This is a genomic window from Octadecabacter algicola, assembly GCF_021532625.1.
In the GTDB taxonomy this organism is placed as follows: Bacteria; Pseudomonadota; Alphaproteobacteria; order Rhodobacterales; family Rhodobacteraceae; genus Octadecabacter; species Octadecabacter algicola.
The window spans coordinates 226562-453717 of the sequence record NZ_JAKGAR010000003.1 but is presented as its reverse complement, the minus strand read 5'-3'; the positions used below and the strand labels follow the sequence as shown (position 1 = coordinate 453717).

General features: G+C 54.3%; 232 protein-coding genes and 2 riboswitches (2 of these 234 running past the window's edge). Of the genes, 110 read left to right on the top strand and 122 right to left on the bottom strand.

The features are described from left to right. Positions 1–42, top strand: partial view of a heme biosynthesis protein HemY gene (locus L0666_RS13435; protein WP_235261902.1) — the end only. The gene continues 1425 nt to the left of window position 1, outside the view; the window shows 42 of its 1467 coding nt (coding positions 1426–1467); its start codon lies off the left edge, out of view; it ends in the stop codon at positions 40–42. 55 nt (positions 43–97) lie between these two features. On the opposite strand, the gene idi is transcribed toward L0666_RS13435, so the two are convergent. Further along, positions 98–637 carry an isopentenyl-diphosphate Delta-isomerase gene (gene idi, locus L0666_RS13430; RefSeq protein ID WP_235261901.1) on the bottom strand — a complete coding sequence of 180 codons (540 nt, stop codon included), beginning with the start codon at positions 635–637 and terminating at the stop codon, positions 98–100. Between the two features lie 207 nt (positions 638–844). Between idi and L0666_RS13425 the strand changes: the two genes are divergently transcribed. The 6 genes from L0666_RS13425 to L0666_RS13400 all read left to right on the top strand — a co-directional run bounded on the left by L0666_RS13425 (position 845) and on the right by L0666_RS13400 (position 7642). Beyond that, a complete protein-coding gene (locus L0666_RS13425; RefSeq protein ID WP_235261900.1) occupies positions 845–1297 on the top strand; it encodes a c-type cytochrome in 453 nt (150 codons plus the stop codon). A 113-nt stretch (positions 1298–1410) separates the two neighbouring features. Beyond that, complete coding sequence (locus L0666_RS13420; RefSeq protein ID WP_235261899.1) at positions 1411–2031, top strand: CDP-alcohol phosphatidyltransferase family protein; 621 nt, start codon at positions 1411–1413, stop codon at positions 2029–2031. After that, positions 2028–3224, top strand: coding sequence for an ABC transporter substrate-binding protein (locus L0666_RS13415; RefSeq protein ID WP_235261898.1), 1197 nt, complete (start codon positions 2028–2030; stop codon positions 3222–3224). Before L0666_RS13420 ends, L0666_RS13415 begins: the two co-directional genes overlap by 4 nt. A gap of 18 nt (positions 3225–3242) precedes the next feature. After that, the gene (locus L0666_RS13410; RefSeq protein ID WP_235261897.1) at positions 3243–4919 is read left to right on the top strand and encodes an ABC transporter permease; all 1677 of its coding nucleotides are present in this window, start codon (positions 3243–3245) and stop codon (positions 4917–4919) included. After that, complete coding sequence (locus tag L0666_RS13405; protein WP_235261896.1) at positions 4912–5559, top strand: ATP-binding cassette domain-containing protein; 648 nt, start codon at positions 4912–4914, stop codon at positions 5557–5559. The genes L0666_RS13410 and L0666_RS13405 overlap by 8 nt, the downstream gene beginning before the upstream one ends. Before the next feature lie 88 nt (positions 5560–5647). Further along, positions 5648–7642 (top strand): hydantoinase/oxoprolinase family protein, encoded by a 1995-nt coding sequence (locus tag L0666_RS13400; protein WP_235261895.1) that lies wholly within the window; start codon positions 5648–5650, stop codon positions 7640–7642. Here the strand turns inward: L0666_RS13400 and msrA are convergent, their stop codons facing one another. The 3 genes from msrA to L0666_RS13385 form a co-directional block, all read right to left on the bottom strand. Further along, positions 7643–8158, bottom strand: coding sequence for a peptide-methionine (S)-S-oxide reductase MsrA (gene msrA, locus L0666_RS13395; protein WP_235261894.1), 516 nt, complete (start codon positions 8156–8158; stop codon positions 7643–7645). After that, a complete protein-coding gene (msrB, locus tag L0666_RS13390) occupies positions 8158–8604 on the bottom strand; it encodes a peptide-methionine (R)-S-oxide reductase MsrB (RefSeq protein ID WP_235261893.1) in 447 nt (148 codons plus the stop codon). The genes msrA and msrB overlap by 1 nt, the downstream gene beginning before the upstream one ends. Positions 8605–8718: 114 nt before the next feature. Continuing rightward, positions 8719–11115, bottom strand: coding sequence for a GcvT family protein (locus tag L0666_RS13385; RefSeq protein ID WP_235261892.1), 2397 nt, complete (start codon positions 11113–11115; stop codon positions 8719–8721). Between the two features lie 222 nt (positions 11116–11337). On the opposite strand from L0666_RS13385, the gene L0666_RS13380 reads away from it, so the two are divergent. The 9 genes from L0666_RS13380 (at position 11338) to L0666_RS13340 (ending at position 20519) form a co-directional block, all read left to right on the top strand. Continuing rightward, on the top strand, positions 11338–12126 hold the full coding sequence (locus L0666_RS13380; RefSeq protein ID WP_235261891.1) for a hypothetical protein: 789 nt from the start codon (positions 11338–11340) through the stop codon (positions 12124–12126). Between the two features lie 3 nt (positions 12127–12129). Beyond that, positions 12130–13497, top strand: coding sequence for a tetratricopeptide repeat protein (locus L0666_RS13375; protein WP_235261890.1), 1368 nt, complete (start codon positions 12130–12132; stop codon positions 13495–13497). Continuing rightward, a complete protein-coding gene (locus L0666_RS13370) occupies positions 13490–13894 on the top strand; it encodes a hypothetical protein (protein ID WP_235261889.1) in 405 nt (134 codons plus the stop codon). The genes L0666_RS13375 and L0666_RS13370 overlap by 8 nt, the downstream gene beginning before the upstream one ends. Continuing rightward, the gene (locus tag L0666_RS13365) at positions 13891–14658 is read left to right on the top strand and encodes an FkbM family methyltransferase (RefSeq protein WP_235261888.1); all 768 of its coding nucleotides are present in this window, start codon (positions 13891–13893) and stop codon (positions 14656–14658) included. Before L0666_RS13370 ends, L0666_RS13365 begins: the two co-directional genes overlap by 4 nt. 68 nt (positions 14659–14726) lie before the next feature. Further along, complete coding sequence (locus tag L0666_RS13360; RefSeq protein WP_235261887.1) at positions 14727–15545, top strand: flagellar motor protein MotB; 819 nt, start codon at positions 14727–14729, stop codon at positions 15543–15545. Positions 15546–15634: 89 nt separating this feature from the next. Then, positions 15635–16942: a flagellar hook protein FlgE gene (locus tag L0666_RS13355; RefSeq protein WP_235261886.1), complete on the top strand. Its 1308-nt coding sequence runs from the start codon at positions 15635–15637 to the stop codon at positions 16940–16942. Positions 16943–16962: 20 nt separating this feature from the next. Continuing rightward, positions 16963–18408, top strand: a complete 1446-nt coding sequence (flgK, locus tag L0666_RS13350) for a flagellar hook-associated protein FlgK (protein ID WP_235261885.1) — start codon at positions 16963–16965, stop codon at positions 18406–18408. Positions 18409–18411: 3 nt separating this feature from the next. Then, positions 18412–19422 carry a flagellin gene (locus L0666_RS13345; protein WP_235261884.1) on the top strand — a complete coding sequence of 337 codons (1011 nt, stop codon included), beginning with the start codon at positions 18412–18414 and terminating at the stop codon, positions 19420–19422. Positions 19423–19427: 5 nt separating this feature from the next. Beyond that, positions 19428–20519 carry a flagellar basal body P-ring protein FlgI gene (locus tag L0666_RS13340; protein WP_235262213.1) on the top strand — a complete coding sequence of 364 codons (1092 nt, stop codon included), beginning with the start codon at positions 19428–19430 and terminating at the stop codon, positions 20517–20519. A gap of 8 nt (positions 20520–20527) precedes the next feature. Here L0666_RS13340 and fliP read toward each other — a convergent pair whose 3' ends face one another. Genes fliP through fliF form a run of 4 tightly spaced genes read right to left on the bottom strand, consistent with a single transcriptional unit; the run spans position 20528 to position 23684 of the window. Continuing rightward, positions 20528–21250, bottom strand: coding sequence for a flagellar type III secretion system pore protein FliP (gene fliP / locus L0666_RS13335; RefSeq protein ID WP_235262212.1), 723 nt, complete (start codon positions 21248–21250; stop codon positions 20528–20530). Positions 21251–21254: 4 nt separating this feature from the next. Further along, positions 21255–21536 carry a FliM/FliN family flagellar motor switch protein gene (locus tag L0666_RS13330; RefSeq protein WP_235261883.1) on the bottom strand — a complete coding sequence of 94 codons (282 nt, stop codon included), beginning with the start codon at positions 21534–21536 and terminating at the stop codon, positions 21255–21257. Then, positions 21529–22080, bottom strand: a complete 552-nt coding sequence (locus tag L0666_RS13325; RefSeq protein WP_235261882.1) for a FliH/SctL family protein — start codon at positions 22078–22080, stop codon at positions 21529–21531. The genes L0666_RS13330 and L0666_RS13325 overlap by 8 nt, the downstream gene beginning before the upstream one ends. Continuing rightward, on the bottom strand, positions 22077–23684 hold the full coding sequence (fliF, locus tag L0666_RS13320) for a flagellar basal-body MS-ring/collar protein FliF (RefSeq protein WP_235261881.1): 1608 nt from the start codon (positions 23682–23684) through the stop codon (positions 22077–22079). The genes L0666_RS13325 and fliF overlap by 4 nt, the downstream gene beginning before the upstream one ends. Before the next feature lie 116 nt (positions 23685–23800). Here fliF and L0666_RS13315 point away from each other — a divergent pair, with 116 nt between their 5' ends. The 9 genes from L0666_RS13315 (at position 23801) to L0666_RS13275 (ending at position 32874) form a co-directional block, all read left to right on the top strand. Next, positions 23801–24304 carry a flagellar basal body-associated FliL family protein gene (locus L0666_RS13315; protein WP_235261880.1) on the top strand — a complete coding sequence of 168 codons (504 nt, stop codon included), beginning with the start codon at positions 23801–23803 and terminating at the stop codon, positions 24302–24304. 12 nt (positions 24305–24316) lie between these two features. Continuing rightward, entirely contained in the window at positions 24317–24691 is a 375-nt protein-coding gene (locus L0666_RS13310; protein WP_235261879.1) for a hypothetical protein, read from the top strand. Positions 24692–24755: 64 nt separating this feature from the next. Further along, the gene (locus tag L0666_RS13305; protein WP_235261878.1) at positions 24756–25256 is read left to right on the top strand and encodes a MotE family protein; all 501 of its coding nucleotides are present in this window, start codon (positions 24756–24758) and stop codon (positions 25254–25256) included. 65 nt (positions 25257–25321) lie between these two features. Next, positions 25322–26191, top strand: coding sequence for a flagellar motor stator protein MotA (gene motA, locus L0666_RS13300; protein ID WP_235261877.1), 870 nt, complete (start codon positions 25322–25324; stop codon positions 26189–26191). Beyond that, the gene (locus L0666_RS13295; protein WP_235261876.1) at positions 26188–28422 is read left to right on the top strand and encodes a hypothetical protein; all 2235 of its coding nucleotides are present in this window, start codon (positions 26188–26190) and stop codon (positions 28420–28422) included. Before motA ends, L0666_RS13295 begins: the two co-directional genes overlap by 4 nt. A gap of 147 nt (positions 28423–28569) precedes the next feature. Further along, positions 28570–30660 carry a flagellar biosynthesis protein FlhA gene (gene flhA, locus L0666_RS13290; protein WP_235261875.1) on the top strand — a complete coding sequence of 697 codons (2091 nt, stop codon included), beginning with the start codon at positions 28570–28572 and terminating at the stop codon, positions 30658–30660. Then, on the top strand, positions 30657–31424 hold the full coding sequence (locus tag L0666_RS13285; protein ID WP_272492184.1) for a flagellar biosynthetic protein FliR: 768 nt from the start codon (positions 30657–30659) through the stop codon (positions 31422–31424). The genes flhA and L0666_RS13285 overlap by 4 nt, the downstream gene beginning before the upstream one ends. Next, entirely contained in the window at positions 31424–32503 is a 1080-nt protein-coding gene (locus L0666_RS13280; protein ID WP_235261873.1) for an EscU/YscU/HrcU family type III secretion system export apparatus switch protein, read from the top strand. Before L0666_RS13285 ends, L0666_RS13280 begins: the two co-directional genes overlap by 1 nt. Further along, on the top strand, positions 32500–32874 hold the full coding sequence (locus tag L0666_RS13275) for a hypothetical protein (RefSeq protein WP_235261872.1): 375 nt from the start codon (positions 32500–32502) through the stop codon (positions 32872–32874). Before L0666_RS13280 ends, L0666_RS13275 begins: the two co-directional genes overlap by 4 nt. On the opposite strand, the gene L0666_RS13270 is transcribed toward L0666_RS13275, so the two are convergent. From L0666_RS13270 to L0666_RS13230, 9 genes are read right to left on the bottom strand one after another with little or no spacing between them, the layout of a single operon-like run. Further along, positions 32864–33367, bottom strand: a complete 504-nt coding sequence (locus tag L0666_RS13270) for a flagellar basal body-associated FliL family protein (RefSeq protein WP_235262211.1) — start codon at positions 33365–33367, stop codon at positions 32864–32866. The genes L0666_RS13275 and L0666_RS13270 overlap by 11 nt on opposite strands. Before the next feature lie 20 nt (positions 33368–33387). Next, positions 33388–34122 carry a flagellar basal body L-ring protein FlgH gene (gene flgH, locus L0666_RS13265; protein WP_235261871.1) on the bottom strand — a complete coding sequence of 245 codons (735 nt, stop codon included), beginning with the start codon at positions 34120–34122 and terminating at the stop codon, positions 33388–33390. A 10-nt stretch (positions 34123–34132) separates the two neighbouring features. Next, a complete protein-coding gene (gene flgA, locus L0666_RS13260; RefSeq protein WP_235261870.1) occupies positions 34133–34549 on the bottom strand; it encodes a flagellar basal body P-ring formation chaperone FlgA in 417 nt (138 codons plus the stop codon). Next, positions 34546–35331 carry a flagellar basal-body rod protein FlgG gene (gene flgG, locus L0666_RS13255; RefSeq protein WP_235261869.1) on the bottom strand — a complete coding sequence of 262 codons (786 nt, stop codon included), beginning with the start codon at positions 35329–35331 and terminating at the stop codon, positions 34546–34548. The genes flgA and flgG overlap by 4 nt, the downstream gene beginning before the upstream one ends. A 21-nt stretch (positions 35332–35352) precedes the next feature. After that, positions 35353–36069 (bottom strand): flagellar hook-basal body complex protein, encoded by a 717-nt coding sequence (locus L0666_RS13250; RefSeq protein ID WP_235261868.1) that lies wholly within the window; start codon positions 36067–36069, stop codon positions 35353–35355. Positions 36070–36072: 3 nt separating this feature from the next. After that, positions 36073–36339: a flagellar biosynthetic protein FliQ gene (locus L0666_RS13245; RefSeq protein WP_235261867.1), complete on the bottom strand. Its 267-nt coding sequence runs from the start codon at positions 36337–36339 to the stop codon at positions 36073–36075. A 1-nt stretch (position 36340) separates the two neighbouring features. Further along, entirely contained in the window at positions 36341–36628 is a 288-nt protein-coding gene (gene fliE / locus L0666_RS13240) for a flagellar hook-basal body complex protein FliE (RefSeq protein ID WP_235261866.1), read from the bottom strand. A 14-nt stretch (positions 36629–36642) separates the two neighbouring features. Then, positions 36643–37035 carry a flagellar basal body rod protein FlgC gene (flgC, locus tag L0666_RS13235; RefSeq protein WP_235261865.1) on the bottom strand — a complete coding sequence of 131 codons (393 nt, stop codon included), beginning with the start codon at positions 37033–37035 and terminating at the stop codon, positions 36643–36645. A 2-nt stretch (positions 37036–37037) separates the two neighbouring features. Next, positions 37038–37421 carry a FlgB family protein gene (locus tag L0666_RS13230; protein WP_235261864.1) on the bottom strand — a complete coding sequence of 128 codons (384 nt, stop codon included), beginning with the start codon at positions 37419–37421 and terminating at the stop codon, positions 37038–37040. An 84-nt stretch (positions 37422–37505) separates the two neighbouring features. Here L0666_RS13230 and L0666_RS13225 point away from each other — a divergent pair, with 84 nt between their 5' ends. Continuing rightward, positions 37506–38822 carry a FliI/YscN family ATPase gene (locus L0666_RS13225; RefSeq protein ID WP_418887988.1) on the top strand — a complete coding sequence of 439 codons (1317 nt, stop codon included), beginning with the start codon at positions 37506–37508 and terminating at the stop codon, positions 38820–38822. Here L0666_RS13225 and L0666_RS13220 read toward each other — a convergent pair. From L0666_RS13220 to L0666_RS13195, 6 genes are all read right to left on the bottom strand, one after another. Beyond that, positions 38819–39616 carry a DUF1217 domain-containing protein gene (locus tag L0666_RS13220; protein WP_235261863.1) on the bottom strand — a complete coding sequence of 266 codons (798 nt, stop codon included), beginning with the start codon at positions 39614–39616 and terminating at the stop codon, positions 38819–38821. The genes L0666_RS13225 and L0666_RS13220 overlap by 4 nt on opposite strands. Continuing rightward, a complete protein-coding gene (gene flbT, locus L0666_RS13215) occupies positions 39613–40023 on the bottom strand; it encodes a flagellar biosynthesis repressor FlbT (protein ID WP_235261862.1) in 411 nt (136 codons plus the stop codon). The genes L0666_RS13220 and flbT overlap by 4 nt, the downstream gene beginning before the upstream one ends. Continuing rightward, positions 40023–40397, bottom strand: coding sequence for a flagellar biosynthesis regulator FlaF (gene flaF, locus L0666_RS13210; RefSeq protein WP_235261861.1), 375 nt, complete (start codon positions 40395–40397; stop codon positions 40023–40025). The genes flbT and flaF overlap by 1 nt, the downstream gene beginning before the upstream one ends. 95 nt (positions 40398–40492) lie before the next feature. Continuing rightward, the gene (locus tag L0666_RS13205; protein ID WP_235261860.1) at positions 40493–41764 is read right to left on the bottom strand and encodes a flagellin N-terminal helical domain-containing protein; all 1272 of its coding nucleotides are present in this window, start codon (positions 41762–41764) and stop codon (positions 40493–40495) included. A gap of 209 nt (positions 41765–41973) precedes the next feature. After that, positions 41974–42309 carry a hypothetical protein gene (locus L0666_RS13200; RefSeq protein WP_235261859.1) on the bottom strand — a complete coding sequence of 112 codons (336 nt, stop codon included), beginning with the start codon at positions 42307–42309 and terminating at the stop codon, positions 41974–41976. Continuing rightward, positions 42302–42577: a rod-binding protein gene (locus tag L0666_RS13195; RefSeq protein WP_235261858.1), complete on the bottom strand. Its 276-nt coding sequence runs from the start codon at positions 42575–42577 to the stop codon at positions 42302–42304. The genes L0666_RS13200 and L0666_RS13195 overlap by 8 nt, the downstream gene beginning before the upstream one ends. A 111-nt stretch (positions 42578–42688) precedes the next feature. On the opposite strand from L0666_RS13195, the gene L0666_RS13190 reads away from it, so the two are divergent. Both L0666_RS13190 and L0666_RS13185 read left to right on the top strand, forming a co-directional pair. Further along, a complete protein-coding gene (locus L0666_RS13190) occupies positions 42689–44146 on the top strand; it encodes a flagellar hook-length control protein FliK (RefSeq protein ID WP_235261857.1) in 1458 nt (485 codons plus the stop codon). A gap of 15 nt (positions 44147–44161) precedes the next feature. Then, entirely contained in the window at positions 44162–44815 is a 654-nt protein-coding gene (locus tag L0666_RS13185) for a flagellar hook capping FlgD N-terminal domain-containing protein (protein WP_235261856.1), read from the top strand. Here the strand turns inward: L0666_RS13185 and ubiB are convergent, their stop codons facing one another. Both ubiB and ubiE read right to left on the bottom strand, forming a co-directional pair. Then, a complete protein-coding gene (gene ubiB / locus L0666_RS13180) occupies positions 44816–46348 on the bottom strand; it encodes a 2-polyprenylphenol 6-hydroxylase (RefSeq protein ID WP_235261855.1) in 1533 nt (510 codons plus the stop codon). It abuts the gene before it with no gap. 1 nt (position 46349) lies between these two features. Then, positions 46350–47096 (bottom strand): bifunctional demethylmenaquinone methyltransferase/2-methoxy-6-polyprenyl-1,4-benzoquinol methylase UbiE, encoded by a 747-nt coding sequence (ubiE, locus tag L0666_RS13175; protein ID WP_235261854.1) that lies wholly within the window; start codon positions 47094–47096, stop codon positions 46350–46352. A 98-nt stretch (positions 47097–47194) separates the two neighbouring features. On the opposite strand from ubiE, the gene mutM reads away from it, so the two are divergent. Then, a complete protein-coding gene (mutM, locus tag L0666_RS13170) occupies positions 47195–48046 on the top strand; it encodes a bifunctional DNA-formamidopyrimidine glycosylase/DNA-(apurinic or apyrimidinic site) lyase (protein WP_235261853.1) in 852 nt (283 codons plus the stop codon). A gap of 63 nt (positions 48047–48109) precedes the next feature. After that, positions 48110–48886 carry an enoyl-CoA hydratase gene (locus tag L0666_RS13165; RefSeq protein ID WP_235261852.1) on the top strand — a complete coding sequence of 259 codons (777 nt, stop codon included), beginning with the start codon at positions 48110–48112 and terminating at the stop codon, positions 48884–48886. A 1-nt stretch (position 48887) separates the two neighbouring features. On the opposite strand, the gene L0666_RS13160 is transcribed toward L0666_RS13165, so the two are convergent. Continuing rightward, on the bottom strand, positions 48888–50201 hold the full coding sequence (locus tag L0666_RS13160; protein ID WP_235261851.1) for a serine hydroxymethyltransferase: 1314 nt from the start codon (positions 50199–50201) through the stop codon (positions 48888–48890). Positions 50202–50403: 202 nt separating this feature from the next. On the opposite strand from L0666_RS13160, the gene rpsT reads away from it, so the two are divergent. The 6 genes from rpsT to L0666_RS13130 all read left to right on the top strand — a co-directional run bounded on the left by rpsT (position 50404) and on the right by L0666_RS13130 (position 57587). Then, positions 50404–50667, top strand: a complete 264-nt coding sequence (gene rpsT / locus L0666_RS13155) for a 30S ribosomal protein S20 (RefSeq protein WP_235261850.1) — start codon at positions 50404–50406, stop codon at positions 50665–50667. A gap of 531 nt (positions 50668–51198) precedes the next feature. Next, on the top strand, positions 51199–52539 hold the full coding sequence (gene dnaA, locus L0666_RS13150; RefSeq protein ID WP_235261849.1) for a chromosomal replication initiator protein DnaA: 1341 nt from the start codon (positions 51199–51201) through the stop codon (positions 52537–52539). Positions 52540–52619: 80 nt separating this feature from the next. Beyond that, a complete protein-coding gene (gene dnaN, locus L0666_RS13145) occupies positions 52620–53738 on the top strand; it encodes a DNA polymerase III subunit beta (RefSeq protein ID WP_235261848.1) in 1119 nt (372 codons plus the stop codon). Between the two features lie 54 nt (positions 53739–53792). Next, positions 53793–54902 carry a DNA replication/repair protein RecF gene (gene recF / locus L0666_RS13140; protein ID WP_235261847.1) on the top strand — a complete coding sequence of 370 codons (1110 nt, stop codon included), beginning with the start codon at positions 53793–53795 and terminating at the stop codon, positions 54900–54902. Between the two features lie 88 nt (positions 54903–54990). Beyond that, complete coding sequence (gene gyrB, locus L0666_RS13135; protein ID WP_235261846.1) at positions 54991–57408, top strand: DNA topoisomerase (ATP-hydrolyzing) subunit B; 2418 nt, start codon at positions 54991–54993, stop codon at positions 57406–57408. 2 nt (positions 57409–57410) lie between these two features. Next, positions 57411–57587, top strand: a complete 177-nt coding sequence (locus tag L0666_RS13130) for a hypothetical protein (protein WP_235261845.1) — start codon at positions 57411–57413, stop codon at positions 57585–57587. Here the strand turns inward: L0666_RS13130 and L0666_RS13125 are convergent. The 4 genes from L0666_RS13125 to L0666_RS13110 form a co-directional block, all read right to left on the bottom strand. After that, complete coding sequence (locus tag L0666_RS13125) at positions 57584–58834, bottom strand: aminotransferase class V-fold PLP-dependent enzyme (protein WP_235261844.1); 1251 nt, start codon at positions 58832–58834, stop codon at positions 57584–57586. The genes L0666_RS13130 and L0666_RS13125 overlap by 4 nt on opposite strands. A gap of 62 nt (positions 58835–58896) precedes the next feature. Then, a complete protein-coding gene (locus L0666_RS13120) occupies positions 58897–59211 on the bottom strand; it encodes a YciI family protein (RefSeq protein ID WP_235261843.1) in 315 nt (104 codons plus the stop codon). Positions 59212–59273: 62 nt separating this feature from the next. After that, positions 59274–60185 (bottom strand): oxygen-dependent tRNA uridine(34) hydroxylase TrhO, encoded by a 912-nt coding sequence (gene trhO, locus L0666_RS13115; protein WP_235261842.1) that lies wholly within the window; start codon positions 60183–60185, stop codon positions 59274–59276. Between the two features lie 46 nt (positions 60186–60231). Then, the gene (locus tag L0666_RS13110; RefSeq protein WP_235261841.1) at positions 60232–60768 is read right to left on the bottom strand and encodes a flavodoxin domain-containing protein; all 537 of its coding nucleotides are present in this window, start codon (positions 60766–60768) and stop codon (positions 60232–60234) included. Between the two features lie 156 nt (positions 60769–60924). On the opposite strand from L0666_RS13110, the gene pncA reads away from it, so the two are divergent. After that, positions 60925–61518 (top strand): bifunctional nicotinamidase/pyrazinamidase, encoded by a 594-nt coding sequence (gene pncA / locus L0666_RS13105; RefSeq protein WP_235261840.1) that lies wholly within the window; start codon positions 60925–60927, stop codon positions 61516–61518. Position 61519: 1 nt separating this feature from the next. Here pncA and L0666_RS13100 read toward each other — a convergent pair whose 3' ends face one another. Together L0666_RS13100 and L0666_RS13095 are read right to left on the bottom strand one after the other, a co-directional pair. After that, entirely contained in the window at positions 61520–61969 is a 450-nt protein-coding gene (locus tag L0666_RS13100) for a rhodanese-like domain-containing protein (protein WP_235261839.1), read from the bottom strand. A gap of 114 nt (positions 61970–62083) precedes the next feature. Then, a complete protein-coding gene (locus L0666_RS13095; RefSeq protein WP_235261838.1) occupies positions 62084–62488 on the bottom strand; it encodes a universal stress protein in 405 nt (134 codons plus the stop codon). Between the two features lie 115 nt (positions 62489–62603). Here L0666_RS13095 and L0666_RS13090 point away from each other — a divergent pair, with 115 nt between their 5' ends. Then, the gene (locus L0666_RS13090; RefSeq protein ID WP_235261837.1) at positions 62604–63335 is read left to right on the top strand and encodes a hypothetical protein; all 732 of its coding nucleotides are present in this window, start codon (positions 62604–62606) and stop codon (positions 63333–63335) included. Positions 63336–63341: 6 nt separating this feature from the next. Here the strand turns inward: L0666_RS13090 and xylB are convergent, their stop codons facing one another. Further along, complete coding sequence (gene xylB / locus L0666_RS13085; protein ID WP_235261836.1) at positions 63342–64778, bottom strand: xylulokinase; 1437 nt, start codon at positions 64776–64778, stop codon at positions 63342–63344. Positions 64779–64902: 124 nt separating this feature from the next. Between xylB and pncB the strand changes: the two genes are divergently transcribed. From pncB to L0666_RS13055, 6 genes are all read left to right on the top strand, one after another. Next, the gene (gene pncB, locus L0666_RS13080) at positions 64903–66195 is read left to right on the top strand and encodes a nicotinate phosphoribosyltransferase (protein WP_235261835.1); all 1293 of its coding nucleotides are present in this window, start codon (positions 64903–64905) and stop codon (positions 66193–66195) included. A 132-nt stretch (positions 66196–66327) separates the two neighbouring features. After that, complete coding sequence (locus L0666_RS13075; RefSeq protein WP_235261834.1) at positions 66328–66672, top strand: COG4315 family predicted lipoprotein; 345 nt, start codon at positions 66328–66330, stop codon at positions 66670–66672. 130 nt (positions 66673–66802) lie between these two features. Continuing rightward, entirely contained in the window at positions 66803–67309 is a 507-nt protein-coding gene (locus L0666_RS13070) for an RNA polymerase sigma factor (protein WP_235261833.1), read from the top strand. Then, the gene (locus L0666_RS13065) at positions 67306–68082 is read left to right on the top strand and encodes an anti-sigma factor family protein (protein WP_235261832.1); all 777 of its coding nucleotides are present in this window, start codon (positions 67306–67308) and stop codon (positions 68080–68082) included. Before L0666_RS13070 ends, L0666_RS13065 begins: the two co-directional genes overlap by 4 nt. Positions 68083–68232: 150 nt before the next feature. Continuing rightward, positions 68233–68748, top strand: coding sequence for a hypothetical protein (locus L0666_RS13060; RefSeq protein WP_235261831.1), 516 nt, complete (start codon positions 68233–68235; stop codon positions 68746–68748). Between the two features lie 76 nt (positions 68749–68824). Next, the gene (locus L0666_RS13055) at positions 68825–69298 is read left to right on the top strand and encodes a tRNA (cytidine(34)-2'-O)-methyltransferase (protein WP_235261830.1); all 474 of its coding nucleotides are present in this window, start codon (positions 68825–68827) and stop codon (positions 69296–69298) included. A 30-nt stretch (positions 69299–69328) separates the two neighbouring features. Here the strand turns inward: L0666_RS13055 and arfB are convergent, their stop codons facing one another. The 5 genes from arfB to L0666_RS13030 form a co-directional block, all read right to left on the bottom strand. Then, on the bottom strand, positions 69329–69748 hold the full coding sequence (gene arfB / locus L0666_RS13050; protein ID WP_235261829.1) for an alternative ribosome rescue aminoacyl-tRNA hydrolase ArfB: 420 nt from the start codon (positions 69746–69748) through the stop codon (positions 69329–69331). Positions 69749–70041: 293 nt separating this feature from the next. After that, positions 70042–70677: a queuosine precursor transporter gene (locus tag L0666_RS13045; RefSeq protein ID WP_235261828.1), complete on the bottom strand. Its 636-nt coding sequence runs from the start codon at positions 70675–70677 to the stop codon at positions 70042–70044. A 101-nt stretch (positions 70678–70778) separates the two neighbouring features. Beyond that, on the bottom strand, positions 70779–71726 hold the full coding sequence (mepA, locus tag L0666_RS13040; protein WP_235261827.1) for a penicillin-insensitive murein endopeptidase: 948 nt from the start codon (positions 71724–71726) through the stop codon (positions 70779–70781). Next, the gene (locus L0666_RS13035) at positions 71714–73093 is read right to left on the bottom strand and encodes an MFS transporter (RefSeq protein ID WP_235261826.1); all 1380 of its coding nucleotides are present in this window, start codon (positions 73091–73093) and stop codon (positions 71714–71716) included. The genes mepA and L0666_RS13035 overlap by 13 nt, the downstream gene beginning before the upstream one ends. 62 nt (positions 73094–73155) lie before the next feature. Continuing rightward, a complete protein-coding gene (locus L0666_RS13030) occupies positions 73156–73698 on the bottom strand; it encodes an acyl-CoA thioesterase (protein ID WP_235261825.1) in 543 nt (180 codons plus the stop codon). A gap of 112 nt (positions 73699–73810) precedes the next feature. On the opposite strand from L0666_RS13030, the gene L0666_RS13025 reads away from it, so the two are divergent. From L0666_RS13025 to yaaA, 3 genes are all read left to right on the top strand, one after another. Then, positions 73811–74098: a YggT family protein gene (locus L0666_RS13025; RefSeq protein WP_235261824.1), complete on the top strand. Its 288-nt coding sequence runs from the start codon at positions 73811–73813 to the stop codon at positions 74096–74098. Positions 74099–74172: 74 nt separating this feature from the next. Next, entirely contained in the window at positions 74173–76206 is a 2034-nt protein-coding gene (recQ, locus tag L0666_RS13020; protein ID WP_235261823.1) for a DNA helicase RecQ, read from the top strand. A 51-nt stretch (positions 76207–76257) separates the two neighbouring features. Further along, a complete protein-coding gene (yaaA, locus tag L0666_RS13015) occupies positions 76258–77031 on the top strand; it encodes a peroxide stress protein YaaA (RefSeq protein ID WP_235261822.1) in 774 nt (257 codons plus the stop codon). On the opposite strand, the gene L0666_RS13010 is transcribed toward yaaA, so the two are convergent. Next, a complete protein-coding gene (locus tag L0666_RS13010) occupies positions 77028–78203 on the bottom strand; it encodes an acetyl-CoA C-acyltransferase family protein (RefSeq protein WP_235261821.1) in 1176 nt (391 codons plus the stop codon). The two genes, yaaA and L0666_RS13010, sit on opposite strands and share 4 nt — an antisense overlap. 308 nt (positions 78204–78511) lie before the next feature. Between L0666_RS13010 and L0666_RS13005 the strand changes: the two genes are divergently transcribed. From L0666_RS13005 to selD, 4 genes are all read left to right on the top strand, one after another. Next, positions 78512–79168, top strand: a complete 657-nt coding sequence (locus L0666_RS13005; RefSeq protein ID WP_235261820.1) for an ABC transporter ATP-binding protein — start codon at positions 78512–78514, stop codon at positions 79166–79168. Beyond that, positions 79165–81549 (top strand): ABC transporter permease, encoded by a 2385-nt coding sequence (locus L0666_RS13000; RefSeq protein WP_235261819.1) that lies wholly within the window; start codon positions 79165–79167, stop codon positions 81547–81549. The genes L0666_RS13005 and L0666_RS13000 overlap by 4 nt, the downstream gene beginning before the upstream one ends. Beyond that, positions 81539–82573 carry a lipocalin-like domain-containing protein gene (locus tag L0666_RS12995; RefSeq protein ID WP_235261818.1) on the top strand — a complete coding sequence of 345 codons (1035 nt, stop codon included), beginning with the start codon at positions 81539–81541 and terminating at the stop codon, positions 82571–82573. The genes L0666_RS13000 and L0666_RS12995 overlap by 11 nt, the downstream gene beginning before the upstream one ends. A 68-nt stretch (positions 82574–82641) precedes the next feature. Beyond that, positions 82642–84774 (top strand): selenide, water dikinase SelD, encoded by a 2133-nt coding sequence (gene selD / locus L0666_RS12990; protein WP_235261817.1) that lies wholly within the window; start codon positions 82642–82644, stop codon positions 84772–84774. Here selD and mnmH read toward each other — a convergent pair. The 4 genes from mnmH to L0666_RS12970 form a co-directional block, all read right to left on the bottom strand. Continuing rightward, positions 84767–85816 (bottom strand): tRNA 2-selenouridine(34) synthase MnmH, encoded by a 1050-nt coding sequence (gene mnmH / locus L0666_RS12985; RefSeq protein ID WP_235261816.1) that lies wholly within the window; start codon positions 85814–85816, stop codon positions 84767–84769. The two genes, selD and mnmH, sit on opposite strands and share 8 nt — an antisense overlap. Before the next feature lie 45 nt (positions 85817–85861). Then, the gene (locus tag L0666_RS12980) at positions 85862–86641 is read right to left on the bottom strand and encodes a metallophosphoesterase (protein ID WP_235261815.1); all 780 of its coding nucleotides are present in this window, start codon (positions 86639–86641) and stop codon (positions 85862–85864) included. Between the two features lie 77 nt (positions 86642–86718). Then, positions 86719–88317 (bottom strand): phosphoglycerate dehydrogenase, encoded by a 1599-nt coding sequence (gene serA, locus L0666_RS12975; protein ID WP_235261814.1) that lies wholly within the window; start codon positions 88315–88317, stop codon positions 86719–86721. Positions 88318–88378: 61 nt separating this feature from the next. Then, on the bottom strand, positions 88379–89518 hold the full coding sequence (locus L0666_RS12970; RefSeq protein WP_235261813.1) for a phosphoserine transaminase: 1140 nt from the start codon (positions 89516–89518) through the stop codon (positions 88379–88381). Between the two features lie 177 nt (positions 89519–89695). Between L0666_RS12970 and serB the strand changes: the two genes are divergently transcribed. Next, positions 89696–90562, top strand: coding sequence for a phosphoserine phosphatase SerB (gene serB, locus L0666_RS12965; RefSeq protein ID WP_235261812.1), 867 nt, complete (start codon positions 89696–89698; stop codon positions 90560–90562). On the opposite strand, the gene L0666_RS12960 is transcribed toward serB, so the two are convergent. Then, the gene (locus tag L0666_RS12960) at positions 90559–90996 is read right to left on the bottom strand and encodes a 6,7-dimethyl-8-ribityllumazine synthase (protein WP_235261811.1); all 438 of its coding nucleotides are present in this window, start codon (positions 90994–90996) and stop codon (positions 90559–90561) included. The two genes, serB and L0666_RS12960, sit on opposite strands and share 4 nt — an antisense overlap. A gap of 93 nt (positions 90997–91089) precedes the next feature. Next, positions 91090–91220, bottom strand: a riboswitch (FMN riboswitch). A gap of 23 nt (positions 91221–91243) precedes the next feature. Beyond that, positions 91244–92236 carry an asparaginase gene (locus L0666_RS12955; protein ID WP_235261810.1) on the bottom strand — a complete coding sequence of 331 codons (993 nt, stop codon included), beginning with the start codon at positions 92234–92236 and terminating at the stop codon, positions 91244–91246. Between the two features lie 187 nt (positions 92237–92423). Here L0666_RS12955 and L0666_RS12950 point away from each other — a divergent pair, with 187 nt between their 5' ends. Continuing rightward, complete coding sequence (locus L0666_RS12950) at positions 92424–92954, top strand: invasion associated locus B family protein (protein WP_235261809.1); 531 nt, start codon at positions 92424–92426, stop codon at positions 92952–92954. 95 nt (positions 92955–93049) lie between these two features. Further along, entirely contained in the window at positions 93050–94234 is a 1185-nt protein-coding gene (gene rlmN / locus L0666_RS12945) for a dual-specificity RNA methyltransferase RlmN (RefSeq protein WP_235261808.1), read from the top strand. Between the two features lie 18 nt (positions 94235–94252). On the opposite strand, the gene L0666_RS12940 is transcribed toward rlmN, so the two are convergent. Beyond that, complete coding sequence (locus L0666_RS12940; RefSeq protein WP_235261807.1) at positions 94253–95095, bottom strand: LOG family protein; 843 nt, start codon at positions 95093–95095, stop codon at positions 94253–94255. Positions 95096–95178: 83 nt separating this feature from the next. Here L0666_RS12940 and L0666_RS12935 point away from each other — a divergent pair, with 83 nt between their 5' ends. The 3 genes from L0666_RS12935 (at position 95179) to L0666_RS12925 (ending at position 97262) form a co-directional block, all read left to right on the top strand. After that, entirely contained in the window at positions 95179–96090 is a 912-nt protein-coding gene (locus tag L0666_RS12935; protein ID WP_235261806.1) for a serine/threonine dehydratase, read from the top strand. Between the two features lie 63 nt (positions 96091–96153). Beyond that, positions 96154–96981, top strand: a complete 828-nt coding sequence (gene dapD, locus L0666_RS12930; protein WP_235261805.1) for a 2,3,4,5-tetrahydropyridine-2,6-dicarboxylate N-succinyltransferase — start codon at positions 96154–96156, stop codon at positions 96979–96981. Next, a complete protein-coding gene (locus L0666_RS12925) occupies positions 96978–97262 on the top strand; it encodes a hypothetical protein (RefSeq protein ID WP_235261804.1) in 285 nt (94 codons plus the stop codon). Before dapD ends, L0666_RS12925 begins: the two co-directional genes overlap by 4 nt. On the opposite strand, the gene L0666_RS12920 is transcribed toward L0666_RS12925, so the two are convergent. Beyond that, positions 97259–98323 carry a transporter substrate-binding domain-containing protein gene (locus tag L0666_RS12920; protein WP_235261803.1) on the bottom strand — a complete coding sequence of 355 codons (1065 nt, stop codon included), beginning with the start codon at positions 98321–98323 and terminating at the stop codon, positions 97259–97261. The genes L0666_RS12925 and L0666_RS12920 overlap by 4 nt on opposite strands. Positions 98324–98424: 101 nt before the next feature. Between L0666_RS12920 and L0666_RS12915 the strand changes: the two genes are divergently transcribed. Then, on the top strand, positions 98425–98811 hold the full coding sequence (locus L0666_RS12915; protein WP_235261802.1) for a hypothetical protein: 387 nt from the start codon (positions 98425–98427) through the stop codon (positions 98809–98811). 11 nt (positions 98812–98822) lie between these two features. Here the strand turns inward: L0666_RS12915 and L0666_RS12910 are convergent, their stop codons facing one another. Together L0666_RS12910 and L0666_RS12905 are read right to left on the bottom strand one after the other, a co-directional pair. Further along, a complete protein-coding gene (locus L0666_RS12910) occupies positions 98823–99914 on the bottom strand; it encodes a Hint domain-containing protein (protein WP_235261801.1) in 1092 nt (363 codons plus the stop codon). A gap of 5 nt (positions 99915–99919) precedes the next feature. Beyond that, the gene (locus L0666_RS12905; RefSeq protein WP_235261800.1) at positions 99920–101509 is read right to left on the bottom strand and encodes a Hint domain-containing protein; all 1590 of its coding nucleotides are present in this window, start codon (positions 101507–101509) and stop codon (positions 99920–99922) included. A 295-nt stretch (positions 101510–101804) separates the two neighbouring features. On the opposite strand from L0666_RS12905, the gene dapE reads away from it, so the two are divergent. The 3 genes from dapE to L0666_RS12890 all read left to right on the top strand — a co-directional run bounded on the left by dapE (position 101805) and on the right by L0666_RS12890 (position 106618). Beyond that, on the top strand, positions 101805–102947 hold the full coding sequence (gene dapE, locus L0666_RS12900) for a succinyl-diaminopimelate desuccinylase (protein WP_235261799.1): 1143 nt from the start codon (positions 101805–101807) through the stop codon (positions 102945–102947). A gap of 97 nt (positions 102948–103044) precedes the next feature. Then, on the top strand, positions 103045–105288 hold the full coding sequence (gene rnr / locus L0666_RS12895; protein ID WP_235261798.1) for a ribonuclease R: 2244 nt from the start codon (positions 103045–103047) through the stop codon (positions 105286–105288). Between the two features lie 91 nt (positions 105289–105379). Beyond that, the gene (locus L0666_RS12890; protein WP_235261797.1) at positions 105380–106618 is read left to right on the top strand and encodes a lytic murein transglycosylase; all 1239 of its coding nucleotides are present in this window, start codon (positions 105380–105382) and stop codon (positions 106616–106618) included. Here L0666_RS12890 and L0666_RS12885 read toward each other — a convergent pair. The 9 genes from L0666_RS12885 to L0666_RS12845 all read right to left on the bottom strand — a co-directional run bounded on the left by L0666_RS12885 (position 106615) and on the right by L0666_RS12845 (position 115744). Continuing rightward, complete coding sequence (locus L0666_RS12885; protein WP_235261796.1) at positions 106615–107097, bottom strand: hypothetical protein; 483 nt, start codon at positions 107095–107097, stop codon at positions 106615–106617. The two genes, L0666_RS12890 and L0666_RS12885, sit on opposite strands and share 4 nt — an antisense overlap. Positions 107098–107142: 45 nt before the next feature. After that, on the bottom strand, positions 107143–107625 hold the full coding sequence (locus L0666_RS12880; RefSeq protein ID WP_235262209.1) for an RNA pyrophosphohydrolase: 483 nt from the start codon (positions 107623–107625) through the stop codon (positions 107143–107145). A gap of 82 nt (positions 107626–107707) precedes the next feature. After that, entirely contained in the window at positions 107708–109045 is a 1338-nt protein-coding gene (locus L0666_RS12875) for a S41 family peptidase (protein ID WP_235261795.1), read from the bottom strand. Between the two features lie 44 nt (positions 109046–109089). After that, positions 109090–110193 (bottom strand): murein hydrolase activator EnvC family protein, encoded by a 1104-nt coding sequence (locus L0666_RS12870; RefSeq protein ID WP_235261794.1) that lies wholly within the window; start codon positions 110191–110193, stop codon positions 109090–109092. After that, positions 110190–111701: a 2,3-bisphosphoglycerate-independent phosphoglycerate mutase gene (gpmI, locus tag L0666_RS12865; RefSeq protein WP_235261793.1), complete on the bottom strand. Its 1512-nt coding sequence runs from the start codon at positions 111699–111701 to the stop codon at positions 110190–110192. Before gpmI ends, L0666_RS12870 begins: the two co-directional genes overlap by 4 nt. A gap of 88 nt (positions 111702–111789) precedes the next feature. Then, positions 111790–112260, bottom strand: a complete 471-nt coding sequence (gene rlmH, locus L0666_RS12860) for a 23S rRNA (pseudouridine(1915)-N(3))-methyltransferase RlmH (RefSeq protein ID WP_216036038.1) — start codon at positions 112258–112260, stop codon at positions 111790–111792. Beyond that, positions 112260–112709 carry a ribosome silencing factor gene (rsfS, locus tag L0666_RS12855; RefSeq protein ID WP_418887987.1) on the bottom strand — a complete coding sequence of 150 codons (450 nt, stop codon included), beginning with the start codon at positions 112707–112709 and terminating at the stop codon, positions 112260–112262. Before rsfS ends, rlmH begins: the two co-directional genes overlap by 1 nt. Before the next feature lie 197 nt (positions 112710–112906). Then, a complete protein-coding gene (locus L0666_RS12850) occupies positions 112907–114253 on the bottom strand; it encodes a mechanosensitive ion channel family protein (RefSeq protein WP_235261792.1) in 1347 nt (448 codons plus the stop codon). A 108-nt stretch (positions 114254–114361) separates the two neighbouring features. After that, entirely contained in the window at positions 114362–115744 is a 1383-nt protein-coding gene (locus L0666_RS12845) for a DUF3179 domain-containing (seleno)protein (protein WP_235261791.1), read from the bottom strand. A gap of 314 nt (positions 115745–116058) precedes the next feature. Here L0666_RS12845 and leuC point away from each other — a divergent pair, with 314 nt between their 5' ends. The 4 genes from leuC (at position 116059) to L0666_RS12825 (ending at position 120823) form a co-directional block, all read left to right on the top strand. Further along, positions 116059–117465: a 3-isopropylmalate dehydratase large subunit gene (leuC, locus tag L0666_RS12840; protein ID WP_235261790.1), complete on the top strand. Its 1407-nt coding sequence runs from the start codon at positions 116059–116061 to the stop codon at positions 117463–117465. A gap of 473 nt (positions 117466–117938) precedes the next feature. Continuing rightward, the gene (gene leuD / locus L0666_RS12835) at positions 117939–118544 is read left to right on the top strand and encodes a 3-isopropylmalate dehydratase small subunit (protein ID WP_235262207.1); all 606 of its coding nucleotides are present in this window, start codon (positions 117939–117941) and stop codon (positions 118542–118544) included. 402 nt (positions 118545–118946) lie between these two features. Next, the gene (locus L0666_RS12830) at positions 118947–119735 is read left to right on the top strand and encodes a hypothetical protein (RefSeq protein WP_235261789.1); all 789 of its coding nucleotides are present in this window, start codon (positions 118947–118949) and stop codon (positions 119733–119735) included. Positions 119736–119848: 113 nt separating this feature from the next. Next, the gene (locus L0666_RS12825) at positions 119849–120823 is read left to right on the top strand and encodes an endonuclease/exonuclease/phosphatase family protein (protein WP_235261788.1); all 975 of its coding nucleotides are present in this window, start codon (positions 119849–119851) and stop codon (positions 120821–120823) included. Here L0666_RS12825 and L0666_RS12820 read toward each other — a convergent pair. Further along, a complete protein-coding gene (locus tag L0666_RS12820) occupies positions 120749–121660 on the bottom strand; it encodes a Rossmann-fold NAD(P)-binding domain-containing protein (RefSeq protein ID WP_235261787.1) in 912 nt (303 codons plus the stop codon). The genes L0666_RS12825 and L0666_RS12820 overlap by 75 nt on opposite strands. A gap of 87 nt (positions 121661–121747) precedes the next feature. Here L0666_RS12820 and L0666_RS12815 point away from each other — a divergent pair, with 87 nt between their 5' ends. The 3 genes from L0666_RS12815 to L0666_RS12805 all read left to right on the top strand — a co-directional run bounded on the left by L0666_RS12815 (position 121748) and on the right by L0666_RS12805 (position 124889). Continuing rightward, positions 121748–122644, top strand: a complete 897-nt coding sequence (locus tag L0666_RS12815; protein WP_235261786.1) for a LysR family transcriptional regulator — start codon at positions 121748–121750, stop codon at positions 122642–122644. 69 nt (positions 122645–122713) lie between these two features. Further along, entirely contained in the window at positions 122714–123817 is a 1104-nt protein-coding gene (leuB, locus tag L0666_RS12810) for a 3-isopropylmalate dehydrogenase (RefSeq protein WP_235261785.1), read from the top strand. A 100-nt stretch (positions 123818–123917) separates the two neighbouring features. Beyond that, positions 123918–124889: a DMT family transporter gene (locus L0666_RS12805; RefSeq protein WP_235261784.1), complete on the top strand. Its 972-nt coding sequence runs from the start codon at positions 123918–123920 to the stop codon at positions 124887–124889. Here the strand turns inward: L0666_RS12805 and L0666_RS12800 are convergent. Next, positions 124886–126109 carry an NAD(P)/FAD-dependent oxidoreductase gene (locus L0666_RS12800; protein WP_235261783.1) on the bottom strand — a complete coding sequence of 408 codons (1224 nt, stop codon included), beginning with the start codon at positions 126107–126109 and terminating at the stop codon, positions 124886–124888. The genes L0666_RS12805 and L0666_RS12800 overlap by 4 nt on opposite strands. A 153-nt stretch (positions 126110–126262) precedes the next feature. Between L0666_RS12800 and L0666_RS12795 the strand changes: the two genes are divergently transcribed. After that, a complete protein-coding gene (locus L0666_RS12795; RefSeq protein ID WP_235261782.1) occupies positions 126263–127276 on the top strand; it encodes an extracellular solute-binding protein in 1014 nt (337 codons plus the stop codon). 66 nt (positions 127277–127342) lie between these two features. On the opposite strand, the gene L0666_RS12790 is transcribed toward L0666_RS12795, so the two are convergent. The 9 genes from L0666_RS12790 to ccoN all read right to left on the bottom strand — a co-directional run bounded on the left by L0666_RS12790 (position 127343) and on the right by ccoN (position 136962). Continuing rightward, on the bottom strand, positions 127343–129007 hold the full coding sequence (locus L0666_RS12790) for an ABC transporter permease (protein WP_235261781.1): 1665 nt from the start codon (positions 129005–129007) through the stop codon (positions 127343–127345). Positions 129008–129076: 69 nt separating this feature from the next. Further along, on the bottom strand, positions 129077–129235 hold the full coding sequence (gene ccoS, locus L0666_RS12785) for a cbb3-type cytochrome oxidase assembly protein CcoS (RefSeq protein WP_235261780.1): 159 nt from the start codon (positions 129233–129235) through the stop codon (positions 129077–129079). Beyond that, positions 129235–131421: a heavy metal translocating P-type ATPase gene (locus L0666_RS12780; protein WP_235261779.1), complete on the bottom strand. Its 2187-nt coding sequence runs from the start codon at positions 131419–131421 to the stop codon at positions 129235–129237. Before L0666_RS12780 ends, ccoS begins: the two co-directional genes overlap by 1 nt. Further along, positions 131418–131870: a FixH family protein gene (locus tag L0666_RS12775; RefSeq protein ID WP_235262206.1), complete on the bottom strand. Its 453-nt coding sequence runs from the start codon at positions 131868–131870 to the stop codon at positions 131418–131420. Before L0666_RS12775 ends, L0666_RS12780 begins: the two co-directional genes overlap by 4 nt. A 7-nt stretch (positions 131871–131877) precedes the next feature. Beyond that, positions 131878–133311: a cytochrome c oxidase accessory protein CcoG gene (gene ccoG, locus L0666_RS12770; RefSeq protein WP_235261778.1), complete on the bottom strand. Its 1434-nt coding sequence runs from the start codon at positions 133309–133311 to the stop codon at positions 131878–131880. 199 nt (positions 133312–133510) lie between these two features. After that, entirely contained in the window at positions 133511–134398 is an 888-nt protein-coding gene (gene ccoP / locus L0666_RS12765) for a cytochrome-c oxidase, cbb3-type subunit III (RefSeq protein WP_235261777.1), read from the bottom strand. Continuing rightward, entirely contained in the window at positions 134395–134604 is a 210-nt protein-coding gene (locus L0666_RS12760) for a cbb3-type cytochrome c oxidase subunit 3 (RefSeq protein WP_235261776.1), read from the bottom strand. The genes ccoP and L0666_RS12760 overlap by 4 nt, the downstream gene beginning before the upstream one ends. Positions 134605–134617: 13 nt before the next feature. Next, the gene (gene ccoO, locus L0666_RS12755) at positions 134618–135343 is read right to left on the bottom strand and encodes a cytochrome-c oxidase, cbb3-type subunit II (protein WP_235261775.1); all 726 of its coding nucleotides are present in this window, start codon (positions 135341–135343) and stop codon (positions 134618–134620) included. Between the two features lie 14 nt (positions 135344–135357). Next, positions 135358–136962, bottom strand: a complete 1605-nt coding sequence (ccoN, locus tag L0666_RS12750; protein ID WP_235261774.1) for a cytochrome-c oxidase, cbb3-type subunit I — start codon at positions 136960–136962, stop codon at positions 135358–135360. A gap of 195 nt (positions 136963–137157) precedes the next feature. Here ccoN and L0666_RS12745 point away from each other — a divergent pair, with 195 nt between their 5' ends. Beyond that, complete coding sequence (locus tag L0666_RS12745; RefSeq protein WP_235261773.1) at positions 137158–137997, top strand: universal stress protein; 840 nt, start codon at positions 137158–137160, stop codon at positions 137995–137997. An 18-nt stretch (positions 137998–138015) separates the two neighbouring features. On the opposite strand, the gene fnrL is transcribed toward L0666_RS12745, so the two are convergent. Beyond that, entirely contained in the window at positions 138016–138759 is a 744-nt protein-coding gene (gene fnrL / locus L0666_RS12740; RefSeq protein WP_235261772.1) for a transcriptional regulator FnrL, read from the bottom strand. 193 nt (positions 138760–138952) lie between these two features. Between fnrL and L0666_RS12735 the strand changes: the two genes are divergently transcribed. After that, positions 138953–140143 (top strand): MFS transporter, encoded by a 1191-nt coding sequence (locus tag L0666_RS12735; protein WP_235261771.1) that lies wholly within the window; start codon positions 138953–138955, stop codon positions 140141–140143. Between the two features lie 85 nt (positions 140144–140228). Beyond that, positions 140229–141251 carry an aspartate-semialdehyde dehydrogenase gene (locus tag L0666_RS12730; protein WP_235261770.1) on the top strand — a complete coding sequence of 341 codons (1023 nt, stop codon included), beginning with the start codon at positions 140229–140231 and terminating at the stop codon, positions 141249–141251. A gap of 73 nt (positions 141252–141324) precedes the next feature. Here the strand turns inward: L0666_RS12730 and L0666_RS12725 are convergent, their stop codons facing one another. Continuing rightward, complete coding sequence (locus tag L0666_RS12725; RefSeq protein ID WP_235261767.1) at positions 141325–141972, bottom strand: carbonic anhydrase; 648 nt, start codon at positions 141970–141972, stop codon at positions 141325–141327. A gap of 139 nt (positions 141973–142111) precedes the next feature. Here L0666_RS12725 and L0666_RS12720 point away from each other — a divergent pair, with 139 nt between their 5' ends. From L0666_RS12720 to L0666_RS12710, 3 genes are all read left to right on the top strand, one after another. Then, positions 142112–142513, top strand: coding sequence for a hypothetical protein (locus L0666_RS12720; RefSeq protein ID WP_235261766.1), 402 nt, complete (start codon positions 142112–142114; stop codon positions 142511–142513). 80 nt (positions 142514–142593) lie between these two features. Continuing rightward, positions 142594–143973 (top strand): leucyl aminopeptidase family protein, encoded by a 1380-nt coding sequence (locus L0666_RS12715; RefSeq protein WP_235261764.1) that lies wholly within the window; start codon positions 142594–142596, stop codon positions 143971–143973. Continuing rightward, entirely contained in the window at positions 143970–144797 is an 828-nt protein-coding gene (locus tag L0666_RS12710; protein WP_235261760.1) for a C40 family peptidase, read from the top strand. Before L0666_RS12715 ends, L0666_RS12710 begins: the two co-directional genes overlap by 4 nt. Here the strand turns inward: L0666_RS12710 and L0666_RS12705 are convergent. Further along, the gene (locus tag L0666_RS12705) at positions 144794–145129 is read right to left on the bottom strand and encodes a DUF2794 domain-containing protein (RefSeq protein WP_235261759.1); all 336 of its coding nucleotides are present in this window, start codon (positions 145127–145129) and stop codon (positions 144794–144796) included. The two genes, L0666_RS12710 and L0666_RS12705, sit on opposite strands and share 4 nt — an antisense overlap. 191 nt (positions 145130–145320) lie before the next feature. After that, positions 145321–145617 (bottom strand): I78 family peptidase inhibitor, encoded by a 297-nt coding sequence (locus L0666_RS12700; RefSeq protein WP_235261757.1) that lies wholly within the window; start codon positions 145615–145617, stop codon positions 145321–145323. Positions 145618–145716: 99 nt separating this feature from the next. Here L0666_RS12700 and L0666_RS12695 point away from each other — a divergent pair, with 99 nt between their 5' ends. Further along, positions 145717–146829: an S-(hydroxymethyl)glutathione dehydrogenase/class III alcohol dehydrogenase gene (locus L0666_RS12695; protein ID WP_235261756.1), complete on the top strand. Its 1113-nt coding sequence runs from the start codon at positions 145717–145719 to the stop codon at positions 146827–146829. 31 nt (positions 146830–146860) lie between these two features. Here the strand turns inward: L0666_RS12695 and L0666_RS12690 are convergent, their stop codons facing one another. Together L0666_RS12690 and L0666_RS12685 are read right to left on the bottom strand one after the other, a co-directional pair. After that, positions 146861–147478 (bottom strand): TetR/AcrR family transcriptional regulator, encoded by a 618-nt coding sequence (locus L0666_RS12690; RefSeq protein ID WP_235261749.1) that lies wholly within the window; start codon positions 147476–147478, stop codon positions 146861–146863. Positions 147479–147540: 62 nt separating this feature from the next. Next, positions 147541–147717 (bottom strand): hypothetical protein, encoded by a 177-nt coding sequence (locus tag L0666_RS12685; protein WP_235261747.1) that lies wholly within the window; start codon positions 147715–147717, stop codon positions 147541–147543. Between the two features lie 153 nt (positions 147718–147870). On the opposite strand from L0666_RS12685, the gene mbfA reads away from it, so the two are divergent. From mbfA to L0666_RS12645, 8 genes are read left to right on the top strand one after another with little or no spacing between them, the layout of a single operon-like run. Further along, positions 147871–148845: an iron exporter MbfA gene (gene mbfA, locus L0666_RS12680; RefSeq protein ID WP_235261745.1), complete on the top strand. Its 975-nt coding sequence runs from the start codon at positions 147871–147873 to the stop codon at positions 148843–148845. Positions 148846–148882: 37 nt separating this feature from the next. After that, positions 148883–149806 (top strand): AEC family transporter, encoded by a 924-nt coding sequence (locus L0666_RS12675; protein ID WP_235261744.1) that lies wholly within the window; start codon positions 148883–148885, stop codon positions 149804–149806. A gap of 9 nt (positions 149807–149815) precedes the next feature. Continuing rightward, positions 149816–150511: a nitroreductase family protein gene (locus tag L0666_RS12670; RefSeq protein WP_235261742.1), complete on the top strand. Its 696-nt coding sequence runs from the start codon at positions 149816–149818 to the stop codon at positions 150509–150511. Next, positions 150511–151338 carry an S-formylglutathione hydrolase gene (gene fghA / locus L0666_RS12665; RefSeq protein ID WP_235261741.1) on the top strand — a complete coding sequence of 276 codons (828 nt, stop codon included), beginning with the start codon at positions 150511–150513 and terminating at the stop codon, positions 151336–151338. Before L0666_RS12670 ends, fghA begins: the two co-directional genes overlap by 1 nt. A gap of 7 nt (positions 151339–151345) precedes the next feature. Next, complete coding sequence (locus L0666_RS12660; protein ID WP_235261736.1) at positions 151346–151792, top strand: YaiI/YqxD family protein; 447 nt, start codon at positions 151346–151348, stop codon at positions 151790–151792. A gap of 57 nt (positions 151793–151849) precedes the next feature. Further along, positions 151850–152470 carry an HAD family hydrolase gene (locus L0666_RS12655; protein ID WP_235261735.1) on the top strand — a complete coding sequence of 207 codons (621 nt, stop codon included), beginning with the start codon at positions 151850–151852 and terminating at the stop codon, positions 152468–152470. Next, positions 152467–153384: an ornithine cyclodeaminase family protein gene (locus L0666_RS12650; RefSeq protein WP_235261730.1), complete on the top strand. Its 918-nt coding sequence runs from the start codon at positions 152467–152469 to the stop codon at positions 153382–153384. The genes L0666_RS12655 and L0666_RS12650 overlap by 4 nt, the downstream gene beginning before the upstream one ends. Further along, the gene (locus L0666_RS12645; RefSeq protein WP_235261729.1) at positions 153363–154313 is read left to right on the top strand and encodes an alpha/beta fold hydrolase; all 951 of its coding nucleotides are present in this window, start codon (positions 153363–153365) and stop codon (positions 154311–154313) included. Before L0666_RS12650 ends, L0666_RS12645 begins: the two co-directional genes overlap by 22 nt. 18 nt (positions 154314–154331) lie before the next feature. On the opposite strand, the gene L0666_RS12640 is transcribed toward L0666_RS12645, so the two are convergent. Continuing rightward, complete coding sequence (locus L0666_RS12640) at positions 154332–155579, bottom strand: MFS transporter (RefSeq protein WP_235261727.1); 1248 nt, start codon at positions 155577–155579, stop codon at positions 154332–154334. A 125-nt stretch (positions 155580–155704) separates the two neighbouring features. On the opposite strand from L0666_RS12640, the gene zapE reads away from it, so the two are divergent. After that, positions 155705–156787, top strand: a complete 1083-nt coding sequence (zapE, locus tag L0666_RS12635) for a cell division protein ZapE (protein ID WP_235262205.1) — start codon at positions 155705–155707, stop codon at positions 156785–156787. Here zapE and L0666_RS12630 read toward each other — a convergent pair. The 8 genes from L0666_RS12630 to L0666_RS12595 all read right to left on the bottom strand — a co-directional run bounded on the left by L0666_RS12630 (position 156784) and on the right by L0666_RS12595 (position 163154). Further along, complete coding sequence (locus L0666_RS12630) at positions 156784–157635, bottom strand: LysM peptidoglycan-binding domain-containing protein (RefSeq protein WP_235261725.1); 852 nt, start codon at positions 157633–157635, stop codon at positions 156784–156786. The genes zapE and L0666_RS12630 overlap by 4 nt on opposite strands. A gap of 18 nt (positions 157636–157653) precedes the next feature. After that, positions 157654–158310: a rhodanese-like domain-containing protein gene (locus L0666_RS12625; protein WP_235261724.1), complete on the bottom strand. Its 657-nt coding sequence runs from the start codon at positions 158308–158310 to the stop codon at positions 157654–157656. 236 nt (positions 158311–158546) lie between these two features. Then, the gene (locus L0666_RS12620) at positions 158547–159161 is read right to left on the bottom strand and encodes a rhodanese-like domain-containing protein (protein WP_235261723.1); all 615 of its coding nucleotides are present in this window, start codon (positions 159159–159161) and stop codon (positions 158547–158549) included. Positions 159162–159312: 151 nt separating this feature from the next. Further along, positions 159313–159849 (bottom strand): hypothetical protein, encoded by a 537-nt coding sequence (locus tag L0666_RS12615; RefSeq protein ID WP_235261722.1) that lies wholly within the window; start codon positions 159847–159849, stop codon positions 159313–159315. A gap of 31 nt (positions 159850–159880) precedes the next feature. Next, a complete protein-coding gene (locus L0666_RS12610; protein WP_235261721.1) occupies positions 159881–160426 on the bottom strand; it encodes a hypothetical protein in 546 nt (181 codons plus the stop codon). 46 nt (positions 160427–160472) lie between these two features. Beyond that, positions 160473–161741, bottom strand: a complete 1269-nt coding sequence (locus tag L0666_RS12605) for a bifunctional folylpolyglutamate synthase/dihydrofolate synthase (RefSeq protein WP_235261720.1) — start codon at positions 161739–161741, stop codon at positions 160473–160475. After that, a complete protein-coding gene (accD, locus tag L0666_RS12600) occupies positions 161738–162676 on the bottom strand; it encodes an acetyl-CoA carboxylase, carboxyltransferase subunit beta (protein ID WP_235261719.1) in 939 nt (312 codons plus the stop codon). The genes L0666_RS12605 and accD overlap by 4 nt, the downstream gene beginning before the upstream one ends. Before the next feature lie 106 nt (positions 162677–162782). Beyond that, positions 162783–163154 carry an ACT domain-containing protein gene (locus tag L0666_RS12595; protein ID WP_235261718.1) on the bottom strand — a complete coding sequence of 124 codons (372 nt, stop codon included), beginning with the start codon at positions 163152–163154 and terminating at the stop codon, positions 162783–162785. 113 nt (positions 163155–163267) lie between these two features. On the opposite strand from L0666_RS12595, the gene ilvD reads away from it, so the two are divergent. From ilvD to L0666_RS12560, 7 genes are all read left to right on the top strand, one after another. Continuing rightward, the gene (gene ilvD, locus L0666_RS12590) at positions 163268–165031 is read left to right on the top strand and encodes a dihydroxy-acid dehydratase (protein WP_235261717.1); all 1764 of its coding nucleotides are present in this window, start codon (positions 163268–163270) and stop codon (positions 165029–165031) included. 3 nt (positions 165032–165034) lie between these two features. Beyond that, the gene (locus L0666_RS12585) at positions 165035–165706 is read left to right on the top strand and encodes a hypothetical protein (RefSeq protein WP_235261716.1); all 672 of its coding nucleotides are present in this window, start codon (positions 165035–165037) and stop codon (positions 165704–165706) included. Between the two features lie 86 nt (positions 165707–165792). Next, on the top strand, positions 165793–166566 hold the full coding sequence (locus L0666_RS12580) for a DUF6478 family protein (protein ID WP_235261715.1): 774 nt from the start codon (positions 165793–165795) through the stop codon (positions 166564–166566). A gap of 9 nt (positions 166567–166575) precedes the next feature. Beyond that, entirely contained in the window at positions 166576–166965 is a 390-nt protein-coding gene (locus L0666_RS12575) for a hypothetical protein (RefSeq protein ID WP_235261714.1), read from the top strand. A 90-nt stretch (positions 166966–167055) separates the two neighbouring features. Next, a complete protein-coding gene (locus L0666_RS12570; protein WP_235261713.1) occupies positions 167056–169074 on the top strand; it encodes an NADPH-dependent 2,4-dienoyl-CoA reductase in 2019 nt (672 codons plus the stop codon). A gap of 17 nt (positions 169075–169091) precedes the next feature. Next, positions 169092–169763, top strand: a complete 672-nt coding sequence (locus L0666_RS12565) for an SGNH/GDSL hydrolase family protein (protein ID WP_235261712.1) — start codon at positions 169092–169094, stop codon at positions 169761–169763. 147 nt (positions 169764–169910) lie between these two features. Next, a complete protein-coding gene (locus L0666_RS12560; protein WP_235261711.1) occupies positions 169911–170816 on the top strand; it encodes a LysR family transcriptional regulator in 906 nt (301 codons plus the stop codon). 93 nt (positions 170817–170909) lie between these two features. On the opposite strand, the gene L0666_RS12555 is transcribed toward L0666_RS12560, so the two are convergent. The 4 genes from L0666_RS12555 to L0666_RS12540 are packed head-to-tail and all read right to left on the bottom strand — an operon-like array spanning position 170910 to position 173839. Further along, positions 170910–171833 (bottom strand): OmpA family protein, encoded by a 924-nt coding sequence (locus tag L0666_RS12555; RefSeq protein WP_235261710.1) that lies wholly within the window; start codon positions 171831–171833, stop codon positions 170910–170912. Next, positions 171830–172399 (bottom strand): peroxidase-related enzyme, encoded by a 570-nt coding sequence (locus tag L0666_RS12550; RefSeq protein ID WP_235261709.1) that lies wholly within the window; start codon positions 172397–172399, stop codon positions 171830–171832. Before L0666_RS12550 ends, L0666_RS12555 begins: the two co-directional genes overlap by 4 nt. Before the next feature lies 1 nt (position 172400). Then, positions 172401–173120, bottom strand: a complete 720-nt coding sequence (locus tag L0666_RS12545; protein ID WP_235261708.1) for a GNAT family N-acetyltransferase — start codon at positions 173118–173120, stop codon at positions 172401–172403. Then, positions 173117–173839 (bottom strand): competence/damage-inducible protein A, encoded by a 723-nt coding sequence (locus L0666_RS12540; protein WP_235261707.1) that lies wholly within the window; start codon positions 173837–173839, stop codon positions 173117–173119. Before L0666_RS12540 ends, L0666_RS12545 begins: the two co-directional genes overlap by 4 nt. Before the next feature lie 39 nt (positions 173840–173878). Between L0666_RS12540 and sfsA the strand changes: the two genes are divergently transcribed. Both sfsA and map read left to right on the top strand, forming a co-directional pair. Continuing rightward, positions 173879–174574: a DNA/RNA nuclease SfsA gene (sfsA, locus tag L0666_RS12535; protein ID WP_235261706.1), complete on the top strand. Its 696-nt coding sequence runs from the start codon at positions 173879–173881 to the stop codon at positions 174572–174574. Between the two features lie 99 nt (positions 174575–174673). Beyond that, positions 174674–175483 (top strand): type I methionyl aminopeptidase, encoded by an 810-nt coding sequence (gene map, locus L0666_RS12530; RefSeq protein ID WP_235261705.1) that lies wholly within the window; start codon positions 174674–174676, stop codon positions 175481–175483. On the opposite strand, the gene L0666_RS12525 is transcribed toward map, so the two are convergent. From L0666_RS12525 to L0666_RS12515, 3 genes are read right to left on the bottom strand one after another with little or no spacing between them, the layout of a single operon-like run. Then, positions 175480–176121: an HAD family hydrolase gene (locus L0666_RS12525; protein ID WP_235261704.1), complete on the bottom strand. Its 642-nt coding sequence runs from the start codon at positions 176119–176121 to the stop codon at positions 175480–175482. The two genes, map and L0666_RS12525, sit on opposite strands and share 4 nt — an antisense overlap. Next, on the bottom strand, positions 176118–176663 hold the full coding sequence (gene rsmD / locus L0666_RS12520; RefSeq protein ID WP_235261703.1) for a 16S rRNA (guanine(966)-N(2))-methyltransferase RsmD: 546 nt from the start codon (positions 176661–176663) through the stop codon (positions 176118–176120). Before rsmD ends, L0666_RS12525 begins: the two co-directional genes overlap by 4 nt. Then, positions 176660–177868 carry an NAD(P)/FAD-dependent oxidoreductase gene (locus L0666_RS12515; protein WP_235261702.1) on the bottom strand — a complete coding sequence of 403 codons (1209 nt, stop codon included), beginning with the start codon at positions 177866–177868 and terminating at the stop codon, positions 176660–176662. Before L0666_RS12515 ends, rsmD begins: the two co-directional genes overlap by 4 nt. An 83-nt stretch (positions 177869–177951) precedes the next feature. Here L0666_RS12515 and L0666_RS12510 point away from each other — a divergent pair, with 83 nt between their 5' ends. After that, complete coding sequence (locus L0666_RS12510; protein WP_235261701.1) at positions 177952–178440, top strand: peroxiredoxin; 489 nt, start codon at positions 177952–177954, stop codon at positions 178438–178440. Positions 178441–178458: 18 nt separating this feature from the next. Here the strand turns inward: L0666_RS12510 and L0666_RS12505 are convergent, their stop codons facing one another. From L0666_RS12505 to L0666_RS12480, 6 genes are read right to left on the bottom strand one after another with little or no spacing between them, the layout of a single operon-like run. Then, positions 178459–178737 (bottom strand): 4a-hydroxytetrahydrobiopterin dehydratase, encoded by a 279-nt coding sequence (locus tag L0666_RS12505; RefSeq protein ID WP_235261700.1) that lies wholly within the window; start codon positions 178735–178737, stop codon positions 178459–178461. Beyond that, positions 178734–179918 carry a GNAT family N-acetyltransferase gene (locus L0666_RS12500; RefSeq protein WP_235261699.1) on the bottom strand — a complete coding sequence of 395 codons (1185 nt, stop codon included), beginning with the start codon at positions 179916–179918 and terminating at the stop codon, positions 178734–178736. Before L0666_RS12500 ends, L0666_RS12505 begins: the two co-directional genes overlap by 4 nt. A gap of 30 nt (positions 179919–179948) precedes the next feature. After that, positions 179949–180701, bottom strand: a complete 753-nt coding sequence (locus tag L0666_RS12495; protein WP_235261698.1) for a glycerophosphodiester phosphodiesterase family protein — start codon at positions 180699–180701, stop codon at positions 179949–179951. Next, a complete protein-coding gene (locus L0666_RS12490) occupies positions 180701–181162 on the bottom strand; it encodes a RidA family protein (RefSeq protein WP_235261697.1) in 462 nt (153 codons plus the stop codon). The genes L0666_RS12495 and L0666_RS12490 overlap by 1 nt, the downstream gene beginning before the upstream one ends. Positions 181163–181192: 30 nt before the next feature. After that, positions 181193–182488 (bottom strand): HlyD family type I secretion periplasmic adaptor subunit, encoded by a 1296-nt coding sequence (locus L0666_RS12485; RefSeq protein ID WP_235261696.1) that lies wholly within the window; start codon positions 182486–182488, stop codon positions 181193–181195. Next, complete coding sequence (locus tag L0666_RS12480; protein WP_235261695.1) at positions 182485–184239, bottom strand: type I secretion system permease/ATPase; 1755 nt, start codon at positions 184237–184239, stop codon at positions 182485–182487. Before L0666_RS12480 ends, L0666_RS12485 begins: the two co-directional genes overlap by 4 nt. Positions 184240–184398: 159 nt before the next feature. Between L0666_RS12480 and L0666_RS12475 the strand changes: the two genes are divergently transcribed. The 3 genes from L0666_RS12475 to L0666_RS12465 are packed head-to-tail and all read left to right on the top strand — an operon-like array spanning position 184399 to position 186115. Next, the gene (locus L0666_RS12475; protein WP_235261694.1) at positions 184399–185169 is read left to right on the top strand and encodes an MlaA family lipoprotein; all 771 of its coding nucleotides are present in this window, start codon (positions 184399–184401) and stop codon (positions 185167–185169) included. A 2-nt stretch (positions 185170–185171) separates the two neighbouring features. Continuing rightward, positions 185172–185768 (top strand): MlaC/ttg2D family ABC transporter substrate-binding protein, encoded by a 597-nt coding sequence (locus L0666_RS12470; protein WP_235261693.1) that lies wholly within the window; start codon positions 185172–185174, stop codon positions 185766–185768. Continuing rightward, entirely contained in the window at positions 185768–186115 is a 348-nt protein-coding gene (locus L0666_RS12465) for a hypothetical protein (protein ID WP_235261692.1), read from the top strand. Before L0666_RS12470 ends, L0666_RS12465 begins: the two co-directional genes overlap by 1 nt. 32 nt (positions 186116–186147) lie before the next feature. On the opposite strand, the gene L0666_RS12460 is transcribed toward L0666_RS12465, so the two are convergent. After that, positions 186148–188298 (bottom strand): transglycosylase domain-containing protein, encoded by a 2151-nt coding sequence (locus tag L0666_RS12460; protein ID WP_235261691.1) that lies wholly within the window; start codon positions 188296–188298, stop codon positions 186148–186150. Positions 188299–188574: 276 nt separating this feature from the next. Between L0666_RS12460 and L0666_RS12455 the strand changes: the two genes are divergently transcribed. After that, positions 188575–188913: a P-II family nitrogen regulator gene (locus L0666_RS12455; RefSeq protein ID WP_216036117.1), complete on the top strand. Its 339-nt coding sequence runs from the start codon at positions 188575–188577 to the stop codon at positions 188911–188913. A gap of 24 nt (positions 188914–188937) precedes the next feature. Continuing rightward, entirely contained in the window at positions 188938–190251 is a 1314-nt protein-coding gene (gene amt, locus L0666_RS12450; RefSeq protein ID WP_235261690.1) for an ammonium transporter, read from the top strand. A gap of 142 nt (positions 190252–190393) precedes the next feature. Here amt and L0666_RS12445 read toward each other — a convergent pair whose 3' ends face one another. The 4 genes from L0666_RS12445 to smpB all read right to left on the bottom strand — a co-directional run bounded on the left by L0666_RS12445 (position 190394) and on the right by smpB (position 193508). Continuing rightward, on the bottom strand, positions 190394–191578 hold the full coding sequence (locus L0666_RS12445) for an amino acid aminotransferase (RefSeq protein WP_235261689.1): 1185 nt from the start codon (positions 191576–191578) through the stop codon (positions 190394–190396). Continuing rightward, positions 191578–192435, bottom strand: a complete 858-nt coding sequence (gene sseA, locus L0666_RS12440) for a 3-mercaptopyruvate sulfurtransferase (protein ID WP_235261688.1) — start codon at positions 192433–192435, stop codon at positions 191578–191580. Before sseA ends, L0666_RS12445 begins: the two co-directional genes overlap by 1 nt. A gap of 140 nt (positions 192436–192575) precedes the next feature. After that, entirely contained in the window at positions 192576–192887 is a 312-nt protein-coding gene (locus L0666_RS12435; protein WP_235261687.1) for a hypothetical protein, read from the bottom strand. Between the two features lie 147 nt (positions 192888–193034). Then, positions 193035–193508, bottom strand: a complete 474-nt coding sequence (smpB, locus tag L0666_RS12430) for an SsrA-binding protein SmpB (protein WP_235261686.1) — start codon at positions 193506–193508, stop codon at positions 193035–193037. 75 nt (positions 193509–193583) lie between these two features. Here smpB and L0666_RS12425 point away from each other — a divergent pair, with 75 nt between their 5' ends. Both L0666_RS12425 and L0666_RS12420 read left to right on the top strand, forming a co-directional pair. After that, complete coding sequence (locus tag L0666_RS12425) at positions 193584–194774, top strand: winged helix-turn-helix domain-containing protein (RefSeq protein WP_235261685.1); 1191 nt, start codon at positions 193584–193586, stop codon at positions 194772–194774. Between the two features lie 66 nt (positions 194775–194840). Next, positions 194841–196046 carry a hypothetical protein gene (locus tag L0666_RS12420; protein ID WP_235261684.1) on the top strand — a complete coding sequence of 402 codons (1206 nt, stop codon included), beginning with the start codon at positions 194841–194843 and terminating at the stop codon, positions 196044–196046. 56 nt (positions 196047–196102) lie between these two features. Here L0666_RS12420 and dapA read toward each other — a convergent pair whose 3' ends face one another. Next, positions 196103–196975 carry a 4-hydroxy-tetrahydrodipicolinate synthase gene (gene dapA, locus L0666_RS12415; RefSeq protein ID WP_235261683.1) on the bottom strand — a complete coding sequence of 291 codons (873 nt, stop codon included), beginning with the start codon at positions 196973–196975 and terminating at the stop codon, positions 196103–196105. Positions 196976–197158: 183 nt separating this feature from the next. Between dapA and L0666_RS12410 the strand changes: the two genes are divergently transcribed. Next, entirely contained in the window at positions 197159–199291 is a 2133-nt protein-coding gene (locus L0666_RS12410; RefSeq protein WP_235261682.1) for a transglycosylase SLT domain-containing protein, read from the top strand. On the opposite strand, the gene L0666_RS12405 is transcribed toward L0666_RS12410, so the two are convergent. Both L0666_RS12405 and mnmC2 read right to left on the bottom strand, forming a co-directional pair. Further along, positions 199288–200154 carry a DMT family transporter gene (locus L0666_RS12405; RefSeq protein WP_235261681.1) on the bottom strand — a complete coding sequence of 289 codons (867 nt, stop codon included), beginning with the start codon at positions 200152–200154 and terminating at the stop codon, positions 199288–199290. The genes L0666_RS12410 and L0666_RS12405 overlap by 4 nt on opposite strands. Then, the gene (gene mnmC2, locus L0666_RS12400; protein WP_235261680.1) at positions 200151–200807 is read right to left on the bottom strand and encodes a tRNA (5-methylaminomethyl-2-thiouridine)(34)-methyltransferase MnmC2; all 657 of its coding nucleotides are present in this window, start codon (positions 200805–200807) and stop codon (positions 200151–200153) included. Before mnmC2 ends, L0666_RS12405 begins: the two co-directional genes overlap by 4 nt. Before the next feature lie 49 nt (positions 200808–200856). Between mnmC2 and L0666_RS12395 the strand changes: the two genes are divergently transcribed. Then, positions 200857–201897, top strand: coding sequence for an NAD(P)/FAD-dependent oxidoreductase (locus L0666_RS12395; protein ID WP_235261679.1), 1041 nt, complete (start codon positions 200857–200859; stop codon positions 201895–201897). Here the strand turns inward: L0666_RS12395 and L0666_RS12390 are convergent. Next, a complete protein-coding gene (locus tag L0666_RS12390) occupies positions 201894–202688 on the bottom strand; it encodes an HTD2 family dehydratase (protein ID WP_235262204.1) in 795 nt (264 codons plus the stop codon). The genes L0666_RS12395 and L0666_RS12390 overlap by 4 nt on opposite strands. A 36-nt stretch (positions 202689–202724) precedes the next feature. On the opposite strand from L0666_RS12390, the gene L0666_RS12385 reads away from it, so the two are divergent. Further along, entirely contained in the window at positions 202725–203120 is a 396-nt protein-coding gene (locus tag L0666_RS12385) for a VOC family protein (RefSeq protein ID WP_235261678.1), read from the top strand. A gap of 108 nt (positions 203121–203228) precedes the next feature. Further along, complete coding sequence (locus L0666_RS12380) at positions 203229–204866, top strand: thiamine pyrophosphate-binding protein (protein ID WP_235261677.1); 1638 nt, start codon at positions 203229–203231, stop codon at positions 204864–204866. On the opposite strand, the gene aptA is transcribed toward L0666_RS12380, so the two are convergent. The 7 genes from aptA to cobN form a co-directional block, all read right to left on the bottom strand. Further along, complete coding sequence (aptA, locus tag L0666_RS12375) at positions 204863–206185, bottom strand: omega-aminotransferase AptA (RefSeq protein ID WP_235261676.1); 1323 nt, start codon at positions 206183–206185, stop codon at positions 204863–204865. The two genes, L0666_RS12380 and aptA, sit on opposite strands and share 4 nt — an antisense overlap. Positions 206186–206248: 63 nt before the next feature. After that, the gene (locus tag L0666_RS12370) at positions 206249–206593 is read right to left on the bottom strand and encodes a Lin0512 family protein (protein ID WP_235261675.1); all 345 of its coding nucleotides are present in this window, start codon (positions 206591–206593) and stop codon (positions 206249–206251) included. Then, the gene (locus tag L0666_RS12365; protein ID WP_235261674.1) at positions 206590–206931 is read right to left on the bottom strand and encodes a Lin0512 family protein; all 342 of its coding nucleotides are present in this window, start codon (positions 206929–206931) and stop codon (positions 206590–206592) included. Before L0666_RS12365 ends, L0666_RS12370 begins: the two co-directional genes overlap by 4 nt. Continuing rightward, positions 206928–207551, bottom strand: coding sequence for a 5,6-dimethylbenzimidazole synthase (bluB, locus tag L0666_RS12360; protein ID WP_235261673.1), 624 nt, complete (start codon positions 207549–207551; stop codon positions 206928–206930). Before bluB ends, L0666_RS12365 begins: the two co-directional genes overlap by 4 nt. Position 207552: 1 nt before the next feature. After that, positions 207553–208161: a cob(I)yrinic acid a,c-diamide adenosyltransferase gene (cobO, locus tag L0666_RS12355; RefSeq protein WP_235261672.1), complete on the bottom strand. Its 609-nt coding sequence runs from the start codon at positions 208159–208161 to the stop codon at positions 207553–207555. 111 nt (positions 208162–208272) lie between these two features. Then, positions 208273–209484 carry a TsoY family (seleno)protein gene (locus tag L0666_RS12350; protein ID WP_235261671.1) on the bottom strand — a complete coding sequence of 404 codons (1212 nt, stop codon included), beginning with the start codon at positions 209482–209484 and terminating at the stop codon, positions 208273–208275. Positions 209485–209825: 341 nt separating this feature from the next. Continuing rightward, positions 209826–213503, bottom strand: coding sequence for a cobaltochelatase subunit CobN (gene cobN / locus L0666_RS12345; RefSeq protein WP_235261670.1), 3678 nt, complete (start codon positions 213501–213503; stop codon positions 209826–209828). Positions 213504–213535: 32 nt separating this feature from the next. Between cobN and L0666_RS12340 the strand changes: the two genes are divergently transcribed. Beyond that, on the top strand, positions 213536–213697 hold the full coding sequence (locus tag L0666_RS12340) for a hypothetical protein (protein WP_235261669.1): 162 nt from the start codon (positions 213536–213538) through the stop codon (positions 213695–213697). 2 nt (positions 213698–213699) lie between these two features. Here the strand turns inward: L0666_RS12340 and L0666_RS12335 are convergent, their stop codons facing one another. The 3 genes from L0666_RS12335 to L0666_RS12325 all read right to left on the bottom strand — a co-directional run bounded on the left by L0666_RS12335 (position 213700) and on the right by L0666_RS12325 (position 215958). Beyond that, complete coding sequence (locus L0666_RS12335) at positions 213700–214161, bottom strand: GNAT family N-acetyltransferase (protein WP_235261668.1); 462 nt, start codon at positions 214159–214161, stop codon at positions 213700–213702. After that, positions 214158–215237: a cobalamin biosynthesis protein CobW gene (cobW, locus tag L0666_RS12330; protein ID WP_235261667.1), complete on the bottom strand. Its 1080-nt coding sequence runs from the start codon at positions 215235–215237 to the stop codon at positions 214158–214160. The genes L0666_RS12335 and cobW overlap by 4 nt, the downstream gene beginning before the upstream one ends. A gap of 73 nt (positions 215238–215310) precedes the next feature. Next, complete coding sequence (locus L0666_RS12325; protein ID WP_235261666.1) at positions 215311–215958, bottom strand: HupE/UreJ family protein; 648 nt, start codon at positions 215956–215958, stop codon at positions 215311–215313. A gap of 34 nt (positions 215959–215992) precedes the next feature. Then, a riboswitch (cobalamin riboswitch) is annotated at positions 215993–216214 on the bottom strand. Positions 216215–216437: 223 nt separating this feature from the next. Between L0666_RS12325 and smc the strand changes: the two genes are divergently transcribed. After that, the gene (smc, locus tag L0666_RS12320) at positions 216438–219893 is read left to right on the top strand and encodes a chromosome segregation protein SMC (RefSeq protein ID WP_235261665.1); all 3456 of its coding nucleotides are present in this window, start codon (positions 216438–216440) and stop codon (positions 219891–219893) included. 473 nt (positions 219894–220366) lie between these two features. Here the strand turns inward: smc and L0666_RS12315 are convergent, their stop codons facing one another. The 6 genes from L0666_RS12315 to L0666_RS12290 form a co-directional block, all read right to left on the bottom strand. Beyond that, on the bottom strand, positions 220367–221257 hold the full coding sequence (locus L0666_RS12315; protein ID WP_235261664.1) for a glycosyltransferase family 2 protein: 891 nt from the start codon (positions 221255–221257) through the stop codon (positions 220367–220369). Then, positions 221258–222421, bottom strand: coding sequence for a lytic murein transglycosylase (locus tag L0666_RS12310; RefSeq protein ID WP_235261663.1), 1164 nt, complete (start codon positions 222419–222421; stop codon positions 221258–221260). A gap of 39 nt (positions 222422–222460) precedes the next feature. Further along, positions 222461–223393 (bottom strand): adenosylcobinamide-phosphate synthase CbiB, encoded by a 933-nt coding sequence (gene cbiB / locus L0666_RS12305; protein ID WP_235261662.1) that lies wholly within the window; start codon positions 223391–223393, stop codon positions 222461–222463. Beyond that, entirely contained in the window at positions 223393–224409 is a 1017-nt protein-coding gene (locus L0666_RS12300; RefSeq protein WP_235261661.1) for a threonine-phosphate decarboxylase, read from the bottom strand. Before L0666_RS12300 ends, cbiB begins: the two co-directional genes overlap by 1 nt. Further along, complete coding sequence (locus L0666_RS12295) at positions 224402–224773, bottom strand: DUF1636 family protein (protein ID WP_235261660.1); 372 nt, start codon at positions 224771–224773, stop codon at positions 224402–224404. The genes L0666_RS12300 and L0666_RS12295 overlap by 8 nt, the downstream gene beginning before the upstream one ends. A gap of 64 nt (positions 224774–224837) precedes the next feature. Then, the gene (locus L0666_RS12290; RefSeq protein ID WP_235261659.1) at positions 224838–225818 is read right to left on the bottom strand and encodes a glutathione S-transferase family protein; all 981 of its coding nucleotides are present in this window, start codon (positions 225816–225818) and stop codon (positions 224838–224840) included. A gap of 285 nt (positions 225819–226103) precedes the next feature. Between L0666_RS12290 and L0666_RS12285 the strand changes: the two genes are divergently transcribed. Together L0666_RS12285 and L0666_RS12280 are read left to right on the top strand one after the other, a co-directional pair. Next, positions 226104–226328 (top strand): DUF6732 family protein, encoded by a 225-nt coding sequence (locus L0666_RS12285; RefSeq protein WP_235261658.1) that lies wholly within the window; start codon positions 226104–226106, stop codon positions 226326–226328. After that, positions 226325–227156: the 5' portion of a sirohydrochlorin chelatase gene (locus L0666_RS12280; protein WP_235261657.1), read on the top strand. 380 nt of this gene lie beyond the right edge of the window; only the first 832 of its 1212 coding nucleotides appear in the window; its start codon is at positions 226325–226327; the stop codon falls past the right edge of the window. Before L0666_RS12285 ends, L0666_RS12280 begins: the two co-directional genes overlap by 4 nt.

The following is a 227156-nucleotide window of genomic DNA, read 5'->3' as shown; positions in this document are numbered from 1 at the left end:
GAAGAGATCGCTTCCGAGGGTGACCCTGAAGCTACGAAATAACTGACGATATTAAGAATTTTTGGAGCGAACCGTTGTACCGACAGCGGTTCGTTCTTCAGGTTGTTTTCGGCGTCAGCACAGTCTCAAGATGATCCGCCAAATATATCCGCAACCACGGCGTATAATTGTCTGGTTGCCGCCTAACTTGCTCGGCAAGATCGTAGATGTCGACCCAACGAGTTTCCATAACTTCATCCGGGTTGAGCGTAATAGTGAGGGTTTCAGCGTCAGCTGTTGCCACGAATAGATCAACCACCTCGTGTTCGATTAGCCCACCCCCAACGTCGGCTCTGTATTCTAGCTGGTCACGAAATACCGAAGAGACCCCCTCAATTCCAAGCTCATCGGACAGCCTGCGTGTCGCACAGGTTTCTGGTGGTTCGTCCCAAAGTGGGTGCGTGCAACAGGTGTTCGCCCATAACCCCGGGGTGTGGTATTTCGACAATGCGCGGCGTTGGATCAGAACTTTTGTGCCATCCAAAATAAAGACTGATACCGCTTTGTGACGTAGACCGTTCTTGTGAACATAGAGCTTTTCCGTCGGCGTAAGCACGCCATCTACCCAGGCCGGAATCATTGTCGTGTCTTGCGCCATTGCATGGGCCCTTCCGAAATCTTCACGCCTCATATGGGCATCTTTCGTCTTTTACACGAATGAACGCGACTAGAAATGCTATGAAAAGCGGGCGTGACATCGCGTCACTGCTCCGACACATGTTTTCCCCTAGACGGTGGAACTGATAGGTTTAGTTTCGCTCGAGTGCGGCAATGCTGCACATTCATAGACCTTATGGAGATTCCTATGACCAAGTTTATTTACGCCGCTGCCGCCGCTTTGCTTGCTGGCCCCGGTTTCGCTGACGGGCACGCAGCGACTGGCGATGCAGAGGCTGGCGAACAGCAATTCGGCCGCCAATGTATTGCATGCCACATTGTGGCAAACGCAGATGGCGATGTCTTGGCTGGGCGCAGCGCGCGCACTGGCCCGAACCTTTTTGGCATTGCTGGCCGTGAACTCGGCGCAGTCGAAGACTTCCGCTATGGCGACGCAATTGTAGACCTCGGCGCAGCAGGTCAAGTTTGGACGGAAGAGGCGTTCGTTGCCTACGTTCAGGACCCAACAGGATGGCTGCGTGAAGCTACAGAAGACCCACGCGCACGCGGCAAAATGGCGTATCGTGTCCGTAACGAGCAGGACGCGATCGACATGTATGCCTTCTTGGCAACGTTCGGTGCGGACGTAGATTCCAACTAGAGCATTGTGCGCCGGGATTGCCCGGCGCCGCACGCTTGGTCACATTCTTGTCAGCATGATTGCGCGGCGTCGACGCATCAGTCACAAGTCTTGTGACTTAATTGCGAGACAAAATGCTGGACGCTCACGCCCGACGATTAATTGACCCGCCGCTAAACGCATTCGGCGCCGTACTTGCAGCGCGAGGCGTTACAGCTGACTTTGTCACTATAACGGGGTTAGTACTTGGGTTGTCTGCAGCGTTTTTGATCGCCATAGGTTGGCCGTTTCTGGCTCTCTTTTTGCTCTTGGCATCTCGCATCGCTGATGGACTGGATGGCGCGGTTGCGCGTGCAACAACCAAAACCGACTTTGGCGGTTATCTCGACATTGCATGTGATTTCTTGTTCTACGGCGCTATCCCATTCGCGTTTGTAATAATGAATCCGAGCGCCAACGCCATCGCGGGCGCATTCTTGTTGACGAGTTTCTACTTCAACGGAACCAGTTTCCTCGGCTATGCGATTTTGGCCGAGAAACATGAAATGGAAACATCTTCCCAAGGTATCAAGTCACTTTACTTCTCAAATGGTTTGTTAGAGGGGACAGAGACCATAGTGTTCTTTGTTCTGCTGTGTCTGTTCCCAACATCGTTTGCGGCTCTTGCTTGGATATTCGGTGCGCTTTGTTTTGCAACAGCCACCCTTCGACTCATCGCCGCTCGGCGCGTCTTCACTACAAAGGAAAAACAATGAAACACCTCGCCCTTATTGCGGCTTTTGCTGCTCCGTCCCTCGTACTCGCCACGCCAGATCCATCCGACTGGGACGCAGTTATGGCCGAAGCTGAAGGCCAAACGGTCTATTGGAATGCGTGGGGCGGATCGACGACTACGAATGACTTCATCGCTTGGGTCGGAGATCGGGTTGCAGAAGATTACGGCGTTATTCTTGAGCATGTTAAACTCACGGATACAGCAGACGCTGTTACCCGTGTCCTGAGTGAACGACAGGCTGGCGAGAACGAAGACGGTGCAATCGATATGATTTGGATCAACGGGTCTAATTTCGCTGCCATGAAAGAAGCGGATTTGCTGTTTGGCCCATTCGCAGAACAGCTCCCGAACTGGGCTGTTGTCGACAGCGAAGGCAAGACCGTTCAGACAGATTTTACGGTTCCTGTCGAAGGATACGAAGCCCCATGGGCCATGGCACAAGTGGTTTTCATGTATGACACTGCCGATATGGTCGCACAGGCTGACATGGCCTCAATTTTGGAATGGTCCACGGCCAATCCAGGTCGCTTTACTTATCCGCAACCGCCCGACTTTTTGGGCACCACCTTCCTGAAACAAGCGCTTGTTGATGTCCTGGATGATGCATCTGTCCTTCAAGGCGAAGCGACTGATGAAAACTATGCACAAGTTACCGCTCCCCTATGGGAATATCTGGATGCTCTAACGCCGAATTTGTGGCGTGAAGGCCGCGCGTATCCTGCGACGGGTCCCGCACAGCTTCAGTTGATCGCAGACGGCGAAGTTGATCTCGCAATTTCATTCAGCCCGGGTGAGGCAACGGCGGCAATTGCAAACAGCCAGCTACCCGACACCGTTCGTACGTTCGTTCTAGAAGGTGGAACTATCGGTAATGCGTCCTTTGTCGCAATCCCATACAACTCTGGCTCTGCATCAGGCGCTATGGTTGTTGCCAACTTCTTGATGTCCCCAGAAGCCCAAGTACGGGCTCAAGACCCAAATATCCTTGGATATGGCACAGTGCTTAACATGGATGCATTGAATGCTGACGAACGAGCGGCCTTCGAGGCACTCGAGCTTGGTGTTGCGACCTTGTCACCTGCTGAATTAGGCGCTGTACAGGCCGAACCACATCCTTCGTGGATGACACGCATCGCGGATGACTGGGCTGAACGCTATGGCGTAGGCAATTAAGGCGACATTGCCTTTCACATGCTAAGGTTTCTGCCAGCGGTAACTTTGTTTGCAATGTTGGGCCCCGTAATCGCGGGGCTTTGGGGAACAGTATTGCCCGCATTCGGCCATTTGCCGGCTGCGGGTTTGATGGGCCCTTCGCTTGACCCGTTTCGAACACTTATGGATTGGGCGGGGCTTACATCGGCGTCTCGCCTGTCTCTTTCGACAGGCCTTATAGCAACAAGCATTTCCTTGGCGATCGTTGTCATGTTTGTCGCTGGTTGGTCGGGAACGCGGACGTTTCGATTGTTGGAAAGGCTGCTGTCGCCTTTGCTATCCGTGCCGCATGCTGCTGCAGCATTTGGCCTTGCTTTCTTGATCGCACCATCGGGATGGATCGCACGGTTGGTTTCCCCAAGTCTTACGGGATGGGACCGCCCACCTGACCTCTTGATACTGCAAGACCCACTCGGAATTGCGCTGATAGCTGGGCTTGTGGTGAAAGAAGTTCCGTTTCTCTTGTTAATGACAATCGCAGCATTGGGCCAAGCACAGCCCCGTCGCTCACTCATGGTCGCACAGAGCCTTGGTTACGGACGGGTCACAGGTTGGCTCAAGACAGTTTTCCCTCGGGTCTACGATCAAATTCGACTGCCAGTTTACGTAGTCCTAGCCTATTCGATGAGTGTTGTTGACGTTGCCATGATTTTGGGGCCGTCGACGCCGCCTACACTTTCAGTTCAGATCGTTAAATGGATGGGCGATCCTGACCTTGCGATGCGCCTTACTGGGGCGGCGGCGTCACTCTTGCAATTAGCACTTGTCATCTTTGCCTTGGCTTTATGGTGGGGTGGAGAGCGGGTTATCGCATGGCTTGGCCGTATTTGGATTGAAACAGGTCACAGGGGGCAAAAAGAGGCATCGATCCGCGTGATTTCACTCGGCTTGGGGTCAATTTCTTCACTGGCGGTCCTGCTCGGAATTGCAGGCTTGGCAGTTTGGTCTGTCGCTGGTTTTTGGAGTTTTCCTAACAGTTTACCCGATGCAATAACTTGGAAAAACTGGGACCGACACGGGCCCGCTGCGTTCCAGACGTTCGGTGAGACATTTATTGTCGCAGGTGTAGCAGTTGGACTCGCGCTAGTCCTTGTGTTGGGCTGTCTAGAGGCAGAGCATCGATCTGGCCGCCCGCTTTCCCGACGTGGGATATGGCTGCTTTATCTACCCTTGCTCGTCCCGCAAACGGCATTTCTTCCTGGTTTGCAGACCTTGCTTCTCAACATTGGCGCCGACATTGGGCGGGCGCCTGTGATCTTTGCACATTTGGTTTTCGTCCTTCCATACGTCTTCTTATCACTTGGCGATCCTTGGAGGTCCTGGGACACTCGAAATGCAACAGTCGCGGGTGCGCTCGGCACCAAGCCTTGGGGGGTATTTTGGCGCGTGCGTCTACCTATGCTCACTCGCCCGATTTTAACGGCGACCGCTGTCGGAATCGCGGTTTCGGTTGGTCAATACTTAGCAACCCTGATCATTGGCGGCGGGCGTGTGGCCACGCTCACGACCGAAGCCGTAGCGTTGGCATCCGGCGGGGATCGGCGAGCAATCGGTGTATACGGCCTTATGCAAACACTCGCGGCTTTGGTCCCGTTTGCGCTTGCGTTAACTATACCCACACTCTTGTGGCGCAATCGGAGGGGAATGCATGAATAAGAGTCTATCTCTGCGGAAAATTTGTATTATTCGGGACGGAATTCCTCTGATCGAGATCGATCATGAAGTTGCAGCGGGCGAGATTTTGTCGGTTATGGGGCCGTCAGGGGTCGGGAAATCAACGCTTCTGGCGTATTTAACGGGCAACTTAGATCCCGTTTTTAGGGGCATGGGTGAGGTCCTGTTGAATGGAAAAGACATAACCGGGTTACCGCCACACAAACGCGAAATCGGGATCTTGTTCCAAGATGACCTACTATTCCCGCACATGAGTGTCGGCGAAAATCTCGCGTTTGGTATTCCGCGCGGTGGTTCACGTGTTGAACGGCACAGGAAGATTGAAAACGCACTGAGTGATGTCGGGTTGGTTGGGTTTTCCAATAGAGACCCCGCAACATTGTCGGGCGGGCAACGGGCCCGTGTGGCACTCGTGCGAATGTTGCTCTCTGATCCAAAGGCGTTGCTATTAGATGAAGCCTTTTCACGACTGGATGCGGAACTGCGTGCCCATGTTCGAGAACTCGTATTTCGGGTGGTTAAGGAAAGAAACCTGCCAGTACTGATGGTAACCCACGACCTAGAAGATGCAAAAGCCGCGGGCGGTCCGATTATCGAACTGGAAAGCTACTCCAAGAGTTAAATGCCGCGGAAGCTGCGATAAGTTGTCGTCTTTGGTATTCGGGCTTTGGCTTTCTTTGATATCCTCAAGAAAACGATTAGGGGCGACAATGGCAATTCTCTTGGGCATCGATACCGGTGGGACCTACACAGACGCGGTTTTGCTGGATGATATTGCAGACAAGATCGTCTCATCAGCTAAGTCCTTGACGACACGGCCTGACCTCTCGTTCGGGATCGGCGCGGCAATCGACGCCGTCCTTTCGAATAGCGACACTGACCCAACCGACGTGGCGCTGGTTTCGTTGTCAACGACACTGGCTACGAATGCATTGATTGAGGGGCAGGGTGGTCGGATCGCGCTGATCTTCATTGGGTTCGAGCAGTCGGAATTGGACAAGGCAGACCTGACTGACGCAATCGGAAGCGACCCAGTTTTGTTTGTTTCTGGCGGTCATTCCCACAATGGAGCGGAGATCAGCAGTCTGGATATCGATGCGCTTTCCGCATGGTTAGAGACTATTTCTCTGGGGCTAACGGGAATAGCAATCGCATCACGTTTTGCGACCAGAAACCCAGAACATGAAATCATAGCCAGAGAAATGGTACGCAAGAAACTCGGTATTCCTGTAACCTGCTCCCATGAACTAAGCCAATCCCTTGGTGGGCCAAAACGTGCTTTAACGGCCGTTCTTAATGCGCGGCTGATCGGTATGATCGACAGGCTTATCGAGTCTGTACTATCGCATATGGAAAGGCGCGAGATCTCTGCGAGATTGATGGTGGTACGTGGGGACGGTGCATTGATTTCTTCTGATCTCGCGCGCGAACGTCCGATTGAAACAATCTTGAGCGGCCCCGCCGCGAGCATTGCCGGCGCGCAGTGGTTAACAGGCGAAAAGAACGCCCTTGTTAGCGATATTGGTGGAACGACAACCGATATCTGCCTTTTACGAAACGGATCGCCAAAGATAGACCCAAATGGTGCGAAAGTCGGAAAATACAGAACGATGGTTGAAGCCGTCGCTATGCGCACTTTTGGTTTAGGCGGTGACAGTGAAGTGACTGTTGAAGATGGTCTGGACGCCGCTCTTTTTCTTGGGCCACGCCGTGTAATGCCCGTTTCGTTACTTGCCATAGATCACGCTGACCTTGTTCATGAATCTTTAGATCGAGCGTTGCGGCTCGACGCTGCTCCCGTCGAAGCGTCACGGTTTGTTTTGGGGCTATGGACGGATCTTCCCTCTAACCTCGATGATCGGGAGGCGATCATTGCAGACCGTTTGCAAGGCGGGCCTCAACGGTGGTCAGACGTCGTGCGAAACCGCATTGATGAGCCAGCCTTAGCTCGGTTGGTTAAGCGGGGCTTGGTCATGATGGTTGGGGTTACGCCAACCGATGCAAGCCATGTCCTTGGGTTGGTGTCTGATTGGGATGGTTTGGCTGCGACCAAGGCGTTGAGCCTTTTCGGACGGCAGCGGGTCGGAGGAGGCGATCGGCTCGCTAAAACAGCACAAGATGTGGCGGAACGAATTGTCGAACAAATGACAGTTCAGACTTCTTTAGCTGTTTTAGAAACTGCTTTTGCCGAGGAGGGCTGGGATAAACCTGCTGAACTATCTCTACATGACCTGACCAAGTTTGGCCTTAGAAGACAGAGTAATATTGCGCGTGTGGATGTCGGTCTTGCGGTTCCCTTGATCGGTTTGGGCGCTTCAGCGCAGTGCTACTACGGCGCAGTGGGGGAGAGACTTGGTTGCCAGACTATTCTTCCAACCGATGGGGGTGTTGCCAATGCGATTGGTGCGGTAGTCGGTCAAATCGCGATCCACGCCGAGGGCAGTATTACCAGCGCTGGAGAGGGCGCTTTCGTTGTTCACCTGCCAGATGGACCCTCGCAATTTGGCGATAAAGACACAGCAGTTAAAACGCTCCGCGATATCCTGACGGCCAGCGCGACAGAGCAAGCTACCGCTGCAGGAGTAGAAGAGGTTCGTGTAACAGAAAGCCTCGACCTGCGAGAGGCGCAGATCGAGGCTCAAACGATGTTTATTGAGGCGACGTTACGGGTGACCGCCAGTGGTCGGCCCCGAATTGCCTCCTAGCTACTCAGCAGCATTTCGTTGGGGCAGTACCCAGTCGGGTCTGATGAAATGGCAAGTGTACCCGTTTGGTAAGCGTTGCAGATAATCCTGATGCTCTGGTTCAGCTTCCCAGAAGTCACCAACGGGCTCGAGCTCGGTCACGACTTTAGATGGCCACACTCCAGACGCATCGACATCTTTCATCGTTTCTTCTGCAACACCTTTCTGATCATCGTCGACGTAGTAAATAGCTGAACGATATGACATGCCACGATCGTTGCCTTGGCGGTTCGCAGTTGTCGGATCATGAATCTGGAAAAAGAATTCAAGAAGCCGGCGGTAAGTGATTTCCGATGGGTTAAAGATAATCTCGATACCTTCGGCGTGGGTGCCATGGTTGCGGTAGGTCGCATTCGGTACATCACCGCCTGTATAACCAACGCGGGTCGATACCACGCCAGGTAACTTCCGGATCAATTCTTCCATGCCCCAGAAGCAGCCACCGGCCAATACTGCGCGTTGTTTGGTCTCGCTCATTAGATATCCTCCACTTGATCCAAGTAATCGCTGTAACCCTCGGCTTCCATGTCACTTTTGGCAACGAAGCGCAGGGATGCGCCGTTTATGCAGTAGCGTAGCCCCCCGCGGTCTTGTGGTCCGTCAGGAAAAACATGACCAAGATGGCTGTCCCCATGGGTGGAACGCACTTCTGTTCGCACCATACCCAGGGTGGAATCCGTCAGTTCATTCACGTGGGTATCTTCAATCGGTTTGGTGAAGCTTGGCCAGCCGCAACCGGACTCATATTTATCGGAAGATGCGAACAGCGGTTCGCCAGAAACGACGTCGACGTAAATTCCGACTTCTTTATTGTCCAGATAAGCACCGGTCCAAGGGCGTTCCGTCCCGTTTTCTTGTGTGACACGGTACTGTTCGGGCGTCAGCGTCGCGACGACGTCTGGGTTCTTTTCGTACTTGGCCATTTTTAGCCCCCTATCATTGGTTCGCTAATGGATATGGGGTGAGTGTGGCGGATTGCGACAATTGTGACAACGCCCTCACCAAAGCGCGAGGGTCCCGCCTCGATCGCTTCTGACCTAAATACGCATCGCAATACCTTTCGGATCATAAGGAGATGATTCCAATACGGTTGCAGGGCGTTCGACCCCGACTACATGGACGGATAACTTGGTTCCGCTATCCGCGTACTCTTTGTCTACCAATGCCATCGCGATGCTCTGTCCGACTGTATAGCCGAATGCGCCCGAGGTCGTAAAACCGATGCGCTTTCCATTGGACCATACGGGTTCATATCCGCCGCAATCTGCATCCGGACTATCGAGACCGAGCGTCACCAAGACATGCTCGGGTTGATTTTCACGCTCGGCAATAGCGGCGTCACGGCCAACAAAATCTGGCTTCTCCCAATCAATCCATCGGTCCATGCCGGTCATTGCCGCCGTTCGATCCTGAGTGAATTCGGCGGACCAGACGCCGTAAGATTTCTCAATCCGCAAAGATAGCATGGCGTTGAAACCTATCTCCTTCAGGTCGTGATCATTACCAGCCTCAAGAAGCATTCGACGCAATGCGATGTGTTCATTCGCACGACAGTGAATCTCGTAACCGTGTTCGCCGGTCACAGAAAGCCGCCCGATTTTGCACCTTAGCAGGCCAAGGTCGTAGGTGCCGCAGCCCATAAAGGGCAGGCTAAGTTCGGGCTGGATCGATTGTATGATCGCCTTGGCATTTGGGCCTGCAACTGCAAACCCACAAACATCATCGGATACATCCCGAATGACCATGTTTGGAGCTTCATTGTCATGGAACCAGCGTTTGTGCCACTTACGCAGATAATAGCTGCCCATGATCCACCACGTGCCGTCGCCCCAATTAAACAGGGTCAGGTCGCCCTTCACTTTGCCTTCGGGTGAAAGCATTACCGCCAATCGGGAGCGTCCGGCTTTTGGTAGCTTTGTTGCGAACACATGGTTAAGCCAGTCTTCCGCACCTGGCCCGTAGACTTCAAAACGCGAAAATCCAGTGATGTCGAGGAGGCCCGCCTTTTCACGCACAGCTTTGCACTCTGCTTTTACAAAGGGCGATGCATCAGAACGGTTCAAAGACGGGGTTTCCTCAAAGTCCTTAGGCGCGAAATAAAGAGGCGTCTCTAAACCCCAGCTCGTACCCCAGCGGCAGCCTGCTTCGGTCATAGCATCGTGGGCCGGTGCCATGCGCAACGGACGACCTGCGGGCAATTGCTCGTTGGGATAAGTCATCACAAAGCGTCGGGAATAGAACTGGCCGGTTGTCTGTTTGATGTATTCCTTATTCGACTGGTGCGGGCCATAACGCGCGATATCCATCGACCACGCATCAGTCTCTGTATCGCCGTGAATCATCCATTCTGCGAGAGTTTTCCCGACCCCGCCACCTTGCAAGAAACCAGCCATAACACCGCAGGCCAACCAGTAGTTTGGTACGCTTTCAACCGGCCCGACTAATGGGTTTCCGTCTGGTGAGAATGTAAATGCTCCGTTGACCCAAGACGAAATGCCGACGTCGCTCAAACATGGATAGCGTTCAAAGGCGAGCGTCAGCTCATTTTCAATCCGATCGGTGTCTTCCTGCAGAAGTTCGATGCCGTAGTTCCATGGCGCTCCGTCCATCATCCAATGCTGGTGATCGGTTTCATAGATACCGACCAAAATGCCTTTCTTATCTTGGCGCATATAAGTGAACCCTTCTAGGTCCACGGTCATAGGAACCTCGAAGTCGATAGCTTCTAGTTCGGGGATCGTTTCTGTCAGGAAATAGTGATGCGAGAGCGGAGAAACGGGCAGATCAAGTCCGACCATGCGGCCGTTCTGTTTAGCCCAAAGCCCGCCCGCATTTACGACATGTTCAGCTGTAATAGTGCCTTTCTCGGTCACGACCTCCCATGCAGAACCTTTCCAATTCAGTTCTAGAACGCGGTTGTGTTCGATTATGTCAGCACCGCGTTTCTTCGCGGCGCGTGCATATGCATGAACGGTGCCAGTTGTATCGACATAGCCTTCCCGGTCTGCCCATAGCCCGCCAATGACACCTTCGGTTGACATGATGGGGCATTTTTCTTTGATCTCTTCGACACTCATGAGGTGGCAGTCCTCAATGCCAATGGTTTGAAAGGTGCGATACGCCCCTTGCAGCCATTCCCAGCGGTTCGGATCGCAGGCGACTGTAATGCCGCCCGTCATGTGTAGGCCGATATCGATGCCGGACTCGGCTTCGACCTCAGACAGGAGGTCAATCGTATAGGCTTGAAGAGCGGCCATGTTCGGATCGGCGTTTAAAGCATGGATGCCGCCTGCGGCGTGCCAAGATGATCCCGCTGTCAAAACATTGCGTTCGATCAGTGCAACATCAGTCCAGCCGAACTTAGCGAGGTGATACAAAACTGAGGCACCGACAACGCCACCTCCGATAACTACAACGCGGTATTGGTCATTCATGGCGTTCTCTCCAACTGTGCCTTTAAACGAGACCATTCCAGATCTGCTCTGTCTAGGTTCGTTTGCGACACCCTTTGTCGTGCACAGATATCTATCGGCGCCACAGTTTCACCTAAACCGCGCTGTTTTGGTGCCAGTTCGACTGCTTATTCTTCCCCAGTCTTTGACTTGACCGCGGGATTGCGATTCTATCCCCCAAAAAGAGCAGTATTGGAGAAGGCGATGCGCCTTTCAGTGGCATTCGAGAACACTAAAGACACCGAGACTGGGCGCGGTCCCGTTCAAGTGGGTTGGTTTCTAAACGATAAAAAGGGCGGAATCATTTACGATGCGCCCGAACGTGTTCGATCCGTAGAGATGAATCGCGAACACGCAAAATCGGCGTCACGCTGCCCAGCTGTGATCAATATGGAAAGCCGGTATTTCATGGTGAAATGCCCGTTTGACATCCACATCGGTTTCGCGCGTGACGACAAAGGTAATCCTGTGCTGCGCAATTTGGCGGGCACACAGTCCAACATTCGTGCGAGCAAGCTCGGTGAAAAACTTCACATGACCTCAGAGGTGGAATGGCGCACCAAGGGCATCCCTACAATCCAGCTGTCATTGCCCTATGTCTTCATCTCTGATGAACCTGTCTACGCCAGCCAAGTCAGCCCGTTCATGCATTACAACAAAGACCCACTTCCCGGCACGATTTTTGGCGGCCGGTTCCCGATCAATGTTTGGCCGCGCCCTTTGATGTGGGCGTTCGAATGGCATGAGACGGACAAGCCGATCAAAATCAAACGGGGTGATCCATTATTCTACATGGGGTTTGAAACTCAGTCCCCAGAACGCCCTGTATCTGTGACCGAGACTGAACTGACGCCTGAGTTGCAAGAATACATGGATCTGATTTCAGGTGCAGTGAACTACGTGAACCAGACATTTAGCCTGTTTGAAGCGGCTGAAGAACGCCGGCCAGAAACACTGTTGAAGCCAGTCTCCCGCAAGCGCGACAAGGGCTAAGCGATGGCAGACGACGCAAGGGCCGCGCGTATAGCCGCAGTAAATGCTCATAAGGCTGGCCGCTATGATGAAGCATTGCAGTCTTATGCGAACTATCTGGCTCAGAACCCCAGTGATGCCGGTATATGGACAAACCTAGGGTCGCTTTATCGGACTCGCGGTCAACATGAGATGGGCAAGATCGCACAAGAGCGAGCCTATGCACTGGCGCCGGAAGATAAAGGTGTTCGCAACAACTACGCGAACATTCTATCGGACACGGGTGGCTATGCAAAATCGATTGAATTGCGCAAAGCGTCTCTTAAGGAAGACCCAAGTCATCTGATGCATCACGCTATGATTGGACGGTGTTTTAGGGGCATGGGCGACTATCAGGCGGCAATTGATTATCTGACACCTAAGGTTTCAGAGTTTCCAGACGAGTTTGAAATCAAACTACAGCTCGCTTTCGCGCAACTTGGCGCCGGGCGGTACGGTCCTGCATTCCGGTCTTATGACGCGCGTTGGGATTCAGATGAACTTGACTTGCCGCAGGTTCCGTTCCCGAAATGGGAAGAAGGCATGACTGTTAAAGGAAAAACGCTTCTCGTTTTTCCTGAGCAGGGTTTTGGCGACATGGTGTTGTTGGCACGGTTTATCCCGCTCGTTGCAGCTAAAGGTGCAAAGATCAGGTTGATCGCGAAAAAGCCGCTCTTGCGATTGTTGGATGGAATAGACGGTGTCGATTGGATTGGTTCGCAGGTCGGCAAGGACGATCCGGTAGATCTATGGTTGAACCTTATGGATCTTCCCAAGATCACTTATGCAGCTGATGAAGCAGGAGTTGTACCGCCGCCCACGCGCCTCAATATTCCCGATGACTCTACAAAACGCGCTAAGGTTTTTTCTGCGCCCCATCGCAAATCGTTCAAAGTCGGCGTCGTGTGGTCTGGGTCTGCTACCTACAAGGGTAATACGTTTAGGTCGTTTACCCACCGAGAGTTTTTGCCGATGGCTGCTATTCCCAATGTGCAGTTGTTCTCGCTTTATAAGGGTCCGTTTCTGGACGCGTATCAAAAGGACGGAAGCAACGCCCTCATGATTGATACGGCTAGCACGGACCGAGATTTTGCCGATGCTGCTGCAACCATGCAGGAGATGGATCTAGTTATTACATCCGACACTGCAACCGCGCATATTGCTGGGTCTTTGGGTGTTCCGACGTGGGTCATGCTGCATTGGGATGCATTTTGGGTTTATCGTCACGCTGGTGAGGCGACTGACTGGTATCCATCGATGCGTCTGTTTCGACAAGAAACTCCGCAAGATTGGGCATCGGCATTTGATGCAGCAACGGCCGCACTAGTTGAAAAGGCAAAGGCATATGGTTGACCATATATTGGTTCCGACGGCTCCGGGTGAGTTGATCGACAAGCTGACGATTCTGCGTCTCAAAGAAGAACGTATTTCTGACGTCACGAAGGTCGCAAATGTGCGCGTTGAAAAAGGTGTTCTGATGAAAACCGCAAAGACACAGGTGCCAGCCAGCCCGGAACTGGACGTCCTGTGGGAAGAGCTTTACGAGATCAACGCAGAGCTTTGGAACATTGAAGATGATATTCGCGATTGCGAAAGGTCCAAGGACTTTGGCGAAAAATTCATTCGTCTTGCTCGCGCTGTATACATCACGAATGACCGCCGGTCGGATGTTAAGAAACGAATAAACCTATTGCTTGGATCGAGCCTGATCGAAGAAAAATCCTATTCAGACCATGGAGTCGAAACATGAGCGAAAATATTAATGAAGCACGCCGCCTGTTACGAAAAGAAGCTAAGAAACTGGGTGCACAGTTGCAAAAGGACCGCTCGCGTTCTCGGGGACCTGCAATTCGGCGTTATCACGAAGTGCAGCAAATGCTGTCGCCGCTTTACGGATATATGTCCCAAGCTGGACAGGATCGCGTTGTCGACACCGCGCTGGAACAGAAGCGGGGCGGAACATTCGTGGATGTTGGCGGGTATGACGGCGTCACAGGGTCAAATACATTCTTTCTCGAGACGGACCGCGGCTGGACTGGTGCTTTGGTTGAACCAGTTCGAGCACAAATTGAACGCGCTAAAGTCAATCGGTCTTGCCCCTGCGTAGAAGTCGCCATTGCGGCATCTGAAGGTGAAGCCGACTTTATTGAGATCACCGAAGGTTACACCCAAATGAGCGGGTTGGTGGACAGTTATGACAAGGCGCTCCTAGGTCGGGTGCGCAATGACAAGCGCCACAAAGAGAACGTGGTGAAAGTAAAGACGATGACCTTGTCTGGTGTCCTTAATCAGTTGGACTTGGTAAATCCCGACTTCATCTCTCTCGATATCGAGGGTGGCGAGATTGAGTGCCTCAAGTCGTTCCCATTTGATAAGCATGATGTGAAAATCTGGTCGATCGAAAACAATACCGGCACACCAGAGATCAAGAAGATCATGGATGAGAATGGTTATGACCTGATCGAATTCTGTGGACCCGATGAGATGTATTTTAAACGTTCGCCCCAAGTGTAACACAATTCGATCACAGCATTTGTATGTCCTCGCGGTACACCCATCTTTAATCAGGAATGGAGTTCGCAATGGCGCATGGGTCAAACGCACCAGTTATCATTAAACGTAAAAAGGTTATCGCCGGCGGCGGTCATCATGGTGGCGCTTGGAAAGTTGCTTACGCCGATTTCGTGACGGCCATGATGGCCTTCTTCCTGTTGATGTGGCTGCTTAATGCGACGACAGAACAGCAGCGCAAAGGTCTTGCCGACTACTTTTCGCCGACAATCCCCGTGGTCCGAATTTCTGGTGGTGGGGATGGAATGTTTGGTGGTTCAAGTATGATGGCTGAAGATGCAATGATCGAAGATGGATCAGGGGCCGCGGACTCTGTTCCTCTGGATGGTGGTCTGTCTGGTGGAGAGGCTGCTGCTGCTGAAGTTGCAGCATTGCAAGACATCGAAGCCCGACTTCTAGGAATTGGCGGTGAAAGCCTTGTGCAGCAAGAAGCGTTGCGGCACGTGGTGACGCGGCTAACCGACGAAGGCCTAATCATTGAGGTGTTCGCCCGCGAAGGTGCACCGTTGTTTGACAGTGAAACTGCTGATCCAGCCCCTGTTCTTGTTCAGTTAAGCGCGATGTTTGCTCGTGTGTTCTCGATTGTAACGAACCCCGTTGCCATTGAGGGTCATACGCGTTCGGTTCCATTGGTTGTTGCGGATCGCGAAGTTTGGGAAATATCCACCGGACGTGCCGAGGTTGTTCGTCTTTTGCTTGAGGCAGGGAATCTCGATTCCGCAAGGATTGCGCGTATTACCGGCAACGCCGATCGTGATTTAGCCCATGAAGATTCGTTATCTGTCCGCAATGACCGGATCGAGATAACTCTGCTCCGGGTCGAGAACTAAGTCACATTTTATCTATTAGGGACCGGTTAAGGGCAGGGCTGTAGGCAAGGGGAGAGAATTTAGTTCCTTGCGACAGAAAGGCCAAGACTATGACAATTTCATCTTCCCTGAACGCTGGGGTGGCGGGGCTCGCTGCGAACGCGAGCCGCCTTGCAACAATCTCCGACAATATCGCGAACTCCGCGACATATGGATACAAGCGTTCGGTCGCCGATTTTCATTCAATGGTCATCAGCAGCAATAAAGGGACATACACGGCTGGTGGTGTGAGAGTGACCACTCAACGGATGATCGATGAACGTGGCCCTCTTGTTGCGACGTCCAATGCGACGGATCTTGCCGTTCGTGGTACCGGTATGCTGCCAGTTACCGAAGGATCATCTGTATCTTCTGAGAGCGGCACTGATTTTCCGATGCGACTGGCATCAACTGGATCTTTCCGTCCTGATTCTGATGGGTATCTCACGACGACAAGCGGGCTGGTTCTGCTTGGGTGGCCGGCCGATCCGGATGGGACAATACCAGCTTTTCCTCGAGACAGTATCGGTGGTCTAGAACCGATCCAAGTTAACTCGCAACAATTCGCGAGCGATCCAACGACGCAAATTGAACTTGCCGTTAATCTTCCAGCAGCGGAAACAGAAGCAGGCTCATCTGGAGAAACTCAAGAACTTTCAATCGAGTATTTCGACAACTTGGGAACCGCAGAGAACCTATCGATTAGCTTTTCACCATCTGTTCCCGCAACGGGCGCATCGAATGAATGGACAATGTTGATCGAGGACAGTTCAGACGGCACAATCGTGGGCAATTACACACTACAATTCGACGATTCCCCAGGTCTAGGCGGGCGGCTTCTGTCGATAACAGATGCGGTCGGTGGGGCGTATGACGCTGCTGAAGGTACAGTTTCTGTCGCCGTCTCGGGTGGTAACCTAGACATTGATATCGATATAGGTCTGATCGGGGAAGCTGATGGAATGACTCAGTTGTCCGATACCTTCGCCCCGATTTCCATTTCGAAGGATGGTTCACCGGTTGGCAATATGACGTCGGTAGAAGTTGATGAGAATGGATACGTCCATGCCTTCTTCGATACCGGGGTTTCTCGTAAGATCTATCAAATTCCATTGGTAGATGTGTCGAACACCAATGGCTTGGCGACCGAAGATCATCAAAGCTATTCTGTCACTCCAGAAAGTGGTGAGTTCTATCTCTGGGATGCAACCGATGGGCCAACCGGCGACATCGTCAGTTATGCGCGCGAAGAATCCGCAACTGATGTTGCGGGGGAGCTCACCAATCTTATTCAAACCCAACGCGCTTATTCATCAAATGCGAAGGTCATTCAGACCGTCGATGAAATGCTGCAGGAAACTACAAATATCAAACGCTAAGCCAATGAGGTAGCCGGACCATGAGTATCTCCAATTCACTCTCCAACGCCTTATCTGGCATGAATGCGGCTTCTCGAACTGCCGAAGTCGTATCGTCAAACTTGGCGAACTCGTTGACCGACGGGTATGGGCGACGCACTCTCAGCTTGTCTGCCGCGTCTATTGGTGGGCTAGGCAGCGGTGTCGAGGTCGGCTCGGTTATTCGGCACGTTGATCGCGGTGTTCTGTCGGACCGCCGTTTGGCAGAAACAAGCATTGGGGAGTATGGATCCCTTGTATCAACGATGAGCCAAGTTGAGGATACCGTTGGACGTACGGGAGAAGACGGGTCGATCTCATCCTACATTGTTGCGTTAGAGGCGTCGCTGGTGGATGCAGCATCTGATCCATCGTCCCCGATTGCCCTTTCGACGCTGGCCAATCGGATAAGTGGCGTCGCCAAAAGCTTAAATAATGCATCTGAAAGCGTACAAACCCTTCGAGAAGAAGCGGATGCATCCATTGCTGAGCAGGTTGATCTTCTCAATACTCGGTTGACTCAAGTTGAACAGTTGAACGCTGATATTACATATTCGCGAAACACCGGTGGCGACCCGTCAAGTTTGATGGATCAACGGCAGCAAATTATCGATGATATCTCGGAGATCGTCCCAGTCAGAGAGCTGGACCGCGATGGCGGTCAGGTCGCTTTAATGACACCGGACGGTGAAACGTTGTTAGAGGGTAAGGCCAAGCAGTTCGGCTTTACGCAAAATAACACAATTGTACCGGACATGACCCTCGCTAGCGGCGGGTTATCTGGCATAACCCTTGATGGCCAGCCTATTGCGAGCGATGGTTTAGGCAAACTTTCAGGCGGATCCCTTGGTGCCGCATTCCAAGCACGTGACGTTGAATTGGTTACGGCACAGGAAGGACTCGACAATATTGCCGCCGATTTAATGGAGCGGTTTCAGGACCCTAATGTTGATCCAACATTGGTAGCGGGTGACGCGGGGCTTTTCACGGACGCAGGTGCAGCTTTCGATGCTGCCAATTCGACAGGCTTGGCAGGACGAATTTCCGTTAACGCTGCAGTTGACCCTGATCAGGGTGGCACGTTGACCAATTTGCGAGATGGCATAAATGCAGCCGTAGCGGGCCCCTCAGGCAACGCCAGCTTACTGCAGGCCTATTCGTCAGCACTCACAGCAACGAAAAGCACAGCAAACGACCCAGTTCAACAAAGTGCGGCGGGTCGAGCGTCGTCCTTTGAGGGAAAGGTCGGAAGTCAACGTCTTGAGTTTGAGGCGGAACTCAGTTTCGCAACCGCTCGCTGGGCAAGTCTGCAAGAAGCTGAAGCGGCTAATGGCGTGGACAGCGATTACGAGATGCAAATGTTGCTTCGAGTAGAGCAAGCCTATGCCGCGAACGCTCGTGTCATACAGGCGGTCGAGACGATGATGCAATCCTTGATGGAGTTATAATACATGCCGGTCTCAACGGTTGGCGACATGCGCCAATATTTCATGACATCACGGGCAAATCTTTCACTAAAGAATGACATGCAAACTTTGGTGGAAGAACTAACCACGGGGGAGAAATCTGATCTCACGGCCCATCTTGGTGCCGACCAAACTAAGTTGAATAGCATTGATCGCCAGTTAGAGATGCTCGAGACTTACGCGCAGTCCAGCACTAGCGTCAGTCAGCTGTTGTCTACAATGCAAATTGCGCTCGACGGCATCGATGGGCAAAGATCTGCGATCAGTGACGCGCTTCTTACCGTAAATTCGGGAAGCTCTATGTCTCAAATTGAGAACGTCAGCAGCATTTCACTCTCTGGATTCGAAATGACGGTGAATACACTTAACACTCGTTTTGGCGATCGCAGTATATTTGGCGGCAATGATGTGGATTCAAATCCAATGTCGGACCCAAAGTTAATGATGGAAGACATACGTCTTGCAGTTTCGGGCCTTACGACTCAAGCAGATATTCAAGCGGCCTTGGACACTTGGTTTGATGATCCAATAGGAGGGTTTCAAACTTTCGGTTATCAAGGCGACCAGACGGGTACGATGACTCGTCCTGTCGGCTCGAACCAAACAATAAACGTTGATGCGCGCGCTGATGACCCGTCGCTTCGCGATACCATGAAGGCGATGGCTCTTGGTGCTCTGGCGGGTGATACGTCGTTATCGCTAGACCTAGACACGCGACGCGCGATGCAAAAGCAGGCCGGCGATGAACTTTTGACTGCCGCGTCACCACTCGTAAACCTGCAAGCCCGTATAGGTTATGCTGAAGGCCAAGTTGAAGAAGCGTCCGTTCGAATTTCGGCACAACAATCGTCCTACGGCATCGCGCGAAATGATTTGGTTTTAGCCGATCCGTTTGAAACAGCCACGCGCTTGCAGGCCGTCCAGCAACAGTTGGAAACCCAATATACCCTAACCGCGCGATTATCGCGCCTTTCATTAATGGAGTATTTGCGTTGATCAGAATGTTTGCCGCGTTATTTCTAATTCTTTCGACTAACATAGCTTGCGCCTCACCCATCCGGATCAAAGACCTGGTCGAGTTTGACGGTGTTCGTTCAAACGATTTAGTCGGATATGGTCTTGTTGTTGGGTTGAATGGGACTGGGGATGGTCTACGAAATTCGCCGTTCACAGAAGAGATCATGAGCAACATCCTCGAAAGGCTTGGGGTAAATGTAACGGGCGAGCAGTTTCGACCAAACAATGTTGCCGCCGTCATTGTGACGGCCAGCCTGCCGCCATTTGCTCGGACGGGAAGTCCGATTGACGTTACTATTTCGGCGATTGGAGATGCTGATAGCCTATTGGGTGGTACACTTATTATGACGCCACTCAATGCCGCTGACGGTGAGATTTATGCCGTAGCGCAAGGGACGATAATTGCTGGTGGTGTGTCTGCACAAGGCGATGGAGGGGGGGTGATACAGGGCGTTCCGACTGCCGGTGTGATCCCGTCAGGTGCGACTGTGGAACGCGAGGTTGATTTTGAATTTTCCGACTTAACCGTCATCCGGCTCGCTTTGCGATCTCCTGACTTTACGACTGCGGCTCGGATCGAAACCGCGATAAACCAAGCCTATGGTCGTGGTGTTGCGGTCATGCTCGACGCGGGGACTGTTCGCTTAGACATCGCGGCAGCAAACGATGTTTCGCCTGCTCATTCGCTGGTTCGGGTTGAAAACATTCTGGTCGAACCGGAACGTCGCGCAAGAGTTGTCGTTGATCAGAGGTCAGGAACTATCGTCATGGGGGAAGACGTTCGGATTTCCCGTGTTGCAGTTAGTCAAGGTAACCTCACTCTACGTATTGAGGAAGCGCCTCTTGTTGTTCAACCTAACCCATTTTCTGATGGGCAAACAATTGTGGTTCCAAATACTAATGCACAGATCAACGAAGAACCGGGGATAGGTCTTGCGGAGATCCAGGAAGGCACCTCACTCTCAGAAGTCGTGGCGGGATTGAACGCGTTAGGTGTTTCGCCACGCGACATGATCGATATTCTGAAAAGCATTAAAGCAGCAGGCGCGCTCCACGCTGAATTCGTAGTGCGTTGAAGGTGACCTCAAAAGTAGCTTCGAACTAGGCTTCCAGCAATCAAACTCCAGCCATCGGCGACCACAAAGAATGATAGTTTGAAAGGCAACGAGACAATGGCTGGAGGTACCATCATCATCCCCATGGACATAAGTACAGCGGCTACGACGAGGTCAATGATCAGGAACGGCAAGAAGACTAAGAAACCAATTTGAAAGGCACGCTCAATTTCGCTCAACAAGAATGATGGGATTAGAATCGAAAGAGGTGAGGTCTCGACAGGCTGTGACTGTGCCACTTCTGAGCGGAGGCTGGCGAGTTCTTCAAACGTATCAGGTTCAATACGGCCCGACATAAAAACGCGAAATGGTTCCATGACTTTTACAAAAGCGACTTCCAACGACATGTTTCCATTCAGCATGGGATCAATTCCATTTTTCCACGCCTCGGTAAAAACAGGTTCCATTACGAAGTAAGTAAGGAACAAGGCTAGGCTAACAATCAACATATTAGGCGGAGATTGCTGCAATCCTATGCCTTGCCGAAGTATCGATAACACGGTCACCATGAACGGGAAGCATGTGATCATGATAGCGAGGCCAGGGACGATGCTTAATAGCGTGATAAGCACCATAAGTTGAACGGATCGCGTGGCAAGTGACCCACTATTGTCCAGCGTTATTGAAACATCTTGCGCAAAAGCTGGACCCGCTAGAGCGGCAAGACAACCAAAGACAAGCAATAATGGCATCCGGTTACTCACTGCTAATACCTGTTGAAATTACCTCGGTAAGGCGCACGGCTAATTGACCGGTTTCGCTGTCGGCGACTTGCTCAAGTTGACCGCGGGCAATGAGCCGTCCACCTACAAACAAGTCCACTGGGTCTTCGATGCGCTTATCCAAAGCGAGCACAGCATTCTCACCGAGTTCTAAGAGATCTCGCACGAGGGGCCGGGCCCGACCGACGGAAATTGTGACTTCGACTGGTACGTTATGAAGGGGGTGCGCAACTGCACTTGTTGGTGTGTCATCCATTTGAATGAGTCCTTTGCGTTAGATCGTGACCTAGAAGGGCCGTTTGAAGGGCATCGAGTAAGGCTGGCAAATCAACGATGATGTGCGTGTCCTTACGGCGAAGTCTGGCTTGCCCATGTTCCATGGCCGGATCAGGGACGATTCTGACTGCTTCATTGCGTAAATTTAGGCTCCCAATGATACTGGGCTCGACTGCCACCTCGATCGCTTTGTCGGTTGCATCTGAAAATGCCTGTGCCATCGCTTCAGTGAGATGTTCCGAAAAGCTATGCATGGCGATTTGGGGCAGAACGATCTGGGAAATCTGAGCCAACAATGGTTGGATTTGTTCTAGGAGGATGTCTCGGGCCTCGGTGTAACCGAAGGTCATATCACCCAAGGTTGCGGCGATTTCGGAAATGCTCTGCTCTTGCGTGGCGGTGATGCTATTTTTCGCTTGGAGTAATCCGGCTTCAAAACCTCTATTGTAGTCAGCACTGGGGGGCGAAGACTCCTCGCCGCCATCGATATCGAAGCATTCTAGTTTGATATTTGAAAATGTCATTTAGCAGGCTCCGAATTTGGATCTTCAATCCAGCTTTGGAGGACTTGAATTGCTTCGTCGCGTCGGTCGTCAATAAGTCCACGAAGTCTCTGCACAGGGTCATCGTCCGCGTTTTCAGCTTCATCTCTGCCTGTTTGATTTGCTCGGCTACTTTGCGCGACAGAAGGTGCGGACGTGCCGTCTATGACGCTGTCATTTGGGCCAATGACCATTGGTGTAACGCCGCCTCCGCTATTATCTAGCAATGGCGGCGTTTCATGCTTTGCCGTTAGCACTGGACGCACCACAAATAGGCCTAGAATTAATGCGACGAGGCCGAGCACCCCAGTTTGTACGAGTTTCATAATGTTGAGAGGTGCCGTGGGTAGGTCAGGAGCCTCCCCCGCCGCAGTTCCGAGTTCTGGTAGCGCTTCGAAAGCCATTGAACGAATCGTAATTTCATCACCGCGCTCTGCATCGAGGCCAACCGCGGATGCTACGAGCATGCGAAGATCTTCAAGTTCTTCCGCTGGACGCGGCGCAAGAAATGTCACCCCCGCATCGTCCGTTGTTTCAATGCCGTTGACCAAAACCGCTACACTTATGCGACGCACAGCTCCGGGCGCCCGTACTACCTCCCGTTGGGTTTCGGACACTTCATAATTGGTGACAGAACGGGTTTCGCTGTTTTCGTTTGTGGCCGCACCTGCACTTCCTACGCCATCTCCGTCGGGGAGATTCGATGCGATAGAAACGTCTCCTGATATGCTGTCTTGCGACGATGCGCTGCTTTCTTGCAAATCTGTGCTGATTACCACGCGCGTTTCGGGATCGAACCGACGTTCAAAGATCGATTCGGTTTCGGTAATGGTATCGACGCTCACCTCGACGACGGCATTGCCTTGCCCAACTCGTGCGGCCAAGAGTCGTTCGACTCGATTTCGCAGCTCGGCGACTTTTTCACTTGCCTCAGGCGCGATTGCTCCTTGATCACTGCTTAAAACAAGCCCGCCAACACCATCAATAATAGCGACGTCGTTTGGTGCTAGCCCTGGGACCGCGGACGCGACCAAGAAACGAAGCGCATCTGCTTGTCCGGCATCCAGAGTTCCATTGACAGTTGTTACGGTTACAGCTGCTGTGGGCGCTTGCTCGCGACGAAACGGCTGTGCAGACGTCGCTGAAATATGGACCCGCGCAGCACGAATATGGGGGCTCGCCAGAATCGTTCGAGCAAGTTCACCTTCTTTGGCGCGCCAATAAGCAGCGTCAAACATCTGTGACGTCGTGCCGAAGCCAGACAAGTTATCAAGTAGTTCATACCCTTGAGAGTTATTCGCAGGCAAACCTTCGCTAGCCAATGCCATACGAAGGCGATCCCGATCGGACGAAGGTACGAAAATCGAGCCGCCTCGTATTTCATATGTCACGCCGCGCTGATCTAGGGATGTGACGACATCGCCAGCGGTTGCATTGTCCAATCCAGCATAAAGCAAGGAAAGATCTGGCGACGTTGTCGACCGAGCCATCATCAAGACGGCGCCAAAGACGGCCAGCGATGCGCCGATCACAATGATTCGGCGGCGTGTATCAAGGTTAGACCAAGCGGTGTTTGTGCTTCCCAATGGGGATTCTCCCGTATCAAGGCGTGCTGCCTGTTTCTCATCAATATCCGGATCAGGCTTAACAATCGGTTAGTTCCTCGCAGGTATTGATTGATAAGAACGGAAGGATCGCAACGATGGCAAAAGTAGAAGAAACACCCGACGCCGAAGACGGGAACCCACCGAAAAAGTCTTCGAAGATACCTCTGATTCTCGGGTTGGTCTTAGCAATTGTTGGCGGTGCTGGCGGTTTCTTGGCAGTAAATATGGGAATCATCGGCGGGTCAGGCAACGATGGCCAAGTAGAGGCTGTTCATGAGGAAGTTGCCGAAGAACTCCCAGATCTCGCGTTCGTGCCAGTGGAAACCTTGGTTATAAACTTGCCTCCGCATGCCCGTGCGCAACATCTATTATTTACGTCTCAGCTGGAAGTTGACCCAGCATACAGCGAAGAAGTCTTGAGCCTCATGCCGCGCATTATCGATGTCCTGAATGGATATCTGCGCGCCGTCGATCTGTCTGAGTTGGAAGACTCAACAGCTCTAATCCGGCTGCGCGCACAGATGCTGCGACGCGTGCAGGTCGTTGTTGGGGATGGACGGGTCAAGGACATCCTAATCATGGAATTTGTGTTGAACTAGAAAGGGTCAGCTATGGCATTTATCGCCGATATATTACTAACCGCAGGGGCCTTAGCGGCCGGTTTCTATTGTTTCGTTCTTTCACGAAGGTTGCGTCGCTTTACGGACCTCGAACATGGGGTTGGAGGCGCCATCGCTGTGCTGTCGGTGCAGGTTGACGATCTTTCGAAAGCGCTCAGACAGGCAGAGCATGCTTCATTAGAGTCGGGGAATACACTAGTGGTTCAATGTGAACAGGCGGATCAAGCCGCAAAGCGGCTAGAGTTGCTGATGGCTTCGCTCCACGATCTTCCTGCCCCAAATAATTCGAGGCCAACATCGCCTCAAACACCAACTCTTGATCCCTTTTTTGTTCGCAGTCCGATCTTCTCTGAAGAGGTGACATAACGTGGGGCGTCGAAAATCCAAACATGTCCTCCTCGTAATCTCGAGCCTGCTTTTAATCTCCGGGGTGACCAGGTTCGCGACGGGTGTCGGACCGGCCATTGCATTAGCCGAAGAAACGGTTGCCCCAATGGTTGAAGCACCGATGGAGACGCCCGTCGTAGTCGTTCAGCCTTTGCTAGACGCATTGCAGGATCGCGAAAGGCGCATCTCAGAGAGAGAAGTCGCAATGGAAGACCGGATGCGCGCTTTGTCATTGGCAGAAGTCGAGTTGAGTGAACGTTTGGACGAACTCCGGGCTGCAGAGGAGTCTTTGATAGCGGCGATAGCCCTATCCGAGACCGCAAACGACGACGATATAGCACGGCTCACAGCGGTCTATGAAAACATGAAACCTGCGGATGCCGCCGGACTATTTAGTCAGATGGCGCCAGATTTTGCATCGGGCTTTCTAATGCGTATGGCACCTGAATCGGCGGCGGCAGTTTTGGCAGGGTTAGACCCGCAAACTGCTTATTCAATAAGCGTTATTATCGCCGGCCGAAATACAAACGCACCTACTGAGTAGTGGTGCTGACGGAACGTTAACCACTGCCATGGCATCACCATTTAAGCACAAGTAGGGGTAGAATCATGATCGGCTTGATCGGAATCGTAATCATTTTTGTTATGGTCTTTGGTGGCTACACGCTAGCCGGGGGCAAGATGGGGATGATCATAAAAGCGCTCCCATTCGAGATGATCATGATTGGCGGCGCGGCTGTCGGCGCCTTTGTGATTTCCAACGATATGTCAGGTATCAAACACACCATGAAAGATATGGGAAAAGTCTTCAAAGGGACGAAATGGAAGCCCGATGATTATCGCGACCTGTTGTGTCTTCTATTTGAGCTGATCCGCATTGCGAGGACCAATCCCGTCGGGTTAGAGGCCCACATTGAGGAACCGACGGACAGCGCTTTGTTTGGGAAGTACCCAAAAATTCTTTCCGATGGCGAGGCGGTTGCATTGATCTGTGACACGATGCGGTCCGCCTCTATGAATTATGATGATCCACATCAGGTCGAAGAAGTCCTTGAGAAACGGATAGAGGCTAACTTTCACCATTCCATGCATGGCACACATGCGCTTCAGACGATTGCTGATGGTCTACCTGCTCTGGGAATTGTTGCGGCCGTTCTCGGCGTTATCAAGACGATGGGGTCTATTGATCAGCCGCCAGAAGTCCTTGGAAAAATGATTGGTGGTGCCTTGGTGGGCACATTCTTGGGAGTATTTCTCGCCTATGGTTTGGTCGGTCCCTTTGCAGGGCGGGTTAAAACGGTTGTTGAAGACGACGCACATTTTTATCAGCTTATTAGGGAAGTCCTTGTGGCAAACCTTTACCAACATGCGCCTAATATTTGTATCGAAGTTGGTCGCCAGAATACGCCTGGTCATTGCCGTCCAAGCTTTACTGATCTGGAAGAGGCTTTGAAAGCTGCCAAACAGGATGCAGCATGATGCGTTATGTTTTGGCTTTCTTGTGTTTCCCTATAGCGGCCTGGGCCGATCCTGCACCAATCCGTACCGGTGAACACGAGACGTTTTCCCGATTTGTGATTGGTATCGGGTCCGGAACGCCTTGGTTCATCGAACCTACAGACGGCGGCTACCTGTTGACCCTCGAAGGCCACGAGGACGGGTTTGACACCTCAGAAGTTTTTGAACGGATCCCTCGAGAAAGGGTGTTAAGTGTTTCGCAGACAACGAAGAATGAACTCTTCTTCGCTGTGGATTGCGATTGTGAGGCCGACGCCTTTCTATGGCAAAGGGGAAAGTTGGTAGTCGATATCGTTTCGGGTGAAACGCTAGCCAGTGAGGTCGAACCTGCCCAGCCGCCAACACGACCCTCGCGACCACTTTTGGCATCGGAAGACTTAGGCCTGGAATTGCCAAACTTGCTGGTATTGCGGAACGCGTCCCTACCGCCTTTGTCTCTATCTAGTCCAGATTTGGTGGTTCCTGAAAACGCTGCAACTCCTGATTATAGGGATCCGATTGGCCTAGATCGAACGGATGTTGCTGCAATGCAGGCTGCGCTTATTGAGGGCCTTGCGAGAGCAACGTCTCAGGGCTTTCTTGATGCGAATGTTACGTCATCTGCTGAGCGAGAGCCGGTGTATAATGAAGTACCTATAGATAGGATCGTGCAACAAATCCCATCAGTTCCGTCAGCCGTGCCTAGCCATCCTGGTATTGGGATTTCGACGGCGATGGATCGAGACCTTGCAGCGATCCGCGATATTTTGGGTGCTGGAATTGGAGAACAATGCCTATCAGCCGATCTATTCCAAATTGATCGGTGGGGTGATGATCGAGCGATACACACTCAAATAGCGGATTTGGCTGAAGCTTTGGCTGGTGAATTTGGGGAGCAACCGTTGGAAGCGCAGAACCGACTGGCCAAACTGTATCTGCATTTTGGCTTTGGTGCCGAGGCGAGAATTGTTTTAGCGTCTGATCCGGCGCAAAGTCAGGACCGGATAGTTCTTTTGCAACTTGCTGGATTGATTGACGAATATGATGCAGAAACGGATCTCATACTCGCGCAAGCGGGATGCGACACACCGGGTTCGATGTGGGCATTTATTGCTCAGCCAACAGAAGTTGATGAAGATCAAAGAAATCAAATTCTACAGAATTTTTTGGAATTACCGCAGCCTTTGCGTGGGCAGTTAGCCCATCGTATGGCTCGACAGTTTGCAGCCGTTGGCGATGTCGACGCTGCTGCACAATTGCTCCGAGCGACCGATCACCATGATACCGCAGCAAATCACGAAACTGTGGCAGCCAGAGCTTTTGTTGCGGAACAGCAAGACCATCTAGAGGAAGCAATGGCCGCGCTGAAGGAAGAAGCTGCAGACAATGCGCGTATTTCTCCTGATTCACTTATTCGCTTGATAGAGCTCGGGGTTGAAAACGAAACGATCCCTAGAGAGTCAGATCTGATTTTGGCTGCAGCATTGCGACAAGAGCATCGTGGTACGCCCGTTGCGAACCGTCTCGCCGTCGCAGAAGCAATTGGCCGCGTACAACTCAAGCAGTATCGCGCGGCATTTGATCTTCTTGAGCAGCGGGAAGATCAAGCAGCTTTCGATGTCGTCAACTTTGCGGTCGTTAGAATGGTAGAGCAGGCTGAAACTGAAACATTTCTTGGCTTTGCATTTGAAGACCCGCCAAAAGGCCTTGCGTCACATAGTGAAAATCTCATTGCAGCGCGGTTGATCGAAAATGGGTTTCCAGCACGAGCAGCTGAGTTTCTTAAAGGTTCAGCCCAGCGCAACGCGGCGGCTGAACGGCGATATTTACGTGCCGAAGCCGCGATAGGAGTAGAAGATTATGTCGGTGCGATTGAAAGTTTGACTGGTTCGACAAATAGACGTGCGAATGAGCTGCGCACGCGTGCATATGAGGGTTTGGGAGACCATAGGGCCGTCCTGTCCGCGCAGACAGTTGGTGACGCTGCAGTAGATGACGCGACACTACAATTTCGCGCTGGCGCATGGGATCGACTCACCCTTGACGACGATGAGGTTTTATCGGCCTTCGCGGAAACCGTTCTGAATCCTCCTTTTGAGGATCCAGTCGAAACGTTGTTTGATCGGCGAGAAATTCTAGCGCAGTCACAAGAAAGTCGACGGGCAATTGAAGCACTGCTTATGCGATTTGATGGAACTGCTGCGTCAAATTAATTGATTTGGTTACCATATCGTAACGACCTAGCTCTTAGGTTCCCATGACCAGCAACAGAATGTGCAGGGATGAAATGGGCCAGAGACGTTTTGACTTCATGCTAGCGACCAGTGTGCGAACATTAAACGTGACCGGAGGGTAAGCTGATGCCAAGCTTTTCTCTACGTTCTGTCTTTCAACCGACCGTACTGTTGGCGCTCGCATTGATGGCGATCATCGTGATGATGATTTTACCTATGCCATCGTGGGTTCTGGATATTGGACTTGCGGCTTCTTTCGCTCTCGCGATTTTGATTTTCACCGTCACGTTATTCATTGAACGCCCGTTGGATTTTTCGGCGTTCCCAACAATTCTATTGGCATCGTTGATGCTGCGCCTATCCCTCAATGTGTCATCGACCAAGCTCATCATTGGTCAAGGACACACTGGAACTGGAGCCGCCGGCGATGTGATAGAAGGCTTCGCCAATTTTGTAATGGGCGGTAGTGTCTTTCTGGGCCTCGTAGTCTTTGGGGTGCTGTTAATCGTGAACTTTATGGTGATCAACAAAGGTGCAACGCGCATGGCCGAGGTCGGAGCGCGTTTTGCCTTAGATGGAATGCCGGGCAAGCAGCTTGCAATTGATAGCGACATGAGCGCTGGGGCGATTGATCATAAAGAAGCCAAACGCCGACGCGAAATCGAGCAAGCCGAAACGACCTTCTTCGGTTCCCTAGATGGCGCATCGAAATTCGTCAAAGGGGATGCCGTTGCAGGGCTTCTCATCACAGCATTGAACCTTGTGATGGGGCTTATCATGGGAGCAGCTGTTCACGGCATGCCGATTGGTGTTGCGTTTGAAACCTATGCCATCTTGACGGTCGGCGACGGCCTAGTGAATCAGATCCCGTCAGTCATCATTTCTATAGCGTCGGCGTTGTTGTTGGCTCGGGGTGGAGCAAAAGGAGCCACTGACCTCGCTCTGGTATCTCAGCTTGGAGGATATCCGGCTGCGTTGGCGACTGTTGCCGTCCTAATGTTTTTGTTCGCTTTGGTTCCAGGGTTGCCGTTTCTACCATTTGTAGCTGGCGCTGGCGCTTTGGGGGCGGCCGCCTGGTTTGGCAAGCAGGCGGCTGACAAAGCCGCGGCTGATGCTTCATTGAAAGCCGAGAAACCAATGGTTCAAGCGCCAAGCGAAAGCATGGGCGATTTACTGGATCTTGATGACATTCACGTCGAGTTTGCTCCGGATTTGGTTGATATGGTTTTGGATCCTGGCGTTGGCCTGGATGTTCGGATCGGCAATATGCGCAACCACGTCGCAACTGAATTCGGAGTCCTGCTACCAGAAATTAGACTGACCGATAACGCATCTCTTCCGGACGGTTACTATCGGATTCTTGTTCAAGGCGTCGAGCAGGTCAGGGATCGCCTGCAACCCGGTCGTGTTTTAGCATTGTTGGCGGGCCCTGAAACTCATGTACCTAACGGGCAAGACGTACAAGAGCCGGTTTACGGTGCACCGGCTCGATGGATTAGTTCGGATGATTTGGAGACAGCATCCTTAAGTGGCCTGACAACAGTTCAGCCAACTGAAGTTCTGGCGACTCATTTATTGGAAGTTATTAAAAAGAATTTCGCCCGTCTTATGACGCTTAAGACTTTACGCCGTCTTATGGATGAAATGAGCCAATTAACTGACACCGCGCGAGGTGAGGCCAACCGGAAGATGCTGGATGAATTGGTTCCTGATAAGGTTCCCGTGGACATGTTGTTATCAGTCCTGCGTCTTTTGCTCGAAGAGAGGGTCTCGATCCGCAATCTTTCGTTAATCATCGAAGCCACAGCGGAAGGGCGACAGCTTTACCCCACCGTCGAAGGTGTGGCGGAGCATGTTCGGCAACGTCTTGGGTTCCAACTGGTCGCTGAGATGCGCCGTGACGACGGTACCATACCACTCGTTCAATTGGCGCCAGAATGGGAAGACATGTTTGCGACATACCAGATTTCTACGGAACGAGGTTTGGGTGATGTTGCCTTACCACCAGATGAATTTAATCGCCTCGCGTTAGCTATTTCGGAAAAAATTACAGCAGCTGGAGAAGCGGGTGCTTATCCGGCCGTGGTAACATCCATGAAGCGCCGCCGGTTCTTACGTACCGTCCTCACCGCTAAGGGCTTGCCTAACCCAGTACTGTCCTTCGAAGAAATCGGTGTCGACGCAAAACCAGCTCTGGTCGGTTTGGTGGCCGCATGATGGAGTCGTTGGGCGACCTTACGTCGGCTTCTCAAGTGTTGCTCTGGCAAGCTTTCATTGTGTTTGTTCGTGTCGGTGCAATGGTATCTCTATTGCCGGCGTTCGGTGAACAGTCGATCCCGGCGCAAGTTAAGCTGGGAATCGCTTTTGCGTTCACGATGATCGTCTTGCCGGCCATACCGACGCCACCGCCTTTAGAATCTAAAGCGGCAATCGGACTCATTTTTGCCGAGTCCCTCACAGGATTTTTTCTTGGAATGATGCTTCGTTTGTTCGTTTTGGCATTGCAAACGGCTGGATCAATCGCGGCGCAGTCGACTTCCCTGTCCCAGCTATTTGGTGGGGCTGGAACAGACCCATTGCCCGCAATGGGCCATGTATTGGTCGTTGGTGGCCTGGCCTTGGCGACGATCATGGGGCTGCATGTTCAGATCGCAGAATTCATAATCCACAGCTACAATTTTGTTCCGCACGGTTCGGTTATTCCGCCCGATATTCTGACACCGGCTGGCATTACTGAGATTTCACGCGCGTTTGCATTGGGCTTTACGCTTGCCGCGCCCTTTGTTGTCGCATCACTGATCTACAACATTACTCTAGGCGTAATTAACAAAGCGATGCCTCAGTTGATGGTCGCCTTCGTTGGTGCTCCTGCCATTACGGCCGGAGGTCTGATCATCCTGATGCTCGCAGCACCGCTTATGTTGTCACTGTGGGTCGAATCGATGGGGCGCTTCATCTCGGACCCATTTGGTGGCCTCTGATGAGCGATGACAGCAACGACGACGACAAGCAGTATGAAGCGTCTGAACATAAGTTGGCCGAAGCCCGTAAAAAGGGTGATTTTCCGCGGTCGACCGATCTAAACACAGCGTCGGCTTATGCTGGGATTCTGATAGCCGGAGTTAGTTTCGGGGCTGCTTCGCTGATGCAGCTCGGTTCTGAACTGTCAGGCATGATCGCAAGGGCAGATACGATTTCAACACGCATTTTCGCGTCTAGTGGCTCTCCTTTCTTGGGAGGGATGATGCGAAATCTTGGGATTGAACTCGGGCCTTGGTTCGCCATTCCAGCGGTGTGTGTGATTCTCTCTCTTGTTCTTCAGAAGGCATTTGTTTTTGCGCCGTCCAAGCTCGAACCGAAGATGTCCCGCATTTCCCCGGTCTCTCAGGCAAAGAATAAATTTGGACGAAGTGGTCTATTTGAATTCGGAAAGAGCACTGCAAAACTAATCCTATATTGCATCGTGTTGTTTACTTTTCTGGCGGGCCGGATGCCTGAAATCATGGGCGCAATGGCGCTGTCTCCGGCGCAAATTATGGTGACGCTTTTGCAGCTTTGCATAAGCCTGATGTCTATCGTTTTGCTCATCGCCACCGCGCTTGGTGTGGTGGACTATACTTGGCAACGATCGGAACATTTTCGCAAGAACCGGATGTCCCGCAAAGAGTTGACGGATGAAAATAAGAATTCCGAAGGCGATCCTTCGATGAAACAGAAACGCCGTCAGAAAGCTATCGCGATCGCAATGAATCAGATGATGGCAGATGTACCAGAAGCTGACGTGATCATCGTGAATCCAACCCACTATGCTATTGCGCTAAAGTGGGACCGAGCTGCGGGCGGCGCGCCTGAGTGTGTGGCAAAGGGTGTAGATTTGGTCGCCGCACGCATCCGCGAGGTTGCGCAGGAAAATGCGGTGCCAATCCATTCAGATCCACCGACTGCCCGCGCTCTTCACGCAACAATAGAAGTTGGACAAACGATACCCCGAGATCATTACAAAGCAGTCGCTGCGGCGATCCGGTTTGCTGATCGAATTCGGAAGGCTACAGCAAAGTGACGGACGCGCTCTCAAATTTTCGTCGGTTGATACCGGTTCTCGATATGGCGTTTCAAGCGGAACAACTGAAGATGGCACAAGTTGCGAACCGTATCTCCAGCTTGAACAAGCAGCTTGATGAACTTGAGCGACCTCAAAGCGTTGATCCGATGAGTTTGGCGTCAAGGACGGGTGCGGACGTGCTCTGGGAAACATGGGCGCAGGACAAGAAGGTATTGATCAACCAAGAATTGGCACATGCTTTTCGGGACCGAGAGATCGCCCGCGACCGCCTGATCAAAACGCTGTCGAAACTTGAGTCGGCGAAACAAATGGAACGGCGCGCAGTACTGGAAGAGCGGCAGATAACCGCAAGGCGCTCTAGTTGGTGACATCCTGCCGAACAATATCTACGATCAGCACATCAGTGATATGGCCTTGCATTACATCATCTGCGGCGCCTTGCAGCGCTTCTCGCAACAAACGCATGTTGGATGACGATGTGAAGGCCCCAGCAAACCCTCCGATATTGGCATGGTCGAACATCACCTGAAGAAAAGCATCGCGCAAACGAGGCTCGTGGGAAAACACCGCTTCTTGCCCTCCAGTCTCCACCTCGATGCTCAGTGACATTACGATCAAGGCTGTTACGCGTTCACCGACTACGATGGGGACCACAAACTGGTTGTTCATTCGGGCGTATTCACGTTCGTCCAACGGAGCCGATTCAGTGGTTTCCATTTTTTCGTGCGTAACATCAAACGGCTCTTCACTCGTGTCTCCGCATGGGTCAACGGCCACTTCGTCGAGCTTGGGCGTCAGAATAAGCCCAGCGCCAACTCCGCCTCCGACGCCCAACAGCAAAAAGATTAATGGCAAGATCATTTTTTTCACGATGGGTCCTCTTAAAATGGAAGGATAACGTCGGCGATTTGTTGGCCGTATCGCGGTTGTTGAACGTCAGAAATTTGCCCACGCCCGCCGTATGAAATGCGCGCCGAGGCCAGTTTGTCATAAGTGATTTCGTTTTGGCGGCTGATGTCTTCCGGCCGAACGAATCCAGATACGAGTAGTTCGCGCATTTCGAAGTTCACTCGAACTTCTTGCGTGCCTTGTATGGACAAAACGCCATTTGGCATGACCCCAACGATTGTAGCAGCGACACGCAGCTCCAACTGTTCGTTGCGTCGGACGGATCCATCGCCTCCAAAACTGCTGCTCGATGTCAGATCAACGGCATCGTTCAGCGTTGCACCATCCGGTAAAGATTCATCGATGCGTTGTGGAACGCCAAAAAGGCTGGGAACTGACATGCTTTCAGATCCGCTACGTGACCGATCTGTCGAATTTGATATCGACGCGGAATCGTCAATCTCGATGACGACCGTCAAGATATCTCCTCGTTGGACCGCTCTACGATCCCCAAGTAACGATCCACGCTCACCAGTCCAAAGGGATGGCGTCACTGCGCGCGTTGTTGAAACTGCAAGCTCGGGTTCGATGCCGTATGTCATCATTGCCGTCGCTTCCGGAGATGCTTGCGGCGAGGTGAAATCGGGTTCCTTTCCGACCTCCGCCAATCTTCCACAAGCGGTCAGCATCATCGAGGCCACTACGAGGGTGTGAGTTAACTTTCGCATGTTTTTTCTCCTATTGGGCGACAAAGGCTATGCCATTGTCATCAATGACTGCGCTAACTGTTGCGCGAGATGACAAGTTCATCACTCGGATTAAGTCCCCTGGCCCGGCACGGTCGAGAGCTCTGCCTTCGGTTGAGATCGAGATACCATTCCGGCGATAGACCAACATGACGATTTGATTGCGTTCGATCACCGCTGGCGGTCCAATGTCGCCCAAACGGATGGGTCGACCAGCGTAAAGCGCGACGCGGGACTCGCGCCCAATAGCCAGTTCTGGCTGGTCGATCGCCCCAACAACATTGGTATCTCGCAATAATATATCTTCGGGGCCGATAAGTGTTCGCGCCGGCAGAGTTCGAGCAGCGACGACGGTATCTGAGATTACAGGGCCTGCGAGAACACTGAACACAAGAACCAGAACTCTCATCGGATCTGTACCATCGCGCCGAGCATCTGGTCAGCTGCGGAAATCACTTTGGAATTTAACTCGTACCCGCGCTGGGCTTTGATCAAATCGGTGATCTCCCGAACGGGATCAACGGAACTGTCTTCAAGATAACCTTGGCGCAAGACGCCCAAACCATCTTGGCCTGGGGTTGTTGCTGCGGAGGGGCCGGATGCGGGGGTTTCGAGGAACAAGTTTGAACCGATTGCTTCTAATCCCTTTGGGTTTGTGAACCCAGATAATGTAAACTGCCCCAAAAGCTGTGGGTTAACTTGATCTATAAAGTAGGCGTAAACTTCACCCTCAGAATTGATGGAAATGGATCGTGCATCGTCCGGTATCGTAATGTCTGGAACCACTGGATACCCATCAGATGTGACGATCAGTCCATCGCCTGTACGTTTCAGGCTGCCATCGCGAGTGTAGGCCGCGCGACCATCAGGGAGTGTTACTTCAAGATAGCCATTTCCTTCGATCCCGAGATCGAGGTCGCCACCCGTCGCCGCCAATGAGCCTTGTGACAACATCACTGAAACGGATGTCGGCCGTACACCCAGGCCCAATTGTACACCGGTCGGTAGCACGGTACCGTCAGAGGCGTTGATTGTCCCTGGCCGTTGTAACTGTTGATAATGTAAGTCCGCAAACTCGGCACGGCGGGTGTTGTATCCGGTAGTGCTCATGTTGGCGAGGTTATTGGAGATGACTTCGACTCGGGTTTGTTGTGCTGCCATACCAGCAGCGGCAATTCTTAGGGCACGCATAAGGCTGCCTCCTATTTGGGATCACTTGCCGAGCGCACGGATGGCGCTCCTAATTCGTTCGTCTTCTTTGTCGATGAAACTTTGTCCGAGTTCATAAGCGCGTTGAACTTCGATCATCCGAGATACCTCGAGCACCGGATTAACATTGGATTCCTCAAGGTATCCTTGAAGCATCTTGCCAGTTAACGCAGGTTCATGCCCCTCATCGGCGCGAAACCGAACACCATCTTCCCGCACTAATCCAGATAGATTGATTGGTGTCACAAGGCCAACTTGAGCGACAGGTTGGCCACCAGCGCTGACCGTTCCGTCTGGTGCAATTCCAACAGGCCCGGCACCTTGCGGTACGAACACAGGCGCACCGCCTGCGTCGAGAACACGGAAGCCTTCGGGTGTAACAAGATCGCCGTTTTCATTGGAGGTGAATGCACCCGCACGTGTCAGGCGTTCACCCGCCGGAGTTTCGATGAGGAAGAAGCCTTCGCCCTCGATTGCCAAGTCAAATGACCCACCCGTTTGCATCAAGCCGCCCTGATCCGCATGAGTTTCACGAACCGACGCCGTTGCCATTGAAAGAGAAGGATCATCGGGTCCAAGAGCGGTAACGTGCTCTGCGAAAATCACACCTTCGCTGCGAAAGCCGGTCGTGTTCATGTTGGCAAGGTTATTGGCGACCACGCGCATTTCATTCATTAGACCAGATTGCCGCGTTAATGCGGTGTAAGTCGCATTTTCCATAAATTAGCCTCCTGCGATGATCGGAACGAGAGTGTTTTGAAAGAAGCCGACGAGCGTCTCGGTCATGAAACCCATAGTGATCCAGAACACGCCTACGATTGCTGCGAGTTTCGGGACAAACGTCAGGGTCATTTCCTGAATCGAGGTTAAAGCTTGGAACAAACCGACCGTTAAGCCGGTAATCAGTGCGACAACTAAGATTGGCATCGACACCAGTGTCGCCGTCCAGAGGCCTTGCCTCAGCGTGTCATAGAAGATCGTGTCGTCCATATCAGACAGGCATCCTCAGGATTTCTTGGTACGCCTCGACGACTTTGTCCCGAACGGTAACAGCGGTTTCGACGGCCAACTCTGTTTGGGCCAGTGCCTGAACCAAAGCGTGTGGATCAGCGTCACCTGTCATTGATGCCATGGCCGTTCGTTCGCCGGTTTGTAGGGTATCGACGAAACCAGACAAGGCTTGGCCGAAAGTTGATCCTTCAGAATCGGATGGAGATGGTGCCGTGGCTGGTCGGTTCGCGGCATAGGCGCGCGCGACGACTGTCGGTTGAACTTGCATAATGTCTGCCCTTTTTATCTACGCAGAATGTCCATCAGGGACGTCGACATTTGCCGAACCTGATCGAACAATTTCAAATTGGCCTCATAGCTACGCTGCGCCTCTCGGGCGTCAGCGATCTCAATGAGGAGATTCACGTTGGATCCTTCATAATTGCCGTTACCGTCGGCCATAGGGTGCGAAGGATCATAGATTTCATTAAGCGGGGTTTGATCCAATTGGACACGCCCCGCTTCAACCAGGCCGTTTTCCTGTCCAGCTTCTACAATGGATTGAAAACTAACCGTTTTGCGATGGTAACCAGGTGTGTCGACATTTGCGATATTTTCGGAGACATGACGTAAGCGTGCGGCTTGCGCTCGCATGCCACTTGCGGTCACCCTCATTGCGTCAGAAAAATCTGCCATTCTTATCTCCGTCCAATGCTCATGCGCAGGACATCCAGCGAATGCTTATAGATCGCGAGCGCCCGATTATGTTCGCGCTGCACCTCAACGGCATTGATCATCTCTTGTTCTAGAGAGACAGAGTTCCCGTTTGGAGATGCTTCGGCATCTGTGAAATCATTTGAGGTTGTTAAAGTTGCATCGCCCAAACCTAGGTGTCCGGCACGTGTCGTTCGCATCTTACCCGATGAACCATTTTCATAGCTGTCGGCAAAAGACGCCATCGTTTGTGCACGATAATTTGGTGTATCGGCGTTCGCCATGTTGGCGGCCGTTACGGCTTGTCGCGCGCCTGCATGACGCGCCATGGCATAAGATGTCTGAAACAAGTTCAGGTTCGTAAACATCGGGGCTTCTCCCTCGAGTGGCTTCAACTAAGCCTTAAGGATGATTCCCTAAGAATTGGTTGTCACGAACACAGCGGGGATAAGATGACAGAAGAATTATTCGCCCAAATGGGTGCATCACTCGACCGCGTATCGCTAATACGACCAGTCGGGGAAATCAGCGAAATAGCTGGGGGTTTGGTCCAAGTTTGTGGGTTATCCGCCCACGGGGTGGTCGGGGATCGGATCAAAGTTATCGGTCACGAACTAACTGGCGAGATCATCCGTGTGGGCGCAGCGCGGCTTGATGTGATGATGGATGGCTCGACCGAAGGATTAGGTTCCAAAGCCAAAGTGGTGTTATTGCCCCGTCCTGTTCTTGCCCCTCACGCTGGCTGGATTGGTCGTGTGGTTGATCCCGACGGACAACCTTTAGATGGTCGACCGCTTTTGCCGGGGGTCGAACCTCGCAAGATAGACGTAGCGCCTCTCCCAGCAGCTTCTCGGCGTGGATTAGGAACCCGATTGGCGACTGGTTTTGCTGTCTTCGATACCATTCTTCCAATTGTCCGCGGTCAAAGAATTGGGCTCTTTGCGGGATCCGGTGTGGGCAAATCCACCCTATTGGCGTCGCTTGCCAAAAAGGTCGATGCAGATGTTATCGTCATTGGATTGGTCGGAGAGCGGGGCCGTGAACTTCGGGAGTTCGTTGAAAAGTCCCTTGGGCCGGACGGGATGACGCGCAGTGTCATTGTCGCTGCGACTTCAGATCGTGCGGCGCAAGTGCGCCGCAGGTGCCCGCAAGTCGCCACAACCGTCGCCGAGTACTTTCGAGATCAGGGTTTGCAGGTTTTACTGCTAGTCGACAGTGTTACCCGTTTCGCTGAAGCGCATCGTGAAGTCGCTGTCGCTGCAGGTGAAACAGCGAACTTGCGCGGACATCCGGCGTCTACGCCGGCAGCTATTGCCAGACTCTGTGAACGTGCGGGCCCCGGCAGAGATGAAACCGGCGATATCACAGCAATCTATAGTGTTTTGGTTGCGGGGTCTGACATGGAAGAACCCGTCGCCGATATGTTGCGCGGTGTGCTTGATGGTCATGTTGTTTTGGATCGAATAATTGCAGAACGCGGTCGTTTTCCGGCGATCGATGTGACGCGCTCAGTTTCGCGCTCGCTCCCGGACGCTGCTAACGCTGCTGAAAATAAACTTATTGCGTCAGCTAGACGTCACATGGGTGCCTACGAACAAGCAGAGCTGATGATTCAGTCTGGCCTATATGCGAACGGGTCAGATCAAAAGATCGACGATGCGATAGCGACACATGATGCCTTGGAAAACTTCATTGCAATGCAAAGCGATCAAGGGATCGTCGGCGCCTTTCGAATGCTGCAACGTGCTTTACAGATTGGTGGCGCTTAGCCTTGTTGCAGCAGGCTCAATGCAACCGAAGCGCCGGAGGTTATGGCGAAATTCGTCTCAATTTCTGTCCGCAACATATAGAGCCGAATTATTTTTTCTTGGTTTTCCGGCGAAGCGAGTTCAGAAAATTGATCTGTCCCAAACGTTGCCTTCGCGCGACTCTGAAATTGTTCGAGTTGTTGATCAAGATCCAGCGCGGCAAAGCTAGATGAGAATCCAAAAGCCGTATCAAAGACACTACGTAGCGCTGCATCCCCCATCATTCCGAACCATTGGCCGTCATTCGTGCTCGATGTTTCCATAACGTCAGCAATCGCAGTTCCGGCATTCATAGCCAGGCGCATGTCATTGTTTTGTTCGCCAACGGCGGCCTCAAACTGTTTGGCCTCATATCGATCAATGATGTCATCTGAGAAAAACGAAAGTGAAGTTTTGGGTAGACCGCCCAAGGTCCCAAACCCAAATGCTTCACTGAATGCTGCGTAGCGACTGTCCGACAATTTGTTGGCCAAGGAATCCGAATCTTCGGTGCCTTCTTCCAGAATTTTCCGGATAAAGAACTTGTTGTCGATATCATCATCCAAGCCAAAGGCCCCTAGTGCCACGCTCAGTAATTCCCGATCATTTACAAGATCTTCGGCGGTAGTAATATTTCCAATATTGTCGCGGAAACTATCGGTAGCCCGAACCACTGTTGCGCTTTCGTTGAAGACCGCGCGTTGGCTGTCCGCGGTCCGTTCAAGAAACAACCATCCCGCGTAGCCAGATAGAGGAAGAACCGGTTGGAAGGTCATGACAATCGCGGCTGAGATGCAAGCAAACGCCCCTCCCTTGGTAGAAGTCCACGAAGTCGTTTTAGGCCACGATAGAATTCGTCGTCCCTGAAAGCGTCCGTAGCATCTGACAATAGTTTACGGCTGTCATCATCTGTCAACGCTTGGCTTAATTGTTCAACGCCGCGCATCAATTGTAGCCTCGCTTCGTCAGGTTCTGCATCACCGGACAAGATCAATTGTGCGATATAGCAAACCCGTCGTACGGGTGTATTGACCTCATCAGGCCGGATAGCGTCACGCAGCCGAAGAATGTTTGCATTGGGTGTCAGGATTGAAAGGCGGGACCTGCGGTCTCCATTTTCAATAACTGCGCCATTCACGAGAACCCGTTCTTTGGGCCCGAGTTTTAATACTAGACCAGACATTATCGTTCCTCCCGTGGATTCAGGCCACGCATCATTGCTGTGTTTATCTCAATAAGAGGCTTAATATCAGCCTCCCCTTTTAGCACTTTGCGAGAGTGGAAGGTTGTGAACTCAGCCAAATAGAAAATGCGTGCCCGCAGGTCTTTAGTCAGTCCATTTTCATCATCGGAGACTTGAGCTGCAAGGTGGGTCCAGACTGCTCGATTAGCTTGAACGGCTTCTGCGAAAGCTGGAAATCCGGATGGTAAATGGCCCGCGGTGGCAGTGAGCCTACTTGTGACTTCACTGAAAAGTTGATGCTCAGCCGATCGGTCGCTTCGTAACGGAGAGGACTTGTGCCCATAAGCTTGGTGGGCCTGTTCTATGATATTCACGACTTGTCCTTTCGGGACGGAAGGATATTTCTCACGACTTTGTCGTGGGGTGAATAAATGTCTGAGGCGCCTTTCGAGGCCTCAGACTTTTAGACTTATCCGAACAGTGACAAGATCGACTGCGGAGATTGGTTAGCGATGGACAGGGATTGAACGCCCAACTGTTGCTGTACTTGCAAGGCCTGCAAACGAGCGGACGTTTCTTCCATATCTGCGTCGACCATGGACCCAATACCGGACGTCAGGCTGTCAGACAGGCTACTGATGAAGTTGGCCTGCGTCTCTAATCGGCCTTCGACAGAACCAAACGCTGCAGCGGCGTCAATTGCGCCATTGAGCATGTTTTCAATCTCTGAGAGTGCACCAGATGGATCATTAACAACATCGATGCTTTCGATGCCAGCCAATGCACCGGACCCACGTGAAACGCCATATTCAATGTCGATATTTGCTTCACTTGTAAGGTTTTCGATTGTCAGCGTTCCGGCTGTAGTGAGATCGAAAGAGAAGTCATCGGTAGACAGACCACTGCTTTGCAAAGCGTCTTTCAGGCCAGAGGCAATAGAGGCGTCTGTGTCGCCTTCGCTAACACGATATACGCCCTCGACGTCACCAATCTTGAGCGACACCTCGTCGCCTACGACAAGCCCGTTGACTACAGTATCGTCAACGCCTGCCGTACTCGCTTTCAGTGCGCTTGCTCCAGCCGCAGCACCGGACGTATCCAGGAACGTAAAGCCAGTAATATCAACTTCGTCAGCGCCGCCGTTCTCAGCTAAAGTGGTGACACTTGCGCTACCTGTTCCCGTCCCAGCAGTGATATCAAGGCCGGCAGACGTCGACAGGTTTTGCGTGTCAACGCCGATTGAGCTGGCAGAAACAGCACCAGAGCTGTCGCGATCTAGGGAAGACAAGACATCAATACCAGTATTGCCATTTGTGTTTGTGCCGGTGTTTGACCCGTCAACAAGGTTTTGACCATTAAATTGCGCTGCGCCAACAACGGATTTGATTTGCTCAGTCAAAGCGGAAATGTCGTCTTGAAGCTTTGATCGATCAACGTTCTCTTCTTGAGCCGCAACAATTTTGCCTTTGATGTCCGTAAGGAGGTCAGTGACTGTTTCAGAAGCGTTACGTGCAACGGCAACCGTCGATTCACCAAGGCTCAAGCTATCGGAGATCGCCTTAAAACCCTTAACGTCGCTTTCCATGGTTTTGGAAATTGACCAAACGGCGGCGTTGTCTTTTGCGCTGGAAACTTCCTTACCTGTCGAAATAACGGACTGGGTGTCGCTCAGATCGTTGTTGATGGATTTAAGTGTCTGAAGGGCAACCATTGCGCTGTTGTTTGTCAGAATACTGGACATGTTTTTGGGTCCTATAAGTTGAAGGGCGCGTTTTGCGCCAGATTTTCAAGAACCAATCCCTTTGGATTGGAAGGAACGCCATTCTGACGGAGGCTGGACCGATTGACGGTCAGCGCCACCCAACTCGGGTGCAAGGCCAACATGCCCCTTGTCTCCTAACGTGGCCTTAACGAGACAGGGGCAAGTCTGAGCGATTTGATTTCAATTTTCTAGAAACGCCGTTCGGTCTTGGCGGGTTGTTGAGCGATCATGGTCGCTTTCCCTGAACTGTCATAGCTGGACAACTTTTGTCGCGCAGCACGTTGATTTGCCAGTGCCTTGAGAACATTGGACACGCCATCGCGCGCCGCTGCCAAAAGCGCGCTATTCTGCGCCAATGCTCCAGAGAGCGCCGATAACTCTCGCCGGTCTTCGGGCCCTATACGTTGGGAAAGCCTGGTTTTCTCTTCGGCTAGGGTGTCGACCGTCGCAAAATCGCCGCTTAAGAGAGCCGCGCGTTCCGCATCAAGAATTTTCTTTAACCGTTGGACGGCATGCTTACTCATGAGGTGCCTCGATCATTGCATCAAACAGGGACTGGGCAAGGCCGATACCACCGACTTGCGTCATTTGCTTGGCTTGCTCCTCGCGCAAGAATGACGCGAACTGGTCTTCGCCTGCTCCCCCACCAAAAGCGTCGGGTGTTTGACCGACACCAGCTGACTTCAACATCTCAGATAGGAATTGAGTTTCTAGCGACTGCGCAACCTCCATGAGCTGGGCCGCGCGTTCCTCTGAGATAGAGGGTGTGGTTTGAAGTGTCTGTATTTCCATTCTGAAACTCCGACGTTGACAATTTTCCCTATCATTAGGGGCCAGCGGTAAAGATTGAGTAAGTATCTCTGCGTTAGACCTCGTCTCAATATACAACGTTCGGAGAAGCCGATGTTTCAAAATGAGAGCCAAAGTCTAGCTAGGCCGTCGGCATTGGCAGGTACAAATCCGCAACATGACATCGGGCTGCAGAGCCGTGATGAAGGCGACGCGCAGATGGCCTTTGCTGAGGTATTAAGAGAACAAGACCTCGCCTTGCGTAGGGATGAGGCGAAGCACTCGCCCCCCCCACCACTTTCAATTCCAGATGAATCAGACCTTGCGACCGAAAACGATGAGTCTTCTGAGCAAATTCCTGCTAACGCGCGCATCTCTGGAAAGTCACCGAATACTGACACGACGGAAACGGAGTCAGACTCTGACCCGGTTGAGTTCGCTTTGTTTGAGCCACTTAGGGCTCATCAGTCGACAATCGTGAAGACGCCCGAGTCAGCTGAAAGCTTGTCTCAAGTCGAGCTCGTTAAAAGGGCCGACCTCGTGGACTCGTCTCAGCCAAGCCATCGGGAGCGACCCGATCAAAACATGGCGACTTCGGATAGTCCGGATCTTAACTCTAAGGAACTGAGGGCATCAATGAATCAGCCTGCAGTGAAGCCTGAAACATTGAACTCACAAACACTGTTCACAGAAGAAATGGCGAACACTAAGACGCCCCTTATGAACGGCCAAATAGAGGAATCACATTTCCTAGGTGAGATCGAAGGACGTCATTCCTCGCCACTCGCGACTTCAGCCAAACTAATGGGGCCAGTCCAAGCGATTTCATCAGCAGGATCAACGAGTTCGGGTTCTTTGAAAGAGGCGCAAGTTAATAGGAAACTCTATTCATTCGCTGCTATTCCAGAAAACCGCGGTGCTAAAATTAACCCCGATAAAGAAATGGAAACGCAAGCGGATGGGGCAATGAGGGGTATGGCAACGAAAAGGGCCATTACGAGTATCGCACCATCTTTTTCTCCCATGTCTCAAGATCCAAACCCACCAGTGCAGTTTATTGACAGAGCGATATCGACCCAAGATGGTTTATCAGAAGTTGCCTTTGCCGAAAGCGGGTTTGCGATCGTAAATACCACAGCTCCTGAGATGCAGACGTCGAACTCTATGGTGACTAGTCGGGTTCACACGCCGCAGATAGCGGCGCAAATTGCGACAGTTGCTGCACAGACGGGTACGGGAACAACAGAGATTGTCCTCAATCCCGAGGAGCTTGGCCGTATCAAGATGACGCTAACGAATACGGACGCAGGGCTTTCCGTTTCAATTCTAGCAGAGCGCCCTGAAACCGTGGACCTGATCCGAAAGAACATCAACGACCTGATCCGCGAATTCCAGGATCTCGGCTACGAGTCATTGGAATTTACATTCGACAATCAATCGGATGAGCCGAACCAGCATGATCAGGATGCGCAGTTACACCTATCCAACATTACTGATCAGCCATTGGATGATCACGCCACATTAACTCACATTCAATCCGCCATATCGCGCGGACTCGACCTCAAACTCTAAATAGGATCTCAAATCATGGAAATCAGTTCAGTCGCAACATCGGCTTCTTTTGTGCCGACAGCTGAAACGTCGGAAGCAGTAATATCTTCTGACTTCGAAACATTTCTAAAAATGCTGACCGTGCAAATGGAAAACCAAGATCCGCTTAATCCGACCGATTCTACGGAGTACGCCCAACAACTGGCGACATTCTCTGGTGTGGAACAGGCGGTGCTGACCAATGAACTTTTGTCTTCGTTAATGGTGCAGATGAATACGTCTGGTATGGCGCAGATGGCTGACTGGGTCGGCAACGAGGCCCGAGTCGCTGCGCCTGCTTATTTTGACGGAACCCCAATAACGATTGCGCCCAATCCGGCTGCAGTTTCCGATACTGTTGAACTGGTTGTTTACGATGAAGCTGGTGAGGAAGTTCAGCGGACGGCACTCCCACTCTCGGCGGAGCCTGTCGAATGGGCTGGAACATCATCGGATGGCACGCCTTTCCCGGACGGCACTTACACCTTCAACGTTGAGAGTTTTTCCAATGGCGAAGTTATCTTGAACGAAACGGCGGATGTCTACGCTCGGGTGAACGAAGTGCGCAGTGAGAATGGCGAGTCTGTATTGATTCTCGAAGGCAATGTCGCAGTTCTAGCGTCCGATGTCAGTGCATTGCGGAAGGGCTGATCAGTTTACCAAAGTGATCAGAACTGCCACCGCTGAGGCCATTCCGGCCCCGACCACAACCCACGCAGCAGCTGCATAGGGCCGCTGCCGAGGAGGGGCAGGGGGTTCTTCTCCTAGGCGAATTAAGGCTGCTTCTGCCAGTGCTGGAAGACGTGGACCAAACCGAGCCAAAACCCGCGCGGTCTTGGTCAGGTCGTCGATCATTGCCCGTGGGCCAATGCTGTCTTTGATGTAGTTTTCCACAACAGGTTTCGCTGCGTCCCAGATGTTCATTTGTGGATCAAAGGTTCTTGCGACACCTTCGACGACAACCATGGTGCGCTGAAGAAGGATGAGTTCGGTTCTGGTTTCCATGCCAAACCGTTCCGTGACTTCGAACAGATAAGACAACAGGCGAGCCATAGAAATCTGTTCGGCGTTCATCCCGAAAATGGGTTCACCAACGGCGCGTAATGCCCGCGCGAATTCATTCACATCGCGATCGGCGGGGACATAACCCGCCTCAAAATGCACCTCGGCTACGCGATTGTAATCGCGCCGGATAAAACCAAACAATATCTCGGCATAGACACGGCGAGTGTACTCGTCCAAGTGGCCCATGATCCCGAAATCGTAAGCAATGATGTCACCGTTGGCCGCGATCTTGAGGTTGCCGTGATGCATGTCCGCATGAAAGAACCCATCCCTTAAGGCGTGGTTCAGGAACAACTGGAGCACACGTTGGGAAAGTTCCGTCAGGTCATGGCCAGCAGCAGCAATATCGTCCACGTCGGCCGCGTTGATTCCCTCGGCCCAATCCAGCGTCATCACACGACGCGCTGACAACCCCCACCGGATACGCGGCAATGCAAATCCCGCATCGTTTTCTGTGTTTGCCGCAAACTCAGATGCAGACGCGCTCTCCAGACGAAGATCCAGCTCGCTTACTACGACGCCTTCAAAATGTTCAATCACATCGAGAGGGCGCAACCTGCGAGACCACGGCGAAAACGTATCGATTACGGAAGCGATAAGGTAGAACGCGTCAATATCGCGTTGGAATGCTTTTTCAATCCCGGGCCGCAGCACCTTTACTGCGACAGCTTCCCCGCTCTCGCGAATTCGCGCTTTGTGGACTTGCGCGATCGAGGCAGCGGCAACAGCTTCCGAGAATTCGTCGAACACTTCATCCACACGGATACCGAGTTCCTTTTCGACTTCGGCTTTAGCAACCTCAACTGGAAAAGGGGGTAATTTGTCTTGCAAGACGCGAAGTTGGGCCGCGAGATCCGTGCCGACAACATCCGGTCGGGTCGAAAGGATTTGCCCAAATTTGATATAGGCCGGTCCAAGTGCTTGCAAAGCCCGCGTGACAGGCGGCAATTCAGTGTCGCCTTTTAGTCCCACCCACTGAAACGGCCAGACGAGGGTTCGAATGGCAACACGCGTGATCTTTGGCGCATCAGCGGCATCCATAATCACCTTCATCGCACCGGTTCGTTCTAGCGTTGCGCCAGTGCGGATCAATCGCAAAATATTGTGTGGGCCGCGCATATTAGAGCTTCCAGCCAGAATGTAGGCAGGCGATCCCAAGGCTAAGGTTGCGATACTTCGCGTTGTCAAAACCAGCGGTTTTTACCATCTCGAGGAAAGTGTCCTGATCTGGGAACTTACGGATAGATTCCACAAGGTATTGATAGCTATCTCGATCGCCTGTGATGATCTGGCCCATCACCGGTATGGCGTTGAACGAATACACATCATACATCTTTTGCAGCATGTCATTGGGGATTTGGTTGAATTCCAAGACCATCAAGCGGCCACCCGGTTTCAAGACTCGGTAAGCTTCGTTCAAGGCTTCTTGCGGACGAGTGACGTTTCGGATGCCAAAACTTATCGTATAGACATCAAATGTATTGTCCTCGAACGGGAGCGCCATGGCATCGCCCACGATCCAATCTAATGAGTCTTCTTGTTGCGCGGCTTCCGCACGTTTGCGCCCTTCAATCAGCATTGGTTCGGTAAGATCCAAAACCGTTGCATGTGCATCGCCAGCCCGTTTTAGAAACCGGAACGAAATGTCGCCAGTTCCCCCAGCAACATCCAGCAATTTTTGCCCAGTGCGCGGCGCCAACCAATCCATCATCGCATCTTTCCAAACGCGGTGAATGCCAAGGCTCATCGCGTCATTCATGACGTCATACTTGCTGGCCACACTCGAAAACACACCCTGAACAAGGCCCGCCTTGTCTCCCTCTGGTACTGTTTCAAAACCGAAATGGGTTGTCTGATCGTCCGTCATTGCAGGCCACCTTGCGTTGCGTATCTCGCAGATATAGCGTCCATCCCTCAGATACAAATGGCCAAATTATCGCGGCCAATTCATTGCTGGATGTGCAGATGCCCGAATTACCCGAAGTCGAAACCGTCCGCCGAGGGCTCGCCCCTTCAATGGAGGGGCATGTAATCACCCGTGCGGACGTTAACCGCCCCGATCTGCGCTGGCCTTTTCCCGAAAATATGGCGGCGCGCCTTTCGGGGGCCAAAGTCACGGGGTTGCGCCGTCGTTCTAAATACATCCTAGCGGACATGGATACAGGCGAAACACTGATTATTCATCTTGGCATGTCGGGCCGTATGACGGTTTCTGGTGACCCTTTGGGGCAATTTCATCATGATCATCCGGCACCGGCCAAACATGATCACGTGGTGTTTCACATGGCCAATGGAGCACGGGTGACGTTTAACGACGCGAGGCGTTTTGGGGCCATGGACTTAGCGGATACGGCCCAGCTCGATGATCATTGGTTGATTAAGCCTATCGGTCCGGAACCACTCGGGAATGACTTCAGCGACTCTTACCTGACCTCGGCTCTTTCAACGCGCAACACCCCCATAAAAACGGCGCTTCTTGACCAGCACGTTGTTGCAGGGCTGGGCAATATTTATGTTTGCGAAGTCCTGTTTAGGGCAGGGATCAACCCCAAACGCAAAGCCCGCGATCTATCTGGAAAGCGAATCGCGGCCCTCGTTCCGATTATTCGTGACGTGCTGAGCGAAGCGATAAACGCAGGAGGATCATCACTGAAGGATTACCGCCAAGCAGATGGCGAACTCGGCTATTTCCAGCATGGTTTTCAGGCCTATGACCGAGAGGGGAATGAGTGCCAAACTGATGAATGTAACGGCACAATTGCGCGCATCACTCAATCAGGGCGTTCGACATTCTACTGCCCGAAGTGCCAAAGATAGCTTGAATGCATCGCTGGCTTTGGTAATCCTGAACATTCATCACAGTAGCCGGAGCGCTCTCAAATGGCCTATGAAACTATCATTGTCGACATTAACGACGGCGTCTCACTCATCACGCTCAACCGTCCAGATGCGTTGAATGCGTTGAACTCTCAGCTTTTAGGCGAACTGGCTGATGCTCTGGAGGCTGCTGATAAATCGGACAAAGTACGCTGTATTGTCATCACTGGGTCCGACAAAGCGTTTGCCGCCGGTGCTGATATCAAAGAAATGGCTGAAAAATCATTTGTAGACATGTATGTCGAAAACTTCTTTGGCGACGAAGCCGACCGATTCTTGAAAGTGCGTAAACCGATTATCGCTGCCGTTGCAGGATATGCGCTGGGCGGTGGATGTGAACTGGCGATGATGTGCGATTTCATTATCGCCGCAGAAACCGCGAAATTCGGTCAACCCGAAATCAACCTTGGCGTTATTGCGGGCATCGGCGGAACCCAACGACTGACACGTTTTGTCGGGAAATCGAAATCGATGGACATGCATTTGACAGGCCGGTTCATGACTGCCGAAGAAGCCGAGTCATCTGGTCTCGTAAGCCGTGTTGTCCCCGCCAAGAAGCTTAAAGAAGAAGCTATGGCTGCTGCCGGAAAAATCGCTGAAAAATCGCTCCTTGCGACCATGGCGGTCAAAGACACGGTGAACCGCGCTTATGAGACGACGCTTGCTGAAGGCGTCAACTATGAACGTCGGATGTTCCAAGCATTGTTCGCCACAGAAGACCAATCCGAAGGTATGGCGTCTTATGTCGAAAAACGCGAGCCGCAGTTCCGAGACAAATAATCTAGTTGATATAGTGCAGCTCATCGAAGGTCTGACGCCATTCACGGACCTTGCCAGCCATCGCTGACGGATCACCGCTGCACAGCGCTTCCGCGATCAAGTCGGCCATACGATCAACGTGCTGCATATCCACGCCCCATCGCACCAGCTCCGGAGTGCCAATCCGCAGCCCGTTCATATCTCCGTCCACAGGATCACTCGGCAACCCGATACCACAGGCCAGAAAGCCAGCCTTGTATAGTTTCTTGGACGCGGCTTGTCCGCCCCCATAAGGTTCGGCATGCACTGCGAATTGATGGCTCGAAGTAGCGCCTTGCGCCGTTTCAAACACAGGAATACCTCGGGCCTTCAATCCAGCCGCCAGCCCTTGGGCAACCTCGATCATTTTTGCCGCATAGGCTCGACCATGGTCGCGCCAATCTAGCATCGTGACAACCATCGCTGCCGATTTTGCAGCATCAAAATTGGCGGTCATTCCAGGGAAAGCAATCGCATCAAAATGCTCTGCCATCTCTGCATCATTGGTAACGATCAGTCCGCTGGCTGGCCCTCCAAGGCTTTTGTAAGTGGACATCGTCATGAAATGCGCACCCTCGGCCAGCGGATCCCGCCACGCCTTTCCGGCAATAATCCCGCATTGGTGGGCGGCATCAAACATAACTTTTGCCCCTACGGCATCCGCCACCTCGCGAATCTCTGCGACAGGATGTTCAAACAGGTTCAAACTTGACCCGACAGTAATCAGCTTTGGCCGTTCCCGTTCCGCGAGTGACATCAAACCCTCGGCGTCGATAGTATAGCCGTCCGCCAGTACTGGGGCTTCAACAGTCCGCAGGCCATACAGACCCGCACACCCTGCCAGATGATGTGTGACGTGCCCGCCAATCGAAGCGGGCGGAGCGATGATTGTGTCCCCTGCTTTGCAAGTCGCCATGAAGCCGTAAAGGTTTGCGATCGCACCAGATGGCACACGGATCTCGGCAAAATCGGCGTCAAAGACCTCAGCACACAACGCGGCTGCAAGAACCTCGATTTCTTCGATTGCCTCCAGCCCCATTTCATACTTGTCGCCCGGGTAGCCAAGCGAAGGCCGCGACCCAATGCCAGACGCTAGCATCGTTTCGGCGCGCGGGTTCATGACGTTGGTCGCCGGATTTAAGTTGAAACAGTGTCGTTCATGAATGTCGCGGTTCTCGATAACCGAAGCATCCAATCGGGCCATAATGTCGTTCGATGACCAACTCGCATATTGTGCAATATCTTGCACTCTGGCTTCACTTGCCATCGGCACCCAATTCCGCGTCTTCAATGTCATGGTTTGCTCCTGATGTTTCTGTCACCCTGACCTGTGGAATCACGCAATGCAAAAGGATGTTTGCAAAATTTGATCGCGCCACCTATACGCAGCGCTGAAATGCGCGTGATGCCCGCCTAGGCTCGAATCAATCTTGGTGAGAACCATTGGGTTGCGTGCGTTAAAGATATTGAACAAACGAACCCGAAAGAGACTGATTAAAATGGCAAATACTCCACAAGCAAAGAAGCGCGCACGTCAGAACGAAGCCCGTTTTCAAGTAAACAAAGCACGTCGCTCCCGTATCCGCACTTTCTTGCGCCGCGCTGAAGAAGCAATCGAATCCGGCGATAAAGAAGCAGCAACAGCAGCTGTACGCGCTCTTCAGCCAGAATTGATGCGTGGCGTTACCAAAGGCGTTTTCCACAAGAACACAGCGGCACGTAAGATGTCCCGTCTCGTGTCTCGCGTAAAATCAATCGGCTAAATCTAGAATCGCTACCGATTCTCAGATTTACCTTAGGTAAGGCGATCCAAGCGGGTCGCCTTTTCTTTTTGGCAGTTACATTTTTGCCCCCCTCACAACTTACTTTCTGTTGTGATTCAACGGCTGGCCAGATTCGTTTTGCGGCTACGCCTGTCAAGACCATCAACACTGTTGAAAACACGATCTCTCGGAGGCTAGTTTCATCGAGCGATTCATTTCGTTCCTGGGGGAGCGTGGGACAATCGAACATATTCTGAGGCTAAGTTTGCGTGTGGCAAACGGGCTTTCCTGAACCTGTTCGGCAGGCTAGCGAATGCATATAGGTGGGGACCTAGCAATCGTAAGCGTGACCCATGTTTTCTACGAAGACTGCTGTTTTAGACGGCCAGTTCTACGTTTACTCAAGGTCCTATGCGGCCTGCACCAGTTTGGTGCGGTGTCTGCTTGTTTGGCCAAGGAACGAATTAGTCCAAGAACAAGTGGTGGCAGCCGCTAAACAATAAGTGTTGGTACGGGACAAATGGGGAATTTATGACGGACGCGAATTGGGATCAGGTTAAGGCGGACATGCGAGCAGCTGTCGGCGCAGGGAACTACAAAAGTTGGATAGAACCCCTGTCCCTCCTGACTACTGACCAGGGCGTTGCCCACGTTGGTGCCCCAAATCTGTTCGTTGGTGATTACGTTGGTAAGACGTACGGCGATCAAATCATTTACCACCTAAACCGCCAGGGCCTTTCTGTTCAGCGTTTGGCATTTGAGGTCGCCGGTGCGACGAAGCCAGCTTTGAACAACGCACCCAAAAGCGCGCCCTCAAAACCGGCCAACACTCAGGCCGACGCGAGTCCCGATCAACGTTTTACGTTCAACAACTTCGTCATCGGCAAGCCAAACGAATTGGCTCACGCTGCGGCCAAACGAGTAGCCGAAGGTGGTCCGACAACTTTCAACCCGTTGTTCTTATATGGGGGCGTTGGTTTGGGTAAGACACACCTGATGCACGCGATCGCACATGAGCTTGGCGAGCGTCGCCCAGATCTCAACGTTCTCTACATCTCAGCGGACCAGTTCATCTATCGATTCATCTCTGCTCTGCGGGATCGCAAGATGATGGATTTCAAACAGCACTTCCGTTCAGTCGACATTTTGATGGTGGATGACATTCAGTTCCTTGAGGGTAAGGAATCAACACAAGAAGAATTCTTCCACACGTTCAACGCACTTGTAGATCAAAATAAGCAGCTCATCATTTCTGCGGACCGCGCACCTGGTGAGATCCGTGACTTGAGTGAGCGGATTAAGTCACGTCTACAATGTGGTTTGGTTGTTGATTTGCACCCGACTGATTACGAATTGCGTCTTGGTATCCTGCACGCGAAACAGGAAAACTACGTTAACGTCTATCCTGGGGTGGAAATCGCCACGGGCGTTCTTGAATTCCTTGCACACCGTATTTCGTCAAACGTGCGTGTTCTGGAAGGTGCCTTAAATCGCCTTTATGCGCTCGCATCCCTCGTAGGTCGCACTGTTACGGTTGAAATGGCTCAAGATTGCCTGTCCGACATTCTGCGCGCGTCTGATCGCAAGCTCACTATCGAAGAAATCCAACGGAAAGTGTCCGAACACTACGACATTCGTTTGTCTGACATGCTTGGCCCTAAACGCACACGTAGCCTCGCGCGTCCTCGTCAAGTTGCGATGTGGCTGTGCAAACAACTTACGACGCGATCTTTACCGGAAATTGGCCGTAAGTTTGGGAAACGTGATCATACCACGATCATGCACGGGGTCCGTAAAATCGACGAACTGCGCCAATCTGACAGTCAAATCGCCGATGATCTGGAAATGCTACGCCGCGCCCTCGAAGACTAGGCATAAAGCCCTTGTAGATGGGCTGAAATCCGCTAGTTTTGGCGTCCGACCATTGCGGCACCACTATCGGAGACAGGGCCATGAAACTCAGCATCGAACGCGCAACACTGCTCAAAGCCGTGGCGCAAGCCCAATCGGTAGTGGAACGGCGTAACACGATTCCGATTCTTGCCAACGTCTTGATCGAGGCCGAAGGAAACGAAGCCACGTTCCGTGCGACGGACCTCGACATAGAAGTCGTGGACAAAGCACCGGCGCAGATCGAACGGGCAGGGGCTACTACGGTTTCCGCCGTGACCCTGAACGAAATTGTACGCAAGCTGCCTGACGGTGCATTGGTCACCCTGACAGAAGACAGCGCGTCCGGTCGCCTGACAATCGAAGCCGGCCGTTCGAACTTTAGCCTCGCGACACTGCCCAAAGAAGATTTCCCTGTTATGGCGACGTCTGATTATGCGGCGAATTTCTCCTGCCCAGCGCCGACGCTTCGCCGCCTTTTTGACAAATCCAAATTTGCGATCAGCACCGAAGAAACCCGTTACTACCTTAACGGTGTTTACATGCACGTTTCCGATGCCGATGGCGGCAAAGTTCTGCGGTGCGTGGCAACGGATGGCCATCGTCTCGCCCGTATCGACGCAGAGCTTCCTGAAGGTGCAGAGGGCATGGCGGGTGTGATTGTCCCACGTAAAACCGTGGGCGAATTGCGCAAGCTGCTTGATGATGACGAAATGAAAATTGCCGTCTCAGTATCCGAAACCAAAATCCGGTTTGCGACACCTGACATCACGCTGACGTCCAAAGTGATTGACGGTACATTTCCCGACTATACGCGCGTTATCCCGCAGGGGAACACGCGCAAAATGGAAGTGGATGCTGCCGAGTTCGCCAAGGCCGTTGATCGTGTGGCGACTGTATCGTCCGAACGTTCCCGTGCGGTCAAACTGCAGCTCGACGAAGACCGTCTTATCCTCTCGGTCAATGCACCTGATAGCGGCGCTGCCGAAGAAGAGCTCGCGGTCGCATACGGTGATGAACGTCTAGAAATCGGCTTCAACGCGAAGTACTTGCTCGAAATTGCAAGCCAAGTGGACCGTGAAAACGCGGTCTTCATGTTCAACTCATCCGGCGATCCGACACTGATGCGCGAAGGTAACGACACCAGCGCCGTCTACGTCGTCATGCCGATGCGCGTGTGACCTCGCACGTAGGTTGAGTATTTTAAGCACAATGAAACAGGGGGGCCGCAGATAATGTCGGCCCTTTTCCTGTCTTCACTGACGCTCTCCCATTTCAGGTCCCACAAGCGCGCCACGCTCGAACTTGATGGCCGGCCGGTCGCGATCTATGGCCCCAACGGAGCGGGCAAGACGAATATCCTTGAGGCCGTGTCGATCTTGTCTCCGGGACGTGGTTTGCGCCGTGCGAGTTCACAGGACATGACCCGTCGTCCCGAAGCGCTGGGCTGGAAGATCACTGCGGACCTTACCTCTATCAATCAGCATCACGAGATCGAAACATGGTCCGAAGGTGGTGCATCTCGACAAACCAAAATTGACGGCAAAGCGGCCGCGCAGGTGGCATTGGGCCGCATTGGACGGGTGCTCTGGCTAATCCCCGCAATGGACCGGCTTTGGATTGAGGGCGCAGAGGGGCGGCGGCGTTTTCTGGACCGTGCAACGCTCTCGTTTGAACCGTCCCACGCCGAAACCGTCCTGACTTATGAAAAGGCGATGCGAGAACGCAACCGGCTGCTGAAGGATATGGTGCGGGACGCCCACTGGTATGCTGCCCTAGAACGCCAAATGGCGGACGCTGGCGCGAAAATTCATCGCAACCGCATGGATGCCCTTCTGCTTCTGGCAAACGCGCAGGCCGCGGCTGAAACAGCCTTCCCGTCTGCGCTCCTTGATCTGACACATGCGGACCCCGCCTGTGATGCTCCTGATGACCCAGCCGCGCTGCTTGCTGCGCTTGAGGGCAGCCGCCAACGCGACATGGCCGCGGGCCGGACCTTGATTGGCCCGCACCGTGCGGATCTTAGCGCTGTCTACGCGGCAAAAGACGTGCCAGCGAAAGACTGTTCAACGGGTGAGCAAAAGGCACTGCTCATCTCTCTCATTCTAGCAAACGTGCGCGCCTTAGCTGATGATTTTGGTGCACCTCCAATTTTACTGCTGGACGAAGTCGCAGCTCATCTGGATGCCAGCCGACGTGATGCACTTTATTCAGAGATCACTGCACTCCGTGCTCAGGCCTTTATGACTGGGACTGGGCCAGAGTTGTTCCAAGAACTCGGCGAGGCGGCACAGAACGTCAACGTCACGGATGAAAGCGGTGTTTCGCAAGTCAGCCAAACTTGACGAAACTACCTATAAAATATGCCTGTTAAGCGTGACAATCTGCGCCAAAACTCCTATAAAATTACAGGAATAACAAAAAGGGTCCTCAATGACCGACGAGCAGCAAAAGCCGGAAGAGTACGGCGCGGATTCTATTAAAGTTCTCAAGGGCTTGGAGGCTGTTCGCAAGCGGCCTGGTATGTATATCGGTGATACTGATGACGGGTCCGGCCTGCATCATATGGTATATGAAGTCGTCGATAACGGAATTGACGAAGCTTTGGCTGGTCATGCGGACTATGTGAACGTCAAAATCCATTCGGATTCATCGATTTCTGTGCGCGATAACGGGCGCGGAATTCCTGTAGGTGTCCACGAAGAAGAAGGCGTTTCTGCCGCCGAAGTCATCATGACCCAACTGCACGCCGGCGGTAAGTTTGACAGCAACTCCTATAAGGTTTCGGGCGGTTTGCACGGGGTGGGTGTATCAGTTGTGAACGCGCTGTCTGTTTGGCTCGAACTCAAAGTGTGGCGTGATGGTAAAGTTCACAAAGCACGCTTTGCGCACGGCGATACAACAGACCACCTCGAAGTGATTGGTGATGCAAACGGCGAAACCGGCACCGAAGTCCGTTTCCTTGCGTCGACTGAGACGTTCTCTAACCTCGAGTATTCATTCGAGACCTTGGAAAAGCGTCTCCGCGAACTCGCGTTCTTGAACTCTGGCGTTCGTATCATCTTAGAAGATGAACGTCCTGCCGAACCTTTGCGCAGTGAGTTGTACTATGAAGGCGGTGTTAAGGAATTCGTCAAATACATCGACCGATCCAAAACCGCCGTTATGGAAGAACCGATCTACGTTAAAGGCGAGAAAGATGACATCGGCATCGAAGTCGCTATGTGGTGGAACGACACATACAACGAGATGGTCCTGCCATTCACCAACAACATCCCTCAGCGGGACGGCGGCACGCACATGGCGGGTTTCCGTGGTGCGCTAACTCGTACGATCAACGCCTACGCGACGTCCAGCGGGATCGCGAAAAAGGAAAAGGTGAGCTTTACCGGCGATGACGCCCGCGAAGGTTTGACCTGTGTCTTGTCCGTGAAAGTGCCGGACCCGAAGTTCTCCAGCCAAACCAAAGACAAATTGGTTTCTTCTGAAGTCCGCCCAGCGGTTGAATCCCTAGTGGGGGAAAAGCTGTCTGAATGGTTCGAGGAAAACCCTAATGTTGCCAAGCAGATTGTTGGCAAGATTGTTGAGGCTGCGTTGGCGCGTGAAGCTGCGCGCAAAGCTCGCGAACTAACCCGTCGCAAGACGGCAATGGACGTGAATTTCCTCGCAGGCAAACTCAAGGACTGCTCCGAAAAAGACCCGTCCAAAACCGAAGTCTTCTTGGTGGAGGGTGACTCCGCTGGTGGGTCTGCCCAAACTGGACGTGATCGTCAGACGCAAGCGATCCTGCCACTGAAAGGTAAGATTCTGAACGTTGAACGGGCTCGGTTTGACCGGATGCTTGGGAGCCAAGAGATTGGTAACCTCGTAATGGCGCTGGGCACTGGCATTGGCCGCGATGAATTCAACATCGACAAGCTGCGCTACCATAAGATCGTCATCATGACCGATGCGGACGTCGACGGTGCACACATTCGTACTCTTCTTCTCACGTTCTTCTTCCGTCAAATGCCCGAGTTGATCGAACGTGGCTATCTCTATATCGCGCAGCCGCCCCTCTACAAAGTGAGCCGTGGTAAGTCCGAAGTTTACCTCAAAGACCAAGCCGCGATGGATGACTACCTCACTGAGCAAGGGTGCGAAGGTGCGATCCTACGTCAAGGCAACGGTGAAGAGCTGACTGGTGCAGACTTGCGCCGCGTCGTCGACGAAGCGGGCCGCCTGAAACGTGTGCTTGATGCATTCCCGACGCACTACCCCCGTCACATCCTCGAACAAGCCGCCATTGCTGGCGCGTTCGTTTCAGGCGCGGTGGATAGCGATCTGCAAGGTGTGGCCGACAAGGTTGCAGCGCGTCTCGATTTGATCGCGAATGAATGGGAACGTGGCTGGCAGGGTCGCATCACGCAGGACAAGGGTATCCGACTTGCCCGTATTTTGCGCGGTGTCGAAGAAGTCCGCACTTTGGACGGCAAGATGTTACGATCTGGCGAAGCTCGTAAATCAGGCTCGTTCACCCAGCACCTGCAAGAGGTCTACAACACACCAGCGACGTTGATCCGTAAGGACCGTGTTCAGAACATCTATGGGCCGCTCGATCTTCTTAAGGCGATCCTCGAAGAAGGCGAACGCGGGCTTTCCCTACAGCGCTACAAAGGCTTGGGTGAGATGAACCCAGATCAGCTTTGGGAAACAACGCTCGACCCTGACGCACGCACGTTGCTTCAAGTGAAAGTCGAAGACGTCGCAGAGGCCGATGATCTGTTCACAAAGCTGATGGGTGATGTCGTGGAACCACGCCGCGAGTTCATTCAGGAAAACGCGCTGAACGTCGAACATCTGGATTTCTAAGAATGCTCTATTGGGCCGTAAGTATCAGCGCTGCAATTTGCTCAACGCTGATACTGCGGGCCTTTGGTCCGTCACCGACGGCTTTGATGACATTCGCCATCGCAGCGATACTGTTCTTTGGTATTCGCTATGTGATGTTCATGGCGCTTGTGGTGATCCACAACCTTATTAGCCGCTAGTCCTCGTCCAAGACCTGCGCAATCACACCCAAGAACCGCGCGACTTCGGCTTCGCTGTTGTAGTGGCACATCGACACCCTTACGGCAGCGGATTGCCCCAAGGGGTTCAGGATATTGCCGCTGTAATGGTCCGCTTTACGGACATGGGTTCGAATGCCTTCGGCATTCAACGCAGCAACGATCTCCGCTGCGGGAACTGTCTCGGCCCAAAAACACACCAGCCCCTCGCGGGCGGGGTTGTCCACACCACCAACAATTGTGACATCCTTCATCTCGGCCAGTCCCTTTAGGTTGCCGGTACCGTGCAACATCGCATCCGTCAGCGCCTTTTCTTGGATCTTAATGGCAGCACCTGCATCTTCAATTCTGCCGCGACGGGTTTCGGACGAGCCCACCTGCCCACCAAGCCAATCGAAGTAATCCACGACATCGTGGAACGTCGCATAAGCGCCCGTATCGCGTGTCCCGAATTCCCAATTGGCCTCCGGCCCGTTTATCAGGTTTTCTGGCCCCAAAGCCGTCAGGCGGTCACTCACCCAAGCCACCCCATAGCCGTGACGAGAGAACACTTTGTAGGGGGACACAACGTACCCATCAACGCCGGCAGCCTCGAGGTCCACCAAGCCATGTGACGCATGCTGAATGCCATCAACGATGATAAAACACTCCGGCGCAACTGCGCGGATCGCAGCACAGATTGCATTCAAATCCATCGCCATCCCCGTCACCGGCGACGTATGCAAAATTGTGGCGACTTTCGTGTCAGCTGTGATGACTTTCGCGTAGGCCTCGGCCGTGACAAGTCCCAAAGTGTCATCATGGGGCACGCGACAATAATCCCGCCCTAACTTATCCGCCCAATACGACATGGCCGAGCAAGATGCTGGATGCTCGACCGTCGATCCAATCAAAACGCCGCCATCCGTGCCCGCAATTGAGGTCCTAATTAGACGGAAAAGCAATTCAGTACCGCTTTCACCGACAATGACTTGCCCGTCCGTGACGTTGAACCAATCGCTAGCGGCGGCCTTAGCTTCCTTGATGATATCGACCAATGCCAAGGACGCGACGTTTGCGCGTCCTTGGTTGTCGGGAATGGCTGCGAACCGCGCCGAAGTCTCAACCACAGAGTTAAGTGTTAACGCGCCACCCGCATTCTCGAAAAACACCCTCGGCCCATTGAAAGGGCAGGCATCAACATGGGCAAATTTACCGCGGATTTCTGAAAGTAGGTCGGCATTGATCATGGTAAGTCTCCTTACGAAGACTTCATCTCAAACAAGCTCCCAATGCCAGCACAAACGTGCGCCTACAGGTCAATCATTTCCGCTACTTCCACTGACCCGCTGCCATCAACCACCATCGGATTACTTTTTGCATGAGCGCATGCCTCCGCGTAGTCAGCTGCCTGAATAACCGTGTAACCGGAAACCGGGTTCGAGCCACCATTCTCAACATGACCATCTGCACTAACGGTATGGGACTGCCCAACAGGTGCACCACCGTCAACAGTCGCAGCCCCCATGGATTCATACCATGCGCCCCACGCGGCCATGGCTTTCGCTCCCTCTTCGGGCGTTTCCGGCATTCCACCGCCGTGATACACGAATAAAAACTTAGGCATTTCAGATCCTCCCAATCATGAGAGTCCTAGTGAACACCTGAACAGTTGAGTCGCACAAGCCTTTAACCTGCAGCAGGTCCAACATGCGACTCGCCACGCGCGGCGGATAGCGCGATCTGTTTCTGGCGCTCTCTAAACCGATTCTTGTCGGACTCACTCGTTTCGCCGGCGCACTGGTGACACGACACGCCTAGCTCAAATTCCGGTCGTTTCTGGTCATCCGGCAGCAAGGGCCGCCGACAGGCATAGCACAAAAGATGCGGCCCTTCTTTTAACCCGTGACCAACGCTCACCCGCGCATCAAAGACGAAACACTCACCATCCCAAGTGCTTTCCTCCTGAGGCACTTCTTCCAGATACTTCAGGATGCCACCCTTCAGGTGATACACATCCTCAACCCCCTGACCGATCAGATAGTTGGTCGACTTTTCGCAGCGGATGCCGCCTGTGCAAAACATTGCAATGCGCTTGTTGTGAAAGCGGTCTTTGTTTGCTTCCCACCATGCAGGAAATTCACCGAAAGATTTCGTTTCAGGGTCTATCGCACCATCAAACGTCCCAATCGCCACTTCATAGTCATTGCGCGTATCAATTACAGCTACGTCTGGGGAGGTAATCAGCGCGTTCCAGTCTTCGGGCGCCACATAATTCCCGACGCTCGCTGTTGGGTCTACATCTGGTTGACCCATTGTCACGATCTCGCGTTTGATACGCACCTTCATCCGATTGAACGGCGGCACGCTCGCAGTGCTTTCCTTCCATTCGAAATCCGCGCAACCTGGCAGCGCGCGGATATGTGTTAGAACCGCATCAATTCCCGCTCGCGGACCAGCAATCGTGCCGTTGATCCCTTCGCGGGCTAACAGCAGTGTTCCCATGACATCACCAGACGCGCAAACGGCCGCCAGCGGCCCCTTCAAAGCAGCGGGATCATCAAATGAGGTGAAATGGTAGAGTGCAGCAACTGTATACATAGCTATCCAATTAAAGTCGTCATTCTGAGAGCGCAAGCGCCTACATCTACTGCGGCCCTGCACTCAGCCAGCGGTCCAAAATTTCACTAAGACCGCTCCAATCCGTATACTCATGGTCTACGCCCAATTCCGCATTTGGATCTTTTTCAGCGATGATCCGTCGCATAATGAACTTCGTGAACAGGTCATATTCTGATGGCAAGTAGGCCCCTGCGATATGGGCAACCTCATTTGGCGCCCAGCCCGTGGCTTGTTCAAAATCCGAGACAATACGGCTTAACCCGCGCCAGTCATCCGAGTCATGCCCGCCCGCCGCCAGCGACACTGATAGAAACAATGACGGAACTGTCTTCAGGGCCTTAGCACTGTCGGATACAAAATCCGTCAAAGAAGCTTGATAGTGTCCCGCATGGACGGAAGCGACGAAAACCGCCCGATCAAATCGGCCAAGGTCCAAGCCATCGGCATCAACAAGAGACATGAGCTCTACAGAGTTTCCCGTTTCGACAAACCGATCCGCAGCCCACTGCGCAACCTTGCGAGAGTGTCCTTGGGTTGTCGCATATCCGATGAAAATTTTCATTTCTGGCACTCCTCTTCGTTGCACGTATCCTCAATCTTACGTTTGACCCTCATGCTAACTTGATGATGCGACCGCTTCTTTGACCGACGTCAAATCCCGTTGCACGCGCCGCCTCAATCCTTAGTCTGCGCGCAACTTAACTTGTTGGAGTCTCACATGTCCCACGCTCTTCTTGTCATTGATGTTCAAAACGACTTTTGCCCAGGCGGCGCGCTCGCGGTCGCTGGTGGGAGCGATATCGTTTCCCCAATTAACGCAGTCATGGCTGATTTTGACGCAGTCATCCTGACGCAAGATTGGCATCCAGCGGGACACAGCTCCTTCGCAACCACTCACTCGGCGGATCCGATGAGCGTCATCGACATGCCCTACGGTCCACAAGTGCTTTGGCCTGACCATTGCATCCAAGGCACCGAAGGCGCGGCTTTCCATAAAGACCTCAACGTTGACGCCGCCGACATGATCATCCGTAAAGGATACAATCCAGCAATCGACAGCTATTCTGCATTCTTTGAGAACGACCATACGACGCCGACAGGGCTGACGGGTTACCTAAACACACGCGGGATCGACACCCTCACTTTGGTTGGGCTGGCTACAGATTTTTGCGTGAACTATTCTGCTGTGGATGCCGCAAAGCTTGGCTTTAGAGTTACCGTACGCACCGATTTGTGCCGTGCAATCGATTTTGATGGCAGTTTGGTTGCAGCTGTAGATGGGATGAAAACCGCTGGTGTCTACGTCGTCTAATTCAGCGACGAAGAGACACCAGCCGATAAGCTGCTTGCGCTTCATCTGACGTGATCAGCGGTAACCCGCGCTCAATCCAACCCGCGCCGCGATCATTGCCGATCATCCCTTCGGAGACGTCGATGACATCAGGAAACCCATTTTCCGCAAGAATAGAGACAACATATTCGGTTCGACCACCCGTGGCACAGATCAAGCCGACGGGAACACCTTGGTTTGCATTCAGCAAGCTTGTGATTTTGCTGGCGAACTCGGGGCTGTGCATTGTCAATGCAAGCGCGCCCTCGGCCACTCCTGTCTCAACCCATTCACCAGGGCTGCGGATGTCGATCAGGATCATTTCATCGTTGCTGACCGCTGCAAAGGCATCTGGCGCGGACATAACAGTTGGTTCCGCCGAGAGCGGAGCAGCAACTCCGATCGAAACAGCAAACAGGACACCTTTGAGCATCTACTCAACTCCTAAACGTGTAGTGGGCTGAGTTGTCTTTGCATTTATTGCATTGCACCGTCAAAGGGTCCCGCCTTACAAGTTCGAGAACGCGCAATCAATCCAAACCATAGATTAGCGGATCACATGGACCGAACACGGTGCATGGCGCACTACGCGCGATGCTGTTGACCCGATGAAGATATCCGTGAATCCCAGTTTATGAGATGCAATCACGATGCAATCGATGTCGTGTTCTTTTGCATAGTTATCAATCGTGCGGGCGGGATGACCGTGGAGCAGTACTGCACTCGCACCGGGGATTTCCGCAGCGGCATTACGTAACTTTTCTTTCGCTGTTTCGTAGGATTTATCCAACACATCCTGTCGAATTTCCGCGGTGACAAAGTCTGGTATATCCTCCACGACGTGGACCACCGTTATCTTCGCTCCCTCATCCGCAAGCGTGCGAGTGAGTTTAAACGACACTTCATGTCCGCCGTCATCCAACATGATCGGAACAAGAATATTCTTATACATTGCTGTATCTCCCTTTGAATGCTTCAAGAACGTTCCTATTGATAACCGCAACGCACCGCGCCAGCCTTGAGGCAGATCAAGAAGGTTTTCATGAAGCTCAATGATGGGAGACCGGATGCAAAATAGGAGTGGCACGTTCGCCAGCCTTTCACAGTTCGAATTGCGAGCGGCCGCGTCACTGGTTGTGGTCGTCGCGTCATTTTGGGCAGTCTCTAGTCTGCTCTATTACTGGTTGGTTGATGCCATGTCGCTTGAACGAGGCTACGATGAAGCCCCGTTTTTGTTCACAGCGTACTATTTGATCTGGGCAGGTCTTGCCGCTGTGTGGTTTCGCGCGCTCTTGTTCAGTGACCTAAGCGCGAAACGGGCCTCCTATCAGGCAGCGATCATGGTCCCGATGATGGTGGTGCTCGGGGCCTACGTCACTGTTGTTTTGCCGATGTTGCCAGAGGTCTCGGTAGACTTGGCGCCGTCTAACCCGCCGGAGTTTATGTTTGCAACCGCGTGGTATTACTTGCCCAAATCAGCGGACATTCTGTTTCAGCAGGTGCTAATCGCTGCGATGATCTTCGCAATGGCCCGACGGAATATCAAATTGCGGTATATCGCGATTACAATGGCGATCCTGTTTGGCGGTTACCATCTGACCCTCGGGTTCGATGGTTTCACGGCGTTCTACGTTACGCGCTTCACTCTCTCGGCAACAGTTTTCGGGCTTTTCGTGCCCTATCTATATTTGCAATCGCGGAACGGGTTTCAGTGGGCTTATGGGCTGCACTGGTCGTTTTATGCCATCGACGCAACTATTACACATTTCGTTCTTGGTGATGCCGTGATGTCCACTTGAACGATGTCAGCTAGGGCCCCGTTCCCTGAATCTTTGATACGCGGCCTCGTAAGCGTCGACCAAGTGCATCTCAGGCATAACTGTTCTGTCCACATCGGGCGGCGTCATGACCTCTGCAACATCTGCTCCAGTCGCCGCACAAATTCCAAGCCTCGCTGCGCCCAGTGCTGCGCCGAACTCACCCCCCGCAGGTAAGTCCAAGGGTAGGTTAAAGACCGTCGCAATCAGCGCCACCCAATATTCGGACTTTGCACCACCTCCGATGGCAGACAGTCGTTGGGGGGCCGCGCCGACGGATCGCAATGCCTCCAAACTGTCACGGAGTCCAAACGCCACACCCTCTAGAACGGCCTGTGTCATGTCTTCTTGCTTTGTGTCATGGGACAACCCGCCAAACGACCCCCGTAAACTGGTATCGTTGTGCGGAGTCCGCTCCCCTGCCAGATAGGGCAGAAATTGGCCGGCACCTGGTGCTCGTAACGACGTCCCCAAGGCTCCCGAAAGCTCAGCCGGCGAGCGCCCTGTGATTCGCCCCCACCAGTTTAAGCTGTCAGTAGCCGACAGCATAACACCCATCTGGTACCAATGCTCCGGCACCGCATGACAGAACGTGTGTACCGCGGTCGCTGGTGACGGCGCGCACCGGTCCCGCGCGCATAACACGACGCCTGAGGTGCCCAGCGACACAAACCCAACGCCGTCGTTCAACGCTCCGATCCCACAGGCTGCTGCTGCATTGTCTCCGGCACCACCGGCAACAACGATATCAGGCCCGACGCCCCATCGCTCGGCAATATCGGCTCGCAAAACGCCAGCATGTTGGCTTCCTTCTACCAGCTTAGGCATTTTTGAACGTGCCATGCCGCTGGCCGAAAGCAAAGAATCTGACCAGTCGCGTCCAGCCACGTCCAACCAAGACGTTCCCGCGCTGTCTGACATGTCTGCCACGCGATCCCCCGTTAAAGCGAAGTTCATGTACCCTGCAGGGAGCATTACCGTCTCAACTTGGTCGAAAATCTCAGGCTCATGCTTGGCCAGCCACACCAGTTTCGGCGAAGTGAACCCCGCAAAAACGATGTTGCCCGACAGATCTCGAACACCGTCAACCTTATCCAACGCTTCCGCTTCAACGTGCGCGCGCGTGTCATTCCACATGATACAGGGACGCAAGACGTCTCCAGCGGTATCGAGAACCACTGCTCCGTGCATATGGCCGGACACCCCGATGCCACGCAGCTCGGAAAATGCGGGGCATTCTTTTCGCATTTCGGCAACGGCGCTTTCTAACGCGGCTTCCCAATCGCTTGGGAATTGCTCGGACCATCCATCATGGGGCCGCTGCGTGGCGTATCCGCGTTCAGCAGTCGCCAAGACGTCTCCGGCTTCGTCAATCAGCAATAGCCGAAGCCCCGAAGTCCCCAAGTCAATTCCGAGAAAGCTCATCTAATACCCCTTGCTTGATGTTCAAAGCACCAAACCATAGCCACAGTCGGTTGCAAAGCGTCGCCAGACACTTGCCCCCGCGCACACCAACCGTCACAACATCATCACGACAAGGGAGAACGGCATGGTCGATATCGCAACACGAGTTTGGAACCACAAATGGAAGATCGATCCGATCGTCCGATCCCTCATCGACACGGACTTTTATAAGCTCCTGATGTGCCAATCCGTGTTTCGCAACAAACCGGACACGCAGGTCACGTTTTCATTGATCAACCGCACCAAATCCGTTCGCCTTGCAGATCTGGTGGACGAAGGCGAATTGCGCGAACAGCTCGACCACGTCCGCTCCCTTTCGCTGTCACGCGGCGAAAGCACATGGATGCGCGGCAACACGTTCTACGGAAAACGCTCCATGTTCTCGCCTGAATTCATGGACTGGTTCGAACAACTTCGCCTGCCGCCCTACCACCTCGAAAAACGTGACGGCCAGTATGAACTGACGTTCGAAGGCAGCTGGCCCGAAGTCATGCTCTGGGAAATCCCCGCCCTCGCCATCATCATGGAACTGCGCAACCGCGCTGTACTGGGCACAATGGGGAAATTCGAACTCGAAGTTCTCTATGCGCGCGGCATGACCAAGCTCTGGGAGAAGGTCGAAAAACTGCGCCCGCTTGAAGGCCTTCGCGTCGCAGACTTCGGCACCCGTCGTCGCCATTCGTTCCTGTGGCAAGACTGGGCCGTGCAAGCCATGCAGGAAGGCTTGGGCGATAGCTTCATCGGGACCTCCAACTGCCTGATCGCCAAAAACCGCGAGGTCGAGGCCATCGGCACCAACGCTCACGAACTCCCCATGGTCTACTCCGCGCTGGCCAAAGACGACGATGCCCTGTTCCAAGCGCCTTATGACGTACTGCGCGATTGGCACGACGAACACGAAGGCAATTTGCGCATCATCTTGCCCGACACCTACGGAACGCAGGGCTTCCTTGATAACGCTCCCGACTGGCTTGCGGGCTGGACGGGCATTCGTGTGGATTCCGGTGACCCCGCAACCGCCGCCGAAGTTGCGATCAAATGGTGGGAATCCCGTGGTGAGGACCCGCGCGACAAACTTGTGATCTTCTCTGACGGTCTGGACGCCGACAAAATCGTGACCCTGCACAACCAATTCAAAGGCCGCTGCCAAGTCAGTTTCGGCTGGGGCACCATGCTCACCAACGATTTTAAGGGCCTGACGACGGGCGACACCCTCGCCCCGTTCTCGCTGGTCTGCAAAGCCGTCACGGCTAACGGCAACCCCACCGTCAAACTCTCCGACAACCCCAACAAAGCCATGGGCCCAGAAGCGGAGATCGAACGGTATAAGCGGGTGTTTGGTGTCGGGGAACAGGAACGGGTTGAGGTTGTGGTTTGAAGACCGACCTTAAAATCAATTAATAACAACGACTTAAAAAATAGCTTACTTTTCCAAGAATAATACTAGTCCGCCAAGCGTAGTCCTAATGAGAGCAGCAGGGCGTTGCTCAAACATTGGATTGGAAAAGACATGAAACTGATTTCTGCATTAACACTGGGTCTCTTCGTCGCTGGCTGCGAAAGCGCTTACGCTGGCGGCCATGCGGTTCTAACGGACGACAATGGCATGACGCTTTACACATTTGATAACGACACGGCGAACACATCCAACTGCTATGACGGTTGCGCTTCAAGCTGGCCACCTTTCCTCGGTCAGGCAGGCGCTACTCGGGATGGTTTGACATTGATTGAACGTCGTGACGGCAGCCAGCAATGGGCAAAAGACGGTGAACCACTGTATTTTTGGGCTGGTGACCAGAACCCCGGTGACAAGACCGGAGACGGGGTTGGTGGCGTTTGGCATGTTGCGGAATAAGCCGTATTTTCAACAGGACTCAGTGCTGTAATCAGTTGCCTTCTTACAAACTACACTGTTGAAAAGCCACTCGCTATCACGGACTATGGCCCAGCGGCATTTTTCGCGCTGGGCCATTTTTAGTGAGACCATGAACGCAGATCAATTCAAATCAGAGATGATCGACCTGCTTCCGAGGTTGCGCCGTTTTGCGATAAGCCTAGCGAGAACCGGACCAGACGCCGACGACTTACTGCAAGATGCCTGTTCGACGGCCCTTCTTAAGTGGGGACAGTATGACTCGTCCCAGCCATTAGATCGCTGGATGTTCCGGATAATACGTAACCACTGGATTTCTGAAATCCGAAAACGCAAAGTGCGAGAGGGCGAAGGTCAGGTTCCTGCCGAAGACGAGACAATAGAACTTAGCGTTCAAAGCACCGTTGTCGAAAAACTGGCCGCACAACAGATCTGCCAGAAGGTTTCATCACTTGGCGCGGACCTCTCGCAACCGCTTTTGTTGGTTTGCGCAGAAGGCTTTAGCTACAAAGAGGCGGCCGAAATGTTGGACGTTCCAATCGGAACTGTCATGAGCCGCATACACCGTGCCAGAAAACTTCTGCTGACAGAGATAAACGTACAGGAGAATCTTCAATGAATGATGATTTATCGAAACGTTTAAGCGCCTATATCGATGGCGAACTAGAAGGCGAACAAGCCCTAGAAATCGAAGCGCTACTCGCCTCCGATGAAGCCGTCCAAGAAGAGATGGATGCGCTCTTACTGGCCGACGCGTCAGCGCAAGCAGACTTTGAAAAAGAGCTTGATACACCCGTGCCGTTCGATCTTGCCAAAATGATTATGACTGCTGACCTCAAGGAAGAAACCTTACAGCCGGCACAAAAACCGCGCGGCCCGATTTGGGGGGCGTTGGCAGCGGGACTTGCAATGTTCATGATCGGAGGTCTGGGTGGCTACGCATACAAAGGGCAAATCCAAAGCGCCGAACCAAAGGGTTGGATTGCAGCGATTGCGGAATATCATGCGGTTTACGCCGGTCAAAGCCGCCATCTTGTTGAAGTCAGCGCCGAGGAAACCGACCACATTGAAACGTGGCTCGGCAGCACGATTGGCGCGGAGTTTATTATTCCGGATCTGACCGCGCACGGCCTTACATTTGAGGGAGGCCGCCTTGTTGTCGCCAACGGGAAACCTGTAGCGCAATTGATGTATACAGATGTGAATGGCCTCGTTGTTGCGCTCTGCCTGCAAAGCAGTAGCAAAACTGCGCCTGCCCCATTTTCGGAATCAACAAACGGAGACTTTGATTTCGTATCATGGAGTGATGATGGGGCGGACCACGTCATCATTGGCCCATCAGGTCAGCTTGATCTGATCGGGATTGCGGGCACCGCCGCGCTGGAAATTTAACGATTACTCTTTGATCTTGCCCCGTAGGTTCCTATCCTGCGCGCACTTCCATCAGCAGATAATTTTCGCGGGACGGCACAATGAATCGCCTCTGCCCCTATCATTCCTCGCGGCGTAGCTTAAGGGAAGGTGGACCCATGCGGAGAATGAATGATGACGACGCCCCAAACTATGCCGGACCTGATCGCGGCCTCGAAAGCCGAAGCAAAGATATCCGAAGATCAAATTCTGGCCATTCGCGCAGAATTGAACGGGAAAGCCGACTCCAAAACCCAAACCGAAGACCTTCGCGCGGCGTATCTCGCGCTTGAAGCGACCGCCGTTGATTGCTTCTCGGTTTTTGAGGCGCGCATGCAGCACCACTTCAAACGTGGTCCGTTTTCGCGAAAGTTGAAATCAGCTCTCTTGGAGGCGGGTCGCACTGACCTCGCGGGCAGGCTTCATCAGTACTATCTGGCGATCAACGTGCTCAAACACGGAACGGGCGCCAGCTATCGGGAACTACTCAACACTCGGACCGATACGTTCCATGTGAAATCCGCCGAAGGCAGCGCGCCACAAGAAGAAAACACGCCATCTGTTTTCTTAGATGTTGAGGTGCCGGGTTTCTTTGCGGGCCTTTCCGAAACACTTCTCGAGGCCCACCAGTTTCTTGAGAAACGATAGGCCCCAAGCGGAACTCAACAAAACAGATGGCCCGTTGCGAATGCAGCTTCCTCAAACGAAAAAGTCGAAACATCCTATGTCTGAACCGCGCATGAAAATCGTTCTGGTGACACCTGAAATCCCATACAATACGGGCGCCATCGGGCGGACCTGTGTTGCTTTGAATCTAGAACTGATTTTGATCAAACCTTATGGGTTTTCTCTTGATGAGAAAGCAGTGCGGCGGGCCGGAACAGACTACTGGCAGTATGTTAACCTAAGTGAATACGATAGTTGGCAAGATTTCCTAATTGCCCGAAACCCTCAGCGCGAAAACCTGTTCTTTTTCGAAGAGACCGGGGCGCAAACCCTCTACGATGCTGATTACCAACAAGACGGTTTTTTGGTCTTCGGTTGCGAATCCAAGGGTCTGCCATTGGACATTCTTAATGAGATGGAAGACCGGACGTTCAGCTTGCCGATGCTTGATACACGCGTCCGATCCTTGAACTTGGCGAATGTCGCGACAGCAGTGATTTATCAAGCCATGCGGACACAACTGGGTGGATGACTGCGATCCTTGGCAAGGCGGTTCCCCGATCTAAATTCCCGGCCCTTTACGCAAGGCCTTAACCTCTCCGCGCTTTTTCTTCGCGTCTACCCTTTTGCGTTTCTGGTTCTGGGATACGCGCGTTTTTACCCGCCGTTTCGGGGCGACCAAAGCTGCGCGAATGAGTTCGGCCAATCGCTCGCGGGCCAGTTCGCGGTTCCTTGCCTGGGACCGCGTATCTTGCACAAAGATCACCACCGCGCCGTCACTTGTCCATTTCCTACCCGCCGCGCGGCGCAGGCGGGTTTTGACAGGCCCTGTCAACGCGGGGGATCGTTCGGCCTCGAACCGTAGCTCAACCGCCGTGCTCACTTTGTTGACGTTCTGGCCGCCGGGGCCAGAGGCACGGACGAAATGTTCCGTCAGCTCCCAATCGGCAATCTCAATACTATCGTTTATCCATAGTCCCATGCGGGGGTTCTACCACGTCTTGGGCCTACGAACAGCCACAGGGTGTTTGGCATGAAAAAGGGCCATTCCCAGCGATAGGAATGGCCCTTCGAAAGTTCAGGAGGTGATGCCGGTTAGAGGGTCTCACCTACAGATTTATATGCCCAAGGGCTGCCCTAGACACATGCCTCCATAGTTGTCCCGACACGTCCTACCACTATCTTTCTCGACACTGGATCACCTCCTGTTCATTGTTTCGCCTGACCCTAGGTTGGCACAACTTCTGGGGATTACCAAAGATTTTTTCACAACATTTATGTGACGCGTTGTAAGCGCCCCACAATTAGGCGGAATGGTACAAGGGCGAGCAGAGCGATAATCAGTTTTACGCCCCAGTCTGCCACGGCAAGTGAGATCCACAGAGGTGCCTCAGGTCCGGTGAGCAAGAAAGGAACTGAATCGAGCGCCCATGACACTTCGGCATCAGCATTTGCGCCGAAGGATATCAAGCTGCTGAAAGCAATGGTGAAGAACAGCAACGTGTCAATGGTCGAACCGATCAATGTCGACGCTAAAGGCGCCTTCCACCAAAGGCCGTCTCGCAGGCGTTGGAAAATCGCAACGTCGATGAGCTGCGCGACGAGGAAGCCTGTCGCCGAGCCAATTGCAACGCGTAGTGCGACGGCGGGGAATTCATACCCATCGCCTTGGATCATGATCTGGCTGCCGATCAGGGAACAGATGATGCCAGCGACGAAGCCAAAGAAAACAACGCGCCGCGCAGGGCCTGCGCCGTAAACACGGTTCATCAAGTCGGTTACGAGGAATGCGAGCGGATATGTGAATGCACCCCACGTTAGCAATCCATCGAGGATCAGGAACTGCACAAGGATGTTTGATGCCACCACAACGATGGCCATGGCGATTACGCCTGGTAGAAGTTTGGTCATTTTATCAATCCGTTTTGACAAGGTAGTCGGACACTTGGCCCTTCAGAATAAAGGACGCCGCCCTAATGAGGGGCGGCGTCCAACTTGTCAAACGTATTATTCTAGCGGCTTGCCGCGACTGCCAAACACTGGCTTGGAAGGCGTGCCATTGTGGCCGGTCCGCGCGGTGCGCTGGGCGTCGCATTTGGGTCGCGTGGCGGTGGTGGTGGTGGATTCAAGATATTATTCACCCAAGTTTGCGCATCCGCGCAGCCATCACCAGCAGGTGGCGGAGCTTGATTTTCACAACCGCTCTGACCAGCAGGGCAGCTCAGACGGACGTGGAAATGGTAGTGGTGTCCCCACCATGGTCGGATTTTGTTGAGCCATGACCGATCGCCCGTCGCCCAATTACACATTGCCACTTTGGCGCCCGGGAACACAAAAATGCGTGCCACTCGGTCATCACTGGCTGCAGCACGCAACAATTGCATGTGCTGTTCGGTCCAGCTGGAGTTCGTGTAAGCGCCCCGCTCGCGGCGCATGGAAATCGAAGAAAGGTTTTCCCGTTCGGTGCGGCTTAGGTCGAGCCGGTCCGGTTGCAGCATCCAGATATCAACGTCCAAACCAATCTGGTGAGACGCGTGGCCCGATAGCATCGGGCCGCCACGTGGTTGGCTCATGTCGCCAACATAGAGGCCTTCCCAATCGGGTAAGGTGGCGGCAAATCGGCTAAGATCTTGGACGTAATCAACCAAAGTAGGCTGACCCCAATTACGGTTACGTGACAAGCGCATCGCCTGCCAAGTTGGACCTGTTTCCGCCAATTGCTCGGCGCCGGCTTGGCAACCCCTTGCATAGCCGCCGAAGCTTTCGCTGCGTTGGTTCGAGGCAACTGGGATATGACCAAACACCTCTTTGGCGACGCGGTTGTCGTTTGCGTTCTGCGTCGAAATCGATGCTGCAGGGCGCGTATCCTCGGGGGCAGCGCGGCTCACATCCGAATTGCGACAACTTGCCGTAAAGCAGAGTGCGGCAATCACAATACCGGTTCTGACTAGGTTGACCATTCGTCTCGATCTCCTTCGGGGTTAACCCACCATAACAATACAAGCCCACATAGAAAAAGGAAGATGACTGGCAGGAAACCCAATTGAGTGTTCCCAGTCATCCAAGTGAACAACGTAATCCCTGCGGGCGCGAGGAAGGCCGTTGCTTTGCCGGAGAGTGCAAATAACCCGAATGCCTCGGCGGGGCGATCAGGATGCGTGTGGCGTACCATCATGGAACGGCTGGCCGAATAGACGGCTCCACCGGCTCCACCGATCACAGCACCGCAGATGTAGAAAATCGTGTCAGGCAGTGTTGAATCCGCAGCCAGCGGAACCCAGAACAGCTGTTCGCGTGACATTCCGACAATGGTGATGCTCACCAAAATCAGAAACCAGACGGACACGCGGATCACGGGTTTTGGTCCGAAACGTCTGTCAGCCAGACCCGCCAACCAAGTCGTAATCGCGGCCGCAATTGCGGCTACTACGCCAAAAACGCCAATCTTGGTGATGCCCCAGTTTAGAACAAGCGCGGCATATACCCCCCCGAATGCATAAAGCGCATTCAATGCGTCACGATAAAACATCGAACCGATCAGAAAGTTCAGAAGGCTTTTGCGTTCCTTTACGCTCTTTAACGTCTGCCAAAGATCACCGGCGACGGCGCGAAACTGTGTGGATTTTCCGCCGGCCTTAGGATCATCCCGCACCCACAGAAAGAATGGGATCATAAAAACGGCATACCAGATCGCGATAAAAGGCCCTGCAAATCGCGTGCCTTCTTTTTCGTCTGGGTTTAGCCCGAACGGAGGCTCAAGCCCCAGAAATATTGTACGACCGTTGTCTTGTTCAACAAACAGCAGCAACATAAGAGCCAAAGCAACCACACCACCCCAATATCCGAATGCGGCGCCAGACCCACTGATGCGTCCGACTTCGTCTTTGGAGCCAAGGCTGGGCAGGATGGCGTTAATGAAATTCAATGCAGATTCCGCGGCGATGAAAGCGACAAAGAACAAGACCAACACGAGGTAAAGTGCATTGGCATCGGGCGTTAGCATCCACGTCGACGTTGATGCGATCACGAATAGGACTGAAAAGAATGCAATCCATGGGATTTTTCGCCCAGAATTATCTGCAAATGCGCCAAGAAACGGCGCGGTAAAGGCGATGACCAATCCGGCAATCGTTTGCGCGGCTGACCATGTTCCGGTTGCATGAGCTTTCGCCGCTTCTTCATCGAGGCCGGTTCCAATGAAATATTGCGCAGCAACGGTCGCAAAATAGGGGCCAAATACAAACGTCAGCCCTAGCGTATAAAAGGGCTGAGCAGCCCAATCAAAGGCCATCCAACCCCAAATGCGTTTCTTAGATACAGTTGCCATTGATAATTCCCTTTTCCCTAAGCGTGATAAGACAGGGAAAGCGATGAACTGGCAATGCCGCTTTACGTGGGGTTCAATTCTGGGGGCCAAGTTCTGGTTGCTTCGGCGTCAATCCAGTTCTGTACCCAGCCTGCGGGTTCGGGGCGTGGTTCATTGATACCCATCGCATTTAGCAAAACCTCTGTCGGAACTGCGCGACCTTTCTCCACCACAGCTGTGCGGAACAACACGTGACTGGCACAGGTGCCGTCTTTTTTGAACATGCCCTGTTCAATGTAGACAAACCGGTCATCCCACGTGGCGATTTTCGTGCGCGTTTCGTACTTTTCGAACGGGGTAATTCGTTTGCGGTAACGGATTGATGTGCCCGCAACGGTCAGCCCCCAGCGCTTTTTCTTCAGCAACGCCCAAAGCCCCATGCGCACGGCAGCCTGAAACCGCCCCATCTCATAAAGCGTCAGAATACGGCCGTTGTTCATTTCGGCGAAGATATCGCAGTCGACCAAACGACAGCGGTGCTGTGACACGTGCATGTCCAGCGGGTTCATTGGGGGCATTTTGCGGGCTGCAATCAAAGTCCAGCCAAGGCGAATAAATGGATACATGCAACCTAAAGACGTCTAAGTGACGTGCACGTCAAGTGTTGACGCTACGGAAGGTTATTGCCCTTTTGGGTTTGCATGCTTACCTCATCCCAAACCAATTCAAGGACTCATCATGGTATCTATTCTTCAAATCCTGCTTATGGTCATCGGCGTCCTGCGCATGTTCATCATTGCGCATTTCATCATGTCATGGCTCATTCAGTTCCAAGTCCTCAACATTCGTCAGCAATTTGTCGCGCAAATCTGGTACGGTTTGAGCCGCCTGCTTGAGCCTATCTACGGTCCGATCCGCCGTATCCTACCGCAAATGGGTGGGATCGATTTGTCGCCATTGGTTGCGTTGCTGGGTCTCGAAGCGGTCCGCATTGTCTTAACCAATCAACTGTACGCAATCTCCTAAGGCTTGCCCCCAACCCTGTGCTGTGATTCTTTGCGCTCTAACGAGCAATAAAACAAACACACAGGTTTCTTGGGATGAGCGCTGCCACGCTTTTACGTGATGTCTTTGGCTTTGACGGTTTCCGTCCGGGCCAACAAGAGATCGTTGAAGCCGTGACCGATGGGAAGAACACGCTTGCCATCATGCCAACGGGTGGCGGCAAATCGCTCTGTTTTCAGTTGCCTGCGTTGGTGCGCGACGGTGTGACCGTCGTGATTTCCCCTCTCATTGCTTTGATGCGCGATCAAGTGCGCGGGCTACGGGAGGCAGGCGTCGTCGCGGGGGCTCTGACCTCTGGCAATACAGAAGAAGAAACCGATGAGGTTTGGCGCAACCTTGAAAACGGCACGTTGAAACTTCTGTACATCGCGCCCGAACGTTTGGCCTCCAACGGTGCACAACGGATGCTTCGTAATGCAGGCGTTTCGATGATCGCAGTGGACGAAGCCCATTGTGTTTCACAATGGGGTCATGATTTTCGACCGGACTACCTGCGGATCGGGGAACTACGCCGTGACCTTGGTGTGCCGCTGGCCGCCTTTACGGCAACTGCGGATGCCGAAACGCGTGACGAAATCGTAGCGAAGCTGTTTGGAGACCAACCGCCTGAAATCTTCCTGCACGGTTTTGATCGCCCCAATATCCATCTCGCGTTTGCGGCCAAGGACGGCCCGCGCGCGCAAATCCTGCGCTTTGCTGCTGCGCGCAAAGATCAAGCCGGGATTGTCTATTGCGGCACCCGCGCCAAGACCGAAACCCTTGCCAAGGCCTTGACCGACCAAGGCCACACTGCCTGCTACTATCATGGCGGGATGGAGGCTGATGATCGACGCATTGTCGAGCGTCGTTTCCAACAAGAAGACGGGTTGATCGTTTGTGCTACTGTGGCATTTGGAATGGGGATCGACAAACCCGATATCCGTTGGGTTGCACATGCAGACCTGCCGAAATCGATTGAGTCCTATTATCAAGAAATCGGGCGTTCTGGCCGTGATGGCGATCCCGCTGAAACGTTCACGTTGTTTGGTCCTGATGACATCCGCTACCGCCGCCAACAGATCGACGAAGGCCTTGCACCGCCCGAACGACGCGAAGCAGATCATGGTCGCCTGAACGCTCTTCTCGGTCTTGCCGAGGCGCTGAAATGCCGCCGCGTGAATCTCCTATCTTATTTCGGCGAAGATCCCGCGCCCTGTGGAAACTGCGATCTCTGTGATAAACCTGCCGATGTCTTCGATGGCACGACGCCCGTGCGCATGGCCCTGTCCGCCGCGCTGCGCACGGATGAACGGTTCGGTGCAGGGCACCTGATCGATATTCTTCTCGGGAATATGACTGACAAAGTGCGACAGTGGAATCACGATCAACTGCCAACCTTCGCTGTCGGCAAAGACTATTCCCGTGTTCAGTGGCAGGCCATTTTTCGCCAGATTATGGGGCATGACCTGATGCGCCCTGATGCAGAACGCCACGGGGCATTGCGGATGACGCAAAAAGCCCGCCCAATATTGCGGGATGAGGCCAAGATCGACCTTCGCCGTGACACGATCAAAGCTGCGAAATCCGGACCAAAGGTCAAACAAATGGTGTCCGAAGAAGACGCCCCCTTACTGTCCGCGCTAAAGGCCAAACGTCGTGCGTTTGCAGAACAGCTCGGTGGTCCCGCTTACATCGTTTTCAATGACCGCACCCTGATCGAGATGGCCGAAAAGCGGCCAAGTAACCTTGATGAAATGGCACGCATTGGTGGCGTTGGTACTAAAAAGCTCGACAGCTATGGCGCGGCTTTTCTTGAGGTCATCAATGGCGAGGCCGAGGCGCTCCATCCGCAGCGCCAAAAACTCGCAGGCCGAACCGAAGGTTCGATTTATGACCGTTTACTCGAAGTGCAAGCCGACCTATCTCGCGGACCCGAAGGAACTGATAAGCCAATGTCGTGCACCGCGTCACAACTTGCCAAGGTTGCTAGTCAGAAACCCTCTGACGAAGCAGGAATTGCCCGTGTTCTTGGCGATCGTCATGCTGATCGGTTTGGCACTGCGTTCCTTGAAATCTTACGCGATGTCTAGACCTTCACCGTAAACGCACTATCTAGTTCTTATCAAACCAAAGGTCAGACCATGCTCACTGTCATTTCGCCCGCCAAATCCCTCAATATGGAACCCGTGTCCGTTGAGGCGACCGCGCCCGATTTTCAGAAAGAAGCAATCAGTCTCGCTAAGACATCCCGCAACCTTACGCTTGGTGGGTTGAAAGACCTGATGTCGATCTCAGATGATCTGGCCAAACTCAACAGGGACCGTTTCAAAGCCTTTGCAGATGTACCAACGGCCGACCAAACCAAGGCCGCGGCGTTCATGTTTGATGGTGACACGTACCAAGGGCTGGAGGCCAAGACACTTGGCGAGGACGACTTATCCTATGCACAAGATCACTTACGTATTCTGTCTGGCCTTTACGGCCTCTTGCGGCCCCTCGACGCGATCCAGCCCTACCGTCTGGAAATGGGCAGCCGACTGAAAACCCGTCGCGGGAAGAACCTTTATGACTACTGGGGCACGACGATTTCCAAGGCGTTGAATGCGCTTGGCGAAGCGCAAAACACGGATACCCTCGTCAACTGTGCGTCCCAAGAATACTTTGGCGCAGCAGACACCAAAGCACTCAAGCTAAATGTCGTTACGCCCGTTTTCATGGAGGTCAAAGATGACCGTCCACGTATCGTCAGCTTTTTTGCCAAGCGCGCACGCGGTGCCATGGCGCGCCATGTCGTCGAAAACCGCGTAACGACGATGGACGGTCTGCGCGACTTTAGGGCAGGAGGCTATGCCTACGACGCCGATCTCAGCGAAGACAATAAGCCGGTGTTCCTGCGCGATTATCCTAAAGCCTAGATGCGTTCGATCGCCAGCGCGATGCCCTGACCACCACCAATACACATGGTGATCAACGCGCGTTTGCCGCCCGTCCGTTCCAACTCGTACATCGCCTTTACTGTAATGATTGCGCCGGTCGCACCCACGGGATGTCCAAGCGCAATTGCGCCACCATTCGGGTTCACCTTCGCCGGGTCAAGCCCGAGCTCTTTGTTCACCGCAAGCGCCTGAGATGCAAAAGCTTCATTGCTTTCGATGATGTCGAAATCGCCGACCGACAACCCTGTCTTGGCCAGCAGGTTTTCAATTGCGGGCACAGGCCCAATTCCCATGACTTCGGGCCGCACGCCAGCGTGGCCATAGCCTAGAATGCGGTATTTAGGTGTCAGCCCCGCCTTTTCGGCAGCGTCTGCAGTGGCCAAGACCAAGGCAGCAGCGCCGTCATTGATACCGGACGCATTGCCCGCGGTCACAGTGCCGTCTTTCTGGAAAACAGTACGGAGACCGGACAGGGCATCAAGTGTCGTCGCCTTGGGGTGTTCGTCGCGCTGAAACTGAACGACTTCACGGCGTTTTTTTACGTCAACGGGCACGATCTGCTCGTCGAAATATCCAGCTTCGATCGCAGCGGCTGCACGGTTCTGTGATTCGAGAGCAAAGGCATCTTGGTCTTGCCGCGTGATTGCATGTTCGTTTGCTACGTTCTCAGCGGTGACACCCATATGCCCTGTTCCAAACGGACAGTTTAGTGCGCCGAGCATCAGATCCTGACCACCCAAATCGCCCATTTTCGCGCCCCAACGGGCATCGGGCAAGATGTAGGGAGAGCGGCTCATGTTTTCCGCCCCACCCGCCAAGCCGAACTCCGCATCGCCAAGGGATAGCGACTGAACAACAGATACAATCGCCTGCAAACCAGAGCCGCACAAACGGTTCACGTTCATCGCAGGTACTGTATTGGGGATGCCGGCCTGCATTGCAGCCACACGGCTTAGATACATGTCGCGCGGTTCGGTGTTGATGACGTGGCCGAAGGTCACAGTCCCGATCAGCCCTACATCAACTCCGCTGCGTTCTAACGCCGCTTTGGCTACCGTCGCGCCAAGTTCAATTGGTGCAACACCGGCAAGGCTTCCACCAAAGGCGCCAATGGCAGTCCGTGCTCCGGACAAAATTACGATCTCTGACATGGTTTGTTCCCCCGTGATTTAGAGGCAACCTATCTAGCGACGCCTGTCTGCCAAGACTTACGTTACGACCGCCGTCCCAAATTCAAAGAACCTGACGATTAGCAACGGTCAAATCATGAGTTTACTGTAGTTTGAGTACACGAACGGTTTGGTCATTGTCATTCTACCCCTTTGGCTAGCTAATTTCATTGCCCCAACAAAAAGAGAATGTGCCGCAGCCCATAACCAATTCCTTACCTCGCGTTGACGGCTAAGAGATGGTTTAACCTAATCGAGTTTCCAAATGGCCTATAGTTGGATTGAGCCCTATGTTGTTGCGCGTTACTGACCTCGTCAAAACTTATCCTGCGCCAGATGGTATCTTGCCAATACTGCAGGGTATCAACATGACTTTGGAAAAGGGGGAAACTCTTGCGTTGACTGGGGAATCCGGCAGCGGAAAAAGCACGCTTTTGCATCTGGTCGGCGGGCTGGATCAACCGGACAGTGGTAGCGTGGAACTGGAAGGCCAAGACATCGGTGGCTTGGATGACGCTGGCCGTGCAGCGGTTAGACGCGACAAAGTTGGCGTGGTGTTTCAGCAGTTCAATTTGATTCCGTCTCTGAGCGTCGCGGCGAACATTGAATTCCAAGCGCGATTAAGCGGGCGCGAAAACGCCGAATGGACCCAAGACTTGGCCGCACGCATGGGCCTTTCGGATCAGCTGTCGAAATACCCGGAACAACTGTCGGGGGGTCAACAACAACGCGTTGCGATTGCCCGTACATTGGCGGCTCGTCCCACGCTGATCCTTGCGGATGAACCTACCGGAAATCTGGACGAGGCCACAGCCGACACTGTCCTCGAATTGATGTTGTCCCTCGCGGCCGAAACTGAAGCCGCTATGCTGATGGTCACACATTCCGAACGTTTGGCCGCAAGAATGAGCCGTCGCATGCATCTCCGTAGCGGACGCATCGCATGACGAAGGCGGGACTTCAGGCGCTGCTGTCTCATTGGAGGCGCAATCCGATGCAGCTGTTTACGCTGGTCGTCGGATTGTCGTTGGCGACGGCCTTGTGGTCTGGCGTACAGGCCGTCAACGCAGAAGCTCGCGCAAGCTATGATGCCGCCGCCGAAACCTTGGGCGAAGGGCAATTCGCTCAGATAACATCGCCAACTGGGGAAATCGCGCAGAACGATTATGTCCGCCTTCGTCGTGCGGGTTGGCTCGTGAGCCCGCTCGTGCAGGGCCGCCTAGATGGAGTGCTAGTTATCGGGCTGGACCCTCTCACGTCTCCGAATGGTATGGGCGGCCCTGATTTGGGTGAGGATGGTTTCGCCATTGAAACTTTTATGGACGGGGCCGTATTTGGCCAGCAAGCGACTCTCGATCGCTTCACCGCTGAAAATGTTACTGAAATCGTATTCCCAAACGTTGCGACGGGTCTGCTTCTGACAGACATCGGCACCGCGCAACGTCTGCTTGGTCGAGAGGACATTATAGATCGGTTGATCGTCGCGCCCGATCAACCGATCACACAGCAGCCGTTGCAGGACGTCGCGCCCAACTTGGCGTTGCGCGAACCGCAATCGGGTTCAGATGTCGCCCGCTTAACCGATAGCTTCCACCTCAACCTTACGGCGTTCGGATTGTTGTCATTTGCGGTCGGCATTTTCATTGTTCATGGCGCAATTGGCCTCGCGTTTGAACAACGCCGCCCGATGATACGAACCCTTCGCGCGCTGGGCTTTCCCTTGCGCCGCTTGATGATTTTGATTGCGGCAGAGCTCTTGATGATCTCGCTGATTTCCGGGGCCATTGGTGTTGGTCTTGGGTATGTTGTTGCTGCCGCGCTTTTGCCTGACGTCGCAGCAACTTTGACCGGCCTTTATGGCGCGTCTGTTTCCGGGACTTTGCAACTTCGACCAGAATGGTGGCTTTCAGGTCTCGCGATTGCGGTTGGGGGGACAGGTTTGGCATCGGCTGCATCTTTATGGAAACTGTCCCGCATGCCGCTGTTGACCTCAGCGCAGCCACGCGCATGGGGCATGCAAGCTGTCGCGGCGCGTTATTGGCAGGCTGGTCTGGCTGCGGGGTTACTGTTGGTCGCGCTGGTTTTGGGGGTGGTCGGGGGCGGCCTCATTGCGGGGTTTGCAATGCTGGCTACACTATTGGTTGGGGCGGCCCTCGCGTTGCCCGTGATCCTTGACCGCGTGTTGGCGGTAGGTGCGAAACGGGCAAAGTCTGTGATGGCCCAATGGTTTTGGGCCGACACGCGCCAACAGTTGCCGGGCCTGTCTTTGGCGCTCATGGCGTTGCTGCTGGCAATGGCGGCCAACGTCGGTGTGTCGACAATGGTCAGCAGCTTTCGAATGACGTTCACTGGGTTTCTCGATCAACGGTTGGCTTCTGAATTTTACGTCTATGCGAATGACGCCGATCAAGCGGAACGCCTTGCAGCGTATTTAGAGCCACGCGTCGATCAGGTTCTGCCAATTCAATTCACAACGCAGGATGTAAAAGGGATGCCGTCCGACATTTACGGCCCAGCACCGCATTCGACCTATCGGGACAATTGGGTGTTCTTGCAGTCGACGCCGGATGCTTGGGCGCAAATCGAAACCGCCCAAGGCGCCGCCATAAACGAGCAATTGGCCCGACGCATGGAGATCGAAATCGGAGACGAGATTACCTTGGCGGGCAAAGCTTTCCCAGTGCTTGGCATCTACGGGGACTATGGCAATCCGATCGGCCAAGTGATCGTAACTGAAACTGCGTTCGCGACGTTGTTTCCAGATGTTCGCCCCGAAAGGTTTGGACTGAGAATGGATCCCGCTGACGTCCCTGCACTGGCACAGAACCTGCGCGATGCTTTTGGATTGGCCGAAGACAACATGGTCGATCAGGCGGGCATCAAGGCATTTTCGCTTGCCGTATTCGACCGCACATTTACAGTTACGGGCGCATTAAATGTGTTGACGCTGGCGGTTGCAGGTTTTGCAATTTTGATGAGTTTGCTTACCCTCGCGACCATGCGTCTACCGCAGCTTGCACCGGTTTGGGCGCAAGGCGTCACGCGGGCGCGGTTGGGGCACCTCGAAGTGATCCGGGCGGTTCTATTGGCATTGCTGACGGCTGCTCTGGCACTGCCACTTGGCCTCGCTTTGGCATGGACGCTGCTGGCGGTCGTAAACGTCGAAGCCTTCGGTTGGCGATTGCCGATGTTCCTGTTCCCCTTGGACTACATTCGTTTGGCGGCCTTTGCTGTCGCAGCGGCGGTTCTGGCGGCACTCTGGCCTGCACGAAAACTCGGCCGCACGAAGCCCGCCGAACTGCTCAAGGTGTTTTCCAATGAACGCTAAAATCATCGCCTTGCTCCTGCTTCCTTTAACGGCATCAGCCCAAGGCTTTGCAGGTTTGGGAACAGGGAGCGACGCATTCGCGACCCCTGAACGACCGGCGATTTTCAATTTCCCGAAGGACCATGGTCCACACACCGACTTCCGCATCGAATGGTGGTATTTAACGGCCAACCTCGAAGCAGAAGACGGAACGCCTTATGGATTGCAGTGGACGTTGTTCCGCTCCGCGTTGGCGCCGGTTGAGGGGGAAAGCTGGTCTTCACCGCAATTTTGGATGGGGCACGCCGCTGTTACGACTCCGAACGCGCACTTCGTGACAGAGCGCCTCGCGCGCGGGGGTATTGGCCAAGCGGGGGTTAACGCCGATCCATTCGATGCATGGATAGATGATTGGCAACTTGTCGGGACAGATTTTGACACACTAGACATGACCGCCAGCGGCCCTGATTTTGCCTTTGACATGGGGCTCACGGCGCAGGGACCTTTGGTGTTTCACGGTGATGCTGGGTACTCCGTTAAATCCGCGCAAGGGCAAGCCAGTTATTATTACTCGCAACCGTTTTACGACATTTCTGGCACGCTTACTCTGCCCGACGGCGAAGTAGAGGTGACGGGGCAGGCCTGGCTTGATCGCGAATGGTCTTCGCAACCGTTATCCAACAATCAAACAGGGTGGGATTGGTTCTCGCTCTCTCTCGATACTGGAAAACTCATGGGGTTCCGTCTGCGTCAAACGGACGGCAACTACTACACTTCGGCGACATGGATCGCGCCGGATGGCACGGCGACCCCCTATGGAGATGGCGCGTTCGTGGCCGAACCTGTTGCGACAACGGACGTAAATGGCCGCGAGATACCGACAATGTGGACCGTTCGCCTTGATGCCCAAGGGGTGGACGTTGATGTTTATGCGTTGAACCCGCAGGCGTGGATGGGCACGTCTATACCTTATTGGGAAGGTCCGATTGTTGTTGAAGGATCCCACACTGGCCGCGGTTACCTTGAAATGACAGGCTACGACTGACACATCGCTGGCGCAGGTGTGATGACATGTCTCTCGCGCTGCCCAGCACCCCACGCTAAGAAAACATTATGAAACAATCGATCCCATTCACCCGTGACCTCGTCTTTGTTGGCGGAGGGCACACTCATGCTCTTGTTCTGCGATCATGGGGGATGAACCCCCTGCCTGGTGTGCGGCTGACCGTCATCAATCCGGGTCCAACGGCGCCCTATTCAGGGATGCTGCCGGGGTTTGTCGCGGGCCACTACACGCGCGATGAATTGGACATTGATCTGGTGAAACTCGCACGGTTCGCTGGCGCGCGTTTGATTGCGGGTAAGGCAAGCGCCATTGATCCTGTAGCAAAGACCATCACCGTGCCGGATCGCCCACCCGTCGCCTACGATGTGGCCGCGATTGATGTTGGCATAACGTCTGAAATGCCACGCCTTGCGGGGTTCACGGAAAACGGTATTCCCGCGAAACCGTTGGGTGTTTTTGCTAGCCGTTGGGATGCGTACCGCGAAACTGCTACTGCGCCGAAAGTTGCGGTTATCGGCGGCGGTGTTGCTGGGGCGGAACTTGCCATGGCGATGGCCTACGCTCTGCGCAAAAAATCCCCAGAAGTGTCTCTGATTGATCGGGGCGAAGTTCTTGATGGGTTCGACGCACCTGCCCGCAATCGGTTGATGGCAGCCTTGGAAGAATTGAATGTAACCTTGGTCGAACATGCTGATGTGGTCGAGGTTTTGGCCGATGCAGTTCGGCTATCTGACGGGACTCTGGTCGCATCCGATTTCACCACTGGGGCGGCTGGTGCACGTCCTCATGATTGGGTTTCAGACATTGGACTGGATCTGCACGACGGGTTCCTGACGGTTGGCCCAACATTGGAAACATCTGACCCCAATGTTTTTGCGGTTGGGGATTGTGCGCACCTGTCTCATGACCCGCGCCCAAAGGCTGGCGTTTTTGCCGTGCGTGAAGCGCCCTACCTTTTTGATAACCTGCGCGCCCGATTGTCTGGTGGCAAGATGCGGCACTATCATCCGCAAAAAGACTACCTGAAACTGATATCATTGGGTGGCAAAGAAGCTCTCGCTGAAAAACTTGGGACGGCACGGCGGGGGGCGATGTTGTGGAAATGGAAGAACCACATTGATCGCAAGTTCATGACCCAGTTCGACACACTCCCGCACATGCAACAGCCCCTTCCGATCCGAGCGGCTGATGGCGTTAAGGACGCGATAGGTTTTGCGCCTTTGTGTGGTGGTTGCGGTGCTAAGGTTGGGCGTGACGCACTGCAAAACGCGCTGTCCAAACTGCCCGAAAGCCACCGCTCCGATGTATCCCGCCTTGCCGGAGATGATGCCGCGATACTGAGCATGGGCGACACCCGCCAGGTCTTGACCACGGACCACCTTAGCGCGGTCACGGATGACCCCGTTACCATGGCCAAAATCACGACCACCCATGCGTTGGGCGACGTCTGGGCGATGGGCGCGGACCCGCAAGCCGCGGTTCTGTCTTTGACCCTGCCGCGCATGACATCTGACCTACAGCAACGAACAGTGTCCGAAATTACTCAAACCGTCGCTCAACAACTGAAAGACGCGGGCGCGACACTTGCTGGCGGGCACACCACGATGGGTGATGGCATGACCATAGGCCTTTCGGTCACCGGCCTGTGTGAACGTGACCCGATCACGCTGGTGGGTGCGAAACCGGGGGATGTTTTGGTGCTCACCAAACCTATAGGGTCCGGCACAATCCTTGCGGCGGATATGCAGCGCCGCGCGCGTGGCGAGGATGTGCTGGCCTGCCACCACACCATGATGATGTCCCAAGCTAACATCGCGCACCTGCTGCGTGGCGCAAGCGTAATGACGGATGTGACTGGGTTTGGACTGGCCGGACATCTGGCGGGGCTTTGTGCTGCGTCGGGAGTAGGCGCAACTGTTCGGCTTTCGGATGTCCCGTTGATGAATGGTGCATTGAATTTGGCTGAGGAGGGCATCCGGTCAACAATCTATCCAGACAACCGCAAAGATCCCCGCATAACGGCCCCCGATACGTCCCACGCAGCGTTGATGTTTGATCCGCAGACGTGCGGTGGCTTGCTTGCCGCTGTGAATACGCAACTGGCCGAAGACCTCGCCGCCAATCACAAGGTTTGGATCATCGGCGATGTCGTAGATGGTAGCGGTGTGACATTCAGCTAGCGGCAATCGTATCGGCGATCTGATTGGCCAAAACCTCTCGTTCCGCGTCACTCAAGTCGGGCACAGTGAACCGTTTCAACACCTGCGCCCCATGTCGCGAACGCGATGCGCGATAGCTTGGGTCGTAGTGATCTTCCATGAGTGCTTTGGCCAAGCCTTCAAAGTCGTCGCCATCCAGTAACGTGCGCCACCGATCAACTACTCCGCCCCGATGGCGGCGCAGGATCTCGAGCCTCGACACCATCGCTGAGCGATCAACACTCATGTCGGCATAGGCCTTGGAAAGATAACGCGCCCGAGCATCTAATGGTGCATCTATCTCGATCCGGGGCGCGGCCTTCATCGCAATCCATAACGCGGGCGGAATGATGCGCGCCCCGATCTTGCTGCTTTCGGCCTCGATAATCACAGGGCGCGACGGATCAAACTCTGCTAAAGCAAAAGCCAGGGCGGTCTCGAATGCCTTTTGCGATGGTTGTCCGCCCTCCATCGTCCCAAGCAATGATCCGCGATGGTTCGCTAAACCTTCGAGGTCCAAAACTTGCACACCACGCGCGCCGAGAAGGCGGAGTGTATCCGTTTTCGCTGTTCCAGTATTGCCGTCGAGCAGGATGATACGATGGGGCAGTTCATCCGTATAAAGAGCATCGTAGACCAACCGTCGAAAAGTTTGATAGCCGCCCTCAACGACTCCAGCGCGCCACCCGATCTGGGTTAGAATGGATGCAAACGATCCTGATCGTTGACCGCCACGCCAACAATACACCAAAGGGCGCCACCCGCCGTCTTTTTCTGCCAATGGACCATTCAGATGGTCCGCAACATTGCGCGCGACCATCGCCGCCCCAAGTTTACGGGCGTTAAAAGGGGTATCTTGCACATAGATTGTGCCGATTTCAGCCCGTTGATCGTTGGAGAGTGCGGGCAAATTAATAGCGCCCGGCACGTGATCTTCAGCAAACTCCGCAGGAGAACGAACATCAATAACAGTGTCGAACCCGTGGTTCAGAATATCTGTCAGAGTGGCAAAGCTGGTTTTCATAAGCCTTGCTTAACCGACCCGTCCCCTCGTCGAAAGTGGATAGCGTTAGGGACGCAACCCCGTGCGCCCATCCTCGTCCAACGTGAACCAGTCGCCTTCATCACAAACCGCAGGTACCAATGTGCGTCCGTAGCCAGCGCCTGCATCCAGATTAATCCGGTTTCCGTGGTGTTTAGGGAACTCCAGTGCCGTGTGACCATGCACAACAACTGCACCGTGATCCGCTTCGCTTTCCAGCCATCCGTCGCGTATCCAAGTCAGGTCGGCTTCGTCCTGTTTGTCGAGCGAAATACCCGGACGGATGCCAGCGTGCACAAAGATATGGCCATGGGCTTGATGGATGCGCGGCTGCGCTTCGATCCAGTCTAAGTGCGCCTTGGGAACCCTATCGCGGGCCGCTTGCAGCAATTCTGCCAGCAACGCAGGCGGTGTCGGGTCCAACCCTTCTTGCAATAGGGTATCCATGCCGCCACCAGCTGGGTGATTGAACTCGGGTAGTTCGACATAAGAAGCCAAAGTATTTGGCCCCCCAAGGCGATGATGCAGCCAACCTTTGCCGGATAAGATATGTGCGTCATTCACGATGCCATGTGTCATGAAACGCCAGAACATGAGGTCATGATTGCCGATCAGACAGGTCCAGGGTTTACCCGCTGCTTGCCCGTCCATGAGACGCTGGATGACCCCGTTACTGTCAGGTCCGCGATCTACGTAGTCGCCAAGAAAAACGATCGGCGCGTCTGCGCCGCCGTCTGCTTCGATCAGGGCAAGCGCACGCTCGAGCTGATCGGAATATCCGTGGATGTCACCAATGCAATAAAACATGCGCGGCATATGACAGGGGCCGCCCCCGATTACGAGGGGCGGCCCGAAAATGTCACTAGATTGTTGCGTTAACGCGCTTAAGCGACGTCAAACGCCAAAGGTTTAACCTGTGTGAACAATTTTGTGCCTTCTAGTTCTTGCAGCGCACCTGCAGGAACCGGTGCATCCACATAAAGCAATGCAATTGCTTCGCCATTCGCCTCGGAACGGCCCAACGTAAAGTTCGCGATGTTTACGTCGTGCTTGCCCATGGTCTGTCCCAATGTGCCGATAATGCCCGGAACGTCTTCGTTAGTCGTGTAAACCATGTGCGCACCAATTTCGGCGTCGATATTGATGCCTTTGATCTGGATGAAACGTGGTTTGCCGTCGCTAAACACAGTGCCCGCGATAGAACGTTCGCGTTTGTCAGTTACGACAGTCACTTTTACGTAGCCGTCGAATGCGCCGGATTTGTCTTGCTTGGTTGTGGAAATCTGAATGCCACGTTCCTTGGCGATAACAGGCGCACTGACCATGTTTGTGTCAGGGTTTGCCTTTTTCATGATGCCCGCAAGTACAGCAGCCGTCAGCGCCTTGAGGTTCATTTCGGAAACGGAACCGTCGAACATGATGTTGATCGCTGTGATCGGTTCGTCCGTCATCTGACCGGTAAAGTTACCGAGGTGGCCGGACAAGTCGATCCATGGCCCCATGATCTTGGCTTCTTCGGCAGTAACGGATGGCATGTTCAATGCGTTGGTGACGGCACCTGTCATCAGGTAGTCGGACATTTGTTCTGCCACCTGAAGGGCAACGTTTTCCTGCGCTTCGGTTGTCGCGGCACCTAGGTGCGGCGTGACAACGACGTTTGGCAAGTTGAACAGCGCGTTCTCTTTCGCAGGCTCTTCTGCGAATACGTCGAACGCAGCGCCTGCCACGTGGCCGGATTTTAGCAGTTCTGCCAAAGCCGCTTCGTCAACCAAACCACCACGGGCACAGTTGATGATACGCACGCCTTTTTTGGTTTTGGCGAGGTTTTCAGCAGACAGGATGTTTTCAGTTACGCCAGCAATGAACGGTACGTGCAGCGTGATGAAATCAGACTTAGCCAACAATTCTTCTAGCTCAACTTTTTGAACGCCCATCTGGTCGGCTTTTTCTTCGCCAAGGTAGGGGTCATAGGCCATGACTTTCATTTTCAGGCCACGGGCACGGTCACAGACGATCCCGCCGATGTTACCTGCGCCGATCACGCCCAGTGTTTTGCCTGTCAGCTCGACACCCATGAATTTGGACTTTTCCCACTTACCAGCGTGCGTAGATTCTGACGCTTCGGGAATTTGACGCGCAACCGCGAACATCATCGCAATCGCGTGTTCTGCTGTTGTGATCATGTTGCCGAACGGTGTGTTCATGACAATGATACCGGCCTTGGAGGCAGCTTCTTTGTCGACGTTGTCTGTACCAATGCCAGCTCGCCCGATCACTTTCAGGTTCGTGGCTTTTTCGATCAGCGCCGCTGTCGCTTTTGTGGCGGAGCGGATCGCAAGACCGTCGTATTGGTCGATTACAGCGGCCAGCGCCTCTTTATCTTTGCCAAGGTCCGGCATGAAGTCGACATCAATGCCGCGATCGCGGAAGATTTGAACAGCGGTTTCAGACAGTTTGTCAGATACGAGTACTTTAGGGGCCATGATTTTGGTCCTTTGAATATAGGGGAGGGTCGGGGCCCTGCGGCCCCGAAATTATGTATGATTAGGCTGCGATTTCGGCCTGAAATGCCCAGTCGAGCCACGGCAACATCGCTTCGATGTCGGAGGTCTCAACAGTAGCACCACACCAGATGCGCAGGCCTGCTGGGGCATCGCGGTACGCACCAACGTCCAATGCAACACCTTCGGCCTCAAGCCGTTTCGCAATCGCTTTCGCAAATGCTGCACCATCTTCGATACGGTCATCCGTAAACTTCAGACAAACAGAGGTGTTCGAACGGGTCGCTGCGTCAACGGCAAGGTTGTCGATCCAGCTGCGCGTCGCACAGAAGTTCCAGATCGCCTGTGCGTTTGCATCAGCGCGCATCCGCAACGCATCAAGCCCACCAAGTGATTTCGCCCAGTTCAAAGCGAATAGATAATCTTCAACACAAAGCATGGAAGGCGTGTTGATCGTTGCACCTGTGAAGATGCCGTCGATCAGCTTGCCACCTTTAGTCATGCGAAAGATCTTCGGCATGGGCCAAGCAGGCGTATAGGATTCAAGACGTGCAACAGCGCGTGGTGACAGGACGATCATCCCGTGTGCCGCTTCGCCGCCCATGACTTTTTGCCAGGAAAAGGTCGTTACATCTAGTTTGTCCCACGGCAGGTCCTGTGCAAAAGCAGCGGACGTCGCATCGCAAATTGTCAAACCATCGCGGTTGGCGGGGATCACATCACCGTTTGCTACACGAACGCCAGATGTTGTGCCGTTCCAAGTGAACACGACATCTTGGTCGTAGTCCAAAGTTGCCATGTCAACGATATGACCATAGTCGGCCACATGCTCGGACGCTTCAATCTTCAATTGTTTAACAACGTCGCTGACCCAGCCAGCGCCAAAGCTTTCCCATGCAACCATCTGCACAGGGCGTTCGCCCAAGAGGGACCACATCGCCATTTCCATCGCGCCTGTGTCAGACGCAGGCACAATGCCGATTTTGTAATCTGCAGGAATGCCGAGCACTTCACGAGTGCCTTCAATTGCTGCTTTCAATTTGTCTTTGCCGACAGCCGCGCGATGGGACCGGCCCAAAGGGGCGTCCTGCAAAGCATTGAGTGACCATGTCGGGGGTTTGGCACAGGGGCCAGAGGAAAAACGCGGGTTTGCCGGCCGCGTTGCCGGTTGCTGAGTAGCCATTTCTGGTATCCTTACAGATAAATGCCCTTCGTTGGGGAAGGGTGTCCCACCGCCGCGTCTAAGGGGTTGGGTGCGTCACGGCAACAGCAAACGTAAGTTTTTGATAAGTTCGGGTTGCGGTTCGGCTCTAAGCAGGGTTTTTGAGGTCGCAACCGCACACTAACAGAAAGATCGTCCATGTTTGTTGTTACCCTGATTGCCAAAGCTGGTGCTTTGCAGCCTGCTCTTGTCGAATCGCTGCGCAATGCATGGGGTGGGCAATCTGCTCAGTGGCTGGCACCTGACGAAGCGGCTGAATTCGCCATGGAGCGTGCGCCGGACAATGGGCCACAGGTTTGGACGGATCTGCAAGAACAGAGCGTTGATCTGGTCATTCAACCGTTCACGGGCCGGCGTAAGAAAATGTTGCTGGCCGACATGGACAGCACCATGATCCAGCAAGAATGCATTGATGAATTGGCAGACGAGGCTGGCGTTGGCGCCCATGTAGCAGACATCACCGCGCGCGCTATGAATGGCGAGCTGGATTTTGAATCCGCGATTGATGAACGGGTTGGTCTGCTCAAGGGGCTCGACGAAAGCATCATCGGCCACGTCTTGAAAACACGGATCAGTTACATGCCTGGTGGCCGTGAATTGGTGCGAACGATGAAGGCCAATGGTGGTTTCAGTGCTTTGGTGTCGGGTGGTTTTACGGCCTTCACCGCAAAAGTCGCTAATGAACTTGGCTTTGATGAAAACCGCGCCAACACCCTCGAAATTGCGGAGGGTATTCTTACAGGAAAGGTTGTTCGGCCAATCCTTGGACAGCAGGCCAAACTCGATGCACTGGGCGAAATCACGACGCGCCTCGGCATTACCGCAGACGATGTGATTGCCGTAGGTGACGGGATGAATGATCTGCTGATGCTTTCAAATGCGGGCACAGGTGTTGCGCTGCACGGCAAGCCCGCCTTGCAAGAAAAGTGTGACGTGCGGATCAATCATGGCGATCTCACCGCACTGCTTTACCTGCAAGGCTATGCCAAAACGGAATTCGCTTAAGCTGCCAACGCGTTTCGCGTTTTACCAATAATCAACGCGGCGTTCGCGGCTTCGCGACCTTTCTCAACAAAGTGGTCGCGATAGATTGCGTTGTGGTGATCTGTTTCTTGATAATGGTGCGGTGTCAGAGAAACCGACAGCACAGGTACGCCAGTATCAAGGCTAACGCGCATCAGGCCATCTACAACGGCAGAAGCAACGAAATCGTGCCGGTAAATGCCGCCATCCACAACGAATGCCGCGCAGGCAATCGCTGCATATCGACCCGACTCGGCGAGGTCCTTGGCAACCAAGGGCATCTCAAACGCACCTGGCACATCAAAAACGTCGATCTGGGACGCGGGAATAAGTTCGCAAAATCCATCATAGGCACGATCTACGATATCAGCGTGCCATTGTGCCTTAATAAAGGCGTAGCGAGGGGCGATTGTCATTAGGGTCTCCTTTCCCGATTACCACGCGATTGCGTGGGTGACATATCACCTCGGGGCAAAGAATCGCTGCGCAGGCGGAAACCACACGCGCACCGAAGCTCTCTCTCATCCGGACTATGACCGTCGGCTCTGGAATTTCACCAGTATCTGCTGACACCTCACCTTGAGGCCGCTCGCGGGCTATAACCGCCGGTGGGGAATTACACCCCGCCCTGAGAACAATTTCTATCTGACGGATTCGTGCTCGTCAGGCAAGTGCGACGCTGGGGCGCATATCGCCAGTGACCAGACCGGCGAAATTCTTCAGGTCTGGATTGCGGTACTGTTTAACGAGCGGATCATGTGCGTCGACGACACCCAGTTTGCATAGGATCGCGGCTATCGCACATTCGGCGGCCCGTGTTGTGCCATCCATGATCTTTAGTGCCACGCCCATTTTCAGCTCTGGCAAGATAGCAATGTAGAATCCCTCGGCCCCTGTTTTGACGGCAGCCTTTCCTTTTGCAGCCTTCGTGAGGTGATAACAGGCGCGGTCTGTGTTCGACAGCAGATCGGAATGTGCCATCATCGCATTGCGAAGCCGAACCATTGCAGACCCGCGTGTATTACTGTCATCGGCCTTGGCAAATGTTGCCATGGCGCGGGCCATACCGTGGACGGTGCTGGCGTGGTTCGGAGCAGAGCAGCCATCAATACCCCAATTGGGCGAGGTTTCTTCTACCAGTTCTTCGACGATTTGTTTGATACCCACCTGCAAGGGGTGGTCGATCGCAACGTAATCCGGTCCCCAGCCATTTGCCTTGACCATCGTCAAGAAGCCGCAATGTTTGCCGGAACAGTTGTTATGATACTTACAAGCACTTGCGTCAGACTTGATTAGCACTTTGCTGGCGGGTTTGTCGGAAGGCCACTGTGGACCGCATCGAAATGCATCATCGTCCAACTCAAGGTCGTTCAACCAGTTCTGAACACGTTCTGTGTGAATAGCCGCGCCGGAATGTGACGCGCAAGATAACGCAAGCTGTTCGGTCGTCAGTCCGAAACGATCCGCCACACCACTCTCAACCAAAGGCAGCGCCTGTAGCATTTTAGCGCTGGATCTAGGGTAGGTAATGTACTCCGGATCGCCCCATGCATGCAGGATCTCACCACTTTGGTCGACCACAACCGCATGCCCTTGATGGACAGATTCCAGCATTCCACCGCGCCAAAGTTCAACAAGATCGACAGGATTTGACATGAAACTCTCCGAATGGGCGGCAATCCGCACAAATAATAGGGGACAAAGGGCTTTCCCAATTGGGCAAAAACTTGCTAATGCTGTAGCTATCGAGTTGAAACCGCTCATTCTAGTCGAAAAGGTACCCGCTAGAGGTGCTAGGCAGATAAGAGCAACCTGAGGCACGGACAGCTTGGAGGCTGTATTTATGATTTCAAAGATTTCTCGCGCGTTTGGCGTAGTCGCGTTGGCAACACTAGGCACCAGCGCAATCGCGCAAGAGGCCAGCTCTAACCGCGTGGCCGCAAACACTGACTGGTCCGTCTTCGTAGAAGACAACCCAACTGAATGCTGGGCGGTCTCCGCCCCGAAAGAAACTGTAAACTCTCGCGATGGGCAGGTTGTATCTGTGCGCCGCGGTGAGATTTTGCTGTTCGTGTTCTACCGCCCTGGTGCGGGTGTGAACGGGCAGGTGACATTCACGGGCGGTTATCCGTTTGCGGGCGGATCCACAGCTGAACTGGACATCGGCGGCACTACGTTCGAGCTTTTCACCGAAGGTGAATGGGCGTGGCCAGCAACACCTGAAGACGACGCACGCATTGTGGCCGCTATGAAACGCGGTTCTGCGGCAACGATCTCTGCGCGATCCGGTCGCGGCACAGTTACACGTGACACGTTCTCATTGCTTGGTTTTACGGCTGGCGTTGAAGAAGCAGCGAACCGCTGTTCCAGCTAAATCGCTAAGCTATGCAATTTGAGTGAGGCCGGTTTTCTTTGGAAACCGGCCTCACGTCTTATATAGGGCCTCAAACCCCACTGGAGTCGATTCTCATGGAACCGCAAGCGCCCATCACCCAAGACGTTATGACGATTAAACGTGTTCTGCCCGAAGGCGGCCCCGTGAACATCGTCGGCCTGACCCGCGACCAGCTTCGCGATGAGCTCATTGGCCTTGGCGTGAAAGAGAAACAGGCCAAGATGAGGGTGAACCAAATTTGGGCTTGGCTGTACCATTGGGGCGTGCGTGACTTTGATGTCATGACGAACCTGTCCAAAGACTTTCGTGTCACCTTAGCCGAGCATTTCAAGATCGAATTGCCCGAGGTTGTGACACGCGAAGTGTCCTCAGATGGCACGCGTAAATACCTTGTGCGCATCGCAGGCGGTCATGAGGTTGAGGTGGTCTATATCCCCGAAACCGATCGCGGCACGCTGTGCATTTCATCCCAAGTCGGTTGCACGCTGACCTGTAGCTTCTGTCATACAGGCACCCAAAAACTCGTTCGCAATCTGACGGCGGGTGAAATCATCGGCCAAGTCATGTTGGCTCGCGATGATTTGGGCGAATGGCCAGAGGCTGGTATCAGTACTGCTGACCAAGGCCCCCGTCTGTTGTCCAACATCGTTCTGATGGGCATGGGCGAACCGTTGTATAATTTCGAAAACGTTCGTGATGCGATGAAGATTGCAATGGACCGTGAAGGCATCGCCTTGTCGCGCCGCCGTATCACACTATCGACCTCTGGTGTTGTCCCTGAAATCGCCCGCACCGCGGATGAGATCGGCTGCCAACTGGCGGTCTCCTTTCATGCAACCACGGATGAGGTGCGCAACAAACTCGTGCCGATTAACAAGCGTTGGAACATCGAAGAACTGCTCGCGGCTCTTGCTGCCTACCCGAAAGTCAGCAACTCGGAACGCATTACGTTTGAATATGTGATGCTAAAAGATGTGAATGACAGCGACGAAGATGCGCGCCGTTTGGTGGAACTGATCAAAGGCATTCCTGCGAAGATCAACCTAATCCCATTCAACGAATGGCCGGGTGCGCCCTATGAACGGTCTACCAATAACCGCATCAAGGCGTTCGCGGATATCGTTTACAATGCGGGTTATGCGTCTCCAGTGCGCAAACCGCGCGGCGAAGACATTATGGCGGCCTGTGGTCAGCTCAAGTCGGCCACCGAACGGGCCCGAAAGTCGCGTAAAGAGATTGAAGCGGACGCTGGCCTGTAAGCCAGCGCCCCGTTTCTTTTACCGTCCGGGGATTGCGCCGCGCTTTTCGCCGGCGCCTTCCCAGTTTTCCAACGCCTCGATGGCTTCTTCAGCGGTTTCAACGAATTTGAACAGCTCAAGGTCATCCGCAGAAATCGTTCCGGCGTCCGCCAAAGCGTCCCAGTTGATAATGCTCTCCCAAAACGCGCGACCGAACAGCAAGAACGGAACCCGTTCCATGCGACCCGTCTGAATGAGCGTCAGGGCTTCGAACGTTTCGTCCAACGTTCCGAAACCGCCGGGGAAGACGGTGACCGCCTTGGCACGCATTAAGAAATGCATTTTGCGGATCGCGAAGTAGTGAAAATTGAAACACAGCTCAGGCGTCACGTATTCGTTCGGGGCCTGTTCATGTGGTAGCACGATGTTCAGCCCGATGGATTTACCACCTGCATCAATGGCACCACGGTTTCCGGCCTCCATGACGCCGGGGCCACCACCTGTAACGATAACATTCTCATGGCTTTCGCCTGTTTCAGTCATCAGTTTGGCGAACTTGCGCGCCTCTTCGTAATACTGGGACAAATCAGCTAGCGTTTTGGTACGTGCGTTGTCTTTGTTTGCAGGTGCAGGAATGCGTGCACCACCGAACATCACGATGGTCGATTCGATTCCTTGTTCGTCCAGCATCAATTGCGGCTTCAGCAGTTCTAGTTGCAAACGCACTGGGCGCAATTCGTCGCGGCACAGGAAATCAGGGTCGGCAAACGCCAGCGCATAGGCAGGCGAACGCGTCTGAGGCGTGTCAGGGACTTGAACAGCCTCGGCACGGTCTTGTTTGCTGTCGCGCAACGGATGGCGGCGGTGTGGATCGTCTTTCATGAGGCAACTCTTTCAATCTTATTGTTCGTGTTGGCATTTTAGTGGCAGGTTGGCCGAACATTGTCCAACTAAAGGCCAAACACATGCCCGTCACCTCCGCTGACATTTCCAATGCCGCCGCTCGAATTAAAGGTTACGTACACGAAACCCCCGCTATGCGCTCGGACAGCTTTGGACTGCCGCTTCAGTTCAAGTTCGAACACACGCAGGTCACAGGATCCTTCAAAGCCAGAGGCGCGTTTAATTCTATCCTGACTGCGGATGTGCCAACTGCTGGAATTGTTGCGGCGTCGGGCGGCAATCACGGTGCGGCTGTGGCCCATGCCGCGACCGCGCTTGGCCATGATGCTCATATCTTTGTGCCCGAATTTGCGGGTCCCGCAAAGATCGATGTGATCCGGCAGACTGGTGCAAACCTTCATATCGTCAAAGGCGCCTATTCCGATGCCGCCGCCGCCGCCACGGCACACAAAAACGAAACCGGCGCATTGGATATTCATCCCTATGACGCGCCAGCGACGATTGCAGGTCAGGGCACCTGTTTCAAAGAATGGGAAGATCAAGGACTGGACGCAGATACTGTCATAATCGCCATTGGCGGGGGCGGTTTGATCAGTGGTGCGCTGACATGGCTAAATGGGCGCAACATCATCGGTGTCGAAACCGAAACCACCAATTCCATGCACGCGGCGCTTACCAATGGTTCAGAGACGGACATCGAAGTCTCGGGCCTTTGTGCCAATGCGCTGGGCGCAAAACGGATCGGAAGCCTGCCCTTCGGGATTGCGAAAGCCAATGACCTTTCTACTGTTCTGGTGACGGATGACGCAGTCGCCCATGCCCAAAAACTGATTTGGCAGAACCTTCGTCAATTGGTTGAACCGGCAGGTGCTGCGGGTGTCGCTGCAATCCTGTCTGGCGTCTACATGCCCTCAAAGAACGAAAAAGTCGCGGTACTGCTCTGTGGCGCGAATCCCGCGCCTATACCTATTTAATTGCTCAACCGTGGCCCTCGCGCTATTGGACCCTCAAACATAACGCATCCGAAAGGGACCATCATGTCCAACGCTCAACTGGAAACCGCAATCGAAGCTGCATGGGACGCACGTGATACCATCACAACGTCCACACAAGGCGAAGTACGCGAAGCGATCACAGATACAATGAACGCGCTGGACAGCGGTAAATTGCGCGTAGCGGAAAAGCTGGAAAATGGCGACTGGCACGTAAACCAATGGGCGAAGAAAGCAGTTCTTCTGTCTTTCCGTTTGAACGACATGGCCATGATCGAAGGGTCCAACGGCAACGGAAGCTGGTGGGACAAGGTGCCGTCCAAATGGGAAAGTTGGGGCGACAACGAATGGAAGGCCGCAGGTTTCCGTGCGGTGCCAGGTTCAATCGTTCGCCGTTCTGCCTACATCGCACCAGGCGTTGTCCTAATGCCATCCTTCGTGAACCTCGGCGCCTATGTCGATGAAGGGTCCATGGTTGATGGCTGGGCGACTGTTGGGTCCTGTGCGCAGATCGGCAAGAACGTTCACCTGTCCGGCGGCGTCGGCATCGGTGGTGTTCTTGAGCCAATGCAAGCTGGCCCAACGATCATCGAAGACAACTGCTTTATTGGTGCGCGTTCCGAAGTCGTCGAAGGCTGCATCATCCGAGAGGGGTCCGTTCTGGGCATGGGCGTATTCATCGGCCAGTCCACCAAGATCGTGAACCGTGAAACCGGCGAAGTCTTCTACGGCGAAGTACCGCCTTATTCCGTTGTGGTTGCGGGATCTATGCCGTCCAAGAACGACATCAACCTGTATTGCGCCGTGATCGTGAAAACCGTCGACGAAAAGACACGTTCAAAGACGGGCATCAACGATCTGCTGCGCGATTGATCCTCAGCCGAGCACTAGCTAAGGCCCGCATCGCGCGGGCCGAACGCCCCAGTTGGTTGGCGGCATGGGCCCCTGTGGGGTTTGATGCCGCTTGCCTCGTTTTTGCGTTTGCTGTGTTGTACCGGCCGTTTCAAACAATTGCGGAAACGTTCAATTTCCCCGTTTGGGCGACCGCAGTCGCTCTTTTAGCGATCGGGTTTATCCCGATTCAGGCGGTGCTGATTTTCTCGTCGCTTTGGGCGGCGAAGTCGCGGTTCACGGATGATAAACCGGACGGTTAGCCGCTCGCGCGACCAAACCACTTCGTAACCAATTCGTCATAGGTTCCGTCTTCGCGCAAACGAAGCAGTGATTGATTTATCTGTTCGCCAAGCGGGCTAGAATTGGGCAACGCGATTCCGTAGTTTTCGCGTCGGTAAATACGCGGCAATAGCCGTGTGGCAGGCTCCGTGTGCGTGTTGGAATAATAGGACAAAATCGGAGCGTCAAAAACGATGGCATCTAGATTGTCGTTCTCAAGAAGCTGAAACATCTCATCTGGTGAACCGTATGTGACATGCGGTAGGTCCCGCGCGTTTAGAAATGCAGCGGATGTCGAATTTTCTACTGTCGCAACACGGCGGCCTTCTAGGTCATTGATGGACTCTACGTTTTCATGCAACGCCTCGACCGTCATAGTGGATGTAATGGTCGCTACGAAAATCGATACGATGAACAAGCTCGAGACGACCAGAACAACAGCAAAAGCACGGCCTGGTCGAGTTTGCGGCACGCGTTCTTCAAACCCGCCGTTTACAACAAGGTTCAAGGCCCACCAAAATGAGTGAAACAGTGCATCCCCGCCTTTGCGATCAAAATAGGGCTGAGCACGGCGTTCCATAAGCCACATCACAACGCCGCTGCCAAACAGCAACCCAAGCGCCCCGAGAACCACAAATAGAATGTCTCGTGTAAACAATGCAGACAGAAACGACCCGCCGCTGTTATCGTCCCGCAAAAGGACGCCGATCCCGCCTTCAAAGATCGGATGCGAAAAGTCCATCAACAGTTCGCGGTCTGCGGTAATCGAGATGTTTGCGACAGCAGCGTCACGTTCACCATTCTGGACGGACGACAACATGTCAGGAAAGGAGCCGTAGAATTCAAAAGAGATTTCACGGCCCAACTGATCGGCAATCGCTTTCGTGAGTTCAATACTAAAGCCCGCGGCCTCTCCATTGTCCAAAAATGCGAAAGGGGGGCGCTCCACCGTGGCAAAGGTCAGTGGCGGTTCTTGCGCGAAACCAGAATTTGAAATGATGATTAAGAAGAAGCTTGCCAGCAGTCGCAACGCATATTTCATCAGTTGTCCCCCAAGAATCTGCCCCCTAATTGCGCAGCGCGAAGCGATGGTCAATCCTCCTCAACGTTGACGTTACTAACGCGAAGGGTTAGGCGCCGCTCATGTCGGATCCAAAAACGCCACAACCCCAGTCGACCTCGAAGCCCAAGAAGGCCAAAAAGCCGTCGCGCCAACAAGTCTTTACCCTGCTGGTCGAAGTGGGCCGTAAGGATGATGACGGGTTGCCCCAAGACAGTACCGGTGCTGCGTTGATGATCTATGCGTCTGGTGTAGATGAAGCAGAAGCCGTCCGTGAAACCGTGGCCATTCTGAAACAAGCAGATTTGGCACCTTTGGATGTCTCGGGTTACGGCACTTTGGATGAACGTCTAGCCGAAGGGCACGACATACCAGACGAAGAACGCGAATTGATGCAGCGTGCGCTTGACGAAAACAGCGTCATCGTTGCGCAAATGACTCCGTTCTTTGACGAAGACACCGACGACTAAAACCCATCAGATTATCCGATTGAAACGCCTGTCAGTGTCAGGGCTTCGTAGCCTTGCAAGACAGGTGCCGCGAGCCCGACTTGTTTCGGGCACAACTCGATGGGCATGTCGGCCAGTACGGAGAATTTCAAAAAATCTGGAGCGGAAAGCACGGCGGAACCGTCAAAACTTTCGACCATAGCGCCGTTCACAGTGATGATTTCGTGGGTTTCCAACAAGATCTGATAGTATGTGACAATTGCAGGTGCGTTCTTGGTCGGAGTCGCGCAATTGCGAACTTCTAAGTGACGGATGGCTGTGCTGACACGCTCTTCCCCGAACATGTATTCTACTTCCGACCCTGCCAAACAGGCACGCTGGTCCCGGGCTGCGATCAAATCTTCCCATAGTCCCATATAGGGTCTGCGCAATGTCATCGGTGTGAACCGACCCAATGCAGGTACGCTCGTGTGGCCCACCCACAAAACTCGAACTGCTTCTGTTCCGTCGACGGTTACGTAATCACCTGCAACGATGTCGCGCAGAGCTTTCGGTCCAAACGGAGTATCTACTGCTGCCGCTCCGCTCAACCCGGGCAGCGGGCCATGCGGGCAGGGTGCATCGGCGATCGCCGCGAACGTTAAATCCCTGTCCATGGCGCAAGTTTCGGGTGCCGTTACAATGCGTTGAGCATCCCGCATTGAGATCGGGAAAGGCGCCAGAACGGCCGTCTGCCAAAGGATACCGTTATCCGGAATATAGACACTAATACGGCCTGAACGCGCTGGTGCATCCCACGTATAAGTGATGTGGGCGGTTTGCGCTTTGCCGCCTAGGTTGGTTTTCAACGAAGTCGCCAGATGCTTGCCACCTTGGCGCATCATCAACCGCACTGTTCCATCGGGTTCAAGGCAAACCGTTAGGCCCGACGGCCATGGGTCCAGCGCTGCGAAACGTAACAAGTTTATCGGATGGGATGTCGGCCGTATCGTCACTTCCATGAGCAGACTGCCGCGAGGCAAAAGCTCTGCAGAAGATCCAAGGTTGGGTCGCGCGCACCCCAATCCAGCGGGGTTGAAATCCCCACCTTCTTGCGTACGTGTGCCGATCCATTGGAGTGCCATGTTGTCTAGGCGACCCGCCGCATAAGTGCTTCGACCTCATAACGTTTCAACATTGGCCTTGCGGCGGGGCCGTAGCCTTCGCCTGTTGTCACGTCGAGCTCTGGGAAGATCGTTGAAATCTCTTCAACGATCTCTGCTTCGAACGACTTTGTCGTCTGTGGGCCTGGTAGAAAACTCTCGGTGGCCAGCCCCTCGGAGTAGACGACCTGATGGCGATCAAACATCAAATGAACGTACTCAACCTCCCCGCCTTCAATGGGGCGGATGGATTGATCGTTGACCAGATCTTTTGCAGCAATCAACACTTCCGCCTCACCGAACAAAAGCTCGGCAATTACATCTTTGACCAAAACGCGGTGCAGTGGTGACACCATTAGCTCACCGTGGTCACCCAGTGCATTTTCCTGAATACAGATGGGTGCCATCTTGCCCGTCGCGGGTACAGAACGCCGCCCGATCCATCGCACTGGCTGTGGCCCATCATCGCGCGTAATGACCATGTCACCAGCGGTTAGCGTTTCAACGGCACGTGGCCCTTGGTCGGTATCAATCATCGAACCTGCAACGAAACACGGGATCGTCTCGACGGTGACAAACCCGACGTCAGTCTCAAGCACATTTCCGGACGTATCCTTGCTCTCGACTTCGTAGGTAAAGCTGGACGTCTCAAAATCACTATCTGTGGTAATGTCGACTGTGCCATCAGCGTTCAACAGAACTGTTTGGCCCGTGGCCAAGGTAACTGTTTGGCCTGCGGTGACAGCCACGCCATTGATATGGGTGATTGTCAGTGTACCCGACGTATTGTTGATATCGTTGTCTAGAATATCGACGGTCTTTGTGACGCTGTCCTGCATCGTCACATAGTCCTGTTCGGCCACCAGTTCTGTCTGAATTGAATTGGCGGCGATCAGTAGGTTGGAATCATAACTGCTGTCAGCAACGTCGGCGATGCCGATCCGGATCGAATTCACGACGCCCGCGTTCACAGGAATGGTCAGCGTCATCGTCAGCGTGAAACCATCCATCTCGGTGTTGAACTGGTCAGACGTGTTGTCGTTATAAAGGTTGATGTTGTTGGTTTGGTTGATCGAGTTGATCGTCGTGCCATTGTCCGTAATCGCCAAAGGCACGAGGTTACCGTTGATCCAGACCCCCACAGCATCATTGTAGATCGAGTTGGTGTACTCAGGATACTCGTCCGAGCTGAACACAAACTGCATGGTCATCACGTCATCTGTTGGGATGAAATCAATATCCATGTACGACGCATCGTATGTGCTGGCCCCAGCAAGCGCATTGAACCCAGCTTCGTTATTCTGGCCGCCCGTGTTGGTCGACGTATTTGTGCTTTCGTTGGACTGGCTGTTGTTATTGTTTGTAAACCGAGATGCCCGCCCCGTGGACAAAATAACACCCGAGTCCCCAGGCGTCACATTGCCAGCAACAGCATCTCCGTTTGAATAAATTCCGGATGAATAGTCCGACCCAGAATAGGATGCATTTGTGACAGTAACACCATCACCAAAGATCGTGTTTGCCATCTCCCACGCTGTTGCATCGGTTTCATATTCAAGTTCAACGCCTGCTACCACGGTATCTGCCCCTTACGAAAGGAGGCACGCCAGACGGACTTCACGCGCGAAAAGCTGTGAATTGCCTATATCTTGTGGTCGTCGCTGCGACCGTAGGACCATCTTGGGTCCGCTCGATGTCTGCCCTGCCTCGGGTCTAATTTATTATGTCAACTATATGTTAGAGGTTTGATATTTGGAGGTTTTTTAGGGGGTCGTTTCCACGTTACGCAAAATATGTGTCGACAGGGACACAACCTAGAGTATTTGCAATGACGTCGAAGGAACGATAACGCAGTGGAAACTGGAGGCTTCCATGACCATTGATCCTATCGCACTCACTGCTGATCTCATTCGTTGTCCTAGCGTTACCCCGATTGAGGGTGGTGCGTTGCAATTGTTGGATGAATTGCTGACTGACGCGGGCTTTGAAACGTGGCGGGTTGATCGTGCGGACACCCCAAACCTTTATGCGAGGTGGGGCGCACGGGGGGCTAACAAATCCTTTGGATTTAACGGGCACACAGATGTCGTTCCTGTGGGGGATGAGGCCGCGTGGACGGTCGATCCATTTGGCGCGGAAATTAAAGACGGCATTCTTTATGGTCGGGGCGCGACCGACATGAAATCCGGCGTGGCGGCTTTTGCGGCGGCGGCGGTCGACTTTGTAAAAGATACCCCGCCAGACGGTGCAATTATCATCGCGATTACAGGCGACGAAGAGGGCCCTTCGACCGACGGCACAATCGCCTTGCTAGACTGGATGCAATCCAACGGTGAGGCGATGACAGCCTGCATCGTCGGAGAGCCGACCTGCCCAGACGTGATGGGTGAGATGATTAAGGTCGGGCGGCGTGGGTCGCTCACGGCGCATTTTACGGTGACCGGAAAGCAAGGGCACGCTGCCTATCCCCACCGCGCGATTAACCCGCTACCGGCTATGGCGCGTTTAATTGACCGACTTGCCAGTCACGAGATGGACCAAGGGTCAGACCATTTTGACCCGTCTACATTGGCAGTGGTGACAATCGACACAGGCAACCCAGCCACAAACGTCATTCCCGCCGCATGCAAGGCGAGCGCCAATGTCCGGTTTAACGATCTGCACACATCGGCAACTGTAATCGCGTGGATGCAGTCCGAAGCCGACGCCGTTGCCGAAGAATTTGGCGTTCAAATCGACATGCCTGTTCGGGTGTCCGGCGAAAGCTTTCTGACGCCTCCGGGTGCTTTGTCTGATCTTGTGAGTGCCGCGGTTCAGGCCGAAACTGGGATCACGCCAGAGCTGTCCACAACGGGCGGCACGTCTGATGCGCGCTTTGTGAAAGATCACTGTCCTGTCGTCGAATTTGGGCTGGTGGGCAAAACGATGCACCAAGTTGATGAATGCGTTCCGGTTGAACAGATTACCCAACTAAAGGCGATCTATACTCGTATCTTGCAAGACTATTTCAATTAACCTTATTCGCGGATAAATTTTTCGTTTATTAACAATGTTTTAATTGTTGTGAGAATATCGACGTGCCGTGCGCGGTTCGTCATGTTAGGCAGGTCGTATGACCCGTATCCCATCCAAGCAAGAGATCCTCGATTGGATCACCGAACATCCCACTAAGGCCGCAAAGCGTGATATCGCCAAAGCGTTCGGCATCAAAGGTGCTGCGCGCATTGATCTTAAGCGTCTGCTGCGTGAACTCGAAGACGAAGGCAAACTTGCCAAGCGCAAGTCGTCGTATCGTGACGCGAATGCTTTGCCGCCTGTATCTGTATTGCAGATCACAGGGCCAGACGGCGATGGGGATCTGTTCGCAAAGCCGCTTGAGTGGGCAGGAGAAGGCGATCCGCCGCGCATTTTGATGGTGATGAAGGACGGCGAACCCGCGTTGGGCGCAGGAGATCGCGTTCTTGGGCGTTTGACTGAGGTTAAGGGCCAAGACTACGGCTATACCGCGCGTTTGATCCGACAGATTGGCACGAACCCTTTGCGTATCTTGGGCATCTTTAAAACAGGATCAGAAGGCGGGCGCATTCTGCCGGTCGATAAGGGCAGCCAGAAAGAATGGACCGTAGCGGCAGGTGCGACTGACGGGGCCAAAGACGGAGAGTTGGTTGAGGCTGAACAAGCCGGACCAAAGGGGCGCATGGGCTTGCCCAAGGCCCGCATTGTTGCGCGACTTGGCGACCCGACCCAACCACGCGCCGTGTCGCTCATCGCCATTCATCAACACGATATTCCAGATCATTTTCCTGACGAAGTGATCGCGGAGGCTGATGCAGCCAAACCAGCCGCGTTGGATGGCCGGGAGGACCTGCGCCATTTGCCACTGATTACGATTGATCCATGGGATGCGCGAGACCATGATGACGCCTGCTGCGCAATCCCCAACGATCAGGGCGGTTTTGCGCTGTGGGTCGCGATTGCGGATGTGGCGCATTACGTGCGCCCCGGTTCGGCGCTGGACCGTGAAGCCCGCAAGCGGGGTAATTCAACGTATTTCCCTGATCGGGTCGTGCCGATGCTGCCGGACCGTCTGTCGGGTGATCTCTGTTCACTGCACGAAGGCGTTGAACGCGTCTGCATCGCGGTTGAAATGCAGGTCGATGAGGCTGGCAATAAGGTCTCGCAACGCTTTGTGCGTGGCTTAATGACGTCGCCTGCGTCTCTGAATTACGAAGAAGTACAGGCCGCGATGGATGGCACGGTGAACGACAAGGTCGCACCGCTGCTCGATGATGTGATCCGTCCACTTTATGCCTGCTACGAGGCGCTAAAACGGGCCCGCGAAAAGCGTCAGCCACTTGAGCTCGACTTGCCGGAACGCAAAATTGTGCTGAACGATGAGGGCAAGGTAATTGATGTCGCGTTCCGAGATCGCCTTGATGCGCATAAGCTGATCGAAGAATTCATGGTTCTGGCAAATGTCGCAGCTGCAGAAACGCTGGTGTCCAAGAAGTCGGCATTGCTGTTTCGTGTGCACGAGGAACCAAAACGCGAGAAGATGGATGCCCTTCGTGAAACAGCAGAGGCGGCGGGGTTAACGCTGGCCAAAGGGCAGGTGTTGAAGACTGGGCATCTGAATCGCCTGTTGGATCAAGCCGCCGATACGGACGATGCTGAATTAATCAACATCGCCACACTGCGGTCCATGACGCAGGCCTATTACAATCCAGAAAACTTCGGCCACTTCGGTTTGGCCTTGCAGTCATATGCACACTTTACCTCGCCGATCCGACGGTATTCTGACTTGATCGTTCATCGGGCTTTGGTCACGTCACACGGTTGGGGCGACGATGGTTTGACGCCCGAGGACGAAGCAATGTTGGCCGAAACCGCGCAAGCGATTTCCGACACTGAGCGTCGATCCATGGTTGCGGAACGTGACACAACTGATCGCTACCTTGCCGCGTTCCTGAATGACCGTGTTGGCGCGGTTATGGCTGGCCGCATCAGCGGTATCGCCAAGTTTGGTGTCTTCGTTAAGCTGGACGAAACGGGCGCGGATGGGATGATCCCGATCCGTAACCTTGGTGCTGAGTACTTCCACTATGACGCGGACAGCCAGACATTGATGGGCGCGGATACGGGCGTTGTGATTGCTTTGGGTACGCGGGTTACGGTCAAATTGGTCGAAGCGGCGCCTGTCACGGGCGGTCTGATTGTTGATCTGCTTGAGATTGATGGCAAAGCTATGCCGCAGGGCAAAAGCAAGGGGCGTGGCCCGTCGCCGCGTCGCAAGATGTCCAAGGGTAAGAAAAAGGCTGCCAAGACAGCTCGCAAAGTGAAACGCACCCGCAAGTAAGGGCGGATTACTGCCCGACCTTATACAAATGGTTCCGATATTGGCCTGCACTTGCTAGCGTGATGCAAAGCAACGTGAAGTGGGTAACAGTATGTTTCGGTTTGGTATGATCTTTCTGGGTGCGGTTAGCGTGTCAGGACAGGGGATCGCTGGGCCTGTGCCACTCGAAGCGCCAGTGCAGGTTACGCCATTCGTGCAAGTGCAATCCAACGGTGAGGGTTTTGATCAATGGGTTGATGGTTTTCGCCGCCGCGCCCTTAGGCAGGGCATTTCCGCCGCGACGTTTGATGCTGCGTTTCAAGGTGTGACGCAGGACGATGCCATCATCACGCTGGATCGAAATCAGTCCGAATTTTCAAAAGCGTTGTGGGAATATCTGGATACCGCCGTGTCTGATGCGCGTATTCGAAATGGTCAGCGTGCCTTAAGGGATCATCAATCTGTCTTGACCCAAATTGAAGCGACATATGGTGTCGATAAAGAGGTCATCGCTGCGATATGGGGTCTCGAGTCCGCTTATGGGGCTGTCCGCGGGAACACGAACACGATTGAGGCGCTCGCAACACTGGCCCATGACTCGCGGCGCAGTGCGTTCTTTGAAGGGCAATTGCTGGCGGCGCTACAGATTCTTGAGGCAGGGGATACGGCGCCTCGAAATATGGTCGGGTCTTGGGCTGGTGCCATGGGCCATACGCAATTTATGCCGACCAGCTTCCTTGACCTTGCGGTTGATGGAAACGGGGATGGGCGGCGTGACATCTGGGGCGATGATCCGACGGATGCCTTGGCATCTGCGGCCAACTACCTGCGCAGCAATGGCTGGACGCGCGGCCAGCCTTGGGGGGTCGAAGTTCAGCTTCCTGCGAACTTTGATTATATGACTGCGCGAAGAGACAACGAAAGGATGCCGAGCGATTGGGCGTCAGACGGTGTGGTGGCATTGAACGGACAACCTGTGCCGAACCATGGGCGTGCTTCGATCCTGTTACCGGGTGGCCATGAAGGTGCAGCCCTCATGATTTTCAAAAACTTCGAAGTTCTTGAAACTTACAATACTGCGGATTCCTACGTCATCGGCGTTGGTCATTTGGCTGACAGAATAGCGGGTGGCGGTGCTATACAGTCTGCATGGCCCCGCAGTGACGGTGCGTTGAGCGGGCCCGACCGACGAGAGTTGCAGCAGCGACTGCGCGATGCGGGTTTTGACCCGCAGGCCATTGACGGGCGGATTGGCCCGCTGACGATCAATGCCATTCGCGCCTATCAAGTGGCCAACGGATTGGTCCCTGATGGGTATGCCTCACCGCAGTTGTTACGACGCTTGCGTTAATGTTGGGCAGGGTCTGCTGTTGCTGTGCAGGCCTCTCCGCGCATGCAGGCCTCTACAATGGGGGCGGTGTCCACGCCAAAGGTAGATCCGCCACACGGACCCATTGTCAGTACATAACCGTCATCGGTGAGCGCAACAAAGGCCAACACTTCGCTGTTTGGGCTTGGAAAGCCGCCGCACCAAGGCCCAGCACATGATGTCCGTAGGGTTACGGTCGTTGGTGCCATGGGTGCGAATCCGTTTTCAGCCAAACCTTGTCCTGTGAAGCTGGCGACAACTTCTTGTGGTTGCGCGTCATTGGACACTGGCTGTTGAGGTGGCGCTTCGAAACTGAATTTCCCAAGCAAGACAGCGTAGGATTCCTCGGCCTCTGAGGCCCATTGAAAGGTTTGCGCTGCATCAGGTTGCATGCAGGACAGCGCTGCTGATTGCGTGGCAACAAGAACTGCTGTCGTTGCTAAGGCCAAAATAGATTTCATCACATACTCCAGTTCGCACCCTTTGGGCGCAATTTAACACCGTCTTTAGATACGGCCCTCGAATGCCTCCAGCACCGCTGAATAAACATCCTTCTTAAATGGGACGATATTGGCGAGCAGTTCCTTGGGAGAAATCCACATCCATTCGGAAAATTCTTGGTGCGGTTGGACGATATTGATCTGTTCGTCCGATCCATTGAATCGCATCAGGACCCATTTTTGTTCCTGCCCACGGTAACGACCTTTCCAAATCTTAGGCACAATATGGTGCGGTAAATCGTAAGGCAGCCAGTCGGGCGTTTCCGCCGTAATAGACACTAAATCAGCCGTAATTCCGGTCTCTTCTTCAAGCTCACGTAGGGCCGCGACGGTGACGCTTTCGCCTTCGTCGATACCGCCCTGTGGCATCTGCCAAGCGTCTTGATCGCGATCCATACGTTGACCAACGAAGACCTTTCCATCCTCATTCACGACCATCAACCCAACACAGGGCCGGTAAGGAAGCTTGGCAATCTCTTCAGGGGTCATTGTTTTGGTCATTATACGGGTCCTCTAAGTAAAACGCCGCCAAGGTTTCCCCCAGCGGCGCAATTTTCAAAGTCGGCTCGGCTTACTCGTTCGGGCCGAGAGCAGACAGGCCTTTGAGAATATCGATTGCATATGCCAATTGATAATCCTCTTCGCGAAGGGCGGCGGCATCTTCTGCGCGCAAACGGTCAGCTTGGATCTGTTCGATTTCGTCATCAGTCAGACTATCGTTTTCCAGTGATCCGCGCAGATCGGCCTCGGAACGGCGGTTGATTTCCTCTTCTTCCTCAACCTCGAGCGTTGGGTCGATGCGTGGTTGTTCGACGATAATGTCAGGGCTAATACCAAGCGCCTGAATGGAACGACCAGACGGCGTGTAATACCGCGCCGTTGTCAGACGCATGGCGCTGTCACCACGCAACGGCATCACCGTCTGAACAGAACCCTTACCGAATGAGTTCGTTCCGATAACAACAATCGCACGACGGTGATCCTGAAGGGCACCTGCAACGATTTCAGATGCGGAGGCAGAACCGCCGTTGATCAGAACAACAATTGGCAACCCTTCGGCCAAGTCGCCTTCGCGTGCATTCCAGCGCTGGCCATCACTTAGGTCACGACCGCGGGTTGATGTGATCTCACCGGCGTCTAGGAATGCATCGGATACAGCGATCGCCTGATTGAGCAAGCCGCCGGGGTTGTTGCGAAGATCGATTACGAATCCGTTAACGTTTTCGATACCGCCAGCTTCGGCTACTTGTTCGGCCAGCTGCTCTTCGAGAGATGGATAGGTTTGATCGCTGAACGTAACAACGCGCAAGACGACTGTATCGCCTTCAACACGGCTGCGAACGGCGGTCAATTTGATGGTGTCGCGGACAATTGAAACCTCGAGTGGTTGATCCAATCCTTCACGAACCACAGTGATAATGATTTCGGACCCGACTGGGCCTCGCATCAATTCAACCGCTTCATCCAAAGTTAGACCCAGCAGGTTCTCATTATCGACAGCCGTAATGAAATCACCGGCTTCGATCCCGGCTTCTGCGGCGGGGGTGCCATCAATTGGGGACACGACTTTTACGAAGCCCTCTTCTTGGGTCACTTCGATCCCGAGACCGCCAAATTCGCCACGTGTGGACTCGCGCATTTCTGCAGCGTCTTCGGGGGAGAGGTAGCTAGAATGCGGGTCAAGCGAGGACAGCATTCCGTCGATAGCTGCTTCGATCAAAGCGGCTTCGTCTACGTCTTCGACATATTGCGCGCGGATGCGTTCAAAGATGTCACCGAACAAATCGAGTTGTTCATAGACGCTGGCGTTGTTCGCTGCTTCTTGCGCGATCAGGGGGCCAGCGATCTGTGTTGTTGCGACGGCCCCTAATAGAATCCCGCCCGATGCAGCCATTGCAAATTTTTTCATCTACTCATTCCCATCATTTTCTTATGTCTGCATTTAGAGCCGCTCTACTGAAATGCAAACCACTCAGCAGGGTTGACTGCACTTTGCCTGTCTCTGACCTCAAGATAAAGCGTTTCAGTGCGCTGACCGGCGGAACCCTGCGCGCTTTCGTTCAAAATTGCTTGAGCTTGTGTGACTTCGCCGCCCATTAGGCCGATTGGGGTCCCGTCTGGCAAGATCTCACCGGCTTCGCCAAAAGCCTCGGCGAGGCCCGCAATAACCCACAGCGTCTCGGCTGCGGGTTCCAGAATGACGACATTCCCATAATCCAAAAGAGGGCCAGAGTATCGCACGGTGGCCGAAACGGGTGTTGTGACCAGTGCCCGTGGTCGCGTTGCGATCAGGATACCCGGACGTGCAACACCAGCGGCATCCGCTTCGTTGTACTGTCGAATAACTTGCCCAGAAACAGGGAGGGGGATCGCCCCCTTGATTGTGGTCGCATCTGGTCCAGCATTGGTTTGCGTATCGCTTAGGCCAGTCGCAAACGCGCTAAGGGTCTCGGAGCTGGCCAGCAAAAGGGCGGTCTGGACGGGGTCATCCGAAAACCGTCGTGGAAGGTCGGTGCGGTCCGCAATAGCGGCGGTGAGTTCGGTTCGCGCCGTTTGAACGCCTTCTAGCCCTTTTTCCAATACCCCAAGGGCATCCGTTTGTAGGCTGCGCAGGTCCGAAAGTTCATCAAGCTGGCTGCGCAGTTCGATCACCTTTTGCTGTAAGGCGGGCGTTACTTCGGCAAGCATCATGCCAGAGCGAGCCGTTCCGGTGGGCCCCGATGGATGCAGCAACAAGATAGGCGCGGGCGCGCGGCCCATCGTTTGCAAAACACCAAGTAGTCGCGCGACCTCGTCCGAGCGTGCAGCAAGGTCGGTTTCCAGTGTACGTTGTCGTATCGCAGCGCGTCGCAACCCGTCGCGCAAGGCTGCCAATCCGTCCTCATAGGCTTGGACGGTTTGGGTCAGGGCTGCGACACGATCAGATCGCCCATCGGCATTTTCTAAGATCGATTGCGCTTCTTGCAAACGCACGGCCGCGGCCTGTGCAGCCTCAGACGGTGTCTGCGCTGTCGCGACACCGGCAAGGAGTGCAATTATGACCGCGAGAAACTTCACTCAATCAAGCTCTTTCCGGTCATTTCTGGCGGCAAGTCCAGGTCCATCAAGCCTAGCAGAGTAGGGGCCAGATCAGCCAGACGACCATTGTGTAGATGTGCGCCCTCGGGCCCGCCGACCAATGCCACAGGAACTGGGTTGATCGTGTGTGCAGTATGGGGGCCACCTGTTTCGGGGTCGATCATGGTTTCGCAATTGCCGTGATCGGCCGTGACCAGCATCGCACCACCCGCAGTTTCCAATGCCGCCAAAACTGCCCCTAACCCAGTATCGACTGCTTCGCAGGCCGCAACAGCCGCTGCAATGTCGCCGGTATGGCCGACCATATCGGGGTTGGCGTAGTTGCAGATAATCAGGTCGTAGCCATCGTTGATTGCACCTACGAAAGCCTCGGTGACTTCTGCGGCGGACATTTCGGGCTGTAGATCATAGGTCGCCACCTTGGGAGAGGGCGCCAAATAACGGTCTTCACCGGCCTCGGGGGTTTCGACGCCGCCGTTCATAAAGAACGTCACATGGGGGTATTTTTCGGTTTCAGCGACACGGAACTGTCGTAGCCCCTTAGATGCGACCCATGCCCCGATTGTGTTCTTGATCTCTTGTTTCGGGTAACAGGTGGTCATGTAGGAGTTGTGAGCATCTGAGTAGTTTACCATGCCCAGCAAAGACAACGCAGGCCGTCCCGCAATATCAAACCCATCGAATGCAGGCGCACCCAAAGCTGCCAGAATTTCGCGGGCGCGGTCGGCGCGGAAGTTCAAGCAGAAAACACCGTCACCGTCTTTCATGCCACCGTAATCGCCAAGCACGGTCGCGGGAATAAATTCATCCGTAGTGTCGTTGGCGTAGCCTGCCTCGATAACGGCAACGGCATTGTCGCCCTTGGGGCCGTCGCCATGGACCATAGCGCGGTAGGCGGTTTCGACCCGTTCCCAACGGTTGTCCCGATCCAATGCGTAGTAGCGCCCCGTTACGGACCCGATGGTTACGCCTTCGGGCATCGCCGCAGTAAGGTCGCGCAGGAAATCAGCGCCAGACTTGGGGGCCACGTCGCGCCCGTCTGTGATTGCGTGCATCACCACGGGTAATCCCAGATCGACGAGTGCTTTAAGCGCGGCCTGAATGTGAACAATATGGCCATGAACGCCACCGTCACTGACCAAACCCATCACATGAGCGGTGCCGCCGGATGCCTTTAGCGCGCCAGCCCATGCCACGAGGGCTTCATTGGAAAAGAAAGAGCCATCCTCGATCGCTAAGTCGATCGCGCCCAAATCCATTGCAACGACGCGTCCCGCCCCGATGTTGGTATGGCCGACCTCGGAATTACCCATCTGACCCTTTGGCAAGCCAACATCGGGCCCATGTGTGATAAGTTCTGCATTTGGACCCGCCATGACGCGGTCGAAATTTGGCGTGTTCGCCATGAGAGGCGCGTTTCCGACCGGATCGGCGCGTTTGCCCCATCCGTCAAGAATACAAAGGACAACAGGTTTGGGTGCGGTCATGATCTTATTCCTTTTGGCGCTGACTTGTTGTAGCGGACCAGATCAGGCGCGAAAACCGCCCCTGCCGTTTCTGATCAAATAAAGTCTATTAAACGCGATGATAAGGGGCGCCTGCCAAAATGCTGGCGGCACGATAAAGCTGTTCGGCCAACATCACCCGCACCAGCATATGCGGCCACACCATCTTGCCAAAGCTAAGCGACGCATCGCATTTCGCGCGCAAGTTAGGGTCAATTCCGTCCGCGCCGCCAATAATAAAAGCAAGGTCGCTGCGCCCGTCGTCGCGAAACCGCGCGATGTCTTGCGAAAATTCCGGTGAGGTTTTGATTTTGCCGCGTTCATCTAAAGCGATGACAGCCGCTCCGGCAGGGAGGGCCTTTTCTAGCAACGCAGCCTCAGCCGCCATGCCGCCGCCTTTGCGGTCCTCGACCTCGCGCACGTCAATCGGGCCGAGCCCAAGGGCGCGACCCGTCCGGTCAAAGCGTTGCAGATAATCGTCGATCAGGTCACGTTCAGGGCCAGCCCGCAGGCGGCCCACAACGCATAACGTCACACGCATCAGGGCTTTTTCGCCGCCTCTTGCGCCATTTCATCCGGGTTCAGCCACATTTTCTCGAGCTGATAGAACTCGCGCACTTCCGGACGGAAGAGGTGAACAATGACGTCGCCTGCATCGATCAAGACCCAGTCGCCAGTTGTTTTGCCTTCGACCTTGGACAAGATGCCATAGGTCTGTTTCAGGCGGTCCGTCAGCTTTTCAGCCATGGATGACACCTGACGCGAAGAACGACCGGACGCGATGACCATATGGTCGCCCATCTCAGATTTGCCGCGCAGATCAATCTGCACCACATCTTCGGCTTTATCATCGTCAAGGGATTTAAGAACAGCAGCCAACGTGCTGTCGGAACTCGGCGCCTGCACGTTCATCGTGCGACCCGATAGTTCGGCAGGTGTTCCTGCCTGTGAAGAAAGAGACAGATCATTGTCCTCCTTAAAATACGTCATCAAAGCCCTGACGCTGGGATGCTTTCAACTTAGCAACCCAGAAGTGACATTTCAATGAATCTCAGCGTGGGCCGTTGCACTGCGGCAATTCTGCCAGATCGTCAATAAGGAACGTCTGCAATAGTGACTCGTTTTGCACCAATGGTGACAAGAGTGCGATAACTTTGCGCTGTTATCGGCGTCAGGCACGGTGCGCGCTAGTCGAGAGCCTTGTGCGAGATTTCTGATCCTTCGATCATCTTCACCTCTCGCTGAGGGAAAGGAATCGAAATGCCGTTGTCGGCAAAGGCATCCCAAAGCGCGAGGTAGACATTGCCTCGGATGTTCGTAAGCCCTCCGGTGGGGTCTTTGATCCAAAACCGCAGGATGTAATCCACCGACGAGTCGCCAAACCCAACGATGTGGCAAACGGGGGGTCTGAATTCGAGAACACGATCCACGGCGGAGGCCGCTTCGATAGCCAATTTGCGCACTTGGCGAGGATTATCGCCGTACGCGGTGCCGAAATAGATATCCAAGCGAACGTAGTCGTTGGAGTGGGACCAGTTCACGACCTGAGTTGTGATCAAGTCTTCGTTCGGAATCAGATATTCGCGCCCGTCCCGCGTCGTGATCGACACGTATCGCGCACCCAAAGAATTGATCCAGCCAAAGGTCTCGCCGACCGTGATGACATCGCCGGGTTTGATGGATTTATCCAGCAGGATGATGATGCCGCTGACAAGGTTCGAAACGACCTTTTGTAAACCAAAGCCAAGGCCCACACCAATCGCACCAGACAGTACGGCAAGCCCTGTAAGATCAAAGCCGACAGCACGTAGCCCAATAAAGAACGCGGCACCGTAGAGAACGACCTGCAAGAACTTGACGACAAGCACCCGCATGGACGGGCTGATGTCTTCGTTTGCCTGAACTCGACGGGCCGTTTGTTTGGACACGAACCTCGCGGCCATAAAGAACACCGACAAGATGAAGACACCTTGCAGCACGAGCCAGATCGAAAGGCGGGCCTCCCCAACCTCAATCGCTGCGGCGTCGAGTATACCCACGGTTTGGTCCGTCAGTCCGACGATGCGAAGTGTCACCCAAATCCAGGCACCAAAACGAACGATCGAGCGTAAGAACGGGTTGCTAATAAGCCGCGTGGCAAAGACCACGATTAGCCACGCCAAGGCGAGGTTCGCTGCGATGCCGATCAGATAGGATCGCGAATTCCAGGTAAGTTCGCGCATTGCGAATAATACCAGCCAGATTAACACAACAAAGCATATGCCGCGAAGTCGTTTGTGGACGACCAATAGCCAACGCAGGCGCCATTTGGGCCAACCTTCACGACTCCGCATCCAATTGTGGAGCCGTGGCGCAAGAAACTTGCTTGTTAGGTGCGCGATTAGAAAAACGGCAATAATGATGCCGACTTGGTAGGCATTCCAAGGGCGCAAAAGACTTTCGCCAAAGGTCAGCGCTTGCCCCCAAACACCCTGACCAATCTCAGCGATTTCTGCGGCTTGTTGCGCAAGGTCCGTGGTTTCGTCTTGTTCCATGCTGCTCCCTTAAGGCGAAACATTGCGCCCTAAGGGATACACTAGAACACACGATGCCATTCGCCAATGCACCGGCAACATATGGGCATCATATTTGCAGCGAGTGGACTAAGGTGCCCAAAGCGCCGTGTCAGGGTGGAACTGGGACCACGCAAACCAGAACGCTTGATGGCTGCCAAGATCGGATCCATCTACATCAACCGCGCGAATGCCGCCTGCATCTAGTTCAAGCCGTATATTTTCATAGGCAATGTTCGCCCCATTGCGCAGGGCCAGTAATGCAGGTCCACGAGGGAAGGCAACAGGTTCGCCGCTTGCGGTCATAACGCCGATAATGTCGTCTTGAACGCCGAGTCGCGGATCTACATCCCCCACAGGGAAGATCGGGCCATTGGCGTCACGCCCGTTGCGGAAATCAAAATCGCGCCCCAAGGCCAGTTCTTCGATCAATACAGTGGTTTCTGGGTGCTCTGCTTTCCATGTGCCCCAATCGGTGGTGATCACGGTCGCCTGTTCCAGTTGCAGCCCGATGTCGTTCAGGGGGCCGGTCAAGGCTGTGCCAAGAAACGTGTCGAATACTGAGTAAGTGTTCACATCATACATCACCTTATTGGATCGTATCAGCAGGCCCGACGTTCGTAAGATGGGCCGTTCAACGCCTTCTGGCATTTGGTCAGTAAAGTAAGCCTGCGCCGCGCCGCACAAAGTACAATATGGGATGCCAAGATCACGCCCACCCAAGGTGTCGTTCACCATCTCGCGGACTTCCATGATTTGGCGCGGATAGGCGCGGTATTCACCGTTGATGCCGATGCCGAAGATGATGTCATCGTCATCTAGCCACGTGGCGTCTGCTGCAGAGCTGACTTCGGGATTGTCTGCTGCAGGGATGCAATTGCATAAGACGTCCGTTTGGTCATAGGCGCGATTGTCGATTGGTACGCCGCCCCATGACACCAAACGCCAGTCGATGTCGCCCTCGATGAAAATGTCATCCCAACCGTCTAGGAATTGGGTAAAGATCGCGCGCTTATGGGGAAGGTATCCGGGATAAGACGGGATATCCCATGCAATTAAGTGGTCCGTTAGTTCGTGCCATCGGTTCGGTGTTTCCAAGTCGATACCAAGTAAACCCGCGGCAGTTTGCGCCAGTGCATCATCAAACGTTGATCGCCATGTAAACCGCATCATGTCAGTGATGATCCATGCCAAACGAGGGTCGCCAGTTTGTGCGATTTGTTCCAGAGCGAGCGATTCCCGGTTACCCCATTCACTTCGAGCGAGGCTGTCTACGAACACAATTTGCAATGCGTTCATGATGTCAGGGGCGATTTCACCGCTGGGGATCGAGGGGGGCGTGCCATATTCTTGGGTGACGTAAGCCGGAAGTTGCTGCGTTTCTTGCGCAGCAACACTTTGTCCTGTTCCGAATGTCGCCAAGGCGGCAACGGCCAAAAACCCTCGTGTTGATCTCATAGTCTGTCGTGTCATGCCAACGCCCTTCCCGCGAAATTTAGACCACTGTCCGCGAGGAGGACGGCGAGAGCCAATAACGTTTCTTCAGCAAATGGTGAGGTCCCTGCAATATCAGGGATTTCGGGATCACCCTTGCGGGATGTGCTTTGCGTGTATATCTGCACCTCATGACCCAAGTTTTCGACATGGATGACCGCGCGCGCCTGCCTTGGCGCTTTTATGGTGCGACACGCACTATTCTCTCTCACCTATGATGTCTGGCGTGCCAATGGGCGCGTTCAAAACTTTAGCCAAACCCTAGCCAAAACTAACAGAACGGGAGAGGACACATGTCCCCCAAAACGCTTTACGATAAAATCTGGGATGCCCATGTGGCAGACGAATCCGATGACGGCACGTGCCTGCTGTATATCGACCGCCACTTGGTCCACGAAGTAACCAGCCCGCAGGCTTTTGAAGGTCTGCGCATGGCAGGCCGTTCAGTGCGCGCACCGAATAAAACCATTGCTGTACCGGATCACAACGTTCCGACAACGCTGGACCGCGCCAATGCTGAAACCATGACGGAAGATAGCCGTATTCAGGTCGAAGCTTTGGACACGAACGCCAAGGAATTCGGGATTCACTACTATCCTGTGTCTGACGTTCGTCAGGGCATCGTGCACATTGTTGGTCCAGAACAAGGTTGGACATTGCCGGGCATGACCGTTGTGTGCGGCGATAGCCACACAGCGACTCACGGCGCGTTTGGCGCGCTGGCGCACGGCATCGGTACATCCGAGGTTGAGCACGTTCTGGCGACGCAAACGTTGATCCAGAAGAAATCCAAGAACATGAAGGTCGAAATCACGGGCCACCTGAAACCAGGTGTGACGGCGAAAGACATTACCATGTCCGTAATCGGCAAAACCGGCACTGCTGGTGGCACTGGCTACGTGATCGAATATTGCGGCACCGCGATCCAAGACCTTTCCATGGAAGGTCGTATGACCGTTTGTAACATGGCCATTGAGGGCGGCGCACGTGCGGGCCTGATTGCGCCGGATGAAAAGACGTTTGCCTACTGCAAAGGTCGTCCACACGCACCTAAGGGCGCAGAATGGGACGCGGCGCAGGCATACTGGGAAACTCTCTATTCTGACGACGACGCAGAGTGGGATATGGTTGTAACGCTCAAGGGCGAAGACATCGCACCATCCGTCACTTGGGGCACATCTCCAGAAGACGTTCTGCCGATCGACGCCGTTGTGCCAGATCCATCTTCCTTTGAGGGTGGTAAGGTCGACGCGGCAGCGCGTTCTATCGAATACATGGGCTTAAAAGCTGGTCAAAAACTGACTGACATCGAAATCGACACCGTCTTTATCGGGTCCTGCACCAACGGCCGCATCGAAGATTTGCGCGCCGCTGCCAGCATCCTAAAAGGCAAAAAGGTCAAAGACGGCATGCGTGCCATGGTCGTTCCGGGCTCTGGCCTTGTGCGTGCCCAAGCCGAAGAAGAAGGTCTTGCTGACATCTTCAAAGACGCCGGTTTCGAATGGCGCATGGCGGGTTGTTCCATGTGTCTTGCTATGAACCCAGATCAGTTGGCCGAAGGTGAGCGCTGCGCGTCAACGTCCAACCGCAACTTCGAGGGACGCCAAGGCTACAAAGGCCGCACGCACCTCGTGTCTCCTGGAATGGCGGCTGCGGCAGCGATCACTGGCAAACTGACTGACGTACGGGATCTGATGTAATGACCATGAAACGACGCGGATTTTTGCAAATGTTGGGGGGTGCTTTCGCCGCACCTCTTTTGCCGTCCGCGTCGCTTGGTGCCGCGGCCAAGGCGGGTTATCCCGCCTCCGCTTTGCATGCGGCGATCTATCATGCGCAATCGGATGTTTCGTTCTCTGTCTTTACCCTCGCCAAACGGTTGGGGCTGGGGCTAGATCAGGCGGAACAGTTGATGCGTGATATGTCGACGCGCGGTATCTTGGGGCCCCTTCAGGGGACCACACGTGCCGGCAAATGGGCCCGCAGTCAGGTTTGGATTCGCCCGAAAGGCTCAGTTGTCGCATCCGCGAAAACGATGGCCAGCAAGGTTCAGAGCAATACCAAACCCATACCAGAGCAATACCCGACCCATACTGACGAAATTGATGAACAATCCGTTCACAACGATGAACGTGAAAGCTCCAAAGGGTTAACGCCCCGAAAGGAAACACCCATGCAAAAATTTGACAAACTGTCCGGAATCGCCGCGCCTATGCCGCTGGTGAACATCGACACTGACATGATCATCCCAAAGATCTTTTTGAAAACAATCAAACGTTCTGGCCTCGGCGTGAACCTGTTTGATGAAATGCGGTTCGACCGTGAAGGCAACGAAATCCCAGATTTCGTTTTGAACCAACCAGCCTACCGTGAAGCCTCTATTCTTGTCGCTGGTGATAACTTTGGCTGCGGCTCATCCCGTGAACACGCACCGTGGGCCATTGCAGATTTCGGCATCCGCTGCGTGATCTCCACCAGCTTTGCCGACATCTTCTACAACAACTGCTTCAAGAACGGCATTTTGCCAATCGTGCTGCCAGAAGATCAGCGCGATGCGTTGATGAAGGACGCCGAGAAAGGTGCCAACGCACGGATCGAAATCGACTTAGAAGCGCAGACTGTGACATCGTCTGATGGTGAAGTTTTCAACTTCGAAGTTGATAGCTTCAAAAAGCACTGCCTGATGAACGGTTTGGATGACATTGGTCTGACCATGGAAAAGGTCAACGCGATTGATGCGTTTGAAGCGCAGCACGGGACTGACCGTCCTTGGGTTTGACGCCGTAACCACAAAGCTAAGCAGTATCATTTTGAGAAGGGCGTCCGATTCGGGCGCCCTTTTGTATAGTGCCCTTTAACCGGACGTTAACGGCAACTTGTGTTGCCGAAGTCGCGAAGCTCTACATTTAGCCAACAATCTTCGAATGTGGCAGAAAGGTTGCAATCTCGCACCACTGTTGCCGCAAATCTGCCTCGATTATTTTGTAATTTCGTTCAGTGACTTGTGTGAAAATGGGATGTGGGCAACATTATGGCAACTATGAGGCAACCTGCTGCAAATGCGCAGGATCAAAACGGGACAAGGACGCGGCATCGTATCGCCTCCGACCGAGATGAGGGTAAAAGGGCAGTGATATCGCGGCTTTCAGGTGCTGTCTTTAGGGCAGCGTTAGTAATCGTTATGATTGCAATTCCATCGTTGATGCTTGCTGGCACCACGACGGATACTTCGTTGATTGTCACGCTTGTTTGTATCGTCTCAGGGATATTCGTCCTAGTTGAATACAACACCGTCTCGCCGAGCCTAATTGAATTTCGCGATGCGCCACCGTTTAACCGTGTGCGGTATCTGGGTCTGGCCACAACAGTTCTGACCTTGACCATCATTGCAAAAGGCTACTCGCAACCAACAAACCTAACTTTGTTGTTTGAATTGGTAGGGTCCAATCTGGCAGAGGCCATGGATTTCCCTTACTCGCCTGTTCGGCTCGTGGTGCTTATGCTTCCAGCTGAAGCAAGTGCGGATCTCGCAAGTCGTGTGCGAACTGCTGCGGGACTGAGCTATTTAGTTTCATTGGTGTCATTGGCGATCTTTGTGCTCGCGCTTCGCCTTAAGAATTGGCCGAACCAGCGCGGTGGGTTCAACGTTTGGACTAACCTGCCGACATTTGACCCTACAGCGGGTGGTGATGTGGTTAAACGGCTGGAACGCGACGGCCAAATGAACTTGATCTTCGGGTTCTTGTTGCCGTTTCTTATTCCAGCATTTGTCAAACTGGCATCCGACATGTTTAATCCGATTCAGCTTCAGGACCCGCACACGCTAATTTGGATGATGACCGCATGGGCTTTTATTCCCGCCAGCTTGATTATGCGCGGCATTGCAATGCTTCGGGTCGCTCAGATGATCTCATATCAGCGCGAGGTTGCATATATGGAAGCCAGCACCGAAGACAGTTTAACGGCCTAGCGTACTTACTAATTGCCTGTTTGGCGCTTCCAACAATTTCGTCGGCCCAAGCTGCAGACACTATTCGCGTAGCAACCTTCGCGGCCCCCTTAAGTCGGGATGGCCCCGGACTGTTGCTTCGCGATCTTATCCGTGGTGAAGACCCAGAAATCGACGCGATCTCGACGGTGATTGATCAGGTTTCTCCCGACGTTTTGCTTCTCACTGATTTCGATTACGACGCCGGCGACGCGGCCTTGGCCGCGTTCTCGGCGCAACTGGATAGTCCGTTCCCCTACCTCTTTTCGGCGCAGCCAAATGCGGGTGTGCACACTGGCTTGGACATGGACGGTGACGGGCGAACAGGTGATGCGAGAGACGCTCTCGGTTATGGTCGGTTCCTTGGCGATGGTGGCATGGCGATCTTGTCTCGGTACGAGATTTCGAAGGATGATATTCGCAATCTAACGGAGCTGCTGTGGAAGGATGTGCCTGGCGCCACTTTGCCTACTTTGGACGGGGAACCGTTTCCGTCGCAACAAGTTCACGATATGATACCGGTTTCATCTACAGGGCATTGGATTGTTCCAGTTCTGGTTGGGCCGCAGCGGGTTAGTTTACTTGCGTTCGCCGCAACTGCTCCGGTTTTCGATGGACCAGAAGACTTCAATGGTCTTCGCAACCGAGACGAATTGCGGGTTTGGGAGGCGGTGCTGGATGGTCAGATCGGTGCCACACCTGAACGGCCCATTCTGATTGGAAATGTTAACGCTGAACCATTTGATGGTGAAGGATTTCGGGACGGGATTGCGGGCGTTCTCGCGCGGTCAGACTTACAAGACCCGCAACCAGCAAGCGAGGGTGGGGCGGATGCGATGAATGTCGGGCATCAAGGGAACCCTGCGTTTGATACTGCTGACTGGTCCGAGGATGGACCAGGAAATCTGCGGGTCTCGTACGTATTGCCGTCTTCGGACCTGTCTGTTGTTGGCGCGGGCGTGTTCTGGCCCGCGCTAGATGATCCGCTGGCAAGCCTATTGGGCAGCGACGGGCTTGCTGCTGGTCCACATCACCTCGTCTGGGTGGACATCCGTATCGAGAGCCCGTGACAAAGCCTCGTGGAGCGGTGTCTGATCAAGGTCAGGGCAAAGCTTGGAATGGCGTTTGGCGTCTATGAAATGCGGTTTTCTCCATAGATAGCGCATCTCGCATATTGCACGCCCCATCGGCCAAACCAGTGCGGCGGCGCGCAGGGGCCACCACGCCATTTGTTTTGCACGAATCGGCTTGCCTAGAACGTCACCGATGGCCTGCGCGAGCTGGTGGCCGGTTAGGGTAAAGCTGGGCACCAAGACGTCTTCGAATTGGCCCAAGGCGTGGCGTTTCCCGGCTAGGTCCACCATGGTCGCGGCCACGTCCGGCAAATAGGTGAAGGCGTGAGGGCAGTCCAATGGACCGGGGTAGCTGATGTGGCCCTTAGCGACGGGCTTAGCAATGATCATGTCAAACCAATTCCCCGAGGCTTCCGTGTCTAGGTAGTCGCCAGCGCGAACGACAATCGTTTGCACGCCAGATTTTCGATAAGTGGCTTCCATCTCGATCCGGACACGGCCCAATGGGTTATTGGCAAGATGGGGTGTATCGGTTGCAAACCGTTCCGGCGCTTGTTCACCATAAAGGTAAACATTGCCGGGAATAATAACGGTAGCGTTTCCGGCTTTTGCGACTTCAATGATCTGCGCAGTTTGGTCCGGTATTTGCTCTGCCCATTGCGGGTAGGGCGGGTTCCAGCCATTCACGATGACAGACGCGCCCCATGCAGCGTCCCAAAGGGTATCTTTTTCGCGATCAAAGTAGCGAACTTCCCAGCCCGCAGTTTCAAATGCGAGAGCGGCATTGCGGCCCAGTCTTCCGGTTGGGCCAAGAATTAGAACAGTGTTTTGCATGGAATGCCTCCTATCATGGCACCACAATCGCTCATTCAGTATTGGTTTATAATTGAGAAAAAATGCAGGTCGTGTATTCAATTATGAATGCCTGAATCACTCGCCTCTGTTGACTGGTCCCTGATCCAAGCCTTTTTAGCGGTTGCTGAAGAAGGCTCGTTGTCTGGTGCTGCACGCGTGCTCGGAGCAAGCCAGCCAACCCTCGGCCGTCAAATCAAAGCGTTGGAACAGCAGCTTAGCGCTGATCTATTTGTGCGTCAGGCCCGCGGGCTGATGTTAACGGAAACCGGAGCCGCCTTGGTCGGACCTGCGCGTGCTATGCGAGAGGCCATGGGGCAAATATCGCTCACTGCAGCAGGGCAATCAGCGCGAATCGAGGGGACAGTGCGTGTCACGGCAAGCGAAATGACGTCTCAGTACCACCTCCCAGACATCATCGCGCATATCCGTGAACAGGAACCCGAAATTGCCGTTGAACTTGTCCCTTCGGATGACAGTCGCAATCTGCTTTATCGCGAGGCTGATATTGCCGTGCGGATGTATAGACCAACTCAACTAGATCTGGTGACACAGCACATCGGGGACATTCCGCTCACAATGTGTGCAGCGAAGACCTATCTGAAGCGCAAGGGCCTGGGTTTGAACCTTGGCAATGTGCATCTGCATGACTTTGTCGGATTTGACGCAAACCCCGCGATCATAGATGGCTTTAGGCAAGCAGGGATCGAAGTCACGCGGGATTTCTTCAAAGTGCGGTGTGACAACAACGCCGCTTACTGGGCTTTGGTCAGGTCTGGTTGTGGGATCGGTTTTTCGCAAGCAGACATTGCCCGGAATGATCCGCTGATCGATGTTATTGATGCGGGGTTTCCGATTCCGCCGCTGCCGATCTGGCTGACTGCCCACGAAGCCATGCGCCATACACCGCGCATTCGGCGAGTTTGGGACTTGCTGGCGGAAGGTTTGAAACCTTTCGTAGCATAGCGGTTTCTTGACCAATCGGGGCTGACGGGCTAGGCGCATGCCAACACTAATCAGCTTAGGAATTTCCCCATGTCGAACCCATCCCTATTGATTTTGCCCGGTGACGGCATTGGCCAAGAAGTCATGGCAGAAGTGCGCCGTGTAATTGATTGGTTCGGCGCCAAGCGCGATCTTCAGTTTGACGTGTCCGAAGATCTTGTTGGCGGCGCGGCCTACGACAAACACGGCGTGCCATTGCACGACGACACGATGGCTAAGGCGCAAGAAGTTGATGCGGTCCTTCTTGGTGCGGTTGGTGGCCCTAAGTACGACGATCTAGACTTCTCTGTTAAACCAGAGCGTGGTCTCTTGCGCCTGCGCAAGGAAATGGACTTGTTCGCAAACTTGCGCCCAGCTCAGTGTTTTGACGCGTTGGCAGATTTCTCCAGCTTGAAGCCGGAACTAGTTGCCGGCCTCGACATTATGATCGTGCGCGAATTGACGTCCGGCGTTTACTTTGGTGAGCCGCGCGGCATCCACATGGAAGATAACATGCGTGTGGGTGTGAACACCCAGCGTTACACCGAAGCCGAAATCGAACGTGGTGCGCGTGCTGCTTTCGAACTTGCAATGAAGCGCGACAAGAAATTGTGCTCCATGGAAAAAGCCAACGTGATGGAATCTGGTATCCTGTGGCGCGACGTCGTGACCGAAGTGCATGCCGACTATCCAGAGGTCGAGCTGTCCCACATGTACGCGGACAATGGCGCGATGCAGTTGGTGCGCGCACCAAAACAGTTTGACGTTATCTACACAGACAACCTGTTTGGTGACATCTTGTCCGACTGCGCAGCGATGTTGACGGGCTCTCTTGGCATGTTGCCATCTGCGTCCCTTGGTTCCCCAATGGAAAACGGTCGCCCGAAAGCGATGTACGAACCAGTACACGGTTCTGCTCCTGACATCACAGGCCAAGGCAAGGCGAACCCAATTGCGTGTATCCTGAGCTTTGCGATGGCGTTGCGTTACTCATTCGATCAGGGCGAAGAGGCCACGCGCCTTGAATCGGCAATTGAAAAAGTGCTCGCTGATGGTGTTCGCACCGGCGACTTGCTGAGCGATGAGAACAGCACAGCCGTGAGCACATCTGGGATGACAGACGCGATTTTGGCCGCGCTCGACGCGTCTCTCTAAGGCCGATCAAATGATATTGAAAAAGCGGCGATGAATAATCGCCGCTTTTTTGCGTTCTATGTTAGTGCTAACGGTAACTAAGCCACATAGAGATTTCGGTATGTCCCCTAACGCAAAGGGCGCTGTTTTCGCGCTCATCGCTTTCGCTGTATTTGCTACTCATGACGTCTTCATCAAGACGCTGGGTGAGTTTTATTCGCCGATTCAAATCGTTTTCTTTTCGGTCCTGTTCAGTTTCCCGCTAGCCACGGTCATGCTGATGCGCGATTCCAAGCCCGGACATCTGGTGCCACGTCACCCGTGGTGGGTGGCCTTGCGCACGATTGCATCGGTGGCAACGGCCGTGTCGGCCTTTTACGCGTTCTCTGTTCTGCCGTTGGCACAGACCTACGCGATCCTTTTTGCAGCACCACTGCTGATCACGATCCTTGCGATTCCGATCTTGGGCGAACGGGTCAGGTTACGCCGCTGGCTTGCCGTCATTGTCGGCTTGTCGGGGGTGTTCGTCGTGTTACGACCTGGGACCACGGACCTGTCTCTTGGACATGCGGCAGCATTGATTGCAGCGGTCGGGAGTGCGGTGGCGTCTATCATCGTGCGGCGTATCGGAGCGGATGAGCGCCCTGTTGTCATGCTTCTTTACCCTCTGGTGGCGAACTTTGTGCTCATGGGGGCCGGACTGGCATTTGTGTATGAACCAATGCCAATCGAACACCTTGGCCTTGTTGCCTTGGTTGCGATTTTTGCATGGACTGCAGGTCGGCTTGTCATATCGGCCTATCAGGCGGGCGAGGCCGCAATCATTGCGCCGATGCAATATAGCCAGATCATCTGGGCGACGATTTTCGGGACATTGTTTTTCAATGAAACGATTGATGGCGCGACGATCGTTGGTGCGGGTATCATCATTGCGTCGGGTCTGTATATCGTCCTGCGCGAAAGCCGCTCTGACGGAGATTCAACGACCCCGGTTCTGCGGACGCGGTCGCGACATGAAACAGGGACATACCTGCGGGCTGGGCCCTTGTTGCGTTTGATGGGCCGACATCCAGACAGTAAAAAGCTGCGTTAGATTATCGCGTTTTCCGAGAATGGTGTTCCCGTCATGATGCGCTCATAGCCAAAGGGTGTAAGGTCCAGTGTTCTATATTCGCCATAGGTCAGCATCTCAGCGGTGCCGCGCCCCATGGCGGGGGATTGCTGTAATCCATGACCTGAGAAGCCATTAACGAAAAAGAAGTTTTCGACGTGGGAATGGGGACCAAGGATCGCGTTGTGGTCCAACGTGTTGTAGTCGTAATGCCCGGCCCATTCGGTGATGACTTTGATCGCCTCAAACTGCGGTATTCGGGACGCAATCGCGGGCCAAACCTTATCTTGCCATAGGCCATGATCCATTTCGAAATCATCGAAGTCTACGGCAGGGTCATAGTCAGCGTGTCCACCCGCCAAATAGGTTTGAGGGCCGTCTTGACGAATGTGCACACCCGAAGGATCAATCGTCAGCGGCAGGTCACGGTCGAGCGGTTGTTCGGCGGAGAAGACCCATGAGAACCGTTTGCGCGGTTCAACTGGAATCTTGATCCCTGCCATCAGTGCCGTGCGCGCGCCCCGCGGTCCGGATGCATTGACCACTTGACCGCATGCTATGACATCACCGGATGCAAGTGTGACGCTTTCAACCCGTGCGCCGCTGGTCGACAACGTCATAGAGCTCACTTCGCCCGCTAGGTATTCAACGCCGCGCTCTCGTGCCGACCTGCGCCACCAATCGAACACGGTGCCGCCGTCCCAGTAGCCCTCGTTGACGAGGTTGATGCTGCCCAACAGTAGATCATCCGTATGATAGAATGGGTACGCGTCTTTGATCTGATCTGGCGTCATGATCTGGGTCGCGGCACCTTGCAATTTCTGCGCGGCTTGTGATGTCCGTAAACTGTCGGCGAAGGCTTCGGTGTCCGCAAGATACATGTAGCCGTAGCTTTGGATCGAGAGGTCAGGCACGCGCGTGTCGCCGCCCATAAAGCCCCGAAACCCGTTTATGAACTCGGCGCCGAACTGAGATATTTGTACATTTAAGGGGTTGGAGAACTGCTGCCGAATACAGGAGTTTGTGTGGGCGGTTGCAGATTTTTCGTAGGACGGATCGCGTTCAATCACGAGGATCGATCCGTCAAAGTCCGAGTTATCCGTCAGGAACCAAGCGACTGCAGAACCATACATAGCGCCACCAATAATGACGATGTCATATGATCGACGTGTCGGGGTCGTCGTGAATAAGGGTGCAGCCATAAGAATACTCCTGCGTTTAATGGGCTGCAAAAAAGCTGCTTGGTCAAGCGCCAAGAATCGCGAACTTATTTCCGATTATTTTACTCAGGATACTTGACCAGCTACCCACGGCTTTGTAGTTGAGTAAAAAAGTCAGATATTAAGGATGTTCCGATGACTACTAAGACACTTACACTTGCCGCATTGTTACTGAGCTCTGCAGCACCCGCATTCGCTGAGGGTGAATTGAACCTCTATTCTTCACGTCACTATGACACCGATGAGCGCCTTTATAGTGACTTCGAAGAAGCAACGGGCATCACAATTAACCGTATTGAAGGCAAAGCTGATGAGCTTGCTGCGCGTATCGATGCTGAGGGTGCAAACTCACCTGCTGATATTCTGATCACGGTCGACACATCCCGTTTAGAGCGCGCTAAGGACATGGGCATCTTGCAAGCAGTCGAAAGCGCCGTTCTTGAGGAAAGCATCCCATCTAACCTGCAAGACAGCGACAACCAGTGGTTTGGTTTCTCGCAGCGCGCACGCGTTATCTTCTTTGACAAAGCGGACGTTGCAAACCCACCGGCTACGTACCTTGATCTTGCTGATCCAGCGTATGAAGGCCTCGTTTGCATTCGGTCTTCTACGAACACTTACAACCAAACGCTTCTTGCTTCGATCATTGAAAACCACGGCGAAGAAGTTGCTCGCGAATGGGCGCAAGGCGTTGTGAACAACATGGCACGTGACCCACAAGGCGGCGATACAGACCAGCTGCGCGGGATCGTCTCTGGCGAGTGTGAAATCTCTGTGTCCAACACCTACTACTTCGCACGTGCGATCCGCACCGAGGTCGACGGTCTATCCGACAGCATCGACATGATCGGGTTGCAGTGGCCAAGCCAAGACGCCGAAGGTGCACACGTTAACCTGTCTGGCGCAGGTATCGCGGCCCACGCGCCAAACTACGACAACGCGGTTAAGTTCCTTGAATACCTCGCGTCGGATCAAGCACAGCAGTACTTCTCTAACGGGAACGATGAATTCCCAGTCGTCGAAGGCGTTGCGCTGAGCGAAGAAGTCGCATCCTTGGGCGAGTTTACCGCAGATGACGTTGACCTAAGCGCCGTGGCCAAACAGCTTCCGCTGGCACTGACAATCTTTAATGATGTCGGTTGGGAATAAAGAACGACCACGACCTTGGATGGTTTGGGGCGCAGCAAAAGCTGCGCCCCTTTTCCGTTGGGTCCATCAGTGCCGAGCAACCTTTCGGCACAACAAGATGACTGGCAGCAACCCGATCGCGCCGATCAAAAGGCTTGGGACGGCTGCTCCGTTTAGCCGTTCATCTGATGCCAAACGGTAGGCCTGAACTGCCAATGTATCAAAATTGAACGGTCGCATAATAAGGGTCGCAGGCAGTTCTTTCATCACATCCACAAAGACGATCAAAGCGGCGGTCAGAAGGCTTGGAGTAAGGAGCGGCACGTGGACTCGCCGGACTGTTCCGATAGCCGTTTCTCCCAGAATGCGGCTTGCTGCGTCTATGTTTCGGCTGACCGAGGAAATACCGCCTTCATATGCCCCCAATGCCGCGGCAAGGAAACGGATCAAATAGGCCCCAATCAATAGCCAGATAGACCCTGTGAAGAGCAACCCTGTTGAGATGCCGAATGTCTCTCGCATCCAAGCGTCCAATGTGTTGTCGAATGCTGCAAATGGCACGAGTAGGCCAACGGCAATCACGCCACCTGGCACCGCATATCCGATCCGCGCGACATAAAGCGCAACAGAGGATGCACGGCTGTCGCGCAGCCGCGCAAAGCTGCCCAAGACGACGGCGATGATGACAGTCACAACTGCTGCAATCGACGCCAAGGTCAGCGAGTTCGTGATGAATCCAATGTAACGGCTGCTAAGGAGATCCTGTTCCGAACCGATGGCCATCACCGCCAGTGCAATCACTGGAAGGACAACACCCATTGCCACCGGAAGACCGCACAAAACCATTGCGGCCATTTTTGAAAGCCCGGTTAGTTTAATCCGGCCGATGACTTCTTGGCGTTTCCCGTTTGAGAACTGCGCTCTGCCTCGGTTGGCTCGTTCCAACATTGCCAGAAGGAGAGCGAAGGCCAATAGACCCAGTGACAGCTGCGCAGCCGCACCCCTATCGGCCATTGAGAACCAGCTTGTGTAAATTCCGGTCGCAAAGGTCTGTACCCCAAAATACGAAACTGTGCCGAAATCCGCGATGGTTTCCATCATTGTCAACAAAACTCCCGCAGCTATGGCTGGCCGTGCGAGGGGTAATGAAACTGTCAAAAACGCCCGCGCTGGTGATTTACCAAGCGAGCGCGCCGCAAGGAACGTTGTTGCGCTTTGCCCCAAGAACGCCGCCCGCGCGAGGAGGTAAACATAAGGGTAAAGGACGAGGATAAGCATCATCGCAGCCCCGCCCATAGAGCGGATTTCAGGGAACCAATAGTCTCGCGGCCCCCACCCGGTCAGATCGCGAAGAACGGTCTGCACGATGCCGGGATGGTCAAGCACATGTGTATAGGCATAAGCCAAAACATACGCCGGAAAGGCAAGCGGAATGACCAACGCGACCTCAAGCACACGGCGGGCGGGAAAGTCCGTCATCGTGACAAGCCACGCAGCACCTGTCCCGATCATGAACGTCCCAAAACCAACAATCAGGACCAAACTGGCCGTGTTGAGCGTGTAGTCATCTAAAACGGACCCAGCGAGATGACGCAGGGTGTCAGTGCCACTTGTCAGAGCTGCCAATAGGACTGCGATATGTGGCAGAAGACAAAAGGCAGCAATCGCAAACACCAAAGCGCCGATCGCTTTGTCCGCGACTTGCCAAGATGAACGAAGAGGTCTGATTGTTTTCTGCGAAGTGTCAGTCATGACCGCTTGCTAGCGCATTGGCCCAGCATCGTCCATCGATCACCAAGTCTTTCAGTCGGGAATAGACGTTCAGTCTGCTGGATGATCATCATAGTCGTCCCGCAAGATGCGGGCGCTGTCGCCTTCGGGGTCGTCATATTGGTCAGAACGCAGGGTCCACCAAAACGCCAAAAGGCCTAGACAGCCAAGGCCAAGAGACACAGGAATAAGGAACGTCAGAACTTCCATCAGCGGGTCCTTAGGGCATTCAGGGAAACGATAATCGAACTGGATGACATCGCGATTGCTGCCGCCAAGGGTGTAGCAAAGCCAAAGAACGCAATTGGTACAGCGATAGCGTTGTAGCAAGCGGCAATTCCAAAGTTTTCCAAGATGCGACGGCGCGCTGATTTGGCAATCCGCAGTCCATCTGCAATCTGGGACACATCGGGTGCAACAAGCACCATGTCCGCGGCAACTCGCGTGGCATCAAGGGCAGAGGCAGGCGCGATGGACACATGCGCAAGCGCCATGGCCGCAGTGTCATTCAACCCATCGCCAACCATCAACACCTTGTCGCCATCGGCGGTCATCTGTTTCAAGATTGTAGCCTTATCATCCGGCAAAATTCCTGCGCGCCAATCGGTGAGGCCAAGAGGAGCTGCAAAATGTTTTACGTTGTCAGCTGTATCCCCAGACAACAGAGTTATCGGCAGCCCGCGATCTTTCAGTAGCTCGAGGAGCTCGGCCACGCCTGTCCGCAATGTGTCTTCGAACTCAAGCGCAATAGGCGTTTGATCACCAACGCGCAGCTGAGTGCCGTCGCTCTTGCCGCCAACCCAATCCGCGCGGCCAAGGGCCACAGTTTGTCCGTTCCACTGGCCAGAGATACCATGCCCAGCTTGTTCTTTGACGTCGGTTAATGTCACTTCGGGCAGGTCCATCTCGGCAGCCGCCTGCGCGATAGCTTTGCTGCGCGGGTGTGCGGATGAACGAGCGAGTGCGGCGGCCACGGCCATGTCGGAAGGGGCGATGGCGTCGGGATGCAGGAGGCGCGGTTGGCCAATCGTAAGAGTGCCTGTCTTATCAAATACCACTGCCGTGACCTCTGCCAATCTCTCTAAGGCTGTGGCGTGTTTCACCAACAACCCTTTGCGGAACAAGGCGCCAGAGGCAACGGTGGATACCGCCGGAACTGCAAGCCCAAGCGCACAAGGGCAAGTGATGATAAGTGTCGCCACTGCGATGTTGAGGGAGAACCGTAAATCGCCGCCAGTAAGATACATCCACATTAGAAACGCTGCGAAAGCCAGCAAGTGAACCGCTGGCGCATAAATTGCGGCGGCTCTGTCAGCGAGAGAGTTGTATTTGGATTTCGAGTTCTCTGCGATGGCGATAAGATCGGCCAAAGCATGCAGGAACGTGTCTTTTCCGACCGCTGTAACACGAACGTGCAGAGGTCCCGTCAGGTTGATTTCACCAGCACGCACTTGATCCCCAAGCCGGACGGCAATTGGGTCGGACTCACCTGTTAGAAATGCGCGGTCCAATTCGCTGTCGCCATCTACGATCTCTCCATCAATGGGCATTCGCGCGCCGGGGCGAACTAAAACTGTGTCACCGACAGCCAATGTATCCAGCGCAACTGTGTCGGGCTTACCATCGCGCAAAAGCAGTGCTGTTGGGGCTTCGAGCGCGGCAAGTTCGGTTGCTGCGGATCTTGCGATTGTGCGGGTTCGTTGATCTAAGTAGCGACCTGCAAGCAAGAAGAAACACAGCGATAATGCGGCGTCGAAATAGGCATGCTCACCGGAATGTGCGACTTCAAACAGGGACATGCCTGCAGCAAGAAAGATTGCCAACGTAATCGGAACGTCCATGTTTAGGCGCGCGACGCGAAGCGCTTTCCACGCGTTCACGTAGAAAGGTTTGGCTGCAAAGATGATTGTCGGGAGCGCGATGGCTGCGGAAATCCAATGGAACAGATCACGTGTTGCGTCACTGGCCCCAGACCAGATCGCCACGGACAACAGCATCACGTTCATCATCGCGAAGCCGGACACGCCAAGCCGCATCAGGATATCGCGTGCAGCATTGTCCGATTGATCCGCCGAAAGTGTCGCCTGATCCAACGGCTGGGCATCGTAACCCAGCCGCGCCAATGCTTCCGTCAGCATGTCGTCGGAGACATCATTGCGTGCATGAACCACGGCGCGTTTACGGGTCAGGTTCACACGGACGGACGAAACACCATCGATATCGAGCAGGCCGCGTTCCACGGTCGAGATACAAGCCGCGCAATGCATGCTCGGCAATGACAGGGCGATTTCTTGATCACCGGCTTGTGCCTTGCCCGCTGCGCGGGATGTGGCCAGCGATGTGGCGTCACAACCAGGACAGGCAGACATCCGCATATGTGCGTCCGTTACACTCATCTGTGCACGAGTACCACGATGCGCTGGCGAAACGCGGTGCCATCTTCGGCTACTGCGACCATGCGCAAATTCCAGTTCCCTGCGGAGGTGGTAACGGGTGCGGTGTAGTTGACTCCAGTAAACAAGAACTCAGGCGTTTGATCGTCCCGCACGCTGGTGGCGCGGCCAAATGTTCCGTCAAGTTCGGTCACTTCAACAGGACGACCGTCTTCATCGGTAATGTTAAGGTGAAGTTCTTCGCCGATGACTTCGGCAGAAACCGTCCAACCCAGCGCTAATTGCGCATCACGGTCAGCATCAAAGTTTTGGCTCGCGACATACGAGTTCTTAACCTCAAGTCCCGGAAAAGTCTGAACCGCGGAATAGGCGAGGAAAAGGTTGACCGAGATGATGATTGCAAAGGCTCCGGCCATTCCGAAGAAGACTTTGCGTCCGGTAAGTGGGGCCATGGCCATGCTAGGATCCTCCAGTGCCGTTGAAATAGGTGTCATCAAAGGCGCGTTCTTCATTGATTGTATCTTCGATCCAGAAACGCAAGGGCGTACGATCCCCGAGAGCGCCAGCGCTGCCCTGTTCGGCGGACACGAAGACCCGCACGAGGTGAGTGGAGTCTGCCGGCACCATCACGGTAAGGTCGCCTTCTTCTTGTCCTTGTAAGCTAACCAGAAGCGGCGCTTCTGAGTTAAGAGACAGTTGGAATGGGCGTTCTTCGCCGTGTTTGTTGCGCAGGCGCACTTCATAGACGTTGCGGATCGTCCCGTCAGACAGCGTTACGTAGACTGGGTTGCGCACAGGGGCGACCGTCATGTCGATATCTGTACGGATAAACAGTGCAACAACCAAGCCGATGCCGACGATGGACCAAAGTGTGGAATAAACCAGCGTTCTTGGGCGCAAGATATGCTTCCAAACTGGCTTGGTTGGTTGTCCAGCTGCTTCGGCTTCGGCGTCATCTAGTGACAGGTAGTCCACCAAACCACGTGGCTTACCGATCTTGGCCATCATGTCATCACAGGCATCAATGCAAAGGCCGCAGGTGATACAGGCCATCTGCTGACCATCACGGATGTCGATGCCCATCGGGCAAACAGTGACGCAGGCTTTGCAATCAATGCAGTCACCCATCGGTTCACCGGATTTTACGGCTTCGGAGTGCTTGCGCGGTTCGCCGCGCCATTCACGGTAGCCAATTGTGATCGTGTCTTCGTCCATCATGGCGGCTTGGATGCGTGGCCATGGGCAGGCGTAGATACAGACCTGTTCGCGGGCAATGCCGCCGAAGAAAACTGTTGTAACAGCGAGAATGGCCATCGTGGTGTAGGCGATCGGGTGCGCCGTGCCGTTTAGAAGGTTCGTGAGTAAAGTTGGTGCGTCTGTGAAGTAGAAGACCCAAGCACCACCGGTCGCGAGGCCGATTAACAACCAAGTGACGTATTTGGTTATGCGTAAGCGTACCTTTCGCCCATCCCATTTGGCGTTCCAAAGTCGTACGCGGGCGTTTCTATCGCCTTCGATCCAGCGTTCGGTCGCAATAAAGAGGTCCGTCCAAACAGTCTGTGGGCATGTATAGCCGCACCAGACCCGCCCCATGGCGGACGTGAACAAGAACAGGCCAAGGCCCGCCATGATAAGAAGACCCGCGATGAAATAAAATTCATGCGGCCAGATTTCGATCCAGAAAAAGAAGAAACGACGGTGGGCAAGGTCGATTAGAACCGCCTGATCAGGCAATTCAGCCCCCCGGTCCCATCGCAGCCACGGTGTGATGTAATAAATCCCCAACGTTACGGCCATAATCGCCCATTTGAGCGTCCGGAACGTCCCCTTCACTTTGCGGGGAAAGACCGGTTCACGTTTGGCGTATAGTGATGGCGGGTTTTCGGTGCTCATCTGACTCGTTTCCGATTTATTGTTCTGCGTTGCCGCATCTTTGACCTAACAGGGGAGGGATGACTTTGACTTGAATCAAGAAAAATGACCAACGTCAGGATGCCGCAGCGTTCTTGTTGCGTGTCCAAACGAAAACAGGCGGCTGATGTAGCAGCCGCCTGTTTCAAATTTATGTGTAGGGGACGACCCCCGACAGGTGTTACTGCGCACCACCTAGCTGGTGAACGTAGACGGCAACCGCGTTGATCTCAGCTGCGCTTAATCCGCCTGCGGCACGATACTCTTCTGACCAGGCAGGCATAACACCAAAGCGGGCATTGTAGATGGACGAGTAGATAGTCTCTTCATCACCGCCATAGAGCCAAATCGCATCGCTCAGATTTGGCGCACCAAGCTCAGCCATGCCTTCGCCCGCGTCGCCGTGACAGGACGCACAGTTATCTAGGAACAGTTCCGCACCGACTGTTGCCAGTTCAGCATCGTGTTCCTGACCGGAAATCGCGCGAACATGCTGCACAAGTGCAGTGATCTCGTCGTCGATCAGGATTTCATCTGCACCGAACTTGGGCATTTCAGAGTATCGGCTGTCGAAAGACTGTTCGTTACGAATGCCGTGCGTGACGGTGTAGACGATTTCGTCGATGCTGCCGCCCCAGAGCCAGTCATCATCCAACAAATTCGGATAACCACCAGCCTGAACGCCCGCAGCACCACGACCGTGGCATTGGGAACAGTTCGCCGCAAAGATTGAGCTACCAGCGTTGATCGCGAAGCCGTGCAGCTCGTCATCGTCACTAACGGCTGCCAGATCGACTGTTGTCAGGCGTTCCAGCAAGTCGGCATTCTCGGCTTCAACGCGAAGGATGTCTTCTTGAACTTCGCCGCGTGTGGAAAAGCCAAGAACGCCTTCGGTTGCGCCTGTAACGAGCGGCCAAGCTGGATAAGCGATCGTGTAACCAATGGCCCAAACGATTGTCAGATAAAGAATCCAGACCCACCACCGTGGCAACGGGTTGTTTAGTTCTTCGATACCGTCCCAGCTGTGTCCGGTGGTGCCGACGTCGTCCTGTTTGTCATTATTGCTCATGATTGACCCTCCGAACGGGTGTTAGTGTTGGTAGCGTCATCTTCTAGTGGGCCGTCGTCGTGGCGAAAGATCACGTCGGCAGCTTCGTCGTGCAAGGGGCGCGACCCCGGGCGAAATGCCCAGACCCAGACCCCAAGAAAGAAGATGAACAAAGCAAGCAAACCCCAGCTGTCAGCCAGTTGGCGTAAGAGAGAATACAAATCCATAGTTGTTCCCCCCCTAGCGGCTGGCGTCAGGCGTAAAGGTCGAGAAATCGACCAGCGTGCCCAGCATCTGCAAATAGGCAACCAGTGCATCCATCTCGGAAATTCCGTCTTGGTTGTCGAAGTTGCGAACCTGTGCGTTTGGATAGCGCTCAACGAGGCCATCCCAATCGCTGAATGGATCAGCCTGAGCGATGAAATCTGCAGACGCATTTTCGATCATCTCGTCCGTATATGGGACGCCGACCATGCGGTGGGTCTGCAAGAGATCTTCGATGTGCTCAGGTTCGATGATCTGGTCCATCAAGAACGCATAGGGTGGCATGATAGATTCCGGAACAACCGACTGTGGATCGATTAAGTGATCAACGTGCCATGCGTCAGAGTAACGACCACCCACCCGAGCAAGATCAGGACCTGTTCGTTTGGAACCCCATTGAAAGGGGTGGTCATACATGGATTCCGCAGCAAGCGAGTAGTGGCCATAACGTTCGACCTCATCGCGCATCGGGCGGATCATCTGGCTGTGACAGACATAGCAACCCTCGCGAACGTAGATGTCGCGCCCCGTGAGTTCCAGCGGGGAGTAAGGGCGCATGCCCTCTACGTCCTCAATGGTGTTCTCAAGGTAGAACAGGGGTGCGATTTCGACGATCCCGCCGATGCTGACGACCAGCAAGCTGCCTACTAGTAATAGTGTCGCGTTCTTTTCGAGAACATGATGACGATCAAGAATACCCATGAGTCGTCTCCTTCTTATTCAGCAGGAATGGCAGAGTCGTCGGCTACAGCAGCTGTTTGCTGCTTGCCGAAGGCTGTCATCCAAAGGTTGTAACACATGATGAGAGCGCCACCGAGGTACAGAACCCCGCCGAGACCACGAACCACGAGCATTGGGAATTTGGCTTGCACGGTGTCAGCAAAGCTATTCACGAGGAAACCTTGCGCATCAACTTCACGCCACATCAGGCCTTCCATGATACCTGTGACCCACATCGACGCGGCATAAAGAATGATGCCGATTGTCGCGAGCCAGAAGTGCCAGTTCACCATGCGTAGGGAGTACAGCGATGCACGACCCCAAAGACGAGGTGTCAGGAAGTAAAGAGCCGAGAACGTAATCATGCCGTTCCAACCCAACGCACCGGAATGCACGTGGCCAATTGTCCAGTCAGTGTAGTGAGACAAGGAGTTCACAGCACGGATCGACATCATCGGGCCCTCAAATGTGGACATACCGTAAAAGCCCAGAGAGATTACCATCATACGGATGATCGGGTCGGTGCGGATCTTGTCCCAAGCGCCAGACAGCGTCATCAGACCGTTGATCATGCCACCCCAGCTCGGCATCCAGAGGACGATCGAGAACACCATACCAAGTGTGGATGCCCAGTCAGGCAGAGCTGTGTAGTGCAGGTGGTGTGGACCAGCCCAGATATACAAGAAGATCAACGCCCAGAAGTGGATGATGGAAAGCTTGTAAGAGAAGACAGGCTTTTCGGCTTGTTTTGGTACGAAGTAGTACATCATCCCAAGGAAGCCCGCAGTCAGGAAGAAGCCAACGGCGTTGTGGCCATACCACCACTGCGTCATGGCATCTTGAACACCCGAGAAGACCTGTACGGATTTGGAACCCAAAAGGCTGACCGGTAGGGACAGGTTGTTAACTATGTGCAGCATTGCGATTGTGATGATGAAGGCCAAGAAGAACCAGTTTGCCACGTAGATGTGCGGCTCTTTACGCTTCAAAATCGTGCCTACGAAGACTGCAAGGTAAGCAACCCAAACAATTGTGAGCCAGATATCAACGTACCACTCAGGTTCGGCATATTCTTTGGATTGGGTTGAGCCCATCAGGTAGCCGGTTGCGGCCAGTACGATGAACAGGTTGTATCCCCAAAAGACGAACCAACCAAGGTTGCCGCCCCAAAGGCGTGCCGCCGAGGTCCGTTGAACAATGTAAAAGGACGTACAGATCAGGGCGTTGCCACCAAACGCAAAAATCACTGCAGACGTGTGCAGTGGGCGTAGGCGTCCGAAGTTGCCGAAACCTTGTAGGAATTCAAAGTTCAGCGCAGGGAAAGCCAATTGGAAGGCAATGATGACGCCGACCAGAAATCCGGCTAGCCCCCAAAATGCGGTGGCTATTACGCCGTATCGTATCACGCTGTCCGCGTAGCCGGTTGGTTGAGGAGCTGGCTCTTCGTCCAGCTGGCGTACCGACCAGATAAACATCCCAGCGGATACAAGCATTATTATTACAGCGTGCACTTGAAACGCGAGGTCGCGCGCCCAACTTGCTGCTAGAGCGGCTATTAGGGTGATTACCCCAAACGCCGCTACTTTGGTCCATTCCCACATTTGATCTGTCCCCTTTATGCGTGCCACGACAGAGTCGCCATGGCGGAAATTTGCCTAATGATGTCGCATGCAACGTCGAGGGCCACTTTGATCTACATCAAGAACGAGCACCGAAAGTTTTGTTAGCCTTCGGGCAGCGACTGCAAGGCTTCGTTATCCTGCAGTCATCAGCAGTTCTGCACAGGAGGATCCGGGATGGTCTACCGGACAATTAACTTTGTACTAACCGACGAAGAATCGGATTTGGCGGCGTTTAATGCAGCGATAGCATTGGCTGAACACAGCAACGGTCATTTGGACGTCTTTTGTCTTGGTTATGATCCAGTTCGATATGACATGGTGCCTATGGGCTCCGCTCCTGCTTTGTCGCTTATGGCGACAGGCGACGCACAAATCGCGGCTGATCGCCTTGCGAAGTGGGCGGAGGAACGGTTGAGAAATGAAACGTTTGCAAGTTCGGTGCGCCCGTTGGTGATCAATTCAGTCGGTTTAGAAAGCACGATCGCGCGCGTTGTCCGCTTTGCTGACTTGGTTGTTGTGCCTCAGCCGTATGGCAATGCCGCAACTCAGTTAAACGTCAGTGTTCTTGAGGCGGCATTGTTTGGCACTAGTGCGCCAGTATTGGTCGTTCCCAAGGATGCCGAGAACTTCTGTGCATTCGAGAACCCCTTGGTCATGTGGAACGAAAGCCCCGAGTCGTTGGGTGCAATCCGAAATGCGTTGCCCGTTCTTGAAAGCGCGGATCGGACACAGATTGTGATGGTTGACCCACCGTCGCATTCCCCTGATCGATCTGATCCGGGTGGCGCCGTTACTCTCATGTTGTCTCGCCATGGTATCACGGCTGAAGTGTCGATTTTGTCGAAGACGCTGCCGACTGTCGCTGACGTCATCAATCGCTACGCCAATGATCACGAGAATGATCTGATTGTTATGGGTGCCTATGGCCATTCGCGATTCCGCGAAGCCCTGATCGGCGGAGCCACCCGTGACATGCTCGAAAAATCCGAAGTTCCAATCATGATGTCCCACTGATGGTGGGGCGTGACGCTGTCAGCTATGAAGGCCCATATTCATGTTGCTACCGGTTTCGACCATCAAACGTGCAAGGTTCGGCACTATGACGTGTCGATTTCCGTCAAGTTGGATGACCCCGTCGTTCTTCAGAGCAGAGATTTGCCGACTAACCGTTTCCAGCGTTAAGCCGAGGTAGTCTGCCATGGCTTCACGAGTGAGCGGCAAATCAATCGCGATGCTGGATTGCAGGGCGGCGTTATCAAACGGTGTCTCCCTGCGGGCGAAGACCGTTAGAAGGCTCGCGACTTTTTCGCGCGCTGACTTTCGGCCAAGGATCATCATCCATTCACGTGCTGAATCAAGCTCGTCCATGGTCATTTCCAAAAGACGTTCACCGATGTGGGGTGTTTCTATCAACATTTTTTCAAAGGGCGCCCGTCTAAAACAGCATAAGGTAACGTCAGTCACCGCCTCGATATCATGCGCAACGCTCGTCCGCCCGGGGCGGCCAATAAAGTCAGACGGCAGTAGCAATCCAAGCATCTGTGTGCGCCCGTCTTCCAGAGTTTGCCCAAGCGTCGCAACCCCGCGCACTACCGATGCCACAAACGTAAGCTCATCGCCCGACCAAGCGATCGTTTGACCGGCCTCAAAGGAGCGGTAAAACTTGATCTGATCAAGTTCTTCCAACTCGTCAGCATCACATTTTGAGCAAACGGCCCGATGGCGGATCGGGCAATCAGAACATTTTGTATCTAGCCGTGGAAGCTTGGTGGCCATGGCGGTTCTCTCTTTTCAAGACAAAGTCGATAGCGTTGTTCACCCAATAGACATAACAGACGCCAACTAGTTGGGGCATGGTGGCAGCGCGTGTATGTTAACCACAGCAACCCGTCACAAGAAACAATGCTATTGCTACACCCGCTTGCCAAGCGCCGCAAGCCGTGCGACCCCGATGCAAAGGGGCGAGAATATGCGAATTGGTCTGATGTGTTTGATCGCTGGCTACGTTCTTAGCCAGTTTTACCGCGCGTTCTTGGCGGTTCTTACACCACAATTAGAGGCGGATTTGGGGGCTATGCCGGCCGATCTCGCTTATGCTTCGGGGCTTTGGTTTCTGGTTTTTGCGGCGATGCAGATACCCGTTGGCGAAGCGTTGGATCGGATCGGGCCGCGGATTACAGCGTCGGTGTTGTTCGCTTTGGGCGGAGCAGGCGGTGCGTTGATGTTTGCGTTTGCGCAGACCCCAGCGCATATCAATTGGGCGATGGCGATGATTGGTGTTGGATGTTCGCCGGTCTTGATGGCTGGCTATTACATTTTTGCAAAAATGTACGCTCCGGCACTGTTTTCTACGTTGGCAGGCGCGATGATCGGCGTCGGGAGTCTTGGGAATCTGGCAAGTTCGGCGCCGATGGCATGGGCTGTTGAAGCGTTTGGCTGGCGTGAAACCATGGTCGCGTTAGCTATAGTAACGTTGATCGTCGCCGCTGCACTTTGGATATTTATGACTGACCCTCCAAAAGAAGAACGCGCAGGTTCACGTGGTTCAGTACTGGACCTTCTGAAGATCAAGGCTTTGTGGTTCATTTTGCCGATGATGCTTGTGAATTATGCACCTTCAGCAGGTGTTCGTGGCCTATGGATTGGGCCGTATGGTTCGGACGTTTACGGCGCAAATACGCAAACGATTGGGACAATGACCTTGGTTATGGGAATCGCCATGATCGTGGGCAGTTTCGTCTTTGGTCCACTAGAACGTGCCGTTGGCAGTCGTAAGTGGGTGGTATTTGGCGGTGGTGTAATAAGTGCGCTGGCGTTTTTTATACTGTATACTTTCCCCACAACGGGTTCAGGGCAATCCATCTGGACCGTTACGGCGCTATTTGCCGTGGTTGGAATCGCAGGTGCTGGTTTTCCTGTCATCATCGCACAAGCGCGCCCGTTTTTCCCCGAACACCTTACTGGGCGGGGCGTTACATTGCTCAATCTATTCAGCATCGGTGGCGCTGGCCTAATGCAAATAGTCACTGGAAAAGTCGCAACATTTTGGGAGGCAACGAAGGATCCTCTGGCCGCTTATCCTATGATTTTCCTGACCTATGGCATCCTATTCTGTTGTGGACTTGCGATATATGTTTTCAGCGAAGACCCAAGGGACTAGCTTCCCCCTTTTGTTTAAGGCTTTGAGGCGCTAAGAGGCGTCTGTTCCCATGCGGGAACGAGTCTTACACAAAGGAACCAAGATAATGGGCTACAGAGTCGCCGTAGTCGGTGCCACAGGAAACGTGGGCCGCGAAATGCTCAACATACTGGCTGAACGCCAGTTCCCAGCGGATGAGGTTGCCGTTCTGGCAAGCCGGAAATCCATGGGCACGGAAGTGAGCTTTGGTGACACGACGTTGACGACCCAAGACTTGGATACCTTCGACTTTAGCGGCTTTGATATCGCGTTCTTCGCGGTCGGCTCTGAAGCGACAAAAAAATACGCGCCAATCGCTGCCAAGCAAGGCTGTGTGGTTATCGATAACTCGTCTTTGTATCGCTACGATCCGGACGTGCCATTGGTTGTTCCAGAAGTGAACCCAGAGGCTGTCGAGGGCTACACAAAGAAAAATATCATCGCGAACCCGAACTGTTCGACAGCACAGATGGTTGTGGCCCTTAAGCCGTTGCACGATCGCGCGAAGATTAAGCGCGTCGTTGTCTCTACTTACCAGTCGGTATCCGGATCTGGCAAAGAAGCGATCGACGAGCTTTGGAACCAGACCAAAGGCGTTTATGTGCCCGGTCAGGAAGTCGCACCGAAGGCATATCCAAAGCAGATCGCGTTCAACGTGATCCCGCACATCGATGTGTTCATGGACAGCGGCGATACCAAGGAAGAATGGAAAATGGTCGCGGAGACGAAAAAGATCGTCGATCCGTCCATTAAAGTGACGGCGACATGTGTTCGCGTGCCTGTTTTCGTAGGTCATTCGGAATCGATCAACATCGAGTTCGAAGACTTCCTTGACGAAGACGAAGCCCGCGACATCCTGCGCGAAGCACCTGGTTGTATGGTTATCGATAAACGCGAAGATGGTGGTTACGTGACGCCAATCGAATGTGTCGGCGATTTTGCAACTTTCATCAGCCGAATTCGTCAGGACAGCACCATCGATAATGGCCTGAACATGTGGGTTGTTTCTGACAACCTGCGTAAGGGCGCTGCTTTGAATGCTGTTCAGATCGCAGAGACGCTCGGCGCACGTTGCCTCAAAAAGGGCTAAGGCGCCCGACTTAACTTATTTAGAAAAAGGCCCCACCAACTGGCGGGGCCTTTTTTGTTTCTAAGTATCTACTTCAGAGAGCGTTGAACGCTCCTGTTTTAGGGTCATAAACCTCAAGGCCACCGTGGCCGATGTCGTTCCACAATCCATGGAGTGACAAGCGACCGCTTTCCACGGCGGTTTTCACGTGCGGGAAAGTCATCAAGTTCTCCAACGAAGTCACAACGCTGTCTTTCTCAAGTTGGCGGACTCGGAAATCGTCGTCCCCCTCCGGAAGCTTCTCAAAACTTGGGCGCAAAATATCCATCCAGCGGCCAACATAGCTGTTCTTCTTTTCGAGCTCGGGCGCGTTACCAGAACACATATCGTAGCAACCTTTTACGCCACCACATGCCGAGTGCCCCAGAACGATCAGATGAGAGACCTTCAACGCAGTGACAGCGTATTCGACCGCTGCGGAAGTGCCGTGATGATTGCCGCCGTCTTCTTGGGGTGGAATCAAGTTTGCAATGTTACGGTGGATGAAAAATTCCCCCTGATCAGCACCGAATATTGATGTCACATGAACGCGGCTATCACAGCAGGACACCACCATTGCACGAGGATGCTGACCTTCTTCAGCCAGCTGCATATACCAACCTTTGTTCTGCTCATATGTGGTGGCTTTCCAGCCGTGATATCGGCGAACAAGGTAGTCTGGGAGAGGGCGCGCATGGTTCATTGGTGCTATCCTGTTTTTAGGCTTTGCCCGTCATATTGCGAATTTGTCCGAAATTCGAGTGATTTTTGCAGTTCAGAAGCAACCACTTGGAAACCTAAAAACCCTAAATTGGTCCTGGGTGAATGAGAGTGGTTAAAACATGGAACAAATGAATGAACGCGTGAACCAAAGCGTGGCGCGGTTAATCCCAATAGAACAACGTGGGCCTGAGCTTGATGCCCTGTCTTCGTTCGCAATGGAAAGCGATGAATTTGAGGACGGCGATGTGCTTTGCTCAGGTTTGGAAGAGCTTTCCCGCCTTCTGAAGCGGCTCGATGATGATTATCAGTCCGGCCAGTATGATCGGCTGGAAGCGCGGGCGCGTAGCATTGTTATGTTGGCGGATCGGCTCGGTTTGCGACAGGTTGGGCAAGTAGCTGCGGACGTGGTTTATTGTGTCGATGGGCCTGACGAAATTGCATTGTCGGCGACCCTGTCACGTTTAATGCGCCTCGTTACGCAGGCATTGGATCATGCTGCGGGACCAATGACAGCGTTCTAGGGCTCAGATGATATCGAGTTCGGGGGTTTCACTTGGGGCGTTCTGGTTTAGGTTGATGAAGCAACCAAGCCTGAGGTCTTATGTCCCCGAAATTCGCAGCCCCTTCAACGAACGAAATCCAACTGTCGGCCATCTATTCAGATGATCTCGAAAAGGCGCTGGCAGGTCTGTCTGCAGCTGATGCGTCATGGCTGAAGGTAAATGGCTTTGACGGCGGGATTGGCGCGTGTGTTTCGATTGCGAATGACGAAGGACACGTGGCACGTGCCTTTATTGGCTTAGGCGCGCGCAACCAAACGAGGGTTCGCTTTGCGGCAGCGGCAGGAGCCGCGAAGTTACTTGAAGGAACTTATAAGCTCGACGCCGGCTTGACCGGTACTGCGCTAGACGAAGCGGCCTTTGGCCTTTTGATGAGTACGTATCGGTTCGATCGATACAAAGCCGTACCCGCTGCGAAACAAAGCTTTGCGGCCCCGTCTGGAGTTGACGCCTCTCGGCTCGAAGCGCTGGTCGCCGGAGAATGTTTGACGCGAGATCTCATTAATACACCAGCCTCCGATATGGGACCGCAAGAGCTTGAGGCCGCAGCGCGGGAACTAGCAGTGTTCCATGGTGCTGATTGCAAAGTTATCCAAGAGGAAGATCTGCTCGACCACAATTTCCCTCTTATTCACACAGTCGGCAGGGCGTCACCGCGCGCACCACGCTTAATCGATATGACTTGGGGCGCGACTGGCCCATCGCTTACGCTTGTCGGCAAAGGGGTTTGTTTTGACACCGGTGGGCTAAATTTAAAGCCCGGCGCGTCGATGGGATTGATGAAGAAAGACATGGGTGGCGCCGCGACTGTATTGGGCTTGGCCCATATGATTATGGCGCTCAAACTGGACATCAAATTGCGTGTGCTGATCCCTGCTGTTGAAAACTCCGTTGACGGTTCGGCCTTCCGGCCCGGTGATGTCTTGAAAAGTCGTAAGGGAATGACCGTCGAAATAAACAATACCGATGCGGAAGGCCGTTTGGTTCTCGCGGATGCTCTTGCGCTCGCGGACGAGGGTAAGCCGGATCATATCATTTCGATGGCGACGCTGACCGGGGCTGCACGGGTGGCAGTGGGTCCCGACCTTGCGCCATTTTATACGACCGATGATGCGATGGCGCGAGCGCTTCCCCAAGCGGCTAGTGAAGTCGCAGACCCAGTCTGGCAGATGCCATTTCATGACCCCTATGAGCGTATGATCGAACCGCAGATTGCGGATCTGGACAATGCGCCAGCGGGCGGGTTCGCGGGTTCGATCACGGCGGCATTGTTCTTGCGCCGATTTGTCAGTGACACCCCCTACACGCATTTTGATATTTATGGCTGGAACCCCGTTGCAGCCCCAGCACGCCCAAAGGGGGGCGCTGGGCAGGGTGCCCGTGCTTTGCTTGCAGCCTTGCCTGAGGTTTTGGGCCTGTGAGCGACCGACGATTAACACCAGCTAACGGGCGCGTGGCCGCAAGCCACCTTAAGGGTCAGATTGAGGCTGATAGCTTTACTGATGGCGAGCCAGCGACCATTGGGACGGTCGTGGTTGATCTATTGGCGACGCCGGCTGGCAAGCGTGATCGGCAATTGCTGATCGGTGCGGCGGTGACGGTTTATGAACGTCGTGATGGTTGGGCCTTTGTGCAGTCCAAAAGGGACGGTTATGTCGGCTATGTTGTGGAATCCGCTTTGGTGGCTGTTCAGTCGCCATCCCACCGTGTTGCAACGCCCGCGACCCACGCTTATGCCACGGAGAGTTTCAAGTCACAGGATCTGCTTTACCTCCCGTTTGGCGCGGAGCTGACTGTTGTCGACGAACGTCATAAGTTTTTTGAAACACCGCAGGGTTTCGTTCCCAAAAAACATCTACGTCCCTTGTCACATCCATTCTCTGACCCGGCGACGGTCGCGCAACTCTTCTTTGGTGTGCCGTATCTTTGGGGCGGCAATTCAACTCGTGGGATCGACTGTTCGGGCCTGGTGCAGGCCGCTTATCATGCTTGTGGCCATTTGTGTGCTGGTGACAGTGATATGCAGAAAGACGGGCTCGGCAAATTGTTGGCTGCCGACGAACCTCTGCAAAGAGGCGATTTGGTTTTCTGGAAAGGCCATATAGCGATGATGGTTGACGGTGAGACGATGATCCATGCCAACGCGCACCACATGGCAGTCGTCTATGAAGGGTTAGAACAGGCAACCTTGCGGATCAAAGCGCAGGGGGATGGGGATGTCCTTGCCCGTCGCCGTGTTCTTTAGTCGACGGCGCGGATTAGTTTACGTTCCAGGACGCGCAGCACTTGCCGCAGGTCGTTGCCGCGCTTCAATATCTGCCCTTCCATCCCGATGACAGAGTACTGTCCCTGCTTCATCCGTAAGCTGGGACGTTTTTCGACCCGATACATCGGGTTCTCTGCCGTTCTGCGGAACACAGAAAAAACCGCTACATCCTTTAGATGGGAAATTCCGTAGTCTCTCCACTCACCCGCGGCCACAAATCGACCGTAGAGAGATAAGATAGAGTTCAGTTCGGTTCTGTGAAACGCAATCTGCGCAGGTGTCTGATTAGGAAATGGAGTTGGTGCGTTCATGGTTTCAGTTTGCGACTTATGCGGCGCAAATCAACCCCTAGAAGGTTTCCGACACAGCGGTCACCAAAACACCGCGCGGGCAACCAATTTGCGCCCCATTTGATCGGCATTCCAAACTCATCGTTAGTCCCCCAAGGGTGTGCCGTATCAGCCCCCACCCAGCGCGCATCTTTGGGGTGACTTCGATAACCTTACCCACAAGTAATTGTTTTGATCCTCTCGTCGGCACCGACATTAAAGTTGATCCGATTTGGACGGAAATCCATTGTCACAGCCTGCCCTGGGCGGATCACTCGGACTTGCGCCAAAAGAAGCACTCTCTCCAACGCTGTAGCGTCTTGGCCGATAAGGGTGGCGTGCTGCGCCGCATTGCAGGTGTCTTGTTCTGGCGCGGGGATTGGTGGCCCCGTCGGCGTTGTGGGCCGTGGACCTGCTACATCACAAGCAGAAAGGAGAATGAGCGGAGCGATCAAGAACAGTTTTTTCATAGGAACACTATCGGCCGACTTTCAATTTGGCGCAACCGAAGGGATTGCATGATCGACACGTTTGCCACACGGTATTCTGCAAACAATGGAGTCCCGATCATGAGAACACGTGCAGCAGTCGCTATGGAAGCCGGCAAACCCCTCGAAGTGATGGAGGTCAATCTGGAAGGCCCTCGTGCCGGTGAGGTTTTGGTCGAAATCAAAGCCACCGGCCTTTGTCACACAGATGAATTTACGCGGTCGGGTGATGATCCCGAAGGTATCTTTCCCGCAATCCTTGGGCATGAGGGTGCGGGCGTTGTGATTGAAGTTGGTGAAGGTGTTACGAGCCTTGAAGTGGGCGATCACGTGATCCCGCTCTACACTGCGGAATGTCGCGAGTGCGAATACTGTCTGAACCCGAAAACGAATTTGTGTCAGGCTGTTCGCGCGACGCAGGGGCAGGGGCTTTTGCCGGACGGGTCAACACGTTTCTCGATGCTCGATGGTACGCCAATCCACCATTACATGGGCTGTTCGACCTTTGCGAACCACACGGTTGTGCCTGAAATCGCGTTGGCCAAAGTGCGCAAGGACGCGCCATTCGATAAGATTTGCTACATTGGTTGCGGCGTGACCACCGGAATCGGTGCGGTCATCAACACGGCCAAGGTCGAGATAGGCAGCACCGGCATCGTTTTCGGTTTGGGCGGTATCGGGCTGAACGTAATCCAAGGGCTGCGGCTTGCAGGGGCGGACCAGATTGTCGGCGTTGACTTGAACGACGACAAGGCTGTGATGGCGAAACATTTCGGGATGACCGACTTTGTGAACCCGTCGAATATCGAGGGCGATATCGTCGCCCATTTGGTTGAGCTAACGGGCGGCGGCGCAGATTATACGTTCGACGCCACAGGCAACGTAACTGTAATGCGCCAAGCGCTGGAATGCGCGCACAAAGGCTGGGGCGAAAGCATCATCATTGGTGTTGCTGGTGCTGGGCAGGAAATATCGACCCGTCCGTTCCAACTGGTCACAGGGCGCAGCTGGCGTGGCACCGCCTTTGGCGGAGCGAGCGGGCGGACCGATGTGCCGAAAATCGTCGATTGGTACATGGACGGCAAGATCGAGATCGACCCAATGATCACCCACAAACTGACGTTGGACGAGATCAACCACGGTTTCGATCTGATGCACGAAGGAAAATCCATCCGCGCTGTTGTGGAATTCTAAACCCTATAGGTCCGCCTCGGTGAGGCGGGCCTTATTTGGCATAGCGGGCGAGGAAGGTTTCGACCGCGCCAGTTACGATCCGCTGCTTTTCACCATCGGAAAACGAAGTGTCCATGTTGAAAATTAGACGCGGGAAAAGGTCCGCTTTGCAGAGTTCATGGAACTGGTCTGCCGCCAAGGGCAGATCATCGATTTTCAACTCATTGCGGGAAATTGCGACTTTTAGGAATTCTATCAATCGATCGCGGACAAGGGCTGGGCCGCTCTTGTAGAACTCTTGCCCCAGTTCAGGAAATCTGTCTCCTTCGCCGACGCAGAGACGAAAGACGCCCTGCCCGAAGTCTGACGTGAAGAACTGGACCATATGCCAAGCAGCGCTCGTTAGAACTGTCGCAACGGGCAACGACATATCGATGGATGCCACCGCCTCATCCGCCTGTCGAATGCACTCGGACTTCGCGACTTCCATGAACAACAAGCGTTTATCAGGGAAGTAGCTGTACAGCGTTGCCTTGGACACGCCAGAGGCTTTGGCAATCTCGTCGACGCTTGCGCCTTCAAACCCGTCCGACATGAAAATATCGCGCGCGCCATTAAGCACTTGGTCGAACTTGCGTCCGCGTTTCACCTCTGGTGGTCCGTCAGTCATTTTGGGGTCTCCCTGCTGCCACGTATAAACTGATCTGTTCAGTTCGGGCAAGAACGGGAGGGCTACTCTTCTGCCAGCGGGGTCACAGTCGTAGCGTCAACCGAAAGCGCATCTTTTGTCACAGTGACGTCGTCCGCTGGTGGGAACCACAAGTTTGGAAGGGAAAATGACATTCCACCAGCGCTTGCGGCGGATGCCAGAAAAATACCGGCTGTGGCGGTCAGGATTAGGTTTTTCATATTAGGTTCCTTTTGCGTAAGTGAACTGTGTTTCCAAATAACTAAACCGATTCGTTTAGTTTGCAAGTGCTAACTGAACTAAACAGTTCATTTTTTTGAACTTGATCCCGCTCTCTATGCCGCTAGATTAGAATCATTCTAGAAAGGACTGTCATGCTGACTGGATTGACCAATCGACGCCGTTTTAAAGACCTCTCCGAACAGGAAGTTCTGGCGCTCGCGATTTCGTCCGAAGAGGACGACGCGCGGATCTATCGAACCTATGCAGAACGTTTGAGAGATGAGTTTCCTGCCTCCGCAGAAATATTCGACGGGATGGCCCTCGAAGAAGATGGGCACCGGCAGCAGTTAATCGCTTTGCACCAGTCGCGGTTCGGCGACGTGATTCCGTTGCTGCGGCGCGAGCACGTTGCAGGGTTTTACGCACGACGCCCTATCTGGCTCGTAGAGACGCTGGGGTTGGATCGTATTCGCGAAGAAGCACGGCAGATGGAAAAGGATGCTCAAAGGTTCTACGAAACCGCGGCTGCGGCCACTCGAGATGCTGCGACGCGCAAATTGCTGGGCGATCTTGCCGCTGCCGAGGCAGGGCACTCAGAGCTCGCCGATACCCTCGTTGATCAAATGCCCGCTGACGCCGACGCCGAAGAAAAAAGCACTGCACATCGTCAGTTCGTTCTGACTTGGGTGCAGCCCGGTTTGGCGGGATTGATGGATGGATCTGTTTCTACGCTCGCACCCATTTTCGCGGTGGCCTTTGCTACGCAAAACACGTGGACGACGTTTCTGGTAGGGCTCGCGGCAAGCATCGGTGCTGGGATATCTATGGGCTTTACTGAAGCCGCCAGCGATGATGGGCAAATCTCGGGCCGTGGATCGCCACTAAAGCGCGGCTTTTCGTCTGGGATCATGACGACGGTTGGCGGTCTCGGACATGCAATGCCGTATTTGATCGCCGATTTTTGGACCGCGACGGTGATCGCTATTGCTGTGGTCTTTGTCGAATTGTGGGCCATTGCATGGATCCAGAACAAATATATGGAAACACCATTTTTTCGCGCGGCGTTTCAAGTCGTTGTGGGTGGTGCCTTGGTCCTTGCCGTGGGCGTGTTAATCGGCAGCGGATAGACTGTTGCGTGGCGTGAAGGGGTGCTAACCCTAAACCATGTGGGACATTTTTCTTCAGACCTTACCGTTTTTTGCCCTGATTGGCCTTGGCTACGGTGCGGGCCGCACAGGGTTCTTTACCCCTGAGGCCACGGCTTATCTTACCAAATTCGTGTTCTACTTTGCTTTGTCTGCAATGCTGTTCCGGTTCGCGGCGAATCTATCTATTGCCGAGATATTCGATTGGCCATTTGTTTTGGCATACCTATGGGGCACGCTATTTGTATACCTGCTGGCGACGGCTGTTGCATTACTGCGCAAGCGCGGCGTCGAAGAGGCCGCAGTCGAAGCCCAATGTGCCGTCATTGGAAACGTTGGGTTCCTGGGCATTCCAATGTTGGTGTTGCTTCTTGGAGAACAAGCAGTCGGGCCCGTGGTGCTGGTCCTTGCCATAGACCTAATCGTTTTCGGGTCGTTGATCGTGATCCTCATAACCGGATCGCGCGACGGGCGCATGTCGATCGGGATACTTAGAACGGTCGGGATTGGATTGTTGAAGAACCCGATGATCGTCTCAATCTCTTTGGGGTTGGTGGTGTCGTCCCTTGCTTTGCCGATTCCTGCGCCGCTGAATGAATTCCTGTCGATCCTTGGGGCGGCCGCAACACCCGGTGCGTTGTTTGCGATCGGCGCGTCATTGGCGGGCAAGTCCGCAGAACGCATTGCCGTTGCGGGTTGGCTTTCATTTGCGAAACTGATTTTGCACCCCGCCGCGGTCGCCTTTGCCGCACTTGTTATTTTTCCCGTTGATCCTTACGCCGCTGGTGTGATGATTGCCGCTGCCGCCTTGCCCGTGGCGGGAAATGTCTACATCCTTGCGCAACATTATGGCGTCGCGCCCGCGCGCGTTTCTGCATCCATTCTGTTGTCTACTGCCGTAAGCGTCGTCACAGTATCCGCTGTGATTGCCGCCGTAACCTAGAGGTCCGATATGAGCGAAACTGCCCCCGTTTATTCCGCGTTGCCATTGCCTGATTTCGCAGACTATGACGATGCCCAGATGTTGACCGAGGCCGAGCAGTTCTATGCTCACGTTAAAACGCGACATTCCATTCGAGAATATAGCGATCGACCTGTTCCGAAGGCCGTAATCGAGGCTTGCGTGCGTGCGGCCGGAACAGCGCCAAGTGGAGCAAACCAACAGCCTTGGCATTTCGTTGCAATTAACGATCCGGAAATGAAGTCCAAGGTGAGAAAAGCGGCTGAGGATGAAGAAGCGAAATTCTATAGTGGCGGAGGTGGCGATGCCTGGCTTAAGGCGCTTGAGCCCATCGGCACGGATGCATCCAAGCCGCACCTTGATATCGCGCCATGGCTTATCGTAATTTTTGCCCAGCGCTGGGGCGAACGGAACGGCGAGCGGGTTAAGCACTATTACGTTCCCGAAAGCGTCGGTATCGCGACGGGCATGCTGATTACGGCTTTGCATACGGCAGGACTGTCCTGTCTCACCCATACACCCAACCCGATGAAGTTCTTGAATGAACTGTGTGACCGGCCCGAGAACGAAAAACCGATCATGATTTTGGCCGTCGGACACCCAGCAAAGGACGCAACGGTGCCGGCTGTGGCTAAGAACAAGAAAGACCTCCCTGAAATTCTCACGACTTACGAGGCGAAATCCTGATGGAAACCATATCCGAGAACCGCTGTTTTGGCGGTGTGCAAGGCGTCTATAAGCACCGTTCAAATACCACTGGAACCGACATGACGTTCGGCTTGTTCCTACCGGAAGAAGCGCAGGACGGCCCTGTGCCAATCTTGTGGTTCCTGTCCGGTCTCACCTGCACCCATGAAAACGCTATGACCAAAGCAGGGGCGCAAGTTTGGGCCGCAGATCACGGCATTGCGCTATGCTTTCCGGATACATCCCCACGGGGTGACGATGTTGCTGATGATGATGCTTATGACCTCGGGCAGGGCGCGGGTTTCTACATCGACGCGACGCAAGAACCTTGGGCGAAACATTTCAAAATGTGGAGCTACACGGCGGACGAATTGCCCGCCTTGGTCAGCGAACATTTTGCAGTCGACATGTCTCGGCAGTCGATCACGGGTCATTCCATGGGCGGGCACGGCGCGTTGACTATGGCGATGGCACTGCCGGGCAGATTTCGGTCGGTTTCAGCATTCGCACCGATTTGTAACCCGACCAAAAGTGACTGGGGTCGGAAACAATTTGCCGCGTATTGGGGTGATGAATCCAAATGGGGACCGCATGACGCTACGGTGCTTATGCAGGGTGGTGGCTTTGATGGGCCAATGCTGATCGACGCCGGTACCGACGATCAGTTCTGGGATCTTTTGGGAGCCGAGGCCTTTGCCGGCGCAATGAGCGCTGCAAAACAAGACGGACAACTTCGTCTCCAAAAAGGCTATGATCACAGTTATTTCTTCATCTCATCCTTCATGGAAGATCATGTGAATTTCCATGCTGAGGCGCTTTGGAAGTGAGACGCTCATGATCTACGTTGATGCGGATGCATGCCCCGTAAAGGCCGAAGTTGAAAAGGTTGGCACACGCCATGGCGTGAAGATGTTCGTAGTCTCTAACGGCGGACTTCGGCCATCCCAGAACCCACTGGTAGAGACGGTCATTGTACCAGACGGGCCTGACATCGCCGACATGTGGATCGCTGATCGCGCGGTTGCGGGTGATGTTGTCATAACGGGCGATATCCCACTTGCCGCGAAATGCGTCGAGGCAGGCGCGCGTGTGCTTAAGCACAATGGCGAAGCCCTGACGCAAGCCAATATTGGAAACATCCTTGCGACACGTGACCTTATGGCGGACATTCGTGCGGCGGACCCGTTTCGACAAGGTGGCGGTAAGGCGTTCTCGAAAGCAGACCGATCGCGGTTTCTGGACGCATTAGAACGCGAGCTACGTGCCGCAAAACGTATGTAAGAGATTTGAGCCACTCCCAAAGCTGATAGATTGAGTAAAAGTCGGAGAGAAACCCTAATGACCATTCGTGCTGTCGTTTTTGACATTGGTAACGTGCTGATCGAATGGCAGCCCGAGCGATTTTTTGACCGCGTTATCGGCGCCGAAAAACGGGTTGAATTTTTCGCAGCCGTTCCGATTTTTGAAATGAACGCCCGTGTTGATGCCGGTGAGAGTTTCTACGATGCAACCGCGGAGCTGATGACGGGCTATCCTGACTGGGGGGGTGAAATTAACCTTTGGCGGGATCGGTGGATAGAAATGGCGTCACCCGCAATTGACCATTCGGTACGACTTTTGCGCGCATTGCGCCATGCCAAGGTCCCAGTGTTTGCATTATCGAATTTTGGTGCCGAAACGTTGGAAATCGCTGATCGGGAGTATCCGTTCTTACAAGAATTTGACTGTAGGTTCATCTCCGCTGAGATGGGCATTTCAAAGCCTCACGCCGAGATTTACGAGCGCCTGGAAATTGAAACCGGCCTGCCTGCAGAAAGCCTGATGTTTACCGACGACCTTCCTGAAAACATCGCCGCGGCTGCTGCTCGCGGATGGAAGACATATCTTTTCAAAAGTTCCGAGGGGTTTTCCAAAAGGCTCGTCGCTGAGAAACTGTTAACCGCTGAGGCTGCACAATGACCGTGATGATCCCATTCGAAGACGGGCAAGAACATCTTGATTGGATCGCGTTGACTGACGCACTTTCCGCCGGTCACCTCAGGCCTAAGGCGACAGTTGAAGACGTTTTTCTGTATCGTGGTTCTGACACTCTGTTGAACCGCTCTGCGTGGATTGAAGGGATGGGGCTCGCTATCAAATGCGCAACGATTTTTCCTGAGAACAAAAAGACAGACAAACCGATGATCCATGGTGCGGTGAACTTGTTTTCCGACAGTGATGGGCAGCTTGAAGCGATCCTCGATTTTCATCTCGTGACCAAATGGAAGACCGCAGGTGATAGTCTTTTGGCCGCACGACGATTGGCGCGACCCGAAAGTAAGAATGTCCTGATCGTGGGTGCGGGTACAGTTGGACGTTCACTTTGGCAGGCCTACAGTGCAGCTTTTCCGCATGCGCGATTTAAAGTTTGGAACCGTTCAATCGCAGGCTCAATTCAATTTGCCAAGGACTGCACTGGCGTGGAAGTGGCCGAAGATCTGGAGGCCGCAGTACGTGAAGCGGACATCATTACATCCGCCACGATGACTACTGAGCCCGTCATTAAGGGCGACTGGTTGCAGGCCGGACAGCACGTCGATCTGATTGGCGCGTATCGCCCCGACATGCGCGAGGTAGATGACACGGCGCTACTGAAATCACGCATTTTTGTTGATAGCTATGAAACAACAATGGGCCATATAGGCGAGCTAAAGATACCGCTTGAAGCAGGCACAATTGCGCCTGATCTCGTGATCGCAGACTACTATGCGCCTGATCAATTCTCGAGGGAATCTGACGACGAAATCACGCTGTTCAAAAACGGCGGTGGTGCGCATCTAGACCTCATGACAAGCCGACATATTCTTGATGTATGGAAAGGCCGTTCAGCATGATGGGGTGGATCATCCCTCTCGTGGTTATCGGGGTAATCGCAGCATTGCCGTGGTTAGATGAAAGTCGACGACATGATGCCGAAGCCTTTCGCGATCAGGCTCCGGGGCGCTTTGCAAAGCTTAGCCAAGGGGTGACACACTACCAATGGCTTGGCAGCGAGCGCGGACCAGTTGTTGTTTGCGTGCATGGACTAACGACGCCCAGTCCCGTCTGGTACGCTATCGCTGACGGTTTGGTTCGGCTGGGGTACCGTGTCCTGGTTTATGACCTCTATGGGCGAGGTTTTTCTGACGCGCCACATGGACCACAGACCGGTGATTTCTTTTCGCAACAGCTGGCCGATCTTTTGGAGCACCAAGGGCTCGACGAAGATGTGACATTAATGGGGTATTCAATGGGCGGATCGATCGCGACCCATTTCACCGCAAAATATCCAGGCCGTGTCCGGCGTTTGATCTTGCTGGCGTCTGGTGGCGCATGGCTGCGCGAAAGTAAACTCATACACTTCAGCCGGACTGTTCCGTTCTTCGGGGACTGGTTGTTTGCCGTTTTGGTCTCTCGAAAAGAACGCCGCGACTTGCACAAACAATTGGGCCAACCCTTCGACGTCACCGGTATCGTTGAGTTGCAATTAGCAGAATTCCAAAGCCGAGGGTTTGTGCGATCCGTTTTATCCAGTCGCCGCCATATGCTGAATGAAACGCAAGAAGATTCCCATCGCAAAATTAGCCGAGAAGATGTTCCAGTGGTCGCGATTTGGGCCGAGAAGGACGAAATCATCCCTCTCAAATCATTGGGTTCCTTGACCCAATGGAACAGGGCTATCCGGCAAGAAGTCGTCGGGGGCGCCACGCATGACATCGGCTATTCTAATTCTCGCGAAGTCATGGATCTCCTCGCCTCTGTGCTGCGAGAAGACATGTCATAGACCAAGTGCCTCCGCTTGTTACGCAGCGGCTGGGTTCACTGGTACGGATCGGTTTTCTTTGATCGGCAAATGGACAATCGCCGAGAAGGCGCCGATGCCGACACCAACCCACCAAACGGCGGTATAAGATCCATAGGCATCATAAAGAGCACCACCAAGCCAGACCCCAAGGAATGATCCCAACTGGTGGCTAAAAAAGACAATACCGTAAAGCGTGCCCATATAACGCAGCCCGTAAATATGGGCGACAAGGCCACTGGTAAGCGGGACAGTCGCCAACCATAGCGATCCCATAACAACCGAGAATAAGATGACTGTCGTCGGTGTGATCGGGAATGCAATGAACAGGGCGGCGGCAATGGTGCGGCCCGTGTAAATCCCAGCCAACAGGTATTTTTTGGAATATCGTTTGCCGGCCCAACCGGCCAGTAGAGTTCCTCCAATATTTGCCAATCCGATAAGGGAAATAGCCAAAGCCCCAAGCGCGGATGTGGTGGTGATACCAATGCTATGCAGCGCGCCACCAGGTAAAATAGGCCCGCACATTTCGGTGATCATGGCCGGGAAGTGCGCTGTTACAAATGCCAATTGGTAGCCGCATGAAAAGAAGCCAAGAAAGATCAGGGTATAGGACGGATCGCTAAAGGCGCGTTTGATAACTTGGCCAATGGTTTCTTCGAACTCTTGTTTCCCTGCGGATTGAGGCGCGCGCATCATAGGCAGCACCAACAACGACGCAAGGATGAGCCCCGCAAAGACCATGAACACGGATTGCCACGGCATATACCCCAGCAGGAATTCTGCCACTGGTGCACCGAAAACTTGGCCCGCCGATCCAGCGGCAGTGGCAATAGCAAGCGACATTGAGCGGTTCTCATCTGATGCAGCCCGTCCGACCACGGCGAGAATGACACCGAACCCGGTTCCCGCGATTCCGAACCCGACGAGCCACGCATAGGTTTGATGGGCAATTGGGCTAACGGCCTGCGAGGACAGCACTAATCCTGCGGCATAGATAACTGCGCCAAGTATGATCGCTTTGCGATCGGTGATCCGTTCTGCCAATGCGCCAAAGATAGGTTGGCCAATGCCCCACGCGAGGTTCTGAAATGCAATCGCAAGTGAGAACTCGGCGCGGGCCCAGGAGAATTCTTCAGCGATAGGGATTTGGAACACCCCAAACGATGCCCGGACCGCGAAGCTGACCATGATGATGATGCACCCAGCAATAAGGACGGGCGTAATGAGGTTTGATTGACGTTCCATCCGGCGACATTGGGGGGGAAACTGCGCCGCGTCAATTTCGAAGATGTTGTTCGCGGGATCACGAAGATAGATGGGGCTGCCTGATGGCAATTGATGCTACCGCGCCATCACGGTATGCCACTGGAATGGGAACCATACAGTCAGAATACCAGTCCCGCGTAGACACAGGCGTGTTGCACGATGATCCGGTGCAACGAGCAGCGTTGGCGGCGTTGGAACGAGTGCGCACGGAGGTGCTGACGGTTCCTGCAGCCCCGAAAAAGAGCCTGTTTCGTAAGGCAACCCCCGTTCAAGGCCCCAAGGGCTTGTATCTGTGGGGCGGCGTGGGGCGCGGCAAGTCCATGTTGATGGATCTGTTGTATGATATGGTAGAGGTCCCCAAACAACGCAGCCATTTCCACGCGTTTATGCAGTGGGTTCATGAAGCTATCGCAAAGGCACGAAAAGACGGTGTTGATGATGCGATCGCACCTGTCGCGGCGGACCTCGCCAAACGGGTGCGGTTTCTTGCATTTGATGAGATGCAGATCAGCGACATCACGGATGCGATGATCGTCGGACGCTTATTCGAAGCCCTGTTTGACGCGGGCGTTGTTGTTGTTACGACATCCAACCGTGTTCCTGCAGATCTCTATAAAGATGGATTAAACCGCCAGCTGTTCCTGCCGTTTATTGATCTCTTGCGCGAGAAAATGGTGGTCCATGAGCTGGCGAGCGATATGGATTACCGTCAAACCGTTTTGGAAGGCGCTGCGGTTTATTTCAGTCCAGCAAACGGGGAAGCGCGGCAAAAAGTCGATGCCTTGTTTGTCGGGCTGACACAGGGCGAAGTTGCCCCGCTGACGTTGCGGGTTAAGGGCCGTGATGTTGTGGTGCCGGCTTTTGCCAATGGCGTGGCACGCGCGAGTTTCCGAGACCTATGCGGGGTGCCGCTAGGGGCCGCCGATTACTTGGCCTTGGCTGACGCGGCACGGGTCTTGATCCTTGAAGACATTCCGAGGCTTAGTCGGTCCAACTTCAACGAAGCAAAACGTTTCGTTACGCTCATAGACACGTTGTATGAGGCCAAGGTCCGCCTGATCGCGTCCGCTGCCGCAGTTCCTGAGATGCTGTATGTCGAAGGAACTGGGGTGTTCGAATTCGAACGCACAGCCAGCCGCCTACGCGAGATGCAGGGCGAAGACTGGGGTCGCGACGCGGAACTCTAGATTTGCGGGATCACTAGCCGCTGGCCAACGCGAATTCGATCAGGGCTCGAGAGCAGGCCCTTGTTTGCTTCGAATATCTCTTCGTAGTGTGTGATTACACCAAAGAACTTGATTGAAATTGCGCCAAGGCTATCGCCCGTTTGAACGGTGTAAAAACGCGCTTCGACATCATCGTTGGCGCGTTGAACGACACGAACTTCCATGCCTTGAACATCGTCGGGTGACACTTCTGGGATCGCGGGGGCTGCTGCCCCAGCTGCCATCTGTGCCTGAGTTACGATATTGGCCAGCATGACGGAAGTGTCCACACGACCGTCAGATGTCACAAGGATTTCGGGAACTGCGACACCGTTCGCCGCAGCATCGTTGACGATCCGGTCAATGCTTTCGTCGGTTTCACCTGCTCGCAAAGCGGCGATTACGATTGCCTCGAAGGAATCGTGTTCGTCTAGTACCGAATGCTGTCCGGTCGCGGCCTCAATGCCAGCCAAAATGTCGGATGTTGACTGACGTTGTAACTGACTGTTGGTCGTTACGGGTTCGACGCCAGCAAACCCAAGCTCGGCCAAGACATTGTTTGTCATGTCTGACAGACGTGTGTCATCTGTATCAGGGCGTGCGACATCCACACGACGCGGAGCTTCGACAACCGCCGTCGGAGTCGTTGCAGTTTCTGTGGCTCGTACTAATGCTTCTATATCTGTCGTGACGGCACGCGTGACTTCAATATCGACGGGTGCGCCAAGTCGGTCAGCCGTGTTTACTTCGCCGTCAGCGAACGGCCGAAAAATGATCAGCCCACACAAGACGAGTGCAAAGGCAAAGAGGGCAATAGTTGTACGGATCATGGTTAAGCCTTCATCGGATTAGTTAGAGTTCGCTGAGTCTTGCGTGGTTAGGCCAACATGCATCCATGCCTGCAGGCCTCCTCGATAGTAGAATAGTTTTTCAGGTGGGTAGCCGCTCTCAATGAGGTTGCTTACGGCTGTACGGGCATCCGAGGACCAAACGCCACCGCTAAATAGGGTTAGCGACATCGCATTTTGAAAATCCAACGCGCCGTTTGATGTTCGGACAGCGCCTAAGGCCAATAAGATATCGGTGCGGTAGCGGTTATCTGATCCAAGAGTGGCGTAGGGGACGTTGACAGCGCCTAGAATGGAACTGCTTGAAAATGCATCTGCCCCACGTGTGTCGAGCAGCAACCCCCGTCCGTCCGTGACTTCGTTTTCCAGAAAGTCGAGGACCTCAAGTTCCCCAACTGTCGCAACGCCATCCGCAGCGGTCATGGGTTGTAGGCAATTTGGCGGGCATGCACGAGACGTCCGCGCGAATTCACCGGTCAGGATGTTGTCCCTATTCTGGTCGCGTGAAACCGTAAATGTGCGCCCATTTAACGTGAATGTGCTGTCGGATTTGAATGTAGTAATGCGGACATCTTGTGCCTCCACTGCGCTGCCAATCACCAGCGCAGAAAGCGACACTGCCAGTCGAGTAACTCCCTTTACGCTTGCGATGTTCATCGTGTTCAAATCCTAAGTTCCGTCGTCTGGGGCGCCATTGTTTTGTGACCATTGAGATGGGTGCGCCCCGATTTCCCAAAGGTTCTGCCGGTATTAAACAAGAGGACGAGCCTAAAGCTCGCCCCCTCGCCCTGCCAAGATCGTGTCGATCACCCTGTGTTAGGGGGTCGGTATTGAATTGCCCTGATGTTCGCACCGGAGGGGTGGCACAAAGAGGCGTGAAAAGCCGTGCCCGCTTATTGCGGTGCCTCGGCGGTAGTAAGTCCCAAGGTTGTCCAAACCTGAATGCCGCCGCGATAATATGCGATTTTTTCTGGTGGATAGCCTGCGCCCAGCAAGTCGAAAATCAAAGTTTGGGCGTCTTGTGTTGCTGGCCCGGCGTCAAAGACAACCAATGACATTGCTTCGGAGAAATCGAAGATGCCCTCAAACTGTTCTGCCCCAAGTGCCATGATAATTTCATTCCGATAAGGGTTTTCGGGTGAAACGGTCGTTGCGGGGATGTTTACGGAGGCCGGAATAATTCCCCCTGTCCGCTGATCGGGGTTTCGAGCATCAACCAACAGCCCATCACCGGTTTCGACTTTGGAGGACAGGAACTGAATCACGTCCAATTCACCCAAAGTGGCGACATTTTCGGTGATTGTCATTGGGGAAAGACAGGGCGCTGCGCAGGTCGCGCTTATCTGCGTCAATGCGGTGATCGTGGCGGGGGCAATAACGCTCGTGCGGGAGATGACGATTTCTTCGCCCTGAAACGTAAATACCGCGTCCTCCGTCACAGGGAACGTCTCGGCCGCAGAAACTGTGGCCAACCCGATCAATGTGCACGCAAACGCAGTGCGGTTCATCCCTCGTCCCCCAACGAATTCGTTCTAGATGTAGTGGGCTTCTTGGCAGACCCATAGCACAGCTAGACGTTTCAAACAGATATAGAGGTATCGCGAATCAGTCGTCAAAGGAAAAACGAATCACTGGTTCGATTTTTTTGTATTTAAACGCTTATTCGCTTGCTGATTGCGCAGAACGCGGGAGGCCACCAAGTAGCGCCACGCCACCACAATCAAGGTCTGCGGAGCCGGCAACGAAGACTGGAAATCGCGTGTAGCGGCTAATCATGCTGTCCGTGTGCCAAACGTTGTTAACACACAGGTCCTGCGCATTTGTGCCGGAATTGAACCCGAACCCCGGATCGCCACAGTCATCGGCCCGCCCACCAGCGTTCCATGCTTGGCCTTTTTCACTGTCGTGCATGCCGCCTGTATGGAAAACCATTCCACGTGGATCGAAGGACAGGTTCCAACTGGTCGAGGGTCCAAGTTGGCTGAGATCCCAAGCTCCTAACGGAACATCGTCCTTAAAGCCTTGGATGAAGAACCCTGTAACGTCGTCATGTGTTAAAAGGGATCGGTTCATAAGCGCATCGGGAACGCGCATCGTCCCTTCCAAGCGATAGCCATTGTCGCCCTCCCAACAGAATTCGAAATCAGCGGCGGCGGCAGGGGTGGCCAAAAGGCTCAGGATCAAAACACGTAACATAGAGACCTATCTTATAATCGCGCTCGTGGTTTCATGAGACGGACGCCCGCGGTGTTAACAGGCTACCAAGTAGCGGGGACCCAATGCAACTTGGGCCATCCCCGAGAGGGTAGACGAAAAACGGAGTCTTGGCGTCAATCAAGCTGTCGACACGATAAACATCATCAACACAGACATCTTGCCCCCCGTTTCCAGAGTTAAATCCGAAACCTGGTGTGCCGCAATTGTTAACGCGACCGCTGGCATTCCATTGTTGGCCCTCGGTCCCGAAAGTGGATCCGCCAGTCGGAAATACCATCGCGACAGGGTCGAAATTCAGGTGCCAACTGGTTTGTGGTGTCTCTTGATCAAGGGACCAAGATCCAAGCGGCTTACCATCTTGAAAACCATTTATTTCGAACGCTAGAACACTTTCTTCGGTCACCAAACGGCGGTTGCGAAATTGGTTTCCGACAGCGGCATCTTCGACAGTCATTGTGCCTGCCATTCGATATCCGTTCGCTCCGACCCAGCAGAATTCATAGTCAACGGCTGCGGCAGGGGTCGCCAAAAGGCTTAAGATCAAAACACGTAACATGAGGCCATTTATTCAATAGCGCGACTTGTGGATCAAAGTCGTTTGGTTAGGCATTTTCCCGCATAACGTGACCCGCGAAATACAAAGACCCACAAATCAGAATGCGCGCGTTGGGTGTGTGCGCGCAAATCGTGTCGATCGCAGCAAATAAGTTCGGCGCAGTTTCTGCCGAGATACCTGCTGTAGTTGCGGCGGTGGCAGTGTCTTTTGCGGGAAGGGTGTTTTTTTCACCGGGAATGGCAACGGCTGTCAGGCTTTCCGCAAAGTGTGAGAGCGGTTCCATGAAGCCGACAACGTCTTTGGTGTTGAGCATGCCACAGATGAGGTGGGTTGGACGTTTGGGCAACGCCGAAAACGTTGCCGCGATTGCGCGCCCGGCGGCAGGGTTATGCCCCCCGTCCAGCCAAATTTCTGCTGGAGCTGCGTGATCTACTACTTTGCCTTCGCGCAGCCGTTCCATTCGAGCGGGCCAAGTGGCGCGCGACATAGCAGCTTCGCAAGCGGTCTCGCTCGCTCCGAGATGGCGTAAGGTTGCCAATACTGCGCCTGCGTTCTGCACTTGATGTGGTCCGGGAAGGGCGGGCAACGGCAAATCCAACAGTCCGGTTTCGTCCTGATAGATCAGCCGCCCGTGTTCCTCGCTGATGTGAAAATGCTGTCCGTAAGCGATCACCGGCGCGCCGAGACGGGCGGCAGTGTGTTCAATAACATCCATGGCTTCGTCGTGCTGGGGGCCAACGATACAGGGCACCCCACGTTTAATGATACCAGCCTTTTCGCCAGCGATTTCGGTTAGCGTGTCGCCCAAGAACTGCTGATGATCGAGATCGATTGGCGTGATGATACTAACCATTGGGTCCATCACATTGGTTGCATCCAACCTGCCACCAAGGCCGACCTCGAGGAGTGTGTAATCCGCGGGCGTTTCAGAAAATGCCAAAAGCGCGGCGCAGGTGGTGATCTCGAAATAGGTGATGTTTTCACCGTTGTTGGCTGTGTAGCAGCGATCCAAGGCCGCGGTGAGGGCATCTTCTGAGATCAGTTCACCGGCCAGCCGGATGCGTTCATGGAAGCGGGCTAGGTGTGGCGACGTATAGGCGTGAACGCGCTTGCCCTGCGCCTCAAGGCCTGCACGGATCATGGCTTGGGTGGATCCTTTGCCATTGGTGCCAGCGATATGGATCACGGGGGGGAGTTGGTCTTGCGGATTGCCCAACGCATCGAGCAATCGCCACATACGATCAAGCGTTAGATCGATGATCTTCGGGTGCAGTGCCATCATCCGTTCAAGGATGATGTCCGATCCATTCGTCACTCTTTCGCATCCTCGGCAGGTGCGACCTCATCGGGGGTGTCTTCTGCCTCATGGTCAGGTGCGGGTAAGTCGCCTGCAATTGCGGGTGGCAGGTCCATTAGCATGCGCGTGATTGTGATCAATTCCTCGCGCATTTTTCCGCGTGGCGTCACGCGGTCCAGCATTCCGTGATCCAGCAAGTATTCAGCCCGTTGGAAACCTTCGGGAAGCTTCTCTCGGATCGTTTGCTCAATCACGCGAGGTCCCGCAAAACAGATCAGAGCATTGGGTTCGGCGATGTGCACATCCCCCAGCATTGCATAAGACGCGGTCACGCCGCCCGTCGTCGGGTGGGTAAGGACAACGATATAAGGAAGGCCTGCTTCTTTCAGCATTTCGACTGCGACAGTCGTGCGCGGCATTTGCATTAATGACAGGATGCCTTCTTGCATACGTGCACCGCCTGCAGCGGAAAACAACACAAGCGGGCGACCCAGTTCAACCGCGCGCGTCGCGGCGGCAATGATGGCGTTGCCGACATACATGCCCATTGACCCACCCATAAAGCTGAAGTCCTGCGCCGCCGCCACGATAGGCGTGCGGCCAATCTCGCCCTCAACGACTAACATGGCCTCTTTTTCGCCGGTGTTGCGCAAAGCGGCCTTCATCCGGTCAGGGTATTTCTTTTGATCGCGAAAGTTCAGCGGATCAGCGGTGGGGGCTGGCACGTCGACCTCTACAAAGACACCGCCGTCGAAAAGCGCAAGAAACCGATCACGCGGCGTGATCCCCATGTGGTGTCCGCATGAGGTGCAGACATTCAGGTTTTCTGCCAGTTCACGGTGAAACAACATAGTTCCACACTCGGTGCACTTGCTCCACAGGTTTTCAGGCACCTCACGGCGCGAGAAAATTGAATTGATCCGTGGGCGGACGTAGTTGGAAATCCAGTTCATGCGTGGCCTCTTATGACGTTGCGTTCGAAATAAGCCGCCCGTGGGCGAATTGCAATCAGAGCCGCCGTTGAAGTCCGCTTATGCCATATATCATGCAGATCGTGTCTCAGGTGAAATCATGCCCAGCACCAATGAGGGCAGTTCTGGCCCTGTCTATTTCAGCTGTTCGCACCAAAAGGTAGTCTCGCAAGTGGGTCGAGATCACGAATACACCTAAGCCTGCGGATGAAATCGGAGTGACGGCGGCCATCACAACACCGGGTTCGTCTAGTTCGGCCACAGTGTCGACGCGCAGCGCGCTCCAACCATGATCGGCGTCCAATGGTGCGCGTTCGGACAGGCAAACGATCGACAGTTCGTCTTCGGCGCGGGTGATGCTGACCAACCCGTCACCCTCAGCCCAATCTGGCAGGGGAGCGTCAGCGGCAAGGCGACAAATGCTATAGCCGCCTGTCAAAGTAGAAAACGAAAGCTTCATTTCCCAAAGGTGCGTTATTTCGCTGCGGGTTGGAATAGCCGTCTTTCGGCCCTTGCCCCGTTGGCCCGCGCAATTTAGACCGTTTCCAACTTACTTTTGCGAAGGACACTGTCATGACCAACACCCGTACAGATAAAACCAACCTGCCGAGCCGCCACGTCACTGAAGGACCTGCGCGCGCGCCACACCGGTCTTATTACTACGCCATGGGCATGACCGAGGAAGAGATTTACCAACCGCTGGTTGGTGTTGCGACATGTTGGAACGAAGCTGCGCCTTGTAACATAGCGCTGAACCGTCAAGCACAGTCTGTTAAGATGGGCGTCAAAACAGCCCACGGTACACCCCGTGAGTTCACGACAATCACTGTTACAGACGGCATCGCGATGGGTCATGAAGGTATGCGTTCTTCGTTGGCGTCCCGCGAAGCGATTGCTGACACTGTTGAGTTGACTATGCGCGGTCATTCCTATGATGCGATTGTTGGCCTTGCGGGCTGTGACAAATCATTGCCGGGGATGATGATGGCGATGGTGCGTTTGAACACGCCGTCTGTATTCATTTATGGGGGGTCGATCCTCCCGGGCCGCGCACCTGTGGGCGCAAGTGTGCCAGATGACTTTGCGGATCGTGATCTGACGGTACAAGACATGTTCGAAGCCGTGGGCCGTCAGCAAAACGGGACCATGACCGAAGCTGAGCTTGAAATTCTCGAACGTGTGGCTTGCCCGTCTGCTGGCGCCTGCGGCGGCCAGTTTACCGCCAATACAATGGCTTGTGTGTCTGAAGCAATCGGGTTGGCGTTGATGAATTCATCTGGTGCACCAGCGCCGTATGAAAGCCGTGACCAGTATGGCAAAGCCTCCGGCGAAGCCGTGATGAACTTGATCGCCAAGAATATCCGCGCACGTGATGTGGTGACGCGTAAGTCACTGGAAAACGCAGCGCGTGTTGTGGCTTGTACGGGTGGATCAACGAACGCTGGCTTGCACCTTCCTGCCATCGCCCATGAAGCGGGCATTGATTTTGATTTGTTTGATGTTTGCGACATCTTCCGCGAGACGCCTTATTTTGTCGATCTGAAGCCGGGCGGTCAGTATGTTGCGAAAGACCTTTACGAGTCCGGCGGTGTGCCGGTTGTGATGAAAGAGCTTCGCAAAGCTGGCCTGATGCACGAAGACTGCATGACAGCGACCGGTGAAAGCATGGGTCACGAGTTGGACCTGATCGAGCGTGAGGCCGATGGCCGCGTCATCTATCCTGTCGAAGCACCGATCACCTCAACAGGTGGCGTTGTTGGACTAAAAGGCAACCTCGCGCCGGAAGGTGCGATCGTAAAAGTAGCTGGGATGTCCGCTGATGAGCAATCGTTCACAGGGCCTGCCCGTGTGTTTGAGTGCGAAGAAGAAGCATTCGATGCCGTGAAAAAGCGTGAATACAAAGAAGGTGAAGTTCTGGTTATTCGCAACGAAGGCCCAGCAGGTGGTCCTGGTATGCGTGAAATGTTGGCGACGACAGCTGCACTGTCCGGTCAGGGCATGGGCAAGAAAGTTGCACTGATCACCGATGGCCGTTTCTCGGGTGCGACCCGCGGTTTCTGTGTCGGACACGTTGGCCCAGAGGCCTATCGCGGTGGGCCGATTGGTCTTCTCAAGGATGGTGATGTGATCACTATTGATGCGGTGACGGGTGAATTGTCAGTTGATCTGTCAGATGACGAAATCGCACAGCGCAAGGCCGATTGGGCTGGACCTCGTGAGACGATCTATTCGTCCGGCGCGCTTTGGAAGTACGCCAAATTGGTGGGCGGCGCTCAACAAGGTGCGGTTACCCATCCGGGTGCCAAGGAAGAACGCCACATCTACATGGACCTTTAAATCATGTCAGTGCGCGCGTGTGTTCTGGCGGTTGCTGCTTTCGGTTTGGTCGGGTGTGAGGACGTTTCAGGCGCAGTGACCGATGGTTTGTCACGTATTGGTGCGCCGAGCGACGCGACGGCTCAAGGCATTCGGACGCTATCGCTCATGCAGGGAGATGTCTTGGTTCGGGGTCCAGAGGGTTATTGTGTGGACCAAGCAGCCAGCAATGCCCGCCGAGGGTTCGCGGTGATGGCGGGATGTGCATTGATGTCGGAAGATGCCGCCATCATGCCAAGCTTGGATGGGCTGATTACTGTACAAGTCGGCGCAGATGAGACCTCTAGCGTTGCAGGCAACGAAGAGGCGTTCGCGGCTTTTCTTGAGACCGAGGCAGGTCGAGGTCTGTTGGCTGCTGACAGTGACACCGCCAGTGTTGGCGAGGTCACGACCATTGCTGGCGATGGCAGGGTATTGGCACGGTTCGAAGATGCTTCCGGCCCCGTATTCCAGGGAACAACCGGTCCGCAATGGCGTGGGTTCTTGGATGTGAAGGGGCGCTTGGTTACGATCACTGTATTGAGTTTTGAGCGTAACGAGCTCAGCCGTAGCGAAGGTGAACGCTTGATGGGGGCGGCTTTGGAGGAGTTCGTTGAGGTCAACACTTCCGCCGACACTCCAAAAGAAAACGGCTGATTCTAGTGGGAAATTCCCGCTAATTGTTTCCTTTCCTGAAACAATTTGGCAGGTATGGTGTCGAAAATTAGATTCGTTTGGGACCCATGGGCAAAGAAAACATAGGTATGTTGGAGAAGGCGCTGTTGCGTCGTGCGCGGGCGTTTTGGTCGCGTGCGGCTAATAAGGCTGGCTCGACTGATTTGACGACCCTGCGTCGACAACGAACCGAGGCCCAACTCCTACGCCACAATCTGGATGAACTCACGCACCAAGCGGACAATCGTCTTGCTTTGCCGCGGATCGGTTCTATGTCCTTTCCTAAACCTGCCGGCACGGATTGGTCTTGGCGCCCACAGCTTTGGCGCGGTGCATTACCGTTTAAAGGGCTCAGTGCCGTTGAAAGCAAAACGCGTCTTGGTGACGAGGTTACGATCTTCCATGATTGTCACATCTCAGAACTGTCGCTTCGCCAATTGCGCAACTCAAGAGAAGCGGACCTCGCACCTTACGGACTACGAATGGACGTGTTCCGGTTCGATGGGTCCTTCCTTAGCCTTGTTCTCAACTTACCTGATAGTTCCTGTGATGGGCTTCTGAGAAGCCACCTCGTTCGTATGGAAGTCATCGTAGAGGTCGAAAAACCGCTCGAGATTTTTGCCCGACTGAACGTGCGCCATGGTCCGAACACGGAACAGATTGTTCGTGAACTGCCCCTGAACGATGACAAAGTGATGGTGGAATTTGATCTCGCCTATACCAAGCTGAATGAAAAACGGGTTGAATCCATGTGGGTCGATCTGATTTTTGAGGGGCCGGAAATGAACCAAGTCACGTTGCGTGACGTCACATTCTCACGCAATCCACGCGCTGACCTGTAGGAGACCGCTATGTCCGAAACGATCGAACTGACAAAACTGCGGCTTGCTGAAGGCGTCTGGTATGGCGCTCTGAAACACCGTGGGCGGGCGGATTGGCAACCGAACATCGAAGTCACTCATCTGGATTTTGCGGTTGATGGCGTTGTCGTCGAAGAGGACCGTGTTGAAGAACACTGGGTCATCAGCGTTCCCATTCCGGCTAATCGGATTTCTGATGGTGTTCAGACCTTCGTTATTGCGGACCGACACGAAGACACGGTGTTGGGGAATTTCTCAATCATCGCAGGTGATGCGCTGGCCGAAGACATTCGCGCTGAGCTGTCGTTGGTTCGCGCTGAGCTTGATATGCTCAAAAAGGCATTCCGCCGTCACTGTGTTGAAACCGCTGACAACGGCTAAGTTTGGGTAGGGGGCGGGTGACGTCGCGTTTAAAGTGACCTTTGCGTAAACCTTTGGCATGGTTTTCCAAACCTCCTGAAAGGGTAACCTATGTCTACTTATCCGCTCCTTCTCGCGCCGCTCGACCTCGGGTTTACGACTCTTAAAAACCGCGTCTTGATGGGGTCCATGCACACGGGCCTTGAAGAAACTCGCGACTGGAATCGCGTCGCAGAGTTCTACGCTGAACGGGCACGTGGCGGGGTAGGCCTGATGGTGACAGGCGGAATGGCGCCAAATGCAGAGGGTGGCGTGTTTCCTGGTGCGGCAGGATTATTCAGCGAAGCTGACATTGCCAACCATAAGATTGTAACTGATCGCGTTCACGATGCGGGCGGCAAGATCGCGATGCAAATCTTGCATGCCGGCCGCTACGCTTATTCGAAAGATTGCGTTGCGCCGTCGCCTGTTAAATCGCCGATTTCTCCGTTTCCACCGCAAGTACTGGATGAAGATGGTATCGAAAAGCAGATCACCGATATGGTGACTGCGGCCACCCGCGCACGCGAAGCCGGATACGATGGCGTCGAGGTAATGGGGTCTGAAGGGTATTTCCTGAATCAGTTCTTGGTAACACACACGAACAAACGCGAAGATCGTTGGGGCGGCTCATATGAAAATCGTATGCGCCTCCCCGTTGAGGTGGTTCGACGTGTTCGTGAAGCCGTGGGCGACGATTTTATCGTGATCTACCGTCTCAGTATGATTGACCTGATCCCGAACGGGTCAACTTGGGAAGAAGTCGTCATGCTGGCCAAAGCGATCGAAGCCGCAGGCGCCAACATCTTGAATACAGGTATCGGCTGGCATGAAGCCCGCATTCCAACGATTGCAACTTCGGTGCCACGCCGCGCATTTACTTGGGTGACCAAGAAACTGATGGGCGAAGTAACGATCCCGATTATTACGTCCAACCGCATCAACACCCCACAAGTGGGCGAAGACGTTCTCGCGGATGGTTGCGCTGATATGGTGAGCATGGCGCGACCGTTCTTGGCTGATCCGCATTTCGTTATTAAGGCTGAGGCAGGTAACGCGCCGTTGATTGCGCCATGCATTGCTTGCAACCAAGCCTGCCTTGATCACACGTTCTCGATGAAGATTGCGTCCTGTTTGGTCAATCCAAAAGCGGCCCATGAAACGGAACTTGTTCTAACGCCGTCTGAAAAATCCGTTGCAATTGTCGGCGCGGGGCCGGCTGGGTTGGCGTCTGCTTTGGCTGCCGCTGAGCGGGGCATGACTGTAACGCTTTTTGATCGCGCCGATGAAATCGGTGGGCAATTGAACATGGCAAAACAGGTGCCAGGCAAAGAAGAATTCTGGGGTTTGGTCGATTATTACCGTGCGGCTGTCGCCGAGGCCGGTATCACCCTCAAGCTAGGGAAAACTGCAACGGCAGATGATCTGGCCGGTTTTGATGAAGTAATAATCGCGACAGGTGTGATGCCCCGTGATCCACAGATCGAAGGTCAGGATGGCCCGAATGTGTTGTCCTATATTGATGTCCTGCGCGGCAAAGCGGACGTTGGTAAACGCGTCGCCATTATCGGTGCTGGTGGCATCGGCTTTGATGTTGCCGAATATCTTGTGACGGATGGCAGCCCGACCGAAGATCTGGACGAATGGCTAGAAGAATGGGGCGTCGGCGACCCCGAGATGACCCGTGGCGGTATTCGCCCTGAAGGGCCACAGCCCGAAAAACCGGCCCGCCATGTCACGTTGCTTCAGCGCAAAGCTACAAAGCTCGGCAAGGGACTAGGTAAGACAACAGGGTGGATTCATCGCGCAACGCTGAAGATGAAAGACGTACAGATGGTTGCGGGCGTGAACTACGAACGGATCGACGCGAACGGCTTGCACGTCAGCTTTGGTGAGGCACGCGAACGCCCCACACTGATAGAAGCTGACACTATCGTGATGTGTGCTGGCCAGTTACCCGAACGTTCGCTTGCCGACGCATTGGACGCCATTGGGATCAACTGCCATGTTATCGGTGGCGCGGATGTCGCGGCGGAACTAGACGCCAAACGCGCGATTGATCAGGGAACCCGGCTGGTGGCGTCCCTTTAGTTTAAGGGACGAACGACATGGCATTTCTGAACTGGTCTGCAACACTTACCGTCGCGCTGGGGCTGACGGCTTGCTCGTTTGTGCCGACCGCCGTTGATCTGGATGCTGATGTCATCGTTGTTGGGGATTCCATTCTCGCGTGGCACCGTGGGACAGGGCTTTCAATTCCGAGCGTTGTTGAACAACAATCCGGCCTTGCGGTTAGTAACGTGTCGATCAGCGGTGCGACGTTCTTGGGTCCGCGTGGCATACCGACACAATATGCCAACAATGATTGGGACTGGATGATCGTCGATGGCGGCGGCAATGATCTTTTGCCGACCTGTGGCACGCTCGACGCTGAGCGTGTTCTGGATGCACTCATCTCACAGGACGGACAAAACGGTGCGATTCCTGCGTTTATCTCGCAGGTTGCTGGGCAGGGTGTAGATGTAATCCTACTGGGTTACTATACTGTCAGTGATCGTGGCGGTTCGTTCTCAGATTGCGTATCTGAATTAGATGAGCTGTCCGCAAGACAAGAACGGTTCGCTGCAACGATCCCTACCGTAACATTTGTTGATGCTGGAAAAGTCGTTGGTTCAGGGGACGCAGCAGCCTATGCAGAAGACATGGTGCATCCGTCACCACGTGGCGCAGCCCTGATTGGACAGTTGATAACTTCTGCGATCAGAGCAAACGGGTCGTAATAATATCAAGGAAACACCGCGTTTCTGTGTTTCCTGCCTCGCAACAGTCCTGTGAATACCCCGCAATTGTCAGGCTCATGCCCCACTACTGCCCCTTTTGGCCCCGATAGATGGTCCTCGAACAAGTACGCAGACCAAGGATCAAGTATGGATCGCCTTACGGAAATGGAAGCCTTTGCCACAGTTGTGGATCAGGGTGGATTTACTGACGCAGCAAAGAAAATGGGGATTAGCAAATCCGCGGTTTCTAAGCATGTGTCATCTCTGGAGGCCCGACTTGGTGCGCGTCTACTGAACCGCACGACTCGGCGCGTAAGCCCGACCGAAATTGGCCTTGCTTACTATGACCGCGCTCGCCGCGTTCTGAATGACGCTGGCGAAGCGGATGCATTGGTTACGTCCATGCAAAGCGCTCCATCTGGCCTATTGCGGATCAGCGTTGCAACGGATTTCGGGGTCAACCATCTGTCTCCTGTTCTGGGCGATTTCCTCAGCGAATTCGGCGACATCACAGTCAATATGGTTCTTAACAACCGCTATGTTGAACTGATCTCCGAAGGGTTCGATATGGCGATCCGCATTGGTGAGTTGGAAGACAGCACGCTGCGCGCCCGTAAACTGACAGAAACGTCTCGTCGTATGGTCGCGGCTCCAAGTTACTTTGAGCAATACGGTCGTCCAGAAAAGATCGACGATTTGAACGATCACAAACTGCTTCATTATTCAAACCAAGCGAATTCTGCTGTTTGGAAACTCACAGCGCCATCCGGTGAAAAACGTCAAGTGCGCACTGCTGGCTGGCTGACAGTGAACGATGGTCAGTCCCTGCTGAACGCGGCGATTTCGGGCCTTGGAATCGCGTACTTGCCATCATTCCTTTATGCTGACGCGTTGGAAAAAGGTCTGGTTGAAGAAGCGATCCCTGATCTTCCAGTCGAAACACAAGGCATCTATGCGGTCTATCCTCCGGGTCGGTTTACCCAGCCTAAGGTCCGCGCTTTCATCGACTTCCTCGTGCATGCATTTGCCGAAAAAGGTCCAGACGCCTGGTAGCCCAATCAAGAATCCCACGGGTGCAACACCCTTACTAACGCAGCCCGCCCAGTCAAATGGGGGCTGCGTTTTTTTATGGGAATGAGTACCCTGTCATTCGGTTGAGGTGATGATCACTTCGACACGTCTGTTTGTTTCGCGACCTTCTTCGGTCAGGTTCGTGGCGACGGGTGCAAGGTACCCCATTCCTTCGGCCTCTAGCTGGCGACGCGGTACTGAGTACGCCGTCACTAGGCGTTCGAGAACAGACCCTGCACGCCGTTTCGAGAGGGCAATATTCCCGTCCAGCGACCCAACCGTGTCCGTGTGTCCGACCAATGCAACTGTTCGGTTTGGGTTGGCGATCAGATAATTGGCAAGATCTTCCAGAGTTTGAAACGTCCCCTCGCCCAATTGCGCGGACCCTGTTTGAAACGCCAGATCGGCCAATATGAAACGTCCAACGTTTTCCAATGATTGAGCAAGGTCGCCCGTGATTGTCGGTGTAACAGCTCGAACGGCTGGGGCGTCAGCTTCGGCTACGATGCTGCTGCCTGCTGTGCCTACGCGAATGACCTGCACAAATCCCGTCGACGATGATCGACTTACTAGGATACTGAGTAGTTCTATTTCGCCATCGACGTCTCGTTGTAGCGCCAAAAACCGGAAATCGCCTAAATCGACGTGCATAGCGGGTGCGGGCAGGACATCCGTTGAGAACCGGAAATCAAAGCCACCACAGCCATCATCCGTGCAGCGAAACAAGACTTCGAACCCATCCTCAACCAATTGGTTCTCGAGGGGGCGTAGGAGCTGAAGCGTCGTAATACCGGCGGCATCAACGTGCCATGCTTGACTGCGAACTTCCCCGGTGCCGGTCAAAACTGGCATCCCTTCTGGTGACCATGGCGCAGTCGGCATAGCGTAACTGCCCAGCCCTTCGACCTCTTCTACAGCTAACGTTGCGTTCGCGGGCATGTCCAATGTCACTGCAGCGGCCTGAAGGGGCATCAAGAGAAGGGCGATGTATCGGATCATCGGTCTAGCGCGTGGTATTCATCATTGGGACGCATGTCTGTGGCACTTGCCATGCGGTTCGTCATGTTGAAAAAACCCATGACAGCGGAAATGTCCCAAATATCACGATCATTGAAACCAGCGGTTCTTAACGCGCTACGGTCCGTCTCTGCGATTTCGCAGCTGGCCTTGGTTGCTTTTTCCACGAAGGTTAGCATCGCCATCTGTCGTTCTGTTAAATCAGCCGCCCTCCAATTCATTACCAATTGTTCACCTAAAATAGGATCGCCTGATAACGCCCTTACCGCTTGGCCGTGGGCCGTGAGGCAATAAAAGCACTTATTGATCGACGATACGACGACTGCGATCATTTCTCTTTCGAGTTTGCTTAGGCCTGATTCAGCGAGCATCAGATCATTGTACATCGTCGAAAACGCATCCAGTTTTGCTGGATCAAAAGCGTAGGCACGAAGAACATTGGGCACGAAACCGAGTTTTTCGTCACATATCGAAAAGTATTTTGCGATATGATCTGGAAGTGGATCAGCTTGCGGTAGGTTTAACGCTGTCGGTTGATCGTTAGACATTTCAGTCCTCGGTTTGGATGCGGTAGTGGTATCCTCCCACAGGAGTGAACCCCATGGAAGTATAGAGAGCATTGGCACCGACATTTGCTTTCGTCACCAAGAGAGCGACTTGCGTTGCGCCGCGCCCTTGCGCCCAAAATGCCAAGGCGCGGATCATGTGGCGGCCTACGCCCTGACGGCGAAATGCAGAAGCCGTCTCAATCGCGTGCAGCATTGCGACCCCATCGTGAATGGCCGCAAAGGCTGTTCCGGCAGGTGTATCATGAACGCGGCCCAAGATTGTTGTCTTTGGACTTTCGGCACGTTCCATCACTGCCAATCGCGCATCATCGATACCGCCTGCATCCCAAATCTCGGCCTGCGTTGCCAATGGCGGCCAAACCTCAAAACATGTGACGGCAGGCGGGCGCTCGGTTGCGATTTTTTCGACGGGGGCGGTGTAATAGGTGACTGGGTCTTTGATCGCGTAGCCGTCACGTTCGAGCGCGGCATCGAGTGTGTCTTCTCCTGCGCGGACCATGAATAGCGGGTTTTGCCCGATGTCACGCATTGCGTTCGCCGCAAGGGGGTATTCCTCAAGTTTTGCGGCTTTTGTCGCCGTAGCTGCGCTTACACGACTGCCGCCACCAGCGCCCTCACGAATGGTCCAACCGCTCACATCGCGGAGCGATTTGGCGGGCCATGTGGCGTCGATCAAAGACGTGAGTATTTCAGGTGTCATGTGGGAAACGCAGCCTTTAAGTCAGTCAGCGCGGCAGAAACGCGTGCTGCGTCTTGTCCACGGATCACGATGTTGGACCCGTACCTTCCGTCTTTCTGGAACGGGTAGGATCCAACTGAAAGGTCTGCATAGGACGCAGCTAAATTGGCAAGCGGCCCAGCGATATCTCCTTCGCCACGATCAATGCGCAAAGTTTCTGACAACAGTGGTGCGCCGCCTGAAAGCGTGGGCAGAATTGTCGCCACCATTGCTTGAAATACGGATGGCACACCTGCCATAACGTGCACGTTTTGCACTGTGAAACCGGGCGCGATGCTGACGGGGTTGTCGATCAGAGTTGCGCTGTCTGGAATGCGGGCCATGCGCAGGCGGGCGTCGTTTAGCTCCTGCCCATTGCGGTCGTAATGGGCTTGCAACAGCGCTCGGGCATCGTCGCGCACGTCGATGTGGTCATCAAATGCTGCCGCGATGCAATCGGCGGTAATGTCATCGTGGGTTGGCCCGATTCCGCCGGATGTGAAAACCGTACCGTAGGCACTAGACAGTGCCTTAACGGCCGCAACAATTGCAGGTGCATCGTCACTGACCACACGCACTTCTTTCAGGTCGATCCCCACTTTCGTAAGTTCCCCAGCGAGATGATACATATTGGCGTCGCGTGTGCGACCAGACAGGATTTCATCGCCGATAACTAGCATGGCGGCAGTGGGATTGGTCATGCACTTCTCCTATGGTTGGGAATGGTATAAATCGCGCTTATGCGCTTTGCCACTCCCCTTGTTCCGGCCCGACTGATCCGCCGCTATATGCGGTTCTTGTCTGATGTAGAACTCTCCGATGGCACGGTCGTAAAGGCTCATTGCCCGAACCCAGGTTCAATGATGGGGTTGAAGGACGAAGGGATGCGGGTTTGGATTGAGCCCAATGACGACCCTAAGAAAAAGCTCGACTGGGGGTGGCGGCTGGCCGAACTGCCCGATGCCTTTGTCGGGATTGATACAGGCGCTGCCAATAAAGTCGTCGCCGAGGCCTTAGCCGAGGGGATCGACGCTCTAAGCGGGTACGATGTGATCCGGCCTGAGGTGAAGTACCGCGAGAAAAGCCGTGTCGATTTTCTACTCAGCAGTAGCGGACGGCGGGATTGTTATCTCGAAGTGAAATCGGTGACCCTTTCACGACAAGCGGGATTGGCAGAGTTTCCAGACAGCGTCACAGCGCGCGGCGCAAAGCACCTTGGCGATTTGGCAGCAATGGTCGAACAAGGTCATCGGGCTGTGTTGTTGTTTTTGGTGCAACGAACGGATTGCGATCGCGTGACGTTGGCTGCAGATATCGATCCGACCTATGCCGCTGCATTTAAGGCCGCACAGGCGGCTGGAGTTGAAGTAATATGTCTGGCTTGCGCGATTACACCCGATGGGATCACGGCTACCCATCAGCTGCCGTACGGCTGATCGACCCTTCCACAAGAGATAATTCAGCCAGATGAAGCCCGAGGGGGTTTTGAAAACGATAGATGTGTCTTATCTGGTCTTAAGACAAAGGATTAAGTGATGAGCACCTCAAAAGCCACGATGACAAAAGACGGCATTCGCCTGTATGAACCCGCTGATTTTGCAGGCATGCATAAGGCCGGACAATTGGCCGCTGAGATTTTGGATCGGATCGCAGAGCACGTGACTCCAGGTCAGACGACCGAGGCGCTTGATACGTTGATTACCCAGTGGGTCAACGAAGCTGGCGCCAAGTCTGCCACGATCGGTTACAAAGGCTACAAACACGCAAGTTGCATCAGTGTTAACCATGTCGTTTGCCACGGAATTCCGAGCACGAAGACACTTAAGTCAGGTGATATCATCAATATCGACGTGACCGTGATTGTCGACGGTTGGTTCGGTGACACGAGCCGAATGTATGTCGCGGGCGGCAAACCAAGCGTGAAAGCAAAACGCTTGATCGATGTGACACATGACGCGCTGATGCTGGGAATTGAGGCCGCTAAGCCAGGGAATACGTTTGGTGATATTGGCCACGCGATCCAAACCTATGCCGAAAGTCAACGCATGTCGGTCGTACGCGATTTTTGCGGACACGGTCTTGGTGTTGTGTTCCATGCGCCACCAAACGTTTTGCACTATGGCCGCGCGGGAACGGGACCTGTACTGCAAGAGGGCATGTTCTTTACGATTGAACCGATGGTGAACCTTGGGCGGCCAGAAACGAAGATTTTGGCTGATGACTGGACTGCCGTAACGCGGGACAAGTCACTGTCAGCTCAGTTCGAACATTCCATTGGGATTACAGCAGACGGTGCAGAGATCTTTACGACCTCGCCAGCTGGAAAATTCCACCCGACGTTCTAATTCAAGATCAGCTGTTGTACCTGCGCCATCGAGTTGGCGACTTCAGCCCCGAGCGCAGCAAGATCCGCGTCCTGACCTTCTGTCGCGAACCCAATTGTGCGCACGCCTGCAGCGATCCCAGCACTGCACCCTGCGGTACTGTCGTCAATCATCACGGTCTTTCGCGGGTCTACATTCGTCTGCGCGATCGCATGTAAGATCATTGCGGGGTCAGGTTTGGGCAAGTAATCTTCACGGCACATGATACGGCCGTCGAACCGATCCCAAAGCCCCGATGGTCGGAGCGATAGTCGCATCTTTTGCATTGTGCCATTAGATGCAATGTAGTGGGGCACGCCAGCTTCGACCAATGCGTCAAGAATTTGAAACACACCGTCAAACACGTCAACGCCTTGGGCAAGTCTCGCGTAGATCAGGCCATACACCTCGTCGAGCCAACTGTCAGGCAAATCGGCGCCGCGCCTTTTCCCTTCGGCCATCACGGTGTCCATCGTGCCACCAGTAAAGAGATCAGCGACCTCACCCCCGTTTAGTGGGAGGCCATAATGAGTGAAGCTTTCAGCAATGATTGTCGCGGTCGCGTGTTCCGTATCGACCAGAACGCCGTCGCAATCAAAAACAACGAGTTCGGGGGTCATTGGGCCCTCAATAACGTAATATGTGTGTCGCCATAGCGGCGCAGGTCGACTTGCTCAAAACCAGCAACTGCTTGTGGAGTGTTTTCTTCAAATACGATCAGCGCGTCACCTGCCAGCCATCCGCTCTTGTGCGCGATCAAAAGCGCGGCCTCTCCAAGTGATTTACCGTATGGAGGGTCTAAGAACACGAGGTCGCAGGGCGCTGATGCCATTGGCAACTTGTTTGCCGCACACGTCAGCAAAGTCGTGTCATCTTCGCGGCGGGTCTTGGCGATGTTCTCACGGATGAGTTTTTGGGCGACGCGGCCATTGTCCACAAACGTCACATGCTCAGCGCCGCGTGACAACGCTTCTAGACCCAATGCACCCGTGCCAGCAAACAGATCCAGAACCCGCGCGCCGTGCGGTAAGCTGTAGCTCATTAGAACGTTGAACAGGCTTTCGCGCACACGGTCCGGTGTTGGTCGCAGATGAGCGGCCTCGTCACCCTTGCCTACACTCGCAAGAGTTAGTCCGCGATGCTGTCCAGCAATGATCCTCATGCTTTTAGCAATGCTTTCATGTCGGTGTCTGGATTTGCGATGACGTCAGGTGCGGGTGATTTTCCAGCCTCGATCAGGCGTTTTCCGATCATGTAGTTGCGCGGATCATTCATGGCATCAACCGCGAGCAGCGTCTCATCGCGGTAATACCAATGTGACTGCGCGCCGCCCGTTTTACGGACGACAATCCGAGTGTAACCCACGTTCAATCCAGCGATTTGTAGTTTGCAGTCATACTGATCTGACCAGAACCACGGCTTGGGCTGATAGGGCGTATCAGCACCCATCATATTGCGCGCCACGGCTTCCGCCTGATCAATGGCATTTCCGACGCTTTCAATACGGGTTTGGGATCCATTCCAGTTTAGCGTGGCACAATCGCCAGCGGCCCAAATATGTGGGTCCGATGTTCGGCCATTGGCATCAGTGACGATGCCGTTTTCGCAGGAGACACCCGCGCTTTCGGCCAGTGCGGTTGCAGGCGTTATCCCAACGCCAACAATCACAAAGTCGCAGTCCAGAGTCGTCCCATCCGTCAAGATCGCGCCGCTCACTCGAGTATCGCCCGTCAAACGCTCTAGCCCGACACCTTCGCGGATGTCGACGCCATGCGCGCTATGGAGGTTACGGAAGTATTCAGACGTTTCTGGTGCGGCAACACGCTGTAAAATCCGATCAGCCATTTCAACCAAAACGACATTCAGGCCGAGTTTTGCAGCCACGGCCGCCGCCTCAAGGCCAATGTAGCCGCCGCCAACAATCAATAGCCGTTTGCCAGCAACGAACTCGGGTGCCATTGCATCGGCATCCGCCAAATCACGAACAGCATAAACGCCTTCCAAGGTGCCGCCGATAGAACTGGGCAACATGCGTGGGTGGGATCCAGTCGTCAAAGCCAGTTCGTCGTAAGTAAGCACTTCGTCACCTTCTAGAGTGATCGATTGCGCTGCCGCATCCACCGCGACCACACGGGTCCCCGTGCGCAAGGTGACGTTGTTGGTCTCATACCATTCGCGGGGACGCAAAAAGAGCCGTTCACGTTCCATCTCGCCTAGCAGATATGCTTTGGACAACGGCGGCCGTTGATAGGGTGGGTTTTCCTCGGCTCCGAGCAGCGTAATCTCACCTTCAAAGCCTTCTGAACGAAGTTTTCCTGCAAGCGAGGCCCCGGCCTGACCTGCGCCGATCACGACAATATGGCTCATGAATAGCGGTTCCATCTGGTTGCTGACAAAATGGACCCTATAGTGAGGGCAGCGACCAACGCAATTGCCGAAAAGGACTAGATATGACGATTTCAGAGGGCGACAAACTGCCAGATGCAATGCTTGTAAAGATGGGCGAAGACGGCCCCGAAGGAATTTCGGTTTCTTCTTTGACCGAAGGGCGCAATGTTGTGATTTTTGCGGTACCAGGTGCGTACACAGGAGTTTGTACAACGGCGCACGTTCCAAGCTTTATTCGCACAAAGGATGAGTTCAAAGAACGCGGCGTTGAGGAAATCATCTGCTTGTCCGTCAATGACCCATTCGTTCTGGACAGTTGGGCCGAAGCGACTGGTGCGGCTGATGCCGGCATCGTGACCGTTGGTGACCCAGCAGGCGAATTTACCAAAGCGATCGGCATGGATTTCTCTGCGCCGCCTGCGGGTCTTATCAATCGGTCCAAACGCTATGCGATGCTTGTGATGGATGGCGAAGTTAAGGTTCTTAACGCAGAAGAAAGCCCCGGTACCTGTGAAACGTCAGCAGGCGAAGGCCTGTTGGAAGACATGTAATCGAAATGCGTTGGCGGATTATCCCGCCAGCGCATCCATCCGCTTGGCTAGTTTCAGGTCGAGCCCTGTTAGCCCACCTGTATCATGGGTCGTGAGAGTCACATCGACGGTTTTGTAGACATTGAACCATTCGGGATGATGGTTGAGTTTTTCAGCAACAATGGCCACGGATGTCATCCACCCGAAAGCCTCAACAAAGTTCTTGAACGTGAATGTCTTGCGAGCATCGGTGTCACCAACGACCCAACCTGCTGCAGCCAATTCATCCCGTCCGGCTTGGTCTAAAGTATCGTTCATTCCTGTTCCTCAATGTCCGCCTGCCGGAACGGGCCGTAGTTGGTCAGCACTTCGATTTCCTCCGATACGGCGGCACGTTCAGCGGTTAGGTATTTGGCAACCGCATCTCGAAACCCCGCGTCTGCAAACCAATGTAGCGAATGGGTTGTAACCGGAAGATACCCCCGCGCCAATTTGTGTTCACCTTGCGCCCCCGCCTCGACCCGCTTCAGCCCGTGGGCAAGCGCATAGTCGATTGCCTGATAATAACAGATCTCGAAATGCAGGCAGGCATGGTGTTCGGTGCAGCCCCAATAGCGCCCATAAAGTGTGTCGCGTCCGATAAAGTTCATCGCACCTGCAATGGGCTCTCCGTCCCGTTCCGCAAACACCAATAGGATATCATCCTTCAAGCGTTCTGCCGCGATATCAAAGAACGATCGCGTCAAATAGGGCTGTCCCCATTTGCGTGCTCCGGTGTCTTGGTAGAACGCCCACATCGCATCCCAGTGATGGGGTTGAATGTCTTTGCCAGACACCTGCACGATATCCGCATCAATCGCCTGTGCTGTCGCGCGTTCTTTGCGCAGTGTCTTACGTTTCCGCGATGACAGTTCGGCTAGAAACCCGTCCCAGTCTTTGTAACCATTATTCGTCCAGTGGTATTGTTGAGACGTGCGATGCAGCAACCCCATTTCGGCGCCAGCAAGGGCCTCGGCTTCTGTGCAAAAGGTTGCGTGTAGTGACGACAGATTATTGTCAGCCGTGATCTGAACAGCCCCTTGGATCAAAGCACCCATGCCTTGAACTTCAAACCCTGGGCGGGTCAGGAACCTTCGACCTGTGACAGGCGTAAAGGGCGCGGCAATCTGGAGTTTCGGATAGTATTGCCCACCTGATCGCTCAAACGCTTGTGCGAAGTTGTGGTCGAACATGTATTCGCCTTGGCTATGGGATTTTCCATAGAGCGGGGCGACGCCGATGAGTTTTCCGTCTAGTCGTGCTGTAAGGTAGTGTGGGGTCCATCCGGTTCCTGCGCCGACACTGCCACTTTCTTCTAGAGCATTTAAGAAGCGATAGGTGGTGAACGGATCAGTCGCGCGTCCGTTTTTCGCCTCGGGGCAGGCGCATGCGTCCCACTCGGCTGGGTCAATCCCAGAGAGTGACGCGTGTGTACTTATTTCGATCGCGCTGCCGTCCATGGTTAACAAGTGGCGCTCATGCGCGCATAGTCAAGCAAAGTAGCCCTCAAAGGTGACATTGTCGGCAATCTTGCGTGCTTCTAACTCGCGCTGAGCGCTTTTTATCGTCCAACACAAAACGGGCACGTTTCGTGCCTTGAGTTCGGCGACGTGTGGCGATGCGAGGTCATCCCATTGATGACTGATAAAACAGGCATCGACGCGGTCGAAATCGGGGATCGTGGCGAGGTGTTCGCGTACGGCGGCTGGCACAGTTGGCCAACTTTTTTCGCTGTAAGGGCAGGTCGTGATGCCGCGGGGAATTGAGGGGGCATAGTCACGGCAGGCCGCAACAGAGTGGGGGTTGAATGACATCAAAGCTACGTCGCCACCGTACCCTTTCAATGTTTCGGCTACGGCTTTTTCCAGAGGCCCGACAGCTTTTCCAAGTGCGCCGTCCTGATCCTTGATTTCGATTAGCAATGGAACACGCCCCGCGACGCTGTCCAAGACCTGCGCCAAAGTTGGGATTGTGCCCCCGCCGCCGCTTAGGGCGATTTCCCTTAGTTCAGCAGCGTTGCGCTGGGCGATTGGGCCTTTTTCGGCTGTTAGTCGATCTAAGCTATAATCGTGGAACACCATCGGTATTCCGTCTTTTGACGGCTGAATATCGATCTCTATGCCGTACCCAGCCTCAGCGGCCGCAAGAACAGCCGCAAGGGAGTTTTCGGCCCGAGAGGTATCGTGCAAAGCGCGATGTGTTATTGGTCTTTCAAAAAAACTAGCGGGTAGGCCGGTCGTCATTATGGTGCGATCTCGAATATAGCTTCGATTTCTACGGCCACGCCAAATGGCAGGGATGCGGCGGATACCGCGCTGCGGGAATGGCGACCCTTGTCGCCCAAGGCTTCTACCATGAAATCCGAACACCCGTTGATGACTTTTGGTTGGTCACCAAAGTCTGGCGTCGAATTGACGAAGCCAACCAGTTTAACAACCCGTACAAGGCGGTCGATGTCTCCGTCGCAACCAGCCTTGAGTTGCGCCAACAAAGAAATGGCGCAGGCTTTGGCAGCCAGGGCGCCGTCTTCTGCGGTTAGATCATCGCCAAGCTTTCCAACGATGAATCCATCGTCATTCGCCGAAATCTGGCCGGAAACGAACAGTAGGTTTCCGGTTTTTACGAAGGGCACATAGTTGGCGGCTGGAGCAGGCGCATCGGGAAGTGAGACACCAAGTTCTGCGAGGCGAGTTTCAATAGACATGTATGATCCTTTCGGGATGTTACGCCAACGCTAGCCGTCTCTAAAGGTGCGTGCAATATAGTCCATCAAGGGGCGGGTCAGGTAATTCATCGGCGTGCGATCTGCTGTACGGATGAAGGCTTCCACGGGCATCCCGGGGATAAGGGTTGTCCCATCCGGCAGGCGTGCTAATTCGCCTTCGTTCAGTTGAACCTCAGCGCGATAGTAGGTCGCATTGGTCGCATTATCCGAAAACGCATCCGCTGACACGAGTGCTACCGTTCCATAGAGTTCGGGCGTCGTGCGTTGATCTAGTGCCGAGAACCGCACGCTCACTTCTTGGCCAATGGTCAAGACATCAACGTCCGTCGGGGCGACTTGAGTGGCAATGACCAGAGGACGATCTTGCGGTACAATGAACATGAGTGGGTCGGCGGGCTGGATAACCACACCAGCCCCGAACACTTGCAAACTGTAGATAATGCCACCGACAGGTGCCCGAATATCGAGCCGCTCCAACTGGCGAATAATCGTCGTGCGCCTCTCTCTTAATTCGAGTTCGTTGAACTGGAGGTCCCGAAGTCGAGTGATCGCTTCTTCTCTTCGGGTTGTGGTGATGCCCAGAATTTCGATCTCAATCTCCGTGATACGCTCTTGTGCTCCTGCGACAGAGGCCGTCAGTTCCCCAACTTGGCCCTGCAATCTAGCGCGTTCCCGTTGCAAGTTCAGAACCGTACTTGCTTGTGCAAGGCCGCGTTCAAGTAAGGATTGCTGATTGCTCAACTCTTCATCGATCAAGGCAAGTTGGGTTTCGAGTGCGTCTTGCTGTGCGACGATCCCACGGATTTGCGATGCGATTTGGTCCTTACGATTGCCAAGTTGTTCGGTGCTTCGCGCGACCGATTCAAGTCGCGCGCTGAAAAGGTTTTCCTGACCGTCCTTAAGCGATTGAACGACGACGGGATTACCCTCGTCGAGCACCGGGTCAAAAATAAGAGAAGCCGCGCCATCTCTTTCGGCTTTAAAACGTGCACTTCGCGCCAATGTTTCAAACAACTGGGCCTCGACAACAGCTAGATTGGCCTGAAGATCCTGCGCATCAAGACGCAAGAGAATATCCCCTTGCGCTATGACATCACCTTCCTTGACCAAAATATCTGTGACAACACCACCGTCTGGGTGCTGAACAACTTGGCGGTTCTGGTCGACTTCAATCAAACCACTGGCAATTACGGCACCTGAAATCTGTGCTGTAACAGCCCATCCTCCGAATCCGCCTACAAGTATCAAGAGTGCAAAAACGCCAACTGAAAGCGGGCGTCGTGCTGACCATTCAGTTCGTTTCATGTGACACCCCCGCCTTGGCCTTTACTTCGATCGATTTGCGCCCGATTGGCGAGAATTTGCGATTTCACTTCTTCGGTGGGGCCAAATGCTTTCAACACACCGCCGTCCAGATACATGAGCTTGTCGCACTGTTCGATCGCCGCTGGGCGATGGGCCATGACAAAGACGCAGCGCCCTTCTTCGCGCATGGTCTTGATCGCGTTGTTGACGGCGACAGACCCTTCGTTGTCGAGGTTGGAATTCGGTTCGTCCAAAACGAGATACACAGGATCCCCATACATGGCGCGGGCCAGTCCGACGCGTTGGACCTGACCCCCAGATAGCCGTCCACCTGTTTCATCTACGATTGTGTCGTAGCCATCGGGCAAACGAAGAATCATTTCATGAGCGGCGGCTCGCTTGGCGGCTTTGATGACTGCCGCGTCGTCTGGGTTCGGCGACATACGGGCGATGTTGTCCCGTATTGAACCGCTCAAGAGCGTGACGGTCTGCGGCAGATATCCAACATACCCGCCCAAGACATCTGGTTCGTATTGATCCAATGACGCGCCATCCAGGCGGATGGTTCCGCCAGCGGGAACCCATAGCCCTGCTAAGGCACGAGCGAGTGTCGACTTACCTGCACCAGAAGGGCCAATTACGCCGACCGCCTCACCGGGATTGAGCTTGAATGACACCATTCTTAGTGACGCTTTGGTTTCACTGGGGGGCAAAACAGTAACTTGATCCGCGACGATGAGAGATCTCGGTCTTGGCAATTCCGTCCGGTGTTTTTGTTGAGGCACAGCGCCCAACAGACGCGACAGGCTTGCCCAACCACTGCGCCCACGGTTCAAGACTGGCCATTGGTTGACCAGCAGTTCAATCGGCGCGAGTGCGCGACCCATAAGAATTGAACCGGCGATCATGGCACCGGGCGTCAGTTCTCCTTGAAGAACCAAATAGGCCCCAACCCCAAGCATTGCCGACTGAAGAAACAGCCGGAATGTTTTAGTCAAACTGCCAAATCCGCCGCCCAAGTCACCCGCTTTGATGCCGGCGCGCAAAGACTTGTTACGCAGATCAATCCATCGTTGAAACGCAGAAGACCGCATTCCAAGCGCTTGGATCATGTCGGCGCCACTTCGCAACTGTTCGCCCATGGCTTCAGCGTGAAATGTCGCTTCGTTGGCTTCGGCAAGAGGGCGTCGGCTGCTCAGTTGGTTGATAATCGCGATTATGACCAAAATGATCCCGCCGCCGATTGCCAAATAACCAAGGTATGGATGGAAAATGAAAATACCCAGCACGAAGATAAGCGTCCACGGCAAATCAAAAATGGCCATCGCTACAGGTGACGTGACGGCGCGTTGAACCGATTGGAGGTCGTTTTGACCGGTCGCTGCTTCTGTTGGGACGCGACCTGTTGCGCGGGCACGCATGACGGCGTTGAACACCCGTTCGTCTAAATCCGTTTGGAATTGAGCGCCAACTCGGCTCATAATGCGACCGCGGGCATAGTCCAAAATACCCATCATCAAATACATGAACCCGACCAATACGGACAATGCGATCAAGGTTTCATAAGATCGGGAACCAAGTACGCGATCGTAAACATTGAGCATATAGAGCGGGCCAGTCAGCATCAGCGCATTAACGAAGCTACTGAATATTGCCACGAACCAATAAAGCGCGCGCGACTTTTTGCGAACGCCTAATAGTTCTGACCGGCCTGCGCGAGTTTCGGCGCTGGTCGCTTCTTTATTCATCATGGGCGATTTTCCGCCTTCCTTATTGCCGCAAATCCGCGGGCAATCGTTATAAAATCTTGAAACCCTGTCGCATATGGATCACGACGGGTTACATTGTAGTGTAGCCCTCTGGTTATCTAACACCAGAAGACTATGTGCCATCTATTACCAATTTCTGCTTTGGATAAACTATTGTTACGGACAATCACCTCTCACTTTCGCGCAGTCTGCGTCCTATCGGCCATAGCTGCGACTGCGGCGTGTACGGCACCTACACCCGGTGCTGAGTATAATGACCCGTTCGAAGAGACGAACCGCGCGGTACATGCCTTCAACAAAGGACTGGATCAAGCCATCTTGCGCCCTGCTGGCCAGGTTGCGGCTGTCGTTCCAGAAGAGTTTACCACTCCGGTTGTAAACTTTGCCGATAATGTTGGCCTTCCGGGCATGGTCGCGAATGGTTTGCTGCAGGGTGATATTGGTGGGTCAGCCACCAACACAATGCGTTTCCTGATCAACACAACTGTGGGCATCGGCGGTCTGTTTGACCCCGCTGGCGCGATTGGCCTTGCCGAGGAAACGACAGACTTTGGCGAAACGCTCGCTGTTTGGGGCGTGCCTGAAGGTGCCTATGTAGAATTGCCGGTCTTCGGACCATCGACCGAACGTGACGCTGCCGGCGTTATCGTCGACTTGATTTTTGATCCACTCCAAAGCGTTGGAACGGGTGTTCAGCTGGATTATGGAACCGGTGCCCGTGTGGCGAGTTTGGCCGTGGATCGCGGGACGTTCATGGATACGTTCGACTCGATCTTGTATGAGAGTGCTGACAGTTATGCGCAGGCCCGCTTGGCCTATCTGCAGAACCGTCGTTTTGATTTGGGCGAAGCGCCGCCCACTGTTTCCGAGATTGATCCGTTCTCGGATGATCTTAGTCTAGAAGGGTTTTAACATTGACTGAACTTAGCTTTTCCCGCCGCCGCGTTCTGGCCCTAGGAGGCGCAAGCGCCTTTGCAGCGTTGCCATTGCCGGCTCTTGCCTTAAGCGCGAACCAGGCTGAAAACCTTGTGACCACAGCAATCGGTGAGATTAACCGGGTCATCTCTTCCGGTGCCTCGGTTAATTCCATGGTGAACAGCTTCAAAGGTATCTTTGATCGTTACGCTGACACCAGCTACCTGGCAGCTTACGCGCTGGGCAATGATGGCCGCTCTGCGTCGAATGCGCAAAAGGCCGCTTTTTCTGACGCGTTCGGCATCTACCTTGCGAACAAATATGGCCGCCGGTTTAACGAATTCGCAGGTGGGCGGATCGAAGTGCAAGGAACGCAGCCCGTCAATTCATATATGGAAGTGCGCACGCTTGCGATCTTACGCGGACAATCCCCGTTCCAAGTCGATTTCCACGTATCTGATCGCCCGGGCCGTCCAGTGTTTTTCAATTTGATCATTGAAGGCGTTAATATGTTGTTGTCTGAACGTGCCGAGATTGGTGCGATGTTGGATGCACGCGGCGGTAACCTTGATCAGCTTATTCGCGATCTCAGCTAATGCGTCTTGCTATTGCCCTCATTCTTGCACCGGCCCTTGCTGCCGCGACGCCTTATGACGGGACGTACCGTCAGAATGCCAACTCAGAGTGTGGGTTGGTCGGGGTAGATGGCGGAGCGCTGAAAATTGAAGACGGCATATTCTATGGCGTTGAAATGGAGTGTCGCATGACGCGTCCTGTTCAAGTCGTCGATATGGATGCAACGCTTTATACTATGCGGTGTTCTGGCGACGATCAGATTTGGACGGAACGCGCAATGGTGATGAATGATGCCGAAATCGAAAGCGGCATCATCATGCTATGGGATGGCTACGCCTTCCGGTATTCTCGCTGCGCTGAAAACTAAGCGACGGGTGGCACGAAGCGCCCCCCCCCCGACTAGTTTCCGCCCTGGAGCTCTCGCAAGAGATCATTAATCAAATTGTCAGCTTCTTCTTCCGGAAGGCCTAAGCCGCCACTCGGTTGGTTGGGTTGTGGCTGTTGAACTTGTGCTTGTGCTGGAATGTTCATGGGCAATGGCGTTGGTTGAAGCCCAGCAAGCACTCGAGTCATGGTCTCATGCCAGATTTCCGCCGGAAGACCTGAGCCAGTAACGCCTGTAAGAGGCGTGTTGTTATCATACCCCATCCAAATTCCTGTAACGTAGTCGCCACTAAACCCGATAAACCAAGCATCACGTGCGCCTTGGGTTGTGCCGGTCTTGCCTGCAATTTCCCAGCCTTCAATGGCGGCGCGGCGTCCTGATCCGTCCTCGACAACCTGATACATCATCCATGTAAGTTCCCGCGCGGCGCTTTCTTGAATCACCCTTTCGCGGATACCGCCTGTTGCTTCCAGTAGGGGGGTATCATCACCAGCCAAACGAAGTTCGGTCAGCCCATAGGGTTTAACCGCCGAACCGCCGTTCAAAATACCAGCATAGGCGCCCGTCATCTCAAGTAAGGTGCTTTCGGAGACACCAAGCGCAAGGGCTGGGCCGTCTGCTAGATCCCGATCGATGCCGAAGCCTTCGGCCACGGCACGTACAGCGGGCCGTCCGACGAGTTCAGATAGGGCTACCGCAGGAATGTTCAACGATTGCTGCAAGGCTTGAACCATCGTGACTTCACCTTCAAAGCGGTTGGTGTAGTTCTCCGGGCAATAGTCACTTGGGCCAGGGACATCCCAACAGGTCGCGGCATCCAAAAGGATGTCAAAGGGTGACATCCCCATGTCGAGGGCTGCGGCATAGATGAATGGCTTGAAAGCCGATCCGGTCTGCCGCAAAGCCTGCGTAGCACGGTTGAAGGCGCCGGAGACAGTTAGGTCTCGTCCTCCTACCATAGCGCGCACGGCCCCGTCCGCAGACATAACAACAATCGCGGCCTGTGCCTCTGACCCCGCGCGGACCTTGTTTTCAAACACCCAAACCAATGCCTCTTCGGCGGCGGTCTGAACCCTTGGGTCCAGCGTTGTGCGGATAATAACGTCTTCGGTGGTGCCTTCAGTGAAGAAGCTCGGGCCGCTGTCCATGACCCAGTCGGCGAAATACCCACCAGCACGGGCACGGGCGGCTTCGGATAAAGTCGCTGGATTGGCTTGCGCATCGGCAGCCTCAGCCGATGTGAGGTACCCTTGTTCTTCCATCAGGCGAATAACTGTCGCGCCCCGATCTTGAGAGACCTGCAAGTTGCGAGTCGGAGCGTAGCTTGATGGTGCCTTAAGGAGACCCGCTAGCATCGCAGATTGCGCAGGGTTTACTTGGGCGGCGGAGATGCCAAAGTAACGCTGGGATGCGGCTTCGAACCCACGAGAGCCCGCACCAAGATAGGCGCGGTTGATGTAGATCGTCAGAATGTCTTCTTTTGTGTATCGCGTCTCAAGTGCAAAGGCATAGACCGCCTCTTGGACCTTGCGCCAAAGCGTGGTGCGACGGCACTCTGCCTCGTAGTCTGTTTCGGTTTCCCAAACGGTTGGGTCGTAGTCCCGTCCAAAACATAAAAGCTTTGCTGTTTGCTGCGTGATGGATGAACCGCCCGCACCAGACAGGGGGTTACCCCCATTGCGGAAGTTGCGCACCATCGCTGCCGTCGTTGCATAGAAGTCCACGCCGAAATGGTAGAATGCGTAAAACCGTTTGTCCTCGGTTGCGATAATCGCGTTGCGCAGATCATCGCTGACACTCTCAGATCGGATCATTCCGGCGAATTGATCGCCCCGCCACGCAAACGTCTCTCCGCGCGCGTCAAGGAGGGTCACAGAGCCGCGCGTTCGGCCGTCAACCATCTCTTCGATTGGGGGCAGGGTTGAGGCGTAATAGAACACACCAATCCCGATCAAAACGCTGACAACCAACGTGCCGCGCCAAAAAATGCGCCACAAAAGGATGAGCAGCCACTTGAAGGGCCAAAGAATCGTACCTATCAGGCCACGCCGTTTGGCGGCTGTGGGTTTGCGTCTTACTCGCTTAACCGACTTGCGTGTCTTTGCTGCAGGTTTGCTGCGCTTTTCAGCCACCAATGGCGGCTTTTGTCCTCGTTTACCGGTCATACTGCCCACTTACCTCACGCGCCATTTGTGGCGTCAATTGTCGACACAATACCGCCACCGATTCCAAATGTAGAGCCGGATATGCGTTCGATCGCAGTTTTCTATCTGCTCACTTATTGGGCGATCTGCCTGTTTTGTGCATTTTTTGTGCAAATTGCTGCTGAATGCTTAACAAATGCTGCTCCCAATTCTTGAGGTATGTCAACGCTCCAGACCTTGTTGTGCCCAAGCGGGCCAAAAGCCGCCTGTGGACTAACAAATGCAGAAAGGACGATCGTGAAACTCATCATCGCAACAGTCAAACCATTCAAGCTGGAGGACGTTCGTGAGGCACTCACATCAATCGGCGTTCGCGGCATGATGGTGACAGAAGTAAAAGGTTTCGGTGCGCAATCCGGCCACACTGAAATTTACCGCGGCGCTGAATACGCCGTGAACTTTGTTCCAAAAGTGAAACTGGAAATCGTGGTTGATGCCGGGATGGCCGAGCAGGTTGTTCAGACCATCGCAACGACGGCCAGCACCGGCAAAATCGGCGACGGCAAGATTTTCGTTCTTGATGTGGAAAGCGCACTGCGCGTCCGTACAGGCGAAACGAACTCCGACGCCCTTTAAGCGACCTAAGAAGGAAACGAACTAATGAAACTACTTAAATCTCTTCCGGTCGCTGGCGCCTTGATGGCACTGCCGACCCTTGCGCTGGCCCAAGACGCCGCGCCGGGCTTCGATGAAATCGGCCCCTACATCATGACGACGCTGCTGTTCCTTGTGGCCGGCTTCCTTGTGTTCTTCATGGCCGCTGGTTTTGCAATGCTCGAAGCCGGCCTCGTGCGCGGTAAGAACGTTGCAATGCAGCTTACAAAGAACATCGCGTTGTTTTCCATCGCATCCATTATGTACTGGTTGGTTGGCTTCAACCTGATGTACCCTGGTGACTTCAACGGTTACCTCGGCCCAATCTTGGGCACGACAACTTGGCTCGAGCCTGTTGGTTTGGACGCTGCTGATGCTGCACTTGATTACGCATCCGTTGCTTCCGACTTCTTCTTCCAGCTGATGTTTGTTGCTGCGACTGCGTCCATCGTTTCTGGTGCACTTGCTGAACGTATCAAACTGTGGCCATTCCTCATCTTTGTCGCGATCCTGACAGGTATCATGTACCCAATCTCCGGTTCCTGGCAGTGGGGCGGTGGTTTCCTTTCCGAACTCGGCTTCTCCGACTTCGCGGGTTCCACAGTTGTACACTCTGTTGGTGGTTGGGCTGCTTTGGCTGGTGCCATCGTGCTTGGCCCACGTATCGGCAAATACAAAGACGGCAAAACTGTTCCAATGCCTGGTTCCAACCTCGCACTTGCTACATTGGGTACATTCATCCTTTGGCTCGGTTGGTTCGGCTTTAACGGTGGTTCCCAGCTTGCGGCCGGTACTGTTGGTGACATCACAGACGTTGGCCGTATCTTTGCGAACACCAATATGGCTGCTGCAGCCGGTTCCGTTGTCGCGCTGATCCTTACACAGATCCTGTACAAAAAGGTTGACCTGACAATGGTTCTGAACGGCGCACTTGCTGGTCTGGTATCCATCACAGCTGAGCCTCTTGCTCCTTCCTTGTTGTCTGCCCTCCTCATCGGTGGTGTTGGCGGTGCGATCGTAGTCTTCGCGGTTCCAATGCTCGACAAGTTCAAAATCGATGACGTTGTTGGCGCCATTCCGGTTCACCTGATTGCAGGTATCTGGGGCACAATCGCAGTTGCCTTCTCAGGCAGCGCGACGATCACAGCACAGCTTACAGGTATCGTTGCCTATGGTGTCTTCACCTTCGTAGTGTCCCTGGTCATCTGGTTCATCTTGAAAGCAGTCGTGGGTATCCGCGTCAGCGAAGAAACAGAGATCAACGGCCTCGACATGGCTGAGCTGGGCATGGAAGCATACCCAGAGTTCAAAAACGGCTAAGCATTAGTCGCCATAGAAATCGAAAGGCCCCGCAGAGTTGCGGGGCCTTTTGCGTTTTGGGCAGAGGTATTGCATAGCGCAAACAAAAATGGCGTGACTGGTAATCCAGACACGCCATAAACTTTTTAACTATGAAGGGGCGTTAGACCCCGGCGTCGATGATCGCCTGCGCCAGCACTGGAATCGTGTCCGCATTCAGGCCCGCGATGTTCATGCGGCTGTCACCAACCATATAAATCCCGTGGTCCGCGCGCAGCTTTTCAACCTTGTCAGGGGATGTGCCCAACAGGCTAAACATACCGCGGTGGTCCGCCAAGAAATCAAACCGATCCGAGTTGGACAGGCGGCGAAGTTCAGATGACAATTGTTTACGCAGATCAAGCATCCCGAGGCGTACCTCTTCGAGTTCGGCTTCCCAGTCAGCGCGCAATTCGGGGTCGTTCAAGATGGTTGTGACGACCCGAGCGCCGTGGTCTGGCGGAAAGCTAAAGTTCTGGCGGTTCAGGAACGAAAGATTCTGCTGAGCCAGATCACGTTGGTCAGCGTCTTTCGCGATCGCCATCAGAATGCCTGTACGTTCGCGATAAATACCGAAGTTCTTGGAGCAAGACGCCGCAATCAGCACATTGTCAAAGCTGGACGCTACCATACGTGTGGCGGCTCCGTCTTTGTCCAGCCCGTCGCCAAAGCCCTGATAGGCGATATCGATAAATGGAACGGCTGACTTTTCTTTCAGCAGATCGATCACGCCCTTCCACTGAGGTACGGTCAGGTTCGCGCCGGTCGGGTTGTGGCAACAGCCATGTAGCAACACGATGTCGCCGGGTAGGACCGCACCAAGATCTGTCAGCATGCCGACATAATCCACGCTTCGCGTTTCCGCATTGAAGTAGCGATATGTCTGCGACTTGATCCCTAGGTACTTGATGATTGAAGGGTGGTTTGGCCACGTTGGGTCGGACAGCCATACCGTTGCACCAGGCGCTGCCAGCTTGATCAGCTCCAACGCTTGGCGAATGGCGCCCGTGCCACCCGGTGTCGCAACGGCGGCAATGCGATCCCGTTCGACCGCGCCATCAAGGACGAGATCGATCATGGCGTCTGAAAACGCAGGATCGCCAGCGAGCCCAGTATAGGCCTTGGTGTCTTGTTGATCGACCAACCGCTGTTCGGCGGCCTTAACGGCGCGCATGACAGGTGTCGTGCCGCTCGCGTCTTTGTAAACACCAACCCCGAGGTCAACTTTCGTATCCCGCGTGTCGGCGCGGTAAGCTGCCATAAGGGCGAGGATTTTATCCTTGGGTTGTGCCGAAAGATGTTCAAGCATTAAGCGTCTCCTGTAGCGATTGGTAAGTCATCGAAAGTGCCCCATTCGGACCAGCTTCCATCGTAAACTGCGTGGTCTGTCTTCCCCATGCGTTCCATGGCAAGCGCGAGGATCGCGGCCGTAACACCAGACCCACATGAAAGAATGGCGGGTTTGCTCAAATCAACGCCCGCATCTTTGAAAATCTGTTCAATCGTATCGGGGGATTTCAGGGTGCTGTCTGCCTCTAGCAGGTCGCGGAAGAAAACATTGCGGCTGTTTGGGATATGGCCTGCGCGTAATCCTTCGCGGGGCTCTGGGACGTCACCGCGAAACCGTTCCGATGCACGGGCATCGACAATTACGTAGTCGCCAAGCTTTGAAGCAGAAGCAACTTGAGTGACGTCTTTCACCATTTGATTTTGACGGGACACGGTCATGTGGCGGTCACGGATGACTGGCGGTAAATCTTCGATTTCGCGCCCTTCGGCCTGCCATTTCGGAAATCCGCCATCCAACACTGCCACGTCCATTTTGCCCATCAAGCGGAAGAGCCACCAAACGCGGGCGGCGCTGAACAAGCCAGAGCTGTCATAGACAACGACCTGATGGCCGTCGCCGACACCGATTTTTCGCATGCGGCTCATGAATTTTTCGACGCTTGGTACCATGTGGGGCAGCTCTGATCGATTGTCGCTGACGTCATCAATGTCAAAGAACCGCGCACCTGGAATATGGGCTTTTTCAAATTCGGCCCGCCCGTCGCGTTCGTCGGCTGGCATGAACCAAGATGCATCCAGAATCCGCAGGTCAGGATCTTTCAGGTGTGCCGCCAACCATTCCGTTGAAACGAGAGTTTTCGGATCGTCGTGCGCCATGTGGAATGCCCCCTAGGTTACAGGCGTTTCGGGATACCTTTGTCCCTAAACCTGTGCCTCTGGCTTCGCAACCTCTGCCATAAAAAAGGAGCGCCTCAGCAGGGCTGGGCGCTCCGAATACTCGTTACGTATTACTAAACTTAGGACTTGGACATCATGTTCTTGATGATGCCACCAACGCCGCCAAGTGCTGCGCCGCCACCGGCACCGCCCAGAACGCCAGACAACAATGTGCCTACGTCAAAGTTGCTTACGGCTTCTGCTGCTTCTGCACCGCCTGTTGCGTCCATTCCCATAGAACCAAGCACTGTGCCCGCACCCAAGCCGCCAACTGCACCTAGAATTGTGTTCATCATGCCGCCGCCATTCAAAGCGCCAGCGACTTTACCAATAATGTTACCGCCAGCTGCACCAGAAAGCGCAGGAATCAGCAAACCAAGAATCATTTCCATCTTATATTTTCCTTCCATTAAGGGGGCATATTTTGGAGTATGCACACCCCTCCCCACCACATTTTGTGATGGGCGAAGGTTAGCAGAAGTCTAGAACCAATCAATAGTGGGAGTAATCCGTTGTATTTCCCCGTTGATTACAAAGGGCTATTCACCGTGACGCATCAAACGGGCCTTCTGACGGCCCCAGTCGCGCTTGGCTTCGGTAGCGCGTTTATCCTGTTTTTGCTTACCCTTGGCGATGCCAATCTTAAGCTTAACGCGGCCTTTGTCATTGAAATACATCACCAGTGGCACGAGCGTCATGCCATCGCGTTGGGTCGCATTCCACATCCGCGCGATCTCCCGCTTGGACGCGAGCAATTTGCGCCGTGCGCGTTCTTCGTGCGGGAACATCGCCTGTTGGTAGGGCGCGATATAAGAGTTCACCAACCAAAGTTCGCCGTTTTCCACAGCCGCATAGCTATCTGCGATGTTGGACTGCCCTGTCCGCAAAGATTTCACTTCGGAACCAGCTAGGATGATCCCACACTCAACGTCGCTCTCGATTGCGTAATCGTAGCGGGCACGCCGATTGTCAGCGATGACTTTGTAATTCGTGTTCTCAGGTTTCTTTGCCATAGTGCTTAGCAAATAGGGGATGGCACGGCCTGCCACAACCCGTAGGGTGGGTTTTCAAACCATCGGAGTGGAGCCATGCGCCCCGTCATCGACAATCAGACTGCCCGCCGCCTGTTCTTGGATCGCCATTTGTTGCTGGGGACGCGCTCAGGTGCGGGCAAGGGTGATGACCTGCAATCGGTGATAGATCACCTTGGATTCGTGCAGGTGGATAGCGTGAATACATTGGCTCGTGCCCATGACCTGATCCTTTGGTCCCGTCGCCAACAATACCGCGCGCCGAACCTGCCGCGTCTGATGAAGACCCGTGGTGCGTTTGAACATTGGACCCACGATGCATCGGTCATTTCCATGCAACACTTTCCGATGTGGCGATACAAATTCGCCAAAGACAAAGCGCATATGGATGCCAAATGGCCTGCTTGGCGTCGCGAAGGGTTTCGTGACCAAATCGATGGCGTGTTGCGCCAGATTACCGATAACGGTCGGTGTTCTTCGATGGAAGTTGGCGCTGATGAAGAACGCAAGTCCGGCGGCTGGTGGGACTGGCACCCATCCAAAACCGCATTGGAATACCTCTGGCGTTCGGGGCAATTGTCTGTGTGTCACCGGAAAGGTTTCCGCAAGATCTATGACCTGACCGAGCGCGTGATCCCGGACGAATATCGCTCGGTCGAGGTGAGCGAAGAAGAGATGATCGACTGGGCCTGTATGTCGGCGTTACAGGCCTTGGGCTTTGCGACATCCGGCGAGATCGCAGCCTTCTATGCCATCATCACACCCGCGCAGGCCAAAACTTGGTGCGCAATGGCCCTCAGCGATCAACGGATCGTAGAGGCAAACATTACATCAGCGAACGGCACGCTTCGCCCTAGTTTTGTTTTGCCTGAGGTCTTTGATCTTAAACCGCCCGAACCAAACAGCCGTGTGCGGTTGCTGTCGCCGTTTGATCCTGCGTTGCGGGACCGCAAACGCGCGGAACGTCTTTTTGATTTCCACTACCGAATTGAAATTTTCGTCCCAGCGCCGAAGCGGCAGTATGGATATTACGTCTTTCCCGTCATGCAAGGGGATCGCATGATTGGCCGTATTGATACCAAACGCGACGGCGACGTGACGTTGGTCACGGCGTTTTGGCCGGAAAAAGGAATCCGCATGGGCAAGGCCCGTATCAAAGCGCTGGAGGCCGAAGTTGACCGCGTCGCGAAATTTGTTGGGAGCAAGGACGTGAACTGGTCCAAGGGGTGGAGCAAAGAAATTTCTTGAACGACGTTCAAATTTATGAGATTAATATCCTGAACATTGTTCACAAATTGATTCTGGAGGTGCCCAATGGCCCATGTCATTCAAACGGACGCGCTTGTGCAGGAGGGAGTAATCTCTTCTGAACAGGGCGCAATTATTGCAAGCCGCTCGCGGCAAGTGATGGTCTCTCTCGCTATTAACACCGTGTTGTGTTTCGGAATTATCGCAGCTGCGGCTGGATTTATCGGTCTTTTGGGGGATGCTTTGGCGGTTGCCATCGTCGGGGGTCTTTTCTTAGCCGTTGGTACGATGATCCTTACCAAAACGACCGACGTTTACAGCATGTTCGGCAATGCGTCGGCACTTATCGGGGCGGGGATGTTGGTTGGCGGGGCGTCTATCAAAATACTAGAGGCGCTTGGTGAAGGGTCGGGCGGTATGTTCCTCGCCATTCTCGGGCTCGGCTTGGCTGTTTTCACCGCAATCATTCACCGGAAAGGTCGTGAACACACAGGTTTTCTGACCGGCAGTATCTTATTGATGGTCGGTGCTATGCATCTTGGCGGGCTCTATTTATGGGCGGCCGACGTTGAGCTTTCAGGCCTCGCGGCATCTGTAACGCACCTTTATGTGGCTGTGGCGATGATCGGTCTTGGTATCTTTATCGACGTGCGGCTGGTTACGGCGTTGGCAATCGTACCTTTCGCGCAGATGTTGGATACAGGCACCTTCTACTGGAACGCGATGTACGCGTTCTACAGCCCTGAAACCACGCTCAGCATCCTGCAACTTGGCATCGCGATGGCAATCTGTGTTGTTCTGGCAAGTGTGCTGTCGGACCGTTACCGCCGTCATACCCACATGTTTGGCATCATGGCGTTTATCGTCGCGAACATGTGTTTCCTCGTCGGCAGCCTTTGGGGCGATATCGTAGGCCAAACAATGTGGGGGCCGGGCGTATCGAGCTGGCGCTTTGATGGTACCCGTGAGGAATACAACGCAGCAATGGAAGTCTTTGAAGCTTCGACTTGGGTTATCCACGAACACGTGTATTCCATCGTCTGGGCTGTCCTTTTGATCGCGGCTGCATTCTGGTCAGCCTACACCAACCGCCGTGGCATCTTTAATGCAGCCATGACGTTTGGCGCAATCCACGCCTACACTCAGGCCTTCGAGACGTTCTACGATGAACCGCTTGCCTATGTGATCGGCGGCCTCGCAGCGATCCCTGTTGCATGGGGGCTTTGGCGGTTGAACAACCAGTTTGAGGCACGCAACAAAATCGCGGCCTAAAACGAAAACGGGCAGAGGAAATCCTCTGCCCGTTTCAATTCTAATGTAGAGATTGCTTAGTTCAGCAAACCCGCGTGCACCATCGCGGCGCGCATTTTTTCTTTGGTGCTGTCTTCCAGCCCTGTCAGCGGCGAACGCACGTCTTCGGAGCACATGCCTAACAGCGACATGCCGTATTTCGCACCAACCAAGCCTGGTTCAGTGAAGATCGCTTTGTGAAGAGGCATCAGGCGGTCGTTGATTTCCAGTGCGGCAGCATAGTCACCTTTCAACGTCGCTTCTTGCATTTGAGCGCAGAGAGCAGGGGCGACGTTTGCCGTAACAGAAATACATCCGACGCCACCTTGGGCGTTAAATCCAATTGCTGTCGGGTCTTCGCCGGACACTTGGATGAAATCGGCGCCACAGCTTAGCCGTTGGTTTGGAACGCGGGCCAAATCGCCAGTTGCGTCTTTTACACCAGCAATCATTTCATGCTTCGCGAGTTCGCCCATTGTTTCCGGAGTCATATCGACAACCGAACGACCAGGGATGTTGTAAATAATGATCGGCAAGCCGCAGTCGGCAGCAGCCGTGAAGTGCGCAATCAATCCACGTTGAGTTGGCTTGTTATAGTATGGCGTAACAACCAAAGCTGCTGTCGCACCTGCCGTCTTTGCTGCCTTCACCAAACGCACCGTTTCGGCAGTGTTGTTCGACCCCGCACCAGCGACAACTGGGAAGCGGCCGTTCACCGCCTCAACCACAGTCTCGACAACTTGGTCATGTTCGGAATGGCTTAGTGTAGGGCTTTCGCCTGTTGTGCCAACAGGAACCAAACCGTGTGATCCTTGATCAACGTGCCACTCGACAAGTTTTTTCAACGTATCAAGATCCAGCTGGCCGTTCGCGAACGGCGTGACGAGAGCAGGGAGAGACCCTTTGATCATGATACGCATCCTTTTTTAGGGGACCTCCGCGACGATTCACGGGGTCAGTTAATTTGGAGGTCTGTAGTGGGGTTTTTCCCCTTTGCCAAGTTTGTGAGTTGCGCAAATTGGATGAAAGCCTACCTATGTGACACAAGAATGCCGCGTAAATCGTATATCGTGGTCGAAAGAAGGGGTGTTTTGTTGAAGATTTCGCGGATCATTTTGGGCCTTTCAGGCTGGCTGATTGCGTCGCCCCTTTGGGCGCAGCAATTGCCCGTTGATCCAGCATTCTCCGAAGCAGTTGGCCTTGTGGGACAAGGCGACGAAGTCGCGGCCCTGAATGCGCTCGCTGACGGCCATGGGGTTGATCAAGATCTTATTGCTTGGTTGATCTTGCGAGACGCTGACACGGATGTCGATTTTGCGATCTATGCCAATTTTCTAGAAAAGCGTGCCGATTGGCCCGGCGTTTCGCGCATCCGTGCCGCCGCAGAGCGTCAGATTGATTTGGAAACCGCGACGACCGAGGACATTCTAGCGTTCTTTGAAGGCGAAGACGTGGAAACCGGGCAGGGCGCCGTTGCTTATGCCGATGCATTGATTGCCGATGGTCGCAAGACGGAAGCCGAAGCGATGTTGGTTGACGTCTGGCTGAACCAAGCGTTGTCGGCATCCGGTCACCAAGCAATTGTAAATGCTTACCCTGACGTCGTTGCGCCACATCACATTGCGCGTGCGGATATGTTGCTTTGGCGGTGGCGAACGACGGATGCGACCAATCTATTGCCGCTTCTTGATGAGGGTGAACAAGCCCTGTTTCGGGCCCGCATGGCGATCATCAATCGTGATGGAGACATGCAAAGCCGCGAAGCGCTCGTTCCTGACCGTCTAAAGGACACGGCCGGTTTGCACTATGATCGGTTCAACCTGTTCTCGGACCGCGGCGACTGGACATTGGCAATGGCTCTCTTGTTGGAACGGTCCACCAGCACTGAAGCATTAGGTGTGCCGTGGAGGTGGGGGTCTTGGCGGCGCATGTTGGCGCGTTGGCAGATGCGTGAAGGTAATATCGAACGTGCCTATGCGCTGGCGTCGAACCATTTCATTAAACCCGACGAAACAAACTATAGCGATCTTGAGTGGCTTTCGGGTTACCTCGCGTTGACCTACCAGAAAGACTACGCTCTAGCGTTGACCCATTTTCAGAACTTCGGTGCGTCCGTGACCTCGCCAATCTCAAAGGGCCGCGCAGGTTATTGGCTTGGCCGCGCCTATGAAGGCTTGGGCGATGCCGAAGCGGCCATCGCGGCCTTTCAAGATGGCGCGCAACATCAGACGTCGTTCTACGGATTACTGGCGGCCGAAAGGCTAGGCTTGACCATGGACCCCGACATCGCGGGAGGTGAAAACTTTGGCCCGTGGCAAGGTTCGCCAATGCTGGAAAATGACCTCGTGTGGGCGGGCTTGTCTTTGCTTGACGCGGGCGAGAGGGGCATGGCGGTTCTGTTCTTTGTCGACGCAGCGAAAACCATGTCGCGCCAAGAGATTGGCCAGCTTGGTCAATTGTTTATGGACATCGGCGAACCCTTCTATGCGGTGCTGATTGCCAAGTCTGCGGTGCGCGAAGGGCTTTTAGTGCAGGATGTTTACTTCCCGATCCATCCGCTGGCGGACCTTGACCTGCCCGTTGAACCTGCGCTTTCGCTCGCCATTGCCCGACAGGAATCGGAATTTCGAACGGATGCAGGCAGCAGCGTTGGAGCCTTGGGATTGATGCAGTTAATGCCTGCAACAGCGCAAGAAGTCGCAGGCTGGATCGATGTGCCTTATTCCCGTGGTCGATTGACATCGGATTGGGATTATAACGCGGCTTTGGGATCGGAATACCTTGCCTTTCTTGAGCGGGAATTTGGCAATTCACCGGTGATGATTGCAGCAGGCTATAACGCAGGGCCTAGCCGTCCCAAAACGTGGATGACCGATCACGGTGATCCGCGCGTTGGCTTTGGCAACGATGATCCCGTTGACGTCGTGGATTGGATTGAACACATCCCGTTCCGTGAAACCCGCAACTACGTCATGCGCGTAACCGAAGGCATTCCCGTCTATCGTGCTCGATTGAGCGGTCAGATCGGACCGGTGCAATTCGAGCGGCTCTTGATCGGGGAGCAGCGCCTCATTCGACCCGTTTCCCGTCCCGTTCGCGTCGTTGAGGAGGCCGAAGTTGTAGATGTTGAGAACGATCTTCCACCCGTTCGACGCGCGGGTGAGTTGGGCCCCTCTGGTCCAAGCGGCGCGCAACCTATCAGGCCGGTATCGCGTGCGGGCGACTAGGATCTTTGTCGGGCCCGCCACAGGGTGAACAAACCTGCAGAAACGACTATGACTGCGCCGATAACCACGTTTGGTGCCAAGGTTTCGCGAAATACGACCAACCCGATGACACTCACAAAAACCAGTTGAAAGTACGCAAAGGGTTGCACTGTGCTGGCCTCTGCGACCTCATATGTTTTGATCAAGAACCAGTGACCCGTCGCGCCCGTTACGCAAAGAGCTGCCATCCACCCCCAATCGGCGGGCACCATCGGTTCCCAAAACCAAATGCCCAATGGCGTCATAGCTATCGCGCCTACTACGCCTGTCCAAAAAAAGGAGGTCGCAGCCGTGTCTTTCCGTGCGGCAAAGCGGGTCAGTAAACCGTAAAGCGCAAACATGAGTGCCGCGATCAGTGGAATCGCGGCCGTCAGGCTGAATACACCTTTCCCTGGTTGAAGGATGATCAGGATACCGACGAACCCAACCCCAATCGCCGACCATTGCCGCCAGCCGACCCTTTCACCCAGTACGGGGCCAGAGAAGGCCGCAATCAGCAATGGGTAACATGCGAAAACCGCATGAGAATCGATCAACCCCAAGACAACGAATCCCAAGACCAAGACGCAAATTTCAGCTACCAGAAGCAGTCCTCTCGTGATCTGAAGAAACGGTTGTGACGTCGATGCAGCTTCGCGAAGTGAACCCGCTTGCCGCCGCGCAATCGCGATGACGAATGCGGCAAAGAACCAATAGCGGATCGTGACAATCATGATCACGTTGTATTCCCCTGCCAAGTGGCGGCTGAATCCATCTTGCACGGCCATCACAAAGGTCGCGGCAATCATGAAGAGGATACCTTGGCGGGTGTTTTGTTGGCTCACTTCATGGTGCCTCGCGACATGTGCCGCTTGCGCCCGAACCCTTTGGTGCGTTCAATTTCGAAGCCTGCGTCGACAAGGGCGCGTCGTACAAAACCTGCGGCTGTGTAGGTGGCGCAAGTGCCTCCCTTTGCGGTGTGCTTGCCGATTTGATCCATCAGATCATCGCCCCAAAGCTCGGGGTTTTTGGCGGGCGAAAAACCGTCCAGATACCACGCATCGGCTTTGCCGTCCCATTGCGTCAGGGTCTTCCTCGCGTCGCCAATAATGACCTGCAATTTAAAATCGGGGCCAGAAAAATTGGGAAAAGTGCCGTGTTCGAATGCATCGATGGGCAAACCATCAAACGCCTGTAGGGCCCGCATCATATCGGCCATAGGCATGGGAAACGCTTCAAAGCTGGTGAAGTGAAGTTTTCCTGTCACACCAGCCGCGCGCCATGCCGCGAGCGTTACCAAAAAGTTTAGCCCGGTGCCAAACCCCAACTCGCCTACATGGAAATCCCCCTCAAATCGCGCGGGAAGGTCATTGCCGTCCAAGAAAACATGTCGTGTTTCCGCAAGGCCGTCATCAAGCGAGAAATAAGGGTCGTCGAACTGAACCGATACAGGCGTCCTGCCGTCGCGCCATTCCAAATCTGCTTGCTGGTCTGTCATGTCATGGTGCCTTATCTGATCAACAGGAACATGAAAGCAGCGAGCGGTAATGGCAACGGTAGATGTAACAGTACGCGGAGCAGGGGCCTTTGGCCTGAGCGTAGCTTGGGCCTGCGTGAAGCGCGGCGCTCGGGTGCGGATCATTGACCCGAACGGCGTCGGTGCGGGGTCTTCTGGCGGCATTGTCGGTGCATTGGCTCCCCACGTGCCGGAGCAGTGGAACCCGAAGAAAGCGTTTCAATTAGAGAGCCTGTTGTTGGCGGAAGATTGGTGGCGCGAAGTCGATGACGCGTCTGGGTTATCAAGCGGCTACGGTCGGACAGGGCGTTTACAGCCCTTGGCTGAAGGCGCACCCGATCTCGCCCAGTCCCGTGCGGTCGGTGCCGATAAACTTTGGCAAGGACGAGCAATCTGGGAGGTCATCGACACCCCCCAGTCTGAGTTTGTGCCGATCAGCCCGACTGGCCAGTACATTCGCGATACCCTCAGCGGTCGAATCCATCCCGCGCAGGCCTGTGCGTCTCTTGCCAAAGCCCTTGAGGCGCGGGGGTGCGAAATCACTGAAGATAGTAGTTTTCTGGATGAGGGCGCTGTCGTATGGGCCACGGGGTATCAAGGTCTGGAGGCCCTTACGGCAGATCATACCCGTTTGGTCGGAGCGGGTATCAAAGGGCAGGCGGTTTTGCTGGACTATGATGCCCGAAATGAACCCCAGCTTTTCGTGGACGGGCTGCACGTCATTCCACATGCGGACGGCACAACTGCAATTGGGTCAACGACCGAACGAGAGTTCGACGACCCCCAAAGCACGGACGCCCAATGCGACGCGCTTGTTGCCAAGGCGCGGGAATACGTCCCCGTTCTTTCTGGAGCGATCGAAATACGCCGCTGGGCTGGCGTGCGACCCCGTGCAAGAACCCGCGCACCCATGTTAGGCAATCATCCTTTCCGTGACGGAGAGTTCATCGCCAACGGGGGCTTCAAGATTGGGTTTGGTATGGCGCCATTGGCGGCTGAAAAGCTTGCCCAGCTTATTCTAACAGGTGAGGACGCAATCCCCGAGGATTTCAACCCATCGCTGAGCCTTTAGCGCATCACTGCTTCCATACACTGTTCACCTTGCGGGCCGCGGACCCATGCGGCCCCATCGGCCCAACAAAGCGTTGCCGAGCTTGGTAGGGTTAGCGGCGCCGTCGCGCGGTAGCTTACTTCGGTCAACGGCTTTCCCAGCATCCGTTCCCCCATCAGCATCAAATGTTGGGCCAGCAATGGGCCGTGAACCACAAGCCCGCCGTAACCCTCAATGTCTCGGGCATAGGGTTCATCGTAGTGGATGCGGTGCCCGTTCATCGTCAGAGCCGAGTATCGAAACAGTAGGGTGCTGTCGAAGTGCACGTTGTCTTGGTGGGTCTCATCCGTTCTCGCGATAGGCCTTTCAGGTGTGTCGCCTCCATCTTCGCGATACACCAAATCTTGCCATTCGCTGAGGACCACCGCACCGCGTTGCCGGATGTCATGGCGTAGCCGCACAAAGGCCAGTGGCCCCGATCGTCCGTTCTTGCGGGTCACGCCTTCGATCATTGACGTCTTTTCGGCGCGGATTCCAGCCTTTAAAGGCGTGTGAAACAAGAGACGTCCTGCAGCCCACATGCGCCGTGGCAGCCCCATGTCCGGCACGAACCCTCCCAAAGCTGGATGACCGTCACGGCCAAGGTTTTGTGGCGGCTGTGGGTCCCAAAAATAGATGTGGTGAAAGAAGGGAGGCAATGTGCTGGCCGCGGTGATTGTTGGCTCAAACCCCAATGCGACTTGCAGTGCGCAGGCACGCGCGGGATCCATTACATCTGTCAAAATTTGCGTAGAGGCCGATTTCTCTGTCATAGCTGCCATGCTGACCAAAACCAAAGGAGCCTGCAAGTGCCTCGTCTTTTGTCTATAGACCACCTCGTTTTGACGGTCGCGTCGATCGAGCAATCGGTGAAGTTCTACGAGGATGTTTTGTGTATGGCAGCCGAGCAGTTCCGAGTGGCTGACGGCACAGTCAGAACCGCGCTTAAATTTGGTAATCAAAAGATCAATTTGCATCAGGCGGGCGCTGAATTTGATCCAAAGGCCGCGAATCCACGACGAGGTTCGGCAGACATTTGTTTCCTGTCAGACACGCCATTGGTGGATTGGATCGCGCATCTTGCGCATCAAGATGTGAGCATCGAAGAAGGACCAATTGTCCGTACAGGTGCTGTTGGTCCACTCGAATCCATCTACATTCGAGATTTGGACGGGAACTTGATCGAGGTTTCTAATCCGACCTAAGTAACATCGCGTGGCGCCGCTTTAGGGTTTCGCAATCATGTGAAAATTGAACCTTTGCACTGCCGGTCTTGTATCGCATGCTGACCCAAATATCGGGAGCACAACATCATGCAGCGCCACGGCGGACAGATCCTTGTTGAACAACTCATACGGCTCGGCGTTCGCCGTGTTTTCTCGGTTCCAGGCGAAAGCTTTTTGGCGGCGTTGGACGGGCTTTATGATGCAGGCATCGACAATGTTGTTTGTCGCCAAGAAGGCGGCGTCGCGATGATGGCCGAAGCCTACGGCAAGATGACAGGCCAGCCTGGGGTCGCGTTTGTGACGCGTGGGCCAGGGGCGACCAATGCCTCGGCCGGTGTGCACATTGCCATGCAGGATAGTACACCGATGGTTCTTTTTGTCGGTCAGATACGCATGGAAGATCGTGACCGTGAAGCGTTCCAAGAGGTCAATTACAAAGCGATGTTTGGAAGTATCGCTAAGTGGGTTACAGAGGTGAACCATACCGACCGTTTGCCTGAATACATCGCCCGCGCGTTCAATGTTGCGACGGCTGGGCGGCCCGGTCCTGTCGTCCTAGCGCTCCCCGAAGATATGTTGTCAGCGAGGGCTGATGTACCCGACATCAAAGGGCCGATTGTGGAACTCGCGCCAACACTTGCAACCGTCGCTGAAGACACGTTGCAATGGCTCAGCGGATTTGAACGACCGCTCGTTATTGTGGGCGGTCCTCATTGGTCCCCCGAAGCCGCAAATGATCTAGGGACCTTTGCGAGCGTGCAAAAACTTCCGGTTGCGCTAGGCTTTCGGCGGCAAGACTATCTCGACAATCGCCACCCGAATTATGCGGGTGACTTGAATGTGGGAGTAAACCCAAAACTCGCGCAACGTGTTAGGGACGCGGATGCGCTTCTCGTTATTGGATCGCGACTGGGGGATATTGAAACGCAAGGCTACACGTTGGTCGACCCTGCAGAACCACATCTTGCGATTTGTCATGTCCACGCGGATCCGAACGAGCAAGGGCATGTTTACCGCCCTGATGTCGCGGTGACGGCTGACGGTGTGTCGTTCATCCGTGCGTTGGCTGACTTGCCGGCCACAGATAGGGATTGGTCGGATTGGACCAAGGCCGCCCGCGCTGACTATGACGCTTGGAAAACGCCTCAAGAAACACCGGGGGATTTGAAGCTAGAACAGGTCATTACATGGTTGTCTGAAAACCTGCCGCAAGATGCGATCCTAACCAATGGAGCAGGTAATTACGCAGGTTGGTTGCACCGATATTTCGTCTTTAAGCAGCATGGGACGCAGCTTGCTCCGACGTCGGGGTCAATGGGGTACGGGTTCCCTGCGGCAATTTCTGCCAGCCTTGAACACCCCGACCGACAAGTTATTTGCCTTGCAGGGGACGGATGTTTTCAAATGACCTGCAATGAGCTTTCGACCGCAGCCCAGCACGGTGCAACGCCTATTGTGATCGTCGTCAACAATGGTCGCTACGGTACGATTCGAATGCACCAAGAAAAACACTATCCGGGGCGTGTTTCTGGAACAAGACTGACCAATCCGGACTTTGCGGCCCTCGCGCGGGCTTACGGTGGTCATGGGGAAACAGTTACGACCACTGCAGATTTCGCGCCCGCATTTAAGCGGGCACAGCAAAGCGGCACATTTGCGGTATTGGAGTTGCAAGTAAGCGAGGACGCGCTTTCAACAAGCGCGACCCTCGCCAAACACCCTTAGCGGGTTAACTGCGCCCTTAGCTTCTCGCCGATCTCATCAATGTCGGCCTGCGTTATCGTAAGCGGCGGTGACAAGCACAGTGCGTCCCCGACAGGGCGGACAATCAAGCCGGCTTCCCATAGCCCGTTATAGGCCGCACGACCTGCATCACCTACGGCGCCATCCTGATGTAGCTGAACCGCACCAATGATGCCGCAATTTCGGACGTCCTGCACAACTGGAAGATCGGCCAAAGCGTGCAACATATCTTCCCACGGTTTCGCCATTCGTGCGGCATTGCCGAAGATGTCTTCGTCTCTATATGCGTCCAAAGTCGCAATGCACGCCGCCGATGCGAGAGGATGCCCAGAATAGGTGTAGCCATGGAAGAGGTCCGGCATCTTGGCAGGCCCATTGCGGAACGCGTCACGTACGGCCGCCGTAGCAAGAACACCACCCATCGGGACCGTCGCATTGGTCATCCCTTTGGCGCAGGTCACCAAGTCTGGCTGCACACCGAAGGCCTCAAAAGCAAACGGGGTGCCCATACGTCCGAAACCCGTGATCACTTCGTCAAAGATCAGCAAAATTCCATGTGTGTCGCAAATTTCGCGCAGCCGTTCGAGGTAACCAACGGGCGGCGGAAAGACCCCTCCCGCGCCGCTGACGGGTTCGACAATCACCGCAGCAATGGTTTGTCCCCCGTGCAAGTCGCACAGCCGTTGAAGGTCATTGGCAAGATCGGCGCCGTGGTCTGGCTGCCCGAGACTGTTGTGGTTCTCCTCAAGCCATGTGTGCCGCATATGCGCGGTAGAAGGGTACAGCGTGCCAAACTGACCTTTGTTCAGCCCCAGCCCACCAACAGACAAGCCACCAAAGTTGATTCCGTGATAGGCCTTCTCTCGACCAACTAGAATTCGGCGATCTCCGTCACCACGGGCTGTGTGGTAGGCCAATGCGATCTTCAACGCCGTGTCCACAGCCTCAGACCCTGAGTTTGTGAAAAACACATGATCAAACCCGGGCGCCAGCGCTGTGACACGGGCGGCAGCCTCAAAGGCCAGCGGGTGCCCTTGATTAAAGTTATGGACAAAATCCAGACGCGCCGCCTGATCTTGAATGGCTTTGGTGATCTTTGGGTGGTTGTGGCCCGCGTTACAGCACCATAAGCCGCCCGTTCCGTCGAACAGCTCATGCCCGTCAATGCTGGTGTAGCGCACGCCTTCTGCTTTGGAAATCAGACGCGGGTTGTCTTTGAACATTTCGGACGCCGTAAACGGCATCCAGAAACTGTCGAGGTCGTTGGGAACGGTTGGGTTGTCGCGTGCGGTATCTGGCATGATGGGCTCCTTTAACGGAAATCCTGTCACGCCTTTTGCCCCCTGCCAAGCCTTGTGACTGGCCTAACCTTGTTTTGGCAAAAACGCCTCAACTGCGGCGCTCGCTATGACGATGACATTGCCGTTGTCGGGGTTGGTCACATTCAACCCACCTTTAACCGCAGTTACCGTCGCGCGCCCCCTCGGCAGAGTGCCCACAAGTGAATCACAATCCACTGCAGCCGGGTCTTGCACCCCGACTGTCACCTGCACCCGCATGGCATCGTGACTAAGGCCCGTAGCCTCGAATAAAGGTATGGAGGAGTGACGCAAAGCATCCTCAATCGCGCGCGCTGCCGCCTTGGTGTAATCTTGGCCATAAAGGTCGTTACCCATGCCCATCTCAATAATGAATCTCTGATCGGTCATGATGGTAAATCCAGTGCAACAGATAGAGCTACGTTGGCGATCACCGTGGGCTTGCCATCTGGACGGGGCACATCTAGCCCGCCTTCGACAACCGAGAATGACAGCTGCCCATATGGAAATATGTCCCGCAACGCTTCGGTATCCACTTCGTCAGGATGTTGGACACCAATCTCGACAGTGATTTTCATCGCTTCTTTGGGCTGGCCATAGAGTTCTGCCAAATTGATCGAGTTGTGCCACAAGGCATCCTGCAGCGCGCGCCGTGCGGCCTGCGTGTAATCTTGGCGGCGCAAAGACGTGCCCATGCCAAATTCAGTCAGTAACCGAGTCGCCATCATGTAATCTCCCAGTACGTCGTAGTATTTTTCTGCCAGCCTGCGCGGTGCAGCAATGGTGTGTCGGATGTGTCTGCGGGATGCCCGAGGCAAAGATATCCTGTCAGCGACCAACTGTCGGGAACGTCAAACACGGCTTTCACACCCTTAGGATCAAGGATCGAGACCCATCCCACGCCGATATTTTCAGCCCGAGCAGCCAGCCAAAGCGTCTGAATCGCCGTGACAGTGGAGTAGGCCAGCATCTCGGGCATGGTCTGTCGCCCTAAGCCGGCACCTTCGGCCGGCGCGGTCTCTGTCCAGATCGCCAAATGTACGGGCGCTTCTTGCAGTCCAGAAAGTTTCAAGGCGCGGTAGGCCTCGGCCTTTTCGTCACAATAAAGCTCGGCGGCTTTGTCGTTGGCCGCTTTGAAATTCTCAAGGACGGCCTGACGCTTGGCGCGGTCCTCGACTTGGAAAACCCGCCACGGTCGCGCGTTTCCGACGGCTGGGGCACAGTCCATTGCGTCGCGCAGCCGCGCCAAAACCTCGGGGGCGACAGGATCGGCTTTGAAGTGCCGCACATCGCGCCGCCAGACCAACAAGTCCGCCAAAGCGTCGCGATGATGCGAACCCATCTGCATCCTAGTATTCCACGCCGATCTGCGCCTTTACACCAGACCTGAACGGGTGTTTCACGAGTTCCATTTCGGTCACTAGATCGGCAATCTCGATAAGGTCGTCGTGGGCGTTGCGACCTGTCAGAACGACATGGGTCATCTCGGGCTTTTCTTCGACGAGAAACTCAACAACATCCGCGATCGGCACGTAGTCGTAGCGGATGGCGATGTTGATCTCATCCAACAGGACCATTGAATTGCTTTCATCGCGGATCAGTTCTTTGGCTTTTTCCCATGCGGCCATTGCCATCTCGGTGTCGCGGGTCTTGTCTTGGGTTTCCCATGTGAACCCTTCGCCCATGGTGTGGAACGCACATTCATCCGTAAACTTTTCAAGGATTAAATCGCGTTCACCGGTGCTCATGCCGCCCTTGATGAACTGCACCACACCACATTTCATACCATGTGCAATATGGCGGAAAATCATCCCAAACGCCGCCGAAGATTTGCCCTTCCCCTTGCCGGTATGGACGATGATCAGACCCTTCTTGTCGGTCTTCGTCGCCATAATCTTATCACGTGCGGCTTTCTTCTTTGCCATTTTCATCGCGTGGCGGTCAGCATCTTCACTCATTTGGCGCTCTCCTCTTTGCAGCGCACAGACTGCGCCAGCCTGCCGTTCCCCGCAAGCAAAAAGGGCCGCGCGAAGGCAGCCCTTTTCGTGTCTTACTGAACGGGGGGAGGGTTATTCAGCAGGAACTGGCGTCGCTCCGGATGGTTTACGGAAGTGACGCCGATTGAGGTGCAGTACGAGCAGGACCATGGCGACCTGGAAGCCGATGGCAACTGCTGTGAGACCCCAATACAAAATGCCGAATTTCGCGATGATCCCGGCGGCAACAAGGCCTTTGTTGATCCAGAAGTGCATCATCACGGACAACGCGACACCAGGGCAGACCAGCGCATACGCACCAGGGGAATTGCCATCACCGCGCAAATAGGCGTCGGCATATTTCTGGCGACGCAGTACAAGCATCCCAAGTGCGGCAAACGCGGCTTGAACTGCCAAAATTGTCGTCGTCAGGAGTAACGTCGAAGCCATGTCTGAATGACCTTCGAACGTGGTGTGCAGCCCGTGGTCTTGACGCATTGTCATGATGCCAAGGATCGTCAGGATCGGCACGACAATCATCAATGTCGGCGCACTTTCTTTGGCGGTGCCGTGGTGCAGCATGGAATTGAATGCCACGATGGCGGCAACAAGCGCATACAACGCGGCAATGGTGCCAACAAAAATCGACAACACGAGGGAAATACCAACAGTCGCTGGAACCGTGCTCATGGCGGCGGGGGCGGACAGGCCAACGGCTACCATAGACAGTGCGAACGCTGGCAAGAGCTGTGCAAAGGAGTTGTTCGCCGTCACGTCAAAAACGCCACCCTCAGATAAGACGCGCCCAAGGAAGAAGCCGATACGACGGAATGCGATCATGCCGATGATCGCGAAGGTGACCAATGCCGCCGGGAAAAGGTATTCAACAATGCCCCAAAGGCCAGGCACGTAGACAAGGCCGACAATGAACAGACCATTTACGGTCATCGCCAGTGCCAATGGCATCGCCAACAACTGGGTTTCGCCATTGGAGTTCACGAGTTTTGTATAAGCACCTGTCTTAGCGAACTTCCCGAGCTCAGCGAAATTCCAAAACAGCATTTTAAGGTTTAGAAAGACCATTGCTGCAATTCCGACCACGGCAACGGCGATACCGGATTTCATAGCAAAGGTTCCGCTGTTGAAGGCACCTGCAATGTCTTCAAACACCGGGACAGGTGCATTTGGGTGCGGCACCCAGAACATCAGATACATGAAGAAAGTGACGGCGAGGCCGCCCGCCCCCAAGGAGGCAAGGAAATACAGCGGGGAATAGGTGTCCGCTGGGCGTGAGTGCGGTGTCATAACTGATTCCTTTCGAGACATCTTATCGTCAGATGTATCGAGCCGGTGCGGTGGTGGCCTTGATATATGTCAAGAATTGAATGTGTTTTCTTGTGAAACGCAGCTTACCTAAGGGCAGTGGCTGTAAGCGAGGCGCGATAGCTCACGCAGCCACCGTCATCCTAAAGTTGAGCATCAAAACGCCAGTTTTTCCCCTGAAATTACAAATGGTTTTCAGCGATGATGATTTTGAAGGGGTTGGTAGATGCGTGTGTTTTCAATAGTGTTGTTTTTATCGTACCTCGGTGTTGCTGCATTGGCAGCCGGGATTTAGGTTTCACCACCCCTTCACCATCAAGCCGTTATTCCAGCAATCCAGCAATCCGTGCCCGAGCGGAATTACTACGCGGGGTCCATAGACCGCGATCAATTGCTTCTTTCAATCGAAGAGCAATTTCGGTCAGGGCAGGCGCATTGTGCTCGGCGATGAATTCTCGCGTTTCGTCATCTGCCAAAAACGCCTCTTCTACGAGGTCGAAATGGTGGTTTTGAACGGCACCGGTCGTGGCTGCAAACGCAAACAAATAATCAACCGTTGCCGCTATCTCGAAGGCACCTTTGTACCCGTGCCGTTTGACGCCATCGATCCACTTTGGATTGACGACACGGGATCGAACAACACGGCCAATTTCATCATCCAAAGTGCGAATAACAGGTCGTTCGGGGCGCGAATGGTCGTTATGATAGATCGGACGGTCTTGGCCTTGCAGCGTGGCAACCGCCGCCGCAGCCCCACCCTCAAACTGGTAGTAATCGTCACTGTCGAGCACGTCATGTTCGCGGTTGTCTTGGTTTTGTACGATGGCTTCGACCTGTCCAAGACGAGCCTCAAATCCGTCGCGGTCCTTCGCGCCTTCGATGCCAGCCCCGTACGCATATCCACCCCACTCGAGATAGGCATCGGCAAGGTCTTTGCGGTCCGCCCAGAGCCGTTCATCAATCATCGCCTGAAGACCAGCGCCATAGGCTCCCGGTTTCGAGCCATAGACCCGTGCCTGTGTTTCGCCCGCCCGAGAACGAGCAGCCGCCGGATTCTGATCGGCGCTTTCATCTAAAGCCTGAACTGCTTTAGCTGCGCTATCAAACAAGGCGATCAATTGTGGGAACGCATCACGGAAAAAGCCGCTAATTCGCAATGTCACATCAACGCGGGGCCGACCCAGAACGCCTTCGGGTAGAATCTCAAATCCCGTTACGCGGCGATTGGCAGCATCCCACTTCGGCTTTACGCCCATCAGCGCCATAGCCTGAGCGATGTCATCACCACCGGTGCGCATGTTTGCTGTACCCCAAGCGGTCACCAACATCGCACGAGGCCAATTGCCATGGTCTTGCAAATGTTTCTCGATCAGCAGGTTCGCGGACTTCCAGCCAAGCGCCCAAGCGGTTGGCGTCGGAACAGCACGGGAATCGACAGAATAGAAATTCCCACCTGTCGGCAGAACATCCAATCGTCCACGTGTCGGCGCGCCGGATGGCGCTGGGGCGACGAAGTGTCCTTTTAGGGCGCTGAGGAGCCCCGCTCCTTCGTTCGGGCCGCATGCTCGCACGACAGGTATGATCTTGCTTTGAATTTCCGACAATACAGATTGGGATTTTTCGCCCGTTGCTTGAACGGATCCATCGAGTAAGGCTTGCGAAAAGAGTTCAAGCCTCTCAACCGTATCCCCCAACGAGCGCCAACCATCGTCGGACAGCGCAGTCAAAACGTTTGGTTTTTCGGTGGCGGTCGCGGCCATGTCGCAATCCAATGGATCAAATGACAATTCTAAGTCTGTTGCCAACGCGCGCAACAGCGACGCGTCTCGGCCTGTACCGTCGCCGCGCGGCACACGGGCCAGTGCAATCGCCAAGTCGCGCTCCAAAGTTCCATCGGGCGACTGTCCGAAAACATGCAACCCGTCGCGAATTTGTGTTTCTTTCAACTCACAAAGATACGCGTCTAGTTTGGCCAGATCGCCCTCTTCATCCCCCAGAAATCCCGCGTCCTTTGCGAGGCCAGTCACATCGGACAGCGACAGGATTTCCTTGCGCAACAGCTCGATCCGGCGTGGGTCAACGCCCGCTGCCTCGTAGTACTCGTCTACCAACGCCTCTAGATCGCGAAGCGGGCCGTAGCTTTCTGCGCGAGTTAGTGGCGGTGTCAAATGGTCGATAATGACAGCTGCTGCGCGCCGTTTGGCTTGCGTGCCTTCACCGGGGTCATTGACGATAAATGGATAGATATGCGGTGTTGGGCCAAGCACGACCTCTGGCCAGCAGGTCTCGCTCAATGCTGTTGCTTTGCCAGGCAACCATTCAAGATTGCCGTGCTTGCCCATGTGGACAATCGCGTCTGCCCCCCAGTGATGACGTAGCCAAAAATAGAACGCGAGGTAGTTATGCGGCGGCACAAGGTCTGGCGAATGGTAGGTATCTGTCGGGTCGATGTTATAGCCACGTGCAGGTTGCAACCCGACGACAGCATTGCCGAACCGATGAATAGATAAGGCGAACCCGTCGTCGCGCAGGAACGGGTCATCTTCGGGTGTACCCCAGCGGTCGGTCATGTCTTGTTTGACAGACCAAGGCAGGGCATCGAAATACGCGCGATATATCTCAAGCGCCAAAACCTCACCGCCTTCACGATCCGCACGATCAGTTAGCCAGTTCGTCGGACCCGCCATCATGGCGTCCATCAAGGCTTTCGCGTCTTCCGGTGGAGTTACATCGTACCCCTCACCGGCTAGCAGCTCCAGTGCGTGAACTGTGGCCGCTGGGGTGTCCAGCCCAACCCCATTGGCAAGACGGCCGTCTTTGTTTGGATAGTTCGCCAAAACCAAAGCGACCTTTTTATCCCGTGCTTCAGTGTTTCGCAGGTTCGCCCAGGACGCGGCTAAATCAGTGACCCACTGCACGCGATCCCCGACGGCGCGGTAAGTTGCGATTGGGCATTCGGTGGCCTCATCAAAATAAGCCTCCCCCTTAAAGCTGATCGCGCGGGACAGGACGCGCCCGTCGACTTCCGGGAGTGCCACGTTCATCGCGATATCGCGCGCGCTCAGACCGGTAAGCCCATCTGCCCAAGCTTGTTCAGAAGATGCAGCCAACACGACCTGAAACACCACAGCCTTGTTGGCAAAGGGCGCTGCCAGGGGATTCAAAGATGAAGTATCCCCCGCATGAGGCGAGCCAACGGCAAAACTTGTGCAGTTCAGGATAACGCTCGGCGGGGCATCCAGAAACAAACCTTCAAGCGTCGCTTGTGAGAGCGGGTCTTTTAAGGAGGCCACAAAGACGGGCAGAGGGTTTAATCCTGAACGCAACAGGGATTTCACCAACCGGTTGATCGGGTTAAGGCCTGCACCCTGAACCAGCGCACGATAGAACACGATTGGAACAACCGGCGCGTCTTTGGTCCACGCAGCCTGAGCGGTCGCCAGATCGCTGATCCCTGCACCGGGCCAATAGACGCCAGCCTTTAGTAGGGGCCGAGCGGGCTCGGGCGTTTGCCCCCCATCGAGCATAGACTTGGCGTAGCTCAGGAAATTCGTCGAGTTTTCGGGGCCGCCTTCTACCAAATAGGACCACAGAGCATCGTAATCCTCATCCGTGACAGTCGATAGGCTGCGCAACTCGGCGTCGGGTTTGTCATCACCTGGTAGTAAGGCCAACGGCACGCCCGCCTCACGGAGCCGCGCGGCATACTGCTCGACCCCGTACTTCCAGTAACCGACACCACCAAGGCAACGGGCGATAACCAGCCGCGACTTGGTCGCGCATTGATCCAGATGCAAATCTACCGAGAGCGGATGTATCAAGTGCATCATGCTTGCCAAGCGAAGGCTTGGTGCATCCGTCAGCTCACCCCGTGCGGCAGATAGGGCGGCCAGCTCGGTGTCCGCAGCAGAAATGACGACCACATCTGCAGGCGATTGTCCTAGATCGACAGGTTCTTTCCCGTCGTCAATTGCCCCAGGAGTTGCCGCCAACAAATGCATCAGTTAAACGCCTTCAAAACAGGAGACTTCCCATGGACTATAAAGCTGCAGGCGCTCCTAAGCCCGCCAAGGGCCAACCTCGCCACTCTGAGCACAACGCGTATGGCACTAAGAAGACACCGTTCGGACAGCGTCCGTCCAAGGCCGAATTGTTGGCGCGGATGAAAGAGAACGCTGAAAAGAACAAAAAGTAGGTTCACGCCTCGTCCTCGAGCGATTTTTCCATGAAGACGCTATAATCGCTGTCTTCGTAGGAGCCAAAGGGCCCGCATTTCTTAAAGCCGAACCGGTCGTAGAGCCGGTGCGCAGCATCTAGCCCCGTGCCGGTTTCCAAACGCAGGATTGTTAGACCCTCTTCGCGTGCGGTGTCTTCGACCATCCGCAATACTGCGGCGGCGATACCTTTGCCGCGCCCCATTTCGTCGGTGAACATGGATTTCACTTCACCGTAGCCATCCTGAATGGCCAAGGCCCCCGTGCCCAAGATGGCATCTCCTTCGCGGGCGACAAAGAACCTGATATTTTCGGCGCAGAGGGCATCAAGGTCGAGGTAGTGACACGCGCCCGCTGGAAACATCGCATTCATCAAGGCATGGCTTTGGGCCAGCAGAGCGGCTGGGGCTGTGTCCTTGGGGTGACCTGCCTCGACGACAATCATGCCTTAAGCGCGGCTTCGATCTTAGCCATGTCTAGCCCAGCCTGACCAATCACGACGAGCCGCGTCAACCGTGGCGCCATGCCAAATGGGCGGTCAAAATAGGTGTCCACGCGAGGCCCAACAGCCTGCAACGTCAGTCGCATCGGCTTGCCTTGAATTGCAGCGAACCCTTTGAGGCGCAAAATATCATGTGCGCGGATAACATCGGCGACCTTTTCGGCAAACGCAGTTGCGTCTTCAATCTCGCCCAGTTCAACGACGAAGCTTTCGAACTCATCGTGGCCATGGCTGTGTTCATGACTGTGATCATGGTCGTCATCGTGATGATGATCGTCGTCGTGATCGTGGTGATGATGGTGGACCTCGTGGCGGGCATCCAAGTCAGCCTCGGCGCCGACGCCTTGACCAAGCAGGACATTCACGGGCAGGGCACCCATTGTGGCTGTGACGACCTGAACGCCTTTGCGGGCTTCGGATTTAAGCACAGCCCGTAAGTGATCTGCCTCACCTTCGGCCAGTAGGTCGGCTTTGTTCACCACAATCATATCTGCGCAAGCAATCTGATCTTCAAACAGCTCAGCTAGCGGCGTTTCGTGGTCCAAGTTCTCGTCTTGCTTGCGCTGTGCATCGACGGCGGCAACGTTATGGGCAAACTGTCCCGCGCTTACGGCTTTGCCGTCAACCACAGTGACAACACCGTCTACCGTGACCTTTGTGGAAATACCGGGCCAATTGAACGCCCGCACCAACGGCTGAGGCAAAGCCAACCCGCTGGTTTCAATTACGATGTGGTCTGGTGGGTTATCCCGTCCCAACAGTTGCTCCATCGTCGGGATGAAATCATCTGCGACTGTGCAGCAGATGCAGCCATTAGACAGCTCAACAACATCCTCTTCGGTGCAGGTCTCAATGCCGCAGCCTTTCAGGATGTCACCATCTACGCCCAGATCGCCGAATTCATTGATGATCAAAGCAATACGTTTACCGTTGGCGTTTTCAAGCATGTGACGGATCAGCGTTGTTTTTCCGGCTCCCAAGAAGCCGGTGACAACGGTTGCGGGGATTTTGGCAGCCATGGGATATCCTCAGGGTTTTGCATGCGAAATGGCGGCCCCTGAAGGACCGCCAGAAATTCGTAGAATTAAGGTCTTAGGCTGCGGACAGAAGCGCAACGATTGGGCCTTCGATGACTTCCAAGCCAAGGAATAGACCAACACCGGCGATTGCAGCGCCAACAAGACGGGCATTAACAGACGCGGGAGAAACCGAACCTGCTTTGCTCGCGGCCCAACCGGCAAACAGCGCAATCGCGTATTGGATCGCACCAAGGCCGATCAAGTAGCCGATAAGAACTGCACCGCCAACGCCGCCTTCTTGGCCAGCAATGGAACCGCCAAATGCCGAGCCGTGGAACAAACCGAAGACTGCGAACAAAGCCACGATTGCTGTAGGGGCTACGCCGCGACCAGACGCAAGCAAACCACCGGCAACCACCAAAGAAGCGACGATCACCAATTCAGCGGCAGGCATTGCAACGCCTGCATACATAAGACCACAACCAACCAGCATCGCGCCGACATAGGCCGCCGGTGCCAAGAAACGGTGAGCGGTAAACAATGCCAAGATGCCAACAGCAACGACAAAGAAGAGGTGGTCAAAACCCAAAACTGGGTGACCCACGCCGGACATCAGCCCGTGTGCAAATGTTTCCATGGGCAAGCCGCCCAATGGATGGTGCGCCAAAGCCGGAGTAGCAGTCGCAGTTAGTGCCAATGCGGCAAGGATATTCTTTTTCATGTCTCAGTCCCTATACGGTCGTCATCCCCGACGACGGGTTACATTTTGCATGGCAGGTTTCCTGGCTCGCGGGTCAATGTGAACCTCGTCCCCTTCCCGAGTTTCCTCAGTGGTATGGACGAACACTCACCGCTTACAGTCGCGGGGGCGGCTGTGGTTTTGCTCCTCCTAATTGGATCGGTGCGCACCACATTCCCATTTGATTCCGCGCTTCGGCTTAGCCTTGGCGCAATGAACCATGCCCAACCGTTGTGCGATGGCGCAGAAGATCGGTCAAGGCTGATTCCGGCACTGAGATGCCGATTGCGACGCTATGCACCAGTTTCGTGGTCGTGATTTATGCCCAAAGCGCACTGTGTCGGCCAATATCTTGTGGATAAATCCGCCAATTCACCCACATCCAGTGTGCGTTCGTTGACTCGAGCGACGTGGGGCATTCAAACTGCATGCCAGACAAAGAATCAAAAAGAGCAGCCCAAATGCGGTTTTCCCGCCTTCGCCTGAACGGCTTTAAAAGTTTCGTAGACCCAACCGACCTGATTATTCAGGACGGCCTGACTGGTGTCGTAGGGCCAAATGGGTGCGGCAAGTCCAATCTGCTCGAAGCGCTGCGTTGGGTTATGGGCGAAAACCGCCCGAAGGCCATGCGTGGTGGCGGCATGGAAGATGTCATCTTTGCCGGTGCGTCGACCCGTCCGGCTCGTAATTTTGCTGAAGTTTCTTTGCACATCGATAATGGGGAACGCCTTGCACCTGCTGCGTTCAACGACAGCGACAACTTGGAAATTGTGCGCCGCATTACCCGCGATGTGGGGTCCGCATATAAAGTCGGCACCAAAGACGTGCGTGCGCGCGATGTTCAAATGCTCTTTGCCGATGCATCGACGGGGGCTCATTCACCGGCATTGGTTCGGCAAGGTCAAATTGCGGAGCTCATCAATTCCAAGCCCAAGGCGCGTCGCCGAATTCTGGAAGAAGCGGCAGGCATCTCGGGGCTTTATCAACGTCGCCATGAGGCGGAGCTGAAGCTCAAAGGTTCTGAACAGAATCTCGCCCGCGTTGATGATGTAATTGAACAGCTTGCCAGCCAGTTGGGGCAACTTGCCCGGCAAGCGCGCCAAGCTGCGCGGTATCGTTCCATCGGTGAAGAGTTGCGCCAATCCGAAGGCCTGCTTTTGTATCGTCGTTGGAAAGAAGCCGACGAAGCCCGCGCAGCTGCGGCCGACCAGTTGCGCCAACGCACCACAGATGCAGCAAGCGCCGAGACTGCCGCACGCCAATCGGCCAAAGTGCGACAAGGGGCCGAAGACGCGCTACCCGCCTTGCGCGAAGAAGAAGCAATCGCCGCCGCTGTGCTGCAGCGCCTTCACGTGCAACGCGACACTTTGGCCGACCAAGAAGCTCGTGCAAAACAAACCATCGAGACGTTGACAAATCGTATCGAACAGCTGGCCAAAGACATGGCCCGCGAAGCCGAATTGAACAAAGACGCTGGCGAAACAATTGATCGCCTTGAATGGGAAGCCGGAGAAATCGCCAAAGCTGGCGAAGGTCATGATGCGGTGTTGGAAGAAGCCCGCGTTGCCTCTACGGACGGGGCGCAGATTTTGGCAGATCGCGAAGCGGACCTTGCGCAGCTAACAGAAGATGTGGCGCGCCTTGCCGCGCGCCATCAATCTGCACAGCGCCTTATTGACGACTACCGCAAAACTTTGGAAAAGAACGAAGCAGAGGCCGCGCGTGCGATTGCGGCCAAGGCGGATGCAACTGCGGCACTGGCAAAAGCCGCGACAGATTTTGAACTGGCCCAGGCGGCGGAGCATCAGGCACGTGCAACTGCCGAGAAAGCAGAAACCGTTTTGGCCGAAGCCGAGGCGGCGCGCGCTGATACCCAGTCCCGCGAGGCCGATGCACGTGCGCATCGCTCTGAGGCCGAAGGCGAAGCAAACGCATTGCGTGCGGAAACTGCTGCGCTCGCAAAGCTGGTAGACCGTGACAGTTCCGAAGGGTCGCAAATCCTTGATCAGTTGCGTGTACAGGGCGGTTATGAAAAGGCCCTTGGTGCTGCGCTGTCGGATGATCTGAAGGCCCCCGCTGTCACGCCAGATATGGGGTCTGGCTGGGTCCCGTTGCCTGACTACGCACAGCCGCAATCTTTGCCGTCCGGCGTCAAGGCGTTGACCAATTATGTTTCTGTGCCCGAAGTCTTGATCCGCCGTATGGGGCAGGTGGGTCTTGTGGATGCCGCAGACGGCCCGCGTCTGCAAAAGGACCTCGCGCCCGGGCAACGACTTGTCAGCATCGAGGGTGATCTTTGGCGTTGGGACGGGTTCCGCGCCGCTGCCGAAGACGCACCGTCTGCTGCTGCGTTGCGCCTGCAGCAACTCAACCGCCTCGAGGGGCTCAAGAAAGACCTCAACGATGCGACCGCTAAGGCGGATGGGATGCGCCAAGCCCATGAAATGCTAACAACGCGACTGGCTGAGTTGGCCCAAGCAGACAAAGCCGCCCGCGAAGCCCGGCGCGCCGCCGATGGCGCTGTCGCCGACGCAAATCGCGCCTTGTCCCGTGCAGAAGCCGATCGCAATTTGGCGGACGGCAAGCTGGAATCCAGCGGTCTCGCGGTGACGCGACACGAAGAAGAAGCCATGAGCGCCCGTAAAGCTCTGACCGAGGCAGAAGGTAGCCTGCGGTCCCTTGGGAACTTAGATGAAGCTCGCCACCAAGTCGAAGACATCAAGATGACCGTCGAAGCGGCCCGTATGACGATGATGTCAAAACGGTCGAGCTATGACGAAGTGCGCCGCACCGGCGAAGCCCGAACAAAACGCGCGCAAGAAATTACCAAAGAAGTCAGCGGCTGGAAGCATCGCTTGGAGACCGCGAACAAACGATCCGCTGAATTGCAGGAGCGCAAGGACGAAACCGAAGCCGAATTGAAAGACGCGACGTCGGCCCCCGCCGAGATCGCGGCAAAGCGTGAAGAGTTGGCTGACGCCATTGATGAGGCCGAGACACGCCGCAAAGGTTCTGCCGATAAGCTTGCTGAAGCCGAAAGCGCCCTGCGTGATGCAACGATGGCCGAACGCGATGCTGAACGCCTCGCGTCCGAGGCCCGTGAGGCCCGCGCCCGTTCAGAAGCCCGCGCAGATGCGGCTAAGGAAACCGTGGACTACGCTGCGGAACGCATTCAGGAAGCGCAAGAAACCACACCAGAAAACCTTCTGGAGCAGTTGGCCGTCAATCCAGAGGATATGCCGGCGTCCGAGGCAATAGAAAACGATGTCAATCGGCTCAAGCGTCAACGCGACGCGCTGGGCGCAGTGAATCTACGCGCCGAAGAAGACGCCAAAGAAGTTCAGGGCGAACACGACCTGCTGGTGAAAGAGAAGACCGACCTCGAAGAAGCGATCCGCGCTTTGCGTACCGGAATTGCGTCGCTCAACAAAGAGGGCCGCGAACGTCTTTTGACCGCTTTCGAACAGGTCAATGAAAGCTTTGGCACGTTGTTCACCCACCTCTTTGGTGGAGGCGAAGCGAAACTAGTGTTGGTGGAATCCGATGATCCGCTCGAAGCGGGACTGGAAATCATGTGCCAACCTCCGGGCAAGAAGCTCAGCACGCTGTCTCTGCTTTCGGGTGGCGAGCAAACACTGACGGCGATGGCGCTGATCTTTGCTGTCTTCCTCGCCAATCCAGCGCCGATTTGTGTGTTGGACGAGGTCGACGCGCCGCTGGATGATGCCAACGTGACGCGTTTCTGTGACCTGCTCGATGAAATGACACGCCGCACCAATACGCGGTTCCTGATCATTACCCACCACGCTGTGACAATGTCCCGCATGGATCGTTTGTTTGGTGTGACGATGGGGGAGCAGGGTGTCAGTCAATTGGTAAGCGTCGATCTAAAAGCCGCTACAACGCTGGTTGCCTAACCTAGGCACTCTTCAATTGGGCGCGCTCTAACAAGGGTTCGGTTGCGGTTGGATGCGGGGCCGTTCTCTCGAAGTTCGAGCCCGGGGCCTGCGACGGTGACCTCAAAACGACATCCTACGGTCAGGCTGTCAAAAAGCGCCTCCCGCGATGCCCCAAATAACGATATCACACGGCTCTCTGGTAATTCAAAGCTCCCGTAATCAGACCTGATTAGGCCGCAATACGTGAGATCGAAACTTGGCTGCTCTGACCTGAACTTCGGGAGTACTTTCCAACTTCGGCGGCTTCGGCATTCCCGCGCCGCACCGATTTCGGTGATCGTTACGATTTCGGTTTGCCGAGTAACCATCAACGGCAAGACCTCAAGGCCGACAACGGCGATGCTAAATACGAAGACCCCAAAGAGATATTTGTGCAGCGTTCTTAGGCTCTTTGTTTGAGGTGTCTGGGTCCCTTTCATAAAATGTGTGTCCTAAAACAACGCCTCAACTTTTTCGCGTAACCGCAGCTCAGCCTCGACTAGCAATCCATGCTTCGCCAATGCTGAAACGAGTTGAGGCGTCGCCACCTGTGTTGCTGCATAAAAAGCATCAATTTCTGCGCCGGTTGCTTCTTCAAGAAATGCTGCCAAAGGCTCGTTGAACCGGTAGGCACCGTTCACAGTGCGGTGCGGGAGTGCGTCCAGCCACGCAGCTTTGTCTTGTGCGTGAAAATGTAAGACGACGATTTCTGGGTTCACGGGCACATGCAGTGGCGGTTCTTTCTTCCCGAAGGAACCTGCGTGAATTTTTGGGATCAGCCCTTTTATTCCAGTCTTGAAGAAACTTTTACCGACCTTGTGGCTCAGCATATTCTTTTTCAGCAACGCGGTGTAATCGCCAAGCACGTCCATACGTGTTTCGGCAGGCATTCCGTTGGGAAAGGGCAATCGAAACTGCCGCGCGGTGAAGATATCATCCGGCAATGAGGGGTCGTTCAAAGCTTCCGCAGGTGCAACCCTCATGAATGGAAAATCGTCATCCCATTCCTCCAGAACGTCGCCAATCGGTCGTGTGCAAAAAAGGTATTCATCAACGTCTACGTGCGCGATTATAGGCAAGGCGGCCTCAGCGTAAATGCGTTGCATATTGTAGCTTTGGCGGGGTTCCTGTTTGTTGGGGCGCATGCCCAGCACGGCCCAGTAGGCGTCATCACACAAGATCGCTGTTACATTATCGAGCTGGTTTAGAACGTGGCCCGAAACCTCATCCGCGTCATCGAGATGTATCCAGATATGCGCTGCGCCAGCGGCACGATGCCAAGCCACAAACGCCAGCAACTGGGTCAGGGGCGCCTTGGCCGTAGTGCAAACGCCCCACTTCACCTAAAGCGCATTCAAGAGTGCCGGTGTTGGCCATGCATCCGCAGGCATCCCCAGCCGTTGTTGTTCCGCCTGAATGGCGACCCTTGTGCGAGCACCAATAATACCGTCAGCGCCGCCAACGTCGTGCCCGCGCGCTTCCAGTTTCCGTTGTAACTGTTGCACCTGTTCTCCACTTAAACCCGTGTCTGGATTGCCGGCATTGTAGACAGGTGCGCCTTCCAGTCGGGTTCCAAAGTAGGCAGCAGTCAGCACATAAACGAACGACTGGTTCCACTCGAAGTAGACATCGAAGTTCGGGTAGGCGAGGAACGCTGGCCCCTTACGGCCCATTGGCAGGATCAAAGACGCTTGTAGATTTGGAAGCGATCCATTGCGGGCTGAGACACCCATGCCAGCCCATTCGGAGGTCGACCGTTTCACTTCTGTTCCAGAGAGTGACCAATCCATTTCGCTTGGTACTGTGACCTCTTGCAGCCACGGCTGCCCTGCGACCCAACCCAACGACGCCAGCACGCTTGCACCAGACATCAACGCATCCGGTGCCGACGTCTTAAGCGTGACGTGGCCATCGCCATCGCCATCGCGACCGTTTTCGATGATGTCGCCCGGCAACATTTGGACCATGCCGATCTCTCCGGCCCAAGCGCCGGTCGTGTGGTCAGGATCAAAATCGCCCCGCGCATAAAGCTCCATTGCGGCGAAAATCTGTGGGCGGAACAGCTCGGGTCGGCGACAATCATGGGCAAGAGTCACAAGTGCATTGCGCGTGTTGAATTCACCTTGCACAGCTCCGAAATCTGTCTCAAAGGCCCAGAATGCTAGCAGAACACCACGTGGGATTCCAAATTCTGCTTCGATGCGATCGAATGTTGCATCTTGACGTTGTCCCTGAGCGCGGCCGTTCTCAATGCGGTTGTTTGATATGAGCCGTCTAGAAAAGTCGATAAAGTCGCGTTGAAAAAATCCCTGAGACCGATCTGCCTGCAACACCGCCTGGTCTTGTTGTGCCCCAGCCAAAAAGTCCTGTGCCAGCTGCTGGGAAATGCCATGGGCCGCAGCCTCTTGAACCAACCCGTCTTTGAAAGATGACCAAGAGCCACCGCAGGTCTGGGCTGTGGCGCCGCTGGCGAAAATGGAAAGCGCAAGTGTCAGGGATCGGATCATAGGGGCTCCTTAGGTTTCGTCCAAATTAACGGATGCCCCTCAGGCCGCAAGCGCCGATCCGGCAAGCCAAACCAAAAACGGCGCGGCAGCGATCACAGCGATGACCAAAAGTGCGATTCCCCATGCTTTCCAAAGCATTGTTATAGCGCCATCGATATTATCCGCGCCCGCGTCCTTTGACCCTTCTGGGTTCACCCAAGGGAAGTCCTGCATCACACCTTCATAGCTACGCGGCCCAGAGAGAGAGATGCCGAGAGCAGGTGCGATCGCGGCCTCGGGCCAGCCCGCGTTGGGGGAGCGGTGCAGCGCCGCATCACGCCGGATCGCGGCCCATGTGGGGCGGTTCGGTGCAATCGCCCTAAGGAGCAGGGCCGTAATCCGCGCGGGAATCCAGTTCAATACATCGTCTAACCGCGCTGCGGCCCAGCCAAATGCTTCGTATTTCTCAGTGCGATAACCGATCATGCTATCTGCGGTGTTGATGACCTTATAGGCCAAGATACCGGGTAGCCCTGCGACGGCAAACCAGAAGGCGGGCGCAATCACACCATCGCTCAGGTTTTCTGCGGCGCTTTCGATAGCGCTGCGGGCGATCGCTGGTTCGTCCATGTCGCGCACATCGCGGCCAACGATCATCGCCACCGCAGAACGCCCGTCATCGACCGACACGCGCAAGGCAGTCGCTACGGCTTGCACATGGTCCACTAAAGACCGCTGCGCGAGCAGGAAAGCACCTAGGATGACTTCAATCCAGATCCCCGGAAGGGATTGTAGCAACGTTCCGAGCGCTAGGGCTCCTATCAGAAGCAGTAGCGCCGCTATGATACCTTTCTCACGGGTACGGTCGTTCAGTCGTTTATCAAGAGCCGAAACGCAGCGGCCCATGAGCACGGCGAGATGGGGGAAACGGTCCCAAAGCCATTTTGGTTCACCAAGAATTGCGTCCAGCACCATTGCCAGAACCAACGCCATCAGGCCAGCCCTTCAACAGCGGATTCGAACTGCGCCCAGCGATCTGGCGCTGGCAACCCCAGCCGCAGCCACGTTTTTGAATAGGGAAAAATGCGCGACCACACATGGCCTTGCGCCAGATGCTTTTGTGCCGCTTCAGCGTCCGAAACTTCATATAACCGGAACAAATCTGTGCCGCCCACGACTGTAGCACCAGCTTGTGTCATTACGCGATCCAATCGCGCCGCATCCACCATCAAGCGCGCCCGTGTCGCATCGGCCCATTCCACGTCTTCTAATGCCCGCGCACCAATTTCCAGAGCAGGACCGGCGACGGCCCACGGCCCCAAGTGATCCGCCAGAGATGCCATTGGAAGAACTTCTTCCTTTCGAAACGGAACTTTGATCCGGTCCACCGGAGTCAGCGTATTGGGTGCGCCAATCGCAAACCCGAGCCGCAACCCCGCGAGTCCCCAAAACTTACCGAAGCTCTTTAGGATTAGAACCCCTTGATCCTCGGCCAGCGCAACATGGCTCTGCTCTGGCATAATATCGCAGAAGCTTTCGTCTATGACAGTTAAGGCCCGCCCACCGATGTGAGAGCCGGGCCATGTGCGACCGTCGGGGTTGTTGGGGTGAACGTAGATATGCAACGGCGCATCGTCAGGATCGCTCGTCTCGAACCATTCGGTTGATGCAGCAATCGCTGCCGCATGTTCATTATAGGTCGGTTTGGGGATGTAAGCGCCACCACTGATCCCAGTTAGATACGGAACCTTGGCAATAATCGCAGACGCACCATTTGCGGCGACAATTTCAGCGCCTTTGGGCACATTCCAGAACGAGCGTGCGGCCGCCAGCAACCGATCCATTGCGCCTTGATCGGGCAATGCGGTCCATGCCTCTTGATAGATATTGCCCACAGGATAGGGCACCGGATTTATGCCCGTACTCAGGTCCAGCCAATCGCTGCGGCTGCCTCCATATTTGGCAATTGCCGCGTCTAACCCGCCCCCGTGGTCGCGCTTTTCACTCATCTGGAAGCGGTTGGTGGCGGGACACGAAATGCCCCTTCACGCCCTGCGGCCATTCGCGATACGGCACTTGACCTGTTTCGGATGCCGCGTGTTTTGCAGCATATTCAACTATGGCTTCAGCGTCCTCAGCTGTGGCCTCAAACGTCCCCAGCGAATAATTGATCTTGCTGCTAGACTGTACAGTAATATTACAGGCGCGATCACATCCCATCGTGCAGGACACGCGACGCGTGCGCACATCGCTCGTGCCCTCAGCGGCGGCTTCGACCATTTCGGCCAACGCCTCGCCGTCTGTCTTCTCCATGCCGGTTTCTTCCCAGCCGGAGCGTTTGCAGGTGTCGCAGATCGTAATCCAAGTCGTCATGGCGGCCTCTTAATTTGGTTCGGTAACTTCAACCCCAAACCTGCCGTCTCTTCAACCCATCACATCAAACGGTTTCGCGACCATGAGGCGTCATAAAGTCCAAATCAGGATTGATCGGGATAATTCGGTTCGGGTTAATCGTGTCGTGACTGTAGTGATAATGACGGACGATGTGGTTCATGTTTACGGTCTCTGAGATGCCTTTGACCTGATACAAATCCCGCGTGAATCCCCAAAGGTTTGGGTAGTCTACAATGCGCTTTTTGTTGCATTTGAAATGCAAGTGATAGACCGGATCAAACCGAACAAGAGTCGTCCATAACCGCCAATCTGCTTCCGTAATTTGATCCCCCATTAAATAGCGACCTTGGCCAAGCCGTTCTTCTAGCCAGTCTAGGCTTTCGAAGAGGGGCACAACTGCAGCGTCATACGCCTCTTGCGTGGTCGCAAAGCCGGACTTGTAGACACCGTTGTTGACGGTGTCATAGATGCGCGCGTTCACATCCTCGATCGCTTGGCGCATATCTTCGGGCCAGTAGTCGTCTGTGTTACCGGTGATCCCGTTAAATGCCGAATTTAGCATGCGAATAATCTCGGAGCTTTCGTTGCTCACAATTGTTTCGCGTTCTTTGTCCCAAAGGATCGGCACTGTGACGCGGCCGCTGACCTTTGGATCGGCCTTTAGGTAAATATCCCGAGCAAAGGTAAGCCCGTACAGATCATCACCTGTCGCTCCGTGACTGTCAGTTTCAAAGGTCCAACCATCCGACAACATGTCTGGGTGCACTGCACTTACGGATATGTGGTCTTGGAGCCCCTTTAGCGCCCTGAAAACTAACGCTCGGTGCGCCCACGGACAGGCATACGACACGTACAAATGATAGCGTCCGGATGCAGCTTGAAAACCGCCGTCACCGGACGGCCCAGCAGATCCGTCAGCTGTGATCCAATTGCGAAACTTCGCGGTGGTTCTTTTAAATGCACCACCGGTCGATTTCGTATCATACCAAACGTCATGCCATTTGCCGTCAACCAATTGTCCCATAGCGTGCTCCTTCTTAGCTTGCCCATCTCGTAAAGCATCTGTGCGATTTGACCAATTCCCGCCTTCAGCGCAGCGAAGGTGCGCCTGCGCACAGGTCGCATTCAAACCGTTCACCGCCGCGAATCCGTTTGCAGAGCCGCCGCCCGCGGGTTACCAACGCCAAAGACGACGCCCAACAGGGCCAGAGAGGTTGTTGCCCAAAAGGTTGACCCAAAAAGGGAACCGCGCGGGCATATCGTCCAAACCGCTAGGCGGTTCTCTGGCTTGTGACATCAGGAGACCCCAATGCGCCTTACCCTCGCACTCTTCATTTCGTTCGCGGTATCCCCCGCGTTAGCTCATATCGGCCACATCGGTGAGGTTGCCGGCCATGGCCACTGGATCGCATTGGGCGGTATCGCCATTGCGGTTGGCATAGCGGCCCTTGGCGCGCGCAAAAAATCTGATGATACCCAAGCCGAAGAAGACGCCTCCGAGGACGACATCGAAGAAGAAAGCGCCCCAGCATGAGCACTGAAAAGACGGGCGTGATGATTTGCGGTCACGGCTCCCGTAGTCAGTCCGCCGTTGATGAATTTGCTACGCTCGCTGATAAGCTTCCGGCGTATCTGCCGGATGATTGGCAGACCGAATACGGGTATCTTGAATTCGCCAATCCCGTTATCCGTGATGGACTAGACAAGCTGCGCAACGCCGGGTGCACCCGTATTCTGGCGGTTCCCGGGATGCTGTTCGCAGCGATGCATTCCAAAAATGACATCCCTACCGTACTGAATACCTACGCCGCTAAACATGGCATGCAGATCAGTTACGGTCGCGAACTTGGCGTTGATCCGAAAATGATTGCCGCTGCCGCTGGACGCATTACCGATGCGATTGCTGCTGCCGATTCCAAATACGGCCCCGTTGATCGTCACGACACCTGCCTCGTGGTTATTGGTCGTGGTGCGTCTGATCCGGACGCTAACGGTAACGTCTCTAAAATCGCCCGTATGCTCCAAGAGGGCCTCGGCTTTGGTTGGCTCGAAGTCGGCTATTCTGGTGTAACCTTTCCGTTGGTTGAACCCTGCCTGACCCACGCGGCCAAGCTCGGCTACAAACGTATTATCGTCGCGCCGTACTTCTTGTTCTCAGGCATCCTTATCGACCGTATCTATGGTTTTACCGACCAAGTTGCCGCCGAAAACCCCGATACCCAATTCGTCAAAGCGGCTTACCTTGGCGATCATCCAAAAGTTCTCGAAACGTTTGCGGAACGTATTATTGAGCAAACTCACGCGACGCCTCCGCCCAACTGCGGCATTTGCGGTTATCGTGAACAGGTTCTTGCCTTCGACA

Excerpts from the sequence above, each read along its gene's own strand:
- idi (WP_235261901.1), bottom strand. The coding sequence starts at position 637 with ATGGCGCAAGACACGACAATGATTCCGGCCTGGGTAGATGGCGTGCTT.
- L0666_RS13425 (WP_235261900.1), top strand. The coding sequence starts at position 845 with ATGACCAAGTTTATTTACGCCGCTGCCGCCGCTTTGCTTGCTGGCCCC.
- L0666_RS13420 (WP_235261899.1), top strand. The coding sequence starts at position 1,411 with ATGCTGGACGCTCACGCCCGACGATTAATTGACCCGCCGCTAAACGCA.
- L0666_RS13415 (WP_235261898.1), top strand. The coding sequence starts at position 2,028 with ATGAAACACCTCGCCCTTATTGCGGCTTTTGCTGCTCCGTCCCTCGTA.
- L0666_RS13410 (WP_235261897.1), top strand. The coding sequence starts at position 3,243 with ATGCTAAGGTTTCTGCCAGCGGTAACTTTGTTTGCAATGTTGGGCCCC.
- L0666_RS13405 (WP_235261896.1), top strand. The coding sequence starts at position 4,912 with ATGAATAAGAGTCTATCTCTGCGGAAAATTTGTATTATTCGGGACGGA.
- L0666_RS13400 (WP_235261895.1), top strand. The coding sequence starts at position 5,648 with ATGGCAATTCTCTTGGGCATCGATACCGGTGGGACCTACACAGACGCG.
- msrA (WP_235261894.1), bottom strand. The coding sequence starts at position 8,158 with ATGAGCGAGACCAAACAACGCGCAGTATTGGCCGGTGGCTGCTTCTGG.
- msrB (WP_235261893.1), bottom strand. The coding sequence starts at position 8,604 with ATGGCCAAGTACGAAAAGAACCCAGACGTCGTCGCGACGCTGACGCCC.
- L0666_RS13385 (WP_235261892.1), bottom strand. The coding sequence starts at position 11,115 with ATGAATGACCAATACCGCGTTGTAGTTATCGGAGGTGGCGTTGTCGGT.
- L0666_RS13380 (WP_235261891.1), top strand. The coding sequence starts at position 11,338 with ATGCGCCTTTCAGTGGCATTCGAGAACACTAAAGACACCGAGACTGGG.
- L0666_RS13375 (WP_235261890.1), top strand. The coding sequence starts at position 12,130 with ATGGCAGACGACGCAAGGGCCGCGCGTATAGCCGCAGTAAATGCTCAT.
- L0666_RS13370 (WP_235261889.1), top strand. The coding sequence starts at position 13,490 with ATGGTTGACCATATATTGGTTCCGACGGCTCCGGGTGAGTTGATCGAC.
- L0666_RS13365 (WP_235261888.1), top strand. The coding sequence starts at position 13,891 with ATGAGCGAAAATATTAATGAAGCACGCCGCCTGTTACGAAAAGAAGCT.
- L0666_RS13360 (WP_235261887.1), top strand. The coding sequence starts at position 14,727 with ATGGCGCATGGGTCAAACGCACCAGTTATCATTAAACGTAAAAAGGTT.
- L0666_RS13355 (WP_235261886.1), top strand. The coding sequence starts at position 15,635 with ATGACAATTTCATCTTCCCTGAACGCTGGGGTGGCGGGGCTCGCTGCG.
- flgK (WP_235261885.1), top strand. The coding sequence starts at position 16,963 with ATGAGTATCTCCAATTCACTCTCCAACGCCTTATCTGGCATGAATGCG.
- L0666_RS13345 (WP_235261884.1), top strand. The coding sequence starts at position 18,412 with ATGCCGGTCTCAACGGTTGGCGACATGCGCCAATATTTCATGACATCA.
- L0666_RS13340 (WP_235262213.1), top strand. The coding sequence starts at position 19,428 with ATGTTTGCCGCGTTATTTCTAATTCTTTCGACTAACATAGCTTGCGCC.
- fliP (WP_235262212.1), bottom strand. The coding sequence starts at position 21,250 with ATGCCATTATTGCTTGTCTTTGGTTGTCTTGCCGCTCTAGCGGGTCCA.
- L0666_RS13330 (WP_235261883.1), bottom strand. The coding sequence starts at position 21,536 with ATGGATGACACACCAACAAGTGCAGTTGCGCACCCCCTTCATAACGTA.
- L0666_RS13325 (WP_235261882.1), bottom strand. The coding sequence starts at position 22,080 with ATGACATTTTCAAATATCAAACTAGAATGCTTCGATATCGATGGCGGC.
- L0666_RS13315 (WP_235261880.1), top strand. The coding sequence starts at position 23,801 with ATGGCAAAAGTAGAAGAAACACCCGACGCCGAAGACGGGAACCCACCG.
- L0666_RS13310 (WP_235261879.1), top strand. The coding sequence starts at position 24,317 with ATGGCATTTATCGCCGATATATTACTAACCGCAGGGGCCTTAGCGGCC.
- motA (WP_235261877.1), top strand. The coding sequence starts at position 25,322 with ATGATCGGCTTGATCGGAATCGTAATCATTTTTGTTATGGTCTTTGGT.
- L0666_RS13295 (WP_235261876.1), top strand. The coding sequence starts at position 26,188 with ATGATGCGTTATGTTTTGGCTTTCTTGTGTTTCCCTATAGCGGCCTGG.
- flhA (WP_235261875.1), top strand. The coding sequence starts at position 28,570 with ATGCCAAGCTTTTCTCTACGTTCTGTCTTTCAACCGACCGTACTGTTG.
- L0666_RS13285 (WP_272492184.1), top strand. The coding sequence starts at position 30,657 with ATGATGGAGTCGTTGGGCGACCTTACGTCGGCTTCTCAAGTGTTGCTC.
- L0666_RS13280 (WP_235261873.1), top strand. The coding sequence starts at position 31,424 with ATGAGCGATGACAGCAACGACGACGACAAGCAGTATGAAGCGTCTGAA.
- L0666_RS13270 (WP_235262211.1), bottom strand. The coding sequence starts at position 33,367 with ATGATCTTGCCATTAATCTTTTTGCTGTTGGGCGTCGGAGGCGGAGTT.
- flgH (WP_235261871.1), bottom strand. The coding sequence starts at position 34,122 with ATGCGAAAGTTAACTCACACCCTCGTAGTGGCCTCGATGATGCTGACC.
- flgA (WP_235261870.1), bottom strand. The coding sequence starts at position 34,549 with ATGAGAGTTCTGGTTCTTGTGTTCAGTGTTCTCGCAGGCCCTGTAATC.
- flgG (WP_235261869.1), bottom strand. The coding sequence starts at position 35,331 with ATGCGTGCCCTAAGAATTGCCGCTGCTGGTATGGCAGCACAACAAACC.
- L0666_RS13250 (WP_235261868.1), bottom strand. The coding sequence starts at position 36,069 with ATGGAAAATGCGACTTACACCGCATTAACGCGGCAATCTGGTCTAATG.
- L0666_RS13245 (WP_235261867.1), bottom strand. The coding sequence starts at position 36,339 with ATGGACGACACGATCTTCTATGACACGCTGAGGCAAGGCCTCTGGACG.
- fliE (WP_235261866.1), bottom strand. The coding sequence starts at position 36,628 with ATGCAAGTTCAACCGACAGTCGTCGCGCGCGCCTATGCCGCGAACCGA.
- flgC (WP_235261865.1), bottom strand. The coding sequence starts at position 37,035 with ATGGCAGATTTTTCTGACGCAATGAGGGTGACCGCAAGTGGCATGCGA.
- L0666_RS13230 (WP_235261864.1), bottom strand. The coding sequence starts at position 37,421 with ATGTTTACGAACCTGAACTTGTTTCAGACATCTTATGCCATGGCGCGT.
- L0666_RS13225 (WP_418887988.1), top strand. The coding sequence starts at position 37,506 with ATGACAGAAGAATTATTCGCCCAAATGGGTGCATCACTCGACCGCGTA.
- L0666_RS13220 (WP_235261863.1), bottom strand. The coding sequence starts at position 39,616 with ATGACCTTCCAACCGGTTCTTCCTCTATCTGGCTACGCGGGATGGTTG.
- flbT (WP_235261862.1), bottom strand. The coding sequence starts at position 40,023 with ATGTCTGGTCTAGTATTAAAACTCGGGCCCAAAGAACGGGTTCTCGTG.
- L0666_RS13205 (WP_235261860.1), bottom strand. The coding sequence starts at position 41,764 with ATGTCCAGTATTCTGACAAACAACAGCGCAATGGTTGCCCTTCAGACA.
- L0666_RS13200 (WP_235261859.1), bottom strand. The coding sequence starts at position 42,309 with ATGAGTAAGCATGCCGTCCAACGGTTAAAGAAAATTCTTGATGCGGAA.
- L0666_RS13195 (WP_235261858.1), bottom strand. The coding sequence starts at position 42,577 with ATGGAAATACAGACACTTCAAACCACACCCTCTATCTCAGAGGAACGC.
- L0666_RS13190 (WP_235261857.1), top strand. The coding sequence starts at position 42,689 with ATGTTTCAAAATGAGAGCCAAAGTCTAGCTAGGCCGTCGGCATTGGCA.
- L0666_RS13185 (WP_235261856.1), top strand. The coding sequence starts at position 44,162 with ATGGAAATCAGTTCAGTCGCAACATCGGCTTCTTTTGTGCCGACAGCT.
- ubiB (WP_235261855.1), bottom strand. The coding sequence starts at position 46,348 with ATGCGCGGCCCACACAATATTTTGCGATTGATCCGCACTGGCGCAACG.
- ubiE (WP_235261854.1), bottom strand. The coding sequence starts at position 47,096 with ATGACGGACGATCAGACAACCCATTTCGGTTTTGAAACAGTACCAGAG.
- mutM (WP_235261853.1), top strand. The coding sequence starts at position 47,195 with ATGCCCGAATTACCCGAAGTCGAAACCGTCCGCCGAGGGCTCGCCCCT.
- L0666_RS13165 (WP_235261852.1), top strand. The coding sequence starts at position 48,110 with ATGGCCTATGAAACTATCATTGTCGACATTAACGACGGCGTCTCACTC.
- L0666_RS13160 (WP_235261851.1), bottom strand. The coding sequence starts at position 50,201 with ATGACATTGAAGACGCGGAATTGGGTGCCGATGGCAAGTGAAGCCAGA.
- rpsT (WP_235261850.1), top strand. The coding sequence starts at position 50,404 with ATGGCAAATACTCCACAAGCAAAGAAGCGCGCACGTCAGAACGAAGCC.
- dnaA (WP_235261849.1), top strand. The coding sequence starts at position 51,199 with ATGACGGACGCGAATTGGGATCAGGTTAAGGCGGACATGCGAGCAGCT.
- dnaN (WP_235261848.1), top strand. The coding sequence starts at position 52,620 with ATGAAACTCAGCATCGAACGCGCAACACTGCTCAAAGCCGTGGCGCAA.
- recF (WP_235261847.1), top strand. The coding sequence starts at position 53,793 with ATGTCGGCCCTTTTCCTGTCTTCACTGACGCTCTCCCATTTCAGGTCC.
- gyrB (WP_235261846.1), top strand. The coding sequence starts at position 54,991 with ATGACCGACGAGCAGCAAAAGCCGGAAGAGTACGGCGCGGATTCTATT.
- L0666_RS13130 (WP_235261845.1), top strand. The coding sequence starts at position 57,411 with ATGCTCTATTGGGCCGTAAGTATCAGCGCTGCAATTTGCTCAACGCTG.
- L0666_RS13125 (WP_235261844.1), bottom strand. The coding sequence starts at position 58,834 with ATGATCAATGCCGACCTACTTTCAGAAATCCGCGGTAAATTTGCCCAT.
- L0666_RS13120 (WP_235261843.1), bottom strand. The coding sequence starts at position 59,211 with ATGCCTAAGTTTTTATTCGTGTATCACGGCGGTGGAATGCCGGAAACG.
- trhO (WP_235261842.1), bottom strand. The coding sequence starts at position 60,185 with ATGTATACAGTTGCTGCACTCTACCATTTCACCTCATTTGATGATCCC.
- L0666_RS13110 (WP_235261841.1), bottom strand. The coding sequence starts at position 60,768 with ATGAAAATTTTCATCGGATATGCGACAACCCAAGGACACTCTCGCAAG.
- pncA (WP_235261840.1), top strand. The coding sequence starts at position 60,925 with ATGTCCCACGCTCTTCTTGTCATTGATGTTCAAAACGACTTTTGCCCA.
- L0666_RS13100 (WP_235261839.1), bottom strand. The coding sequence starts at position 61,969 with ATGCTCAAAGGTGTCCTGTTTGCTGTTTCGATCGGAGTTGCTGCTCCG.
- L0666_RS13095 (WP_235261838.1), bottom strand. The coding sequence starts at position 62,488 with ATGTATAAGAATATTCTTGTTCCGATCATGTTGGATGACGGCGGACAT.
- L0666_RS13090 (WP_235261837.1), top strand. The coding sequence starts at position 62,604 with ATGCAAAATAGGAGTGGCACGTTCGCCAGCCTTTCACAGTTCGAATTG.
- xylB (WP_235261836.1), bottom strand. The coding sequence starts at position 64,778 with ATGAGCTTTCTCGGAATTGACTTGGGGACTTCGGGGCTTCGGCTATTG.
- pncB (WP_235261835.1), top strand. The coding sequence starts at position 64,903 with ATGGTCGATATCGCAACACGAGTTTGGAACCACAAATGGAAGATCGAT.
- L0666_RS13075 (WP_235261834.1), top strand. The coding sequence starts at position 66,328 with ATGAAACTGATTTCTGCATTAACACTGGGTCTCTTCGTCGCTGGCTGC.
- L0666_RS13070 (WP_235261833.1), top strand. The coding sequence starts at position 66,803 with ATGAACGCAGATCAATTCAAATCAGAGATGATCGACCTGCTTCCGAGG.
- L0666_RS13065 (WP_235261832.1), top strand. The coding sequence starts at position 67,306 with ATGAATGATGATTTATCGAAACGTTTAAGCGCCTATATCGATGGCGAA.
- L0666_RS13060 (WP_235261831.1), top strand. The coding sequence starts at position 68,233 with ATGATGACGACGCCCCAAACTATGCCGGACCTGATCGCGGCCTCGAAA.
- L0666_RS13055 (WP_235261830.1), top strand. The coding sequence starts at position 68,825 with ATGTCTGAACCGCGCATGAAAATCGTTCTGGTGACACCTGAAATCCCA.
- arfB (WP_235261829.1), bottom strand. The coding sequence starts at position 69,748 with ATGGGACTATGGATAAACGATAGTATTGAGATTGCCGATTGGGAGCTG.
- L0666_RS13045 (WP_235261828.1), bottom strand. The coding sequence starts at position 70,677 with ATGACCAAACTTCTACCAGGCGTAATCGCCATGGCCATCGTTGTGGTG.
- mepA (WP_235261827.1), bottom strand. The coding sequence starts at position 71,726 with ATGGTCAACCTAGTCAGAACCGGTATTGTGATTGCCGCACTCTGCTTT.
- L0666_RS13035 (WP_235261826.1), bottom strand. The coding sequence starts at position 73,093 with ATGGCAACTGTATCTAAGAAACGCATTTGGGGTTGGATGGCCTTTGAT.
- L0666_RS13030 (WP_235261825.1), bottom strand. The coding sequence starts at position 73,698 with ATGTATCCATTTATTCGCCTTGGCTGGACTTTGATTGCAGCCCGCAAA.
- L0666_RS13025 (WP_235261824.1), top strand. The coding sequence starts at position 73,811 with ATGGTATCTATTCTTCAAATCCTGCTTATGGTCATCGGCGTCCTGCGC.
- recQ (WP_235261823.1), top strand. The coding sequence starts at position 74,173 with ATGAGCGCTGCCACGCTTTTACGTGATGTCTTTGGCTTTGACGGTTTC.
- yaaA (WP_235261822.1), top strand. The coding sequence starts at position 76,258 with ATGCTCACTGTCATTTCGCCCGCCAAATCCCTCAATATGGAACCCGTG.
- L0666_RS13010 (WP_235261821.1), bottom strand. The coding sequence starts at position 78,203 with ATGTCAGAGATCGTAATTTTGTCCGGAGCACGGACTGCCATTGGCGCC.
- L0666_RS13005 (WP_235261820.1), top strand. The coding sequence starts at position 78,512 with ATGTTGTTGCGCGTTACTGACCTCGTCAAAACTTATCCTGCGCCAGAT.
- L0666_RS13000 (WP_235261819.1), top strand. The coding sequence starts at position 79,165 with ATGACGAAGGCGGGACTTCAGGCGCTGCTGTCTCATTGGAGGCGCAAT.
- L0666_RS12995 (WP_235261818.1), top strand. The coding sequence starts at position 81,539 with ATGAACGCTAAAATCATCGCCTTGCTCCTGCTTCCTTTAACGGCATCA.
- selD (WP_235261817.1), top strand. The coding sequence starts at position 82,642 with ATGAAACAATCGATCCCATTCACCCGTGACCTCGTCTTTGTTGGCGGA.
- mnmH (WP_235261816.1), bottom strand. The coding sequence starts at position 85,816 with ATGAAAACCAGCTTTGCCACTCTGACAGATATTCTGAACCACGGGTTC.
- L0666_RS12980 (WP_235261815.1), bottom strand. The coding sequence starts at position 86,641 with ATGTTTTATTGCATTGGTGACATCCACGGATATTCCGATCAGCTCGAG.
- serA (WP_235261814.1), bottom strand. The coding sequence starts at position 88,317 with ATGGCCCCTAAAGTACTCGTATCTGACAAACTGTCTGAAACCGCTGTT.
- L0666_RS12970 (WP_235261813.1), bottom strand. The coding sequence starts at position 89,518 with ATGGCTACTCAGCAACCGGCAACGCGGCCGGCAAACCCGCGTTTTTCC.
- serB (WP_235261812.1), top strand. The coding sequence starts at position 89,696 with ATGTTTGTTGTTACCCTGATTGCCAAAGCTGGTGCTTTGCAGCCTGCT.
- L0666_RS12960 (WP_235261811.1), bottom strand. The coding sequence starts at position 90,996 with ATGACAATCGCCCCTCGCTACGCCTTTATTAAGGCACAATGGCACGCT.
- L0666_RS12955 (WP_235261810.1), bottom strand. The coding sequence starts at position 92,236 with ATGTCAAATCCTGTCGATCTTGTTGAACTTTGGCGCGGTGGAATGCTG.
- L0666_RS12950 (WP_235261809.1), top strand. The coding sequence starts at position 92,424 with ATGATTTCAAAGATTTCTCGCGCGTTTGGCGTAGTCGCGTTGGCAACA.
- rlmN (WP_235261808.1), top strand. The coding sequence starts at position 93,050 with ATGGAACCGCAAGCGCCCATCACCCAAGACGTTATGACGATTAAACGT.
- L0666_RS12940 (WP_235261807.1), bottom strand. The coding sequence starts at position 95,095 with ATGAAAGACGATCCACACCGCCGCCATCCGTTGCGCGACAGCAAACAA.
- L0666_RS12935 (WP_235261806.1), top strand. The coding sequence starts at position 95,179 with ATGCCCGTCACCTCCGCTGACATTTCCAATGCCGCCGCTCGAATTAAA.
- dapD (WP_235261805.1), top strand. The coding sequence starts at position 96,154 with ATGTCCAACGCTCAACTGGAAACCGCAATCGAAGCTGCATGGGACGCA.
- L0666_RS12920 (WP_235261803.1), bottom strand. The coding sequence starts at position 98,323 with ATGAAATATGCGTTGCGACTGCTGGCAAGCTTCTTCTTAATCATCATT.
- L0666_RS12915 (WP_235261802.1), top strand. The coding sequence starts at position 98,425 with ATGTCGGATCCAAAAACGCCACAACCCCAGTCGACCTCGAAGCCCAAG.
- L0666_RS12910 (WP_235261801.1), bottom strand. The coding sequence starts at position 99,914 with ATGGCACTCCAATGGATCGGCACACGTACGCAAGAAGGTGGGGATTTC.
- dapE (WP_235261799.1), top strand. The coding sequence starts at position 101,805 with ATGACCATTGATCCTATCGCACTCACTGCTGATCTCATTCGTTGTCCT.
- rnr (WP_235261798.1), top strand. The coding sequence starts at position 103,045 with ATGACCCGTATCCCATCCAAGCAAGAGATCCTCGATTGGATCACCGAA.
- L0666_RS12890 (WP_235261797.1), top strand. The coding sequence starts at position 105,380 with ATGTTTCGGTTTGGTATGATCTTTCTGGGTGCGGTTAGCGTGTCAGGA.
- L0666_RS12885 (WP_235261796.1), bottom strand. The coding sequence starts at position 107,097 with ATGAAATCTATTTTGGCCTTAGCAACGACAGCAGTTCTTGTTGCCACG.
- L0666_RS12880 (WP_235262209.1), bottom strand. The coding sequence starts at position 107,625 with ATGACCCCTGAAGAGATTGCCAAGCTTCCTTACCGGCCCTGTGTTGGG.
- L0666_RS12875 (WP_235261795.1), bottom strand. The coding sequence starts at position 109,045 with ATGAAAAAATTTGCAATGGCTGCATCGGGCGGGATTCTATTAGGGGCC.
- gpmI (WP_235261793.1), bottom strand. The coding sequence starts at position 111,701 with ATGACCGCACCCAAACCTGTTGTCCTTTGTATTCTTGACGGATGGGGC.
- rlmH (WP_216036038.1), bottom strand. The coding sequence starts at position 112,260 with ATGCGTGTGACGTTATGCGTTGTGGGCCGCCTGCGGGCTGGCCCTGAA.
- rsfS (WP_418887987.1), bottom strand. The coding sequence starts at position 112,709 with ATGACGTATTTTAAGGAGGACAATGATCTGTCTCTTTCTTCACAGGCA.
- L0666_RS12850 (WP_235261792.1), bottom strand. The coding sequence starts at position 114,253 with ATGGAACAAGACGAAACCACGGACCTTGCGCAACAAGCCGCAGAAATC.
- L0666_RS12845 (WP_235261791.1), bottom strand. The coding sequence starts at position 115,744 with ATGACACGACAGACTATGAGATCAACACGAGGGTTTTTGGCCGTTGCC.
- leuC (WP_235261790.1), top strand. The coding sequence starts at position 116,059 with ATGTCCCCCAAAACGCTTTACGATAAAATCTGGGATGCCCATGTGGCA.
- leuD (WP_235262207.1), top strand. The coding sequence starts at position 117,939 with ATGCAAAAATTTGACAAACTGTCCGGAATCGCCGCGCCTATGCCGCTG.
- L0666_RS12830 (WP_235261789.1), top strand. The coding sequence starts at position 118,947 with ATGATTGCAATTCCATCGTTGATGCTTGCTGGCACCACGACGGATACT.
- L0666_RS12820 (WP_235261787.1), bottom strand. The coding sequence starts at position 121,660 with ATGCAAAACACTGTTCTAATTCTTGGCCCAACCGGAAGACTGGGCCGC.
- L0666_RS12815 (WP_235261786.1), top strand. The coding sequence starts at position 121,748 with ATGCCTGAATCACTCGCCTCTGTTGACTGGTCCCTGATCCAAGCCTTT.
- leuB (WP_235261785.1), top strand. The coding sequence starts at position 122,714 with ATGTCGAACCCATCCCTATTGATTTTGCCCGGTGACGGCATTGGCCAA.
- L0666_RS12805 (WP_235261784.1), top strand. The coding sequence starts at position 123,918 with ATGTCCCCTAACGCAAAGGGCGCTGTTTTCGCGCTCATCGCTTTCGCT.
- L0666_RS12800 (WP_235261783.1), bottom strand. The coding sequence starts at position 126,109 with ATGGCTGCACCCTTATTCACGACGACCCCGACACGTCGATCATATGAC.
- L0666_RS12795 (WP_235261782.1), top strand. The coding sequence starts at position 126,263 with ATGACTACTAAGACACTTACACTTGCCGCATTGTTACTGAGCTCTGCA.
- L0666_RS12790 (WP_235261781.1), bottom strand. The coding sequence starts at position 129,007 with ATGACTGACACTTCGCAGAAAACAATCAGACCTCTTCGTTCATCTTGG.
- ccoS (WP_235261780.1), bottom strand. The coding sequence starts at position 129,235 with ATGGAAGTTCTGACGTTCCTTATTCCTGTGTCTCTTGGCCTTGGCTGT.
- L0666_RS12780 (WP_235261779.1), bottom strand. The coding sequence starts at position 131,421 with ATGAGTGTAACGGACGCACATATGCGGATGTCTGCCTGTCCTGGTTGT.
- L0666_RS12775 (WP_235262206.1), bottom strand. The coding sequence starts at position 131,870 with ATGGCCCCACTTACCGGACGCAAAGTCTTCTTCGGAATGGCCGGAGCC.
- ccoG (WP_235261778.1), bottom strand. The coding sequence starts at position 133,311 with ATGAGCACCGAAAACCCGCCATCACTATACGCCAAACGTGAACCGGTC.
- ccoP (WP_235261777.1), bottom strand. The coding sequence starts at position 134,398 with ATGAGCAATAATGACAAACAGGACGACGTCGGCACCACCGGACACAGC.
- L0666_RS12760 (WP_235261776.1), bottom strand. The coding sequence starts at position 134,604 with ATGGATTTGTATTCTCTCTTACGCCAACTGGCTGACAGCTGGGGTTTG.
- ccoO (WP_235261775.1), bottom strand. The coding sequence starts at position 135,343 with ATGGGTATTCTTGATCGTCATCATGTTCTCGAAAAGAACGCGACACTA.
- ccoN (WP_235261774.1), bottom strand. The coding sequence starts at position 136,962 with ATGTGGGAATGGACCAAAGTAGCGGCGTTTGGGGTAATCACCCTAATA.
- L0666_RS12745 (WP_235261773.1), top strand. The coding sequence starts at position 137,158 with ATGGTCTACCGGACAATTAACTTTGTACTAACCGACGAAGAATCGGAT.
- fnrL (WP_235261772.1), bottom strand. The coding sequence starts at position 138,759 with ATGGCCACCAAGCTTCCACGGCTAGATACAAAATGTTCTGATTGCCCG.
- L0666_RS12735 (WP_235261771.1), top strand. The coding sequence starts at position 138,953 with ATGCGAATTGGTCTGATGTGTTTGATCGCTGGCTACGTTCTTAGCCAG.
- L0666_RS12730 (WP_235261770.1), top strand. The coding sequence starts at position 140,229 with ATGGGCTACAGAGTCGCCGTAGTCGGTGCCACAGGAAACGTGGGCCGC.
- L0666_RS12725 (WP_235261767.1), bottom strand. The coding sequence starts at position 141,972 with ATGAACCATGCGCGCCCTCTCCCAGACTACCTTGTTCGCCGATATCAC.
- L0666_RS12720 (WP_235261766.1), top strand. The coding sequence starts at position 142,112 with ATGGAACAAATGAATGAACGCGTGAACCAAAGCGTGGCGCGGTTAATC.
- L0666_RS12715 (WP_235261764.1), top strand. The coding sequence starts at position 142,594 with ATGTCCCCGAAATTCGCAGCCCCTTCAACGAACGAAATCCAACTGTCG.
- L0666_RS12705 (WP_235261759.1), bottom strand. The coding sequence starts at position 145,129 with ATGAACGCACCAACTCCATTTCCTAATCAGACACCTGCGCAGATTGCG.
- L0666_RS12700 (WP_235261757.1), bottom strand. The coding sequence starts at position 145,617 with ATGAAAAAACTGTTCTTGATCGCTCCGCTCATTCTCCTTTCTGCTTGT.
- L0666_RS12695 (WP_235261756.1), top strand. The coding sequence starts at position 145,717 with ATGAGAACACGTGCAGCAGTCGCTATGGAAGCCGGCAAACCCCTCGAA.
- L0666_RS12690 (WP_235261749.1), bottom strand. The coding sequence starts at position 147,478 with ATGACTGACGGACCACCAGAGGTGAAACGCGGACGCAAGTTCGACCAA.
- L0666_RS12685 (WP_235261747.1), bottom strand. The coding sequence starts at position 147,717 with ATGAAAAACCTAATCCTGACCGCCACAGCCGGTATTTTTCTGGCATCC.
- mbfA (WP_235261745.1), top strand. The coding sequence starts at position 147,871 with ATGCTGACTGGATTGACCAATCGACGCCGTTTTAAAGACCTCTCCGAA.
- L0666_RS12675 (WP_235261744.1), top strand. The coding sequence starts at position 148,883 with ATGTGGGACATTTTTCTTCAGACCTTACCGTTTTTTGCCCTGATTGGC.
- L0666_RS12670 (WP_235261742.1), top strand. The coding sequence starts at position 149,816 with ATGAGCGAAACTGCCCCCGTTTATTCCGCGTTGCCATTGCCTGATTTC.
- fghA (WP_235261741.1), top strand. The coding sequence starts at position 150,511 with ATGGAAACCATATCCGAGAACCGCTGTTTTGGCGGTGTGCAAGGCGTC.
- L0666_RS12660 (WP_235261736.1), top strand. The coding sequence starts at position 151,346 with ATGATCTACGTTGATGCGGATGCATGCCCCGTAAAGGCCGAAGTTGAA.
- L0666_RS12655 (WP_235261735.1), top strand. The coding sequence starts at position 151,850 with ATGACCATTCGTGCTGTCGTTTTTGACATTGGTAACGTGCTGATCGAA.
- L0666_RS12650 (WP_235261730.1), top strand. The coding sequence starts at position 152,467 with ATGACCGTGATGATCCCATTCGAAGACGGGCAAGAACATCTTGATTGG.
- L0666_RS12645 (WP_235261729.1), top strand. The coding sequence starts at position 153,363 with ATGGAAAGGCCGTTCAGCATGATGGGGTGGATCATCCCTCTCGTGGTT.
- L0666_RS12640 (WP_235261727.1), bottom strand. The coding sequence starts at position 155,579 with ATGGAACGTCAATCAAACCTCATTACGCCCGTCCTTATTGCTGGGTGC.
- zapE (WP_235262205.1), top strand. The coding sequence starts at position 155,705 with ATGGGAACCATACAGTCAGAATACCAGTCCCGCGTAGACACAGGCGTG.
- L0666_RS12630 (WP_235261725.1), bottom strand. The coding sequence starts at position 157,635 with ATGATCCGTACAACTATTGCCCTCTTTGCCTTTGCACTCGTCTTGTGT.
- L0666_RS12625 (WP_235261724.1), bottom strand. The coding sequence starts at position 158,310 with ATGAACATCGCAAGCGTAAAGGGAGTTACTCGACTGGCAGTGTCGCTT.
- L0666_RS12620 (WP_235261723.1), bottom strand. The coding sequence starts at position 159,161 with ATGAACCGCACTGCGTTTGCGTGCACATTGATCGGGTTGGCCACAGTT.
- L0666_RS12615 (WP_235261722.1), bottom strand. The coding sequence starts at position 159,849 with ATGTTACGTGTTTTGATCCTGAGCCTTTTGGCCACCCCTGCCGCCGCC.
- L0666_RS12610 (WP_235261721.1), bottom strand. The coding sequence starts at position 160,426 with ATGTTACGTGTTTTGATCTTAAGCCTTTTGGCGACCCCTGCCGCAGCC.
- accD (WP_235261719.1), bottom strand. The coding sequence starts at position 162,676 with ATGAACTGGATTTCCAACTACGTCCGCCCACGGATCAATTCAATTTTC.
- L0666_RS12595 (WP_235261718.1), bottom strand. The coding sequence starts at position 163,154 with ATGAAGCTTTCGTTTTCTACTTTGACAGGCGGCTATAGCATTTGTCGC.
- ilvD (WP_235261717.1), top strand. The coding sequence starts at position 163,268 with ATGACCAACACCCGTACAGATAAAACCAACCTGCCGAGCCGCCACGTC.
- L0666_RS12585 (WP_235261716.1), top strand. The coding sequence starts at position 165,035 with ATGTCAGTGCGCGCGTGTGTTCTGGCGGTTGCTGCTTTCGGTTTGGTC.
- L0666_RS12580 (WP_235261715.1), top strand. The coding sequence starts at position 165,793 with ATGGGCAAAGAAAACATAGGTATGTTGGAGAAGGCGCTGTTGCGTCGT.
- L0666_RS12575 (WP_235261714.1), top strand. The coding sequence starts at position 166,576 with ATGTCCGAAACGATCGAACTGACAAAACTGCGGCTTGCTGAAGGCGTC.
- L0666_RS12570 (WP_235261713.1), top strand. The coding sequence starts at position 167,056 with ATGTCTACTTATCCGCTCCTTCTCGCGCCGCTCGACCTCGGGTTTACG.
- L0666_RS12565 (WP_235261712.1), top strand. The coding sequence starts at position 169,092 with ATGGCATTTCTGAACTGGTCTGCAACACTTACCGTCGCGCTGGGGCTG.
- L0666_RS12560 (WP_235261711.1), top strand. The coding sequence starts at position 169,911 with ATGGATCGCCTTACGGAAATGGAAGCCTTTGCCACAGTTGTGGATCAG.
- L0666_RS12555 (WP_235261710.1), bottom strand. The coding sequence starts at position 171,833 with ATGATCCGATACATCGCCCTTCTCTTGATGCCCCTTCAGGCCGCTGCA.
- L0666_RS12550 (WP_235261709.1), bottom strand. The coding sequence starts at position 172,399 with ATGTCTAACGATCAACCGACAGCGTTAAACCTACCGCAAGCTGATCCA.
- L0666_RS12545 (WP_235261708.1), bottom strand. The coding sequence starts at position 173,120 with ATGACACCTGAAATACTCACGTCTTTGATCGACGCCACATGGCCCGCC.
- L0666_RS12540 (WP_235261707.1), bottom strand. The coding sequence starts at position 173,839 with ATGACCAATCCCACTGCCGCCATGCTAGTTATCGGCGATGAAATCCTG.
- sfsA (WP_235261706.1), top strand. The coding sequence starts at position 173,879 with ATGCGCTTTGCCACTCCCCTTGTTCCGGCCCGACTGATCCGCCGCTAT.
- map (WP_235261705.1), top strand. The coding sequence starts at position 174,674 with ATGAGCACCTCAAAAGCCACGATGACAAAAGACGGCATTCGCCTGTAT.
- L0666_RS12525 (WP_235261704.1), bottom strand. The coding sequence starts at position 176,121 with ATGACCCCCGAACTCGTTGTTTTTGATTGCGACGGCGTTCTGGTCGAT.
- rsmD (WP_235261703.1), bottom strand. The coding sequence starts at position 176,663 with ATGAGGATCATTGCTGGACAGCATCGCGGACTAACTCTTGCGAGTGTA.
- L0666_RS12515 (WP_235261702.1), bottom strand. The coding sequence starts at position 177,868 with ATGAGCCATATTGTCGTGATCGGCGCAGGTCAGGCCGGGGCCTCGCTT.
- L0666_RS12510 (WP_235261701.1), top strand. The coding sequence starts at position 177,952 with ATGACGATTTCAGAGGGCGACAAACTGCCAGATGCAATGCTTGTAAAG.
- L0666_RS12505 (WP_235261700.1), bottom strand. The coding sequence starts at position 178,737 with ATGAACGATACTTTAGACCAAGCCGGACGGGATGAATTGGCTGCAGCA.
- L0666_RS12500 (WP_235261699.1), bottom strand. The coding sequence starts at position 179,918 with ATGGACGGCAGCGCGATCGAAATAAGTACACACGCGTCACTCTCTGGG.
- L0666_RS12495 (WP_235261698.1), bottom strand. The coding sequence starts at position 180,701 with ATGACGACCGGCCTACCCGCTAGTTTTTTTGAAAGACCAATAACACAT.
- L0666_RS12490 (WP_235261697.1), bottom strand. The coding sequence starts at position 181,162 with ATGTCTATTGAAACTCGCCTCGCAGAACTTGGTGTCTCACTTCCCGAT.
- L0666_RS12485 (WP_235261696.1), bottom strand. The coding sequence starts at position 182,488 with ATGAAACGAACTGAATGGTCAGCACGACGCCCGCTTTCAGTTGGCGTT.
- L0666_RS12480 (WP_235261695.1), bottom strand. The coding sequence starts at position 184,239 with ATGATGAATAAAGAAGCGACCAGCGCCGAAACTCGCGCAGGCCGGTCA.
- L0666_RS12465 (WP_235261692.1), top strand. The coding sequence starts at position 185,768 with ATGCGTCTTGCTATTGCCCTCATTCTTGCACCGGCCCTTGCTGCCGCG.
- L0666_RS12460 (WP_235261691.1), bottom strand. The coding sequence starts at position 188,298 with ATGACCGGTAAACGAGGACAAAAGCCGCCATTGGTGGCTGAAAAGCGC.
- amt (WP_235261690.1), top strand. The coding sequence starts at position 188,938 with ATGAAACTACTTAAATCTCTTCCGGTCGCTGGCGCCTTGATGGCACTG.
- L0666_RS12445 (WP_235261689.1), bottom strand. The coding sequence starts at position 191,578 with ATGCTTGAACATCTTTCGGCACAACCCAAGGATAAAATCCTCGCCCTT.
- sseA (WP_235261688.1), bottom strand. The coding sequence starts at position 192,435 with ATGGCGCACGACGATCCGAAAACTCTCGTTTCAACGGAATGGTTGGCG.
- L0666_RS12435 (WP_235261687.1), bottom strand. The coding sequence starts at position 192,887 with ATGGAAATGATTCTTGGTTTGCTGATTCCTGCGCTTTCTGGTGCAGCT.
- smpB (WP_235261686.1), bottom strand. The coding sequence starts at position 193,508 with ATGGCAAAGAAACCTGAGAACACGAATTACAAAGTCATCGCTGACAAT.
- L0666_RS12425 (WP_235261685.1), top strand. The coding sequence starts at position 193,584 with ATGCGCCCCGTCATCGACAATCAGACTGCCCGCCGCCTGTTCTTGGAT.
- L0666_RS12420 (WP_235261684.1), top strand. The coding sequence starts at position 194,841 with ATGGCCCATGTCATTCAAACGGACGCGCTTGTGCAGGAGGGAGTAATC.
- dapA (WP_235261683.1), bottom strand. The coding sequence starts at position 196,975 with ATGATCAAAGGGTCTCTCCCTGCTCTCGTCACGCCGTTCGCGAACGGC.
- mnmC2 (WP_235261680.1), bottom strand. The coding sequence starts at position 200,807 with ATGACAGACCAGCAAGCAGATTTGGAATGGCGCGACGGCAGGACGCCT.
- L0666_RS12395 (WP_235261679.1), top strand. The coding sequence starts at position 200,857 with ATGGCAACGGTAGATGTAACAGTACGCGGAGCAGGGGCCTTTGGCCTG.
- L0666_RS12390 (WP_235262204.1), bottom strand. The coding sequence starts at position 202,688 with ATGACAGAGAAATCGGCCTCTACGCAAATTTTGACAGATGTAATGGAT.
- L0666_RS12380 (WP_235261677.1), top strand. The coding sequence starts at position 203,229 with ATGCAGCGCCACGGCGGACAGATCCTTGTTGAACAACTCATACGGCTC.
- aptA (WP_235261676.1), bottom strand. The coding sequence starts at position 206,185 with ATGCCAGATACCGCACGCGACAACCCAACCGTTCCCAACGACCTCGAC.
- L0666_RS12370 (WP_235261675.1), bottom strand. The coding sequence starts at position 206,593 with ATGACCGATCAGAGATTCATTATTGAGATGGGCATGGGTAACGACCTT.
- L0666_RS12365 (WP_235261674.1), bottom strand. The coding sequence starts at position 206,931 with ATGATGGCGACTCGGTTACTGACTGAATTTGGCATGGGCACGTCTTTG.
- bluB (WP_235261673.1), bottom strand. The coding sequence starts at position 207,551 with ATGCAGATGGGTTCGCATCATCGCGACGCTTTGGCGGACTTGTTGGTC.
- cobO (WP_235261672.1), bottom strand. The coding sequence starts at position 208,161 with ATGAGTGAAGATGCTGACCGCCACGCGATGAAAATGGCAAAGAAGAAA.
- L0666_RS12350 (WP_235261671.1), bottom strand. The coding sequence starts at position 209,484 with ATGACACCGCACTCACGCCCAGCGGACACCTATTCCCCGCTGTATTTC.
- cobN (WP_235261670.1), bottom strand. The coding sequence starts at position 213,503 with ATGCATTTGTTGGCGGCAACTCCTGGGGCAATTGACGACGGGAAAGAA.
- L0666_RS12340 (WP_235261669.1), top strand. The coding sequence starts at position 213,536 with ATGGACTATAAAGCTGCAGGCGCTCCTAAGCCCGCCAAGGGCCAACCT.
- L0666_RS12335 (WP_235261668.1), bottom strand. The coding sequence starts at position 214,161 with ATGATTGTCGTCGAGGCAGGTCACCCCAAGGACACAGCCCCAGCCGCT.
- cobW (WP_235261667.1), bottom strand. The coding sequence starts at position 215,237 with ATGGCTGCCAAAATCCCCGCAACCGTTGTCACCGGCTTCTTGGGAGCC.
- L0666_RS12325 (WP_235261666.1), bottom strand. The coding sequence starts at position 215,958 with ATGAAAAAGAATATCCTTGCCGCATTGGCACTAACTGCGACTGCTACT.
- smc (WP_235261665.1), top strand. The coding sequence starts at position 216,438 with ATGCGGTTTTCCCGCCTTCGCCTGAACGGCTTTAAAAGTTTCGTAGAC.
- L0666_RS12310 (WP_235261663.1), bottom strand. The coding sequence starts at position 222,421 with ATGATCCGATCCCTGACACTTGCGCTTTCCATTTTCGCCAGCGGCGCC.
- cbiB (WP_235261662.1), bottom strand. The coding sequence starts at position 223,393 with ATGGCGTTGGTTCTGGCAATGGTGCTGGACGCAATTCTTGGTGAACCA.
- L0666_RS12300 (WP_235261661.1), bottom strand. The coding sequence starts at position 224,409 with ATGAGTGAAAAGCGCGACCACGGGGGCGGGTTAGACGCGGCAATTGCC.
- L0666_RS12295 (WP_235261660.1), bottom strand. The coding sequence starts at position 224,773 with ATGACGACTTGGATTACGATCTGCGACACCTGCAAACGCTCCGGCTGG.
- L0666_RS12290 (WP_235261659.1), bottom strand. The coding sequence starts at position 225,818 with ATGGGACAATTGGTTGACGGCAAATGGCATGACGTTTGGTATGATACG.
- L0666_RS12285 (WP_235261658.1), top strand. The coding sequence starts at position 226,104 with ATGCGCCTTACCCTCGCACTCTTCATTTCGTTCGCGGTATCCCCCGCG.